Raw genomic sequence first — 226,928 nt, 5'->3', positions numbered from 1 at the left:
TCCTCCTTGATCGAAGGGGTCACGGCCGCGCGTCCGATGCTGACGGTGATTGCGGTGGGCGATGGTAATGCCCGCGATGCACTCCTGGCCGCCATGCGGGCCGGGGCGCGCGACTTCCTTGCGGTGGGAACGCGTTCCAGCGAGGTGCGCGCCCTGGTGCGCCGGGCGCTCGACCGCGTGCCGGTGCAGCATGCTGCCCGCGACGACCGCGGCGTGGTGTGGGCGGTGATGAACGCGCGTCCGGAGCTCTCCAACGCCTTTATTGCATCCCATCTGGCGATTGGCCTGAAACACGAGAAGCCGTCCTCGCGGGTGCTGCTCCTGGATCTGGGTATACCCTCCGGCGATTGCCTGGCGCTGTTGGGGCTGGAGTCGTCGTTCACCTTCTTTGACGCCATGCGCAATCTCCGGCGCCTCGACCAGACGTTGCTGGACAGCGCGTTGCCCGCCGACCGTTCCGGGGTTCAGGTGCTGTCGATCCCGGATGACGGGGACGGTGAAGACGAGGTCTCCACCGCCGAGCTCTATCTCCTCCTGGGTACCCTCAAACGCCATTACACGCATGTGATCGTGAATCTGGGCGGGCTCCCGCAGGGCGCCTTCCTGCATGTGATGCTGAACAATGCCGATGAGGTGCTGCAGCTGGTCGATCAGAGCGTGCCCTCTTTCCGCCAGAACGTGAAGCGGCTGGAGCAGATGCGTACGGCCGGGACGCAGATCCGCTCGCTGCGCGTGGTGGTCGACCGCGCTCAGCCGCGGCTTGCCCCTGATCCCGACACGGTTGCCGAACGTATTGGTGCGCCCCTGGTGGCGGCGCTTCCCGGGAATGGTCTGCAGCGCATGCGTGCGGTCAATCTGGGCAAGAGCCTGTTTGAAATGGCCCCCCGGGACAGTCTGGTGGCCGCCATCCGAACATTGATCCGGCGGCTGGATGAGAACCCGGACAGCCGTCCGGGTGGCATCCGCGGATGGCTGCGTGGCGCGGCCCGGAGGACCTGATGAAGATCGGAGGGACCCGTGGCGGTGTGGCGGTCCGTGACCAGGCGGACGAGCAGGACCTGAAGCTGAACCTGCATCGGTACCTGGTCGAATCCATCGAGGAGGACGAGGTCGAGCTCAGTTCCTGGGTACGGGTGTCCGTACTGGAATACGTCCGCGAAAAAGTTGCACAGTACGTCGCGGGCCATCAGTTGCCGCTGACCCAGATGGACCTCGATCGACTGGCCGAGGATCTGGTGGATGAGCTGACCGGACTCGGCCCGTTGCAGGCGCTGCTCGCGGACGCTTCGGTGTCGGAGATCCTGGTGAATGGCGCCCAGCACATCGTGGTGGAACGCGAAGGCAAGCTGGAGGAGACGGACCGCCGATTCATTGATGATGCCCATGTACGCCGGGTGATCGAGCGGATTCTGGCCCCGCTGGGCCGGCGCCTGGATGAATCCAGCCCGATGGTGGATGGGCGTCTGCCGGATGGTAGCCGGGTAAATGCGGTGATTCCCCCGGTCGCAATGGACGGGCCCTCCATCTCCATCCGCAAGTTTCAGACAGACGCCCTCAGGGGCAGGGATCTTGTCGTCTATGGCTCCCTGACCGAGGAGCTCCTCGCCTTCCTGCGCGATGCTGTCGAACGGCGAGCCAATATTGTCGTAAGCGGCGGGACCAGTACCGGCAAGACGACCCTCCTGAACGTACTCAGCGGATACATCGGCCCTGCCGAGCGTGTCGTGACCATCGAGGACACCGGCGAGCTTCAGCTGAGCCATCGACATGTGGTTCGCCTTGAAACCCGGCCCCCGAATGTCGAGGGGTACGGGGAGGTGACCGCGCGAGATCTCGTGAAGAATGCCCTGCGTATGCGCCCCGATCGCATCGTGCTTGGCGAGGTCCGCGGGGACGAGGTCATGGACATGATGCAGGCGATGAATACCGGGCATGATGGTTCCATGTCCACGATTCACGCGAACAGTGCCAGTGATGCCCTGCTGCGCATGGAGGCCCTGTTCGGCATGGCGGGCCGCCAGATCCAGGAGGCGACCGTGCGCCAGATGATCGGGGCGGCGGTCGATCTGATTGTGCAGCTCGTGCGCTTGCCGAACGGGCGTCGCTGCATCAGCCAGGTCGTTGAGGTGATCTCGGTGCGGGACGGCAATTACGTCACGAACATGCTCTTCGAGCTCGACCGCGCCCAGGACCGTATTGTTCGCCGGGACGGTGCCCCGGCCTCCAGCAAGCTGCGCGGGGGCTGACGCCGTGTTCCCGGCAACGCCGGTGGGATAAAAGGGAACGATCATGGAACCACAGGGGTATCTGTTTTTGGGTGTGGCCGTGGCCCTGTTCGCCGCAGGCGCACTGATGCTGCGCGCCGGCTGGAGCCGGGGGGACAGCGCGCTGATCGACGAGCGCCTGCGCTCGGCGGGGAGTCTGGCCAGCGGCGAGTCGAAGCGGCGCCACTCCGGCCTCGAGCGGCTGTGGATACGCGCCGGACTGGGCGAGAACCGTCTGACCGCGGCGGCGCTCGCGGGTGTGTGGCTGGTGCTGATCCTGGCAGGCACCGTGCTGGCGGGCGGGTGGGGATTGCTCGCGGGTGTGGTCCTGGGCCTGATCCTGAATTACACGGTTGTCGCGTGGTCGGCCCGGCGGCGCCGCGAGATGCTGCAGCAACAGCTGCCGGCCTTTGCCGAGCATGTGGTCCGCGGCCTGAGGGCCGGCCGAACCCTGCCCGCGGCGGTGACGGCTGCCGCGGAGGAGATGCGTGCGCCACTGGGCGATGTCCTTGCGCGCGTCGTCCGCGAGGTGGATCTCGGCGTGAGCCTGGGAGAGGCTCTGGAGAACGTCGCGGAGGATTTTGACCTGCATGCGTTGCGGCTGCTGGCCCTGGGGGTCCAGTTCAATATGCGCTACGGCGGGAGTGCCGTCGAACTCATGGAGCAGGTGGTGCGGATGCTGCGCCAGCAGGATCAGGCGCGCCGCGAGTTGCGTGCGCTGACGGGCGAGACGCGGGTGAGTGCCCTGGTACTGGCGGTGCTGCCGGTTGGTCTGGCGGGGTATACGGTGTCGATGAACCCCGCGTACTACGCCGCCATGCTGGAGACGACGGCCGGTATCGCGGTGCTGGTCGGGGCGATTGTCTGGCAGGCGCTGGGGATCCTGATCCTGTGGCGCATGCTGCGCAGCCTTTAAGGAGTATGTGATGGCGCTTGGCGTTTTCTTGCTACTGATGGCGGTCTTGCTGCTGCTGGCGGGCGGGCTCGCGATGGCCTGGCTCTGGTGGCGTACCAGCGGCGAACGCGATGCAGTTACGGCGCGCCTGGAAGCGGCGGAGGGCGCGGCGCCCTTGAGCTACGGGCCGGCTGTTGGTGACGAGGGTCAGGATCGTTCCCGTACGCAAACGCCGGGGGCGGGCTGGGCGGCCCGGCTGCGGGGGTCGGACCCGGAACTGGCGCAGCTTCTGCGGCGGGCGGGCGTGATCCGATCCTCGAAGCGGCAGACCGCCGCGTTTCTGATTCAGTTCGCCCCGATCGGGTTCGTTGCCCTGCTCTTTTTTGTCCTGACCGTAACCGGCGATGGCCTCGAGGGCGGTGACCTCCTGGTTCTGGCTGCTGGCGGCCTGGCCGCGCTGATGCTCCCGCGGCGAGTGGTGGCCGCAGTGGCGAATGAGCGCGGTCGGCGGATCGGCGACCAGGTCAACGTGATGGTGCAGCTCATGCGGATGCTGTTCGATTCCGGGCGTTCCACCGAAGGGGCCCTGCGCGTGGTGGCAACGGATAGCCGCGCCCTGATCCCGGACCTGGCCGTGGAGCTGGATGTGGTGCTGCAACGTGTGGGCAGTGGCGTGTCCCTGGCCCAGGCGTTGCGGGATATGGCGGAAGCGCTGGAGGTTGCCGAGCTGGATGATGCGGTCCTGATCCTGAAGCAGCTGGTGGAACAGGGCGGGGACGTGAAGGCCCCGCTGCAGCGGCTGTCGCAGCTGATCGAGGATCGCCAGCGCACGCGGGTTCAGGAAAAGGTGAACAAGATGTCCGCGCGCATGAGCGTGGTGATGATGGTGTTTCTGTTTCCGGCATTGCTGGCGGTGCTGGCCGCCCCGGGCTTCATTGGCTTGATTGGTGCACTGGGAGGCGTCCGTGGCGGGTAGCAGGTTACAGCGGACTGCAGGCGCATGGGCCGTTGTTGTGGCGTCGTTCCTGTTGCACGGCTGTGCCGGCCTGCCAATCGGTGGCAATGGCGAGACCCAGCGCGCGGCACCGGCGAATTGCGCCTCGGATCTGGGGACCGAAGAGCGGCTGGCGCTGCAGGTGGCCGAAGAACAGGCCCGCGAGGGTCGCTGGTTCGCGGCACTGGCCGAACTGGACGCCTTGGGTGTGGAGCACGACGAGGTGGTGCTGGCGCGTGGCCAGATCCTCAGCCGCATTGGCCACGCGGATGCGCGTGACGCCTTTCGCCAGGTGAAGGATGAACCTTGCCATCGGGGGCCGGCCCATCATGGCCTCGGCATCCTCGCGTTGCGCGAGGCGAATTATGCCCTTGCTGAAGAGCACCTGCACCAGGCCCGGGTGGCGATGCCGAATATGTCGGTCGTGCGGAATGATTACGGATTCGTATTGATGCTCCTGGAAAAGGACGAGGATGCGGAGTTCGAATTCCGCACGGCGCTGGAACTGGATGCCGGGCGCTCGCAGGCACTGGAGAACCTGATGCTGCTGTACCTGAGCCGGGGTGAAACGCGGTCCATGGACGAACTGGTCCGCGAATACGGGGCAAACGCGGAGATGGTGGCTCGCCTGAACGAACGCGTTGAGCGCCTGGAGGCCACTCGTCTCGAGGCGCAGGGCCGAGTCATCCTCGGGCAGCCGCTGGACGGCACGGCGCAGGCGTTTGAACTCGGAATCCCGAACGAAGGAGAAAGAAGATGAAGGCACTGAAAAAGTTCTCGATGGTGAGCGGGACGCTGTTCATCGTGTTGGGTCTGGTCGGGCCCGTGACATTCGCCGACGACTCCTGGACGGGACCGGTGGCGGACAAGGGCTGGACGGCTCCCGAAGCCGCCGAGAAGGCTGAGGAGATGCCCGGGGCCCACCCCGTCGCCGAGAGCGCTGAATCGGCGCCGGTGGCCAGAGCGGGAGTGGACCGCTCGGAGTCTGTCGGGACTCGCGACTGGCTAGCGATGCAGCGCGACGGTGCCCAGGCTTCCGAGCACGTGCAGGGACTGTCCGAAGCCGCCCGGACCCGCGCCCTGGGGCGCTATCTGGACAGCTTTACTCACCCGATTCCGGAGCATTATATCGATCGCGGTTCTTTCAGCGTCGATTAACGAACGGCCCGGGGGGTCGCTATGTTCGAGTTGCGGTTGGGTCCCGGCATGGGCCGGCGACAAATGCCACGGAGTCAGGGTGGTGCCATTGGGCTGATGGCGGCCCTGCTGCTCCTGCTCGTTCTGTTGACCATGGCGCTCGCGATCGATGCCGGGCGGCTGTATATGGAACAGCGCAGCCTGCAGCGGATCGCCGACGTAGCGGCCCTGGAGACCGCCCGCCACCATACGGGTTGCCATGCCGCCCAGTCGGGTGCTGCGGAGCGTGCGCAACAAAGCGCGGCGCGCAACGGTTTTTCCGGGGACCTGTTGGCGGGCGATGGCGTGGTCCAGCTCGGGACCCTCGACATTATCGACGACCTGCGCGTGTTCACGCTCGGTAGCGGCGACCCCGACGAGGTGCCGGAGGCCGTGCGCGTGGTGGTGACTGAGGATGTGCCTTCCAGCCTTGTGCTGGGCGGCCTGCTGGGTGGCACCACGACCTTGTCGGCCGAGGCCGTGGCGCGGCGCCAGAATATGGCCGGCTTCTCGGCCGGGTCCTGGGCTGCCGATATCTCCGCTCAAGACTCGGTGCTGCTGAATCTGCTTCTGAATGAGTTGCTGGGTACCGACCTGGATCTGCAGGCCGTCTCGTTCCGGGGCCTGGCGGATACTTCGATTACGCTCCTGGAACTGGCCGACGATCTGCGCGTGCTGGGGGTTGATCTCGCCGTGGGTACGGTGAATGAGCTGCTGGCCGCGAATGTGACGGTGCTGGAGGTGATCGAGGCCACCGTCGCCGCCGTGGACCGCCAGGACGTTGCGGATATCACCCTCGCGGCACTGGATCAGATGTTGCTGGGCCTGAAAGTCGACGAGTTGCAGTTGCAGCTTGGAGACCTGCTGAAGGTGCAGGCGCCTTCCGATCCGGAGGCGGCTCTGGATGCCGAGCTCAATGTGCTGGAACTGATCCTGATGTCGGCCCTGACGGCCACCGGCGACAATGCGATTGATCTGGATCTCGCGTTGCCGGTGGACCTTCCCGGACTGGCCACCGTCGGCGCCAATGTGTCCGTTCAGTTGACTGAGCCGCCGCAGATCGCAATCGGACCGCCGGGGGTCCTGCCGGGAAGTGTGCCCGGCGACCCGCCGGCGGACCGCTGGCGGACGCACTTGCAAACGGCTCAGGCGCGGATTCAGGTCGATCTGATCCTGGGCGTTCTGGAGGAAACATTTCAGGACGACGAAGGCCAGAGTCACGCGATTGAACTGGATCTCGGCCTGGCGGTACAGGCCGCGCAAGGCGATGCGTGGCTGGAAGACGTCTCCTGCCCCGGTGCGAACGGTGCGGGGACCCGTGTGGATATCGGGGTTCAGCCCGGCATTGCCAGCGTGCATGTCGGCCGCTTTGCCAGCCTCGATTCGGACACGCTCGAGCCATCTCACTTGAAGATCCTCGGCCTGGCCGAGGTGGACCTCCAGGCGACGGTCCCGGTGGCATCCAGTGGTTCCGAGACGCTGGAATTCATTGTGATGGATCGCTCCGAACTGCCCACAGAACCCTTGTCTGCGTCGACGGGCGTGGGGGATTCCCTGGGGCACGCGGTGGAAACCCTCGGGGAGGATCTGATTCTCGAGGTTCGTGTCCTCCCGGGATTTGAGGGGGGCTCATGTGGTGGGCTCCTCGGGGGATTGTTGTGCGGCGTGGCGGATCTGGTCAACAGCGTCCTTTCCGTGGTGGTCACCCCGATTCTGACTGCCCTGCTGGCGGACGTCGTGGCGCCCCTGCTCGAGACGGTAGGCGAAGCCCTGCTGGATCCCCTCCTGGATCTTCTCGGCGTGAAGGTGGGCGGTATGGATGTCCAGTTGATAGAGCTGCGTGAAGGTGGAGTGGATCTGGTTCGCTGACCAGTGCGGTGACCGAGGAGCAGGCATGGGTACGAACAAGAGGTTTGTGAGGATGAAGAACGGACCGCGGCGCGCACGTCAGGGCGGTGCGGTGGCGATCGAGTTCGCGTTGACCTTCGTGATCTTCTTCGCGGTGTTTTATGCGATCGTGTCCTATGCCTTCCCGTTGCTGCTGGTGCAGAACATGAACACGGCGGCTGCGGAAGGTGTCCGGATCGCCATTCAGGTGGATCCGGCGGCCGAGAATGCGGGGCAGCGGATGGAAGAGCTGGCGGCCGAGAATGCCGAACGTGTCCTGCAAGACAGCCGCATGATCGCGCTTTTCCCCGGAGCTTTCGACATTAACGCCAATATGGTCGGCAGCCTGCTCGAGCTGGAGATCAGCTACGACTACACCGCTACACCCTTGCTGGTGCCGCTCCAGCTCCCGTTGATCGGGCCTGTTCCCCGGCTGCCGGATGTGCTTCGTGCACAGGCGTCGATTGACTTGTGACCCAGGAAGCGGCGATGAGCGACCTCGGAAACGTGCTCCTGGTGGATGATGATGCGGATATCCACGAAGAGTTGCAGGAGGCGCTGGAGTCTGTCGGGTATCAGGTCTGGCATGAGGCGAATGGCGAAGGCGCGCTGGATGTTCTGGGGCGGCATCCGGAGATTCGCGTTGTCCTCCTCGATCTGGGGCTGCCGGGCGAGGACGGCATGGTGATCATGAACGCAATTCGGCGCGATTTCGGTGATGCCCGTGCGGTGATCATGGTGACCGGATATGGTACTCAGGAAACGGCGAGTGCCGCATTGAGTCAGGGGGTGACGGCCTTCCTGGAGAAACCGTTGGATCCCGCGCTGCTGTTTGCCGCGCTGCAACGCGCGCAACAACAGTTACAGGAAAGAGACGAGCGCGCGCATGCGATGGGCGTTGCGCCCGGGCCTTGCGAACCGGGGAGCGGGACGTGAACGGCCAGTAACCACCGGGCAAGGGGGCCGTATTCTAATGGACGCGAAGCCTGTTGAGGGTGTACGGGACCACACCGAAGAGGTGCGCAGTGCGCTGGAAGCGCTGGTTCGGTCCATGATGCTGACACCGCTGGTGCGGCATGCGGAAGGGCGCTATCTGGACCGGGTCCTGGGGGACCTGGGGCGTGCGATGGCCGCGGATCGGGTGCTGCTGGTGGTCCGTGAGGAAAAGGCCCTCGGAGGGGCGCGGATTGAACGTAGCTGGACCCTCCATGAAGGCCTGATTGCACCGGCAGGGTCTGATGACCCGCGTCGAATTCTGGAGTGCGCCGAGGTTCGTGGCGAGCTCGAACGTGGCCGTGTGGTGTGCCTGGAAGGTTCGCGTGGGGGCTGTGCTGGCAGGGTCCTTGTCCGTTGTGGCCTGCGTTCGCTGGTGGTGCTGCCCTTGCTGGCCGGGGGGCGGGAATGGGGGGGCGTGCTGGTCGAGTCGCTTGCTGAGCGGTCGGACTGGAATGTCTGGACGCCACATTTGACGCCCGTTGCCGGCATGCTCGGGGGGGTGCTTGCCGCCCGCCAGGAGTCGGCGCGCAGCCTGGCCGCAGAGACACAGGTGGACGCACTCGAAAGGGTCGAGGCGGTCGGTTCGTGGGGCTTCGACCCCGACACGGGGCGGTTGTCGCTGTCGGCGGCGGCGCGGCGGCTGGCGGCCGAGCCCCGGGCGCAAGCCCTGGCCGTAGCCTTCGGTATTGTCCACGAGGACCGGGGTCGGCTCGAAGCCTGGATCGAGTCGTTGATCGAGTCTACGGGCTCGGTACCACACGAACTGACGGTACGGGCAGGCAGTGGCGCACGCGAGCCCCCTCTTTATCTGCGTTTCCGTGGCGAATGTCTATCGGCGGATGGCACGGGCCGTTTTTGCCGCGGCACGGTCGCGGATATCAGCCTGCGTGACGCCGGGGACCGGCGCCACCGTGAGACCAGTGAGCTGTTTGCGGCGTTGCTGGAATCATCTCCGATCGTGGTGTTTCTTGGGTCTATGGAGCCCGAGGGCCTGCGGGTCACGCATGCGAGTGCGTCCTTGCAGGGCATCACCGGGAGTCAGGATCCGACCTGTCTGGAAACGGAGAGCCTGGCCTCAAGGACGCATCCGAACGATCTTCCGGTGGTGCGCGCGCGGTGGCACCGCCTGGAAGCGGATGATGTATTCGAGGGGACCTACCGACTGCGGAACGCAGACGGGGGCTATTCCTGGGTCTATGAGGAGATACGCCGCACGGAGGGCGGGGCGGACGGCCGTCTCGTCGGCATCCTCATGGATATCACCGAACGCAAGTCGTTCGAGGCCAGTGTCTATGCCAGCGAACGCCGCTACCGCGCGATCGTGGAGGATGCGCCGGTTTTCATCGTCCGGTTCGGGGCAGACCTTGAGTTGAGTTTCGCCAATGCCGCTTTCCTGGAGGCCTTCGGGCTGGAAGGTCCAATCGCCTCGGAACATCGTTCCTGGCCGGAGTTTCTCAGCGAGGAGGAGACGCAGCAGCTGGGTTCGCGTCTGGCGGGCCTGACCCCGTCAAACCCCATGGTCGATCATGAAATGGAGATGACCTTGCCCGAGCGCGGGGTTCGGTCCGTGGTGTGGTCGGAGCGGGGGTTTTTCGATGAACGGGGCGATCTCGTCGAGGTTCAGGCTGTCGGGCGCGACAACACCGAGATTCGGGATGCCCGGGAGAGACTGATTCATGCCGCCAAGATGGCGACGGTGGGAGAGATGGCCACGGGGGCCGCACATGAGATCAACCAGCCGCTCAACGTAATCCGCATGGCGGCACATAATGCCCGCCGCCTCCTGACCGATGGCGAAGGGGCGCAGGATCGGGTGCTGGCGAAGATCGACCGCATCGAGGGGCAGGTGTCCAGGGCTGCCAATATCATCGACCAGATGCGGATGTTCGGGCGCCGCAGTGACCGGACGCCGCAGTGGTTCTCGGTACGGGAGGCCATCGAAAGCGCACTGGTTCTGGTCGGGGAGCAGTTCGGGAAAAACGGTATTGCGCTCTGGGTGGAAACCGAAGCGGGCGGGTCGGACCAGGTCCTGGGCCACCGAGATCAACTCGAACAGGTGTTGATGAATCTAATGGTCAATGCGCGTGATGCGATTGCGGCTTCCGAGTCCGAATCCGGGCACTCCATTCGCGTTCGACTCACAGGAGCGGATGCGGGCGGAACCATCGTGCTGGAGGTCTCGGATACGGGTGGCGGTATTGACGAGGGTCTCCGGGAGCGGGTGTTTGAGCCGTTCTTTACCACCAAGGAGGTGGGCAAGGGCACCGGCCTGGGGCTGTCCATCAGTTTTGGGATTATCCAGGAAATGGGGGGTCGTATTGAGGTCACCAATCAGGGGACCGGGGCCTGTTTCCGGATCGAATTGCCCGCGGGGTAGCCGCGCGGTGGCGGGTCAGGACAGCGCGTGGCGGGTGGCGGCAAGTGCCAGTTGCGTCCGGTTGGAGAGCCCCAGGGTGTGCAGGATCTGTGAGACGTACAACTTCACGGTGTTTTCCGTAATGCCCAGCTCGTAGGCAATTTGATAATTGCTGTAGGCGTTGGCAACCAGCGCCACCACCTCCCGTTGGCGAGCGGTCAGTTTTTCGAATTCGGGTCGGTCGAGGTTTACGCTGGACGTGGTCCCGGACCCGATTTCCGGGGCTTGAGCGGGCAGCCCCAGCTGGTTTCTCAGTGTTGTAAGTTCGCCGGAGACGCTGGCAATGGCCTGGTTGAGGGAATCCAGCTGAGGGGCGATCTGGGTCGATCGCGCCTCCTCGCGGCGTTTCCGGACCCTCTCTTCAAGTTTCTGAACGGACGCGAACAAAGCCGAGAGATCCAGCGGTTTCTGGAAATAGTCACGCACTCCATCGCGCAAGGCGCGGATCGCGGTGTCCTGCGATCCGTGGCCGGTAATCACGGCTGTCTCGAATATCCGGTCACCTTCGTACTGACTCAACAGCCACTCGATGAATTGCAGCCCGTCCTCGGCCGGCATCTTGATATCCGTCAGGACAATCCCGATTGACGGATCTTTAATGAACTGGGCTCGGGCCTCTTGCGCGCTAAAGGCGGGTTCGCATGAGTAGCCATCGGCCTCCAAGCTTTCCTGGATTTCTTCGACGATGTCGGGTTCGTCGTCGACGACCAGAATGCGAACCGCGGAAACCTCGGACGTGGTGACCGACATCGGCAGGACTCCTCTTCTTAGTATGATCGCAAGTATGCCAAGGTGGTACGCACGAGGGAAACGCGCATCCGTGTGTACGTTCGTGTTATTCACACCGGAGTGGGGTGCAGTGGTGCGGTTCGGCTCTTCCGTCCGGGCGCGCCGGCCCGTTTTGCGGGGTTCGGCTCGCAACGAAGGTTCGGGTTGGGCTCTCAGACTCCCCAATACGCAGAAAGGGGCCGCGAGGGCCCCTTTCTGCGTATTGGCGCGCCCGAGAGGATTCGAACCTCTGACCTCTGCCTCCGGAGGGCAGCGCTCTATCCAGCTGAGCTACGGGCGCAAGCGCTGCAATGATACGGGCCCTTGTGCCGGCGCGTCCAGCCATATTTGACCGCAGCACTCGGTTTGTGGTCGTGCCTGGCATGATGCCCTATACTCGGCGCCCGCTTTGCGTTTGTTGCGCGAGTGCGTTTGGCTAGGCACACCTCAAGGCCATGCAAGGCCAGGATCTCGGAGGGAGAGAAATGGGAAATCAACCGATCAAGATGGACACCGGGAACAAGGTGTTGCTGTTTATCTCGTCCCTGGCCCTGCTGGCCACGGTTCTTTACCTGGTGGCGCAGCTGGTCAGTTGGGCCACCAATAATCTGCAAGTGTCCCAGCCCGATCCGGTCGGCGACGAGCGGATCGCAGAACGCATCGCGCCGATTGGTCAGGTCGCATCGGGTCCGGTCGACGCAGCCGAAGAGGTCGCAGACCTGAGCCCCGGCGATATCTACTCCAATGTTTGCGCGGCCTGTCATGACACGGGTGCTTCCGGTGCCCCGCTCAAGGACGACACCGGTGAGTGGAGCAATCGCCTGAACGACAAGGGCCTGGAGGGGCTGTTCGACAATTCCATCAATGGCATTGGTGCGATGCCCGCGCGCGGGGGCGACCCGAGCCTGACCGACGAGCAGGTGCAGGACGTTGTGGCCTACATGCTCGACCAGGCGGGCGTCGAGCACGATCATGAAGGCAGTGCAAACGGTAACGGCGAGGCGGCCGAAGAAGAGGGTACGGCTGCGATCGCGCTTGACGCGGGGGACGTCGCGCGTGGTCAGTCCGGCTACGGCACCTGCATTGCCTGCCACGGTGCGCAAGGCCAGGGTACTCCGGTATTCCCGGCACTGACCGGTCGTGATGCCGAATACATCGCTGACAAGCTGGTGCGTTACCGTGCCGGCGAGACGGTGGGTGACCAGACGGCCCTGATGGCACCGAATGCGGCCAACCTGTCGGATCAGGATATTGCCGATCTGGCCGTCTACGTGGCGACCTTCGACAACTAGGGGCCTGCTTCGACAGGCTCCCGGGGTGTCTGCACCGCGGAGGCTCCAGAACCCCGCCCGGGGCGCCCGGGCGGGGTTTTTTGTGTGCGCACATAAGCCGCGACAAGTTGCGTTACTGGGTGCGCCAATGGTCCAGGGCGCGGTAGCTCAGCGCCTCGGTCAGGTGCTGGGTGGCGATCGTCTCCGCCTCATTGAGGTCCGCGATGGAGCGCGCGACTCGCAGTACGCGGTGGTAGGACCGCGCCGAAAGCCGGAAGCGCTCGGCGGCACGGTCCAGCAGTTCGCGGTCGGGACGGCTCAGCGCCGCATGGTGCTCAAGTCCTTTGCCCTGCAGGCTGCGGTTCAGTGTCCCCTGGCGGTCGTGTTGCACCTTGCGAGCGCGTGCGACCCGTGTCGCAACGGTTGCCGAGTCCTCTGTGGGTGCGGCATCCGCGGCGAGATCGGCGGGCGGGATGCGGGGCACCTCGATCGCCAGGTCGATGCGATCGAGCAGGGGGGCCGAGAGGCGTTTGCGATGCCGGGCGCGCTGTTCCGGGGTGCATTCGCAGCGTTCCGCGAGATCACAGTCGAACCCCTGCGGGCAGGGGTTCATGGCGCCCACGAGCTGGAAGGACGCGGGGAATTCGGCCTGTCGGGCGGCGCGTGAAATGTGGATCACACCGGTCTCCAGTGGTTCGCGCAGCACGTCCAGCACCGAGCGGTCGAATTCCGTGAGTTCGTCGAGAAACAGCACGCCTTGATGCGCCAGGGAGATCTCGCCCGGTTGCGGGGTGCTGCCGCCGCCCACCAGGGCGACCCCGGAGGCGGTGTGGTGGGGCGATCGGAAGGGTCGTGCACGCCAGTCGCCTCGTAGATGCTGGCTGCCGCGCAGACTGTGAATGGCAGCGGTGGCCAGGGCCTCGTCTTCGTCCATCGGCGGGAGGATGCCGGGGATGCGGGCGGCCAGCATGGATTTCCCGCTGCCCGGCGGGCCGACCATCAGCAGGTGGTGGCCCCCGGCCGCCGCGATCTCCAGCGCTCTTCGCGCCTGGTGCTGGCCGCGCACGTCGGCCAGGTCCGGGGTGGTCGGTGGCGCGGGTCGGGGTGGTGTGGCCACGCCCAGGGGTTCGCGTCCGGCCAGGGCGGCGCATACCGTGCCGAGGTGGTCTGCGATGCGGACTTGCGCGCGGCTGGCGAGCGCCGCCTCGGTGCCGTCCTCCGGGCTGACGACCAGGATGCGTTTGGCGTCGGCCGCGGCAAGGCCGGCGGTGAGGGTTCCGCCCACGGGTCGTATCTGGCCATCCAGCCCCAGTTCGCCCAGGAATTCGTGCTGCGCCAGGCGGGCCGCCGGGATCTGCTGGCTGGCTGCGAGGATGCCCAGGGCGATGCCGAGATCGAAGCGGCCGCCGCCCTTGGGCAGGTCTGCCGGCGCCAGGTTGACCGTAATACGACGGCGGGGGAATTCGAAGCCGCTGGTCTGGATTGCGGCGCGTACACGGTCGCGGCTTTCGCGTACCGCGGCTTCGGGCAGGCCGACGATCTGGAATGCCGGCAAGCCGTTGGCGAGGTGGGTCTCGATGGTGACCAGCGGGGCCTGGATGCCATCAATGGCGCGTGCGTAGGCAATGGTAACAGGCATCCGTGCCCCTCCGTGCAGCCGCCCGGCATCCGTGTCGGGCGGGTGGTTGTGGTTAGCGGTCTTCGGCCGGGCTGGCCTGGCCTTCCAGCGCAGCGATGCGTGCCTCGAGTTCGGCGAGCCGTTCGCGGGTGCGTTCCAGGAGTGCGACCTGGATGTCGAAGTCCTCGCGGGTGACCAGGTCCATGCGTTCGAATCCGCTCTGGAGCGATGAGCGTACCTGACGCTGGACATCCTCCTGCAGGTGCCGGACCGACTCCGGGAGGCTGTCGCTGATCCGGCGAGCGATGTCGTCAAGGCGTTTGGAATCGATCATGCGGTGGTCTCCTGGCGCGTGGGTTTTGACTCCAGTGTAGCGTGTTCTACTGCGAGGCCGAACGCCCGCCATCCACCGGGATGACCTGGCCGGTGATGTAGGGTGCGTCCAGCAGCAGAAAGCGCACGGTGCGCGCGATGTCCTGCGGGTTGCCCTGGCGCTTGAGCGCGGTGCGTTCGACCATGGCGGCGTGTGTCCCCGCGTTGGCCGGGTCCTCCGGCGAGAGGACGGCCCCGGGTGCGACACCGTTAACCCGGACCCCGGGCCCGAGTTCACGCGCGTAGGCCTGGGTCAGCGCCCAGAGTCCGGCCTTGGCCGCGGAATAGACCGGATAGCCCTTCAGTGGACGCAGGGCATGTATGTCGACGATGTTCACGACCGCACCGTGGGCACGTTGCAGGGCCGGGGCGCAGGCCTGGGTGAGGAAGGCCGGGGCCTTGAGGTTGGAGCCGATCAGGTCATCCCAGGCGGCGGCGTCGATCTCGCCGACCGGGGTGGCGTAGAACGTAGAGGCATTGTTGACCAGGAAATCCAGCCGCCCCCAGGCGGCCTCCGCCTCCTGCGCCAGGCGACCGCTGGCTTCCGGGTTCAGCAGGTCGGCCTGGAGCGTGCGCGCACTGTCGGGACATTGCCGCTCGAGGGCTGCCGCCAGTGCGGCCGCCTCCGCCTCCGAGCCACGGTAGTGGATTACAACTCGCAGGCCCGCCGCGTGCAGGTCGCGGGCGATCGCGGCACCGATGCGCCGGGCGGCGCCGGTGATCAGCGCCACCGGCGCGGCCGTGCGGTCACGGTCTGCGTTGTCGTTTGCCTCATCGGGGGTTGCCTGCGCCACGCTTGCCTCCGGGTTGATACCATTGCAGCGTCATGATGCCGCCGAAACCTAGCACAAACGTCCCCCGCGATCCGGCCGCCGCTGGGGTTGCCGAACGCCTGCACGCCTCCCTGCAACAGAGTGTCGCAGGTGCGGGCGGGTTCCTCCCGTTTGTCGAGTACATGCAGGCGGTGTTGTATGCCCCGGGGCTGGGGTATTACGTAAACGGCACGCACAAGCTGGGTCAGGGGGGCGATTTCGTCACGGCGCCGGAGCTGACCCCGATGTTCGGCGAGACCCTCGCGACCTGGCTGGCGCCGGTGCTGCGCGATGACCTGGACGGGGGCGGGACGCTGCTGGAATTCGGGGCCGGCAGCGGGCGTCTGGCAGGCGACCTGATCGCCATGCTGCGTGAATTGCGCGTGCCCTGGGAGGCTTACTGGATTGTCGAGGTCAGCCCGGACCTGCGCGCGCGGCAGCAGGCTCACCTGGAGGCAGCCCTCACCGCGGACGAGTACGCGCGCATCGCGTGGCTGGAGCGTCTGCCATCCACGCCTCTGCGCGGTGTGGTGCTGGCCAACGAGGTGCTGGATGCGTTGCCGGTCGAGCTGTTTCGCTGGCGCGAGGGGCGCGTGTGGCAGGTCGGGGTCCGCGTTGCGCCGGATGGGGCGCTGACACTGGCCGAGCGCCCGGCCCCGGCGGCGCTGGCGGAGCCGGTGGCCCGGCTGCAGGAGGCCCATGGCCCCTGGCCCGAGGGGTACCTCTCCGAATGGCGTCCGGCCCAGGCAGCCTGGGTCAGGGGGGTCTCCGATTGCCTCCGCCAGGGCGTGGCGCTGATCGTTGACTACGGGTTCCCGCGTAGCGCCTATTATGACCCGGAACGCCGCGAGGGCACCCTGGTAGGCTACTATCGCCAGCAGATGATCCAGGATCCGCTGGCGCACCCCGGCTTGATGGATCTGACCGCGAGCGTGGATTTTACCGGTGTGGCCGAGGCCGCGAACGCCGTAGGGCTCGAGGTGCTGGCCTACGCCGGCCAGGGCGAGTTCCTGCTGGGGGCCGGGCTGCCGCAGCGTTTCGAGGCGCGGGTGGGCAGTGGCGAGGATGCGCGTCGGACCCTGCAGGCGGCGCAGGCCGTGCGCATGCTGACGCTGCCGGGCGAGATGGGGGAGCGTTTCCAGGCGATGGCCCTGGGGCGTGACTGCAGCCATCTGCCACTGGCCGGTATCCCCGACCGGCGGGGGCGCCTGTGAGGCCGGTGCATACCCCGTGCACGGTCGCGGGATCCTTTCTCGTGATCGAATCCGGGGGCATGCTGGCGTCATGAAGGTACTGGGTATCGAGACCTCCTGCGACGAGACCGGCGTGGCCCTGATCGATTCCGAGCAGGGCCTGCTGGCGCACCGCCTGTACAGCCAGACCGATCTGCATGCGGTCTATGGCGGGGTGGTGCCGGAGCTGGCTTCGCGCGACCACATCCGCCGCCTGTTGCCGCTGGTGCGCGCGGTACTCGATGCCGCCGGTGTGGACGGGCGCGAGCTGGATGCGGTGGCCTACACCGGCGGGCCGGGCCTGCTGGGGGCGCTGCTGACCGGCGCCTCGGTCGCGCGCGCGCTCGCCTGGGGCTGGGGGGTGCCGGCGCTGGCAGTCCACCATCTGGAGGGGCATCTGCTGGCGCCGTTTCTGGAGGACACCGGCCTGGAGTTCCCCTTCCTGGTGCTGCAGGTCTCCGGCGGGCATACGCAGTTGATCCACGCGCGGGCGCTGGGTGACTACGAACTGGTCGGTGAGAGCATCGACGACGCCGCGGGCGAGGCCTTCGACAAGACCGCGAAGCTGCTGGGGCTCGGGTATCCGGGCGGCCCCGCGCTGGCGCGTCTGGCCGAGCAGGGTGCGTCCGGCGTGCTGCGCCTGCCGCGGCCGATGCTGGATCGTCCCGGTCTGGACATGAGTTTTTCCGGCCTCAAGACGGCGGTGCTCACCGCGCTGAAGAAGCAGACCTATCGGCCGCAGGATGTCGCCCGTGCCTTCGAGGAGGCGGTGACCGATACCCTGGTGGAGAAGACCCGACGCGGGCTGGAGCAGACCGGTGCGCCCACACTGGTGGTGGCCGGTGGCGTCGCCGCCAATCGAACCCTGCGCGCCGGGCTGCAGGCCATGGGGCGGCGTCAGGGGGTGCCGGTCTACTTCCCGCGCCCGGAATTCTGTACGGACAATGGCGCGATGATCGCGCTGGCCGGTTTGCGGCGGCTGCAGGCCGGCGCCCCTGTGGCCGGCGGGGCTCCGGTGGTGGCGGCGCGTGCGCGCTGGCCGCTGGCGGAACTGGATGCGCCGGTCCGAGCGGCTTAGCCGGCAGGTGTACCCATTTTGTACACCTGCCAGCCGGGTCGTCTGTCGAATCCGGGGCGGATTTTCGGGGTGCGCGGTGGAGTTTGATTCGCAACGAGCGTCCGCCAGTGGCGGGGCGTGCCTGGCCCGCCCCGGATTGCGTTGATCCAGGCCGTAGTGCCCCCTCCTCGGCATTCTGGCCAGAGCGCGGCACAGATCCGGGATCTCCACATGTCGGTACGGCCCCGGCGTACGGCTGCCCCAACCCGTGCCGATCCCGGATCACTGCTGCGCGGTTTCCGGGATGATGCAGCAGGGGGGGACCCGGGCCCGCACGGCCTTGAGTCTGGCTGCCGCTTGTTGCGAAGCAGGACGAGGGATGCGGCCCCGGGCGTGACCTTACCTGCGCCCGGCAGGCCCCTCGTCAGCGGATGCGGCCCCGGATGGCTTGTCCTTTTGCCCGATGCGGGACTCCTCGCCACGCATCAGGCGGCGGATGTTGCTGTCATGACGGATGAACAGGATCACGCTCATCAGGGCGACGATGGCGCTGATCCAGTGATCCGCCCCCAGCAGCACCATATACACCGGGGCCATGCCGGCGGCGACCAGTGCCGCCAGCGATGAGTACCGCCAGATCGCGGCCACCAGCAGCCAGGTGAGCAGGACCAGTCCGCCGACCAGCGGGTTGAGGGCCAGAAGGACCCCGAGCGCGGTGGCCACGCCCTTGCCGCCGCGCAGGCGGTAGTAGAGCGGGAAGACATGTCCGAGGAAGGCGGCAAGCCCGATCAGGCCGATGACCCAGCCGGGAAACAGGTCCAGTTGCAGGGCGACGAATACGGGCAGCCAGCCCTTGCCGACATCCCCGATCAGCGTGATGATGGCGGCCTTCTTGCCTCCCGCGCGCAACACGTTGGTGGCGCCGGGGTTCCCGGAGCCGGTCGTGCGCGGGTCCGGCAGGCGCAGCAGCTTGCTGACCAGAATGGCGGTAGAGAGCGATCCCAGCAGATACGCGATGATGATGCCGATTGTAATGCCCATGGACGGTCAGCCTGCCTGCGTGGATTGGCGAAAGGATTCGGCCGCACATAATACGCAAGCCGCCACCGGCCGGTCAGGGTGCTGACATGACCCGCGCAGGTCCGCGCGCGCCGACATTGGTACTGCTGCATGGCTGGGGGTTTTCCGGTGCGGTCTGGGCGCCCTTGCGCGCCGCGTTGCCAGCAACGGTCCGGGTGCTTGCTCCGGATCTGCCCGGGCACGGTGCCGCGGGCGACGGCGGGCGCCTTGCGGACCCGGAGGCGGCCGCTGCGGCGGTGATCGCCGGGCTGCCACAGGATGTGGATTGTCCGGTCTGGGCCGGCTGGTCCCTCGGGGGGCTGGTGGCTCTGGCGGCCGCGCGCCAGTGGACGGGCCCTCAGGGGCTGCTGCTCGTCGGCGCCAGCCCGCGCTTTGTGCGGGCAGACGCCTGGCCGGCGGCGCTGCCCGTAGCCGAGCTGGATGACTTCCGCCAGGCGCTGGCCGGCGACCGCCGGCGTCTGGAGCGGCGGCTCGCGATGCTCTGTGCGCGTGGCAGCGTCGATGCCGCCTCGCTCGCCCGCGACCTGGCAAATCGGTTGCAGGCGGCGCCCGCTACGCCGCGGGGATTGCAGGCCGGTCTGGATCTGCTGGCGACGGCCGATCTGCGCGGTGCCTGGCAGGGGCTGCCGGCCCCTGTGGCTGCCTGGCTGGCAGCCGATGACGCGCTGGTGCCGGCGGCTGTCGCGAGGGAGCTGCGGGCATTACGGCCCGACAGCCACATCGGCGGCGGGCCGGGTGGTCACGCCGACTGGATTGCACGTCCGCAGGCGCTGGCCGACTTTGCCGGGCCATTTCTTAATCAGTGCAGCGCAGGGGAGCAGGCATGAGCCGACCGGACAGCTTCAAGCTCGACAAGGCCAGGGTACGCGCGGCCTTCGCCGGCGCGGCCGCCACCTACGAGGAGCACGCCGTCCTGCAGCGCGAGGTGCAGGAGCGCATGCTCGGCCGTCTCGACTGGATTCGTCTGCAACCACAGCACATCGTTGATCTGGGCTGCGGCACCGGTGAGGCCCTGGATCACCTGGGCCGACGCTATCGCGGCGCGCGTCTGGCCGGCGTGGACTTTGCTCCGGAGATGGTCGCGCGGGCGCGGCGCCGGGGCCGCTGGTTGCGTCGGCCACAGGCGGTCTGTGGCGACCTTGAGGCGTTGCCGCTGGCGGACGCGGCGTTCGATCTCGCTGTCTCCAGCTCGGCCCTGCAGTGGTGCAGCGATCTCGACCAGGCCTTCGCCGAGGTCCGGCGAATCCTGCGCCCGGGCGGCTTGTGGATGTTTACCACCTTCGGCCCGGACACGCTGCGCGAGCTCCGGGCGGCCTTTGCCGCGGTGGATGGTGGCGGTGTGCATGTGAATGCCTTCATCGATATGCACGACATTGGTGATGCCCTGGTGCGCGCCGGTTTTGCCGATCCGGTGATGGACCAGGAAACCGTGACCCTGACCTATCCGGACCTCACCGGTTTGATGCGTGACCTGCGCGGCATCGGTGTGCGCAACGCCCTCGCCGGGCGTCCGCCGGGTCTGTTCGGGCCGCGGCGCCTGATCGCGGTGGCCGAGGCCTATGCGCGTGAGTTTGGCTGCAACGGACGCCTGCCGGCGAGCTGGGAAGTGGTGTACGGTCATGCCTGGGTGCCGGACGCGCCGCCGCCGTCGCGGCCCCCGGGGCCCGTGATCCCGGTCCAGCCGGTTCGTTGATCCAGATCAACGTTTCCGTCTGGAGAGTGCTCGCCCGGCCGTAGGTAAAAATGTATTCTCGCAACGCAGGAAAGTTCCGCTGGTGGCGTCTAATATCCGAGTGATCCAGGCGGTCTTGGTTTTTTGTAGGTCCGGAATGGGGTAGAGTTCACGCCCCCGAACCATCGGGACATCCGTGTTCCCCGCAGCAAGGTGGAAAAGTCATGTCACAAGCAGCCACTACGGCGGGCGCCGCGCCCGCAGCGTCAGTCGCGACTTCCGAGCAGTACAACTACGCGATTATCAAACGGTTTGCCGTTGCCGCCGTCCTCTGGGGCGTGTTCGGGATGGCTGCGGGCGTCTGGATTGCCTCGCAGCTGGCGTTTCCGTTCCTGAATTTCGATATCGCGCAGATCACCTTCGGGCGCTTCCGTCCGGTCCATACCACGGCCGTGATCTTCGGTTTCGGGGGTAACGCACTCTTCGCGACCTCCTACTACGTGGTCCAGCGGACCTGTCAGGCACGGCTGTGGAGTGACTCCATGGCGAGCTTCACCTTCTACGGGTGGAACCTGGCGCTGATCCTTGGCGTAATCACCTACATGATGGGGATTACCCAGGGTCGCGAATACGCCGAGTTCAACTGGCAGATCGACCTCATCATCCTGGTGGTCTGGGTGGCCTATTTCATGGTCTACCTGATGACCCTGCTGCGCCGGAATCAGCCGCACATCTACGTGGCGAACTGGTTCTTCATGGCCTTTATTCTGGCGACCGCGCTCCTGCACATCTTCAACAACCTCGAGGTGCCGGTCGGCCTGTTCCACCCGCACTCCTACCCGCTGTTCTCCGGCGTGCAGGATGCGATGCGCCAGTGGTGGTATGGCCATAACGCGGTGGGCTTCTTCCTGACCGCGGCTTTCCTCGGGATGATGTACTACTTCGTGCCGAAGCAGGCCGGTCGTCCGATCTACTCGTACAAGCTTTCCATCATCCACTTCTGGGCGCTGGTCTTCCTGTACATGTGGGTGGGTGCGCACCACCTGCACTGGACGGCCCTGCCGGACTGGGTTTCCACCCTGGCGGCAACCTTCTCCATCCTGCTGCTGCTGCCGTCCTGGGGCGGCATGATCAACGGGATCATGACCCTGTCCGGTGCCTGGGACAAACTGCGTACCGACCCGATCATGCTGTTCCTGATCACCGCGCTGGCGTTCTACGGCATGTCGACCTTTGAAGGTCCGATGATGTCGCTGAAGAGCGTGAACGCGCTGTCGCACTACACCGACTGGACCGTCGGTCACGTGCACTCCGGCGCCCTGGGCTGGGTGGCGATGATCTCCTTCGGCTCGCTGTATCACCTGATCCCGCGGCTGTGGAACGTGAACCTGTACAGCGTGAAGCTGGTGTATGCGCACTTCTTCCTCGCCACTATCGGCATCGTGCTGTACATCACCGCCATGTGGGTGGCCGGTATCGGGCAGGGCCTGATGCTCCGCGCCTTCGACCAGTACGGCAACCTGGCCTACACCTTCAGCGAAACCGTGGCGTTCCTGCATATGCCGTACGTCGTGCGTGCCGTCGGCGGCGGGTTCTTCCTGATCGGCATGCTGATCATGGCGTTCAACATTGCGATGACCATTCGCTCGGGCATCAAGGCCGAGGCCCGCGAGGCCCAGGCCGAGTCCGCCGCACCGCGCACGGCTTGATTAGGGAGAGATTAGATCCATGAAGCATGAAAGCGTTGAAACCAATGCCGGCCTGCTGATCATCCTGACCCTTGCGGTGATCAGCGTCGGTGGCCTGGTCGAGATCGTGCCGCTGTTCTACATCGACGACACCATCGAAGAAGTCGACGGGGTGCGTCCGTATACCCCGCTCGAGCAGCGTGGTCGCGATATCTATGTGCAGGAGGGCTGTTACGCCTGTCATTCCCAGATGGTGCGGCCGTTCCGGGACGAGATGCTGCGCTACGGCCACTACTCCCTGGCGGCGGAGTCCAAGTACGACCATCCGTTCCAGTGGGGCTCCAAACGTACCGGACCGGATCTGGCCCGCGTGGGGGGCAAATACTCGAACGAGTGGCACGTGCAGCATCTGATCCACCCGCAGTCTCTGCTGCCGCAGTCGATCATGCCGGCCTATCCCTGGCTGGCGACTAACGCGCTCAATTACTCCGACATTGAGCGTCGAATGATCGCGCTGAGGCGTGTGGGCGTCCCGTATTCGCTCACCGAAGAGGAATACCAGGAAAACGTCGAGCGCTTTGGTGAGGAGCATGCCCGCATGTTCCATATCCCGGACGCGCAGGACATGCTGATGGAGCAGGCCCAGGCCGAGAACTTCGACGGCGATCCGTCATTTATCTCGGAAATGGATGCCATGGTGGCCTACCTGCAGGTGCTCGGCACCATGGTGGACTTTAGCGAATACGATTACGGACACTTCGCCGAATTCCGCTAGGGAATTTCGGCCCGGCCGGGGTACAGGATTGATGGCAGAACTCTGGGTATGGATCACGGACCTGGGCAACAGCAAGATGCTGGCGCTGATCTTGTTCATGAGCACCTTCATAGGGATCGTGATCTATCTCTTCGCCAAGCCCAGCCGGGCCAAGAAGTTCGAGACGTATCGCTATATTCCTCTGGACGAAGATGATTCGCACCGGGAGCCGACGGCTCGGCGCGACCAAACCGAGAGTGAAAAGCAATGAGCACACAGGACAAACGCAAACCGGGTCAGGGCCAAGTCGAGACCACCGGGCACCTCTGGGACAGTGATCTTGCCGAGTTAAACAACCCGCTCCCGCGCTGGTGGCTGTGGGGGTTCTACGCCACGATAGTGTTCGCGCTGGTCTACTGGCTGCTTTATCCGGCCTGGCCGATTGGCGACAGCTTCACCAAGGGTATCGCCAGCGTTACCTACGAAGTCGATGGGGAAGAGCGCACGACACACTGGAACACCCGTGCACTGCTGGCCCGGGACATGCAGTTCGGTGACCACGCCGTGCGCCAGCGCGAGATGCTGGAGCAGGTCAGTGCGCAGGATTATGAAACGATCCTTGCGGACGCCGACTCCATGAGCTTCGTGAATGCCTACGCCCAGGGTTCGTTTGGTACCTGGTGCGCTGCCTGTCACCAGGTCGGGGGCGCCGGTGTGGTCGGTCTTTACCCGAACCTGACCAATGACCACTGGAAGTGGGGCGGTAGTGTCGACCAGATCGAGCACACCATCCGCGAGGGCCGTCTCGGTTACATGCCGGATTACCGCAATACCCTCACAGGGGACCAGCTTGACGCGGTTGCCGCGTATGTTCTCTCGCTGAACGACTACGAGATGGACGCCGACATGGTCGATGCGGGTCAGCGGATTTACCAGGGTATGGATGGTGGCTGTTTCCAGTGCCACGGTGCCGATGGCGGTGGTCTTGCCTCTCAGGGCGCCCCGAACCTGACCAACAACCTGTGGGGTCTGATTGACATTCGCGGTGCGGAAAGCGACGAGGCGCGCCTGCGTATGGTCGCGGATCTTGTGCACGACGGTGTGCAGCGGGAGATGCCGGGTTTCTCCGACCGCCTGTCGGATGACGAGATCCGGATGCTGACCGCCTACGTCCACTCGCTCGGGGGCGGGCAGTAAGCGGCTGAACCAGGCGCCCGGGAGGGGTGCCCGGTGGCTCACACGGGGGTTCCGACCAGGTCTGTTGACTTGGGTCCGGGCCCCTGTATTGTTTGGAAAGGCCGTTGTCGTTGATGTGGTGAGGGGTTTCCTGGATGGGGCCTCCGACTTTGACCGGGTCGGGGCCCTGACCGCACCCGTCTTGTGCAACCCCAGAAGTAGCGCACGCTCAGGCGTGCCAAGCGCCGGGGCGCCCCCGGAAGGCAGGATTCATGTCAGAACCGCAACCACTCTATCAGGCCCGTATCCCGATCCATCCCCGGTCGGTGAAGGGGCGGTTCCGCAATCTGAAGACCGGCATCCTGCTGCTGGCGTATGCGGTGTACTTTGTGCTGCCCTGGATGCGGTGGGATCGCGAATACGGCCCGAACCAGGCCGTTCTGTTCGATATACCGGGGCGCCAGTTCCATATCTTTGACCTGGTGGTGTATCCGCAGGATATCTTCTGGCTTGCGGGGCTGCTGATGCTCGCGGCGCTGTTGCTGTTCTTTGTCACGGGTGTGCTGGGGCGCGTCTTCTGCGGATACTTCTGTTTCCAGACCCTGTGGACTGATGTCTTCCAGTTCGTGGAACGCAAGATCCAGGGTGAGCGGCCTGCGCGGGTGCGCCTGTCGAAGCAGCCCTGGAATGCCGAGAAGGTGCTGAAGCTCGGTACTACTCACGCGCTCTGGCTGCTCGTGGCGTTTGCGACGGCGTTTACATTTGTTCTTTACTGGGGCAACGCGCCGACTATTACGGCGCAATTCTTCACCGGCGAGGCCGTCGCGGCGGCGTACATCACCGCCGGTATCCTCACGGCCACCACCTACATCGCGGCCGGTCTGGCACGTGAACAGGTGTGTACCTTCATTTGCCCTTATGCCCGCTTCCAGAGCGTGATGTTTGATCAGGATACGCTGATCGTCTCTTACGATCAGGAGCGGGGCGAGGGCAATGCCGGCCGGGCGAAGCCGCTCAAGAACCTGCAGCAGCGGGAGGACCGTCAGGCCGCCGGGGTTGGTGACTGCATCGACTGTGGCTACTGCGTACAGGTCTGTCCGACCGGCATTGATATCCGCGACGGGCTGCAATACCAGTGTATTCACTGCGCCTTGTGTGTCGATGCCTGTGATACCATCATGGACAAGCAGGGGTGGCCGCGCGGGCTGATCCGCTACTCCTCCGAGCGCGAACTCGAAGGCGGGAAGACGCGTTTCCTCAAGGGGAAGAGCATCGGCTACGGTGTCGCCATCCTGGTCATTATCGGCGCGCTTGCGTTCAGCATTCTGCAACGGCCCCCTGCAGATGTTCACGTCAACCAGGTGCGCCAGCCGCTGTTCGTGCAGATGTCCGATGGCTGGATCCAGAATCGCTACGAGATCGGTCTGAACAACGTGACAGACCAGCCGCTCGAGTTTGAAATCGGTATTGCGGGCCTGGAGGGGGCTGAGCTCGACCTTGGTCAGGTGGAAGAGATTCGCCTGGACCCTGGCCAGCGCCTGACGGTCCTGGCTCGTGTACGCCATGATCCCGCCCCCGGCTCCGACTCGCCCAAGCAGTTCAGCTTCGTGATTTCGGATCGGCAGGGTCGGATCGAGCCATTCGAGACGGGCTCCCAGTTCAGTCATCGTTGAGGCAAACTGGAGCTGTGTGCGCCCTCGCGCCGGTATTCCCTGGTTTCCGGCGCCCGGGCGCTTTATCCACCGCGCGGTCGTACAACGCAACCGTCGATGGTTCTACCCAAGGATGTCGGGTACCGCGTCTGTCAACGTTGCCGTTGCGTGCACGAGGGCGCTGGTTACCCGTCGAGGATTGGGCGCTCGCCGGCGCAGGCCCGGGAGGCTGTGGCGGGAACCCCGTCCTTGGGGCCAGGATGCCCCGACACCGCGTCACTGACGCAACCCCGACATCCAAACCCCAGAATGTGAAGATCCGACCATGAGCAACCTCGTCATTTCCCTCGGTCTCGGCAGCATGGCGCTCGCGCTGCTGTTTGGCTTGATCTACAAGTTTACCGGGCTGAAGGCCTACAACACCTCCGCGCTGGTGGTCGCGATCATGCTGTTCGTGTTCATCCCTGCGTCGATCCTGACCTGGCAGGGTGCGGATGTCTTCGCGATCCATCTGGCGCTCTACATCATCGTGCCCTACGGGCTCGGGATCATCTTCACCCAGAAGGAGGCCGAGGCCACCGATGGCGGGAAGGCCAAGCTCGGGCGCTTGCACTGGGCCCCGATGGTGCTGGTCGGGTTCTTCACCATCATCGCGTCGGTCCAGGCCGTCCTGATCACGCTGGCGCACAATGGCATGCCCCAGCAGTTCATCGGGACCCTCCTGCCCACGCCGGACAATCCGGCCGAGAAGGTCACCTCCGGTTTCCCGGGAACGGTCAGTGGCATCCAGGAGCGCGACCAGGCGCTGGCTGTTCATCGCATCAGTGAGTTGCAGGAGCAGCGTGAGCTGGGCTGGCAGGTACGCCAGGGCTGGGACGAGGATCCCGTCCAGGGCGAGACCGCCCGGCTGCTGGTAGAGGTGAGGGACGCGGAGGGACGCGCGATCTCGGATGCCGCGATTTCGGGCGCCTTTCTCTGGGTGGCCGACGCGCGCCAGGACCAGACGTTCGACATGCAGCCCGTGGGCGACGGCCTGTATCAGGTCGAGGTCCAGCTGCCGTCACCGGGGCGCTGGGAGGTCCGCTACTTTGTCGAGCACGACGGTCACCGCCTGGAGCAGCAGGCGCGTACCCGTGTGCGCGGTGTGTCCAGCTAGGCGCGCAAGGATCTGTGCTGATGTGGGTGATAGCGCCGAGATGGCGCCTATCCGCCATGGGTCGCGATGCCCGCGGCAGTGTGATGGCTAGCACGCACACCGCGCTGGTGCCGTCGCTGCGCAAAAGCCACTCTTCCTGCTGAGCCATGTCATCCAGGAGCGACTCCGGGCAGGTGCAGGAGCCGCGGCAAGACCCCGAGCCCGCCACCGGCGCCTGTTTCCACTGCGGGCTTCCCGTACCCCCGTCGGCCCATTATCCCGTTGCCTTCGAGGGGCGTGAGCGGGCGACTTGCTGCGCGGGCTGCCAGGCGGTGGCGACCGCGATCATTGAGCACGGCCTGGGGAGCTATTACCACCATCGGCCAGTGGCACCCGGCGTCGCCGGCGCCCCCCTGATTCCGGAAGAGCTGCGGGAACTGGAGCTGTTCGATAATCCCGCAGTCCAGCAGCAGTTCGTGACCGATGCCCCCGCCAGTGACGCCCCGCGTCGCGAGGCGGCGCTGATGCTCGAGGGCATTACCTGTGCCGCTTGCGTCTGGTTGAACGAACGCCATGTCCAGAATCTGCCCGGCGTACTCGAGTTTTCGGTGAACTATTCCACCCACCGCGCTCGGCTGGTCTGGGATCCGGAGCATATCCGCCTGTCGGATGTCCTGCGCGCGATCCGTGATATCGGCTATCACGCCCATCCCTATGATCCCGGAACCCGAGAACAGGCGCTGGCGCGAGAACGCGGGCTGGCCCTGCGCCGCATCGCGGTGGCGGCCCTCGGCATGATGCAGGTCATGATGCTCGCGGTTGCCCTGTGGCTGGGCGCGGACGACGTCGAACATGAAGACCTGATGCAGTTCATGCGCTGGGTGGCCGCGATACTCACCACCCCCGTGGTGCTGTATTCGGCCATTCCGTTCTATCAGAGCGCGTGGCGCGATCTCCGGCAACGACGGCTGGGCATGGATGTCCCGGTCAGTCTGGCCATTGTCGCGACCTATGCCGCCAGTCTGTACGCAGTCATCATCGGCACCGGCGAACATGTCTATTTCGAGTCGGTGGTGATGTTCGTGTTTTTCCTGCTGGTCAGCCGCTACCTTGAGCTGATCGCCCGACGCCATGCCGGGCAGGCGATTGATCGGCTGGATCGCCTGGTACCGGCGATTGCCCATCGCCGCGGGACGGACGGAGGCTTCGAGTCGGTGCCGGTTGCCGAACTGGCGCCGGGCGATCATGTCCAGGTGCGGCCGGGCGAATCCATCCCGGCCGATGGCGTGGTGGTCGAGGGCCGCTCCGCCGTCAATCAGGCGCTGCTGACTGGGGAGCCGGAACCGCAGCTCACCACCCCGGGCAGTGATGTTGTGGGTGGCACGGTCAACGTAGACAGCCCGCTGACAGTGGAGATTCGCCGTGTGGGCGCGGAGACGACGCTGGCCGAGATCCAGCGTCTGCTCGACCGCGCTCAGAGCGAAAAGCCCCGCATCGCCCGTCTGGCCGAAAAGGGAACAGGGTGGTTTGTCGGGGCCGTGCTCCTGCTGACTGCACTGGCCGGCCTCGTCTGGTACGCCTGGATCGATCCGGAGCGCGCCCTCTGGGTCATGGTGGCGATGCTGGTGGCGACCTGCCCCTGCGCGCTGGCGCTCGCCACGCCGGTCGCGCTCACGGCGACCACCGGTACGCTGTCACGTCTTGGTCTGCTGGTGACCCGCGGGCGGGCCCTGGAGGCCCTGACGCGCGTGGATACGGTGTGCCTGGACAAGACCGGCACCCTCACCGAAGGGCAGCCCCGGCTGGTGGCGCGCACGGATCTGGTGCCGCCGCCGGACGGCGAGGACTGGGTGGACTGGGCCGGCGCGCTGGAGGCGTACTCGGAGCACCCGCTCGCCCGCGCCTTTGTGGGCGAACGCGAGGCCCAGCTGCAGGCCGATGGGGTTATCAACGTGCCCGGCCACGGCCTGAGTGGTCGGATTCGCGGTCTGGAAGTCGCGATCGGCGGGCCCGCCATGCTCGCGGACGAGCCGCCGCCCGCTACACCGCCGGCCGAGCACTCGCTTGCTTCGCCCGTCTGGTTGCAGGTGGATGGTCGTGTGGTCAGCTGTTTCTGGCTGGCCGACACCCCGAGGACGGATGTGGATGCACTGCTCGGCGGCTTGCGGGCGCGCGGTCTTGAGGTGGTCCTGCTGACCGGTGATCGCCCGGAGGCGGCCCGGGCCTTCGCCGACCGCCTGGCGATCGGTCGGGCCCTGGGCGGTCTGAGTCCCGAAGGCAAGCTCGCCGAAGTCCGCCGTCTGCAGCAGGCCGGGCACCGTGTGCTGATGGTCGGGGACGGGGTGAACGATGCCCCGGTCCTGGCCGGAGCGGATGTGTCGCTGGCACTGGGCGGTGGCACGCAGCTGGCGCAGACCCAGGCCGACCTGGTGCTGATGTCGGACCGTCTGGAGCATATGCTGGAGGCGCTGCAGCAGGCACGGCGTACGGAGCGCATCATCCGTCAGAATATTACCTGGGCCATAGGCTACAACGCCGTCGCGCTGCCGGTGGCGGCAGCCGGGCTGCTGACGCCATGGCTGGCGGCGTTGGGGATGTCACTCAGTTCGTTGCTGGTGGTTGGTAACGCGCTGCGGTTGCGCCCCGGGCGCGACCGCGAGGCCGCGCGGACCGGTGCGGCCCTGGCCGTACGGGAAGACAGGGCGGCTTAACCCGCACGTTGCATGCGTTGTGCCGGTCTCCTGTCCGCACAGGGAGGGGCCGTCGGCTGTATGGTGCCGATGGCATTCCCCTGTCCGCCTGTGCGGCCAATACCCTGCGTGATCGTCGCAACATACAGGTTGATGAGACGCTGCTCGTGAGCGGTTAGACTATTATCATGTCTATCCTGTATCTGCTGATTCCGCTCGCGATGCTGTTCGCCCTGGTTGTGGGCGTGGTGCTGTTCTGGGCCATTCGTTCGGGACAGTATGAGGATCTCGAAGGCCCGGCCTACCGTATCCTGATGGATGATGACGACGCCCGGATTCCGACGGGAACGTCAGACAACGAGACGGGGGAGGCCGCAGACGACGATCGGGATGCCGACGCGCAGCGCGCCGAGAGACGCGGCAAAGAGTGAACCGTGTGTCCCGGAAAACAGCGGTTTGCCCGCTTCCGGGCGCTGCGCGCGCACCCGCTCCGGCTCGGTGGCCGCGTGCCCCGGTACGACTGTCTCCGTTTATCGGCGTATTCCTTGCGCTGGGGCGCGCCCGGACGTACTCTTGAATAACACGAATTTGAATTGTTTCCGAGGATAGCAACATGCGTGACTGGTTTAGCTTCGATAACTTTCCGCTGACCTTTACTGCGGCCCTGATTATCTTCTCCTGGCTCAGCTTTTTCTCGGTCATCCTGTTCGGTTAAGGCGGCGTGCTGCCGGATCGCTCCGGTTCTGCACACACAATAAAAAGGCCTCGGGCATCGTCACGCTCGAGGCCTTTCTTTGTTCGTCCGTAGAGGCGCTGAATAAAGCCATCCCGGCCTTGTCAGCGCCCGCCGCCGATCAGTCGGTGAAGGCAGCGCGAATCCGCTTGATCGCGTTGTTTTCGATCTGCCGGATGCGTTCTGCGGACACACCGTACTCTGCGGCCAGCTCGTGCAATGTGGCCTTTTGCTCGCCCATGTAACGCCGCATCAGGATGGTCCGTGCGCGTTCGTCCAGCTCCGCGAGGGTCTGGCCCAGGCGTTCCTGGTAATGCCGGTCCCAGTCCTCGTCTTCGGTTACGTGGGCCGGGTCGTCGCTCAGGTCCTCGAGGCTCAGGCGCTCGGCCGGCGCCTGGTAGCCGTGATCGTCATCCGTTTCGGGGCCGGGGTCGAAGCTGGCATCCTGGCTCGACAGGCGGCGTTCCATTTCCCAGACATCCTTCTCGGAGACCCCGAGATCCTGCGCGACGGCGGCGACCTCGTCGTTGGACAGCCAGCCGAGACGCTGTTTTGCGCTGCGCAGGTTGAAGAAGAGCTTGCGCTGCGCCTTGGTTGTGGCCACCTTGACGATGCGCCAGTTGCGCAGGATGAATTCGTGGATCTCGGCGCGAATCCAGTGCACCGCGAAGGAGACCAGGCGTACGCCCTGATTCGGGTCGAAGCGACGCACCGCCTTCATCAGGCCGACGTTTCCCTCCTGGATCAGGTCGCCCAGGGGAAGGCCATAGCCCTGATATCCGCGGGCTACGTGGACCACGAAACGCAGATTGTGCAGGATCAGCTGACGCGCGGCGTCCAGGTCCTGGCGCTCGTGCAGCGCCACGGCCAGTTCACGTTCCTGTTCCGTATCCAGGACCTCAATGCGGCCGACTGCCTGCATGTAGTGGTCCAGGTTGCCCACCGGGGCGGGGATGTCGACGCGCGGGGTGCTCAGGGCTTGGGTCATGCGTTCGGGTTCCTCCTGCTTGATGGGAATAGGTTAGCACTCTAATGATGAGAGTGCTAAACCCTGAAAAAGTTTCGGAGTTTCCCGGGGTAAAAGATGACGTTACGGCGCATCCCGCAGTGCATGGCCACTGCCAAGCCGCGCGCCCAGCCAGCCGAGTACGAGCCCGGCCAGCAGCAGGTTCGCCAGCGGTCCGGCGCCGGGCAGGGACAGGCTGAAGTCCAGTTCGAAGGCGGCGGCGGCGTCCGCCAGCGGTGCCTGACTCAGGGCCGTCCCGGACAGCAGCAGTATGGTGGCGAAGACGCCGCCCCCAAGGCCGGTGATCAGGCCACCGTACAGCGAGGGCCGCCGCAGGAAGCGATGGGTGGCCCCGCTGATCCGTGAAATGGCGATCTCCTCCTGGCGCTCGCGCAGTTCCGAAGCGGTAGCCAGGGCCAGGATCAGCACGGCCCCCAGGCCCAGCAGGACGCCCACCACGGAGAGGATGCGCAGCCCCAGCTGGTGCAGGCTGTTGAGCTGCCGGACCCACTCATCGTCGCTGACCACACCGGCGCCTGGCGCGATCCCCGCGAGTGCGTCGCGCAACGCGTCGAGGGTGGCCGGGTCGGTGGTGGCGGGTACGACATCGATCACATCCGGCAGCGGGTTCTCTTCCATCCAGTCCAGCAGGCTCGGGTCGGCCAGCCCCTCGCGGTACCGGGCCAGGGCCGTGTCGGCGTCGATCCAGGTCCAGCGTTCTACGCGCGCATCGGTCTCCAGGTAGCGTTCCAGATCGGCGACGGTGGCGGCCTCCACGGCGTCGAGGTAGAGCGCGATCCGCGGGTCGTGGTCGATATGGGCGGACAGGGACCGGGCATTGTCCAGCAGGACCCAGAGGTAGGCCGGAAGCGCCAGGATGAAGCCGAGGACGGCGATGCTGATCAGGCTCAGGATGGGTGCCTGCAGCCGGCGTTGGAGGCTGCGGCGCGCTGCGTCGCGATGGGCCTCCATCCAGGCCGGGAAGGCATTCAGCAGGTGATGGCCGGGTCTCATGTGCGTGGCTCCGGCCGGGCCCGGGCCTCGACGCGGCCATTTTCAAGATGCAGGATGGGCTTGCCCATGCGCTCTACCAGGCCGATGTCGTGGCTGGCGATGAGCGCGGTCATGCCGACTCCGTTGAAGTCGTCGAACAGCCGCAGGATCTCGCGTGACAGGGCCGGATCGAGATTGCCGGTCGGTTCGTCCGCCAGCAGCAGGACCGGACGGTGCACGATTGCGCGTGCGATGCCCACGCGCTGCTGTTCCCCCGCGGACAGCGTGCGCGGGTTGGCGGCTTCCTTGTGCAGCAGGCCAACCTTGTCGAGGGCGGCGCGTACCCGTTTGCGCATCTCCGGGCGCCTGTAGGCGAGGATCTCCAGCGGCAGGGCGACGTTGTCGAATACCGGACGGTCGAACAGCAGGCGATGATCCTGGAAGACCAGGCCGATACTGCGACGAAAACTCGGGATTGCGCGCGGCGACAGCCGTTCGAGGTCGTACCCGTTGACCCGTATGCGCCCCCGCGTCGGGCGTTCCAGCCCGGCAATCAGGCGTAGCAGGGTGCTCTTGCCGGCCCCGGAGGGCCCGGTGATGAAGGCCATCGCTCCCGAGTCCACGCGCAGGCTGACATTGCTGAGCGCCTCTGCCGCGCTGCCGAACCGCTTGGTGACGCGTTGCAGATGGATCATGCCGTCGGCTCGTCAGTCGCTGTCGCGACCGAGGAGGGCGCGCACGAACGCGCGGGCGTCGAATACCTGCAGGTCCTCGGCGCTTTCTCCGACTCCGATGAACCGCACGGGCACGCCCAGCTGCTCGGCCAGCGCGAACAGCACCCCGCCCTTGGCCGTGCCATCGAGCTTGGTGACGACGATCCCGGTCAGCCCCAGCGCCTCGTGGAACTGACGGGCCTGATTCAATGCGTTCTGGCCCGTGCCGCCATCCACCACCAGCAGGACCTCGTCCGGCGCATGTTCGTCCAGTCGTCCCATGACCCGTTTGACCTTGCGTACTTCTTCCATCAGGTTGGTCTGGGTGTGCAGGCGCCCGGCGGTGTCGGCGATCATGACGTCGATCTCCCGGGCCTGGGCCGCCTGCAGGCCGTCGTACACCACTGATGCGGAGTCCGCCCCGGTGCCTTGCGCGATCACCGGGACCTGGTTGCGCTCGCCCCAGGTCTGCAGCTGTTCCACCGCCGCGGCACGGAAGGTGTCGCCGGCGGCCAGCAGGACGGAGCGGCCGTCGGTCTGGAGATGATGCGCCAGCTTGCCGATGGTGGTGGTCTTGCCGGCTCCGTTGATGCCCACCACCAGGATCGAGAACGGGCGCTCGCCCGCCGGGATCTCCAGCGGGCGCGAGACGGGCTCGAGGACGTCCACCATGGCTGCCTCGAGGGCATCCATCAGGGCCTCGGCGTCGTCCAGCTGGCCGCGTTTCACCTCGCGGGTGATACGATCCATGATCTGCTGGGTCGCATCCAGGCCTACGTCCGCGAGCAGCAGGCGATCTTCCAGCTCCTCGAACAGTTCGTCGTCGATCTTGCGCCGAAACAGGGAGCCGAGGTCGCCACCCAGGGCCTGCCCGGTCTTGGCGAGACCTTTGCGCAGGCGCTGGAACCAGCCCCCGCGGGCGGGCTGCTCCGACTCGGTGCCGGAGGTCTCGGTGGCGGGGAGGGCGGGGTCTTCGGAGGACTTCTTGCGGAAACCGAACATGCTCGATGGGGTCAAGTAGAAAGTTCGCCAATGCTAGCACGAGGATGGATGAATCATGCGCGGTAGAAAATGGGTTCCAGCGCTGCTCGCGGCGCTCGCGTTTGCCTGGCCTCTGGTGGTGCCGGCGACGACGGCGGAGATCGAATCGGACGTGGTCGAGGCCACGCTGGAAAACGGCCTGACGGTCCTGGTGCTGGAGGACCGGCGAGCGCCTGTCGTGGCCAACATGGTCTGGTACCGCGTCGGCTCCGCCGACGAGCACAGCGGAATCACCGGAATTTCGCACATGCTGGAGCACATGATGTTCCGCGGCTCCGAGCAATACGAACCGGGTGAGTTCTCGCGCGTCATCTCGCGCCTGGGCGGCCGCGAGAATGCCTTTACCGGACGTGACTACACCGGCTATTTCCAGGTGATCGGGCGCGATCACTGGGAAACGGTAATGGCGATGGAGGCGGAACGCATGCAGCACCTCAAGCTGCAGGAAGACGAATTCCGCCCGGAATTGAACGTGGTCAAGGAGGAGCGCCGCCTGCGGGTCGAGGATCAGCCGAACGCCCTGCTGCGCGAGCAGATGATGGCCACGGCCTTCTTCAACCATCCCTACGGCAACCCGGTGATCGGCTGGATGAGTGACATCGAGGCCTACACCCTGGAGGACAACCAGGCGTGGTACGACCGCTACTACCACCCCAACAACGCGGTCGTCGTGGTGGTGGGCGATGTCGATGCCGAACGGGTGATCGCCGCGGCTCGCGAGCACTTCGGAGATATCCCGGCCGGGGAGCTGCCCGTGGCGAAGCCGCGTACCGAAACCCCGCAGCAGGGTGAGCGCCGGATCACCGTGGAGGCACGGGCGGAATTGCCCTATCTGATGATGGGCTGGAAGGCACCGGTGCTGAACACCGTGGACGATCCGGTGGATGCCTATGCGCTGCTGGTGGCTGCCGGGATCCTCGATTCCGGTGAGGCCTCGCGTTTCGCCCGCGAGATCGTGCGCGGTGCAGAGCTGGCCGGTGCAACCTCGGCCCGCTACAGCGCCTTCAGCCGGCTCGATGATTTGTTTCTGATCGCGGCGGTGCCCACGGCGGATACCGATATGGACACGCTGGAGGCCGCGCTGCTGGAACAGGTGGAGCGCCTGCAGGACGAACCGGTCAGCGCAAGCGAACTGGAACGGGTGCAGGCTCGGGTCATCGCGTCCGAGATTTACCAGCGCGACTCGGTGCGCTCGCAGGCCTTTCAACTGGGGATGCTGGAGACCGTCGGGGTTGGCTGGCGTGAGAGCGATCGTTTCGTGGAACGCGTGCGGGCGGTCACCGCCGAGGACGTGCAGCGCGTGGCAGGCGAATACCTGGTGCCGCAGCGGCGTACGGTTGCCATCCTCGACCCGCAGCCCCTGGATGGCGACGCCCCGCCCGAACCGGCCTCGGTGCAACCCCATGGTGACACCGCGGGGGGCATGTGATGACGGGAGGCAAGATGATGCGTGCGGGATGGCTGATGGCCCTGGTCTGGCTGCTGGCGCTGCCGGCCCAGGCGGTCGAGATCGAGGAATGGACAACCGACGCGGGCCTGCGGGTCCTCTATGTGGCGGCACCGGATCTGCCGATGGTCGATCTGCGTCTTACGTTCGACGGCGGCGCCGCGCGCGATGGCGACCAGCATGGCCTCGCTGCGCTGACCAGCAGTGCCCTGCGCCATGGCACGGAGACGATGGATTCGGACGCACTGGCCGAGCGCTTCGAATCGGTGGGTGCCCGGTTTAGCACCAATTCACTGCGCGACATGGCGATTGTCAGCCTGCGCAGCCTGACCGAGCCGGACTGGATGGAGACCGCGCTGGAGACCCTGACCGCCGTGCTGGCCGAACCTGCCTTTCCGGAGGCCGACTTCGAGCGTGCGCGGCGTCAGGCCTTGCAGGGCCTGCAGCGCGAGCGTCAGGACCCGGGCAGCGTCGCCAGTCGCCGCTTCTACGAGCTGATGTATGGTGATCACCCCTACGCCAACTGGCCGGGCGGCGAGCGCGCGACTCTGGAAGCCCTGCAGCCCGATGATGCGCGCGCCTTCTATCGGCGCCATTACACCTCAGGCAATGGTGCCCTCGCGATCACCGGTGGCCTGACGCGCGAGGAGGCCGAGGCGGTGGCCGACCGGATCTCCGCGGCGCTGCCGCAGGGCGCGGCGGCGGAGCCGCTGCCGGCCGTAGAGTCACGTGACGAGCCGGTGGAGGAGCGCATCGAGTTTCCCTCCGAGCAGGCCCATATCCTGATGGGCGCCCCGGCGCTGCGGCGTGGCGACGAGGATCATTACGCTTTGACACTCGCCAATCACGCCTTCGGGGGCGGCGGATTTACCTCGCGGCTGTTCCAGGAGATCCGCAGCGAACGTGGCCTGGCCTACTCGGTCAACAGTCGCCTGCAGCCGATGGCGGTGGAGGGGCCCTTCCGGATCGGGATGCAGACCGCCGTGGATCAGGCGGACGCGGCGGTTGTGGCGCTGCGCGAGGAGTTGGTGCGCTGGCATTCCGCGGGGATTGCTGCCGAGGAACTGGAGGCCTCGCGCGCGAACGTGGTCAACAGCTTCCCGCTGTCGCTGGCCTCAAACAGCGATATCGTCAGCCTGCTCGGGATGATGGCCTTCTACGACCTGCCGCTGGACTATCTGGAACGCTACATCGAGCGCATGGAGGCGGTGGAGCTGGATGACCTGAACGAGCGCCTGCGCGAGCGCATCCACCCGGATGCGATGGTCACGGTGATCGTGGGTGGGCAGGAGTAGGCGCGCCCCCGCCGGGCGCCCGGCGCGCATCCGCATCATCGGCGGCGCCTGGCGGCGGCGCTGGTTGCCGGTGCTGGCGGTGGGCGGGCTGCGACCCACCGCCGATGCCCTGCGCGAGACCTTGTTCAACTGGCTGCAGCCGCGATTGCCGGGGGCGCGGGTGCTCGACCTGTTTGCCGGTACCGGGGCGCTGGGCCTGGAGGCTGCTTCGCGCGGGGCGGATACGGTGTTGCTGATCGAGCGCGATGCCCGGGCGGTGGCGCAGCTCCGGGCCAACTGCGACACCCTCGGCGCCGAGCAGGTCCGCGTGCGCCGGGGCGATGCCCTGGGTGTGCTGGCGGACCCGCCACCGGAGGGCCGCCCGTATGATCTGGTGCTGGTGGACCCGCCGTTTCACAAGGGTCTGGTGATGCCGGTGCTGGCGGCTCTGCGGGCATCGGGCTGGTTGCACCCCGACAGCCGCGTGTATGTCGAGATCGAGGCCGAGGCCGATCTCGGTTGCCTGGTTGCAGATGGCTGGCAAGTGGAACGCGAACGTCAGGGCGGTCAGGCACGCGCCCTGTTGCTGGTGCAGGCCGGGTCCGACACCGCCGACTGATGCCGTCGCGCCGCGGCGACCCCTCGGCACCCCGCATGCCGTTGCTTTTGCAGGGGGGCGCGTCTTTGGGTACCGTGTCGGGGACCTGCCTATTGCGATAACGCCCAACGGGCGCTTCCCCGTGCGGCTTCCGGCACTAGAGCCGGAATCATTCCGCCCGGTCTTGCGCTTGCCACAAGAATAAAAGGGGAAAGCGAATGGATGATCCGTCCACTCCCGGTCTGACGCAAACTCGCCTTGGCGGCTTTGGCGTGATCTGCAGTCCGGTGTTCTATACCTCCACCGCGGTGATTGCGCTCTTCGTGCTGTTCGGGGCGATCTTCCCGGAACGGGCCGAGGCCATCTTCAATCAGTTGCAGACCGGCATCTCCGAGTACCTTGGCTGGTACTACATGCTGGTCGTCACGATCTTCCTGGTGTTCGCCCTGTATCTGATGTTCAGCCGGTACGGCAGCGTGCGCCTGGGGGATCAGTTCGAGACCCCGCGCTTCAGTTACACCGCGTGGTTCGCGATGCTGTTTTCCGCCGGCATGGGGATCGGGCTGCTGTTCTGGAGCATCGCCGAGCCGATGTATCACTATCTGGATCCGCCGCATGCGGCCGGCGAGACCAGCGCCGGGGCCACGGAGGCCATGCGCTATACCTTTTTCCACTGGGGGCTGCACGCCTGGGCGATCTACATCGTTGTGGCGCTGTCACTGGCGTACTACGCTTATCGCCATAACCTTCCGCTGCTGATCCGGTCCTCGCTGTATCCCTTCATCGGCGACCGGATCTACGGCCCCTGGGGGCACCTGGTGGATGTGCTGGCCCTGTTCGGGACCATGTTCGGGGTCGCGACCTCGCTGGGGCTCGGGGTCATGCAGATCAACGCCGGCCTGAACTTCGTGTTCGGGATCGAGGAATCCACCAACATGCAGATCATCCTGGTCGCGATCATCACTCTGATCGCGGTCGGGTCCGTCGCGCTGGGAATCGACAAGGGGATCAAGCGCCTGTCCAACTTCAATATCGGACTGGCAGTCATCCTGATCGCGTTGCTGCTGATCATCGGGCCGACCCTGTTCATCCTGCGCATGCTGGTCGAATCGACCGGTGTCTATGTGCAGAACCTGCCCGCGATGAGCCTGTGGGCCGACACCATTGACGAGACCGGATGGGCGACCGCCTGGACCATCTTCTACTGGGGCTGGTGGATCTCCTGGGCCCCGTATGTCGGCATGTTTATCGCCCGAGTCTCGCGCGGCCGTACCATCCGCGAGTTCGTCGCCGGTGTGTTGCTGGCCCCGACCGCTGCCGCCTTTGTCTGGCTGGCCGTGTTCGGTGGCACCGCGATGAGCTACGAGCTGGAGGGCGTGGTCGACCTGACCGGCGCGGTCTCCGAGAACGTGTCCACCGCCCTGTTCGTGACCATCGAGGCCCTGCCGCTCTGGGACTGGCTGGCCGTGGTCGTGATGGCGGCGGCGACCGTGCTGATTGTCACCTTCTTCGTGACTTCGTCGGACTCCGGTTCGCTGGTCATTGACACCCTGGCCTCGGGGGATGTGCGCAACCCGACCGTGACCCAGCGCGTGTACTGGGCCATCCTCGAGGGCGTGGTCGCATCCATCCTGCTGCTGGCTGGTGGTCTGGCTGCACTGCAGGCCGCGGCGATCAGTGTCGGCCTGCCGTTCTCCATCGTGATGCTGATCATGATGATTGGCCTCTGGAAGAGCCTGCAGGAGACCGAGGCGGTGACTCCGACCAAATACCAGAAGGAGGCGCCGCCTCCGCATACGCTGTTCGGGTATTCGGAGGATCTTGATGACAAGATCAGGTAGGGCGTGACGATGGCGGCGTCGCAAGTGGCGCTGCTGGGCTGCGGGCTCATGGGGCAACCCATGGGCCTGCGTCTTTTGCAGGCCGGCTTCCCGCTGGTGGCCTACAACCGTACGCCTGCGCGCGCCGCCGATCTGGCGGCGGAAGGCGTAGTGGTGCACAGCCGGCCCGACGCGGCCGTGGCCGCAGCCGACATCATCCTGTTGATGCTGAGCGATGCCGCCGCCATCGACGCGGTGCTGGACGAACTTCCCCCCGGAGGGCTGGCCGGGCGCTGCGTGATTCAGATGGCGACCATCCTGCCGGCCGAGAGTCGCGCGCTGGCGCAGCGTATCCGTGCGGCCGGGGCCTGCTATCTGGAAGCCCCGGTGCTGGGATCGATCCCGGAGGCGCGCGACGGTCGCCTGCTGATCATGGCGGGTGCCGACAGCGCAGCCGATTTTGCCCGGGCCGAGCCCGTGCTGGCGGCCCTGGGGGAACAGCCGCGGCATGTCGGCGCGGTGGGGCAGGGGGCGGCCCTGAAGCTGGCGTTCAATCAGCTGATTGCCAGTCTTACGGCGGCCTTTTCCCTGAGCCTGGGGCTGGTGCGGCGTGAGGGTGTGCCGGTGGATACCTTCATGGAGATCCTGCGCGCCAGTGCCCTGTATGCGCCCACCTTCGACAAGAAACTGGGCAAGATGCTTGGCGGCGATTTTGGTGTGGCCAATTTCCCGGTCAAGCACCTGCTGAAGGATGTGCGTCTGACCGAACGCGCCGTCGAGGATGCCGACCTGTCCGCGCCCTGGCTGCCTCTGCTGGCGGGATTGCTGGAGCAGACGGCTACCCAGGGGCTGGCCGATGCGGACTATTCGGCTGTGTATACCGCGATTGCCCCGGAATGCCCCGGCACGCGAGAAGATGCCGACTGACTCACGCCTCTGCCCCGGCGTTGGCTGCCCCCCCCCTGGCCGGGGAACCCCTGACCTGATTCGCAACGAGCGTCCGCCAGTGGCGGGGTCTGTTCGGGGCGTGCATGGCCAGCCCCCTCTTCGTCATCCCGGCCGTAGCGCAGCGCCGGGATCTCCACACGCCGGTCCGGCCCGAACGTGCGGGTACCTCAGCCCATGGCGATTCCGGATCACCGCTGCGTGGTCTCCGGGATGGCGAAGCAGGGGGCGGAGGAACCGTCCGGGCGCTTCCCCGCGTGGGTTTTATGCACAGCTCAGGTTGGTGCAGGAGAGGATGCGGTCGGGGCCTTCGGGGTGTTCGGGGCGGGACTTCCGAGCAATAAAAGTTTCTTTAAAGTCAGTGTTGTGTGTATATTTTTGGCGCGTTGGGGCCAAGTGGGGAGCGCTTTCTTCCCTTGGCTCGGAGGCAAAGTCAACAATTCGTCCACAAAGTTATCCACAGGTTGCGCGGTGGGTAAAACCCCGCTCTTATTCAGGCAGTTGTCGCACAATCCTGAAAGGGGTTCTGCACAATGGTCTGCAACCGGGCCTTGCGTTTGGTCGTGTGGCCGGACTATGCTATCGGACTTTTCGCCAGAACCTGCGTGAGCCGATCATGAAAGCCGACATCCATCCGAACTATCACGAAGTCAAGGTCATCTGCAGCTGCGGCGCGCAGTTCCAGACGCGTTCCACGCTCTCTGATCAGGAGATGCACCTGGACGTGTGTTCGCAGTGCCACCCGTTCTACACCGGCAAGCAGAAGATCGTTGATACCGCCGGCCAGGTCGACAAGTTTAATCGCCGCTTCGCGTTCTGAAGCCGCGGCGCGCCGGATGGCGCGCGACGCGACGGGACGCGTGACCGCTGCGGCGGGCCGGGTCCGACTCGACGAGGGCGTCCTGCGGGGCGCCCTCGTCTGCGTTCTGGGGGGCGCTCTGGCGTTTCTGGCCGCAACCGCGCGGGGCGGATGCGACCTGGTCGAGCAGGATGCGCGCGGCCTGCAGGAGGTTCGGGTCGCGGCCGTGCAGGGCGTGGATGTCCTGCAGCTGCGCGACGGGCGCAGTGTTCGGTTGCCGGGCCTGGCGCTGGCTGCGCCGCTCCCGGGAACGGCAACCGTGGCCCGTCCGCTGCGACCGCACGCGGGGTTGCGCGCGGCGCTGGAACAACGGCTGGATGCCGCCGACGGGCGTCTGACGCTGCGACCGGGGTGGCCGGCCCGGGATGCAGCGGGGCGTCTGCGCATGCATGCGTGGTTGCCCGATGGCTCGCTTCTGGCGGCCGAACTGATTGCGGCCGGCGCCGCGATGGCGCGTCCGGGGCCGGAACCCGATCCGCTGGATGCCTGTTTTGACGCCGCCGAGGCCGCGGCGCGGGACGCCAGCCGGGGGCTGTGGCTGGAGCGTCCGGCAACCCTGCCGGTTGCGGCGCTGGAGCGGCGCAGCCCTGCGTGGCAGCCGGGACTTCTGCGCCTTCAGGGTGAGGTGGTCGCGGTGCGCGCGACGGAACGTCACTGGGTGCTGGAACTGGAGGGGCCGCTGGATGCTCTGATCAGGCAGGCCGATCGCGAACACTGGCGCGATTTCGAGCCGGCCCTGGAACCCGCGAATCTGGTTGGCGAATCGGTCATTCTGCGAGGCCAGGTGTATGCTTGGCGAGATCGACTCCGGGTGCGCATACGGCATCCCCTCGATCTTGAGGTGGTGGATTAGCGAGGTGCTGAAATAATGCGATCAATTCCCAATTCATGGCGGGTGATCCGGAGTCGTCTCGGGTCCTTGCTCCTGACGCTGGTTATTGCGGGCGGCCTCGCGGTGGCGATCCCCGGCTGCACGACCAACCCGGTGACCGGGCGCTCACAGTTGATGCTGGTCTCCGAGAGCCAGGCGATCAGTGCCTCGCGTACTGCCTACGTGGAGATGCTGGAACCGGCACGGGAGGAAGGCCGGATCAATGCCGATCCCGAGATGACCGCGCGCGTGCATGGCATTACCGAAAAGGTCGTCGCCCAGGCCGTGAAGTACCGTGCGGAGACGGCGGACTGGGACTGGGAGATCGTGGTCATCGAGGCCCCGGATACCGTCAACGCCTTCGCGATGGCGGGCGGCAAGATGGCGATCTATTCGGGCATCATCGAACAGCTGGAGCTGACCGATGACGAACTGGCCCAGATCATCGGGCACGAGATTGCCCACGCGCTGTCGGCCCATACGGCAGAGAAGATGTCGGTGGCGCTGGCCAGCAACATGGCGGTTGCCGGCTACGCCATGACGGGGGATCGTTCGCAGATTGCCCTGACCGGGGCAGCGCTGGGCGCGGCGCTGGCCTTGCAGCTGCCGCACAGTCGCGCGATGGAGGCGGAGGCCGACGAGATCGGCATGGAGCTGGCGGCCCGCGCGGGTTACAACCCCGACGCCGCGGCGAGCCTGTGGCGCAAGATGGCGGCCCAGTCCAACGGGCGCCACCCGGTCTTCCTCAGCACCCACCCGGCGCCGGAATCGCGCCAGCGTGACCTCACCCGCATGGCCGACCGCTTCCGGCCGCTGTACGAGGAGGCGCGCAACCGCCGCGTCCCCACGCACCCGGTCAACTGACGGATCTGTCCCGTCGCCCGGACTCGCGCCGGGCGGCACGCCGTTTATCTGTTCCCGATCGAAAAAAGGCCCCGCTACATCATGTCCAAGGATTTCACCCAGCGCGCGCTGGATTACCACGAGCAGCAGCCGGCCGGGAAGCTGGCCATCCATATCACCAAACCTACTGCCACGCAGGAAGACCTGTCGCTGGCCTATTCTCCGGGTGTCGCGGCTCCGGTACGGGCCATCGCCGAAGACCCGGAGGCCGCTTATCGCTATACCGGAAAGGGCAACCTGGTTGCGGTTATCACTGACGGCACCGCTGTCCTGGGTCTGGGCAATACGGGGGCGCTGGCTTCCAAGCCGGTGATGGAGGGCAAGGGGGTGCTGTTCAAGGCCTTCGCCAATATCGACGTATTCGACATCGAGGTGGATGCGCCGCAGCCGGAGGACTTCATCAACACCGTTGCGCGCATTGCGGGTGGTTTCGGTGGTATCAACCTTGAGGACATCGCGGCGCCACACTGTTTCGAGATCGAGCGCCGCCTGTCCGAGCGACTCGACATCCCGGTTTTCCATGATGACCAGCACGGGACTGCGATCATCACCGCGGCCGGCCTGGTCAATGCGCTGGAGATCCAGGGCAAGACGCTCAGTGAGGCGAAGATCGTCTGCGTCGGGGCGGGCGCTGCCGGGATCGCCTCCATGCAGTTGCTGGTCCGTCTGGGGGCGGCCAAGAAAAACCTGTACATGGTGGATCGCAAGGGCGTGATCCACAGCCAGCGCGACGACCTGAACGAGTACAAGCAGATCTTCGCGGTGGACACCGAGGCGCGCAGTCTGGCCGATGCCTGCCGTGACGCCGATGTCTTTATCGGGCTGTCCGGTCCGGACCTGCTGACCCCGGAGATGCTGCAGTCCATGGCCCCGAAGCCCGTGGTCTTCGCGCTGTCCAACCCGGACCCGGAGATTCGGCCGGAACTGGCGCACGCGACCCGCGATGACCTGATCATGGCCACCGGGCGCTCGGACTACCCGAACCAGGTGAACAACGTGCTCGGCTTCCCGTTCATCTTCCGCGGCGCGCTGGATGTGCGCGCGCGACGCATTAATGACGAGATGCTGGTGGCCGCGGTTCATGCCCTGGCCGGACTGGCCCGCGAGCCCGTGCCGCAGGCGGTGCTGGAGGCCTACGGTCTGGAGAGCCTGGAGTTCGGCCCGAACTATATCCTGCCGACTCCGTTTGATCCGCGCCTGATCGACACCGTGCCGGAGGCGATTCGACAGGCCGCCCGTGACAGCGGGGTCGCCCGCCTGTAAGCCACTGGTCGGCGACCCACCCGAGGAGGTACAGCGCATGCAGAAAATCGCCATTATCGGCGCCGGACGCGTCGGAGAATCCACCGCCCAGTTCCTCGCACGGCGCGACGTCGCTCGCGAGATCGCCCTGCTGGACGTGCGCGAGGGGGCGGCCGCGGGGGCCGCCCTGGATATCCAGGAGACCGCGCCGCTGCTGCGCTTCGATACCCGGCTGAGCGGCAGCCACGAGGCCTCGGTGATCGCGGGTGCCGAGCTGGTGATTGTTACCGCCGGCCTGCCGCGCAAGCCCGGCATGTCGCGTTCGGATGTGCTGGACGCGAACGTGGAGATCCTTGACCGGATCCTGCAGGACGTCCTGGTCCACGCCCCGCAGAGCCGCATCCTGGTGGTGTCCAACCCGGTGGATGTGCTGACCTATCGTGCCTGGCAAAAGACGGGCTGGAGCCGGGACCGCGTGTTCGGGCAGGCCGGGGTGCTGGACACCTCGCGGATGGCCGCCTTCATCGCGCTGGAGACCGGATTGTCGACCCACGACATCCAGGCCCTGGTGCTGGGCGGTCATGGCGATGCGATGGTCCCGATGCTGCGCTATTCCTCGGTCAATGGCGTGCCCCTGGACCAGTTCATGGATCAGGCCACGCTGGATTCCATCGTGGAGCGCACCCGCCACGGCGGGGCCGAGATCCTGGCCCTGAAGCAGACCTCCAGTGCCTACGGGGCCCCGGCCGCGGCCATCGCCGAGATGGTCGAGGCGATCGCGCTGGATCGCCGCCGCGTATTGCCCACCGTCGCCCTGCTGGACGGCGAGTACGGCGAGCGCGATGTCGCCATGGGGGTGCCCTGTATCCTGGGGCAGGGCGGCATGGAGCGCGCCATCGAACTGGAGCTGAATGCGGAGGAGCGCGCCGCCTTCGACCAGTCCATCGCCGGGGTGCGGAAGGACCTTGCGCGTCTCGCCTGAATCCCGGTTGCCGACGCTGACCCTGGTCGACAGCAGCATCTTCGTGTTTCGCGCCTGGTTTGCCCGCGGTCTGGATCCGGATCCGCAGGGCCGCCCCGGGGGTGCCCTGCACGGCCTGGTGCATTCGTTGTGTCAGTGGTTGCCGGCCTGCGCGCCCGGGCCCGTGGCGTTCTGCTTTGATACCGGGCTGCGCCAGGGCTTTCGTCACCGCATCGATCCGGCCTACAAGGCCCATCGTCCGCCGGCGCCGCCCGAGTTGCGCGAGCAGTTCGAACGGATCCGCGTGCTTCTGGGGCGGCTCGGCTTCACGACCCTGGCGGACCCGGAGTACGAGGCGGACGACCTGATCGCCAGCCTGGCGCGATCCGGGCGCGAGGCCGGTTATCGCATTGATGTGAAGAGTGCCGACAAGGATCTGGCCCAGGTCATCCTCGGGTCCGCGGACCGGCTGCATGACCCGGAACGCGGCCCCGACCTGGATCGGCGCGCGATCGAGAAACGCTTCCGCATCCGCCCGGAGCAGGTCGCCGACATGCTGGCGCTGGCCGGGGACGCCAGCGACAACATCCCGGGGATCGATGGCGTGGGCCCGAAGAGCGCCGCGCGCATCCTGCGCCGGCTGCATGACCTGGAGACCGTGCTGGCAGACCCGACGGCGGTGGCCCGCTGTAATATCCGTCGCGCCCCGGTGATCGCCACGGCCATCGCCGGAGCGGCCGATCGCCTGCGCCGCGCGCGCCGCCTGACCGGTCTTGCGGACCGTATCCCGGACCTTCCGCCGACGGGGCAGTTGCGCCCCCGGGGGCCCGAGCCGGAGGCGCCTGTCTGGCTGCGGGAGCTGGGGGTGGCCCCCGATTATCACGCGCCGCTGCTGGCCGCCGCCAATGCCTGGCCGCGGGCCGACACGAGACAGACTGCATGAACCGTAACCGCATATTGGCCGCAATCCTGATCCTGACGGCACTGTTGCTGCCGGCGGCCGTACAGGCCCACCCGCACGCCTGGATCGACCTGCGCATCGACTTCCAACGTGATGCAGACGGGCAGCTTACGCACATGCTGCACCACTGGCGCTTCGATCCGACCTACGGACAGTACCTGTACGACGACGCCCAGGAACACCAGCCCGGTGAGACCCCGGAGGCGCGTCTGCAGGCGCTGGCGGACGAGATCCTCGACAACCTCGACGAATATCGCTGGTACAGCCACCTGCAGGTGGAGGACGAGCGCGTCGACCTCGCCGCGGCCATGGAGCCGCGCATGACGATGGAGGACGACGGGTTGCTGCATTTCCGTTTCCGGCTGCAGTTGCAGACCCCGGTGGACCCGGCCGCCGAGCCGCTGGAGTACAAGGTCTACGATCCGACATATTTCATCGAGATCCTGCACCAGGAGCCCCACGGCACGCGCATTGTCGATGCGGCCGGGCTTGCCGACGCAACCTGCCGGGCCCGGCTCGATCGCCCGCGCCCGGACCCCGCGATGGTGGCGCGCGCACTGGCGCTGGACTACGGTGCCAGCGTCGATTACGACCTCGGCCGCTACTTTGCCGAGCGCGTCACCCTGCGTTGCGACTGACACGCCGTTCATGGCCCGGATCGTCCTGTTCCACAAGCCCTGGGGTGTGCTGCCGCAGTTCACCGACCCCGAGGGACGACCGACGCTGGCCGACTACATCCAGATCCCCGGCGTCTACCCGGCTGGCCGTCTCGACCGCGACAGCGAGGGGCTGATGGTCCTGACTGACGACGGGCGCCTGAACGCCCGTCTGACGCAGCCACGGCACAAGACCAGCAAGACCTACTGGGTTCAGGTCGAGGGCGCGCCCGAGGAGGGCGCGCTGGAGGCCCTGCGCAAGGGGGTGGAGTTGAAGGATGGCCTGACGCGGCCCGCCCGGGTGGAACGCATGGACCCGCCGGATATCCCGGAGCGCGATCCGCCGGTGCGTTTTCGCCGCCATATCCCGACCCGCTGGCTGGCGATCACCCTGCGCGAGGGTCGCAATCGTCAGGTGCGGCGCATGACCGCGGCGGTGGGGCATCCGACCCTGCGCCTGGTGCGTTACCGTGTCGGCTCCTGGACTCTGGACGGTCTCGTGCGCGGCGAGGCCCGCCTGCTAGAGGCCACCTGAGGCGGGCGGAGTCAGTGCCCCTCCGCGACAAAGCACCCTGTCATGGCACGGTGCGTGAATTGCCCGGGCAGTCAGGCGAAACTGTTGCCTTTGCGTTGCGTCATGCGGGTAGCTGGCGGATGATGGAGAGCCATTAATGCGAGGGTCGGGCATGCGCCTTTCCGGGATTCCATTCGTCGCGCTGGCGTGCCTGTTGCTGGCCGTGTGGCTGGCACCTCCGGTTCTTGCCGCTGAGGATGACCGCTACGGGTTCGAGCGCAGCCTGTTCCTGTTGGCCGAGCGTGCGCTCAACCGCGGTGACATGACAGCCTACCGAGCCGCCCGCAGCACCCTGTCCGGGTACCCGTTGACGCCCTACCTGGACTATCGCGAGCTGGCACGCAACCTCAGTCGTGCCGATCCCGATGCGGTCCGCGAGTTCGTGCGTGGGCACCCCGATACGCCGTTGTCCGGGCGCCTGTACAGCAGCTATCTGAATCACCTCGCGGACGAGAAGCAGTGGTCACGCTACCTCGAGTTCATGGATGCGGACCGCCCGCTATCGGTGACCCAGGACTGTCACCGGCGCCAGGCCCTGCTGGAGACCGGCGAGCGCGAGGCTGCTCTTGAGGGCATGGAATCGATCTGGTTGCACGGGCAGTCCCGGCCTTCCGCCTGCGACGTCGCCCTGGATGCCTGGCGCGATGCCGACCGCCTGACGGATGCCCTTGCATGGGATCGTTTTGCCCTGGCAATGGAGGCCGGGCAGAGCGGCCTGGCACGGTATCTGCGCCGCTATCTGGCGGCGGACGATCGCCCCTGGGCGGAGCGCTGGCTGCGGCTGGCCGGTCAGCCGGCACGAGTGGCGGAGGTCGACTTCGGTGCCGGGGATCATCAGGCCGCCGAGACCATGCTGGAACAGGCGTTTATCCGCTGGGTGCCCCAGGATCTGGATGCCGCATTGGCGGCCTGGGAGCAGCGTGGCGAGCGCCTGGAACTGGGGACGGAAGCGGCCGCGCGCATACAGCATGCGCTGGCCCTGCGGCTGGCGTTGCGCTACCGCCCCGAGACGCTGGATTTCATGGCGGAGCTGGATGCAGATGTCTTCGATACCCAGCTGCGCCAGTGGCAGGTGCGGGCTGCGCTCTACGAGGGTGCGTGGGACACGGTCCTGGATGCAATCCGCGCGATGGATGGCGAGGTGCGCAGAGAGGGCGCCTGGCAATACTGGTTTGCGCGCGCCCTTGAGCAGACCGATTCCCGGGAGGCGGCCCGGAGCTTCTACGAGCGTGCCGCGCGCGAACGCAATTTCTACGGCTTTCTCGCCGCCGATCGCCTGGGCCAGCCGTACCGGATTGGTCACGAGTCGCTGCTGATTGATGATGCGCGGCGCGCGGAGATTCGGGGGCATGCCGGCATGCAGCGCATGCGCGAGCTGGTGCGCCTGGATCGTAACGCCGAGGCGCGGCGTGAGTGGACCCATGCGGTGGCCACCATGGATGCGGACGAGCTGGCGGCGGCGGCGCGCACCTTTGCCGACTGGGGCTGGCACGATCGCGCGATCTTCACGGCCGCTCGGGCGCGCGTCTGGGATGACATCGAATTGCGTTTTCCCCTCGCCTTTGACGACCTGATCGTTGGCGGAGCCCGCGAGCAGGCCATCGACCCCGCCTGGGCCATGGCCATCGCGCGCCAGGAGAGTGCCTTTCTCCATGATGTGCGCTCCGGCGCTGGGGCCCTCGGGGTCATGCAGGTGATGCCGGCAACCGGCCGTTCCATCGCCACGGCCGCCGGGGTTCGGGTGAATTCGGACTGGGATATCCTCGACCCGGCGACCAACGCCCGTCTCGGGACCTATTATCTGCGGCGCAACCTGGACCGCTTCGGCGGACACAGCCTGCTGTCCACCGCGGCCTACAACGCCGGGGCCCACCGCGTACGTTCCTGGTTGCCGGATGACCGGACGCTGGACCCGGACATCTGGGCGGAACTGATCCCGTTCTCGGAGACCCGCGACTACGTGCGCCGGGTCTTTGCCTATCGCATCCTGTACGCGGTGCGTCTGGGGCAGGAGCCACCGTCACTGTCGACCCTGCTGTACCCGGTGACGCCAGAGGACCGTCTTGCCGCCAGCCGCGAGCAGCACCTGGCGAACCTGCAGGGACCGCAGGGCATCGCCCTGAGCCATGCCTTCTGTGATGCCCCGGGCTACACGGACAACGACTGCTGACTACCCCCCGGCGTCACCCCATCAGGCATCCTTCTTCCCTGTCCCGCCTGCTTGTGAATTGCTTTTGACCCGATCCTTCTGCGGGGGCTTCGTGGTGTGCGCACAGGCACCGGTCAGCCGCGGATGATGTCCTCGCGCATGCGGCTGGCGATGCCGTTGGCCAGTTGCTGCCATTCGGCGGCGAGCGGGGCTTCCAGGTGTTCTTCCGTGGTGGCCTTGAAGTGGCGCATCCAGACGGCGAGATCGGCCTCGGTCAGCTGGAGCGGTGCATGTTTGCCGACCATGTCGATGGTCGGGGGCTGTTCCAGGCGGCCGCCCAGATTCATGTACCAGAAGTCGGCGATCCGGTTCACGTGCTCCGGGAAGTCCTGGATCCGCTCGAAGTGCTGGCCGATGTCCGGATCGGCTGACAGGCGGCGGTAGAAGTCGTCGATCACCGCGCGGATGCGCTCGGTGCCGATCTTGTCGCAAAGGGGTTCGAGCTTGCGAAAGGCCATGCAGGTCTCCTGACGAATCCTGCGGCAGTCGGTACCCTGCACAGCTCGCAGAGCAACCCGGATGCCGAGGATGAACCGATTCGATTCAGCGGGCCCCGATGCCGTGACGGCGGCGGTGGCCCAGTGCATTGCCGACCATACCGGAACGCCGTTCGAGCCGACAGGAAGCCAGACCTGTTCCGGGGGCTCCATCAACCAGGCACAGCGCCTGACCGGGACTGACGGCCGCGAGTTCTTCGTGAAGCTCAGTGGCGCGGGCGGCGCCGCGATGTTTGCGGCCGAGGCGCGCGGGCTGGAGGAGCTGGCCCGCTGTGAACAACTCAAGATCCCCGCAGTGGTGGGGGCGGGCTCTGCCGGTGGCACCCACTTTCTGGTGATGGAGGCCCTCGCGCTGGGCGGACGCCGTGATGGCGCAGCCCTGGGCTACGGGGTCGCCGACATGCACCGGAAGACGCGAACGCGTTTTGGCCTGGAGCACGACAATTTCATCGGCAGCACGCCGCAGTCGAATGCCGAGCACGACGACTGGGTTTCGTTTTACCGTGACGAACGGCTCGGTTTTCAGCGTCGGCTTGCGCGCGAGCGTGGGGCCGCGGGCTCGCTGTTGGGGGTGCTGGAAGAACTGGAGGCCTCGCTGGCCGGGTTCTTTAGCGACTACCGCCCCGAACCGTCGCTGCTGCACGGCGACCTGTGGAGCGGGAACTGGGGATTTCTGACCGATGGACGGGCCACGATCTTCGACCCGGCGGTGTACTACGGCGACCGCGAGGCCGATCTGGCGATGATGGAACTGTTCGGTCACCCCGGTCAGGACTTCCTGACCGCCTACGCGGAGATCCTGCCGATCGACCCCGGTTATGGTGTGCGGCGCACGCTCTACAACCTCTACCACATCCTCAACCACGACCACCTGTTCGGCGGCGGCTATGCGGCGCAGGCGGAGCGCATGACTCGTCAGCTACTGGCCGAATTGCGCTGATGGCTCGCCCCGAGGCTTGCGAAGAAGGTCAAGGGCGATTCACAGGAAGGCTTGAAGGTCGGAAGGCGGCCGATGGGTTGCCGGGCGGGGCCGCCGGGGCGCCTGCGCCAGGGCGTGTCTGTCTGCAGCGGCCGCTTGCAATGAATGCGGTCTGTCGGCCCCGCCCGGCAAGCCGTCGCCGACAGTCCCGGCTGCAACGGCAAGGGAGATAGCGGGGGCTATGCCCCGCGCCACCCATGCCGGATGCCTTCTGACTCCCCGGCGTCCTGTGAAGCGCCCTTTTTTGTCCTTCGTGGTGGATTTTTCAGCGGCCGAGTTCGCGCGAGCGCTCGGCGGCGGCCGTCATCGCGCGGCGCATCAGTTCGCGCAGGTCGCCTTCCTCCAGCACCTGCAGGGCGCGTTCGGTGGTGCCGCCGGGGGATGTCACGCGGTGGCGCAATTCGGCGGCGCTCTCGTCGCTCTCCGCCGCCAGCCGGGTGGCGCCGGCCAGGGTGCCGAGGGTCAGCTCCAGGGCGGTATCTGCCGGCAGGCCCAGGGACTGCGCCGCCTCCTGCATGGCCTCGATCATCAGGAAGACGTAGGCGGGGCCACTGCCGGAGGTCGCGGTGACCGCGTGCATCTGCTCCTCGTCCTCCACCCAGATGGCGCGCCCGGCCGCTTCCAGCAGGCGGGTGGCCGTGGTGCGGTCCGCGGGGCTGGCCGTGGCGGCGGCATACAGGCCAGTGACGCCGGCGCCCACCAGTGCCGGGGTGTTCGGCATCGCACGGATCAGGCGTGTGGATGCGCCCAGCCAGTCCGATAGCTGGCGGGTGGTGATGCCGGCCGCCACGGAGATCACCAGGGGCTGCCCGCGTTCGATCGCGGCGCGCAGCACGGGGGCCAGGTCGGGCAGCGTCTGCGGCTTGACTGCGAGCACCAGGGTGGCGCAGGTGGCTGCAAGCGCCTCGGCCTCCGCGCTGGCGAGGCCCGCATAGCGCCCCTGCAGGTCGCGCACGCGTTCCGCGTTCTTGTCGGCGATGGCGATGCGGCTGGCGGCGTGGCCGGACTGGATGAGCCCCTGGATCAGGGCTTCACCCATGTTGCCGGCTCCGATGAAGCCGATCTCGTATCGATGCTCGGTCATATGGACTCCTGAGTATTACGGGCGGGGGCCGAAAAGGGCCGTGCCGATGCGGACCACGGTGGCACCCTCGAGGATCGCGGCCTCGAGATCGCCGGACATGCCCATGGACAGTGTGTCCAGCGTATGCCCCCGGGCGTTCAGGTGATCGCGCAGGGCGCGCAGACGCGCGAAGGGTTCCCGCTGGCGTTGCGGGCTTTCCGCGGCGGCGGGTATGGCCATCAGGCCGCGCAGAACGAGGCCCGGCAGGTCGTGTACGGCAGCGGCCAGGGCGGCGGCCTCGGCGGGCGCCACGCCGGCCTTTTGGGGTTCCGTGCTGATGTTGACCTGGAGGCAGACCTGCAGCGGCGGCATGCCGGCCGGGCGCTGCGCGGACAGTCGCCGGGCGATGCGTTCGCGGTCGATGGTGTGCACCCAGGTGGCGCGCTCGGCTACGGCGCGAGTCTTGTTGCCCTGCAGGGCACCGATGAAATGCCATTCCAGCCCGAGCGGCGCCGGGGGCGCCTCGAGGGTGTCGTGTTTGGCGACCAGTTCCGGTACGTAGTTCTCGCCAAAGGCCGTCTGGCCCCGTGTGTGCAGTGCCCGGATTTCGTCACTGTCGCGGGTCTTGCTGACGGCCAGCAGGCGGACCGAATCGGGGTCGCGCCCGGCCTCGCGGCAGGCGCTTTCGATACGGTCGCGGACGGCCTTCAGGGCATGGTCTGGTGCACTCATTGCCCTATGATATAGTCCCGAAGAGCTTAACGGCACCGCGGTTTTTCGGGGCTGGCGGGTTTGCGGTGCGGCCGGGCGCCAGGCCCGACCCGCAGGCCCGATCACAGGGGGATGCATGGATATCACGCAGCTGCTGGCGTTTTCGGTCAAGAACGGGGCCTCCGACCTGCATATCTCCGCGGGGATGCCGCCGATGGTGCGCATCGACGGCGACATGCGCCGGGTCAATGTGCCGGTCATGGACCACAAGGAGGTCCAGGGCCTGATCTACGACATCATGAACGACCGCCAGCGCAAGGATTACGAGGAGTTCCTGGAGACGGACTTCTCGTTCGAGGTATCGGGGCTGGCGCGCTTTCGGGTCAATGCCTTCAGCCAGGATCGGGGCGCGGCTGCGGTCTTTCGTACCATCCCCTCCAAGGTGCTGACGCTGGAGGAGCTGGGCGCGCCGCGCATCTTCGAGGAGATTTCGAACTACCCGCGCGGCATCGTGCTGGTGACCGGGCCGACCGGCTCGGGGAAGTCGACTACGCTGGCGGGCATGGTCAACCACCGCAACGAAAACGACTACGGGCATATCCTCACCATCGAGGACCCGATCGAATTCGTGCATGAGTCGAAGAAGTCGCTGGTTAACCAGCGCGAGGTGCACCGCGACACCCACGGGTTTTCCGAGGCCCTGCGTTCGGCGTTGCGCGAGGACCCGGATACCATCCTGGTCGGCGAGCTGCGTGACCTCGAGACCATTCGCCTGGCGCTGACCGCGGCCGAGACCGGACACCTCGTGTTCGGCACCCTGCACACCAGTTCCGCGGCCAAGACGATCGACCGCATCGTCGACGTGTTCCCGGCTGCGGAGAAGGACATGGTCCGCGCGATGCTGTCAGAGTCGCTGCGGGCGGTCATCGCGCAGACCCTGATGAAGAAGATCGGCGGCGGGCGAATCGCGGCGCACGAGATCATGCTGGGCACGCCGGCGATCCGGAACCTGATCCGCGAGAACAAGATTGCGCAGATGTATTCGACGATCCAGACCAGTGCCGGTACCGGCATGCAGACCCTGGACCAGTGCCTGAAAGACATGCTGGCGCAGGGGGTGATCAGTCGTGAGGATGCCCGCCGCAAGGCCGCCAATCCGGACGCCATTTGATCGCCACGATACGCCGGGCGTGAACGCCGCGCCGGGTGTCAGGAGCCGCCGGAATTGCCCACTGCAAGGGCGGTGGACTCCGAAGCAAGCTGCAAGTTTTTGCCAGTGCAAGGACATACCACTTCATGCAGCGCCGCGTACGCTGATAAGGCCGGGATGGCTTTGCTCGGCGCTTCCCGGAGGGGGACGTGATGGACCGTGACAAGGCGATCAAGTACATGCATGACCTGTTGCGGGCCCTGGTGGCCCGGGGCGGGTCGGATCTGTTCATTACGGTGGGGATGCCGCCGGCGGCCAAGATCGACGGGCACGTGGTGCCGATGACCGAGCAAAAGCTCTCCCCGTCGCATACCCAGGCACTGGTGCGGTCACTGATGAACGACAAGCAGTCGGCCGAGTTCGAGCGCCACCAGGAATGCAATTTCGCCATCGGACTTTCGGGGGTCTCGCGCTTTCGCGTCAGCGTCTTTACCCAGCGGGGCAGCCCCGGCATGGTCCTGCGTGTAATCAACTCGGTGATCCCGAATTTCGAGGACATCCAGATGCCGCCGCAGCTGGAACAGATCACCATGGAACGACGTGGTCTGGTGATCTTTGTCGGCGCCACCGGATCGGGCAAGTCCACCTCGCTGGCGGCAATGATCGGTCATCGTAACCGTACCGCGGCCGATCACATTGTCACGATCGAGGACCCGATCGAGTTTGTCCACGAGCACAAAAAGAGCATCGTCACCCAGCGCGAAGTCGGGGTGGATACCGAGAGCTACGAGATCGCGCTGAAGAATACCCTGCGTCAGGCGCCGGACGTGATCTTGATCGGGGAGATTCGGGATCGCGAGACCATGGATTACGGTATCGCCTTCGCCGAGACCGGGCACCTGTGCCTGTCCACCCTGCATGCCAACAGCACCAATCAGGCGCTGGACCGCATCATCAATTTCTTCCCCGAGGACCGGCGCGAGCAGCTCCTGATGGATCTGTCGCTGAACCTGAAGGCGGTGGTCTCGCAGCGTCTGGTGCGCAAGGAAGGCGGCGAAGGTCGCGTTCCCGCAGTGGAAATCATGATCAACACCCCGCTGATGTCGGATCTGATCCTCAAGGGACAGGTGCACGAGATGAAGGAGCTGATGTCGCGTTCGCGCGAGCAGGGGATGCAGACCTTCGACCAGGCCCTGTTCGATCTCTACGAAAATCGCCAGATCAGCTACGACGAGGCCCTGCGTAACGCCGATTCGATGAACGACCTGCGTCTGCGTATCAAGCTCGACAGCCAGCGTGCCCAGGATGATGGTACGCCGGCGATCAAGGACGGAGGCGAGGGCCTGGCCGTGGACGAGCGCCCCGAGGACTTCAACCTGCGTTAGGCGTGGAGTGCGGAAACCATGAGCCAGTTGCAGATCGAGCCTTATCTCAAGTTGATGGCGCAGAAGTCCGCGTCGGACCTTTTTTTCCTGACCGGAGCCCCGGCCAGCATCAAGGTGGACGGCCAGCTCCAGCCGATTTCGCGCAAGGCGCTTGTCCCGGGCCAGGCGGAGAACATCGCCCGCGAGATGATGACCGCACACCAGGCGGAGACCTTCGAGCGCGAGAAGGCGGTCAACTTCGGCCTTTCGCGCGCCGGCATGGGGCGCTTCCGTGTGAACGTCTATCGCCAGCGCGGCGAGGTGGCGATGGTCATCCGCTTTATCCGCGTGGTGATCCCCACCATCGAGCAACTGGGCCTGCCGCCCGTGCTCAAGCAATTCGTCTCGCACAACGATGGCCTGGTGCTGATTGTCGGGGCGACCGGGACCGGCAAGTCCACCACGCTGGCAGCGATGATCGATCATCGCAGCATGGACCGGAGTGGCCATATTCTGACGGTGGAGGACCCGATCGAGTTCCTGTTCTCGCACAAGCGTTCGATCGTCGGGCAGCGCGAGGTGGGGATCGATACCCCCAGCTATGATCACGCCCTGCAGGAAGGCATGCGCGAGGCACCCGATGTCATCATGATCGGCGAGGTGCGTTCGCGCGAGACCATGCGCGCCGCACTCACCTATGCCGATACGGGCCACCTGGTGCTGACCACGCTGCACGCGACCAACGCGACCCAGGCCCTGGACCGGGTGATCAACCTGTTCCCCGAGGACAACCGCTCGCAAATCCTGTCGGACCTGTCCCTGAACCTGCGGGCTATCGTCGCCCAGCGTCTGCTGCAGACCAAGGACGGGGGCCGCGTCGCCGCGCTGGAGATTCTGATCAACACCCCTTATATCTCCGAGCTGATCCGTGATGAAAAGATCAGCGAGATCAAGGAGGTGATGGCCAAGGGCCGGTCGGTGGGCATGCAGACCTTCGATCAGGCGATCGTCAAACTGTTCAAGACCGGCAACGTGATGCTGGACGAGGCGCTGAACAAGGCGGATTCGCGCGCCGATCTCGAATGGCGCCTGAATTTCGGCGGCGGGGTGGCTGCGGCGGACGAGGCCGAGGAAGAACTGAAACCGCCGGACCGGTAGCAGCCGGCTCGCCGGCGAAGTCCCTGCTGTTTTCTCAGGCGCGTTCCGGCTCCGGAAAGACATCGGCGGCCGCAAACACCGGCCCGTCCACGCAGACCCGTTTCATGGCCACCCCTTCGGGGGTTCGCACCGGGACCGTGCAGCCGGCACAGCCGCCCACCGCGCAGGCCATGAACTCCTCCAGCGAGACCTGGCAGGGCAGGTCGAACTCGGCCGCCAGCTCCGCGCAGGCCGCGAGCATCGGATGCGGCCCGCAGGCGTAGAGCTCGACCTGCTCGCGCTCTGCCGGTGCCAGTGTCTTCAGCCAGGCCCGGGCGAGATCCGTCACGAAGCCGTCGTGGGCGCCGGGGATGCCGGCCTTCGAGGTCAGGCGGCAGGCGACACCCCAGTCTTCCAGCAGCGGCAGGGTCGCAATTGCGCCGTCCGGCAGGCCGGGCCAGAGGATCTCGGACGGGCGCGGCTGGAACGGAAATGGCACTTCCGAGCCCAGTACTGCGTGGGTCTGGCCCGCCGCGCCCTGCAGGTGCAGTTGGTGAGCCAGAAAGATCATCGGCGGGATGCCGACGCCACCGCCCAGCAGCAGCCGTTGCGGACGCTCCGGGTGCAACCGGAACGGCTGCCCGATCGGGCCGAGTACGCTCAGGGTGGTGCCCTTTACCTGCTGTGACAGCGCGCGGGTGCCGTCGCCCACGACCTTGTAGAGAAACTCCACCCAGCCCGCCTCGCGGTCCACACGCTGGATGGACAGTGGACGCCGCATCAGCAGGCGTGGCGCACACTGGAGGTGGGCGAACTGCCCGGGCTGCGCCGCCCGGGCGCACTCCGGCGCGTGCACGCGCAGTATCCACTGATCCGCGCCGGCATCGTGATGGTCCAGAATGCGGCCTTCTTCCTGGAAGATCGTGCCGCGGTGCGGGCGGGAGGCGGTTTCGGGCGCGTTCATGCGGTGTCCTCGGGGTTTCCCTCGGTGGGCAGGGTCCAGACCGGGCGGCCGGCCACCCAGGTCTCGCGGACCTGGCCGGCGAAGGTCCAGTCGAAGAAGGGGGAGTTGTGGCCTGCGCTCAGCCAGTCCGCGCGGCGCACCTCGTGCATCGCGTTCGGGTCCCAGAGCACGAAGTCAGCGCGTGCCCCGGGGGTCAGCCGGCCCTGGGCGAAGCCGAGGATATCCGCCGGTCCGATGGTCACCCGGGCCAGGGCCTCGTGCAGGCTCATCAGGCCGTCTTCGACCAGGCGCAGGGTCAGCGGGAGCAGGGTCTCCAGGGCGGAGATGCCGGGCTCGGTGCTGGCGAAGGGGCCCAGTTTGCTGTCCGGCTCGTGGGGCTGGTGGTCGGAGCAGATGGCACTGATGTCGCCGCGCGCGACCGCGGCACGCAGCCCGTCGCGGTCGCGCTGGCCACGCAGCGGTGGAATGACGTGGCCATTCGGGTCGTACTCCGCGACATCGACCTCGGTCAGGAACAGCTGGTGGGCGGCGACGTCCGCGCTGACGGGCAGACCCTCGGCACGGGCCTTGGCAATCATCTCGGCGCCGCGCCGAGTCGACAATCGGGCCACGTGAACCCGCGCCCCGGTCTGTTCCACCAGCGCCAGGATCGCGCCCAGTGCGGCGGTCTCGGCAGCCTCGGGGATGCCGGCCAGACCCAGGCGGGTGGATACCGCGCCCTCGTGCATGCATCCGGACCCGGTAAGGGACGGGTCCTGGGCGGAAAGCACGGTGGTCAGCCCGAAGGTGTTGGCGTATTCCAGTGCGCGTCGCAGGACCAGCAGGCTGGCCAGCGGGTGGTCGGCGTTGCTGACACCACGTGCCCCCGCCTGTACCAGAGCGGCCATCTCCGCAAGTTGCTGTCCCTCGAGCCGGTGGGTCAGTGCCCCGAGCACATACACGCGTACACCACAGGCCTGGCGTGCGCGGCGGTTGATCAGTTCCACCTCGGCCGGCGAATCGATGGGGGGTACGGTATCCGGTGGCACGACCACGCTGGTGATGCCGCCGCGGGCGGCGGCCAGGGTCTCGCTGGCGATGGTGGCCTTGTGCTCCTGGCCGGGTTCGCGCAGGCGCGCTGCGAGATCGACGATGCCGGGTAGCAGCCAGAGCCCGCGTGCGTCGATTCGCCGGCGGGGCTCGAATCCCGCGGGGACCTGGCCGCGCGTGAGGATCTCGCTGCCCTGCACGCAGAGGGCGCCAATGGTGTCGTACCCGTCCACCGGGTCGAGGATGCGGGCGTTCTCGATCAGTACGCTCATGCCTGGTGCGCCCCCATGACCATGGACATCACGGCCATGCGTACTGAGATCCCGTAGGTGACCTGTTCCAGGATCACCGAGTGGGGGCCATCGGCCACGGCGGATTCGATCTCGACGCCGCGGTTGGCCGGGCCCGGGTGCATCACCAGGCAGGTGGGGTGCGCCAGCTGCAGGCGGCGCGAGGTCAGGCCGAACAGCTGGTAGTACTCGTGCTCGGAGGGCAGGTGAGCGTGTTCCATGCGTTCGCGCTGCAGGCGCAGCATGATGATCACGTCGACGCCCTCAAGCCCCGCGTCGAGGTCGTTGTAGACGTGCACGCCGAGCTGGTCGACATCCGCCGGCAGCAGCGAACAGGGCGCGACCACGCGCACCTCGCCGGTTTGCAGGATGTTGAGCGCATGGATCTGCGAGCGCGCGACGCGCGAGTGCAGGATGTCGCCGACGATGGCGACCTTCAGCTTGGTGAAGTCGCCCTTGTGGCGGCGGATGGTAAACATGTCCAGCAGGGCCTGAGTGGGGTGCGCGTGGCGGCCGTCGCCGGCGTTCAGCACGCTGATCCCGGGCGCCACGTGGCGGGCGACGAAATGCGCGGCCCCGCTCTCCTCATGGCGCACGACGAACATGTCCACGTTCATCGCCTCGATGTTGCGCAGGGTATCCAGCAGGCTCTCGCCCTTCACGGCCGAGGAGGTGCTGATGTTTACGTTGAGCACGTCGGCGGACAGGCGCTTGGCGGCCAGCTCGAAGGTGGTGCGGGTGCGGGTGCTGGCCTCGAAGAACAGGTTGACGATGGTCTTGCCGCGCAGCAGCGGAACCTTCTTCACCGCCTTCTCGTTCATGTTCGCGAACGACTCGGCGGTGTCCAGGATCTCGTTCAGGAGGTCGCGGTTCAGCCCCTCGATGGTCAGCATGTGGCGCAGCTGGCCGTCGTCGGTCAGCTGCAGGCGATTCGGCAGCGGACCCGGCAGCGGGAGCCGCGCGCCGGGACGGGCGATCAGGGAGTCATTCATGTGGCTGCGTCCGGCCGCTCAGGCCTCCGGCTCCTCGGGCTCGATGGCCACCCGCTCCAGGCGCAGCGGCTCGGGGCCGCGCAGCTTGATCTGCTCGCTGCCGCCCAGTTCCATGTGGGCCCCCACGATTGCGGCCTCGATGGGCAGTTCGCGGCCGTCGCGTTCCACCAGTGCGGCCAGGGCCACCGATGCCGGCCGGCCATAGTCGAACAGCTCGTTCAGCGCGGCGCGGATCGTGCGCCCGGTAAACAGCACATCGTCCACCAGCAGGACATGTTCGCCGTCGAGATCTTCCGGAAGCTCCGATGGGCGCACCTGAGGGTGCATGCCGATGCGTGAGAAGTCGTCGCGGTAGAAGCTGATGTCCAGCCGCCCCAGCGGGCGCTCCACACCCAGGCGGTTGCGCAGGTGTTCGGCGATCCAAACCCCGCCGGAATGGATGCCCACCACGACGGGGTCCGTGATCCCGCGGGTCTTGAGGTAGTGGCGGGCCTGTTCGGCCATGTCGTCGAGCAGGGTCGGGACGTCCGGCGTCATGATGCGTTCTCCAGAAACCAGCCTTCGAGGATGACCGCGGCGGCGTGGGCATCCAGCCCCGGGTCGTTGCGTCCCGACCGGCTGCGCTCGCGGGCCAGGTGGGATGTCAGGTGCTCGTCGCACCAGTATACCGGCAGGTGATAGCGCTCTTCGAGGGTGCGGGCAAAGGCCCGGATGCGTCGTGCCAGCGGCGTGGGCTTGCCATCCGCCTGGGTGGGCCAGCCAACCACGAAACCCTCGGGGTTCCACTCGGCGACCAGCCGGTCCAGGGTCGGCCACAGGTCGGGCGCGGCGGTCGCCAGAGTACGCAGGCCGCGTGCCGCGCCGGTCAGCTCCTCGCCGACCGCAATGCCGATGCGACGGCGGCCATAGTCGAACGCCAGCAGTCCCACGTTCAGGCGTGGCCGGGGGCCGGACTGATCAGATTGACGTCGATGCCGATCAGTTCGGCGGCGGCGCGCCAGCGCTCGGCGCTCGGGCGGTTGAACAGGATGTCGGAGTCGGCGCGGGCGGTCAGCCAGGCGTTCTCTGCCAGTTCGCTCTCCAGCTGGCCGGGGCCCCAGCCGGCATGACCCAGCGCGATCAGCACCTGGCGCGGGCCCTGTCCGGCGTTGATGGCCTCGAGGACGTCGCGCGAGGTGGTCAGCACGATGGAGTCGGTGATGGGCTGACTGCCGCGCCAGGTCTGTTCCGCAGAGTGCAGCACGAAGCCGTGTTCCGGCTGTACCGGCCCGCCGCGGTAGACGGGGATCTCCGGCAGGTCGGGGTCGGGTTCCAGTTCCACGTGCTGCAGGAGTTCGCGCAGGGAGAATTCCGTGGGCTGGTTGATGACCAGGCCCAGCGCGCCTTCCTCATCGTGGTCGCAGACGTAGGTGACCGCATGGCCGAAGTAGCCATCGTTGAGACTGGGCATGGCGATCAGGAAGTGATCGCGCAGGCGGTCGGGTTCATGGCGTGGGCCGCTGGACATCATGCCCTCAGTATCGACCCTGTCCCGCCGGGTCGCAAGAAACGTGCAGGAGCCTGCCCGCCGGCGAAGGCCCTGGCGCGCGCCCGCCTGTGCACAGGCTCCTGCGGAAACGGGGGGAACAAAGCCAGCCGGGTTGCTCACCCGAACATTTCACCCATTGCGTGCGCCCTGGCGCGTCTGTTGATTGCCCGGGGCATTTCCCTCGGTCGCGTGTATGCCCCCCTGCACCGTTTCTTCGGAAACCTGATTCGCAACGGGCGTCCGCCAGTGGCAGGGCCCATTCGGGGACGTGCACGGACGTCCCGGATTGTGTTGATCGAGGCCTTCCCGGGCAGGTCACCATCCCGGCCGTCGCGCAGCGCCGGGATCTCCACACGCTGCGCGATTAGCGCGCGAATTTATGAAATGTTCGGGCTCAGCGCACCCGCTCCATCTGGTCGCGGCGGAAGGCCCAGGTGCGGGTGATGACCAGTTCGTCGTACTGCTCCCGCATCGCTTCGGTGAACGGGGCGTACGGGGCGGCCAGCTCCACGATGCGAATCGCGGCCTGGTCGAGTATCGGCTCCCCGGAGCTGCGCGCGACCTGAACGTCGAGCAGTTCGCCCTCGGGGTCCAGGCGTACCGACAGCACCAGGGTGCCGGACAGTCCGCGCCGGCGCGCATCGTCCGGGTAATTCAGGTTGCCCAGCCGTTCCACCTTGTTGATCCAGGCCTGCAAATAGGCGGCCTCGGGGGCGCTGCGCGCGGCCAGACTGTCCAGGTAGCGGGTGCGGGTGGTGCGGGCGGAGAAGGTCTGGCGTTCCTCGGCCGGGGCCGCGCGGGCGCTTTCCAGGCCTCGGTTCATCAGGGCCGCGGCGGAGGGCGCGTCTTCGGCGTCGGAGGGTTCCAGCGGTTCGGGGTCGGCCAGTTCGGGTGCGGCTGCCGTTTCGTCCCGGGGGGCAGTGGTGACCGGCTCCGGGTCGGGTGCCGTCGGGGCCGGTTCCGGGAGTGGTTGGGCGGCCTCCGGCAGCGGGGCTTCCATGCCTTCGGGTTCGGGGTCGCCCACCCCGGCGGCGTCCGCATCCGGGGCCTGTGCCTCGCGGGCCTCCTCTCCCGCGCCGCTGGCGGCCTGATCCCGGGTGGCAATGTGCTCCACGGCGTCGTCGAGTTCCGGTGGCGGGGCGTCCGGATCGGCGACCCAGGTGATGTCCAGCGGCTCGCGCGCGGGCGGGTCGATTGCATCCACGGCGAAGCCGATCCCCAGAATGATCAGGGCATGGGCGACCACTGCGAGGAAGAGCATCGTCCCCAGGTGGTCGCGGGCGCGGGGTGGCCCCGGTGGGGGCGAGCCGGGCGCACTGGCAACGGGGTTCGTGTTCACGTCGGCACCCTTCGCCCCCGGCGGCACGCAAAAGCGACGCAGCCGCGGGCGTTCTCCTTAATCGGTGTTTCCCTTAGGGTCCGGCTTGCGGGTGCGGACATGGCGCTGGATTCGCGGATCGGCGAGGACATGGGCTGCCAGTATACCGGTCAGGCCACCGGTGATCAGTGCGGCCAGCAGCAGCGGGGGCAGCACCAGGGGGAGGTTGGGATGCGGGATGATGATCACCCAGGCCAGCAGGAACTGGCCGCTGGTGTGGGCCAGGGCGGCGGCGATGGCCAGTCCGACCGGCCCCAGGTGGCGCGGCGCCAGCGGGCGCAGGAGGGCGAGCATGGCGAGGCTGGCGAGTGCGCCGGCCAGCGACAGCCAGAAGGCGGGGCTGAGGAGCGTGCCCAGCAGCAGGCTGCTGCCGACTACCCGGATCAGGGTGACGGCGACCGCCGCGCGCCAGCCCAGTACGAGCAGCGCCACCAGCGTGACGATGTTGGCCAGGCCCGGCTTGATACCGGGCACGGGGCTGGGGATGGCGGCCTCCAGGACCTGGATCCCGATGGCGATGGCGGCGAGGGCGGCGATCGTCCGGTCGCGCCGGACGGGGTCGGGGAGCGGATTCCCGGTCATCGGGGGGCGGGTCAGTAGTGCAGGCTGTCAAAGCCGGGTTCGGACCCCAGGACCTGCAGCGTGAGTCGGTTGGGCAGGCTCACGGCCATGTCCCCGTGTGCCTGCAGCCAGCCGCTGGCCTCGCAGATGTTGCGCTGTCCGGGCGATTCGGCGCAGCGGGCGCGGCCGGGTTCGATCTCGATCCGGGTCGTCCCGGCGGGTCCGTTCACCTCCAGCACCCGGTGCCGGTCCAGGGGTTCGTGCTGAGGGCTGGCCCCGGCCTGGCTGATCACCAGCACCCGCGCCTCGCCAGCCGGAAAGTAGGCCAGCACGAAGGCCGCGATGACCAGTGCCGAGGCCAGGATGCCGATGACGGCGTCGCCCCAGCGCAGGTCGCCCGGATTCATGGCTGCTCGCGTACCACGAGGGGGTCGTGGTCGGGGTTGAGCTCGACCCGTTCGGCCAGGGCGGCAGTTGCCTCGATCCGGTCATCCAGGACCAGCAGGGCGTATTCGATCCCCATCTTCCGGGCATATTCGGGCCAGGCATCGGGGCCGGCGATCATCAGTGTTGTGGCGGCGGCGTCGGCCAGGGCCGGGTCCCGGTGCAGTATGGTGGCGCTGGCAACGCCCTGGCTGGGACGCCCGCTGCGCGGGTCGATGACATGGTGGATGTATTCCCCGTCCCATTCGTAGCCGCGCTCGTAGTCGCCGGAGGTGAACAGCGCCTCGCCGGCCTCCAGCTCGATGCCGCCGAGCGTGCCGCCCCGCGGGTGACGGATACGGACCCGCCATGCGCGCTCCTGCGGTCGCCCGAGGGTCATCAGGTCGCCGCCCGCGTTGAAGATGGCCGCCTCGACCCCGAGTTCGTCCAGCAGCTCCAGTATGCGTTCGACGGCCAGCCCCTTGGCGAGACCACCGAAGTCGAGCTGCAGGTCCGGGTGGGTGCCGCGCAGGCGCACGCCACTGCGTTCGATGTCCTGCATGCCTGGTGGGTCGTCGAGCAGTTCTGCCAGGGTTGCCGCGTCCGGCGGCGGACCCCGAGGCTCGTCCTGGTGGAAGCCCCAGGCCGCCACCAGTTTGCCCAGCGCGGGGTTGAACAGGCCGGCGCTGAGGTCTTGCATTGCGCGGCCGCGTTCGATCAGCGGCAATACCGATGGCGGGGCGCTGAACTCGCCCTGCAGGGCCAGCAATTCGTTGGTGCGTCCGAGGGAGCCCGGTTCCCAGGCGTGCCAGGATGCGTGCAGGACGTCCAGTTCCTCCTGCACCGCGGCTTCGATGGTCTCGATGTCGTAGACGCCGGGCGGGTGCAGGGTGAGGTCTACCAGGGTGCCGAAGGCGTAAAAGGCGAGCTGTTCGGTGTCGGATTCGTCGCGACCGCAGGCCGCGAGCAGGCTGACGGCGAGCAGCAGAATCAGGGGGCGTATCAGGGTGGGGGCCTTGTGGATCATCCGGGGTCCCGCAGGTCCGTTCCGGTGAGATGGTCGATGTACTGCCCTGCAAGGTCCAGGCCGCAGGCCGCGTCCAGTTCGCGTACGCCGGTCGGGCTGGTCACGTTGATCTCGGTGAGGAAGTCCCCGATCACGTCGATGCCAACGAAATCCAGTCCGCGGGCCCGCAGCTCCGGGGCGATCTGCTCGCAGATCCAGCGATCGCGGGTCGTCAGCGGCACGGCCTCGCCGCGCCCGCCGGCGGCCAGGTTGGCGCGGCTTTCACCGGCGGCCGGGATACGCGCGAGGGCGTGGTCGCAGGGTTTGCCACCGATCAGGATAATGCGCTTGTCACCGGCGGTGAACTCCGGCAGAAAGCGCTGCGCGACCACGCTGCGGCCGTCGAATTCGGTGATGGTCTCGAGGATTACTGAGGTGTTCGGGTCGCCCTGGCGGACGCGAAACACCGAGGCCCCTCCCATGCCGTCCAGGGGCTTCACGACGATATCGCCCTGTGTCTCCAGGAAGTCGCGAATGCGCTGGCGGTCGCGCGTGATCAGGGTAGGCGGGCAGCATTGCGGGAAATGTGCGGTGAAGGCCTTTTCGTTCACGTCGCGCAGCGCGCCCGGGCGGTTGGAGACGCGCACGCCGTCGCGCTCGGCCAGGTCGAGGGCGTAAGTGGCGTAGATGTATTCGAGGTCAAACGGCGGGTCCTTGCGCATCAACAGCAGGTCGAAGCGCTGCGCAGGCCCGGTTTCGGCTTCCCCCAGGTGGTAGAAGTCCGTGCTGTCGTCACGCACCGTCACCGGGCGGCTGCGGGCCATGGCGTGGCCGTCGGCGATCCACAGGTCGCCGGGCTCGAGATAATGCAGCCGGTGGCCGCGGGCCCGGGCCGCCAGCATCATCGCAAAGGTGGTGTCCTTCGCGGGTTTGATGCCCTGGATCGGGTCCATCAGGATGGCGATGTTACGGGTCACTTTGCCTCGTCCAAGCAGGGTGTCCCGCGAGTATGCCACGGCGCCCGGGGGCGGCGTGTTCGCGCACGGTCCGGTGGCGTGCACATATCGGCACGCCCGGTTTGTCACGCGCTCCGGCTTCCGCTAGATTCGATCGGAAATGACCTGAGGGGGGAGAGAACGTGTCTGACGCGCTTGCCGAAGCGGACGCGACCGTCGAGTTTCAGGGGCTCAAGGTCATGGTTATTGATGACAGCAAGACGATCCGGCGCACGGCCGAGTCCTTGCTGCAAAAGCACGGGGCCGAGGTCATCACGGCCGTGGATGGCTTCGAGGCGCTGTCCAAGGTTGCCGAATCCCACCCGGATATCATCTTCATTGACGTCATGATGCCGCGTCTGGATGGCTACCAGACCTGCGCGCTGATCAAGAACAACAAGCAGTTCCGCGAGACCCCGATCATCATGCTGTCGAGCAAGGACAGTGTGTTCGACAAGGCGAAGGGCCGTGTTGTGGGGTCGGAGGACTATCTCACCAAGCCATTCACCAGGGACGACCTCCTGGGCGCCATGCGTCAGCACGCCCATCCGTCGGTATGACGTACCATGTGATTACTGCACAAGGAAGGACGAAGCCCATGGCCCGCATCCTCATCGTCGACGATTCGCCGACCGAGATTCATGCCCTGCGCAAGATGCTTGAGAAGCATGGACATTCGGTGACGACCGCCGGGAGTGGTGAGGCCGGTATTGCGGCTGCGAAGGAGCAGGTTCCGGATCTGATTCTGATGGACGTTGTGATGCCGGGTCTGAACGGGTTCCAGGCGACCCGTCAGCTGGCCCGTGCCCAGGAGACGGCGCATGTTCCGGTGGTGGTGGTCAGCACCAAGGATCAGGCCACGGACCGGGTGTGGGCGATGCGCCAGGGGGCGCGGGACTACCTCACCAAGCCCGTGGCGGAGAAGAACCTGCTGGACACCATCGGCAAATACCTGGCGGCATGAATATCGACCTGTCCTCGCCGTATGCCCTGCTCGCGAGCCTTGATCGCGAAGGGCGCTGCGGCAATCGCGAGTTGCGGCGCGAGCTCGGCAGCGGCTGGCGCGGGGTGCTGCTGCGGGTCGGCGATTTCCGTTTTCTCGTCGACATGGATTCGATTGCCGAGGTGGCCGACCCCATGGCGCTGACCCGGGTCCCGTTGGCCGAATCCACGGTTCTGGGTGTTGGCAACCTGCGCGGGCAGGTCCTGCCGGTATTCGATATGGGCCAGTTGCTGCTGGGCCGTCCGCTGGCGAAGGCCGCCAGTGGCCAGCGGATCGTGGTTGCCGCCCAGGGGCAGGGCGTGGCGGGGCTGCTGGTCAGCCAGGTCGAGGGCATGCGCCGCTGCAATCCGTCGCAGCGGCGGCTCGATGTTTCGGTCCCGGAGACCGTGCAGCCACTGATCAAGGGCGGGTTTGATCTTGGCCACCGGTTGCACCCGGTACTGGATCTGGACCTGTTATTGAATGACGTCAATCGCCTTGCCGGCACAGGCCTGGCTGGGGCAACCAATCGTGAACAGGCCGCAGCCGCTGGTGGCTAGTGCGGACAGTAGGCCTGAAACAGGGGGTATGAACTGATGGGATCGAGTCGCGCACGCAATTTCGTCCTCGGGGTTTTGCTCGTGCTTGCCTTGATCGCGACGGGCGGGGCTTTTATCTACCATGAGTACGAGCAGGGCCAGTACCGGGATCGCATCGCCCTTGCCAATGATTTGCGGCTGGTGTCGCAGCAGATTGCAACCCGCTCGCTGGAGGCGGCCGCTGGTTCCGAGCAGGCGTCCCGTAACCTGCAAACCCTGCGCGATGACTTTGATAGCCGTCTCGACCGGATTCGCGATGGGGGCGACGGACTGCAGCCGCTTCCGGAGGTGCTGGACGGCGATCTTGCCGCGGTCGACCGGGAATGGTCGACGTACCGTGATCATGTGAATACGGTCATCCAGGGCCGCTCGGACATCCAGTTGTTCACTGAATCCTCGGGAGTGGTCCAGAACCTGACACCGGAATTGTCGCGGCTGTCCGATGCCGTGGTGCAGCGTATGACCGAGATCGGGGAGCCCGCGGCACAAATCTACGTGGCGGCGCGCCAGGCCATGCTGATCGAGCGGATCGCCAACAACCTTGGTCGGGAGGTGCAGGGGGAATCCGAGGCCGCTGCCGCCATTGAGCGATTCGAGAGCGATGCGACGCGGTACGGCCAGGTGCTGGATGGCCTGATCGAGGGTTTCGAGCCGCTGGATGTCCAGCCGGTCAACGACCCGCAGGCGCAGGCGCAGCTGGGGGAAATCGCAACCCTGTTCGTGGCCTTCAGCGAGGCTGTGGAAGGTGTCCTGGAGGCCTCCGTCCGGGTATTCGAGGTCAATGCTGCCGCATCCGGTGTCGAGACTGACAGCCGGGCGATGCTCGAGACGACTGGCGCGTTCGAGGCCGCCCTTGCCCGGGAGGCCGAGCGCGCCGGGATGACCGTCCTGGCGGGTTTCGGTCTGGGCGGTTTGTCGTTGTTGCTGCTGTTCATGATGGGGCTGTCCCTCTACCGCGATACCAAGCGTGAACTGGCCGAGACCGAGGCCCAGAACGAGCGTAATCAGCAGGCGATTCTGCGTCTGCTGGACGAGATGATGAATCTCGCCGACGGGGATCTCACCGTGAACGCGACCGTGACCGAGGACTTTACCGGTGCCATCGCAGACTCGATGAACTATGCGATCGAGAACCTGCGTACCCTGGTCGCGACTATCAATACGGTGGCGGCCGATATCGGCGAGTCCTCGGCCGCCACGCGTTCGCAGGTCCTGGGGCTGGCCGAGAAGTCGGAGGAACAGGCGCGCGAGATCCAGCGCGGTGACGACGCGATTGCCGAGATGTCGCGCTCGGTCGAGAGCGTTGCCACGGACGCCGAGCGGTCGGCCTCCGTGGCCCGTAACTCGGTCGCGATTGCATCCCGTGGGGCGGGTACCGTACGCCGCTCGATGGAGGGTATGGACAGCATCCGCGAACAGATCCAGGAGACTGCGAAGCGGGTCAAACGCCTGGGTGAGTCGTCGCAGGAGGTCGGTGACATCATCGGCCTGATCAACGACATCGCGGAACAGACCAACGTGCTGGCATTGAATGCGGCGATCCAGGCCTCTGCTGCGGGCGAGGCGGGGCGGGGTTTCGCGGTCGTGGCCGACGAAGTCCAGCGCCTCGCGGAACGTTCGTCCTCCGCGACCCGCCAGGTCGAGGGCCTGGTCAAGGCCATCCAGGCCGACACCAGCGAGGCCGTAAGCTCGATGGAGCAGAGTACTGCTCATGTGGTTCAGGGGGCCGAACTGGCCCAGGCCGCGGGCGAGGCGCTATCGGAGATCGAGCAGGTCTCTGCCGACCTGGCCGACCTGATTGACGGGATCTCCTCGTCGGCGCGTCAGCAGTCCGAGATGGCCCGGGGCGTGACGTCCATCATGGCGCAGATCCGCGCGATCACTTCCGAGACCACGCAGGGAACCCAGTCCACTGCGGCCGCGATCGGGGATCTGGCTCAGCTTTCGGTGCAGCTGCAGTCCTCGGTGTCCGGCTTCAAACTGCCGGAGTCCGGTGCCGCGATCGCCGCTGCGGGCGCGGCCCCCGAAGAAGGTGCTGCGGACCGCGAATCCGGGGCGCCGCCTGCCGACGACCCGCGGGCCTGACGGCGGACGCGGCCGATGGCATCCAGCGCACTGAACTGGGTCCGCGACGAGCTCGGAAAACTCTTTGCCGAGGTCCAGGACGCGTTGCGGCGGTATTCGGAGGATCTGGCCTGCCGCGACTGCCTCGCCGAGGCCCGTAGCCGGGTCAAGCAGATCCGCAATACGCTGGTCATACTGGAGATGGAAAACGTGGTCATGGTCCTGGACGAAATGCTCCAGGCCCTTGAGGACCTTGAACAGGCAGAGGCACCGGACCCGGCCTCCGCGGCACCCTTGTTGCGGGCTGCCCTGCAGCTGCCCGACTATCTCGAGAACGAGGTGGATGGCGAGTTGCCTCCGCCATTGTCCCTGGTGCCGCTACTGAACGAGCTGCGTAGCAGCCGTGGTGCCTCGCTGCTGCTGGACGTGGCGACCCTGATGCCCGACCCGCGCGAGGTGGATGATGCGCAGATTGGCTCCGGTGCCCGGGTGCTGGAGCCGACGGAGCGGCTGGCTGCGCTGCTCCGGGCGCGCAAGGGCTTTCAGCGCGACTTGCTGGGACTGGTCCGCGGTGATGACGCGCCAGCCCATGCTGCGTCCCTGCTGGCGACGGTGCACAGCATCGAAGAAATGCTCCCGGCGGGCGATGCGCGGCGGCTTGTCTGGGTGGCCGGTGCCGTGCTCGAGGCGATCGCCGAGGGCGGGGTTGCGGCCGATACCGATATCCGCCGCCTGATCGGCCGGATCGACCGCGAACTGGGACGGTACCTGAACCTGCTGTCCGGCCACGTGGAAACCGCCGGGGACGCCTCGGAGCCCGAGTATGTGGCACCGGGCGACCTGATCAAGACCCTGTTGTTCCACGTTGCCTGTGCAACCTCCAGGGGCGGGCAGGTTCGGGCCGTGCGCGAAGTGTTCGGGCTGGACCGTCTGGGTCTGGAGGTCGATGGCGGCAGCGTCAGTCACTCGGTCTACGCCAGCCTGCGCCAGGCGCTGGAGGACGACCTTGCAGAGGTCCGTGAACGCCTGGACGTGATTGTGCGTTCGCCCGTCCGCGACCCCGAGTCCCTCGAGACGCTGCGCGAGCAGGTCGAGCGTATTGGTTCCACGCTTAATCTGGTGGGCCTGGATGCCGGTCAGGAACATACCGCCGCACTCGTCGGCTTGCTGGTACCCGAGCACGCGGGCACTGCGGATAACCAGGTCGACATGGTGCTGGCCGAACACCTGCTGGCGCTGGAATCCTTGCTGGAGTCCGGGCTGCGTCGCCGCAGTGTCGATCGGGCACAGGAGCCCGAGCTTGATCGTACCCTGGTCGCTGCAGTGTCCCGGGAGGCCCTGGTCGATGTGCGCCGGGTTCGCGATACCCTCCTCGAGTACTTCGATCCTGCTGCCGAGGCGACCGCGGACGGGCTGGATGAGGCTCGGGCCGGTCTGCGCCGGATCGAAGGTGCGATGGCGATGTCCGGGGTCGAGGCCCTGCAGACGTTGCTGGGGCCGTTGCGCCGGCACCTGGATGCACGCGCCGGCATGCAGGCCAGCGCGCTCGATGAGGGCGAGGTCGAGGCACTGGCCGAGGTGCTCAGCAGCATTGAGGTCGCCCTGGAGTCCTTTGGCCAGCCGTGGCGCGAATTGTACAGTGTTCACGAGCGCGGGATTGCGGCGCTGCGTCGGATCGGTGCAATCCCGGACGCTGGGGATCAAGAGGTAGGCCCGACGGACGCTGCGCCCGAGCCCGAGCCCGCGTTCGACGCGACGATCTCCGCGCTGGATGTGCCTGAGGTGCCTGCTGTGGAACAGGTGTCCGAGGCGGATGAGGCATCTTCCGGCGGGGCCGTTTCGGTACCGGACCGTGGTCGCGACTCCCTGCCCTTTGACGAGCAGGTGCTGGCGGAGCAGGTGCGTGGTCCGGACGCGGATCCGGAGATCCAGGAGATATTCCTGGAGGAGGCCGACGAGGAGTTTGCAAGGCTGGACGGGCACTTCCCGCGCTGGCAGTCCAATCCGGCTGATCTCGACGCCCTGACGGTTGTCCGCCGCTCTTTCCACACCTTGAAGGGGTCCGGTCGGCTTGCCGGGGCCTTGCGCCTGGGTGAATTTGCCTGGGCGGTTGAGTCCTTCCTCAACGGGCTGCTGGACGCAGGGCAGGAAGCCGATCATGCCGCTCTGCAGGTGATCGAGGACGCCATTGCCGTGCTCCCGGGGCTGGTGGCCGAGGTGCGGGACGGCCGCGGTCCGGAGACGCCGGTGCTCGATATTGCCCTGCGTCTGCGGGCACTGGCCGGGGGCGCGGGTGAGGCCGAGCTCGAGCCCCCGCTCGAGTCGGATTCGGAGTCCGAAGAAATGGCACCCGAGGTACCAGAGGGTGCCGTGAAGGAATTCGAGGCCCTGGCGCGGACCCTGGATGCGCTCGAGGCGGTGGAGAACGAGCCTGAGCCCAAGCCCGCAGAGGTTGATGCGGATCTCGCGGTGCCGGTGGAATCCGAGTCGGAACCGCGGGAGGAGGCGGAGCCTGCCGATCCTGTGGCGGTCGCCCGCATGGAGGTCGATCCGCAGCTCTGGGAGTTGTTTGCCGCCGAGGCGCAAACGCATTTGCAGACGGTGCGCGACTGGCTGGAGGAATCCCGGCGGCGTTCGGACTGGACCCCGAGCCGGGACCTGGAGCGGGCCCTGCATACCTTGAACGGGAGTGCGCGTACCGCGGATATTCGGGGCATCTATTCGGTCTGCGGGCCGTTTGAACGCCTGATCCGGATTCACCGCGATATGGGATGGGCGTTGCCGTCCCCGGCGACGGAGTTGTTGCGACGGCTCGAGGTTTATGTAGCGAGTGCGGTAGAGGACGCCGAACCATCTCCGGCCAAGCTGCTGGACCCGCCGGCCTGGGCCTCCGAGCTTTATGCGTTGCTGGATCAGGCTACAGCCGAACAGCTGGCGTATGCTGCGGAAAACGCAGCGACATCCGATGCGGCGGAGCCGGACCGCGAAAAGCCGCCCGAACCGGTCGGGCTGGCCGCTGCTGCGGAGCCCGAAGCCGCAGCGGTGGGCACAATCGACCTGGAGTTTGCCGAGGTCTTCGTCGAGGAGGCCCGGGATATCCTGGAGGCGGCCTTCCCGGCGCTGCACGGCTGGCGTGAGGCCAGGGGACAGCCGGGGCCTGATCAGAGCGCCTTCCAGCGCGAGCTGCACACCCTGAAGGGCAGTGCACGTATGGCCGGATTCACGGTTGTAGGTGCCATCGCGCATGCGCTGGAGAGCGCACTCAACGTGGAAACCGAGACGGGGCTGGAGCCGCGAGAAGGGTTTTTCCAGCTTGCCGAGCGTGCATTGACCGATGTTCAGGGGCTGGTCGAGCGCGGTATTGGCGTCTGGCAGATGGACGAAGCCTCCAGCGAATCCCTGCCGGCCCTGCGCCAATGGGCCGCCGGCGAGACCCGGGGGCCGCCACTTGCGGCCGGGACGGAAGAGACCGGGAGCGACGCGGAGTCCGGTCCTGATACGGCGGCGCCCATGGAAGACTTGCGCAGCCAGGAGCCGCCTGAGGCCCATGGGCGCCGCATTCAGGATCAGGTCCGCATGGATGCCGATGTCCTGGATCGCATGGTCAACAATGCTGGCGAGCTGGCGAGCTTCTACCGCCGTTTCGAACAGACCGTCGGGCGCGTTGATGGTCAGGTGGACGAACTCGAGCGCACTATTGCCCGTTTGCGCGACCAGCTGCGCAAACTGGAGATCGAGACCGAGGCGCAGATTCTGTTCCGGGTCGAGGAAGAGAGCGGGGAGGGCGCCCTCGACTTCGACCCGCTGGAGATGGACCGCTACTCCGGTATCCAGCAGCTGTCACGCGCGCTGGCGGAGAGTGTCAGTGACCTTGAGGCGCTGAAGCAGGAAGTCTACGACGAGCTGCAAACTGCCGGCGGCATCCTGTTGCAGCAGCGCCGGGTCGGGACCGATCTGCAGGACCAGTTGATGCGGCAGCGCATGGTGCGTTTCGCGCGCACGGCCCCGCGTTTGCGGCGGGTCGCGCGCCAGGTAGGTGAGGATCTGGGCAAGCCGGTGGCGGTGGAGTTCAATGGCCTGAGCGCGGAGATCGATCGGGCCCTGCTCGAGCGCGTGGTGGCGCCCCTGGAGCACCTGTTACGCAACGCGATCGCCCACGGCATTGAAAGCCGGGAAGAACGCGAGCGCGCGGGCAAGCCGGTTCACGGCCGGATCGATGTCAGCCTGGAGCAGTCGGGGGGCGAGGTTCGGCTGCAGGTTCGCGACGATGGGAGGGGTATCGATGCCGAATCGATCCGGGCCCGCGCGCTGGAGCGCGCGCTGATTGCTGCAGATGCCGAGTTGAGCGATGTCCAGATCCTGCAGCTCATCCTGCAGCCGGGGTTTTCCACCGCCCTGGAGGTATCACAGATCGCCGGGCGCGGGGTCGGGCTGGACGTGGTCAACAGCGATGTGAAGCAGCTGGGTGGCTCCCTGGATATCCAGTCCACGCCCGGCCGCGGTTCGCGCTTCACCATGCGCCTGCCGTTTACCCTCGCGATCTCTCAGACCCTGCTGGTGCAGGTGGGCGAGGAGACCTTTGCCATCCCGATGGCCGCGGTCGAGGGTGTGGTTCGAGTGCGTGCCGAAGAGCTCGAGTCGCGCGCGGATACGGTCTACTACAACTACATTGGCGAGGACTACCAGATCCGGTGCCTGGGTGACCTGGTGGGTGTCGAGAGCCAGGCCGGCGTGGATCAGTTCCCGGAGCAGCCGTTCCCGCTCCTCCTGGTACGGGCCGACGATCAGCGAGTCGCACTGCGCATCGACGCTTTGCTGGGCAGCCAGGAGGTGGTGGTGAAGTCCGTGGGCCCGGTCCTGAGTCGTATCCCGGGCGTGGCCGGCGCCACCCTCCGGGGCGATGGCTCGGTGATGTTGATGCTCGACCTGGGCGTACTGGTGCGTTCCGCGGCGGCCACAAGGCCGGAGGCCGCGCAACCGACGCCGGAGCCGGCGAGCACGCGGCGCATCATGGTGGTCGACGACTCGATCACGATTCGCAAGGTCACCGCGCGTCTGCTCGCGCGCCATGGCTATGACGTGGTGACGGCCCGCGATGGCCTGGATGCGATGGGCCTGCTCGACGAGCGGCGCCCGCAGTTGATCTTGCTGGACGTCGAGATGCCGCGCATGGACGGCTTCGAGTTCGCCGGTCATGTGCGTGACCATCCGGATTTCGCCGAGGTGCCGATTATCATGATTACCTCGCGCAGTGGTGCCAAGCACCGCGAACGTGCGTACCGTCTGGGGGTGAATGCCTATCTCGGCAAGCCCTATCTGGAGAATGACCTGCTGGCTGCTATCCACGAGCAGTTGCAGGAGGTGCCGGCGTGAGTGAACCGACAACGGACGCGACCCTCGAGGCGGTGATCGCGCAGCTGGAGCAGGGTTCGATCCTGCTGCCGCGCAGCGCCTTCCTGGAAGTCGCCACGCGCCCCGGGGTGGTGGTGCGGCATTCGATGGACCCCGAAGTCCCGTGGCATGCGCCCAGTTTTGTCTGGCAGGACGTTGAGGTTCCGGTCGTCAACGTCGACCAGTTGCTGGACCCAGCCCGTGACCGTGACCAGGATCGGCGTCGTTTCAGCCGGCTGCTGGTGATGCAGGCGGTGACGGAGCCGGAGCGGCTGCCGTTCTATGCCCTGGAGGTGCGCGGAACGCCACATCCGGTGCAGATTACGCCGCAGAATATCTATGCCCTGGAGGATGCCGAGGCGACGCCGTGGTCGTGGCGGGTGAAGGCCTCGGGCGTGACGACCCACCTGCTGCGGCTGGACACGATCGAGCAGAGTTTGCTGGAGACCACCGCGCCCCGCTCCGCCTGAATTCAGTGACCGCACATGGCATCCGCTCCCCCCCCCGGCCCGGAGCGAGGGTCAACCGCGGAGGTCGCCGAGGCGGGCCTGCAGCAGGGTCATCAGGGCGATGGTTGCGGTCTCCGTACGCAGGGTGCGCGGTCCCATGCGGATGCCGGCAAACCCGCTGGCACGCGCCTGTTCGCGTTCCTCGGGTGTCAGCCCCCCCTCGGGGCCGACATAGAGCAGGGCGCCCGGCGGTGGGGCCGGCAGGATCTGCAGGTGCCGGTCCAGCCCGGAACCATCAGCATCGGCCAGCAGCCGAATGCCGTTCGGGAGATCGCTCAGGGCGCGTTCCGGGGGCAGGGCTGCGTGCAGTGTTGGCAATTCGTTGCGCCCGCATTGTTCCGCGGCCGCCTGCAGAATGCCCTGCCAGTGGCGCTGGCGTTTCTCCAGGGCCTTGTGCGCCGCGGCCGAGCGTGAGCGTTCGCAGAGGACCGGGCGGATCGAGCTGGCGCCCAGTTCCACGGCCTTCTGTACCGCCAGGTCCATATGGTCGCCTCGGGCGACCCCCTGAAGGAGGTGGATCGGGAATGCGGGCCAGGTCGGTGCGGCGGCACGCTCGCCCAGCTGGAAGGCACCGTGGCGGCGACCGGTGAGTTCGAGGGTCGCGTGGAACTCGTTGCCGCAGCCGTCGAACACGCGGCAGGGGGCGCCGCTCTTCAGTCGCAGGACCGCGGTGGCGTAATGCAGACGGTCCGGAGGGGCGGGGAGGGACTGCCCCGCGGCCAGTGGCTCGGAATCCAGCAATAGCCGGGGGCAGCGCATGCGCGGCTATTTCCGGTTGGCGAGGTCCAGGGCCTTCCAGATCTGTTCGGTCGGGCCGGCCTGGTTCATCGAATAGAAGTGGATCCCGGGGGCACCCTTGTTCAGCACGTCGTCGGTCAGGCGCGTGGCGACCTCGATGCCGAACTTGCGGATCGACTCCTTGTCGTCGCCATAGGCCTCCATCCGCTTGCGGATGTAGCGCGGGATCTCGGCGCCGCACATCTCGGAGAAGCGCACGATCTGGGTGTAGTTGGTGATCGGCATGATCCCGACAATGATCGGAATGGTGATACCCATCTTCTCCACCCGTTCCATGAAGGCCTCGTAGGCATCCACGTTGTAGAAGTACTGGGTGATCGCGGCGTCCGCGCCGGCGTCCACCTTGGTCTTGAAGTTCTCCAGGTCCTTCTCGGCGTTCGGGGCCTGCGGGTGGAATTCCGGATAGGCTGCCACCTCGATCTTGAACTGGTCGTCGAACTCGGCGCGCACGAACTCGACGAGTTCCGAGGCGTAGCGGAAGTCACCGCCGGAGTTCCGGGTGCCGGACGGCAGGTCACCGCGCAGGGCGACGATGCGGTTGACGCCAATATCGCGGTAGGTCGACAGCAGCTCGTGCAGTTCGCCTCGGGTCGAGGAGATGCAGGAGACGTGCGGGGCGGCGGGGATGCCGTCGTTGGTGATGATGTCCTTGACCGTCTCCAGGGTGCGGTCGCGGGTGGATCCCCCGGCGCCGAAGGTGACGGAGTAGAACTCGGGGTTCAGGGCGCCCAGACGCTTGCGGGCCTTGGCCAGTCGCTCGGCTCCGGCCTCGTCCTTGGGCGGGAAGAATTCAACGCTGTAGACGCGTTCTTGTGCAGACATGTTTGTCCTCCAGACAAAAAGAAGGCGGACCGCACGAACATGCGGCCCGCCCCGGCGTTCACATTAACAACGAATTGAAATGTGAGGCTGGCCGATCAGTAGCGGTAGTGTTCCGGCTTGAACGGGCCATCCACCGGCAGACCCAGGTACTTGGACTGTTCGTCGGTCAGACGGGTCAGGTTGGCACCCAGCTTCTTCAGGTGCAGCTGCGCGACCTTCTCGTCCAGGTGCTTCGGCAGCACGTAGACGTTCTTGTCGTACTGGTCACCCTTGGTCCACAGCTCGATCTGAGCCAGGGTCTGGTTGGTGAAGGAGTTGGACATCACGAAGCTCGGATGGCCGGTGCCGCAGCCCAGGTTCACCAGACGGCCTTCGGCCAGCATGATGATCCGGTTGCCGTTCGGCAGGATGATGTGGTCAACCTGCGGCTTGATGTTCTCCCAGTCGTACTTGCGCATCGCAGCCACGGCAATCTCGGAGTCGAAGTGACCGATGTTGCAGACGATGGCCTGGTCCTTCATGCGGGTCATGTGATCTTCGGTGATCACGTCCTTGTTACCGGTGGCGGTAACGAAGATCTCGGCCTTGTCGGCGGCCTCGTCCATCGTGACCACGCGGAAGCCTTCCATCGAGGCCTGCAGGGCGCAGATCGGGTCGATCTCGGTGATCCACACGGTGGCACCGAGGCCGGCCAGCGACTGGGCGGCACCCTTGCCGACGTCACCATAACCGGCGACCACGGCGATCTTGCCCGCGATCATCACGTCGGTGGCGCGCTTGATGGAGTCCACGGTGGACTCGCGGCAGCCGTACAGGTTGTCGAACTTGGACTTGGTGACCGAGTCGTTGACGTTGATCGCCGGGAAGGCCAGCTCGCCGTCCTTCGCCATCTGGTACAGGCGATGGACACCGGTGGTGGTCTCTTCGGTCACGCCCTGGATCTTGGCGAGCTGCTCGGAGTACCAGTTCGGCTGCTTGGCCAGACGATCCTTGATCGAGGCAAACAGGGCGATCTCTTCTTCATTCTCCGGGTTGGAGATGACGGACGGGTCCTTCTCGGCCTTGGCGCCGATGTGCAGGAGCAGCGTGGCGTCACCACCGTCGTCCAGGATCATGTTGGCGCCGCCGTCGAATTCGAAGATGCGGTGGCAGTAGTCCCAGTACTCTTCCAGGGTCTCGCCCTTCACGGCGAAGACCGGGGTGCCGTTGTCGGCGATCGCGGCCGCGGCGTGGTCCTGGGTGGAGTAGATGTTGCAGGAGGCCCAGCGCACGTCGGCACCCAGGGCTTCCAGGGTCTGGATCAGGACCGCGGTCTGGATGGTCATGTGCAGGGAGCCGGCAATCTTCGCGCCCTTCAGCGGCTTGGAGGCCGCGAACTCTTCGCGGGTCTGGATCAGACCGGGCATCTCGGTTTCGGCGATCGCAATTTCCTTGCGGCCGAACTCGGCAAGGTTGATGTCCTTGACGACGTAATCGGTCGTTTTCTTGTCGTTCATCACAGCATTCATGGATTAACTTCTCCGTCTATCTGGATGAGCGCCGTATTCATATTTCAGGGGACATCCGGCTGAGCCTGACGGTTAAACCGCTGCAGCGCTCCTCAGCCGGATGGGTATTTCGCTTACAAAATGTCGGGCGCTCTTAGAGGCCCGCCATCTTCTTAAGTTCCTCGGCCTTGTCGGTACGCTCCCAGGGGAGGTCGACGTCTTCGCGGCCGAAGTGACCATAGGCGGCGGTCGCCTTGTAGATCGGGCGCAGCAGATCCATCATCTGGATCAGGCCCCACGGGCGCAGATCAAACACTTCGCGCACGAAGCCTTCGATCTTGCGATCGTCGACCTTGCCGGTGCCAAAGGTATCGACAGTGATCGAGGTCGGCTCGGCGACGCCGATGGCGTAGGAGACCTGGATCTCGCACTTGTCGGCCAGGCCGGCGGCGACGATGTTCTTGGCCACGTAACGGCCGGCGTAGGCAGCGGAACGGTCCACCTTGGACGGGTCCTTGCCGGAGAACGCACCGCCACCGTGGCGGGCCATGCCACCGTAGGTGTCGACGATGATCTTGCGGCCGGTCAGGCCGGCGTCGCCCACGGGGCCACCGATCTCGAACTTGCCGGTCGGGTTGATGTGGATCTTGTCATCGGAGACCTGGCTCAGCCATTCGTTCGGCAGCACCTTCTTGAAGACCTCTTCGTAGATCGCTTCCTGCAGGTCTTTCTGCGAGATGTCCGGGCTGTGCTGGGTGGACAGGACCACCGCATCCAGGCCGGCCGGCTTGCCGTCTTCGTAGCGCAGCGAGACCTGGGACTTGGCGTCCGGGCGCAGCCACGGCAGCTTGCCGCTCTTCATCAGTTCGGACTGGATACGCACCATCTTGTGGGCGTAGAAGATCGGGGCGGGCATCAGCGTATCGGTTTCGCGTGCGGCGTAACCGAACATCAGGCCCTGGTCACCGGCACCCTGGGTGGCGCGGTCGGAGACGTCGCGGTCCACACCCATGGCGATGTCCTGGGACTGTTCACCCAGCACGTTCAGCACGGCGCAGGTCTTGCCGTCGAAGCCGACGTCGGAATCGTTATAGCCGATCTCGCAGACCGTCTCGCGCACCAGCTTCTCGTAGTCGATCTGGGCGCCGGTGGTGATTTCGCCCAGCAGCATGACCATGCCGGTCTTGGTGGCGGTTTCACAGGCGATACGGGCGTGCGGGTCCTGTGCAATGATGGCGTCGACGATGGTGTCGGAGACCAGGTCGGCCATCTTGTCGGGGTGGCCCGCGGAAACGGATTCCGAGGTGAAGATGTAATCGTTGGACATTAAGCGTTCCTTTGTGGGTCGTTTCGATTTAGTTTTGCGCAAAACGACCAGTACTGTAACGCAACTCGCCGCAATTTTCTAAGCCCCCGGCCGGCGACAGTCGGTCGATGCGCGTGCCCGCCGGCGCCCAGGGCGCGGCATGACGCGGTTTGCAGCCGACTTGCCCCGCCGCCCGAAAGTGGCCAAAATGCACCGCCTTTGATGGGGATGCACCGTCCGCCGCGCGCTCGCGTCGCCGGAAGAGGGACGCGCTCCCGCAGGCTGCTCGGGTGATGTCTTGCCCCGGAGCGCCGGCCGGTACCGGTTTAACCCTCGATCGGCCGATTCGTCCGGGTCGGCCGCCGCAGGCGCCTCGCGCCGCCACCCGCCATCAGCCGAACCCAATACTACTTAGAGCAGGAGATCAGCATGCCGACCCGTAGAGAGCTTGCCAACGCCATCCGCGCCCTGTCGATGGACGCGGTCCAGAAGGCCAATTCCGGTCATCCGGGGGCGCCCATGGGCATGGCAGACATCGCCGAGGTGCTGTGGAACGACTACATGCAGCACAACCCGGCGAACCCGCACTGGCCGGATCGCGACCGCTTCGTGATGTCCAACGGTCACGGTTCCATGCTGGTCTACTCGCTGCTGCATCTGACCGGCTATGACCTGCCGATGGACGAGCTCAAGCAGTTCCGTCAGCTGCACTCCAGGACCCCGGGCCACCCCGAATACGGCTACACCGCCGGCGTCGAGACCACCACGGGTCCGCTGGGTCAGGGCATCTCCAATGCGGTTGGCATGGCGCTGGCCGAGAAGATGATGGCCGCCCACTTCAACCAGCCCGGGCACGACATCGTCGACCACAACACCTACGCCTTCCTCGGCGACGGCTGCATGATGGAAGGGATCTCCCACGAGACCTGCGCCCTGGCCGGCACCCTGGGTCTGGGCAAGCTGGTCGCCTTCTGGGATGACAACGGCATCTCCATCGACGGTGAGGTCGAGGGCTGGTTCACCGACGACACCCCGGCGCGTTTCGAGGCCTATGGCTGGCACGTCGTGCGCGGCGTGGACGGTCACGACGCGGATGCGGTCAAGGCCGCCATCGAAGAGGCCCGCAAGAACAGTGACAAGCCGAGCCTGATCTGCTGCCGCACCGTGATCGGCTTCGGCTCGCCGAACAAGTCCGGCAAGGAAGAGTGCCATGGCGCCGCCCTGGGCGATGACGAGATCGCGCTGACCCGCAAGGAACTGGGCTGGGAGCATGCCCCGTTCGAGATTCCCGGCGACATCTACGACGGCTGGAGCGCCAAGGACAAGGGCGCCAGGGCCGAGGCCGAGTGGAAGGAACGTTTTGCCGCGTACAAGGCTGCGCATCCCGAACTGGCCGCCGAGTTCGAGCGCCGCATCGCCGGCGATCTGCCCGCCGACTGGAGCGAGAAGGCCAACGCCTACATCAAGCAGACCGTGGAGAAGGCCGAGAAGGTCGCTTCGCGCAAGGCCTCGCAGAACGCGATCGCGGGCATGGCCCCGGCCGTTCCGGAACTGCTGGGCGGCTCCGCCGACCTGGCCGGCTCCAACCTGACCATGTATGGCGGTTCCAAGGGTGTCAGCAAGGACGATGCCGCGGGCAACTACGTCTACTACGGCGTGCGCGAGTTCGGCATGGCAGCGATCATGAACGGCATCGCTCTGCACGGCGGCTTCATCCCGTACGGCGGCACCTTCCTGATCTTCTCCGACTACGCCCGCAACGGTATCCGCATGTCCGCGCTGATGAAGCAGCGCGTGATGTACGTGCTGACCCATGACTCCATCGGTCTCGGCGAAGACGGCCCGACCCACCAGCCGGTCGAGCAGACCCCGAGCCTGCGCCTGATCCCGAACCTCAATGTGTGGCGCCCCTGCGACGCGGTCGAGACCGCGGTGGCCTGGAAGGCCGGGATCGAGCGCACCGACGGCCCGTCCGCCTTCATCCTGTCGCGTCAGGGCCTGCCGCACATGGAACGTGATGGCGAGCAGCTCGCCAACATCGCTCGCGGCGGCTATGTGCTGAAAGACTGCGACGGCACCCCCGACCTGATCTTCATTGCCACCGGTTCCGAGGTCGAGCTGGCCGTTCAGGCCGCCGACGAACTGGCCGGCGAGGGCAAGAAGGTGCGTGTGGTCTCCATGCCCTGCGTCGAGCTGTTCGAACAGCAGGACCCGGCCTACCGCGAGGCCGTGCTGCCGAACGCCGTGCGCGCCCGGGTTGCCATCGAGGCCGGCGCGACGACCACCTGGCACAAGTTCACCGGCCTCGACGGCGCGGTGTTCGGCCTGGATCGCTTCGGCGAATCCGCGCCGGGTGGCGCCCTGTTCGATTACTTCGGCTTCAAGCCGGCGAACGTCGCTCAGGTCGCGCGTGACGTGCTGAACGGCTGAGTCCGCAACGATTTCGCATAAGCAATAGAGAGGAGACTCCCATGTCTATCAAGGTTGGTATCAACGGCTTCGGTCGCATCGGTCGCATGGCCTTCCGTGCCATCGCCAAGGATTTCCCGAACCTGCAGGTGGTCGGCATCAACGACCTGCTGGACCCGGAATACCTGGCCTACATGCTGCGCTACGACTCCGTGCACGGCCGCTTCGAAGGTGAGGTCAGCGTCGACGGCGATCACCTGGTCGTGAATGGCAATCGCATCCGCCTGACCGCCGAGAAGGACCCGGCCGCGCTCAAGTGGGGCGACATCGACGCTGATATCGTGATCGAGTCCACCGGCCTGTTCCTGACCGCCGAGACCGCCCAGAAGCATCTGGACGCAGGCGCCAAGAAGGTGGTCATGTCCGCGCCGTCCAAGGACGACACCCCGATGTTCGTCTACGGCGTGAATCACGACACCTACGCCGGGCAGAACATGGTCTCGGCCGCCTCCTGCACCACCAACGCCCTGGCCCCGGTGGCCAAGGTGCTGAATGACAGCTGGGGCATCAAGCGTGGTCTGATGACCACCGTGCACGCCGCCACCGCGACCCAGAAGACCGTTGATGGCCCGTCCATGAAGGACTGGCGCGGCGGCCGCGGCATCCTCGAGAACATCATCCCGTCCTCCACGGGTGCGGCCAAGGCCGTGGGCAAGGTGCTGCCGGAACTGAACGGCAAGCTGACCGGCATGGCTTTCCGCGTGCCGACATCCGACGTCTCCGTGGTCGATCTGACCGTGGAACTGAACGGCGACGCCAACTACGACGACGTCTGCGCGGCCATGAAGAAGGCCTCCGAAGGCGAGTTGAAGGGCGTGCTGGGTTACACCGACGAGCTGGTGGTCTCCACCGACTTCCGTGGTTACACCGCCCCGTCCGTGTTTGACGCCGGCGCCGGCATCCAGCTGGACCCGACCTTCGTGAAGATCGTTGCCTGGTACGACAACGAGTACGGCTACACCTGCAACATGCTGCGCATGGTGGAGCACGTCGCCAAGTAACGGCGAGCGGCCGGGTCCCTTGCGGGGCTCGGCCGTTGCTCTTCCCGGGCCCGGAGGCCTGGGGCCAGTCCCCGCGGGGACTGGCCCGAAGCCTTCTTCCTTTTCAACCGTCTTTCGAGAGGTACTCCCATGTCCGTCATCAAGATGACCGATCTCGACCTGCAGGGTCGCCGTGTGCTGGTGCGCCAGGATCTGAACGTCCCCGTCAAGGACGGCAAGGTCACGTCCGACGCCCGTATTCGTGCGAGCCTTGAGACCGTGCAGAAGGCACTCGATGCCGGCGCGGCGGTAATGCTGATGTCGCACCTGGGCCGCCCGACCGAGGGCGAGTTCTCCGAAGAAGATTCCCTGGCCCCGGTTGCCGAGCATATGGCCGGTCTGCTGGGCCGCGAGGTGCGTCTGGTGCGCGACTACCTCGACGGCGTGGACGCCCAGCCGGGCGAGGTCATCCTGCTCGAGAACGTGCGTTTCAATGCCGGCGAGAAGAAGGACGACGAGGCCCTGGCGAAGCAATACGCCGCCCTGTGCGACGTCTTCGTGATGGATGCCTTCGGCACCGCCCACCGCGCCCAGGCCTCGACCCACGGCGTGGCGAAGTTCGCCCCGCAGGCCTGCGCCGGCCCGCTGCTGGCCAAGGAGCTCGAGGCCCTCGGCAAGGCCCTGGAGACCCCGAAGCGCCCGCTGGTGGCGATTGTCGGCGGCTCCAAGGTCTCGACCAAACTGACCGTGCTGGAATCGCTGTCCGAGGTCGTCGACCAGCTGATCGTCGGTGGCGGGATCGCCAACACCTTCATCGCCGCCCAGGGCCACGGCGTCGGCAAGTCGCTGTACGAGTCCGACCTGGTGGACGAGTCCAGGCGCCTGATGGAGGCCGCTCGTGCCAAGGGTGGCGAGATCCCGGTGCCCACCGATGTGACCGTGGGCAAGGAATTCTCCGAGTCGACCTCGGCCGAGACCAAGGCCGTCGACGCGGTGGCCGCTGACGACATGATCTTCGACGTCGGTCCCGAGACCGCCGCCACCTACGCCGAGGCCCTGCGCAATGCGGGCACCATCGTCTGGAACGGCCCGGTTGGCGTGTTCGAGTTCGATCAGTTCGCCGGGGGTACCAGGGCCCTGGGCGAGGCGATCGCCGAGAGCAACGCGTTCTCCATTGCCGGCGGTGGTGACACCCTGGCCGCGATCGACAAGTACAACCTGGCCGACCGCATCAGCTACATCTCCACCGGTGGAGGTGCCTTCCTCGAGTTCCTGGAAGGCAAGACCCTGCCGGCCGTGGCCATGCTGGAAGAGCGGGCAAAGGGCTGAGGCCCGCTGCTCGCGCCCCTGACGGAGAGACGCGCGGATGAGACGCACCAAGATTGTTGCAACCCTCGGGCCGGCCACGGATACCGACGAGGCCATGGAGGCCATCATCCGGGCGGGTGTGGATGTGGTCCGGCTGAATTTCTCGCATGGTGACCCGGATGACCACCGCCAGCGGCTCGCGCGCCTGCGGGCTGCCGCCGGACGTGTGGGCCGCTGTGTCGGGGTCCTCGGTGATCTCCAGGGCCCGAAGATCCGCATCGACCGTTTCCAGGAGGGGAAGGTGTACCTGGAAGAGGGCGCACCGTTCGCACTGGATGCCGAACTGGCCCGCGATGCCGGGGATCAGACCCAGGTCGGTCTGACTTACAAGGAACTCCCGGCCGACGTGCAGCCGGAGGATGTCCTCCTGCTGGATGATGGCCGGATCGTGCTCAAGGTCACGGCCGTGAACGGCGGCCGGATCGAGACCACGGTGGAGGTTGGTGGCGAACTGTCCAATAACAAGGGTATCAACCGCCAGGGTGGCGGACTCTCCGCTCCGGCGATCACCGACAAGGACCGCGAGGACATCCGTCTGGCGGCCGAGCTGCAGGTGGATTACCTCGCCGTTTCCTTCCCGCGTTCCGCGCAGGATCTGCATCTCGCGCGCAGCCTGCTGAAGGAGGCCGGCTGGGAAGCCGGGATCTGCGCGAAGATCGAACGCTCCGAAGCGCTGGAGGTGATCGACGAGATCATCGCCGCCTCCGAGGTGATCATGATCGCGCGCGGCGATCTCGGTGTGGAGATCGGCGATGCCGAACTGCCGGGCGTGCAGAAGACCCTGATCACCCGGGCACGGACCCTCAATCGTCTGGTCATTACCGCGACCCAGATGATGGAGACCATGATCCAGAATCCGATCCCGACCCGCGCCGAGGTCTTTGATGTCGCCAACGCCGTGCTCGACGGCACTGACGCGGTGATGCTCTCCGGGGAGACCGCGACGGGGCGCTATCCCGGCCGCGTGGTCACCAGCATGCACCGGATCTGTGAAGCGGCAGAGCGCCAGCGCGCGGCGCGGCAGTCGGATCACCGCATGGATTCGGTCTTCGGGCGGGTCGACGAGGCGATTGCGATGGCCACGATGTACACCGCGAATCACCTGGACGTGGCCGCTATTGCCGCGTTGACCGAGTCCGGCTCCACCGCGCTCTGGATGTCGCGGATCAGTTCCGGCATCCCGATCTACGCGCTGACCCAGCACGAGTCCACCAGCCGTCGCATGACGCTTTATCGCGGGGTTTATCCCGTGATCCTGAGCCCTCTCCCGGAGAGTCACGAGGGCGTGAACCGTGAGGCCGTGAACTTGCTCAAGGCCGAGGGCGTCGTGCAGGATGGCGAGCTGGTTATCATCACCAAGGGAGACCTGCAGGGCGAACATGGCGGGACCAATGCCATGAAGGTCGTGCGCGTGGGCGAACTCGCCTGACCCGCGCACTGCCCGGCAGTCATCCGATTACCAAGCGAATTTTCTACTCTCTCAGTCCGAATCCCGTAAGGAGGAATCCATGGCACTGATCTCACTTCGCCAGCTTCTGGACCATGCCGCCGAGCACGGTTATGGCATGCCGGCCTACAACGCCAACAACATGGAGCAGGTCCACTCGATCATGGAAGCGGCCGCTGCGGTCGACTCCCCGGTGATCATTCAGGCCTCCGCCGGTGCCCGCAAGTACGCCGGCGAGCCCTTCCTGCGTCACAACATCATCGCCGCGATCGAGCAGTACCCGGACATCCCGGTCGTGCTGCACCAGGATCACGGCTCCGAGCCCGCGGTGTGCCTGCGCTCCATCCAGTCCGGCTTCAGCTCCGTGATGATGGATGGCTCCCTGATGCCCGACATGAAGACCCCGGCCACCTACGACTACAACCGTGACGTGACCGCCAAGGTCTCCGAGATCGCCCACGCCTGCGGCGTGTCCGTGGAAGGCGAGCTCGGCTGCCTGGGTTCCCTGGAAACCGGCATGGCCGGCGAGGAAGACGGCTCCGGTGCCGAAGGCAAGCTGTCCCACGACCAGCTGCTGACCGACCCGGACGAGGCGGCCGACTTCGTGAAGAACACCAAGTGCGACGCCCTGGCGATCGCCATCGGTACCTCCCACGGCGCCTACAAGTTCACCCGTCCGCCGACCGGTGACATCCTTGCCATCGAGCGCATCAAGGAGATCCACAAGCGCATCCCGGATACCCATCTGGTCATGCACGGCTCCTCCTCCGTTCCGCAGGAGTGGCTGGAGATCATCAACAACTACGGCGGCGACATGGGCGAGACCTATGGTGTCCCGGTCGAAGAGATCCAGGAAGGCATCAAGCACGGCGTGCGCAAGGTCAACATCGACACCGACCTGCGTATGGCCTCCACCGGTGCGGTGCGCAAGTTCCTGGCCGAGAACCCGAAGGAATTCGACCCGCGCAAATTCCTGAAGGCCTCGACCGCGGCCATGAAGGACATCTGCCAGGCCCGTTACGAGGCCTTTGGTTGCGCCGGCATGGCGTCCAAGATCAAGCCGATCTCCCTGGACGACATGGTCAAGCGTTACCAGTCCGGCGAGCTGGATCCCAAGGTCAACTGATCTTGCGGAAGGCAGCACGAAAAAGGGGGCTTCGGCCCCCTTTTTTTATGCCATGATGACGGGATCCGAATGCTGTTATGGAGGGTTTGTCGATGTATCGAAGGTTGCCCCTGGTCCTGTTGCTGCTCCTGGTGCTCGCCGGGACTGCCCAGGCCAACCCGTTCAGCCGCGAGATCGAGCCGCAGGACATCATCGATCGGGCGCAGGCGACGGTCGAGAGTATGGCCACCCACCCCGAATACGAGGCCCTGAAGGAGGATCTTCGCGATGCCCGTGGCGTGGTGATCTTCCCGCGGGTGACACGTGGCGCTTTTCTGGTCGGGGGCTCCGGTGGTATCGGCGTATTTCTCGCCTGGGACGACGAGCGCGGTGATTATTCCCCTGTGGGCTTCTATTCGCTCGGCTCGGTCAGCTTTGGCATGCAGTTCGGGGGCGATGCCGCCGAGGTCGTGATGGTCGCTCGCACCCAGGACGCGGTGGATTCGATGTTCGGGTCCGCGATCCGGCTGGGCGGGGAGGCCTCGGTTGCGGCTGGCCCCGTAGGTGCGGGGCGCAGTACCACGCCCACGGCGGACTTCCTGTCGTATTCCCGTTCGCGCGGGGCTTATCTGGGCATGAGCCTGTCGGGCTCGCGCATGCGCGTGCGCGACGATTTCAATGAGTCCTACTACGAAGAATCGGTGCGCCCGGTGCACATCATCGAGACCCGCCGCGTGGACCACGAGGGCACCCGCGCGTTGCGCGAAACCCTGGCCGGTTTTCGTGAGGATGCCGCGTCCAGCGATCAGGCGTTTGGTGCGGTCCCGGTGGCGCCGGTTGGTCCGGAGAGCTTCGAGGTGGAGAGTTTCTGAACCAGGGCCGCGCGGGAGATCCCTTCCGCCGCAGTGATGATCGGTGCCGCGGTGTGTTTGCGCAGGGCGCCGTGATTGTCCAGACGCGGGTCGATGTCTGACCGGCGCCGGTTCAGTACGATCCCGGCCAGCTGCAGACCACGGCGCTGCAACGCCTCGAGCGTCAGCAGACAGGTGTTCAGTGTGCCCAGGCGGTCCTCGGCCACCAGCAGCACCGGCAGCCCCAGGCGCGTGGCCAGGTCCGCGTTCAGTCCGTCTGCGCACAAGGGGGAGTAGAAGCCCCCGGCCCCTTCCACCAGGAGCGGCCGGGTGTCCGTGCCGGCGCCGGCCCCGGTGCAGGCCGCGACCAGTTGCGCCAGGTTCAGCTGTACGCCCTGGTTTGCGGCGGCCTGGTCCGGGGCAATGGCGTCGGGGAAGCGCCAGGGGGTGACCTGTGCCATGGCCATGTCCGGCAGGCCCGCTGCGCGGGTCAGGGCGGCGCCATCTTCGGGGAACAGTGCCCCCGCATGTTCCGGGCAGCCGGATTCCACCGGTTTGCGGGGCTGCGGCGCCAGCCCGCGCTCGCGCCAGTGCTGCAGCAGGGCGCAGCCGACAAAGGTCTTGCCGACGCCGGTGTCGGTTCCGGTGACGAACAGGCCCCGGGTTGCCTCGCTCATGCGCCGCGGGTGAGGCGCTCCAGGGCCTCGCGGTAGCGTGCGGCGGTTTGTTCTACCACGGCCGTGGGCAGTTCGGGGCCGGGCGCCTGCTTGTCCCAGTCCAGGGTCTCCAGGTAGTCGCGCACATATTGCTTGTCGAACGACTCGGGGCTGCGCCCCGGTGCGTACTGATCAGCGGGCCAGAAGCGGGAAGAATCCGGCGTCAGGACCTCGTCGATCAGGTGCAGGGTGCCGTTGGCGTCGATCCCGAACTCGAACTTGGTGTCGGCGATGATGATGCCGCGCTCGGCGGCATATGCGCGCGCCATGGCATAGATCTTCAGGGCCGCCGTGCGCACCTGTTCGGCCCGTTCCCGGCCGATGCACGCGCTCACCGCGTCGAAGTCGATATTGGCGTCGTGTTCGCCCACGGCTGCCTTGGTGCTCGGGGTGAAGATGGCCTCGGGCAATGGCGATGCCAGCTCGAGGCCGTCCGGTAGCGGGAGCCCGCATACCGCGCCGGTGGCCTGGTAATCCTGCCAGCCCGAGCCAATCAGGTAACCCCGCACTACGGCCTCCACGGGCAGGGCCTGCAGGCGCCGGATTACCAGGCTGCGTCCCTGCAGTGGTGCCCGCAACAATGGGTCCGGCACCACCTGCTCCAGCGGGATGTCGGTGAGCTGGTGGGGGATCCCCAGTTCGCGTTCCACCTTGTGCATCCAGAACTGGGTGATCTCGGTCAGTACCCGCCCCTTGTCGGGGATTGCGGTGGGCAGGATCACGTCGAACGCGGACAGGCGGTCAGTGGTGACCATCAGCCAGTGGTCGGCATCCACCGCGTAGAGATCGCGCACCTTGCCGCGATGCACGAGTTCCAGGTCGGGGATATGGCTTTCAAGCAGGGTATCGGTCATGCCGCGATTCTACCGGGCGCGGCTCCTGCGCACCACGCGGTGCTCGCCGCGCGCCGAAAGGCGTTCACAGGAAGGTTTGAAGGCGGGAAGGGTTCGATGATCTGACTGGGTGGGGTCGCGACGACCCGGCGGCGCCAGCCCGGTGAGCCAGTCCCGATTCTCCGGAACGCTTCCCGTCTGCCTGTGAATGGATTTTCCGGAGGCTCGCCGGGTGCGGTTGGCGGTGTGGCTTGTCGGGTGCGGCCGGGGTCGCTATGGTTCGGGCCATGACAGAGACAGCTGGCAGTATGGCGCCCCGTGTGGGCGTGGTAATGGGTAGTACTTCCGACTGGGCGACCATGGAGCGCGCGGTGGAAGTGCTGGATCAACTCGGTATCCCGTGCGAGGCGCGTGTGGTCTCCGCCCATCGCACGCCGGACTTGCTGTTCGAATACGCCGAACAGGCCCGCGGCTGCGGGTTGCAGGCCATTATCGCGGGTGCCGGCGGAGCGGCCCATCTGCCCGGTATGCTGGCTTCCAAGACCTCGGTGCCGGTGCTCGGTGTACCGGTTGCCTCGCGCCACCTGAAGGGGCAGGATTCGCTGCTGTCCATTGTGCAGATGCCACGCGGTGTCCCGGTGGCCACGTTCGCGATCGGGGAGGCGGGGGCCGCCAACGCGGCGCTGTTTGCGGCCGCGATGCTGGCCAATGACGACGCCGCGCTGCGCGCGCGCCTGGATGCGTTCCGCCACGCCCAGAGTCAGGCGGTGCTGGGCCAGACGCTCCCGCCGGAAGCGTCATGATCCAGCCGCCTGCGACCCTCGGGCTGCTCGGTGGCGGGCAGCTCGGCCGCTATTTTGTGCAGGCCGCGCAGGCCATGGGTTACTCGGTGTGGGTGCTCGACCCGGACCCGGACAGCCCGGCCGGCCGTCTGGCAACGCGACATCTGTGTCAGGCCTTTGATGACACGGCCGCGCTGGAGGCCCTGGCCGGTGAATGCGCTGTCATTACCACCGAATTCGAGAATATCCCGCGCGCGGCGCTGGACTGGCTGGATGCGCGCGTCCGACTGTATCCGGGGCCGCGCGCCCTGGCCGTTGCCCAGGACCGTCTCGAGGAAAAGGCCTTCCTGGGGGAGATGGGTGTGGCCGTGGCGCCCTGGCAGGCGGTCCTGGCGGGTGCGGTGCCCGAGTTGCGAACCGGTGCCGGCGGGCTCGCCTTCCCGGCCATTCTGAAGACCGCGCGCCTTGGCTATGACGGCAAGGGGCAGGTTCGTCTGGATACGCCCGACGCGCTGCCGGCTGCGCATGCAGAACTGGGCCAGGTCGATTGCGTGCTGGAATCCCGGGTAGAGCTGGAGCGCGAATTGTCGGTACTGATTGCGCGTACAGCGGAGGGTGCCACCGAGTCGTTTCCGGTTGCGGAGAACGCGCACCGCGACGGCATCCTGCATCTGACGCAGGTCCCGGCGCGAGTGGGGGATGCGGTGTGCACGCAGGCGACGGCGATTGCCCGGGAGGTTGTCGACCAGCTCGACTACCAGGGGGTGCTGGCGGTCGAGTTCTTTCTCACCAGCGATGGCGAGTTGCTGGTCAACGAGATCGCGCCGCGCCCGCACAACTCCGGCCACTACAGCCTGGATGCCTGCACCGTCAGTCAGTTCGAGCAGCAGGTGCGTGCGGTCTGCGGGCTCGGGCTGGCGCCGGCCCGGCTGACCACGCCGGTCGCGATGGTGAATCTGTTGGGCGATCTCTGGCCCGCAGGCGGTACGCCCGGCTGGCAGGACGTGCTGGCGGACGGCCGGGCGCGGTTGCATCTTTATGGCAAGGCCGTTGCGCGGCCGGGGCGCAAGATGGGGCACATCAGTGTGCTGGGCCGGCCGGGCCAGGCCGACGCCAGCGCCGTGGTCGCCAGCGCCGAGGACTTGTGGCATGGCCTGGCCCGTGCCGTTGAGGAGGGCGTGGCATGAGCGAGGCGTTCCCCAGTCTCCAGGCGCGGCGCGCGAGGCAGGCGGAGCTCAAGCGCGATCTCGAGTTCGAGGACACCCTGGCGGGCGAGCATTTGCGCTTTCGCAGTACCTGGGGGCTGTTCTCGCCGCGGCGGATCGACGACGGTACTCGGATGCTGCTCGAGCGGATCGAGATTCGCGCGGACGACGACTGTCTCGATCTGGGCTGTGGCTATGGCCCGATTGGCCTGACCCTGGCGCGCAAGGCCCCGCAGGGCCTGACCACACTGGTGGATACCAACTATCTGGCCGTGGAGTACAGTCAGCGTAATGCCGAGCTCAACGGCATCACCAATGTGGAATGCCTGACCAGCAATGGCTTCTCGCGCATTCGCGACCGGCGCTTTGATCTGGTGACCTCCAACCTGCCGGCCAAGGTGGGGCGGGAGATGCTGCAGACCTACCTGCTGGATGCCCACGAACAGATGAACCCCGGCGGGCGTATCTATGTCGTTACCATTACCGGGCTGCGACGTTTTATCGAGAAGGGATTCAAGGACGTGTTTGGCAACTACGACAAGATCAAACAGGGTCGCGAATACACCGTTGCGGCCGCCATACGCGAGCCCGACTGAGCATGATCGAGGGGGCGGGCGAACTGCCGGTCGCGCTGCGCGTACTGTCCGGTGTGCTGCTGGGTGTCACCATGCTGGTGGTGCTCCGGCGCATGCCCTGGGAGGCCTTGTTCGTGCCCGGCCGCGCCCAGCTTCTCGTGATTGCCACGCTGTGTCTGCTGCTCATCTGGAGCCTGCGGGCACAGACCCTCGACGGCCTTGCCCTGCATTTCCTCGGCATGACCGTGGTCACGCTGATGTTCGGCTGGCAGCTGGCCATCCTGATGGCCTTTCTGGTGGTGGCGACCCTGGGGCTGTTCGGCCTGCTGCCTCTGGCGGCCGTTCCGCTGACGGTGTTGCTGGCCGGCTTCCTGCCGGTCATGGTTACGTGGGCTTTGCTGCGGCTGTCCCAGGCCTACCTGCCCGCGCACATGTTCATTTACCTGTATGCGGTCGGTTTTCTGGGCGGGGCGTTGTCGGTGGTGGCAACCGTACTGGGTTCGGCGCTGATCTACGGCCTGTTCACCGATCTGGCCTGGCAGGATATCTACCGCGACTACCTGCGCTATCTGGCCTTGCTGGTGCTGCCGGAGGCGGTGGTCAACGGGATCGTGATCACGGGCCTGGTCATGGTGCGTCCGGAATGGCTGGCGACCTGGTCGGACGAACGCTACATCCACGGCCGATAACCCCCCCCTCCCGACCGCGCGTCGCGCCTTTCCCCGAGGGCGCGAGGTGCCACGGCAAGCGTGTCCATCGAGGCGTGTTTTCATGAGGCGCGCAGGGGTCGTGGTTGGCGTCATGCGGGCATTGGCCCATTAGTTTCTATGTTAATGCACCATTCAGGAAGGCCCTGCTAACGTTCGCTTCAAGACGGGGTAAACCCGATCTGCAAAGAGAATGAGGAGACGATAAAAATGAAAACCAAGTTGTTCGTTCTGGCCGGGCTCGCGGGGAGTGCCCTGATGTTGTCCACCACTGTCCAGGCCGCCGATGTCCAGGCGGGGCAGTCGATGTATCAGAATGTCTGCGCGAGCTGCCATGGCGCAGAGGGTCAGGGCCAGGCGATCTTCCCGGCGCTGACAGGCAAGGACATGGACTACCTGGTCGACATCATGGAGCGCTACCGTGCCGGTGAAGAGGTCGGTGACAACACGGCGCTGATGCGTCCGCAGGCCCAGGGCCTGAGTGACGAGGATATCGCCAATGTCTCCGCCTATATCGCGGAGGAGTTCAACTGAACCCGTCGCTCTGCCGGCGGCCGGCGGGCAAGAGAGTGAGCGGGCCGGGGTTTCCCCGGCCCGTTTGCGTCAGGGGAACCCTGATCCATTTCTGCGCTCGCGGTTTCGTCGCCTTGGCAAGCGGTTAATGCACGGCGACGGCCGTGCCATGTTCTGCTACCCGCCGTAACGGCGGCGCCGCGCAAAACGGGCCGGCTCCCTGCGATGAAGGCGGTGTCACCACTCCCGCAACGATCGCCCCCAACCCGACCGGTTCCCGGAGGGCATCATTTCCTCGTCTTTTGCCTGATATGGCGGCATCCGGTAAAGTTTCGCGATTCCGAGAGCGTGGCCGGTGGTCGGTCCCGCTATCCCAGCGATTCCTGCGAGGCTTCCCATGGCACAACCCGATTTCATCGCCCCGTCCATCCTCTCCGCCGACTTCGCCCGTCTGGGTGAAGAGGTCGACAATGTTCTGGCCTCCGGAGCAGACATCGTCCACTTTGACGTGATGGACAACCACTACGTGCCGAATCTGACCATCGGCCCGCTGGTCTGCGATGCCCTGCGCAAGCACGGCGTGACGGCGCCGATCGACGTGCACCTGATGGTCAAGCCGGTGGATCGCATCATCCCGGACTTCGCCCAGGCCGGTGCCAGCTACATCACCTTCCACCCGGAAGCCTCCGACCATATCGACCGCACCCTGCAGTTGATCCACGCAGAGGGCTGCAAGGCCGGGCTGGTGTTCAACCCGGCGACCCCGTTGTCCTACCTGGAATACGTGATGGACAAGGTCGACATGATCCTGCTGATGTCGGTGAACCCGGGCTTTGGCGGCCAGAAGTTCATCCCGAACACCCTCGACAAGCTGCGCGCCGCGCGCAAGATGATCGACGCATCCGGGCGCGATATCCGTCTCGAGATCGACGGCGGCGTGAAGGCCGACAACATCCGCGAGATCAAGGCCGCCGGAGCCGATACCTTTGTGGCCGGCTCCGCGATCTTCGGCGCGTCCAGTGACGCCGACGCCAATCGCTACAACAGCATCGTCCAGCAAATGCGCGACGAGCTGGCCAAGGCCTGAATTGACGGCCACTGGAGACCGGGATGTCCCTGAAACGCCCCCGCATGATCCTGATCGACCTGGACGGCACGCTGATTGACAGCGTGCCGGACCTGGCCTACAGCGTGGACGCGATGATGCGCGAGCTGGGGCTGCCCGAGCGTGGCGAGGCGGCCGTGCGCAACTGGGTGGGCAACGGCGTGGAACGACTGGTCAAGCGGGCGCTGCTCAATGCGCTCGACGGCGAGCCGGACCCGGAGGTCTTCGAGCGGGCACTGCCCGTCTTCATGCGCATCTACCAGGAAAACACCGCCGGGCGCTCGCCGCTGTATCCGGGGGTGCGCGAGGGGCTGGATCAGTTGAAGGCCGCCGGTTTCCGTCTCGGCTGCGTGACCAACAAGGCCGAGCGCTTCACCGTGCCGCTATTGCGCGAAAAGGGCATCCTCGACGACTTCGAGATCGTGGTCGCCGGGGATGCCCTGCCGCAGAAGAAACCGGACCCGGCGCCGCTTCTGCACGCGGCGAAGGAACTGGGTGTGGACGCATCCGAGGCGCTGATGGTCGGAGATTCGAAGAGCGACGTGAAGGCGGCGCGTGCGGCCGGCTTCCAGATCGTCTGCATGACCTACGGCTACAATCACGGTTGCGATATCCGCGCTGAAGATCCCGACGCGGTGCTCGACCGGCTGGACGAGCTGCCCGGACTGCTGCCCGCCCGGGCGGCATAAGCGGATGATCGCAACGGGTCGCCCAATCGGCCAGCGAATGGACCGGACAGCGGGGCGATGGCGAAACGGCGACTGATCCGCCGCGCTGTCTTCCCTTCTCTTGTCAGGAACCGTTGTGATGACCCCCGAACAGTTCGATCAGCTCGCCCGTGAGGGCTATAACCGCATCCCGCTGGTGCGCGAGGTTCTTGCGGATCTCGAGACCCCCCTGTCCATTTTCCTGAAGCTGGCCAACCGGCCATATTCCTACCTGTTCGAGTCGGTGCAGGGCGGGGAACGCTGGGGGCGCTATTCCTTTATCGGTCTGCCGGCACGTACCCGCGTGCGGGTGCACGGTCACGACATCACGGTGGAGACCGACGGCGCGGTGGTCGAACAGACCACCGAGGCCGACCCGCTGGCCTGGATCGAGGCCTACCAGGCGCGCTTCAAGGTGGCCGAGCTGCCGGGGCTGCCCCGTTTTACCGGGGGGCTGGTCGGCTACTTCGGCTTCGAGACCGTGCGTCTGATCGAGCCGCGTCTGGAGGGCCCGGAAAAGCCCGATGCCCTGGGGCTGCCCGATATCCTGCTGATGCTCTCGGAGGAGGTCGTGGTCTACGACAACCTCTCCGGGCGGCTGTACCTGGTGGTGCACGCTGATGCCACGCGGGCGGATGGCCAGGCAAAGGCCGCGGCGCGTCTGGACGTGCTGGAGACGCGTCTCGGCGAGCCCCTGGTGCCCCCGGATGATCCGCCGCATCCGCATGCCGTTCCGGAGTATGTGCCCGGCTGGTCGGCCGGGGGATTCAAGGCGGCCGTGGCGCGGGCGCAGGAATACATCATGGACGGCGACGTGATGCAGGTGGTGCTGGCGCAGCGCATGAGCGTGCCGTTCTCGGCGCCGCCGCTGAATCTCTACCGCGCGCTGCGCGCGCTGAACCCGTCGCCCTACATGTACTACCTGGACCTGGGCGACCACCACGTGGTCGGGGCCTCGCCGGAAATCCTGGTGCGCCTGGAGGACGACCGCGTGACCGTGCGGCCGATCGCCGGTACCCGTCCGCGCGGGCGCACCGAGGAGGAGGACCGCGCGCTGGAGGCCGAGCTGCTGGCGGACCCGAAGGAGCGCGCCGAGCACCTGATGCTGATCGACCTCGGACGCAACGATGTCGGTCGGGTCTGCGAGATCGGCTCGGTGGAGGTGACGGACACCATGACCATCGAGCGCTACTCGCATGTGATGCACATCGTGTCCAATGTGGAGGGCCGCCTCGCTCCCGGGCACTCGCCGATGGACGTGCTGCGCGCGACTTTCCCGGCCGGGACCGTCTCCGGCGCACCCAAGATCCGCGCGCTGGAGATCATCGACGAACTGGAACCGGTCAAGCGCGGCCCGTATTCCGGCGCGGTTGGCTATCTCTCCTGGTCCGGCAACATGGATACCGCAATCGCGATCCGTACGGCGGTGCTGCATGACGGCGAATTGCATATCCAGGCCGGGGCCGGAGTGGTGCATGACTCGGTGCCCGAGAACGAATGGCAGGAGACCCTGAACAAGGGGCGCGCCGTGGTGCGCGCGGCCGAGACCGCCCTGGGCGGCCTGAGCCCCCGACGCCACAACGACTGAGAGCGCCCGGAACCGTGGGCACACGGATCTTTCACGCCCCCGGGGCGGGCGTCGGCGGGCTTTAGTAGACCTTAGTCCGCGGCCTGTGGCCGCTGCCGGCATTGCGCGGGCGTGCACAGACCCTGCCCGGCCCCGGCGGGTGCCGTCTGGAGGTGCCCTGCTGGCGGCGCGGTTGTTGCCGTACTGAGCGTGCCACGCCCTGCCGGGCCCCTGGCCTCGGAAGAAGCATGGCACCAGCGCGTGCGCCTGGATCAGTGTTTCCCTTGGGGTTGCCCGGTGGCGGGGCCGGGCCCGGGGTATGCTGGTTGCATCGCTCTCTCAATTTGCACAGGTTTACCGGGGTGATAGCGGCCTGCGCCGCCGTGTCTTCCGATGCCTCCGATCAGCAGGACGTATGGTCATGATCTTGATGCTCGACAACTATGACTCCTTCACCTTCAATCTGGTCCAGTATCTGGGGGAGCTGGGGGCAGAGGTGGTGGTGCACCGCAACGACTGCATTACCCCGGACCAGATCGCGGAGCTGGAGCCGGAGGGGATTGTGATCTCGCCCGGCCCCTGCACGCCGAACGAAGCGGGCGTGTCGCTGGAGGTGATTCGCCGCTTCGCAGGGGCAGTCCCGATCCTCGGGGTCTGCCTCGGACACCAGGCGATTGGCCAGGTCTTCGGCGGCCGGGTCGTGCGGGCGCGCGAGATCATGCATGGCAAGACTTCGCCCGTTCACCACACCGGGGTGGGGGTGTTCGCCGGTCTGGAGAACCCGCTGGAGGCCACGCGCTACCACTCGCTGGTTGTGGAGGCCGCCAGCCTGCCGGATTGTCTGGAGGTCACCGCCTGGACCCGGCGTGAGGATGGCACCCGTGACGAGATCATGGGTTTGCGCCACCGGGAGCTGGACGTCGAGGGGGTGCAGTTTCATCCCGAGTCCATCCTGACCCGCCAGGGGCACGAGCTCCTCGACAACTTCCTGCGCCGCCTGCCCCAGCCGGCGTGACCCCCGGGTTCGGCGCAATACCCTTACACCGTCCGGACTGCACAGAGTTGATGGCGGCGCCGGGTACCCGCCCGGCGCCAGGGCGCGTGGTGTGACGGGCACCGTCGACGAGCGGCGAACGCGGTTGCGTTTTGCGCTTCTGGTGGCGCCGTTGTCCATGCTGGCGCCGTTCTCGCTGGATACCTATCTGCCTTCGTTTCCGGCGATGGCCCAGGCCCTGGCCGTCGACAGTGTGGCCATGCAGGCCACACTGTCGGCTTACCTGGTCGCATTCGCCGTTGCCACGCTGGTTGCCGGTCCGCTGTCGGATGCGCACGGGCGGCGTCCGGTCGTGTTGTGGGCCTTGCTGGCCTATGTACTGACCTCGGCCCTGCTGGTCGTTGCGGTGGAGTACTGGCAGGTGCTGGTGCTGCGCATGGGGCAGGGGCTTGCGGCGGCTGCCGGTGTGGTGGTCGGGCGGGCGTTGATCCGGGACCGTTTCGACCCGACCGAGGCGCGCCGCGTATTCGCCCTGGTGACCATGATGTTCGCGGTCGGTCCGGCCGCCGCCCCGATCATCGGTGGCTGGTTGCAGTCCGCATTCGGCTGGCGTTCGGTGTTCGCCTTTCTGACGCTGTACGGGGTGGCGCTGCTGGTGGCGATCCGGATCGGCTTGCCGGAGACCCTGCCACCGGTGGGGCGGGTCTCCAGCCGGCCACGTGCGGTGATCCGCGGCTACCTGGGCACGCTGCGTAACCCGGCCTTCCTGTTTCCGGTGGTGGTGCACGCAGGGATGTTCGGGGCCATGTTCCTGTTTATCGCCGCCTCTCCGAGCATCATCTACGAGCACCTCGGGGGCGGCGAGCGGGATTTCTGGTGGCTGTTCGGACCCCTGGTGGCGGGGCTGGTTGCGGGTGGCTTTGTTGCCGGGCGTGTGGCGGGTGTGGTGAGCCCGCCGCGGGCGGTGGCGATCGGTCTTGCACTGACCGGTCTGGCTCTGGCGCTGGTTGGGCTTGCGGTGCTGGCCCGGGGGCCGGTGGTCGCCATCACCATGCCGTTCGCCCTGTACAGTTTTGCCCTGGCCACGGCGATGCCGTCGCTGACCCTGTTGGCGCTCGATTGCTACCCCGGTGCCCGTGGCATGGCAGCGGCGATGCAGGCCTTCGTGCAGCTCGGCTTCAGTGCTTTGCTCGCGCTCTTCCTGGTGGACTGGCTGGATGATGCCATGGGCCATCTGGTGCTGGCGGCGCTGCTGATATGGGGGCTTGCCCTGCTGGCCTGGCAGTTTGTCCCCGTGCGGCACTGAGTGTCTGCCCGCGCGGCGTCTCCGGTCGTGCCGGGACTACGTGGGCGTTACACTAGCCGCCTGATCGACTTCCCGGCAGGAGCAGCCCTGTGACCGTGCAACAAGCGATAGCGGCCCTCATTGAGCGTCAGGATCTGGATGCGGCCACCATGACCGCCGTCATGCAGGCCGTGATGACCGGCGCGACCACCGATGCCCAGATTGGCGGGCTGCTGGTGGCCCTGCGCATGAAGGGCGAAACCATCGAGGAAATCCGCGCCGCCGCGGGCGTGATGCGCGAACTGGCGACGCGGGTGGATGTGCCGCGGACCGGCCTGGTCGATACCTGCGGTACCGGCGGCGATGCCTCCGGCACCTTCAATATCTCCACGGCCTCGGCGCTGGTCGCAGCGGCGGGGGGGGTGCGGGTGGCCAAGCACGGAAACCGTTCGGTGTCGTCGAAGTCCGGTTCCGCGGACGTGCTGGAACACCTGGGTGTGCATCTCGGGCTGTCGCCGGAGGCGGTGGGGTCCTGCATCGAGGAGGTCGGCGTCGGCTTCCTGTTTGCCCCCGCGCATCATGGTGCGATGAAACATGCCATCGGCCCGCGCAAGGAGCTGGGTGTGCGCACCCTGTTCAACGTGCTGGGGCCGCTGACCAACCCCGCCGGGGCGCCGAATCAAGTGCTGGGCGTGTTCTCCGCAGCCTGGGTGCGGCCGCTGGCCGAGGCCCTGAAGGGGCTGGGCAGCGAACATGTGCTGGTCGTCCACGCCGAGGACGGACTGGACGAGATCAGCATCGCTGCCCCGACCCGTGTGGCCGAGCTGAAGGACAGCGCAATCGAGGAGTACACCGTAACGCCGGAGGATTTCGGGCTGGCACGGAGCGGCCTGGATGCGATCCGCGTCGATAGTGTGGAGGCCTCCGCCGCGATGCTGCGCGGTGTGCTGGAGGGGCAGGTCGGCGCCGCCCGCGAGATCGTCCTGCTGAACGCCGGGGCAGCGATCTACGCCGGGGGTGGCGCCGAGTCGCTGGCTGCGGGGGTGGGCCGTGCGGCCGAGGCGATCGACTCCGGCGCTGCCCGCGAGCGCCTGGAGCGGCTGCAGGCGACCAGCGCGCGACTGACTACCCAACAGGATTAAGGAGCAGGAACTTTGATGAACGACGTCCCGGACATCCTCAAGCGTATCCTCGAGCGCAAGCGCGAGGAGTTGAAGGAACGCGAGGCCTACTGGCCCCTGCGCGAGCTGCGTGGCTGGATGGGCTCGGCCCCGGAGCCGCGGGGATTCCGGGCTGCGCTGCAACGCGATGTCGATGCCGGCCGCGCGGCGGTGATCGCGGAGATCAAGAAGGCCAGTCCCAGCAAGGGGCAGATCAGTCCCAACTTCAACCCGGACGCCTTCGCCCGCAGCTACGAGCAGCACGGGGCCACCTGCCTGTCGGTGCTGACGGACGTGGACTTCTTCAAGGGGCGCGACGGGGATCTGCGTGATGCGCGCGTCGCCTGTCAGCTTCCCATCCTGCGCAAGGACTTTGTGATCGATCTCTATCAGGTCTACGAGGCGCGGGTGCTGGGCGCGGACTGTGTGCTGCTGATTGCCGCTGCGCTGGATGACACCGCGTTGCACGAGCTGTACTTCCTGACCCGCGAGCTGGGCATGGATGCCCTGGTCGAGGTGCATGATGCCGCGGAGCTCGAACGTGCGAACAAGATTGGTGCCGACCTGATCGGCATCAACAACCGCGATCTGCGCAGCTTCGAGACGCGCCTGGAGACCACGCTGGAGCTGCAGGGCCAGGTGCCGGACTCGGCGCTACTGGTCACCGAGAGTGGTATCCATACCCGTGAGGATGTCGCACGCATGCAGGCAGCGGGGGTGAACGCCTTTCTGGTGGGCGAGGCCTTCATGCGCACCGAAGATCCGGGGCTGGCGCTGGGCCGGCTGTTCCGCGGCGAAGACTAGTACCACGGCAATAAGTCGCCCGGGGATTGCATACTTGCGGGCGCAGCGCCCGCCCGCATTGTCTGCGGACAGGTTTTCGCCAGGGTGCCGGTCAGCGGGTGCCGAACACCACGATGGTCTTGCCGCGGGCGGTGATCAGTCCGCGCTCCTCCAGATCCTTCAACACCCGTCCGGCCATCTCACGCGAGCAGCCGACGATGCGGGCGATCTCCTGACGGGTGATGCGCAGCTGCATGCCGTCCGGGTGGGTCATGGCGTCGGGCTGGCGGGCCAGATCCAGGAGGGTGTGGGCAATGCGGCCGGTGACATCGACAAAGGCCAAGTCCATCACCTTGCGCGAGGTCTGGCGCAGGCGGGCGGCGATCTGGCTGGTCAGCAGTATCAGGATTTCCGGGTCCCGCTGCGCGATTTCGCAGAACTGGGTGTAGGGGATCTCGGCGGTCTCGGTATCCTCGCGGGTGACGACCGTGGCCGAACGCGGATCGTCCTCGAACATGCCGAGTTCACCAAAGAACTCGCCCTTGTTCAGGTAGGCGAGGACGAGTTCCTGACCGTTGTTCTCCCCCAGCACCGATACCGACCCGTTCACCACGTAGTACAGCGTGTCCGGCACCGTGCCGGAATGGATGATGGTGGTGCGCTTGCGATACTGGCGGTGGTGGCAGTGGCCAAGAAAACGCTCCAGCGCCGGCGAGGGCTGGGACGGGCGGTAGACGAACGGGTTGTGCATGGCTTCCATGTTCACGTCCGGTGGCAGGTCTGTGAGGATGGGCGTCAGTGTAATGCAGCATTCGCTGCCCACCAGCCGGACCGGTCAGGTGCAAGGCACAAAATCCGGTACCAGGATGCCGATTTTGTGCCGCAGGTCCGGCCTGAGTACAGTCCCCGAGTATAGGCGTGGATGCTTCGATCCAGCGGCAGGAGAGGATGAGCCCGATGCAGGTGAAAGTGAAATGGCTGGACCAGGTGGCGTTCGTTGGTGAGACCGACAGCGGCCATGCGGTCGTGATGGATGGCGCACCGGATGCCGGTGGCCGCAATCTGGGGGCTCGGCCCATGGAGATGCTGCTGCTGGGCATGGGCGGCTGCACCAGCTTTGACGTGATCGCGATGCTCAGGAAGGCGCGCCAGGAGGTGCTGGACTGCGTGGTGACGGTGGATGGTACGCGGGCAGAAACGGTCCCCAAGGTGTTTACCGATATCCATGTGCACTTTCGGGTCTACGGCCACGAGCTTTCGGAGAAGCGCGTAGGACGGGCGGTGGCGCTTTCGGCGGAAAAGTACTGCTCGGCCTCGCTGATGCTGGGCGCATCCGCAAAGGTGACCCACGACTTCGAGATTATCGAGGGCCCGGCCCCGCGCTGACGGCGCCAACGCGAGCGTGTACATTGCTCCGTGTTTCCCTGGTGGGGCCGGGGCGTCTACAATTCGCCGCTCGCTGCGGCCCGGGCAAGAGGACACGCCATGCCTCGTCACAAGAAGCAGATCAAGCTCCACGGTTTCAACAACCTGACCAAGAGCCTGAGCTTCAATATCTACGACATCTGCTATGCCTCGGGTGAGCGGCATCGCGATGAGTACATTGCGTATATCGACGAGGCGTACAATGCCCAGCGTCTGACGCAGATCCTTTCCGATGTGGCGCACCTGATCGGGGCCAACATCCTGGATATCTCGCGCCAGGACTACGACCCGCAGGGGGCGTCGGTGACGATGCTGATCTCGGAGGAGCCGGTGGCGACCGAGCAGATCGGCTACACCGAGGGCCCGGGTCCGCTGCCGGAGACGGTGGTCGGCCACCTCGACAAGAGCCACATCACCGTCCATACCTACCCGGAGGCCCATCCGGAGGGCGGGATCGCGACCTTCCGTGCCGATATCGATGTGTCCACCTGTGGCCGCATCTCGCCGCTGCGCGCGCTGAACTACCTGATCCACAGCTTCGAATCGGACATCGTGATCATGGATTACCGCGTGCGTGGCTTCACCCGCGACGTGCGTGGCAAGAAGCACTTCATCGATCACAAGATCAATTCCATCCAGGACTTCCTCTCCCGCGATACCAAGGAGAAGTACCAGATGGTGGACGTGAACGTGTACCAGGAGTACCTGTTCCACACCAAGATGGTGCTGAAGGACTTTGACCTGGACAGTTACCTGTTCGGGCTGGGCAAGGACGACTACTCGGCCAGGGAGGCCAAGCGCATCTCCAAGCTGCTCAAGCACGAGATGATGGAGATCTTCTACGGCAAGAACATGAGCCGCCCCGGCTGACACGCCGCCATGGGCGGGGCGGGGCGCCCCGAGTCGTAACGGGCGCCGGGTCAGATCCAGTAGGCGGTACGGGTCATCACGCTGGAGGTCAGCGGCATTAGCAGGTTGCGTACCGGCCAGGGCGGTGCCTTGCCGCCAAGCGCCATGGCATGTGCACCATGTTCGACCTCGTCCTGCTTCATTTGCTCGAGGATGCGCGCGGAGACCTCGTCCTGCGCCGGCAGGCGCTCCAGGTGCCGATCCAGGTGGCGCTCGACCTGGCGTTCGGTCTCGTCGATAAAGCCCAGGCTGTAGGCGTCGCCGGTCAGGCCGGCCAGGGCACCCAGTCCGAACGATCCCACGTACCAGAACGGACTCAGAAGGCTGGTGCGGCCGCCGAGGTCGTGCACCCGCCGCGCGCACCAGTGCAGGTGGTCGCCCTCCTCGCGTGAGGCCTGGTCCAGGTGGTCGCGGATCTCCGGCTTGCGGGCGGTCAGCATCTGTCCCTGGTACAGCCCCTGAGCGGCCACTTCGCCGGCGTGATTGACACGCATCAGGCGGGTGGAGAGGTCGCGTTCGTGATCGTCCAGGTGCGGGCCGATGTCGTCCCCGCCGGGGGATGGGCGGCCGGTGGCGCGGGCATGGCCGGAGACGACCTTCACGAACGCATCGGCCTGGCTGATGAGGTGGTCCAGTGGGGAGAGTCGGCGCATGGGGTCCTGCCGTCGGGCGGTGGTTTGAATGCCAAGGGTACCGCAAGCGTGCGCCGGGATCAGCGGCCGGATGGGTGTCGGGCCAGGCGCGCGGCGAGGAAGCGGGCCGGTGACAGGATCGGTGGCGCCTCCGTTTGTGCTGCTGCGAGGGCGCGCAGATGCACGCTGCAGCCGACGTTCGGACTGACAATCAGGTCCGGGGTATCCGCGGTCAGGGCGTTCAGGGTCGCGTGGCCCAGGACGTCGGCCATCTCGGGCTGGGTCAGCATGGCCGTTCCGCCGGCGCCGCAGCAGTTAGGCGCGGAGCCGACCCTGACCAGGGTGACCCCGGGCAGTTGTTCCAGCAGGCCGGGCAGATCGCGGGCCTCACGGGTCACGTTACGCTGGGTGCAGGGCAGGTGCAGTGCGATGCGCACCGGTGTATCGGTCCAGATGCCCGCGTCGCCGCCGGCCTGCAGGCGTTCGCCGAGGAAACGCGTCAGGCTGAGGCTGCGGGCCGCCAGGGTGGCATCCGGGTATTCACTCAGGGTGGCCTCACAGCCGCTGTCGAGGACGATCACGGGCCGTTTGTCGGCGGTGCCGAAGGCCTCGATGTTGCGGTGGCGAAGTGTCTGCGCGGCCTGGCGCCGTCCGGTGTGCTGATCCAGTGCCCCGCAGCAGGTCTGCCCCCGGGGGATGGCGACGCGTGTGCCGAGGGCGGTCAGGACCTCCAGTGCAGCGTCCAGGTCCGGCCCGGTGAAAAAACGGTCCATGCAGCCGGTAAACAGCAGTACGTCCGCCTCGTCGTCGCGCGCGGCGAGTTGGAGCCCGGGCGGCGCTGCGAGGGAGTCCCGAGTGTGCGCCAGGCTGCGCTTCCAGAGGCCGTCCGGCAATAGCCGCTCCGCGTTGAGGCGTGCCCCGGCCCGGGCGGTCAGCCCCCCAAGGGCACGCAGGGAAGGCTGCCGCAGCGCTCGCTGCTGCAGGCGGTGCTGCCAGCGGTCAAGGTGTGAGCTCGGTACGGTGTGCTCGTCGAGAATTTCGCGGGCACGATCCATCAGGGCGCCGAAGGGGACGCGCGCCGGGCATACGGACTCGCAGGAGCGGCAGCCCAGGCAGCCCTGCAGGTGGCTGCGCAGTCGGGGCGCCCCCGGGTCCAGATGCCCCTGGGCCAGACCCTGCATCAAGGTCAGCCGACCGCGTGGAGAATCGCCCTCGATACCGTGCCAGCCATAGGTAGGGCAGTGTGGCAGGCAGAGACCACAGTGCACGCACTGATCGGCGCTGGAAAGGCCCTGAAATCTCAGGGGGCGGTCCGATGCCCCCAGCGGCTTTGCTAGGGTCTGGCCTCCATTTTCTTCCTGGAGGTTTTCCATGCGTGTGCGTTCGTGCCGTCCTGTTCGGTTGTCGCTGGTCTCGCTCATCCTCGCGAGCATACCAGTCTCGCAGGGGATGGCCTGGGAGGCCGAGGGCTGGCAATCCACCATCGAACTGGGGGCCTCCAAGACCACCGGGAATACCGAGTCCACCAATGCCAGCGCCCGGTTTCGCGCCGACCACACCACGGTCGACTGGCGGAACCAAATTCGTCTGGACGCCTTCTTCCAGGAAGAGGACGACGAGACCACCGGCGAACGGTATGTTGCCGGCTACCAGGCCGACCGCAAGCTGGGCGAACATGACTACGTGTTCGGGGCGCTGCGCTACGAGCGGGATCGCTTCAGCAACTTCGACTACCAGGGTTCGGCTACGGTCGGTTACGGTCGCCGTCTGATCGATAGCGAACGCGTGCAGCTGGACGGTGAGATCGGTGCCGGTATGCGGCAGGTGCGTATCCGTGCCACCGGGGAGACCGACAGCGAGCCGGTCGGTCGCCTGGCCGGCAATATCCGCTGGGATATCAGCGACACAGCCCATCTGACCGACGAGCTGCTGATCCTGACCGGGAGTGACAACACCGAGGTCGAGAACATCCTCGCCCTGACCGCTGACCTCTCCAGCCGACTGGCCCTGCGTACCAGCTTCACGGTGAAGCACAATACCGACGTGGAGCCGGGCGTGGACAAGACCGACACCATCACCGACGTCTCTCTGGTCTACCGCTTCCGCTGAATGCACGGACGCCACATGCCGCCACCCGCCGTTTTGTGTGCGTCAGCGTTATCATGACCCGCAGGAATCACCGGAGACATCCATGGGCTATTACCAGCGCCACATCTTTTTCTGCACCAACTGTCGCGAGGACGGTAACTGCTGCGAGGACCACGGGGCCACGGAGATGCGCGCCTACGCCAAGCACCAGGCGAAGGCCATGGGCATCCACGGCAAGGGCCAGGTGCGCGTGAATACCGCGGGCTGCCTGGACCGTTGTAACGAAGGGCCGGTGGCTGTCGTGTACCCGGAAGGCGTCTGGTACACCTATCACGACGAACGCGACATCGACGAGATTCTGGAGGAACACCTGAAAAACGGCCGCGTCGTCGAGCGGCTGCAGATCTGACAGGCGGGCGCCGCACTTGACTTTGTGCGGCTGCCTCCGTAGATTTCGCAACCCGCGTGGCTACGTAGCTCAGCTGGTTAGAGCACATCACTCATAATGATGGGGTCCCCTGTTCGAATCAGGGCGTAGCCACCACCGTCTTCCCGAAAGGGGCTGCCTCGGCAGCCCCTTTTTCGTTTGGGCGCCGAGCCCGGCTCGTGCTCATTCGGTGCCCAGGGTCTGGTCCGTGCTTCGTACCGGGAACGCGGTCATTGTGTTTCGCCATCCCCTTCCGGGATGTATTCGAACAGCTCGCAAAGTTTATCCATGGCGTCGAGCTCGATACGAACGGCCGCCTCCTTGTAGAGGAGGGAAACCGTATTGTGATGTAGCCCGGTCGGTCGCGTGGGCGACATCCATGATCTTCATTTTCCGCTTTCCGTCATTGCACCTGGAGGCGCTGGTCGTGCATGGACGCGTTTCGATGGCCAGTGATGTCTGGGCCTGCTGGCGCCCCGGCGGGTGGCCGTGCTTCTGCCGGGGACGGGGTCCCGTCGCCCGGATGGTAGCGGGGCTGGATTTTGATCCCGTACATCGGCAGCGTGTAGTGACGCTGGCCGAGCAGGTTCCTCTCGGTCCGCGATTCGCTTGCCCACGGTTTCCGGGCATGCCGCGTTGTTCGGTTCCCGTGCGCGCCCATCCAATGGAGTTGGGCGCGTTGTCCTGTCGGGTATTGCGGTGGGGCGGAATGTGAGAGGGTGAGCGCAAGAATTGCAGGGTCGATCACGCCCGGATCACTGGACGGGCCTTGAACGGCGCGCCTCAAGGAGACTGATGCTATGGAAGCAACCCCCTGGGTTCTGTCACTGGACCCCTGGCAATACTGGCTGATCCTGGCCGTCACCATTCTCGTGCTGGATCTGCTCTTGTTCGGCGGCCTGATGTCCGGCGGGGGCGGGGTTACGCTGATCCTGGCCGGTGGTGCCTTCGGGGCGATCGTCCCTGCCGCCTTCGGGGCCGATATGGCGGGCCAGATCCTCGGCGGGATCGCCGGCATGATCGTAATGGGGATTTTCGTCTTCTGGATCGGCCGGCGCTGGGTGCGCGGGGATGACCGCAACCTGGCCGGGCAGGATATTCGTGCCGGCCGCGAGATCCTGCAGGTCGAGGATCGCGACGGGCGACTGGGCGTGACCCTGCTCGGGGATTTCTATCCTGCGCGCCCCGAGTCGGAGGACTACGCCTTGAGCGAAGGTGAGCGCGTGCACCTCGTTCGTTTCGAAGGGGTCACCGCGATCGTGAGCCCTGAAGTACAAGACCACGCATAACCGCAAAGGAAGGCAACAATGGAAGGTCTGATTCTCTTCATCGTACTGGCCGTTCTGGTCGGCGTGTTCATCTCCATGGGGATCACCATGATCCCGCAGCGCCGGGGCATGGTGATCGAGCGCCTGGGCAAGTTCCACCGGGTGCTGAATCCTGGACTAAATCTGATCATCCCGTTCGTGGATCAGCCGCGGCCGATCACGATCCTGCAGTTCGAGGGTCAGGAGAAGGTGGTGCGCACCGAGACCAAGATCGACCTGCGCGAGATCCTGCTGGACTTCCCCAGCCAGGCCGTCGTCACCCGGGACAACGTCGGCGTGACCATCGACGGGGTGATCTATTACCAGATCATGGACCCGCAGGCGGCGGTGTACGGTGCCGAGAACCTGGTGCTCGCGATCCAGACCCTCGCCCAGACCACGCTGCGCTCGGAGATCGGCAAGATGGAGCTGGACGACATCTTCGAGAACCGCGAGACCATCAACAAGCAGATGGAGGCGGTGATGGACGAGGCCGGGCAGAAATGGGGCCTCAAGGTGAACCGGGTCGAAATCCGCGACATCTCCATGCCGGAGGATATCGTGCAGGCGATGAACCAGCAGATGGTTGCGGAACGTACCCGCCGTGCCACCGTGCGCGAGGCCGAGGGCTACAAGGAGGCGGAAATTCGCCGCGCCGAAGGGGATCGCGACGCGGCCATCGCACGCGCCGAGGGCGACAAGCAGGAGGCCGTGCTGCGTGCCCAGGGTGAGCGCGAGGCCATCGAACTCATCGTGGGCAGCCTGCGCGACCACCCCGAAGGCGCCAAGGCCGGCGTGAACTACCTGATCGCCCAGCGCTACATCGGCATGCTGCCGGAGCTGGCAAAGGATGGCGATCGCGTGTTCGTGCCGATGGAGGGCACCGCCCTGCTGTCGAGCCTGGGCGGCATGCGCGATCTGTTCGGTGCAGGGGCGATGGGGAGTGTCGATGCTTCCGTGAGTGCCGGAGGCGGAACGTCGCCCCCGCGGTAGACCGGTCGCGTACCCGCTCGCCCGCTATGCCTCGGCCCTGCACGGGCTCATGGCTCATTGATCGATGGCTCCTCGCAACAACAGGTCAGGCATGCACGGGAGATGCCCGCGACTGGCTCCCGTCGCGCTGATCCCCGGGATCATGCCCGGGGCGAGCCCGACGGGAGGCACTTGCCAATCGTTGCCTGGAGCTTGTCCGTCCCTACTGGTATCGCCGCCTGCCCCCGGCGCGCGCAGCCGATCTGTGTCGGAGCAGACGGGGTCATGGCTGCTGGCCCCGGCGTGTTGCAAGTCTTTGTCGGGTCCACCATGATCCTGCAGGCGCATGGGTCATCCCTGTGCGGCCGTGCTCGTCGGAGCGTCTGGCGGAGAATGATGCGCTGATGCCCGAAGGGGGTGTCGGCCCCGATGAGTGAACGCTGCCCCTGCGGTGCGGTCCTGTTTAGATGAAACCTGCAAGGGTGGGTGCGAAAATCGTGGAAGAGAAGAACGCCAGATAATGGACTTCGATCGCCTGCATGAGCGTTTGGCCCGTTGTCGCCTGGGGGATCGTCAGGCGTTCGAGGACCTCTACGAAATGGCCGGACCGCAACTTTTTGCCCTGGTGCTGCGTATTGTTAAGAGACGCGACTGGGCAGAGGAAGTCTTGCAGGAATCATTCATTCAAATCTGGCATCGGGCGGGCGATTACCACGCGGGGCGTGGCAGCGCCTGGGCATGGATGTCCGGCATTGCGCGCTTTCGGGCTATCGATTGCCTGCGCCGCCAGCGCGAGTCGGTCGCGCTCGACGATATCGAAGAACCGGTAGATCTGCTGCGTGGGCCGCTGCAGGAAGCGGTGCGGGGGGACGGTGCCGCCCATCTGGCAGAGTGTCTGGATGAGCTCAGTAAGGATCAGCGGCGCACTATCGTGCTGGCGTTTATCGAAGGGCTGACGCATGGCGAGGTCGCCAGGCATCTGCAAACACCGATCGGTACGGTCAAGAGCTGGGTGCGGCGCGGCCTGGCTGCATTGCGGAGGTGTATGCAGCCATGAATTATCGTAACCCCGAATTGCTCGACCGGTTGGCCGCCGAATATGTGGTGGGTACGCTTCGCGGGCGTGCACGTCAGCGCTTTGAGCGTCTGCTGACCGAGGTCCCGGAATGCCAGGAACGCGTGGATACCTGGCAGGCGCACCTGGCAGCGTTGCCAGCCGGGCTGGAACCCGTCCAGCCGCCACCGCGGGTGTGGCGCAATATCCAGGACCGGCTCTGGGGAGGGCTTCCGCAACCCGGCCGGACCGCCTTGCGAATCTGGCGTTCCTGGGCCGTTGCGGCTTCCGTGGCGGTCGCGGTGATGGTGGTCGTGCAGTGGCCGATTGACGTAACCGACCCGGTGCCCGAGCGCGTGGAGGTGGCGGCTGACCGTATCGCGCTGATTCATGATGAAGATGGCGAGCCCATGTGGGTGGTCCAGGCAAACCTTGAGCGCCAGCTGGTGGCGATTCGTGCGGCCCGCACGGTGACACCGGATGACGATCATGCGCATGAATTGTGGGTCATAGCCGATGATCACGACCCAGTATCCCTTGGTGTGCTGCCCGAAGAGGGAAGACTGGAGCGGCCGCTGACCGCGGAGCTGCAGGCACTGATGGCGAGGGCGCAGGCACTGGCGGTGAGTGTCGAGCCCGCAGGCGGCTCGCCGACCGGACTCCCCACGGGGCCGGTCATCCTCGAGGCCAGGCTGATTACCGGCTGAACCTGCGCCAGCGGGGCTGGCGCTCCCTTCCGCATGTCGATGCCCGTGCTGATGGGGCCGGGTTGTCGTGAGGCACGCCCCGGTGGCGGGACGTGCCCGGAGCCGTGAGTCCCCGACTGGGTGAGAAACCCCGTTCAGCCTGTCTCGGGGATTGTTTGCGCCCGGGCCGGCACCCGGCCAGCCACCGCAGGTGGGGTTGAGCGTAGCGAAACGCACCGCGCCCCATTGGCACACCTTCGTTGATGGGATTCGCCGGGCTCATCCCATCCTGCGCCCCGGCGAGCGGCGGACGCTCACCGCTTATCCAGTTTTCCGATGCGACCAGCGCCCTGGCGCATCCAGTTTCCCCGCTCCTGCGTATTCAGTATCAGGGCTTACGTGAAAGGACCGTGTCCCGGTACCCGTGCGGGGCTTTTCCCCGCGCTGTGCCGGGCCCTGGCGGTTACGTTCGGCTGCGTGTGAGAGGGGCGGCCCGCTCTTCCCGCACTCCCGCGTCGCGTGGCCCCTGCAAGTGCCTCGAGAGAGCGCAAAAATGACCTTACCCGCCCACAGCGCCACCGACGATCGTCCCCATCCGACGGGCTCCCGGGCGGCTTGACCAGGGGATCAAACGACCATGAAGCTTCTGTTTTTACTGCCTGTAGCGTTCGCATTCCTCTCCGCATGTGCCACGCATCGCAATGCACCTGCCGAAACCGTGACCTTTGAAACCACCGGGTGGCACAAGCTTGCCAACCAGACCTACTCCCCGTCCGGCTGGCCGGAAACGCTGAACGCGGACGTTTACCTGCCCGATCGTGAGGGCGCGAGGCCGGCGGTCCTGCTGGTCCATGGTGGCGGCTGGCAGGGACGATCCCGGGACGACATGGAAGCCATTGCCGAGCGTCTCGCCGCCAGTGGTGTCGTTGCCGTCAATATCGATTATCGCTTTGCGCCGCAATACCGGTTTCCTGCTCAACTCCACGACTTGCAGGTCGCGATGCACTGGCTGCACGAAAACGCCGAACTGTTTTCCGTAGACACGGGACGGATTGGTGCCATGGGTTACTCGGCGGGCGGGCATCTGGTCAGTCTGCTGGGGCTGGTGGCGGGGCAGGGCGGTGAGCTGGACAGCCCGCACGGGGGCGAACGGACCCGCCCCGTGGCGGTTGTGGCCGGCGGTACGCCCAGCGACTTGCGCAAGTTCCCGGGCGGACGTCTGGTCCCCGAGTTTCTGGGCGGTACGCTGCAGGAACACCCGGAACGCTTCGCGGCGGCCTCCCCGGTGACCCATGTGCACGCGGGCGCGCCGGCCTTTTTTCTCTACCACGGTCAACTCGACTGGCTGGTACCGGTCGACCACGCGACAGACTTTTACGAGGCATTGCAGGCGGCCAATGTGGACAGCGAGCTCTACCTGCTGCCCCTGCGCGGGCATGCCACTACCTTCCTGGTCGGGCGTGGCGCCGTGACGAAGGGGATGGGCTTCCTCCATCGGCAGCTGGAAGCTGCACCTATGGCCACGGCGCGTGAGGGTTCTCGCTGAGGATCGACCGGGGCCGCGGGAGGCAGGGCATCTGCCCGCACGCAAACCCGTCTCGGGTGTGAGTGCGTAGCGCGATCAGCGTTTCCGGCGCAGCCCCTGCAACCGCTCCGGTGTCCTGCCGGAAGAAAAAAATCGGTCGCACTCTCCGCCGTGCTGCATCCAATCCCGGGGTGCCTGCGTATTACCGAGCAAGAGGCTACGGAAGAGGCGATGGTGCGATATGAGTGCGCAGATGATGACCAACCCGTGCAACCCTGGCGGTGGCGGGGTGGACGCAAGTCCCCTTGCCGGCCCCCGGGGTGAGGTGCGCGCGGCCGGCGCCGGCCCTTTGCGGATCGCGGTTGTCGGCACCGGTGTTTCCGGGCTGGGTGCGGCCTGGTTGCTGGATCTTCAGCACGACGTGACGGTTTACGAACAGGACGGCCGCCTGGGTGGCCACGTCAATACCGTATCGGTGGCGGATTCTGCGGGCGAGCTGGGTGTGGATACCGGGTTCATTGTCTTCAATGAACGCAACTATCCGCATCTTGCGGCGCTTTTCCGCCACCTGGGCGTGGCAACTCGCGCGACGGACATGTCCTTTGCGGCCACCATTGACCAGGGGCGAGTCGAGTACGCCGGTGACAACCTCAACGCGCTCTTCGGCCAGCGGCGCAACCTGGTCAACTGGCGGCACTGGCGCATGGTGGCGCAGATTCTGCGCTTCAACCGCCATGCCCGGCGTGTGCTGGATGACCCCTTGCTGGAGGATCAGTCCCTGGGCGAGTTTCTTGCCGAGGGTGGTTACAGCGCCGAGTTGCGCGATCGCTATCTGATGCCCATGGGGGCGGCGATCTGGTCATGCCCGGTTGAGGAAATGCAGTCGTTTCCGGCCTCCGCGTTTCTGCGCTTTTTCGATAACCACGGACTGCTCACGCTCAAGGACCGGCCGCAATGGCGCACCGTGATCGGCGGCAGCCGTGAATACGTACGCAAGCTGATCGACAGCCTGCGCGGCGTTGTGCGGACGGACTGTGCTGTCACCGGAGTCCGGCGTGACCGCGATGGCGTAACCGTGCATGACAGCCGCGGCGGCGCGTGTCGTTATGACCATGTCGTGATTGCCACCCACGCCGATCAGGCACTGCGCCTGCTGGACCCGCCGGGATTCTGGGAGCAAACCGTTCTGGGCGCATTCCGGTATCAGCGCAATCGCGCCGTGCTGCACACCGACCCTTCGCTGATGCCACGCAATCCGCGGGTGTGGTCATCCTGGAATTACATCGGCGAGCCGGGCACCGGCAATGCCGGGAATTCCGTATCGGTCACCTACTGGATGAACCGCCTGCAAAGGCTGCCGGGGCGTACGCCCTACCTGGTGACCCTTAATCCGTCCCGGGAGCCCCGCCCGGATCGTGTGATCGCCGAGTTCGAGTACGAACACCCGGTGTTCGATCAGGCGGCCGGCCGGGCGCAACGGCTACTGGAGCGCGTGCAGGGCCCGGATCGAACATGGTTTTGCGGCGCGTATTTTGGTTACGGGTTTCACGAGGACGGGCTGCGTTCGGGCATCGAGGTCGCCCGCCGCTTCGGCATCGATCCGCCGTGGGAAACGACGCAGCATCCCGGACAGCAACCTCTGCGTAATCGCGTCGATCTGGGCCGTCCGGCTGCGACCGATGCGGTGGCGGCGTCCGTCAGGGGGTAGTCGCATGAGTATCCGCAGTCATTTATACGATTCGGTGATCATGCACGCCCGTTATACCCGGGGTGGGTACCGATTCCGTTATCGGGTTTTCCATTTCCTGCTGGATATCGACCGGCTGGACGCCCTGGCGAGTGAGCTGCGGCTGTTCTCCCATAACCGCTTCAATCTTTTCAGCTTCAGGGACCGCGACCACGGGCCGCGTGATGGCAGCCCGCTGCGTCCGTGGATCGAGGCCAGGCTGGCGCGGGCGGGTATCGATATCGGCGGTGGCCACGTCGGGTTGCTGTGTTTTCCACGCCTGCTGGGCTACGCCTTCAATCCGCTGAGCCTCTGGTTCTGCCATTACCCGGATGGCCGGCCGGCAGCCGTGTTGTGTGAAGTGCGCAATACCTTCGGTGAATACCATCACTACGTGCTGGCACCCCCTGCGGACCAGGTATTCCACTGGGCGTCGGAATACCGCAAGACGAAGAAGTTTCATGTCTCTCCGTTCCTGGGAATGGATGCGGAATATCGCTTCCGCATCGCCCGGCCCCGGGAGCGGCTGAGTGTTCGCATAGCCGAATACACCCGAGAAGAGCGAGTGCTTTTCGCAAGCATGAGCGGGAAGCGGCATGCACTGGATGACCGTGCGCTGATCGTTCGCTTCCTACGCATGCCCCTGATGACTTTCCGGGTGGTGTTTTCCATTCACTGGCAGGCACTGAAGCTCTGGTGGCGGGGTGTGCCATTCCATAAAAAGCCGGCGCCGCCCAGGCAGGAGACCGATTGATGACCATGAAAAAAACAACCGAAACGGCCGTGCGCACCGGCACTGAATCCGTCACGCACATGCCGCTGGCGATACGGATCCTGCTGCGCCTGGCGCAACAGGCGCAGTACGGCTCGCTCACGGTAACCCTGCCGGATGGCAGTCTGCAGCGGGTCGATGGTCCGCATGCGGGCCCGGCGGCACAGATCGAGATCCACCGTACGCGTCTGGTCCGTCGCTTTCTCGCAGGGGGGACGGCTGCGTTGCTGGAGTCCTACGCGGACGCTGACTGGGATACGCGCAATCTGGCGGTGCTGCTGGAGTGGGGGGCCGTGAATGAACCGTATTTCGGGGGCACGGTGCACGGCCGCAGCCTGTTCCGGCTGATCGGGCGCCTCCGACATCGGCTGCGGCCCAACAGCCGGCGCGGCAGTCGGCGCAATATCGCCTACCACTACGACCTGGGCAACGATTTTTATCGGCTGTGGCTGGATGAATCGCTCGGCTATTCGGGCGCCGTTTACGAAACCGCGGATGACACGCTGGCCCGGGCGCAGTACAACAAGTATCGGCGCATTATCGACCTGTTGGGCCTGAAAGAAGACCATCACCTGCTGGAGATCGGCTCAGGGTGGGGCGGCTTTGCCATTCAGGCCGCGCTCCGGACCGGTTGCCGGGTGACCAGCGTGACCGTTTCCCGGGCGCAGCTTGAGGAAGCGCAGTGGCGAGCCGAAGCGGCCGGGGTCGCGGACCGCGTGGAGTTTCGTTTTCAGGATTATCGCGACGTTTCGGGCCGCTACGATCGCATTGCGTCCATTGAGATGTTCGAGGCCGTCGGCGAACAGTACTGGCAGGGGTTCTTCCGTTCCGTTCATGACCGCCTCCGTCCCGGGGGCGCGGCCGCCCTGCAGGTCATTACCATCGACGAGGCGCATTTCGAGCATTATCGACGTACCCCCGATTTTATTCAGCGCTACATCTTTCCGGGTGGCATGCTGCCTTCCCCGGAGCGGTTCATGGCGGAGGCCCGAAGTGCCGGACTGCACCCGGGCGGGCAGCAGTTCTTCGGGCAGCACTATGCCCGTACCCTGGCGGACTGGGAGCGGCGTTTCTTCGACGCGGAAGCCGCGGTACGCGCCCAGGGCTTCGATAGCCGTTTTATTCGCATGTGGCATGCCTATCTGGCCTACTGCAGGGCGGGCTTCCAGACCGGCCGGATCGATTTGATGCACGCATTGCTGCAGCGACCGGAACGCGACGAGCGGGGGACGTGACCGCAGAGTGGATTGTACCCCGGGCATCCGGGCCGATACGGGGGAATGCAGCGCGCGGCGTGCCCGCCGGGCCGGTAGAGGCCGTGTTGCCGGGGCTTCCGGGGGTCGGCTAGACTGCGCCCCGGACCGCGCCCTGCGCGGCGCTTACCGCATCAACCTCGGATGAACTCCATGAAACGCTACGGTATCCGCATCCGCCTGCCCGAGGGCAGCACCATGGCCATGCCGCATCTGCTGGGCCCGGACTGGGAGTCCTATCGCTGGTATGACAGTGCGGCTGATCGCGAGAAGGCCCTGGCCGACATGCAGCGCGACCTCCCGAATTACCGCAAGGGCGATCACGTCGCCCAGGTGCTCGAACGCGTCGAACGCGAGGCCTGAGCGCGCCTGCGCCGGTAACGGCCGCTGGGCCACCGCTGCACGACGTCGATTCAGAGGTTCAGCGGCTCCATCAGGTAGCACAGACAGTCCTGTGCGATCACGCGGCTGTCCAGCGTGAGCATGGACGGCATGGCCGGGCGCCGGAGCCGGATTTCCTGGCCGAACCGCTCCAGATATTCCCGGGTGACCTCCGAGCCGTCTTCCGCGATCGCGATCAGCGGGTCCTCGGCGTCCGCGCGCACGCGGACCAGTTGTGACCCGGCCGCCAGCAGCTGGAAGTTCAGGCGATCGAGGTCGGGCTCCAGGCGGACGTCATTATGGGCGTCCAGCCCGGCCTGCAGACCCGGACGGACCCGCACCTGGGCGACGGTATGGAAGATCTCGATGGCCCCGCTGCGCGGGGGCTTGTCCGAAAAGTGATCCAGGTGCAGGACTGCGTCGATCATCTCGCGGGCGTGATCCACGCCTGCCGTGTCCCCGGGATGCCCGCATTCCAGGGTTACGGCGGGGGCGATCCGCGCCAGCGCCATGGAGGCGACCCCGCAGGGACGGGTGAAATAGACCACCGTGCGCCCGAACAGCGCGGCGAGGTTCAGAAACGGGGTATCCAGACGGTTGATGCAGGCGTAGTGCGGGTTGCGCCCGGTGTTGTTGTGCAGGTCGATCGCGGCAAACAGCCCGCGTGCCTCCAGGCGCCGGCACAGCTCGGCGAAGGTTTCCGCCTCCTGCGAGCCACCCTGTTCCGTCCCCGGCCAGATGCGGTTGAAATCCGGCTGGTCGTCCAGGTGGCGCTGGTTCAGCGCGGCCGCCTGCGGGTTGCCGATCACCAGGGTGAGTGCCCGTGGCAGGGGGCGGCCGGTGTAATGGCGCAGCAGGGTCTGCACCGCCTGCAGACCCACTGGTTCGTTGCCGTGCAGCAGGAGGACGACGGCTACGGCGGGCTCGCGTTGCCCCGCCAGGTGGATCAGTGCGGGCCCGGGCACGCACTGGTGCAGGGTCTCGGGTGTAGCCTCGAGAAAGCCGTCGGGTAGTTCGAAGTATTCGCGGATTTCGCTCACGGTAGTCCTAAAGTCCCCAGGTGTGTACGGGTGCGCCAGTGCTCTGCCAGCTGCGGTAGGCGCGTACCAGGCCGGGCCAGTCGCGGCCGTGCCGGGCGACCCAGGCGCGCTGCCACTGCGCGCCGGTCTGGCGCTTCTCCACGCGTGCGGCGATTATCTCCAGCAGGGCGTCACGTTCGCCCGCGTCGATGCCGAGGCGGTCCAGCCCGGCGGCCGCCTGTGGCAGCAGTTCGCGCAGGATACGGCGCGGTGCCGGGGCCGGGTCGCCATCGCCCCAGTGCAGGCGCGCCTCCAGGCCGTAGCGCGCAGCATTGTAGAAGTTGTCCCGCGCCGCCGAAAACGGCAACGCGGTGGTCGCTCTTGTCGGGTCTGCGACCAGGTGTTCGATCAGGCCCAGGGCAAATGCCGTATTGGCCAGCATGTCGGTCAGGGACGGGCCGGCGGGCAGGCAGCGAAATTCCAGGCGCAGACTGCGGTGGCGGGCGGCATCGCAGCCGATAATCGGGCGGTTCCAGCGCCAGATGGTGCCGTTGTGGAAGGCGAGGTGGGGCAGCTGGTCGGGCGGGTCCTCCAGCGCAACTGGTAACAGCACGGGGAAGTGTTCAAGGTTCTCGGTAAACAGTTCTCCGATGGAGTCGTGCAGGTAGCCGGTGCCGAAGGTGACACGCCGAATCGGACCCCGGGCGGATGCGGCAAAGCCGCCGACCTCCACCGCCTGCTCGAACAGCGGGATCCGGCTCTCGGCCCACAGGTCATGGCCGAAGATGTAGGGCGTGTTGCCGGCGGCGGCCAGTACCGGCCCCGCCGCCATCAGAGTGGCGTTGTACGCATGGTGGGCGATTTCCGGCCGGGTCTCGATATGGACCTGAAAGGAGGTTGCGGCGGCCTCCAGCATCACGTCCGCATGCCGGTGTTGCAGGTGTTCGTGGCCGACGATATCCACCTTGAGCGGGCGTTGCTCGCGCTGTTCCAGGATTGCCGCGTTCAGGGCCCGGTAGCGGGCCTGATGCGACATGTGATGGAGTCCGAGGTCTCCCGGCTTCAGGGTCGGGAGGCTGCCGGTCATCAGCAGGTCTGCGCGGGCCTGGCGCGCGGCGCGTCGCGCCTGCTGCAGGGTGGTCTCCAGTTCATCCCGGATGGCACGAAAACAGCCCGGACCGGCGCGGAATACGCTGCTGTTCAGTTCGACATTGAACTGCGCAAGCTCGGGGGTGGCCAGCGGGCTGGCCATGGCCTCCAGAAAGGCGTCGTTGAACGGCAAAGCCCGCCCGTGGCGGTCACATAGCCACGCCTCGATCTCGAAGCCCAGGCGCGGCAGCGGGGCAGGGTCGGGGGTGGGTGGGGCTTGTGCGAGCCAGTCCAGCAGCCGCGTGGTCTCGTCGGCGAGGGCCGTGCGGAAGCGTTCGTGATCCGCCTCGCCGAAGTGCTCCTCGCGGATCTCGCGGCCCAAGGATCTAGTCCTCGTCCGGATGCGGGTGGGGGGCGTCGTCGTAGAGGCTTTCCAGCAGGTCGCCCCAGATCTTCTCGTGGTGCTCCACGAACGCCAGCAGGGTCTTGCGGAAGGCGAGGTACTCGGCCTCGAAGGCCTCGAAATCGGTTCCGCCGTTGAGCAGTTTGGCTGCCCGGTCGGTTTGCTGCAGGCTGTCGCGCAGGTTGAGGCTGGCGGCCATCGCGCCCTTTACCCGTTCGCGTTCATGCGGGATCCAGGCGCGGTCGGACAGCAGCGAGCGCAGATTCTCGCCCAGCTCCAGCAGGCGCTTGCGCAGACGCGGGACGGCCCCGATGGTCTCGGTCTTGAGTTCGCCCCAGACCGCCCGGGTGATCAGCTGCGACCAGCGCTCGCGCAGGTCGTGCACCGTGTCCGGATCAAACGCGAATGCGCGCTCCAGTTTTTGAGGATCGAATGGCATGACGTATCCTGATGGCACAGGTGCCGGATGGGCGTGGGGTGCCGGGCCGGAATAGCCCGTCACCCAGTAGCGTCCTACAGGGTACAAGAACAAGCAAGGCCGCATGTACGGCCTGCGGGTGGAGGAGACGATATGGCGACCTGGTTTGCGCAGCGCAGGCTGCGCCAGAAGGTTTGTGACCTGCGGCCACAGATGTACCGCATGGCTTTTGCGTGGTGTCACGACGCAGCGCTGGCGGATGATCTGGTGCAGGAGGCAATGATGAAGGCGCTGACGCGTCTGAAGTCGTTGCAGGACGAGAACGCCCTGAAGGCCTGGGTGTTCCGGATTATGACCAACTGCTACCGCGACTGGGGACGGCGGCAGAAGGACACCGTGGACGTGGACAGCATGGAGCTGTCCTGTGAGGACTGCCCACAACAGCAGACCGAGCGCGACCGCATGATTGCGGAAGTCCACCGGGCCATGGCCCAGCTCAGTACCGATCACCGTCAGGTGGTCGCGCTGGTTGACCTCGAGGGCTTTGCCTATGCCGAGGTCTCGGAGGTGCTGGATGTACCAATCGGCACCGTGATGAGTCGTCTGAGCCGGGCTCGGGCGCAGTTGAAGAAAGTGCTGCTGGCGCAGCAGGCCGCCGATAAAGGGAAAGCGGCCGATGCACCCTATCTGAAGGTTGTGAGGAATCGGCATGTCGAATGATCGACTCAGTGCGAAGGACCGTCCCAGCGAGGAAATCCTGAATGCCTTCGTGGACGGCGAATTCGCGCCCGAAGATCGGCTGAGCACCCTGAAGACGATTGCCTCCAACGAGGATCTGAGTCGCGAGGTGTGTGACATGCACCAGCTCAAGGAGCTGGTCAGCATGGCCTACGAGGATGTACCGGCACGACAGACGGGCCGAGGCCGCCAGCCGGCGGCAGGTGGGCGGCTGCTTCGATTTCCTGCAGTGGCGGCGGGAGTTCTGGCACTGGTGATCGGGTCGCTGGGCGGCTATGAACTCACCCGCGATGGCGGCCTGGTCGGCGACGCGATCGCGCAGATCTCCGGCGAGGAATCCGACGCACTGGCGCTGGTGGCGGCGGTCGACGATGGCGCAGAAGGCGCCGTTGTGCCGCAGAAGGCCTTCGCCGCGACGCGGACCGACCAGGTTCTTCTGCATCTCAATGATGCGGATACCCTGGCGATGGCGGAGCTTCTGGACGATATCGAAAGCATGTACCGCGAGGCGGCCGACCAGGGGCACGAATTGAACGTCCAGGTGGTGGTGCATAACAACGCGGTCGACCTGCTGCGTGCCGACAGGGCGCCGTACCCGGAACGCGTCGCGAACATGGCGCAGGACTACCCGGCGCTGCGTTTCACCGCTTGTGCCCAGACCCTCAGCCGTCTGGCGCGCGAGAAGGGGCGGCCGGTCGATATCCTGCCCGAGGCCGAACTGGTGGATTCGGGGGTTGCCGAGGCGGCGCGCCGTCAGGCCGAGGGCTGGATCTACATCAAGGTTTGATGGGGCCGTTCCGGCTTCCATGGGTATTCAGGATCGCATGCAACGCCCCGGCTGGCTTCTGGCCGGGGCGTTGTTGTTGATGCTGGTGGCCGGTGGTGTGAGCGCCCTGCTGTTCACCGCATTGGGCAAGCCCCCCGTGGTGGGTGAACCGTTACGGGTGGTCTATCACATCAATACCGATGCCCCGGACCTGCACCTCAATGCGCTGCGCAGTCTGCAAAACCATATCGACGGGGCTGAGATCGAGCAGGCGCTGCAGATCAAGGTGCTGATGCATGGCAGCGGTATCCACCTGTTGCAGCGTGCCCGTTCGGACCCGGATCTGCGCAGCACCGTGAATGCCCTCAAACGGCAGGATGTGCGCTTCCTGGTCTGCGGCAACACGCTGGCGTCGCGGGGGCTTGCGCGCGGGGACCTCCACGAGGTGGAAGATCGGGATGTGGTGCGAAGTGGTATCGCTGAACTGACTCGCCTGCAGCGCGCCGGATACACCTACATCAAGCCCTGAGAGGGGCCCGCGCCGGCGGGCGTTAGCGTGGTTGCAGATCCGCGTTCAGCGCCGCCAGGCGTTCCGGGGTGCCGATGTCGCGCCAGTCGCCGGTGTAGTGTTCGCCGGTGACCCGCCCGTCCGCAATGGCCTGGCGCAACAGCGGGGCCAATGGCTGGCGTCCGGGGGGCAGGTCCCGGAACAGCCGTGGGTGGTACCACCCGATGCCGCTGAAGGTCAGGCGCGTGCCGCCGTCCTGCAGCACCTGTTCCCCCTGTAGGCCGAAATCGCCCGCAGCGTGGTGTCCGGGGTTGTCCACCAGTACCAGATGCGCCAGCGGGGCGGCGGCGCCAGTCGCCAGCATGCGGGGGGGCGGCAGCAGCGGGTGATCGCACCAGACATCGCCATTGATGACCAGAAACGGCGCGTTACCCAGCAATGGCAGGGCCTGGCGGATACCGCCGGCGGTTTCCAGTGCGCCCTCGGGTTCCGGTGAATACCGGATCATTACCCCGTGCTGCTGTGCGCCGAGGGCAGTACGGATTTGTTCGCCGCGATAGGCCAGGTTGATCACGGCCTCGCGATAGCCGGCGGCAGCGAGGCGCGCCAGGGCGTGTCCGATCAGCGACTGACCGCCGGCCTCCAGCAGAGGTTTGGGGCAGTGGTCGGTCAGCGGGCGCATGCGTTCCCCGCGCCCGGCCGCCAGGATCATCGCGCGCATCGGTTAGCGTTCCCCGAGCCGTTCCGGCATGTGGCGTTGAAACCAGGCCCGGACCGGGGCGAGGTCGCGGTGGGCCAGCCCCCGCGCCAGCAGTCGCTCCAGACGCGGCAGGTGTTCCAGATAGCGGGGCTTGGCATCGCGTCGGGCCAGGCGCACGAAGATCCCGAGGATCTTGGTGGTGCGCTGCACCCCCAGTACGCGATAGTGCTGGAGAAAGGCCGCGCGTTCGCAGCCGCTGGCGGCGAGGTAGCGTTCCAGTCCGCGTTCGACCGTCGCCGGCGAGACCTCGCGCCGCGCATCCTCCAGCAGGGAGACGACGTCGTAGGCCGGGCTGCCGATCACGGCATCCTGAAAATCCAGTACCGCACACCCGGCTTCGGTGTCGGGGGGGAGCATGAGGTTGTCGACGTGGAAGTCACGCAGCACCAGCGTCGACGCCAGGGGGGGCAGGCGATCCAGCGTCTGTGTCCAGGCGGCAAGGAATGCATCGCGGCTGGCGGCCGTAAGGGGGGGGGCGGCCTCCGCGCCATACCAGTCCACCAGCAGCACGGCCTCATCCAGAAGGCGTTCGCGGTCGTAGGCGGGCAGGGCCGGGACCGCTGCGGCGGTCGCGGGCCAGGCCCGGTGCAACTGGATCAGGGTGTCGATGGCGCGATCGTACAGGGCGCCCTCGGGTTCTCCCTCGGCCAGTGCCCGAGTGAAGGTCCTGTCGCCCAAGTCTTCCAGTACCACGAAGCCCGCGGCCGCGTCGTGTTTCAGCACCCGTGGCGGGCGCAGCCCGAGCGCCTGCAGGAGTTGCGCAATCCGCACGAATGGTTCGGTCGCCTCGCGCTCCGGCGGGGCGTCCATCAGCACCACCGGATTCCCTTCATGGCGCGCCCGAAAGTAGCGCCGGAAGCTGGCGTCCGCGCGCAGCAGGGCAAGTTCGCTCCAGTTGCCCGGTTGTGTCTCCAGCCAGTCCCGGAGCTGGCGGCTGCGGGCGTCGTCCGGGATCATGCTTCGTTCTCCGCGGGCAGCTCGCCGGGCACGCGTTGCACCCGGGTGGTGATGGTCCCGTCGGGGTGCAGTTCGATCACGCGGTAACCAGCGTGGATACGCTCCACGGCGAAATCCTGCGACCCGGGCGTGAACTGGACGCAGGTAGAGGGGCAGCCGAGCAGTTCGATTGCCCCCCGCCGGGCCTGAAAATCCTGGTGAATGTGGCCGAACAGGCAGGCCCGCACGCGGGGGTGGCGATCCAGTAGCCCCAGCAGGTCGGCACCGTTTTGCAGGCCGATGCGGTCCATCCAGGCGCTGCCGATCGGCACCACCGGATGGTGGATGGCGATCACGGCCCAGTGTGCAGGATGCGTGCTCAGGAGCTGGTCGAGACGTTCCAGCTCGGCCGGGTCGATGTGGCCGGCGGCCTGGCCCGGCTGCGCCGAGTTGACCCCGATCAGCAGCCACTCGCCGAGGACGCGGTGGCCATCCACCGGGTGGCCCGCGCCGGCGAGGGCGGCGCGCAGCAGCGCCCGGTCGTCATGGTTGCCGGCCAGGCCGCCGACCGGCCAGTCCCCGACGTATGTCTGCAGCAGGTGCAGGAGCCGGTCGTAGGCCTTCGGGTCCGGGGTTTCGGCGAGGTCCCCGGTCAGCCACAGCAGATCCGGTCGGGCCTGTTCCCGGCGCAGGGCCGCAAGCACCCGCGCGAGCTGGTCGTCGCTGTCCGGGTAGCCGGGCCGGATCGGGCCCGGCTCCGTTCCGAGGTGGGTATCGCTGATCTGAATAATCCGTTGCATGCGACCCGACTGGTTGGTGGCTGGCGGCCTGTATTGTGCATTCGGACGGGCCCGTGCGGTTGCCGTCCGGCGGGGGGATTGCCCTATACTCGAACGGGTGTACCGCGTATCGCGCCGGGGCCTGACCGCATGGGGCGGGAGGGGGCCTGGCGAGGGGCCCGAGATGAGCCAAGAAGCCAAGACCCACCCGGATTCCGGGTACCGTCCGTCCGAGGACGAACCCTACATGAATCCGCGCCAGCTGGACTACTTTCGCGCCAAGCTCGAGGCCTGGCGTGCCGAGCTGATCGAGGAATCGGAGCAGACCCTGGAGCACCTGCGTACGGAAAGCTGGCAGGAGCCGGATCCCAACGATCGCGCCAGCCATGAAAGCGATGCCGGGCTGGAGCTGCGTACCCGCGACCGTTACCGCAAGCTGCTGAACAAGATCGACGCGGCGCTGCTGCGTATCGAGCGCGGGGAATACGGCTACTGCGAGGAAAGCGGCGATCCGATCGGCCTGGCCCGGCTGGAGGCGCGCCCGATCGCCACGCTGAGCGTGGCGGCCCAGGAGGCTCACGAACGCGACGAGGCCCGCTACGGGCAGTAGCCCCGGGGCCGGGCCTGTGGGGGGCGCGGCGCTGATCGAATGGTGCCCGCGCGGATCTGCGGCCCTTTCTTCAGCGTGATGGCGGAGCGGTCATCACGCCTGTTGCGCAGGCAAAAGCGACTCCAGCGCGGGCGGGCGCACTGATCCGGGAGCCTGTCGGATCCGGGGCGAATCTGCTGCGCCACCGGGGCGAGTGGTCTCTTTTCCGCTTCCTCTCGTTACACGGTCCCTGCGCTGCGCCTTGCGTGACCGAAGAAAGGGCCTCGATCTCCTGCCCCTGCTCGCGACGATCATCCAGACCCGACAGGCTCCTGGTGGTTCCCCAGCGTTCGGGTGAACACCCGCGAGTTGCGGGCCTGGTTGTAGCGGGCCTGGCGACTGGCCGGCAGGTCCTCCACCTGCCCCGGGGTGTAGCCGCGCTCCTGAAACCACTGGGCGGTGCGCGTGGTCAGTACGAAGACCCGCCGGATACCCTGCTCCTGTGCCAGTTGTTCCATCGCCTGCAGCAGACGATCTCCGCGGCCGCTCCCGCGATAGTCGGGATGCAGGGCAAGGCAGGCGATCTCGCCGGCGTCCGCCTCGAACGGATACAACGCGGCGGTGCCAATGACCAGGCCATCGGCCTCGAGCACCCGAAAGCGGTCGATCTCCAGCTCCAGGTGCTCGCGTGCGCGGTGAACGAGGATGCCTTCGGCTTCCATGGGTTCCAGCAGGGCGTGTATGCCGCCGACATCGTCGAGCGTGGCCACACGCAGCTGTTCCAGGGGCTCGCGCGAGACCAGTGTCCCGATGCCCTGACGCGTGAACAGCTCGGTCAGCAGCCCGCCATCGCCGTGGCGATCCACCAGATGCACGCGCATCTCGCGCGCCCCGCAGGCGTCGATGGCGCTGCGCAGGTGATTGGCGAGCTCTTCTGGCAGGTCGGGCGTGGTTTCCAGCAGGTCGCGTGCGGCCGGCACGGTGAGCTGGTCGAGCACGCCGTGTCGGGGGTCGCGCAGCACCCCGGCCTCGGTGAGAAAGATCAGCTTGTCGGCATTCAGGGCGATTGCGACCTGGGTGGCGACGTCCTCGCCGGACAGGTTGAACACCTCGCCGGTCGGCGAATAGCCCAGCGGTGACACCAGCACGACCTGCTCCCGCTCCAGCAGCGCGGTGAGTGCCGTGGTATCAACACCCCGGACCTCCCCGGTGTAGTGGAAGTCCACGCCGTCGCGCACGCCCAACGGCCGTGCGGTGACGAAGTTGCCACTGGCCACGCGCAGGCGGGCGTTCCCGGTACCTGGCTGCCCCAGGCTGCGCGAAAGAAGGCCTTCGATCTGCAGCCGCAGGCGTCCGACTGCGTCCAGCACGGCCTCCAGGGCCGGGGCGTCGGTCACGCGCAGGCCCCGGGCATAGGCCGGGGTCAGGCCGCGCTCGCGCATGCGGGCCTCGATCTGTGGGCGCGCGCCGTAGACCAGCACGACCCGGATACCGAGGGCATTGAGTTTGGCGATGTCGCGCATCAGGGTCGGGAATTCCGCGGCCTGGGCGGCCTCGCCAGCCAGGGCGATGATCATCGTGCGTCCACGGTGGGCCGCGATATAGGGCACGGCATCGCGGAACCATGCGAGCTCCCCGGGCCCGGGGGAGCGGCGTGAGGTTGCGGGTATGTGATCGACTGGCGGACTGGTGCGGGTCACGGTAGCTCGAAATCCCTGAACGGCGGTGCGGACAGTCTATCAATTCGCGTGCCGCTGTCTCCGTGGTCTGCAGGTCCGGGAGCCGTTCGGGTCGGGGCGATCGTGGCGGGCGTGAGGCAGGAGATCAGCGCCCAATCCGACGGGCCCCGGACCAGCAGCCCCGGGTCAGTCGAGGTTGCGTACCAGGGATTCCAGATCGGGGATGCGGTCGCCGGGCCGGATGTCATGGCGCTCGAACCAGCCGGCGTTGACCTCCAGGGCGTATGGCACCGGACGCCGGGCGCTGTGGATGCGCGTGGAATGCGGCTTCATGCTGGCGATATTGACGATGGTGTAGTCCGCGTCGATGAACGCCACGTCCAGCGGGATCCGGGTGTTCTGCATCCACATCCCGTATTCCGCGGCGCGCGGCCAGATGAACAGCATGCCGTGATCGTCCGGCAGGTGGTCGCGGTGCATCAGTCCGATGCGACGGCTGCGGTCGGTCGCAGCAATCTCGAGCGCGAGGGTCTCTTCGCCGACGACAAGGTTCTCGACGGGCAGGGGCCGAGCATCGGCCTGCAGGTTGCCGATGCCCAGAAGCAGCAGGACCAGCAACAGCCCAATCCGGCTGTTGCTGGTCCGACCAAAGGGGCGATAGCCGATGCTCACGGGCTGCCAGAAACCTGTCCCATTCGGGACGGATCGGCTGCGCGTACGGGAGAGCGGGCTCTTTTTCCGTGCGCTCTCATTACATCGTTTACATCGTCCCCCTGCGCCTCGGGAGACCGAACTCAAGGGCCTCCCTCTCACACGATGCTCGCGACGCTCGCCCAAACCCGACAGGCCCCTAGTCGCCGCTCATGCGCCCCACGGCGCAGCTGGCGAAGGATTTGGCCCTGGCGCTGGCGGAGCGCAGACCGGACACTGAGCCCGTTTCGGGATAACCCATGCTGGCAAGCTTCGCCGTGATGGCCTCGCGAGCGCTGTCCGGGGCCTCGACCTCGACCGCACCGCCCTCCACATCCACTTCGGCGCCGGTGACGCCTTCGACCTGCAGCAGGCCCTTGCGGATGGAGCTGGCGCAGCCGCCGCACTTGATGTTCTCGACCTCGATTTTCATGGTCGTTTCCTCCGGAAACTGGGGTTTGCTCCCTTCATTATGTACGATTCGAACTCAGCGTAAACGTTCACGAGATTCCGCCATGCCTGCCTATCGCTCCCGAACTACCACCCACGGTCGCAACATGGCCGGCGCCCGCGCCCTGTGGCGCGCCACTGGCATGAAGGATGGCGACTTCGGCAAGCCGATCATCGCCATTGCCAACTCCTTCACCCAGTTCGTACCCGGACACGTGCACCTGAAGGATCTGGGCCAGCTGGTGGCCGGCGAGGTGGAAAAGGCCGGTGGCGTGGCCAAGGAGTTCAACACCATCGCGGTGGATGACGGCATCGCGATGGGCCACGGCGGCATGCTCTATTCGCTGCCCTCGCGCGAGATCATCGCCGATTCGGTCGAGTACATGGTCAATGCCCACTGCGCCGACGCGCTGGTGTGCATCTCCAACTGCGACAAGATCACCCCCGGGATGCTGATGGCCGCGATGCGCCTGAACATCCCGGTGGTGTTTGTCTCCGGTGGCCCGATGGAGGCCGGCAAGGTGCAGGCCCCGGGCAGCGACAAGGTCATCCATCTGGACCTGGTGGACGCGATGGTCAAGGCCGCCGACTCCAGCGCCAGCGACGATGAGGTCGAGTCCATCGAACGCTCCGCCTGCCCGACCTGCGGTTCCTGCTCCGGCATGTTCACCGCCAACTCGATGAACTGCCTGACCGAGGCCCTGGGCCTGTCGCTGCCGGGCAACGGCTCGCTGCTGGCCACCCACGCCGGGCGCAAGTCGCTGTTCGAGCAGGCCGGTCGGCGCGTGGTCGAGCTCGCGAAGCGCTACTACGAGCAGGACGATGCATCCGTGCTGCCGCGCTCGATCGCCACCTTCGAGGCCTTCGAGAACGCGATGAGCCTGGATATCGCCATGGGCGGCTCCACCAATACCGTGCTGCACCTGCTGGCGGCCGCGCGCGAGGGCGAGGTCGACTTCACCATGGCGGACATCGACCGCCTGTCGCGCAAGGTCCCGAACCTGTGCAAGGTGGCCCCGGCCACCCAGCTTTATCACATGGAGGACGTGCATCGCGCCGGTGGCGTGGTCGGCATCCTCGCCGAGCTGGACCGTGGCGGGCTGATCCACCGCGACATCCCGACGGTACACGCCGATACCATGGGCCAGGCGCTGGAACAATGGGACGTGATGCGCCACGCCGCCGCCTCCGAGACGCTGTACAAGGCCGCACCGGGCGGCGTGCCCACCCAGGTCGCGTTCAGCCAGGACAAGACCTGGGACAGCCTCGACATCGACCGCGAGAACGGCTGCATCCGCGACATCGAGCACGCCTACTCGCAGGATGGTGGCCTGGCCGTGCTCTACGGCAATATGGCCCCGGACGGCTGCATCGTGAAGACCGCGGGCGTCGACGAGAGCATCCTGAAGTTCTCCGGCCCGGCGCGGGTGTTCGAGAGCCAGGATGCGACGGTGGAGGCGATCCTGGGTGACCAGATCCGGCCTGGCGACGTGGTGATCATCCGCTACGAGGGCCCGAAGGGCGGCCCCGGCATGCAGGAGATGCTCTACCCGACCTCGTATCTGAAATCCAAGGGGTTGGGCAAGGAATGCGCGCTGATCACCGACGGGCGTTTCTCCGGCGGCACCTCCGGACTGTCCATCGGGCACGTCTCGCCGGAGGCGGCCCAGGGCGGCGCGATCGGCCTGATCGAGGAGGGCGACACCATCGTGATCGACATCCCCGGGCGCGAGATCCGCATCGACGTGGACGACACCACCCTGGCAGCCCGGCGCGAAGCGATGGAGGCGCGCGGCGCGAAGGCGTGGAAGCCCGAGTCGCGCCACCGCGAGGTCACCCAGGCCCTGCGTGCCTACGCGCTGATGACAACCTCCGCTGCCTTCGGCGCGGTGCGTGACATCTCGCGCTTCGAGGACTGACCGAAGGCAGAAGACGGGACTGCAGGACAGGCGGCCGCCTGGGGAAAATAGAACCTAACGACTGAACCACAGGGAGGTGGGGATGGCGATTACCGACTGGCCCGCGGCCGAGCGCCCGCGGGAGAAGCTGATCGAACGGGGCGCGGCGGCGCTGTCGGATGCGGAGCTGCTGGCGATCTTTCTGCGCACCGGTGTCACCGGCAAGAGCGCGGTTGATGTCGCACGTGACCTGCTCAACCGTTTTGGCGGGTTGCGCCCCTTGTTGCAGGCGGACCGGGCAGGGTTCTGCGCCGCGCCCGGGCTGGGGGATGCCAAATACGCCCAGCTCCAGGCAGTGCTCGAGATGGGACGGCGGCACCTGGCCGCCGACCTGAAACGCGGCGATGTGCTGACCTCGCCGACCACCACCCGCCAGTTCCTCGCCGCGCGCCTGCGCGACTACCCGTTCGAGGTCTTCGCGGTCCTGTTCCTGGATAACCGCCACCGGGTCATCGCCTTCGAGGAGCTCTTTCGCGGCACCATCGACGGTGCCTCCGTGCACCCGCGTGAGGTGGTACGGCGCGCGCTGCAGCACAACGCGGCGGCGGTGATCCTGGCGCACAACCACCCCTCGGGCGTGGCCGAGCCGTCGCGTTCGGATGTCTCCATTACCCGTCGGCTGGTCGAGGCCCTGGGGCTGATTGATGTCCGCGTGCTGGATCATCTGGTTGTCGCGGACGAAATTGTGTCTCTGGCCGAGCGCGGCGAACTGTAGCCGGTCAGAGCGGCGCAGATTGCTTTTGCTCAGGGGTGAGCCAGGGCCGCTCCGAGCGCGTGGAGCAGGGCGTCGACCTGGGTCTCGGTGTGGGCGGCGGACAGGGTAATGCGCAGTCGCGCCTGGCCCTCGGGGACCGTGGGCGGGCGGATTGCCGGGACCAGGAAGCCGGCGGCCAGCAGCCTCTCGGCCACGGCGCTGGCACGGCGGGTGGCGCCGATGTGGACTGGCTGGATGGGGGTCAGGGGCGGCGGGTGCTGCAGGCCGAGTCGGTCCAGGCCCGCTCCCAGGCGCTGCAGCAGGCTGTGCAGGTGCGCACGCCGATCCTCGGCGGCCGCGGCGATGCGCACGGAGGCCAGCGTGGCGGCGGCCAGGGTGGCCGGCATCGCGGTGGTGTAGATGTAGGGGCGTGCGGTCTGGATCAGGGTCTCGATCAGGGCCTCGGAGCCGGCGACGAAGGCCCCGGCGGTGCCGAAGCCCTTGCCCAGCGTGCCCATCAGGATCGGCACCGCGTCCGCGCCCAGGCCGTAATGCTGGCAACTGCCGCCGCCGGTCGCGCCCAGCACCGACAGGCCGTGGGCGTCATCGACCATCAGCCAGGCATCGAACTCGCGCGCCAGCGCGGCCAGCTCCGGCAGTGGGGCGATGTCGCCGTCCATGGAGAACACCCCGTCGGTGACAATCAGACGGTGACCGCTGTCAGGTGCCCGCTGCAGACGTTCGCGCAGGTGCCCGGGATCCGCATGGCGATAGCGCTGGCTGCGCGCGCCAGCCAGACGCACGGCGTCGATCAGCGAGGCATGGTTCCAGCGGTCCTCGAACACCGTATCGTGGCGGCCGGCCAGCGTCTGTACCAGCGCCAGGTTGGCCATGTAGCCGGTGGAGAACAGCAGTGCACGCTCGTGCCCGGTGAAGCGCGCCAGCGCCTGTTCCAGTTCCACATGGGCGCGGGTGTGGCCGTTGATCAGATGGGCGGCCCCGGCCCCGACCCCGTAGTGCTCGACGGCCTCGCGGGCGGCGGTGGCGACGGCCGGATCGGCCGCCAGACCCAGGTAGTCGTTGGAGCAGAAGGCGATCACTGGCCGGCCGTCGAGGACCTGCTCCGGTTGCTGTGGCCCGTCCAGCGTGCGCAGATGGCGCCAGCGTCCGTCCGTGCGCACGTACTCGAGGCGGGTCTGCAGAAAGGCCTGCAGCGACTCGCTCATGATGAATGGCTCACGGCGAATGGCCCATGGTCCGGGGCCGCAGCCCGGCCCGCAGAAAGATCGGCCAGTGCACGCGGGCGGTGGTGTCCGCGTTTGGCCACAGCGTGCACAGGGCCGGCTCCAGCGTGGTCAGCGGATTCTGCCCGGCGTCCTGCGCGCGGCGGATGGCCGACCAGGTGCCGAGATAGCCGAGCAGGGTGTCGCGGTCCCACTCGCGGTCGATCCGAAACTCGGGCGCCTGGATCTCCGGCCAGGGGAAGGGCAGGTCGCGGTAGTGGTTGCGGATGTGATTGCGCTCTTCCGGCCACCAGGGCGCCAGGGTAGTGTCGTGGAAGTCGGTCAGCAGGCGGTCCAGCGCCGGGTCCTCGGCGCGCAGGATGCCGTAGCCCCAGATCGCCAGCAGACCGCCCGGGCGCAGGACGCGGGCGACCTCGTGATGGAACTCGGCGTGGCGAAACCAGTGCGCGGCCTGGGCGACACAGGCCAGATCCACCGAGGCGTCGGACAGCGCGCAGGCCTCGGCGGCGCAGGCGATGCGGTCGATCCCGGTGGTCGCCGGCAGGGCGGCCAGCAGGGCCAGGGCGGCATCCGTCGCCACGACTTGGGGAAAGTGCGGCTGCAGGCCCTGCGCGGCCTGGCCATTGCCGCTGGCGCAGTCCCAGGCCCGTTCGTGACGCGGGGTGTGCGCGGCCAGCCAGTCAAACAGCTCGGCGGGGTAGTCCGGGCGGTGGCGGGCATACGCCGTCGCCACTGCCGAGAAATGATCGGGAAAGTCGCCCGCCACCGGTCGGTTGGCTCAGGCCGATGCGGAGGCGGGCCGGTCCGATTCCGTGGAGGCCTCCGGGCCCGTCTCCGGGCGCAGGCCGAGGCGTTCGAACAGCGCGAGGTCATGGTTCTCGCCGGGGTTCGGCGTGGTCAGCAGGGTGTCGCCGTAGAACAGCGAGTTGGCACCGGCCAGGAAGCAAAGGGCCTGCATCTCGTCGGACATCTCGGTGCGCCCGGCGGACAGGCGCACGTAGGAGGCCGGCATCAGGATGCGGGTTGCGGCAATGGTGCGTACGAACTCCAGCGGGTCGAGGTCCTCAATCCCGTGCAGTGGCGTGCCCTCGACCTGGATCAGCTGGTTGATCGGGACCGACTCCGGGTGCTTCGGCAGGTTGGCCATCTGCTGTAGCAGGCGCGCACGGTCGCGGCGTGATTCGCCCATACCGAGGATGCCGCCACAGCAGACGTTCATGCCGGCCTCGCGCACGTGCTCCAGGGTCTCCAGGCGGTCCTCATAGGTGCGCGTGGAGATGATGTGGCCGTAGAACTCCGGCGAGGTGTCGAGGTTGTGGTTGTAGTAGTCCAGCCCCGCCTCGGACAGGCGTTTCGCCTGCTCGGCCTTCAGCATGCCGAGGGTCATGCAGGTCTCCAGGCCCTCGTCCTTGACCGCGCGCACCATCTCGATCACGCGCTCCAGGTTCTTGTCGGTCGGGTTGCGCCAGGCGGCGCCCATGCAGAAGCGGGTCGCGCCCTGGGCGCGGGCATTGCGCGCGGCCTCGAGCACTTCCTCCAGCGGCAGCAGGCGCTCGCGTTCCAGCTCCACGTCGTGGTGGGCACTTTGCGGGCAGTAGGCGCAGTCTTCCGGGCAGGCCCCGGTCTTGATCGACAGCAGCGTACTCACCTGCACCGCGTTCGGATCGAAGTGCTCGCGGTGCGCGGTCTGCGCGCGAAAAATCAGGTCATTCAGCGGCAGGTCGAGCAGGGCCTCGACCTCGTCGATGTTCCAGTCGTGGCGGGGTGTGCTCATGAGTGATGTTCCCTCTCGAAGTCGTCCGGAATCTCGACGTCCATCCACGGCTCGCGGTAGATGGTGAACAGCGCGTAGATCGTCCAGGGCAGCAGAATCGCCGCCGCAATGGCCCAGTAGGCGCGGTAATAGTTCAGATCCGGCGGGAAGAAGGTGGCGACCACGATCAGCGCGCCCATCAGCGCGTAATAGCGGTAGGCAGCCCACTGGGTGTGGTGCCCGACCCGTGGATCGGGGTGGTGCTTGTTCAGGGCATAGACGAGCATGGAGCCGCCAAACCACAGCACCAGGGGCACGATGCCCATGATGGCGGCGATGATGAAACCGACCCCGACGCCTTCGCTGCTGACCACGAACAGCGGGATGCCGGCGATCGACACGCTGATCAGGTTGCCGATGTCGAATATCGATGCGGCGCGCCGCGAACTGCGCCCGGAGACGGTCTTGGTGCCCATGGTCTACCCTGAATGTAAAACAACAAGCATATCATCATGCCTGTGGAACCTTCATTGCAGCAGGGCTTTCACCACGGCCGGTCAAGGCTCTGGACTCGCAGGCTGGTCGCCTGGGGCGAGGGCCTTGGCGAATGCCTGTATCCGTCGCATTGTGGTCTGTGCCTGCAGCCCGGCCCACCCGTATGCGCCGGCTGTCGCGAGGAGCTGCCGCAACTGCCGGCCCCCTGTCCGACCTGCGCGTTGCCCCTGCCGGTGTCCGGCGTGTGTCCGGAGTGTCTGCGCCACCCTCCGGCCCTGGATGCGCTGCACGCGGGCTGGGCTTATGCCTGGCCGCTGGACCAGTTGATCCTGGCCTACAAGCACGGTGCCGATGTGCGCGCCGAGCGCATCCTGGCGGCTCTGGTTGAGCGGGTCGCCACCACCGCCCGGGAGACCGATGGGACGGAGCAACCACTCCGGCCCGATGTGGTCCTCCCGGTTCCCCTGCATCCGGAACGGCTGCGCGAACGTGGATTCAACCAGTCGGAGTACCTGGCCCGGCGGGTGGCGCGGGTATTGGGTGTGGTGCTGGATTGTGACGGCCTGCGCCGTATTCGTGTGACGGGTTCGCAGCAGGCACTGGGGCGCCAGGCGCGCCGCCGCAACGTGAAGGGGGCCTTTGCCTGGACGGGGCCGAGCCTGACCGGGCGCCGCGTGCTGGTCGTGGATGATGTCGCGACGACCGGGGCGACGCTGTCCGCACTGGTCGGCGTGCTGCGCCAGGCCGGCGCCGAGCGGGTAGAGGGACTGGTGCTGGCGCGCGCCTGACTTGTCGCCGGGGGGTCAGCCGCCCAGGTGGTGGTCTGCGACCATCGCCAGCAGCACGACAGCGCCCAGGTAGTGGTTGTTCTTGAAGGCGCGCAGGCAGTCATCGGGCTCGCGCTCGAAGATCAGGAACTGTTGGTAAAACATCAGTATTGCGACGATGACCAGGCCGGCCGTGTAGTAGCCTCCGAACCCGGCGTGCTGGCCGACCAGATAGAGCCCGTACCAGACCAGTATCTGCAGCCCGGCGGTGATCAGGCGGTCCAGCTCGCCGAAGGCGATTGCGGCGGACTTTACGCCGATCTTCAGGTCGTCCTCGCGGTCCACCATGCCGTAGAAGGTGTCGTAGACCACGGTCCAGGCCAGAACGGTCACGAACAGCAGCCAGGCGACGGGCGGCGGGTGCTCGCCGGTGACTGCGGTGAAGGCCATCGGCACGGCCCAGGCAAAGGCGGCGCCCAGGTGGACCTGCGGGAAGTGGTGGAAGCGCTTGGAGAACGGATAGGTCCCCGCCAGCGCCACGGCCACCAGGGAATACAGGATGGTCAGCAGGTTGGTAAACAGCACCAGCACGAAGGCCACCACGCTGAGCGCCACGAAGGTGCCCAGGGCCTCGCGCGGGGTGATGGTGCCGATGGCGAGCGGTCGGTCGCGGGTGCGGGCGACGTGGCCGTCAAAGTCGCGATCGGCGTAGTCGTTGATCGCACAGCCGGCCGAGCGCATCAGCACGACCCCGGCGGCGAAGATGAAGACCAGATAGGCGGGCGGCCAGCCATCGGCCGCGACCCACAGGGCCCAGAGGGTGGGCCACAGCAGCAGGTAGATGCCCACCGGGCGGTCCAGCCGGATCAGGCGGGCGAGTTCCCACAGACGTTCGCGCTCGGTCATGGCCGCCAAGCTTACCAGCCTTGCGGAGCAAGGGAGACGCTACAGGTACGTCTCCAGCCAGCCTTCGAGGTCTTCTGGTTCCACCTCGCCGCGATGGGTGTCGAGGATGGTGCCGTCGCGGTCGATCAGGACGGTGTAGGGCAGAGCGCCGATACGGTTGCCGTATTTGCGACCGACGGCGACGGCCTCATCCTGCCCGATCAGGATCGGGAATTCGAGGCCGAAGTCGTCCACGAAGTGCTGGGTGGCGGTGTGTTCGTCCACGGCCACGGCAACGATATTGAAGCCGTCGTCGCGGTGGGCCTCGAAGGTGTCCTGGAACAGAGGCATTTCCTTCTTGCAGGGTGGGCACCATGTGGCCCAGAAGTTCAGCACGATCAGGTCGCCGTCCCATTCGCTGAGCTGGCGTTCGTCCCCTGCGAGGTCCGGCAGGGTGAAGTCGATGCGCTGGTTGCCCGCCGAGGACTCTTCGGCTGCGACACCCGGGATTGCATTACCGGGGGCGCTATCCGCGCCCGCGTCCGGTCCCGAGTCGCCGCAGGCGGCCAGCAGGAAGGCCGCGCCGCTGGCCATTGCCACTGTCGTGAGGGTGCGCGTGCGGTGCTTCATGGTGTCACCCCGATGGCGCCTTCTGCATGCGCCAGGAATCGGTCGGCATTCAGGTAGCCGACGTTGCGGTAGTTGCGCAGTTCATTGCCATCCGTGTCCCAGAAGATCATGGCCGGGGGGCCGAACAGATTGAACTCGCGCATCAGGTTGCGGTGCTCCGAGGTGTTGTCGGTGACATCGGCCTTGAGCAGGTGCACGTCCGCCGTCGCGTTGATGACGCGCGGGTCCTGGAAGGTGGTGCGGTCCAGGCGCACGCAGTCCACGCACCAGTCGGCGTAGAAGTCCAGGAACACGGGCTGGTTGTTGCCCTGCGCCTGCTCCAGCTCGCGTTCGAGGTCTTCGAGACTGTCGATGTAGGTGAACTGCATCTCCGTCGGCCCGGCCTGTTCGCCGGTGGCGGTCACCGCGGGCTGATTGAGCGTAGCCAGCGGGCGGAAGATGTCCTTGCCGCCGGTGGCCGCGCCCAGCATCAGCAGCACGCCGTAGATCAGCAGCACTACGCCCAGACCCTTCCACAGGGTGTACCAGCCGGAGATGCCCTCCGGCAGGGTGCGCAGTGCCCCCATGTACACTGCCGTCACGATCAGCAGAATGGCCCACAGGAACATCGCCACCTCGCCCGGGATGACGCGCTCCAGCAGCCAGATGCCGATGGCCAGCAGGCCGACCCCGAAGGCCGCCTTGATGGTGTCCATCCACGGGCCGGCCTTCGGCAGCAGGCGGCCGGCCGAGGTGCCGATCGCCAGCAGCGGGGCGCCCATGCCCATGCTCAGGGAGAACAGGGCGATACCGCCCAGCACCGCGTCGCCGGTGTGGCTGATGTAGAGCAATGCGCCGATCAGCGGCGCGGTCACGCAGGGGCCGACGATCAGGGCGGAGAGGAAGCCCATGACCCCGGCGCCTACGTAGGTCCCACCTTCCTGCTTGTTGCTGATCTGCGACAGCTTGCTCTGGATGCCGGCCGGCATCTGCAGTTCGTAGAAGCCGAACATCGACATGGCCAGGGCGATGAAGATGGCGACGAAGGTGCCGATGATCCAGGGGTTCTGGAATGCCGCCTGCAGGTTGGCCCCGGCCAGCCCCGCGAATACCCCGGCGATGGTGTAGGTCACCGCCATCGCCAGCACGAATACCAGCGAGATCAGGAACGCCTTGCGCGTGGTCAGGTTCTTCTGCCCGATGATGATGTTCGACAGGATCGGGATCATCGGGAACACGCAGGGGGTGAACGTCAGCAGCAGCCCGAAGCCGAAGAACGCCAGCGCCACCAGCCAGATCTGGCCGTCGGCCAGCTGGGCCGCGATGCGGTCCTGCTGGGTGACGGGCGCGGCGGCCTCGTCGTCCTCGCGCGGCGCGTCGCCGGTCTCCGGCAGGGCATCGCGGTCGGCCTCGGCGGCCAGGTCGGAGGCGAAGGTGACCGACACCTCCTGGGTCAACGGTGGGTAGCACACGCCGCCATCCCAGCAGCCCTGGTAGTCGATCGCCAGGATGATGTCCGCGACGTCGTCGGCGTCGCGCAGGACTGGAATCAGGATTTCGACCTGACCCCGGTAGACCTGGGTCTCGCCGAAGAACTCGTCTTCCTGTAGCTCGCCGGTCGGCGGGTTGACCGGCCCCAGTTCGATGCCGTCGCCCTCGGCCACGCGGACGTCGAGCTGGTCGCGGTAGAGGTAGTAATCCTCGGCAATGTCGAACCGCAGAATGACCGCGTTCTGGCTGATGGCCTCCAGCGAGGCGGCAAAGGCCTGTTCCGGTTCCAGCAGGTCATCGGCGGCGCCCAGATCACCGGACAGTTCGCCGAGGTCGCCCAGCGCGCTGCGTTCCTCCGCGGGCTCGTCGCGGGGTTCTTCGTCTGCGGCGGCCTCGCCGTTCCCGCCCGGCAGGCCGGGCAGCTCGATGGTGACGGTCTGGAAATGCGGCGGGTAGCACACGCCGAGGTCCGCGCAGCCCTGCGAGCGTGCAGTCAGCTCGATCGAGGTGCTCTCGGCCGCCACGATCGGCAGTTCGACCTGCACCTGGCCACGATAGGTCTCAACCCGGCCGAAGAACTCGTCTTCCTTGATCTCGCCGTCCGGGATCCGGGCCTCGCCCAGTTCGAGTCCGTCGCCCTCCGGCGTGAACTCGAACTGCTCGCGGTACATGTAGTACTCGTCCGCGATGTCCCAGGTCAGGCGGATGGTGTCGGCGTCGATCGCCTCCGCGCTGAGGGCGAAGGCGTCGTCCGGGTCCAGCAGGTCGTCTTCGAACAGGGCCTGGGCCAGGGCGGGCAGCAGCGTCAGGGCGAGGAGCAGACTCGCCAGCCAGGTGCGCGGGTTCAGGAGGTGCATTGAGTAATCCAGTCCAGGTAATCGGGCAACCCGCGCTCGATCGGTAAAGCGATAAGCTCGGGCGTCTCGTAGGGGTGTTGGTCCGCCAGCCAGGTCTGGAGTTCGTCCAGCCGTGCCGGGGAGGTCTTGATCAAGAGTGTGACTTCGGTGTCGAACTCGATATTCCCTTTCCACATGTAAACCGAGCGTCCGGCTGGCAGGAGGTGCACGCAGGCGGCCAGCCCCCGTTCGACCAGGGCTCCGGCCAGGGTGTCTGCTGCCTCGGAGTCATCCAGGGTGGTGATGACCAGCCAGGCGCGGGCGTTGCTTTCCGGGATGTTGGCACTCATGTGTCAGGGGTTCCGTTCGATACGTGCATGCTGGCCAGGTCGCAAGGGTGTGGTATCGCCGGGGGAGAATTCCACCGTCACCGGGTAGCCGCGTTCGGGCTCGTCGCCGGTTGGTTCCCAGCCCACACGGGCAATGCGTCCGGGCAGGCGTTGTTCCGCGACTACGACCGTGACGGCATCGCCCGGTTCCAGGCTGGCGGCGGTCGCGGCCGCGACCCGAGCGCGAGCCTGCATCGGGTCGCGGGTGCCGAGGATGGCCAGGACCGGCGGCATCAGCGCCGGGTTGACGAACTGCCCGGCGTTGGCGTCGATGCGTACCACGCGGCCGGCGGCGGGAGCGCGGATGACGGCGTCTTCGAGATCCGCGCGCACGCGGTCGCGCCGGGCGCGGGCCTCGGCCAGACGCGCGGCGACCGTGGCGTACTCGATGCGTGCGAGTTCGAGTTCGCGCGCGGCGATCAGGGTCTGGTCATAGAGGTCTTCGGCCTTGTCGCGCTCGCGTTCGGCCTCGGCAAGTTCCATCTGCAGGCGTTCGATGGCAGCCCCTGCCGCGCGCAGATCGGCCTCGGTGCGGCGGGTGTCCAGCCGAAACAGCACGGCCTCCGCTGCGACTCGCTCGCCGGGTTGCACCTTGACCGCCTCGATCCGGCCCGCGACCGGGGCGGTAATGCGGTAGCGCTCGCCCCAGTCGAGGTGCGCGTCGAAGCCATCTGCAGCGAGCACGGGCGGCGCCGCCAGCGCGAGCAGGGCCGTGAGGCCGGCGGTGGTCAGCAGGGAAGTGGTTTTGAAGACGCGGGGCATGGTCAGGTCTCCCGTCCGGTCGCCGGCAGGCCGGCGGCTCAAGCGTTCTCGTCAGTGGCGCGAAACGGGCTCAGCTCGTCGCGGCCGGTCAGCAGGGCCAGGCGCTCGTAGGCCAGGGCCAGTTGAAATTCGGTGCTGGCGTTGAAATGTGCCGCCGCGCTTTGCTGCACCATCGCATCGCCCAGGTCCGCCTGGTCCTCGATGTCGTACAGGTAGCGCGCTCGGTCGATATACAGCTCGCGGTAGTCCATGAGCCAGGCGGCTTCATCGCGCTGTACCTTGAGGGCGCGGATCTCGTCATGGAGTTCACGCAGGCGGTTGCGGGCCTCGATACGTGCCTCGCCACGCCGGGCCTCGGCGTGGTGCCGGGCAGCGACGGCCTCTCCCACGCGGCTGTCGTGGCGGCGGCCTTCGTATAACGGGATTTCCAGGACCAGGCCTGCAGCAAAGGGGTTGCGGTCACCGCCGCCCAGGTCGCGTTGCCACCAGCCGGACTCGGCTTCGGCATACAGGCGGGGATGGCGCTGGGCGCGCGAGGCGGCCAGCTCGCGGGTCGCCGCCTCTACATGGTGACGCTTGGCGAGCAGTCGTGGACTGGTGTCGTCGAGCTCGGCCAGCAGCGGGTCCAGATCCGGGAGTGCGGGCAGGTCCAGCGGAAGCACGGGAGCCAGGACCGTACGCACCCGGCGATCCGGGCGGTTCAGGGCCTCGGCCAGGGCGGCGCGTGCGCGTTGCTGATCCTGCAGCGCGCGGGTGCGCTGTACACGCAGGGCCTGGTACTCGGATTCCAGTCGAAAGACCTCGATATCGGACACCTGGCCGCGCTGGTTGCGTTCTTCCGCGCGTTCTTTCGAGACGAAGGCGGCCGCCATCGCCTCGGTGTCGCGGGCGAAGGCCAGATCCGCCAGCAATACGTCGAAGAAGCGTTCCAGCACATGGATGCGGTGGCGGGCGTATGCCAGTTCCTCCTCCATGCGCGCAGCTTCCAGACGCTGCGCGCTGGCGGACTCGCGCGCATGTGACTGGCCGAAATCGCTCAGCAGCTTGCGCGCGACGATGGAGGCGCGGGAGTCGTTCCGGCTGCGGTTCTCGATCCGGTCGTTGGGCTCGATCCAGCGGGCCTCGAGGCGGGCGCTGAGATCAACATCGCGTTCGGCACGCGTGGCCTTCAGTTCGGCGCGGGCGTGCTCGCGTTGCGCGCGGGCCTGGCGTACGCGCGGGTGCAGGACGTCGACGCGTTCCAGGGCATCGCCAACCCGCATCGGGTTGGGCAGGGGGCCAAGCTCGCCGGCGCCAGCCTGTGCGGCCATGGGTGCGGCCGGGATACCGAAAAGCAGGCTCGCGAGCAGCAGGCAGCGGGCCGGGTTCCGGCGCAGCCGGGCCCGGTGTGGGGGTCTCGGCAACATCGTGCGTCGATCCTTGTCGTTCTGGAACACGGGGTACTGTACACGCTTGCCGCCGCGTTGCTACTGCCTGGGCACCGCAACGCCGTTCCCATGCTCGGTTTTGCTGTCAGCAGGCTGCCAGGAGCCTGTCGGGTTTGGGCGATCGTCGCGAGTGTCGGGCAGGATCGCGAGGTCCTTTTTTCGGTCTGTTGATGCGTATGGTAGGGATTGTGTAGAGCGCGCGCGGAAAAGTGACCGTTCTCCCGCACGCGCAGCAGAGCTCTCCCGAATTCGACAGACTCCTGGCCCCTGCATGCCCTGGGTGTCGGCCTTGAAGGCCAGGTTCGCCGCGATTGCGTTTTGCACGCAAGTCATCCACACCATGGTGTTTGAACGGGGCTCAGGGAGACGCTGATTGAATCGCGCGTCCGCGCTCGAGTCGCTTTTGCGTGCGTTTAATGCGCGGTGATTGCCGTGCAGTCACTCTGCTACAGGTGAACCGCAACGCTGTGCGCGCGCCCGTTTTTGATCAACAACGGGCGGCCTGGCTCCTCCTTTCAATGACTTGTGGGGTTGGTGCCCCCCGATTCTGAATACATATGGCCCGATCCTGCGTTGCGCCCCGAATCCATCAGAAACGGGCGGGTAGAACCACTATCCGCTGCACGACGCGCCTTGTCTCCAGAAACTGGGGGGCGCCAACGCGGACGTGCGATTCAATCAGCGTCTCCTTAGGGCGATCAGCGGTTATCCTGTTCTCGCTTGAAACGGGTGAAGTTCTGGTCCTGGTAATGCCCTTCGGCCACGAACTCGCCGAGTTGCAGGAACTCGCGGGTATCGCGGGTGGCCCCGGTAAATCGGGCTATGGGTTCGCCGTCCAGATCGAAGAACTGGAACACGGGGGTTGCGCGCACCCGGAAGTCGCGGGTGGCCCATTCCCTCTGGGTTCTGGTCTCGCCGTCGAAGGTGACGATCTCGATTGCGCCCTCTACATCCACGGCGAACACCAGGAAACGTTCGCTGAAGTATTCCTGGACCTCGGGCTGATTGAGCACCTGGTTTTTCATGCGGTGACAGAACGGGCAATCGGCCATCTCGAAGAAGATCAGGATGCCCTTTTTGCCTGCGGTCCGGGCCTCTTCCAGCTCTTCCGGGAACTCGCCGAAGGTCGGATCAAAGAAGTGATGATCCGGATCGCGCGGGTCCTCGACGCCGGCGCTGGCCAGTGCCGGCAGCAGCAGGGCAAGTACCATGAGAGCCAGAAACGGGGTCGGATTTCGCAGCATGCCAGGGTTCTCCGCGATCGGCTGATGTCTGTACCCCTTCCTGACGTGCAGCAGGCGGGGTTCATTCCCTTGTTCGTGTGGGGGCGCCGGGCGTGTCCTTGCGGCCGCATACGGCATCACGCCATGTCCTGAACGCGCGCAGCAGAAGATCCGTCTTGCGGGGGCTGCGGACTGAACGCGGGTGCCGCCGCACCGTTGCCGGGGAAACGTTGAGTCAGTGTTTCCCCGGGGTGATCGACAGCCACCGGGGCGCGTGTTCCAATACCAGGGCAACAGACCCGGAACACCTCATGCGCAGCCCATTCTTTCCACTCTTTGTATTCCTTGGCCTGATCCTGCTCGAGATCTTCGGGTTCGCCTGGGTAGGCGACGCCGTGGGTGCGCTGATGACGGTGGCGCTGGTGATCGTGTCCGCCGCGGTGGGTCTGTTGCTGTTCCGCCTGCAGGGCTTCTATCACTGGCGGCGCCTGCAGCAAAGCCTGGCGCGCGGCGAGGTGCCGGCGCTCGGGCTGGTCGAGGGCTGGCTGCTGATGGCCGCCGCGCTGCTGTTGGTGTTGCCGGGGTTCTTTACCGATGCCGCCGGGTTCGTGCTGCTGATACCCCCCCTGCGCCGATGGGCGGCGGCCGGCGTGCTGCGCCGCGGGATGATCCGCACGCACGGGCAGGGGGCGGCGGGTCCCGGTGGTGCCGGGCCAATCGAGGGCGAGTTCCGACGCCACGACGAGGGCGACGGTGCTGGTGGCGACCGTCTGGATCACGACGACCGGCGCTGATCCCGCCGCCTCCCCGCGCCGTTTGACCCCATGGCCCGTACGCAACACGGGCCGTATTCTCGCTAGATGCTCTTGACTCGCCTTTGTGTGCCCCTATTATTAGCACTCGTCAGGGGCGGGTGCTAACAGGGCGCCCGTCCGACACACCAACTTTCCTGTTGCAGACACTTTATAAGGAGTTCGCACCATGAACCTGCGGCCTTTGCACGATCGAGTCATCGTGAAGCGTATGGAAGAAGAACGCACCACCCCCGGCGGCATCGTGATCCCGGATTCCGCGGCGGAAAAGCCGGTCCGTGGCGAGGTGATTGCGGTAGGCAACGGCAAGATCCTGGAGAACGGTGAAGTCCGCGCGCTGGACGTGAAGGCCGGTGACAAGGTCCTGTTCGGCAAGTATTCCGGCACCGAGGTCAAGGTCGAGGGTGAAGACGTCCTGGTGATGCGCGAAGACGACATCATGGCCGTCATCGAGGGCTGAGGCCCCGTCCCGCGTCCGTCTAACACGAATTTTCAGGAGTAGAACGAATCATGAGCGCTAAAGAAGTACGCTTTGGTACCGACGCCCGTACCCGCATGGCCAAGGGCGTGAACACCCTGGCCAATGCCGTGAAGGTCACCCTCGGTCCCAAGGGCCGCAACGTGGTCCTGGACAAGGCCTTCGGGGCCCCGACCGTGACCAAGGACGGTGTGTCCGTGGCCAAGGAAGTCGAGCTGGAAGACAAGTTCGAGAACATGGGCGCCCAGCTGGTCAAGGAGGTCTCCTCGCAGACCTCCGACGCCGCCGGTGACGGCACCACCACCGCGACCGTGCTGGCCCAGTCCATCGTTCGTGAAGGCATGAAGGCGGTCACCGCCGGCATGAACCCGATGGACCTGAAGCGCGGTATCGACAAGGCCGTGAAGTCCGCGACCGAAGAGCTGAAGACGCTGTCCAAGCCGTGCACCGAGCACAAGGCCATTGCCCAGGTCGGCTCCATCTCCGCCAACTCCGATACCGCGATCGGCGAGATCATTGCCGATGCGATGGACAAGGTCGGCAAGGAAGGCGTGATCACCGTCGAGGAAGGTTCCTCGCTGGAGAACGAGCTGGATGTCGTGGAAGGCATGCAGTTCGACCGCGGCTACCTGTCGCCGTACTTCATCAACAACCAGCAGAGCATGAGCGCCGAGCTGGATGACGCCTATATCCTGCTGTTCGACAAGAAGATCTCGAACATCCGTGATCTGCTGCCGATCCTGGAAGGGGTGGCCAAGGCCAACAAGCCGCTGTTGATCATCGCCGAGGACATCGAAGGCGAGGCCCTGGCCACGCTGGTGGTGAACTCCATGCGCGGCATCGTCAAGGTCGCGGCCGTGAAGGCCCCGGGCTTTGGTGACCGTCGCAAGGCCATGCTGCAGGACATCGCCGTGCTGACCGGCGGCCAGGTGATCTCCGAAGAGGTCGGCCTGTCGCTGGAGAAGACCACGGTCGAAGACCTGGGTCGTGCGAAGAAGGTGCAGGTGACCAAGGAAAACACCACCATCATCGACGGCATGGGGTCGAATGACGACATCAAGGGCCGGGTCGACCAGATCCGTGCGCAGATCGAGGAAGCGACCTCCGACTACGACAAGGAAAAGCTGCAGGAACGCGTGGCCAAACTGGCCGGCGGTGTGGCCGTGATCAAGGTTGGTGCTGCTACCGAAGTCGAGATGAAAGAGAAGAAGGCCCGCGTCGAAGACGCCCTGCACGCTACGCGTGCGGCGGTGGAAGAAGGCGTCGTGCCGGGCGGTGGCGTCGCGCTGCTGCGTGCCTGCGCCGCGATCACACAGCTCAAGGGTGACAACGACGAGCAGACCGCCGGTATCAACATCTGCCGCCGTGCGATGGAAGAGCCGCTGCGTCAGATCGTCTACAACTCCGGTGACGAGCCGTCCGTGGTCCTGAACCAGGTCCTGGAAGGCGAGGGCAATTATGGCTACAACGCCGCCAGCGGCGAGTTCGGCGACATGATCGACATGGGCATCCTGGACCCGACCAAGGTGACCCGTTCCGCGCTGCAGAATGCGGCATCGGTCGCGGCCCTGCTGATCACCACCGAGGCCATGATCGCTGACATCCCGAAGAAGGATGACGGTGGTGCCGGCGCCGGTGGCGACGACATGGGCGGTATGGGCGGCATGGGTGGTATGGGAGGCATGGGCGGCATGATGTAAAGCCGTTCCAGGTACCTGTCGGGTCCGGGCGCTCGTTGCGAGCGCTCCGGGGGCGAGCAGGACAAGCGGCCGTTCTCCTGCCGCTGCGTCCCCGGCCCGGCAGACTTCCTGCATCCGTACATCGCCGATGTACCCGAAGACCCCGCCTTGTGGCGGGGTCTTTTTGCTGTAGGGCGCGGTCTTGCTCACAGGTGGTGCCACGCCGCACTGGGTGAATCCGGGCGGCCAACCCCGCAGCCATCGAAACAAGCCTTCCTGCTCCCGCGGGTGCTCGGGGGCGGATGTTTTTGCGGCGCAGTGCTCGAACTTGTGCGCCGTGCCGATGCCCGTTCACGCTTCGACGGTTAATGGGCGGTTCGGCGGGTGCCGGTGCAGTCACTGACTGTTGTAAAGCCGTGACAGTCGAGGTGAAGTCTCTGGTTCTGCTGCAATTTGAAGAATGTGACGGCGTTGTGATGCCGACACAACTTTTCTCGGAAGTGCGTGCAAAATCCGCACTTGTGTGCCAATATCAGGTCACCGTATAGGGCGTAAGCGAGCAGTTCGCTGCTTGGGATTGCGGATCCCGTGTGCGCACGGCGAACCTCATGGTCCGACGTCAATTGTTTTTACAAGGAGGCTATTCAATGAAACACAAGCTGGTGAAGAATCTTCTGGCCGCATCCGTCGCCTCGCTGGCGCTGGGTGCTGCCAGTCAGGCCGTTGCGCAGGAGCCGCCGGCCGCGAACGTCACCGATCGTAGTGGCAAGGTCGTGATCGACCGGTCCGGTGAGTGCGTGCGCACCCGTTCCTGGGGGGCGGAAAACGTGAAGTTCCCGCACTGCGCGGGTTACATCGAAGAGCCGGCCCCGGCCCCGGAACCCGAGCCCGCGGCGGCACCGGAACCGACGCCGGAACCCGAGCCCGAGTTCACCACCACCACGTTGAGCGCCCACGCCCTGTTTGACTTCGACAGCGCCGAGCTGCGCTCCGAAGGCCGGGCAGCGCTGCGCGATCTGGCCCGCAGTCTGACTGCCGATAACGCCGAGTACAGCTCGGTACTGGTCGAGGGTCACACCTGCACCATCGGTCCGGCCGACTACAACCAGGGGCTGTCCGAGCGTCGTGCGGCGGCTGTGGCCGAGTTCCTGGTCAGCGAAGGGGTTCGTGAGAGCGACATTCGCACTGTGGGCTACGGGGAAGACCGCCCGACCGCCGACAACTCCACCCAGGAAGGTCGCGAGGCCAACCGTCGTGTGGAAGTGACCTCTGACGTGCGCAAGCGCGTCGACTAAGGTCGCCTGCAATACCCCGGTTGCCGGTTTCCCGGTGCCCGGTGCAGAGCCCCGCCTCGGCGGGGCTTTTTTGTGGGCGCTCGGCCGGGGGAGCAGGGGGCGAACCTTTCCCGGCTCACGGGGTCACTGAAAGCAGTCAGGTGCAGCGCTTTCGCTTTTGCCGAACCAATAAGATGGGTCCGGTTCACGCGGGCGTTGGCAAGGCCGGGGTTTCGCGGGACCTGGTGTCGCGCCCGGCAAACGCGTTCCCTGTCCCGCAGACTCGCGGACCTTTGTATAACCATTCGGAAAACCGCTTGCCATGATGCTACAACGCCTGTCGGGATTGCTCCTGTCCGTGCCCTTGCCGGGTGCCGTCACCCTGCTGATCGGTCTGCTGCTGACCACGCCTGCGGTTGCCGGCGGGGTGGAACGTGCGATCGACCTGCACGCCCTGGCCGGCAATGGTGATGGCCAGCCGACCCTGATCATGTTTGCCTCCAGCCGCTGCCCCTATTGTGACCGAGCAGAGCAGCATCATCTCGCCCCCATGGCGGAGGATGCGGCGTTCGCGGACGTGCATATCCGCAAGGTGATGCTGGACCGCGAGATCGTGCGTGACTTCGATGGCAATAGCCTGCCCGGGAACGCCCTGGGGCAGCACTACGGCGTGCGGGTGGTGCCGACCATCATGGCCTTCGATGCCGAGGGTCGGCCCGCTGGCAGGCCTCTGGTGGGGATACCCAATGAGACGCTGTATCGCAGTCAGATACGCGTGCGCATCGAAGCGGCGCGCAACGGGGCCGGTGACGGCTCCAGGTAAGCGCCCCGGGAGACCGAAACAGGGGCCTCACTTCTCCCAACACGCTCGCTACGATCGTCCGAACCTGGCAGCTCTGCAGGGAGGCGCGATTCAATCAGCGCCTCCCTAACGTTCGATGCGATAGATCAGGTCCACGGATTGTTCCGCGGTGCCGGAGGTGGTTTCGACGCTCAGGTTGCGGGTCAGTTCGTAGCGCAGCAGGACCTTCGAGGTGTTGTCGAACAAGCCGATGGAGTAGCGCAACAGCAGGCGAGGTGACAGGTACAGTCCCAGTGTCAGCGCGCTCTCGTCGAGACCGCCCTCGGTATCCAGCGTGACCTCATCCAGCCCCAGCTCGCGCCCGATCCGTTCCGTGATCACCGCACCCTGTTCCAGCCCGTAGGCGGCAGCGGCGTTGGCGATCATGTTGCCGTCGGACTGTGATGCGCCTGAGAGCGGGCGTCCCGTCAGCAGGAAGGCCATCGCCTCGGTCTCGTCCATGGGAGGGTCGGAGATCACGCGCGAGCGCAGGTTGTCCGGTGTGCCCCGGATCTCGAGACCCACGGTCACGTTGTGTTCACGCACGGTGCGTACGGCACGCAGGTCCAGCTCGGGGGTTTCCGCCGGGCCCTGGAATGCCAGGCTACCCCGTTCCACGCTCAGGTCCTGGCCGTAATCGCTGTACTGCCCTTCGGGGATGCCGATCTCGCCGAACAGCTGAGTCGGCCGCCCGGTGACCTCCTCGACATCCACCTCCCCGGCAAAACGTGCGGTGAGCCCGAAGCCATCGAAGCGGACGTCGTCCCCGAGCCGGATGCGAATGCGGATGTCCGTCGCCAGGCCCTGCGTCGCTGTGATCTGCTCGCCGATGACGATCTCGTCGCCGGAGACCCGGATGGAGCCGGGGGGCAGGTCCGGCGGTCGGATGCGCGCCCAGGGCAGCAGGACTTCGCCGCGTACCCGGATGCCTGCCTCTGGCGAGAAACCGAGTTGCAGGTCGGGCGTGATCCGAGCCTCGGCATCCGTCCGGTCCACGACCAGGAAGTCCGTGCCGGTCAGGGCGAGCTGTACTCGCGGTCCATCCGTACCCAGGTCCACTCCGCCATTCAGATCCAGGCGGCCCGGGCCGGATTCGAGGCGACCGGAGAGCTCCATGCGTTCGGCCGAGATCACGTTGGCGGTGAGCTCCGGGATGCCCACGTCGATACCGGCCTCGGGGATCAGCACGCCGCCGTCGCGGAAGCGCACGGCACCTTCCACCAGGGGGGCGTCCAGACGTCCGCCAAATTCCAGGCGGGCATCGAGCGCACCGCGCAGGCGCTGGATCTCGGGGCTCAGCCCCGCCAGCCAGCCGAGGTTGTCCAGACGCGCGACGAAGTCCCCGTCCAGGTGCAGATTGTCATCCACCGCGCGCAGGCGGAGATCGCTGCGGGCGGTCCCGCCTTCGAGAAAGTCGATGTGCAGGGCGGCATCCACGTTGCGATCCCGGACCCGGGCAGTCAGGCGGGCATCGCGATAGGGGACGGGTTCCAGATCGCCGTCGTCGTCACGTACGATCAGGTGTCCATCTTCCGGCGTAACGGCCAGGTCGGCAGTCAGGAGGCCCTGCGCATCCAGCTGGCCGCTTGCCTCGGCGCTCAGTCGGCCCTGGATGCCAATCTCGGGGGGCAGGAAGGGTTCCAGCCAGGCGAGGTCCACGGCATCGAGGGCGGCGGCAAACTCCGCGCCTTCCTGCGCATGCCACCGACCCTCGGCACACAGTCGCCCATCGGCACGGGCCAGGCACAGTGGTTCCAGCCGTGCCGCCTCTGCCCCGGCTTCCAGTGCGGCCGGGGCGACCAGCCCCCAGGTGCCCGCGGCGGGTTGGGCCAGGTCCAGGCGGGTGAGCTCGCCGCTCCAGTGCAGCGGTTCCGGGTCGAGCCAGCCCTGCAGCGAGAGGTCCAGGCTCCCCAGTTCGGCGCTGGTCATCGTGAGGTTCAGGTGGTGGGCGTCGATGCGTCCGTCGGCGCCCAGACGCAGGGCCTCCACCTGCAGGCCGTCGGCCAGTTCGATACCCGACAGGTTCAGATCCATCTCGGCCGGTGCCCCGGTCTCGAACCCGGCGTTGGCTGCGAGCTCCAGACGCTGGAGGTGATGGTCGCCCAGACGCAGATTGGTACCCGTGCCGCGGGCTTCCAGGTGCGGTCGCTCAACCTCTCCGGTTACGCGGGCGTCGAGTTGCAGCCGCCCCGCCAGGTCCGGCCAGACGCGTTCCAGCTCCGGGGCGTCCAGCTCCAGGGCAAGGTCCAGTACCTCGTCCCAGGCCCCGTCGGCGGTCAGGCGGTTGGCGCCCAGCGTCAGTTCCAGCGCATCCAGCGTCAGGTGTTCGCCTGCCAGTTGCAGCCGGCCCTGTCCCGCGACCGGTTGTGCGCGCAGGTGGCCCTCCAGGCGCTGCAGGCGGGCTTCCAGCTCGGGGGGGGTGTCCGCGTCGAGCCGGCCCCGGCTTTCCAGCGCGAGCGTGAGGCGGCCGGGCGCCTCGGCCACGATCAGCGCGGGGTCCACGTCTGTGCCTTCCAGGGCGAGGTCCCAGGCGAGTCCTGCGGACCAGTCGAGGTCACCGCGCAGACCAACCCGGGTGCCATCGCCCGTGGTCAGTTCCAGATGTTTGATCTGGCCGCCGCCCTCGTTCAGGGCGATCCGCGCGCCGCCCCCGATGTCGATATCGCGCAGCTGCGCGCGCAGCGGGTCGAGCCGGAGATCGGCTTCGAGGGCGCCGCTTGCCGGTGTGTAGTGCCCGCCGAGGGCAATCTGCAGTTGCTCGATATGGCCATCCAGCTCCGGGTGCAGCGTGGACAGCCGCGGGGCACGCAGCCCCAGTCCGAAATCGAAGTCGAGTGCCTGCTCCGGGTTTGCGAGGTCGCCACCCAGGCCTGTGGCCAGGCCGGAGACCTCGAGCTGGGCGCTGTTGTCGATGCTCAGGCCGGTGTCTTCCAGCAGCAGTTGGCCCTCGGCGAGACGGGCATGCAGCTGGCCCTGCCAGGGTTCACCCGCATATTGGCCGGTCAGATGGTCGATTACGAGTGCGGCCTGTAACCCCGCCAGAAGCGGTGTGTCTGCAGCGGGCTGCAGGCGCCCGTCCAGCCGCGCGTCCAGGCGCTCGAGCCGGGCATCCAGCTCCAGGCCCAGGGGTGCGGGGTCCAGTTCCCGAATCTCCAGCCGCAGGTCCCATTCCAGTGGATCTGAGACTTGCACGGGGCCGCTGAGCGTGGCCCGTCCAGCCGCGGAATCCACGGTCAGGCTTTCGATCTCCAGCGCATCCAGGCTACCCCGGGCGCGCGTTGCGAGTGTGGTCCGGGGCCAGCCTTCACCCTTTGCGGCAGCGTCCAGGGTCAGCGTCCAGTCCTCTGGCGTGCCGTTGAGGCTCAGCTGTCCCGGCTCGACGGCGACATCTTGCCCGCCTTCGGCGCTGTGGTAGGTGAAGGGCTCCCAGTGTGCGGCCACGTCGATATCCGGCGTGGCCAGCAGCTCGCGCGCCGCGGCGCGCAGGCGCAGCTCGATACCGGCGCGTAACACGTGCTCCAGCTGTACATGCTCGTGCAGCGCGCCGGAGACGGACCATTCTCCGCGTGCCTCGGCGACGCCCAGCCCGGTGGCGATGCCTTCCGGCAGTGGGGCCTGCCAGTAGCCCTCGAGTTGCAGCGGGTAGCGGCCGGTCGCATCCAGCCGGCCGGTCAGGTGGGTGCGCACCTCCGGCATGTCCAGTTCCAGGGTGTCCAGTTCGAACGCCGATCCGTGTGCCCGGGCGCGGGCCGTGATGCGGGTAATGCTGGCAAGGGGATCGCCTGCCTGGCGGAGTTCGAGAGCGTCCACCTGCAGGGCATCCAGGTGTATACCCAGGGGCAGGTGTACCGTGTCAGGCAGGGTGAAGGGCTCGCTTGCCGGTTCCGGGTCGGCGGGCGGCAGGTCGATGCGGAGCCCTGCGGCTGCCACGATCGGTATCTGCAGCTCGCCGCGCAGCAGACTGCCCGCGCGTACCGCGAGGCGGCCCTGGTCCAGTGCGACGCTCGGGCCCTCTGGCAGCTCGAGATGCAGGGCGTCCAGCTGCAGTTCCGTGAACAGGGTTCCTGCGACGCGTTCGACCCGGAACTCGAAGGGTGCAACGCGCTCGCCCTGTGCGACCAGCCAGCGGGTTCCGGATTCGCTGGCGAGCAGTGCCGCCAGGCTGCCGATCAGGGCCAGCGTGAGTGCAATGGCCGCAGCCAGACCCCGGAGCGTGGCACGCAGCAGACGCCTCACAGGTCCGGCCCCATGGAGAAGTGGACACGGAAGTTGTCGTCGGAGTCCGGCCCGTGGGCGAGGTCCACCCGGATGGGGCCGACCGGGGAGCGCCAGCGCACGCCGAGGCCGACGCCGTAGACGGGGTCGAATTCGTCCCATTCGTCCACTACGTTGCCGGCATCGGCAAACACGGCGGCGCTCCAGTTGCCGACGACGGGGTGGTCGTATTCGACGCTGCCGACCATCTTGTGGCGTCCGCCGATGATGTCGCCGTCCTCGTTGCGCGGCCCCACGCGCTGGAAGCCATAGCCGCGGATGCTGGCGTCACCCCCGGCGAAGAAACGCAGCGAGCTGGGCAGGTCCTGCACCCTGTTGACCTCGGTGAAGCCGGCGTCGGCGCGTGCCAGCACGCGGCCATTGCCGAGACCACGCACGACCTTGCCGCTGGCGAGGAGCTGCACGAACGAGATGCTGGACAGGATTTCTTCGCGCGCACCCTGTGCGGTGGCCTCGAGGCGAAAGCCACGCTGTGGCGACATCGGGTCGTCGGCATCCAGGCGGCTGATACGGTAGGACGGGACCAGCAGCTGGCTGCGCCCGCGGTCGTCCTGGCCGGCAATGAAGTCCTCGGACTCGTATCGAATCCCCTCGGTGGTCTGCCAGCCGCTGCGACGCTGGAGGATGCGGCTGGCGCCGATCTGGAAACGATCGGATTGCTGGCTGCTGGTGTCCTCGGTGCGGAAGGTGGTGAACAGGTTCAGGCGTTCGCGCAGCGGGTCACGCAGCGGGATCTCGTAGTTGTAGCCGATACCGGAGCGCACGGGCGAGGCCTCGATCTCGGCCTGGTAGCGGTGACCGCGGCTGGTGGCATAGCGGTGTTCGTGGCGCAGGCGTAAACGTGGCCCGATATCGGTGGAGTAACCGACGCCGGCCTCGTAGCTGTGGCGCTTGCGCGGTTCCAGTTCGGCGATGATCGGCACCTTTCGGTCCACGGCGGCGTCGCGTTGGGGTCGGACCCGCACGGCACCAAAATAGCCACTGTCGTTGAGGTTGCGTTGCAGGGCGATGATCTGGGCGGAGCTGTAGGGGTCGCCTTCTTCGAACGGCACCATGCGTTGCAGGAATTCATCCGCGAGGATGTCCTGTTCGATGTGCACGCGACCCATGCGGTAGCGGTTGCCGGTTTCCATGTGTAGCCGGATCGTCGCGGTGCGCTCTTCGCGGTCGATCTCCAGGCGGCGTGTGTGCAAATCGGCGTCGAAATAGCCGCGATCGGCGGCGATTCGCGTCATTCGGTTGCGCAGGGCGTCGTAGCGATCATGGCGCAGGGTGTCACCCCGGCGGATGTCGGTCTGGCTGCGCACAGCCTCGAAGTCCAGACTTTCAGCCCCTTCGCCGGTGATGCGGATGTCGATATGTTCCACCGTGGTCGGCGGGCCCGGTTCCAGGTGGATGCGGATCGTCCAGCAGTCGTCGCTGCGTTCGAAATCCAGTGCCAGTTCGGGGTGATAAAAGCCAATGGCGCGCAGGGCATTGGTGGCGCGTTCCTCGGTGTCGCGCAGTACCCGGTGTTCGCGAAAGCCTGGGAGGTCGCAGGGGTGACGGGCCAGGTTGATGCTGTTGCGGATGTTGTCGCGCTGGGTGTTGCTGCCGCCTTCGATCGCCAGGCCGGGTGTCGGACCGTTGCTCGCGCTGGCCGTAGCCGTCAGCCCCAGCAATGCAAGCAGCAACAGGGCGAAGACAGGGTGCGGGGAGCTCGGATGCTTGCGGACAGGATTCATGCAGCGATGATAGCGGTTGTGACGGTAGCGCATGGAGAGTGAACGCTCTCGCGCCTCGCGTCGGTGGCAGGCAAGCTCGGTGTCGTGGTTCCCGGAGCGGTTCCGGCAGGCCCGTTGCGCATCGGCGCAGGCTTGCCGGTCTCGCCGTGCAGGCGACTGTGAGACTGGGAACGCGCAGCGCCCCGGGAGTTCCGGGCCGGTTCATCCGGCGGGGCAGTCGACCCCGCTGCCGCGCGAGAACACCACCAGGTGCGTGAAGTCGAGGCGCAGGCGCACGTGTTCGCCGATCACGAAGTTGTCGTGACTGGGGGCCATGCACAGGACGCTGATCCCGTCCGGCATGCGCAGGGTGTACAGGAAGTCCGCCCCGCGAAAGGCCTTGTCGATGACCTCGGTCTGGAGCGTGCCGGCCTCGTTGTCGATCGCGATGTCATCGGGGCGGACCAGTACATCCACCGCGGTGCCGGGGGGCAGTGACTCCGACAGGGTGCCCTCGATCTGCCCGAAGGTGGTATCGACCACGTGCTCGGCACAGACCATGCCCGGAATCAGCGTGCCCTCGCCGACAAAGTCGGCGACAAAGCGGTCGGCCGGGCGGTGATAGAGGTTGTAGGCGGTATCCCACTGAGCCACGCGGCCCTGGTGGATTACGGCGATGCGATCGGCGAAGGCGAAGGCCTCGTGCTGGTCGTGAGTTACCAGGATGGCGGTGGTTTTCTCGGCGCGCAGGATGCGGCGTACCTCGCGTGCCAGTTCGCCGCGCAGTTCCACGTCCATGCTGGAGAACGGTTCGTCCAGCAACAGCAGTTTGGGCCGCGGGGCCAGTGCCCGGGCGAGGGCAATGCGTTGCTGCTGACCGCCCGACAGGGCGTGTGGATAGGCGGCACCGTAGCCGGAGAGGTCCACCAGCTTGAGCAGGTCGTGGATGCGCGCATCGCGGTCCTTGCGGCTCCAGTCGCGAATGCCGAAGGCGATATTGTCGGCCACGCTCAGATGCGGGAACAGCGCGAAGTCCTGGAACACCATGCCCACGCCGCGCCGCTCCGGGGGTGTGGTGTGGCGGGCATCGGAGACGGTTCGGCCATCGAGCTGAATGCGGCCCTGCATCAGCGGCTCGAAGCCGGCGATGGCGCGCAGCAGCGTGGTCTTGCCGCAGCCGGATGGCCCCAGCAGGCAGCCGATCTGGCCCTTTGCGAGGCCCAGAGACACCTGATGGATCACGGCCTGGCCGTCATAGCCGATATCGACCTGGTCGAGGACGATGAGCGGCGTGTGGGGCACCTGCAGGGTGGCTTCGCTGGGCTGGGTCATGGCGTATTGGTTGTGCCTGCGGGCATGGCGAGGGGTTTGGCTGGCGGTTCCGGATCCGTGCTGCGGTGCTGGTCCTGATGGCCGGGACGCGAGCGACCGATGGTCAGCGACAGCAGGATAACGGGTACGAGTCCAACCAGCACGATGGCGAGGGCCGCGCTGGACGACTCGGCCAGGCGTTCGTCGCCGGCCAGTTCGAAGGCACGCACCGCGAGGGTGTTGAAGTCGAACGGGCGCAGGATCAGGGTGGCGGGCAGTTCCTTGAGAACATCGACAAACACCAGCAACAGAGCCGTCAGCAGGGTGCCGCGCATGATCGGAAGATGCACCCGGGTCAGCGTCTGCAGCGGGCGCATCCCCAGCGAACGTGCGGCGTCATCCATGCTCGGCTGGATCTTGCCGAGGCCGGCCTCCACCGTTTGCAGCGAGACCGCGAGAAAGCGCACGGCGTAGGCAAACAACAGGGCGAAGACGGTGCCGGACAGCAGCAGGCCGGTCGACAGCCCGAAGGTGCTGCGCATGAAGCTGTCGAGGGCGTTGTCGAAGGCGGCAAACGGGATCATCACGCCAATCGCGATGACGATACCGGGGACTGCGTAGCCCATGCCAGCCACGCGGACCGCGACATGGGTGAAGCGGCCGCCTTCCAGGCGCTTGGCGTAGGCCAGGATCAGGGCAAGGCCGACGGCGATGACCGCCGCGGCGGCGGCCAGCCAGAAGGTATTGAACACCAGACGTGCGAAACGTGCGTTCATCCACTGTTCGGGGGTTTGCAGGGTCCACAGAGCGAGCTGCAGGGCGGGGAGCAGAAAGCCCAGCAGCACCGGCAGCAGGCAGCCGACAAAGGCGGCGGTCGCCTTCCAGCCGCGCAGCTGGTAGCGCGGCAGCGTGGAGTAGCGGCGGCTGGTGTGGTGAAAGCGGGCCTTTGCCCGCGACCAGCGTTCGAGCACGATCAGCACGAACACGAAGGTCAGCAGCACGGTGGCGAGCTGGGCGGCGGCGGCCGGGTCACCCAGGCCGTACCAGGTACGGAAGATGCCGGTGGTGAACGTGCTGACGCCGAAATAGGCGACGGTGCCGTAATCGGCGAGGGTCTCCATCAACGCCAGGGTGAGACCGGCGATGATGGCCGGTCGTGCCAGTGGCAGGGCCACCCGGCGAAAGCCGCCGAAGGGGCCGGCCCCCAGGGTGCGGGAGACCTCCAGCACGCAGACCGATTGCTCCAGAAAGGCAGTACGGCTGAGCAGGTAGACGTAGGGGTACAGCACGAGGATCAGCATGACCATCGCGCCGCCGATGGAACGAATCTCGGGGAACCAGTATTCGCCGTAACCCAGTCCGGTGAGTTCCCGGATCAGCCCCTGCACCGGGCCGCTGAAGTCGAGCATGCCAGTGTAGGTGTAGGCAATGATGTAGGCCGGCATCGCCAGCGGCAGCATGAGCGCCCACTGGAAGATCCTGCGTCCGGGGAATTCGCAGACGCTGACCAGCCAGGCCACCGGAACGCCGATCAGCAGGACGCCGATTCCGACCCCGATCAGCAGCAGCAGAGAGTTGGTTACGTACTCGGCCAGGACGGTCTCGCGCAGGTGCTCCCATACTTCGCCGGCGGGCACGAAGACATGCCCGAAGATGACCAGGATCGGGAGCGCCAGGGTGAGCGCGACCAGAAAGACCACGGCCGACCAGACACGGAAAGGCGGGCGCCAGCGATCCGCGCGGGCGGTTGGTGCAGTCAGGGTGGAGGTCGGCTCGGTCATTAATTGCGAATAATAAAGGTTCTTGTTTCCAGTGCTATCCAGGCTGCGGGTCGAGTGTCGGATGCGTCGGGGAAACAGCACGCCCCCGGAGGTGCCGGGGGCGTGCTGCCGAGGGGGTGCGTTCGGATCGGGTCAGCGCCAGCGCGCGCGGTCCATGATGCGCAAAGCCTCGGCGTTGTGATCGCCCAGACGGTAGAGCTCGATGTCATCCGTCTGAAATTCCCCGAACCCCCGCAGGGTGGTGCTGGCGGGGACGTCGTCGCGGATCGGGTATTCCTGGTTTACCTCGGCGTACCACTCCTGCGCATCGGGGGAGGTCAGGAATTCCAGCAGGCGAATCGCATTGTCGCGATTGCGGGCGTGTGCGGCGACTCCGGCGCCGCTGATGTTCACATGTGTGCCGCGATCGTCCTGGTTGGGCCAGAAGACGCCAATCTGTTCGGCCACCTCGCGATCACGGCCTTCGCTGTTCAGCATCAGGCCCAGGTAGTAGGTGTTGGCGATTGCGACATCGCAGACACCGTCCGCCACTGCGCGGATCTGGTCGCGGTCGCCGCCCTGCGGGGGGCGGGCCATGTTCGCGACGATGCCGTTGGCCCACTCCTCGGCGGCCTCGGCGCCTTCAGTAGCGATCATCGCGGCTATCAGTGACTGGTTGTAGACGTTGCTTGAAGAACGGATGCAGACGCGCCCTTGCCAGGGGGTTTCGGTCAGCGCTTCGTAGGTCGACAGCGCATCCGGGTCGACCCGGTCCGTGTGGTAGAGGATGGGACGGGCACGGGTGGTCAGTCCGAACCACAGGCCTTCGGGGTCGCGGTAACGCTCCGGGATGTTGGCGCGCAGGACATCCGAGTCCACGGATTGCAGGACATCGGCCTCGCGGGCCTGATGCAGGCGGGCGGCGTCGGCGGTGATGAACAGGTCCGCGGGCGAATTGCGACCCTCGTGGCGCAGGCGCTGAAGCAGGTTGTCCGCCGCGCCGGTGACGAGGTTGACGCGAATCCCGGTCTGGTCGGTGAAGTCTTCCAGCAGCGGGCGGATCAGATTCTCCTGGCGTGCGGAGTAGAGGTTGACTTCGTCCTGATCGGCGGGGCTGCAGCCCACCAGGGGCATGCTGACGGCAATGGCGGCGGCGGTGCCGACCAGCCAGGCAAAGGGGCGAAAGCGCATGGGTGAATCCTCGTCGCGGCTGCTGCGGATGGATGCTGTGCGGACGATAACGATTGTCATTTGTGTTCGCATCCGAGTCAAGAGTGCGGGCCGGGGTGGTCTTCGCACGCAACGCTGATACGCTGGGCCTATGGACAAGCCGCTTCCCGATTCACCCGCCACCCTGTCTTCGCCTCTGCAGCAGGAGGTGCGCACGTTGCTCGCCGAGCTGGAACAGAAGCTCGCCTGGCCGGACACCCTCCTGGCGGCAACTCCCGCCCCGCTGGCCTTCAGTCATTACTTGGTGCAGACCGTGCGCCAGCACCCGGAGTATCTGCTGGAGGCGCTGGGCCCGGACAGCCAGGTGGCGGCCTGTGACGATGCCGCGTTTGCCCGTGCACTGGAGGCCCGCTTGCAGCCGGTGGAGGACGATGCCGGTCTGCGGCGGGTCCTGCGAGAAGTGCGTCACCGCGAGCTGATCCGCATTGCCTGGCGCGACCTTGCCGGGCTGGCGGCCCTGGACGAGGTCATGCATGACCTCAGCCGCCTGGCCGAGTCGCTGATCGCCGGTGCCGTGCGCTGGCTGGACAGGCATTTGCAGGCGCGCTATGGCCAGCCGCGTGGGCCGGCCGGCGAGGCGCAATCCCTGGTGGTGCTGGGGCTCGGCAAACTGGGTGGGGGCGAGCTCAACTTCTCCTCGGATATCGACCTGATTTTTGCCTTCGAGGAAGCCGGCGAGACGGACGGCACGCGCGTGATCGAAAATCAGGAATTCTTCCAGCGTCTGGGGCGGCAGCTGATCGCGGTGCTTTCGGACGTGACTGCGGACGGATTCTGCTACCGCGTGGACATGCGTCTGCGTCCGTTCGGGGATTCCGGTCCGCTGGTGATGCACTTTGATGCGATGGAGGACTATTACCAGGCGCACGGGCGCGAATGGGAGCGTTATGCCCTGATCAAGGCGCGGCCGCTGGCCGGGGCCCCGGAAGCCGGGGCTCGGCTGATGCGTCGGCTGCGGCCGTTCATCTACCGTCGCTATCTGGATTACGGCACGCTCGCGAATCTGCGTGATCTGAAGCAGATGATCAACGACGAGTCGGCGCGGCGCGGGCGATTCGAAGACGTGAAACATGGCGAGGGCGGGATTCGTGAAATCGAGTTCATTGCGCAGTCCTTCCAGCTGATTCGGGGCGGGCGGGACCAGGCCCTGCAGCGGCGAGACCTGCTCGGCGTGCTGGCCGTATTGAAGGAACGCGAGCTGATGCCGGATTACGTGGTCGAACAGCTTGAGCGTTCCTATCGCTTTTTGCGCCGGGTGGAAAATCGCCTGCAGATGTTGAACGACCAGCAGACCCATCGTCTGCCCTCCAACGGGGATGATCGCTACCGCCTGGCACTGGCGCTGGGTTTTGCAGACGATGCCGCCTTCGAGATGGCCCTGTTGCGCGAGCAGCGGCGTGTGCATGCGCATTTCGAACAAGTCTTCAGCGCGCCGCAGCGGGCGGACGGCAAGGCCATGGAGGCCTCGCCGGAGACCGAGCGCGAACAGCAACTGAACCGCCTGTGGCAGGGTTCGCTGCAGGACCCGGATGCGCGCAAGGTCCTGCTTTCGATGGGCTTTCAAGATGCTGCCGAGGCGCTGCGTGGCATCGCCGATCTGCGCGAGAGCCCGGGGGTGCGGGCCATGAGCGTTACCGGGCGTCAGCGCCTGGACCGTCTGATGCCGCTGCTGCTTGCTGCGATCGCCGAGATGGAGGCGCCGGATTCCGTGTTGCCGCGCGCCCTGCAGATGGTTCGCACCATCGCGCGCCGCTCGGTGTACCTGTCGCTGCTGGTGGAGAATCCGCTGGCGCTCTCCCAGCTGGTCAAGCTGGTGGCAGCGAGTCCGTGGATCACCGAGCAGTTGACCCGGCACCCGGTGCTGCTGGACGAACTGCTGGACCCGCGGGCGCTGTATGCCCCTCCGGACCGGGCAGGCCTGGGCGAAGAGCTGGAGGCCGAGCTGGCCCAGTTCCCGGAACAGGATCACGAACAGATGCTGGACCGCCTGCGCCAGTTCAAGCAGGTGCAGACGCTGCGGGTGGCGGCAGCCGATATCATGGGGTTCCTGCCGCTGATGAAGGTCTCCGACCACTTGACCTGGCTGGCCGAGGTTCTGCTGGAGCGCGTGCTGCGGCTGGCCTGGGCCAAGATGGTCGAACGCCATGGCGAACCGCGTTGCGGGAGTGTCGAGGGAGGGCGTGGCGCCCGCTTCGCGGTGATCGGCTACGGCAAGCTCGGGGGCTTCGAGCTGGGGTACGGGTCGGACCTGGACGTGGTCTTCCTGCACGACAGCGAGGGTGACGAGGCCCAGACCGCCGGCCCCCGCGTGATCGATAACACCGAGTTTTTCGCCCGGGTCGCGCAGCGCGTGGTGCATCTCCTCGGCGCCTTTACTCCGGCCGGGCGCCTGTACGAGGTGGATACCCGATTGCGTCCGAGTGGTACCGCCGGGCTCCTGGTCAGCGGGCTGCAGGCCTTCCGGCGCTATCAGGACGAATCGGCCTGGACCTGGGAGCACCAGGCGCTGGTGCGGGCCCGCTTCGTGGCCGGCGACGCAGTGCTGGGAGAACGGTTCGATGCCCTGCGCCGCGAGGTGCTGACCCGGGAGCGTGACGCGCAGGCCCTGCGTGCCGAGGTGGTCGAGATGCGCGGCCGGATGCTGGCGGAACATGCCTCCAAAAAGGGGCGGGGCTTCCATCTCAAGCGTGACCGTGGCGGTATCACTGATATTGAATTCATGGTTCAATACTGGGTTTTGGTATCCGCGCACGGCCATCCTGCTGTCTGTGACTGGCCAGACAAGATCCGCACGCTGGAAACCCTGGGACGCGAGGGCGTGATCAGCGAGGACCTGAGCGTGGCCCTCGCGGATGCCTATCGGGACCTGCGCAACCGCATTCATCGTCTGATGCTGGCGGGCCGGGATGCCCGGGTCGAGGAGCCGGACGCCGCGCTGCTGGCGGTGCGCGACCGCATAATCGAAATCTGGAATGACCTGTTCGGTGCGCCGGACGCGGTCGTCAACAAGAACGCCTAGAGGGATACAAGACATGTCGATGGCCGACCGCGACGGGGTGATCTGGCTGGACGGGCAGATGGTGCCCTGGCGCGAGGCGCAGACCCACGTGCTGACCCACACCCTGCATTACGGCATGGGTGTGTTCGAGGGCGTGCGTGCCTACAGGACCGAGCGCGGCCCGGCGATCTTTCGCCTCGAGGACCACACCCGGCGCCTGTTCAACTCGGCCAAGATCCTTGGCATGACGATTCCGTACTCCGCTGACGAGCTGAATGCGGCGCAGGTGGCCTCGGTGCGCGATAACGGTCTGGAGAGCGCCTATCTGCGCCCGATGTGTTTCCTCGGCTCCGAGGGCATGGGCCTGCGTGCGGATAACCTGAATGTGCATGCGATGGTCGCGGCCTGGCACTGGGGCAGCTACCTCGGCGACGAAGGCATGGAAAAGGGCATCCGCATCCGTACCTCGTCCTACAGCCGGCACCACGTGAACGTGACCATGTGCAAGGCGAAGGCCAACGGCAACTACATGAACTCAATGATGGCCCTGCAGGAGGCGACCCGCTGCGGCTATGACGAGGCCATGCTGCTGGACACCGAAGGTTACGTGGCCGAGGGCAGTGGCGAGAACATCTTCCTGGTGTGTGATGGCGTGCTGTTCACCCCGGACCTGACCTCCGCACTGGACGGCATCACCCGGCGCACGGTGATTACCCTGGCCGAGGAGGAAGGCCTGCGCGTAGTGGAGAAGCGGATCACCCGCGACGAGGTCTATATCGCCGACGAGGCCTTCTTTACCGGCACCGCTGCCGAGGTGACCCCGATCCGCGAGGTCGACGATCGTCCCATCGGCTCGGGTACCCGCGGCCCGATCACCGAACGCCTGCAAGCGCGCTACTTCGACGTTGTACAGGGCCGCGACCGTCAGCATGACGGTTGGCTGACCTACCTCTGACACACGAGACACATACCATGGTCAATCCCGATACCGCTCATCATCAGGACCAGTACGAGACCCCGAACGCGCAGTCGGAGATCACGGTCACCCAAAAAGACCTGCCGCTGCACTGCCCGACGCCGAAGATGGCGCTGTGGGCCTCGCACCCGCGCGTCTTCCTGCCGATCGAAGAGACCCCGGATGGCCGCTACCAGTGCCCGTACTGCGGCACGATGTATGTCCTGAAGGACGACTAGAAAGCTGATTGAGCGGCGTCCCCCCCCCCCTGCGGCACAGGGACATGCTGCCGGAACCGACGACAGCAAGGGCCGTTGCTCCCGAAGCAGGCTGTGGATCCTTTGCCCACGCAAGGCAATACCCGACCATGCATCGTCAGTACTTCGTGAACAAGGAACGCGTGCACGGCGGTCATGGCGCCCGGGCCGGGGGCAGAGGCGAAGAGCCGCGGGTGTGTACGGCCAGCGGGCTCCCCCCGGCGGGGTGCCTCTTCCAGTGCATGGGGTACCGCCGCGGTGGTTTCGGTCCGGCGTGCGCATGTTCCAGGGGCATTGTCCTGGTGTGCGTTTCGCCCTGTTTTCGAGGATGGTCATACCGGCATGAGGCGGCGCGGCGATGCAGGACATCCGCACACTGCAGATCATTGGCAGTAAGAAGCTGGGCGGGGCGGAAGGATTTTTCATCCGCCTGCATGAGGCCTTCAATCGTGCCGAGGGCCTTTCTTCCGTCGCAGTCACTCCTCCTTCCAGTGCGCTGAATGCGAGCTTGTCCCCTCCGGTCGAGACCCGTGCCATGCGCAGTGTGTACGACCCCTTTTCCCGCCTGGCCCTAGCGCGGCTTGTTCGGCGTTCGCGGCCGGATATCGTGCAGACCTGGATGGGGCGTGCGACCCGGTCCGTGCGCCTGAGTCCTGCCCGGCTCCCCGTGCATGTGGCGCGGCTTGGCGGGTTTTACGAGCCGGGCCGATACCGCCATGCCCACGCGCTGGTCGGGAACACCCGGGCGATCTGTGATTTTCTGGTCCGGTCGGGTATCCCGGCGTCGCGTATCTCGTGTATCGGGAACTTTGTGACCATGCCGGCTCCGGCCAGCGAGTTTCAGTTGCAGGCGTTGCGGCGCGAGCGGGGTATTCCGGCCGATGCGCTGATCGTGTTTTCTCTCGGTCGGCTGCACGAAAACAAGGGCTTCGACACGTTGATCCGTGCCGTCGAACGTCTCCCGTCCGTCGCGGGGGGGCGGCCGGTGCACCTGTTGCTGGCGGGCGATGGGCCATTGAAGACCGAATTGCAGACCCAGGCCAGAGACTCCGGGGCGGCCAGCCGGATCCATTGGCTGGGCTGGCAACCGAATCCGAGCCCTTACTTTTATCTGGCCGACCTGATGGTGTGTCCGTCGCGGCATGAACCGCTGGGCAATGTCCTGCTGGAGGCCTGGGCGCATCGTTGCCCGGTCGTCTCAACCCGGACCCATGGTGCGCTGGAGCTCATCGAGGACGGGGTGTCGGGCCTGCTGTGCGATATCGACGATCCCGAGCAGATGACCGCGCAAATACAGACCCTCCTGTCGGCGGCGCCTTCCCAGCGGGAGGGGCTGATCGAGCAGGGCCTGCGCACGCTGGATGCGCGCTTTAGCGAACGGGCCATTGTGCAGGCCTACCGGGGCCTGTATCGGCAGCTGTTGGAGAAGTTTCGCTGAATGTGTGGGATAGCCGGGGTGTACACGCCAGGCCGCCCGGTCTCGTTGCCCGGTGTCATGCCGATGTTGCAGGCACTGGCTCACCGAGGCCCCGACGGACAGGGCCACTTCGTCGACCAGGATGTGGCGCTGCTGCATGCGCGGTTGTCCATCATCGATCTGGAACAGGGGCAGCAGCCACTTCTCAGCCAGGACCGCGAGCGCATCCTGGTCGCCAATGGCGAGATCTATAACCACCCGGAGCTGCGAGCGTCCCTGTGCGCCGAGGGGGTGCGGTTTTCCACCCGATCCGATTGTGAGGTGATCCTCCCGCTGGCCGAGCGAGACCCGGGGGGCTTTGCCGCTCACCTGAAGGGGATGTTTGCGCTGGCGTTGTTTGATCAAACGACCCGCTGTCTGACGCTGGTGCGGGATCGGTTTGGTATCAAGCCGCTGTATTACATGGAGGTGCCCGGCGGCATCGCATTTGCCTCGGAGACGAAGGCCCTCCTGCCGCTGTCGGGGGGCGCCCCGGAGGTCGAAGATGCGGCGGTCGGGCGCTTTCTTCAGATCAACTTTGCCAGTGGTGGTCAGACTGCATTCAGAAGGATCAAGCGCGTACCGCCAGGTGGGCGTTTGACCGTCGATGCCCGCGGAAAGATTGCGCTCTCGTCCTGGTGGTGCCTGGCGGATGCGGTTGCTCGTGAGCCCGTTTTTGCCGGGCACCTGACCGACGCGGTCGAGCGCTTCGATCAGTTGATGCAGCGTGCCGTGACCGAGCACTTGCGTGCCGATGTGCCGGTCGGCCTGTTTCTGTCGGGGGGTGTGGATTCCAGCATCCTCGCAATGCAGCTGGCGCGCCAGCCTGCCCCGAACGGCCGGCCGCGAGCCTGGAGTATGGGCTTCGAGAGTCAGTCGGTGCAGGACGAGTCGGTGGCTGCGATGGAGATCGCACAGACCTGCGGCATCGAGCTGGACCTGGTCAGGGCGAACCCGATCGAGCTGTTTGACCATCTGGTGTATGCCACCTGGGCGGCGGACGAGTTGATGGGGGATTTCGCCTCCTTGCCCACGTTGCTCCTGGCGTCCGCAGCGGCGTCGGCGTCACACAAGGTTGTGCTGACAGGCGAGGGCGGGGATGAAGTCTTCGCGGGATACGGGCGTTATCGGATGCCGCGCTTGCAGCGCTGGCTGCATTCGCTGCGTGCCCCCGGAAGTGGTGGGTTTCGCACGCGCGGGCGATTCGACAAGGCATTGCCGGCAGCCTTGCTGAGACCGGACTGGCGGCGCCAGATGCACCAGGGCTGGCGCGCGCCTTTTCAGCAAGAGTGGCGGGAGACACAGGGCCTGGATGACCTGCAAAAGCTACAGCTCACCGATATGCAGACCTGGCTGGCCGACGATCTGCTGACCAAGGCCGACCGGATGTTGATGGCGCAGGGTGTCGAAGGCCGCGTACCGTTCCTGGATCACGAGCTGGTCCTGTTCGGTTTGTCCCTGCCGGCCCCGATCAAGATTCAGGGGCGTATCGGCAAGCAGGTGCCCCGTGCCTGGCTGCAGGCGCAAGCGGGCGTGAATTCGAAGGGTCGCAAGCGGGGGTTCTCGGTGCCCGTCGTGGATTGGGTGCAGTCCCTGGATCGTCAGCAGTTGCTGTTGGCCCTGACCCGTTCAGCGGCCTTGCAGCCGCTACTGGATATGCAGGCCCTGGCGTCCAGTCTGAAAGCCTCAGGGCCGCTCGACAGGCGACTGGTTGAGCCCCTGGCTGCACTGGTGCAGTTCGCGATCTGGTCAAAGCTGTTCATCGAACGCTCGGGCGAAGCGCCGCCCCGGCAGGCGGAACCCCTCGCCTGGCTGCTGGAATGAGAGCCGGCTGGAATGAAACCGGGCCGCGCCCTGCTGGCGGGTCAGGCTTCTGCTTTTTCCCCGGTCTCCTTGGCCAGGAGTTCTTCGGATCGGGTCCAGTAGGTCTCGATCCAGCTGGCGGGCTGGATCTTTTTGTAGAGCCTCTTCCGCCAGCGTTTTTCTGGCCACTTCCCCTGAAGCGCGTCGGGAGGATTCGGTGAACCGGGGAATGCCACCACCCTTGCGCCTTCGGGAATCGCGGGTGTGCGCCACAGGCGCAAGGGCCAGGCCGGTACGCAATGCACCTTGAATAGCACGCACCAGGCATCCGGCCAGAACTGCAGGGAGTTGATCTCGCGGCTGATGTACGTCTGCTCGTTGCGGTCACGCTCGAGATAGCCTGGAAAGTCCTCAAGGAGCCTCTCGAGCAGGTAGCCGTGCGTGTTCATCCGGAACCGAAAAACCGAGGTGTTCCCGATGCCCTTGCCGCGCTGGGTCCAGTTCTGCATGACCACGAACGGGTGATCCGGCGCGTACTCGAAAAGCGGGTCAAGCCGCCCGGTGATCACGACATCCAGATCGAGGAACAGCCAGTCACCTTCGAGGTTGGCGAGCGCGGACGGCTCCAGGTAAAGGGCCATTTTTCGCCACGTCGTATTGCGCCATGGTTCGGGGATCGCGATCTCCGGACACGGGTGTGTCTCGACCTCTTCGCGTATGCCGTTTGCATCGTCTGTAAGACAAACGAAGCGCAGGGGGCCGCTCACCTGCCGGCGCACACTCGCATACAGCCGGTTCACGTACTCCGGACCGTACAGAGTCCCCCATTTCATGCAGAGCACTTGTCTCGGATGCGATACGGAGGCTTCGAGGCCCCGGTGGTTCTGTTCCATAGGTCGTGGATCCTTCCGGGGCTGTCCCGGGCGACGATGCCGGCAATGAGCGAGGCAGCGCATGCGAAGTCTGGTCACGGATTGTCGCCGAAAGCGTGCCGGGTGTCAGGCGCTGGAGACGACTGGATGAGGGGAGGTCAGGTATGGTGAGCGGCGGCCTGCGGAGAGAATCAGGAAAATCGGGTATGGATGGAAGGGCTGCACAACGCGACTGGCACTTGCTGTTTGTGGTGGGGTTGACGGTGCTGGCCCTGTTCCTGTTGCCGTTTGGTCACGGGGTGTTTGTTCCGCTGGCCATCCTGGCCCTTGTGGGCATGGGCCTTGTTGCGACGTACCCTGCAACGCTCTGGCGGGAGCGATGGATGCGCTGGGCCCTGGTGCTGCTCCTGGCCCTCTGGTTGCCTCAGGTGTTCGCGCTGACGGTTGCGGTTGATTTTGATCGTGCTTTGCGAACCGCGCTGACTTACCCCCTGTTTGCGATGGCCATCATCCCGATTCTCTGGGTAGCGCGCCGCCGCGAGCTGACGAACGCGCTTTTGTACGTGGTGCTGGCGCTTGCGGTGTTCTGGTCTCTGGACGGGATTCTGCAGTTCCTTGCGGGCAGTAACATCGTGGGCTACCCCTACGATGGACGTCGCATCGATGGTCTGTTTCACCCGACTTTGCGCATGGGGGTTGTACTGGCTCATCTTCTGCCGTTTGTTCTGGAGGCGTCGCGGCGGCTGGCTGCGTCCAACCGGCTTGCGGCGCTTCTGCCTCTGGTGGTCGTGATCGCGATCCTCCTTTCCGGGTCGCGCGCAGGCATGCTGGCTGCAGCCGTCACGCTGCTGGTCTATGGAGTCTTTCTGGTCGGGTTTTATCGCCTGCGAGCGCGCATGGTGTTCGCGTTGGTCGTGGCCCTGATCTTGGGCGTGGCGGGTGCTCTCTGGGCATCTCCCGAGACGCGTGATCGCCTGGCCGTGATCTCCGGGATGGCGGCGTTCAGTGTCGAGGGTCTGGATCAGGCGACCGCAAACCGGGGAACCATCTGGCTTGCATCCTGGCGGGTGATCGAGGATGAACCGCTACGCGGGGTCGGGGTACGAGGCGTGGAGCCTGTTGCCAAGGAGCGGGGGTATGCCGATGGGGCGTTTTCGCACACCCATCTGTATCTTCTTGACGTCTGGGTTTCCACCGGACTGGTCGGGCTTGCGGCCTATCTCATGGCACTACTCGGGGTCCTCCTCGCGTTGTGGCGCCACGCCGTGGGCTCCGGAGCGCACATCCCCCTGTTCGTCATGGCGGGGATCGCCATTTTTTCCGCGCTCAATCCCCTGAATGCGCACTGGACTGTCTACAGTTCGTATACCGCCGCGGTCCTCTGGCTTGTGCTCGCGGTGGCTCTGGCACCGCTCTTCCACACGCCGGGCCGATCCGCTCCAGATCCGCCGGGGCCTTAGCCCGAAGGATCCATGAATTGCACGTGCCCTCGCGGGTACCTTGTCCGCAGAGGGGGTATCTTCAGGAGGCCATACAGCTCGATACGGCGCTGCCTCGGGCACGCCCCGCTGTGTCACTATCCTGCGCGATCATCGCGCGAATTCATGAACGATTCGGGCTGGAACAGCCGGTCGTACACGCCGAGCGTTTCCCGTTGCATTTGCTGCAGGGTGAAGCGGGTCAGCGGAGCCGGAGTGGGCGGTGAGTAATGCTTCAGCCAATCGGACAGGATGCGCGTCGCTTCCCGAGGATTGCGGGGCGGGACGCCGCCTTGCGGGAACAGGGCCGCCATTTGTTCACCAACGCCCCCGTGTGCGTAGGCAACGACAGGGCGACCAAGCGACAGGGCCTCGAGGGATACCCGTCCGAAGGCCTCGGGATCGCGGGAGAGGGAGAGAACGGCGAATGAGACGGTCATGATTTCACGCAAATCCGACCGCTGCCCCAGCCAGGTGATGTGGCTGTCCAGCCCCCTTTCCGAAATTGCCTTTCGGATCTCGAGTTCGTAGCGCCGTCGGCGCCGCTCGGTTCCGCCCACGAGGAGCCCGTGTACGGGGTGGTCCTCCCGTATGAGGGCGTCGATGACCTCTATGAAATCCAGCTGCCCCTTCCAGCGGGTAATGCGCCCGGGGAGGGTCAGCAGTGCACGGCCCCTGGCGTGCTCTGGCAGTGACCGCAGGAATGTCTCCTTCCACGCCTCCGCAGGTGCGTAACCATGGGGGAATTCCGCTGGATCGACCCCGCGGTGGATGATGTGAATGCGTTCCGGCGGGCAGGCCGGATAATGTTGCTGAATGTATTCTGCGATGCTGTTGGAGACGGCGATCACACGGTCTCCTCGCGTCATGACCGAGCTGTACCGTCCCGGGCTGTAGAAACCATGGAAGGTTGTAACAAAAGCAGGGCGTTCGTCAGTCCGCATCCCCTGTAATGCTCGCCAGACAATCCAGGCGGGTACGCGGGAACGCGCGTGAATCAGCTCAATGCCTTGCTCGCGTATGAAGTCGCGCAGCGGCCGCACGAGGCGGAGGGATCGTAGCGATTTTCTGCCAACGGGCCATGTAATGTGTTCGCTTCCCTGTGATTCCAGAGGCGCGACCAGGCCCCCACCCGCGGACATCACAATGGAGCGATGGCCGGCTGCGTGGATCGCCCGGGCGATCTCCAGTGTGCCTCGCTCAACCCCCCCGGATTCCAGGGCGGGAACTACTTGCAGGATCGCATGCATGATCGGGGGTGCCGGCGGGTTCCAGGGAAACACCCGGGTAATGTACACGCTCGTGCTGACGCACGGATATCGGCGCACGTGCGAACGGACATGCGTGGTGAAGGTTGTGTGCATTGCCGTGCGCTGGAAGGGAGAAAGCGGTGGTTCTCCCGTGCGCGCTGTGGATCCGTTCTCAAACGCGCGGGCTCCCGGCAATTCGGGTCTCGGGGCATTTTGGTCATTGTGCCCGTTGCTTTACAATCGAACGATCAAAAATTTTTGATTTTTCGAGGAAAGGCATGAACCCGTTTGCAGAGGTGGCAGAGCAGGTCGAGGCATCGCTGCGGCGGGCAGCGTCGGAGGCATACCCGTATCGGCGCTGGTATCCGCAGGCGGTGTTGCCGGAGGCGGCCGCGCGCGCGGTCGAGGCGCTGCCGTTCGCGCCGCCGGCGATCGGCGATACCGAGGGCAAGCGCGAGACGCACAACAGCTCCCGCCGCTTCTTCGACGCCGAGAATCGGAAGGCCTTCGAGGTCTGCGAGAGCGTTGCGGCGGCCTTCGAGAGTCCGCAGGTGCTGGATGCGATCTTTGAGGTGTGTGGCGTGGACGTGAGCGGCAATTACCTGCGCATCGAGCACTGTCTGGATACCGAGGGTTTCTGGTTGGCACCACACACGGACCTGGGTGTGAAGAAATTCACCATGCTGCTGTACCTGTCCACCGATCCGGGCTACGAGAACTGGGGCACGGATGTGTACGTGGACGCCGACACGCACTACGAGACCGCCCCCGGGACTTACAACAGCGCCCTGGTATTTGTGCCGGCCGATAACACCTGGCACGGCTATCATCGGCGTCCGCTCGAAGGCGTGCGCCGGTCCCTGATTATCAACTACGTCACCGAAGAGTGGCGCAATCGGCACGAGCTGGCCTCTCCCGACACCCCGGTGCAACGCGGCGTGCCGGCATGACGGCACGCCGGGCGGTGATTTCCTCGCTGTGAGTTCGGTCCCCTGCTGGACCCTGACCACCGGTGAAGCCGGGATGACCAGCCAGGTCCGCGGCCTGGCCGAGGCTGTTGGACTGCCCTACGAGCACAAGACCGTGACCCTGCGCCGCCCCTGGCGCTGGATGCCCGGCTCCTTTGCCCCGGGTGTGCTGCGGGGCCTGACCGCTGACAGCGATGCTCTGGAGCCGCCGTGGCCGCGGCTGCTGATCTCTTGCGGCCGTCGCAGTGCGATGGTGGCGGTGGCGCTGAAGCGTGCCAGTGGTGGTGCCATCACCACCGTCCATGTGCAGGACCCGCAGATCGCTCCCCGCCATTTCGACTGGGTGGTGCCGCCGCGTCATGACGGGCTGGCGGGCCCCAATGTGATTGCGACGCGCGGTGCCCTGCATCGGGTCACCGCCGAGGGGCTCGATGCCGCACGGGCCGCTCCGGGCGAGGCCTGGGCCGCCTTTCCCAGGCCCTGGATTGCGGTACTGGTCGGTGGCGAGACCCAGCGTGGCGACCTGGGGCAGGAGCGGCTGGACCGTCTGGTCCGGGATCTGCGCGAGGCCTCGGCCAGGGCCGGTGGCAGTGTGCTGGTGACGCCTTCGCGGCGCACGGGGGAGGCCAGTACCCGGCGTCTGGTGGAGGGGCTGGCGGAGGTCCCGGGGTTTGTCTGGGACGGGGCGGGGGAAAACCCCTACATGGCCATGCTGGCGAATGCCGACCACATTGTGGTCAGTGCCGATTCCGTGTCCATGGTATCCGAGGCAGCCGCTACGGGTGTGCCTGTCTATACCGTGGCGCTGGGGCCGCTTGGCCAGCGCCTGCGGGCCTTCCATGCGGCGCTGGAGGCGGAAGGCGTGACTCGGCCATTCACCGGTGAGCTCGATCAGTGGTCCTATACGCCGGTGGATGATACGCCGAAGGTCGCGGCGCACATCCGGGGTGTGCTGGGGCTGTCGGACTGATCCAGCGGGGGACTCAGCGCGTGTAGGGGTCGGGAAGGCCCGGGCGTTTCTTGAAGCGCTTGTGGGTCCAGAAATACTGGCCCGGGGCATCCATCACCGCCTGTTCGATGAGCTGATTGATGCAGAGGGTGTCGGCGTAGGCGTCCTCGGTGGGGAAGTCTTCCACCGGAGGGTGGATGGTCACGACGTAGTGGCCGTCGTCCCGGCGGTATCCGAAGAAGGGCAGGACCGGGGCGCCGCTGATGCGGGCGATGCGGTGCGTGGCCGTCTGGGTGTTGGCCGGCTCACCAAAAAACGGGACCAGCTCGGTCTGACGGCCGGTGGTCGCCTGGTCGGGTGCGTACCATACCGGCGTGTTTCTGCGCAGGGTGCGCAGCAGCTCCTTGACGTCGTCGCGTGCGATGACGCCGGCGGTATGCCGATTGCGATTAACCTTGAACAGATGATTGATCAGCGGACGTTCGCTGGGGCGGTACATCGCGGCGAACGGTCGATGCAGGGCGAGCAGGCGCCCGCAAAGCTCGAGTGTGGTGAAATGGGCGCTCACCAGCAGGGCGCCCTGGCCCTGCTCCAGTGCCCGGTCCAGATGTTCCAGCCCATGGATGGTGTAATGCCCATTGAACTGCGCGTCGCGCCCCCACCAGGCCAGGGCCATCTCCAGTATGCCGATCCCGGCCGCCTCGAAGTGTTCGTGCAGCCATTGTTCGCGGCGCTCGGCCGGCTGGTCGGGAAAGCACAGCGTCAGGTTCGTGCGGGCAATGGCCCGACGCTGATGACCCAGGCGGTAGAACAGCCGTCCCATGCCGCGACCCAGGGTCTGTTGCCAGCGAATGGGCAGCCGGATGAGGAGTCGCGCCAGGCCGATCACCATCCACATGGGCCAGGTGGATGGGCCGCGGGGCGGGTGTTCGGTCGTGGTCGGTGGTTCGGGCCGTACCGTCACGGATCGGAGTCTCCCTGCGAATGACCCGCGTAGTCTACACGGCGCTGCTGGCGTTGCTGAGCCCCCTGCTGCTGATTCGGCACCTTTTGCGCAGTCGCCGCGCGCCGGTGCGCGTGCGTCTGGGCGAGATCATGGGCTGGGCGGCGATGCCCGCGCCCGCGCCGGTGTGGATCCACGCGGTCTCGGTTGGCGAGGTCCTGGCGGCGGAGCCGCTGATTCGTGGCCTGCTGGCGAGCGGGGTGCGGCCACTGGTAACGACCACCACCCCCACCGGAGCGGCCATGCTGGCGGAGCGTCTGGGCGGGCAGGTCACCCACCGATTTCTGCCGCTGGATCTGCCCTGGCTGCAGCGTCGCTTTCTGCGGGCGGTGCGCCCTCGCTGTGTGGTGGTGATGGAGACCGAGATCTGGCCCAACCTGCTGGCCGCGGCCTGGCGGGCCCGGGTCCCGGTGGTGCTGGCCAACGCGCGGCTCTCCGGACGTTCTGCGCGGCGCTATGCGCGTATTCCCCGTCTTATCGGGCCGGCGTTGCGCCGGTTCGACTGGATCGCCTGCCGCAACGCGCTTGACCGCAACCGATTCGTCGAGCTGGGGGCTATGGCCGATCGGGTCACGGTGAATGGCGACATCAAGTTTGATGTCCTCATTGGCCGGGAGGATCGCGCTGAGGTCGATACCTTGCGCGCATGGGTGGCGGCGCGACCGGTGGTCATTCTCGCCAGCACCCATGTGGACGAAGAGGCGAGGCTGTTGCCGGGGCTGCGCGCACTGCGGAGTAAATATCCGGACCTCCTGACCATTATCGCGCCGCGCCACCCGCAGCGTTTTGGCGAGGTCGCGGACTTGCTCGAACGTGCCGGTGAGTCCTTCGTGCGCCGCAGTGAGGGCGGTCCCGGCCCTGCCACGCAGGTGTGGCTGTTGGATACCCTGGGCGAGCTCAAACGCTTTTTTGGCCTGGCCGACGTGGCCTTCGTCGGCGGGTCACTGGTGCCGGTGGGAGGACACAACCCGCTGGAGGCCGTCTTATGGCACTGCCCTGTCGTGATCGGGCCGCATGTGGATAACTTTGAACAACTGGTCGCGTCCATGCAGGCGGCAGATGTGCTGCAGCGTGCTGGTGATGCGGCCGAGGTTATCGCAAAGATCCGCGCCCTGCTGGCGCTGGGTGCCGATGAACGTGACGCCTTGCGGGCTCGCTCGGAGGCGTTCCTGCAGTCGCATCAGGGTGCGACCGGACGCCTGCTTCAGTACCTGGAAAGACACGGCTGAAGACTGCGTGGCTTTTGCATGTAAACAAGGCGCGGCGACTGCCGTGCCGTGGTCGTCGCCAGGCGCCTGAGCCTGTCGGGTTTGGGCGATCGTCGCGAGCGTAGTGGGAGCGTGAGGCGCTTTTTTCAGCGCAAGGCCATGCAACAAGCACCAGCGCCGCGTGCGACTCGGCATACCGGGATGGCTTCAATCAGCGTCTCCCTGAGCGAAGCCATCATGGTGTTCGCACGTGGGTGAGCCATTCCCCGCATTGCCGGCACTGGTACCGATATCCCCGCTCGCGAATCAGATAATGCCGTCGCGCGCTCAGGGTGTGGCGGCTGCAACTGCATTCGTACAGGTATTCGCGCATCTTGCGCGCTGTCAGGGGTGTTGTGTGTGTGACCCGGGGGCGGGCAACCCCCATCGCCTGCATCAGTTGTTGCCATTCCTTCCCGTGTGGTCGTACCCGGCGCGCGCCGTAACGGCGATAAATCAGTGCGTGTGCGACTTCGTGCGCGACGGTCTCGGGGAAGTGCCTTTCCCAGTCCAGTACGAAGGCTTCGGGATTGAAGCGAAGCATCTCCTGGCCACCCTGCAGGCGCCATTGTCCGGCGGCACGACCTTTAAGATTGAAGTGGATTGCAGGAACAGCTGTTTCCTGCAAGGGCATGAACTTTCGAAAAAGGCGTACGACTTCTGCGCGTATGAGGGTCTCGCCTTTTTCGCAAAGCGCAGCTTTCGGGGTTTTTGTGTTGCTGTTTTTGTAATAATCTTTGTGGCGTTGTTCCATGAGACCGGCCTGGCATGGGCAAGTTTAATTTTGAACCGGGATGCGTCGATCGGTGTGTCCCCGGAAAAGTTCGCGTACCGGAGTGCGCGGTGCATGGTTTCATTATCGAATATTTTTCAGAGCCCGGGAGTTTTGTATGAGTATTGAAAGTAAAAAGGCGGCCGACCTGTCGGCGGAAGAACTTTACGCCCTTGCCCGTCAGCGAGAAAAGGAAGAGGCCGAGCGCAAGGAGGCCGAGCGCCGCCAGCAGCGTGAAAAGCTGATGGAGCAGCGCAAGGAAATGCTGGCGCGCCATCGCAAGGAACTCAGCGAGCTGGAGCGCCAGATTCGCGAGCTGGGTGGCCGTGTGGGCCGGGTCGGCACGGGCGGCGGGCAGCGCGGGCGGCGTGCGGGCGGGGAATCCATCAGCCAGAAGCTGTGCGAGATCGTCGCCTCCAAACCCGAGATGGGCACCCAGGAGATCAAGGCGCAGGCTGAAAAGGCCGGCCTGGATACCAAGAACATCAGTCAGACGCTGGCCTACCTGAAGCGTCAGGGCCGCCTGACGTCGCCGCGTCGGGGGGTCTACCAGAGCGCGTAAGGCCCTTTGTACTCGGGCGACGGTTCATGACTGGATCACAAGGCCGTCGCCCGAGCAGCTCAGCGCGTCCTCGCCGGCAAACCAGCGGCGTATGCGGCGCCCGGCGATCTCGAGGCGCCAGCCACTGCTCAGGCGGCTGGTTGTTCCGTCTCCCCGAAGCAGTTCAATGACATCCTTGCGCTGCGCGATGGCGCTGGCGGTGATCTGGTTGCTCCGTGCGCACTCGCGCAGCAGGGCCATGCCGATATCTACGAGGACCTCTTCGGCCTCGGTGAGTCGGGCCTTTTCCGGTAGTTGCGGCCATGCCTCGCGGGGCAGCGCCTGACCCTCCCGGATCGCTTGCAGAAGTGCCTCCTGGCGCGGGGCCTTCATGCCATCGGGGAAGCCGCGTAGCTGGCGCAGGCCGTCGAGGTCCTGCGGCGTGCGCCGGGCAATGTCGATCAGGATGTCGTCGGCCAGGATCCAGCGCCTTGGCCGGTCGCTTTCCTGTGCGGCGCGCTCGCGCCAGGCCGCGACGACCTTGAGCACCCCGCGCTCGCGCGGCTTCAGGCGCTTGGCACCGGACACCCGTTGCCACGCATTCTCCGGGGCCGGTTCGTACAGGGTCGGGTTGCTCAGGGCCTCCATCTCCGGGCTCAGCCAGTGCATGCGGTCGAGGCTTTCGAGCTCGTGCACCAGGCGCATGTAGACCGTCGCCAGGAAGCGTACGTCGTCCGCGGCGTAACGGACCTGTTGCTCGCTCAGGGGGCGCCGCGCCCAGTCGGTACGGGTCTGGCTCTTGTCCAGTTCGCGGTCGAGCAGGGCCTTGACCAGGTTGGCGTAGCCGATTTGTTCGCCATGCCCGAGCAGCCCTGCGGCGATCTGGGTATCGAACACCGGTGCCGGCACGCGTGCGAATTCGCGATAGAGGACCTCGAGGTCCTGCGAGGCCGAGTGAAAGACCTTGGTGACGTCGGCATCGAACAGCAGTGGTTCCAGTTGCCGGATATCCACCTTCAGTGGGTCCACACAGGCGATCTGGTCGAGGGTGGCCAGCTGGATCAGGCACAGCCGGGGGTAGTAGGTCTTCTCGCGCATGAACTCGGTGTCCAGCGCGACCCAGTCGGCCCCCGCAATCGCGTCGAGGAAGGCCTGAAGGTCGTCCTTGTGTTCAATCAGGCCGTGGTCACGCATCAGGCGTCTTCTGGCTGGCTTCGAAGGCGGCCTTCTGTGCGGGTGTTGCTTCCTGCTGGTAGCGATCCTTCCATTCGCTGTAGGGCATGCCGTAGACGATCTCGCGGGCATCCTCGTAGCCGATGGCCTCGCCGCGTTCCTCGGCGGCGGCGACATACCACTTGGACAGACAGTTGCGGCAGAACCCGGCCAGATTCATCAGGTCGATGTTCTGCACGTCCTTGCGTTCGTCCAGGTGCTGCAGCAGGCGGCGGAAAACGGCGGCTTCGATCTCGGTTTGCTTGTTTGGATTCACTGCGGGCTCCTTGATCCGGATGGCGAACAGTATGCGGAGGGATGCGGTCTACTTCGAGAGACCCGGAGGAGGGCGCTGATTGCATCGCATGCCGCCTTTTCTCAGGTCAGGTGCAGCAGCCAGTGGCGGCGGAGGTCGCGCAGCAGCAGGAAGACCAGCGGCCAGACCAGGGCGCTGGTGATGATCGGTAACCAGTACAGGACGCTGCCCGGCGGATACCCGGTGATGCCCTGCGGCCACAGGGCCAGCAGCTTGTACAGGCCGATCAGGATGGAGACCACGATCATCTGCTGCCAGATTGGGTAGACCCGCAGGCGCGGGTGAATCTGCAGCACGATGTAGGTCATCACCGCCAGTGCGATCGCATTTTGCCCCAGCAACTGGCCGAGCAGGGCGTCGAGCAGCAGGCCGGCGGCAAAGGCCGTCAGGATGCCGATGCGTGACGGAAACGCCATGGCCCAGTAGATCATGGCCAGCGCCAGCCATTCGGGGCGGGCCGGGCGCAGCGCTTCCGGGATCGGGATGATCGCCAGGGCCAGGGCCACCAGCAGGGTCCCCAGTACCGGCCAGGGAATGCCGATGCTCCGCGTCACGGCTGGTCCGGGCTGGTGGCGGGTTCCGGATCCTGAGACCCGGTGTTGCCGTCCGATGCCGCGTCCGCGTTGATGGGGTCCACGAGCGGAGTGATCCCGTCGGTCCACAGCAGCAGGACCTCGCGCGAACGGTCCAGGGCTGCCAGCGGCTCGGCCTTGATACTCAGGAAGGGCTGGCCCTGGAGGCGTTCCACCGACACGACACGGGCGACCGGGAGGTCGGCCGGGAAGCGTCCGCCAAGGCCCGAGGTCAGCAGCAGCTCCCCGGGCTCGACATCCTCCTGGAGCGGAACGTGGCGCATCTCCAGGCGTTGCGGGTTGCCGGTGCCGACCACCAGACCGCGCAGCCCGGTGCGCGCGCTCAGCACCGGCAGGGCATGGGCGGGGTCGGAGACCAGCAAGGCGATGGAGCTGTTGAGGCGGGTCGACAATACCTGGCCGATCACGCCGTCTGCGTTGATCACGGGCTGGCCGACGTATACGTCGTCACGCTTCCCCTTGTTCAGAACGATCTGCTGGCGGAAGGGATCGAGGTCCACGGCCAGGAGCTTGGCGATCTGCACTCGTTCCTCAGCCTGTTCGGCGGTGCTCAGCAAGGCGCGCAGGCGGTCGTTTTCCTGTTGCAGGGCCTCGAAGCGCAGCTGCCGTGCCCGCAGCTGTGCGTTCTCGCTGCGCAGGATCCGGTTCTCGGTAATCAGGTCCTCGCGGCTGGTGAACGAGTCGAGGACACGGCTGGCGGCGCGGACGGGGGCGTCCACCGCGATCTGCAGGGGGTGAGTGAGCGTACCCAGGATGCTGCGTACCGCCTGGAGTTCGTTTACGCGGTGGTCCAGCGCCATCAGCACCAGCCCCAGCAGGATGACCGCGAGCAGGCGCAGAGTGGGCGACACACCCAGTCTGAACAGCGGCTTGCTGATGGCGAGACCTCCGGTTACGGAATGCGGCAACGCGCCAGGATGCGGAAAACGGAGACGCTCCTGCGTCGCTTGCGACCTGTTGGGCGTGGAGTTTACCCCGGGTCCCCGATGGCTGGAGACCCGTAGTGCGGATTACTCCATGGCCAGGAAGTCGACCCGTTTCTCGTCGAGCATTTCCAGCACACGGCCGCCGCCGCGTGCAACACAGGTCAGTGGGTCGTCGGCGATGACGACCGGGATGCCGGTTTCTTCCATGATCAGGCGATCGAGGTGCTGCAACAAGGCCGAGCCGCCGGTCAGCACGATGCCGCGTTCGGCGACGTCCGCACCCAGTTCCGGTGGCGTCTGCTCCAGTGCGGTGCGCACGGCGGAGACGATGCCGTGCAGCGGGTCCTGCAGGGCCTCGAGGATCTCGTTGGAATTCAACGTGAAGGAGCGCGGTACGCCCTCGGCCAGGTTGCGCCCCTTGACCTCGATTTCCAGCAGCTCCTTGCCCGGATAGGCCGAGCCGATCGTGTGTTTGATACGCTCCGCCGTGGCCTCGCCGATCAGCACGCCGTAGTTGCGGCGAACATAGGCCATGATGGCCTCGTCGAAGGTGTCGCCGCCAATGCGCACGGACTCGGAGTAGACGATGCCGTTCATCGACAGCACGGCGACTTCGGAGGTCCCGCCGCCGATGTCCAGCACCATCGACCCGATTGCCTCGTCCAGCGGGATGCCGGCGCCGATCGCTGCGGCCACTGGTTCCTGCAGGAGATAAACCTTGCGGGCCCCGGCACCAAAGGCGGATTCTCGGATCGCGCGGCGCTCCACCTGGGTCGCACCGCAGGGCACGCATACCAGTACCCGTGGGCTGGGTCGGAAGATCCGCTGCTCGTGCACCTTCTTGATGAAGTACTGCAGCATCTTCTCGGTGGTGGTGAAGTCGGCGATCACGCCGTCCTTCAATGGGCGAATCGTGACCACGTTCTCGGGGGTGCGGCCGAGCATCTTCTTGGCATCGATCCCCACGGCCTCGATGGAGCGGGGGCCGCCCGGTCCGCGATCCTGGCGAATCGCGACCACGGAGGGTTCATTCAGGACGATTCCCTGGCCGCGCATGTAGATCAGGGTGTTGGCGGTACCAAGATCGATAGAGATGTCGTTGGAGAACAACCCCTGGAGGCGTTTGAGCATGAAGAACGAGCCTGGCTGAGTGGACGGGCGGGGAGGTCGGGACTCTAGCAAGCAGCCGGGGTTTGGGCAACAACTGCTTTGTGGTAAGTTTGCGCTCCGTTTTGCCCGCCGTGCCCTCTTGGATGGGAACGCTGCCAAAAGCCATCCCGGCTTTTTCAGCGCACGCGGCGCTGCAAGCGCGGTTTGCAGCTCGTTTCGGAATCAACCACGACAAGTGGCTGGTTCCGACAGTACGCCCTTGGTGCTGCACGGAAACGCTGATCAATCAGCGTTTTCTTAAGGATTCCGAACGCTACAGGACCCATTACGCCATGTCCGTCGATACCTCTGAAGTCCGGCGCATCGCCCACCTCTCCCGCCTGGCCATGAACGACGACCAGGCCCGGGATTTCGCGGGCGGGCTGAGCGATATCTTCGCCTTTGTCGAACAACTGGATGGTGCGGCCATCGAAGGTGTCGAGCCGATGGCCCACCCTCTGGACGCCGAGCAGCGCCTGCGGCCGGACGCGGTTACCGAGCCGGATCGGCGCGACGCCTATCAGGCGATTGCCCCCGCGGTCGAGGGTGGCCTGTACCTGGTTCCGCGCGTCATCGAGTGACCAGGCGCGCGAGCCACGCTGTTCCCGTTCGGTTGAACCCGTCACGCTTCTAGCCAGCAAGAGTCCCCGAAACCATGGCCCAGGAAACCCTGTCCGGCTGGGTGCGCAAGCTCCAGGCCCGCGAGATCAGTTCGCGCGAACTGACCCAGCTGTATCTGGACCGGATCGAGCGCCTCGATCCGCAACTGAACAGCTTCATCACCGTGACCGCCGAGCAGGCGCTGGCCCAGGCCGATGCCGCCGATGCGCGTCTGGCTCAGGGTGAGCAGACGCCGTTGCTGGGCGTGCCGATCGCGCAGAAGGACATCTTCTGCACCGAGGGCGTGCGCACCTCCTGTGGATCGCGCATGCTGGATCCGTTCGTCTCGCCCTACAACGCCACCGTGGTCGAGCGCATGAACGCCGCGGGCGCGGTGATGCTGGGCAAGACCAACATGGACGAGTTCGCGATGGGCTCCTCCAACGAGACCAGCTTCTACGGGCCGGTGCGCAACCCCTGGGATACCGAGCGTGTCCCGGGCGGCTCCTCCGGTGGCTCCGCCGCGGCGGTGGGCGCGCGCCTCGTGCCGGGGGCCACTGGCACCGACACCGGCGGCTCGATCCGCCAGCCGGCCGCGTTCTGCGGCATTACCGGGCTCAAGCCGACCTACGGCCGCGTGTCGCGCTACGGGATGATCGCTTTTGCCTCCAGCCTCGATCAGGGCGGTCCGATGGCCGCGACCGCCGAGGACTGCGGCCGGATGCTGAACGCGATGGCGGGCTTCGACGAGCGCGACTCCACCAGCGTCGAACGCCCGGCCGAGGACTTCACCGCCGGTCTGAACCAGGACCTCAAGGGCCTGCGCATCGGGCTGCCGACCGAGTTCTTCGGCGAGGCGGGCCTCGACGAACGCGTGCGCGGCGTGATCGACGCGGCCATCGAGGTGCTCAAGGGCCGTGGCGCCGAGGTGCGCGAGGTCGGCCTGCCCAACAGCCATCTGTCGGTGCCGGCCTACTACGTGGTTGCACCGGCCGAATGCTCCTCCAACCTCGCGCGTTTCGACGGCGTGCGCTACGGCTACCGCTGCGAGAACCCCGAGGACTTGATGGACCTCTACACCCGCTCGCGCGGGGAGGGCTTCGGCGACGAGGTGAAGCGCCGCATCATGGTCGGCACCTACGTGCTGTCCGCCGGCTACTACGACGCCTACTACCTGAAGGCACAGAAGGTCCGCCGTATCATCGCCGACGACTTCCGCCGTGCGTTTGCGGACGTGGACGTGCTGCTGGCCCCGACCACCCCGGAGCTGCCGTTCGCCCTCGGCGCCAAGGCCGACCCGGTCAGCATGTACCTGTCCGACATCTACACCATCGCCGCAAACCTCGCCGGGCTGCCGGCGATGTCGCTGCCGGCCGGCGAGATCGACGGCCTGCCGGTGGGGCTGCAGCTGATCGGCAATTATTTCGACGAGGCGCGCCTGCTCGGCGTCGCTCACCAGTATCAGCAAGAGACCGACTGGCACACGCGTGTGCCGGCGGCCTTCGCCTGAGGATCGCCGCATGGAATGGGAAACCGTCATCGGGCTGGAGATTCACGCCCAGCTCAATACCGTCTCCAAGATCTTTTCCGGGGCGCCCACCGCCTACGGCGCCGAGCCCAACCGCCAGGCCTGCCCGGTAGATCTGGGCATGCCGGGTGTGCTGCCCGTCCTGAACCAGGGCGCGGTGGAGCGGGCCGTGATGCTGGGTCTGGCGATCAATGCCGAGATCACCCCGCGTTCGGTGTTCGCCCGGAAGAACTACTTCTACCCGGACCTCCCCAAGGGCTACCAGATCTCGCAGTTCGAGCTGCCGATCGTGGGCCTGGGGCACCTGGATATCGAGCTGGAAGACGGCACGACCAAGCGCATCGGGGTGACCCGCGCGCACCTGGAGGAAGACGCCGGCAAGAGCCTGCACGAGGGCTTCGAGGCGATGACCGGTATCGACCTCAACCGCGCCGGTACCCCGCTGATCGAGATCGTCTCCGAGCCGGAGCTGCGCTCCGCGAAGGAAGCCGTCGCCTACATGAAGAAGCTGCACTCGCTGGTGCGCTATCTCGATATCTGCGACGGCAACATGCAGGAAGGCAGCTTCCGCTGTGATGCGAACGTCTCGATCCGGCCGAAGGGTCAGACCGAGTTCGGCACCCGCGCGGAACTGAAGAACCTGAACTCCTTCCGCTTCGTCGAGCGCGCGATCAACTTCGAGGTCGAACGCCAGATCGACGTGATCGAGGGTGGCGGCACGGTGGTCCAGGAGACCCGCCTGTACGACCCGGATCGCGACGAGACGCGCTCCATGCGCAGCAAGGAAGAGGCCAACGACTACCGCTACTTCCCCGATCCGGATCTGCTGCCGCTGGTCGTGGATAGTGCCTTCATCGAGACCGTGCGCGAAAAGCTCCCGGAGCTGCCGGATGCCAAGCGCGCGCGCTTCGTCGAGCAGTACGGCCTGTCCGACTACGACGCCGGCGTGCTGACTGCGACCCGCGAGATGGGCGACTTCTACGAGGCCGTGGCCGCCGGGTGCGATGCACCCAAGCTGGCCGCCAACTGGGTGATGGGCGAATTCTCCGCCGCGCTCAACCGCTCCGAGGTGGAACTGGGCGAGGCCCCGGTCAACGCCGAGGGTCTGGCCGGCCTGCTCGCGCGCATCCAGGACGAGACCATCTCCGGCAAGATCGCCAAGGAGGTCTTCGAGGCGATGTGGAATGGCGAGGGCGATGCCGACGCGGTGATCGAGGCCAAGGGCCTCAAGCAGATCACCGACACCGGCGCGATCGACGCCATCATCGACGAGGTCATGGCCAGCAATCCGAAGCAGCTCGAGCAGTATCGCGGCGGCAAGGACAAGCTGTTCGGCTTCTTCGTCGGCCAGGTGATGAAGGCCACCCAGGGTAAGGCGAACCCGGCGCAGGTGAACGAGCGCCTGAAGGCCAAGCTGGACGGATGAGCCCCGCGATGCGACCGGGAAGCCGCCTCGATGCGTGAGACCGATACCCTGCACCGCTTCATGCTGGAGGAGGCCGGGGTGCGTGGCGAGTGGGTGCACCTGGATGCCGCCTGGCAGGCCCTGCTGGAACGCCACGAATACCCGCCGGTGGTGCGCGACCTGCTGGGCCAGGCTTATGCGGCCGTCGCACTGACCGCCGCCACGCTCAAGTTCGATGGCTCGCTGATCCTGCAGGTGACCGGCAGTGGCCCCGTGCACATGATCGTGGCCCAGGCGGATGGCCAGGGTCGGCTGCGCGGGCTTGCCCGTTTCCGCGAGACGCCGCCGGAGGCGGCAACGCTGGCCGAATGCGCCGGCGCAGATGCACGCCTGATGCTGACGCTGGACCCGGGCAATGGCGGCGAGCGCTACCAGGGCGTGGTCGAGCTGGAAGGCGCGACCCTGGCCGATGCGATGAATGTCTACTTCGAACGCTCCGAGCAGCTCCCCACCCGGTTGTGGCTGGCGGCCAACGGCGACGCCGCGGCCGGCATGCTCCTGCAGGCGATGCCGGGCGAGGATGGCCATGCCGTCACCCGGGGCTCGGAGACGTGGAACCGGGTGACGATTCTCGCCGAAACCACCGGCGCCAGCGAGCTGCTCGAGCTGGACGCCGGCACCCTGCTGGGGCGGCTGTTTGCGGAGGAACGTGTGCGCCTGTTTGATGGTGCGCCGGTCCGTTTCCATTGTTCCTGCTCGCGCGAACGCGTGGGCGAGACCCTGCGCAGCCTGGGCCGCGACGAGATTCGCAGCATCCTGGCCGAGCAGGGCAGCGTGGACGTGACCTGCGAGTTCTGCAACGCGCACTATCACTTCGATCCTGTGGATGCCGAGGCGGTTTGTGCGCCCGAAGGCACGCAGCCGCCCACACCGGATACCCGCCAGTAGCCCGCGCCCTCCGGGCGCGGGCCTCGTTAGGCGAGCGTGACTTCCGGATGCCCGTCACGGGCGTCGCTGTGCCCCGCGTCTTTGCCCGACTTGCTATAGATGCAGTCCCGCGTTTCGGCGTGTGACAGAGTGAGGGCGCGATGTATTCCCGGCACACCGCAATCCCGACCCTGGAGACTCGGCCCGGATGGCGGGTTGAGGCCCGCTATTTCAACCTGGTGCAACGGGCGCTGGTTCGGTTGGGGCCGGAAGTCCGGCTGTCGCCGCCAGGCCTCAGGCATCTGGATCTGATCCTGCAGCGGGGCGCCTGGATCCTGGTCGACCCGGTGTTGAACGACATGCCCGTAGTGGCGTGGACTGCGTTCCATGTCCGCAGGCGGAGCTGCCTCCATCGCCCGATCGCCTGCGAGTTGTGGTTGTTCCACGCCATGGGCGGCAGCGTGATGAAGCATGCCCTGAGGGAGATGGAATGCGAGTTGGGTGCGGCCCTTGCAACGGCGTGCCCGACCTCACCGCCGGGTAAGGTGCTGCCGTTCCAGCCGCGTTCCTGCGCCTGAGGGACAAACGGATGGATCGGCGTTTCCCTGGCGGGAGTCTTTTTGCGCCGTTGAGGCCCGTGCGCCGGCTTTCAGGCGGGGGCGTGGTGCGGGCTGCACACCGGACAGGCCGGATCGCGTCGCAGTCGGATCTCGCGGAACTGCATGGCCAGGCCGTCGAGGATCAGCAGCCGGCCGCTCAGCGTCGGTAGTCCCATCAGCAGTTTCAGCGCCTCGGTTGCCTGCAGGCTCCCGACCACACCCGGCAGGCTCGCCAGTACGCCGTTGGTGGCGCAGGTGTCCTCGTCACCGCCGCCTTCCCCGTACAGGCAGTGATAGCAGGCGGCATCTGCCTCGCGGTAATCAAAGGTCGTGATCTGGCCCTCGAAGCGGATGACTGCCCCGGAGACCAGAGGCGTCCCCGTTGCCAGCGCGGCGCGACTGATTGCGCCGCGCGCAGCGAAGTTGTCGGTGCCATCCAGAACGACGTCCGCCGTGGCGAACAGGTGCCGCATGGCCTCCGCGTCCAGGTGTTCCGCGTGCGTCTCGACCCGGCAGGCGGGGTTCATGGCCGCGACGCGTGCAGCGGCGGAGACGACCTTGTCGCGGCCGATGTCGGCGTCGGTATGCAGGATCTGGCGCTGCAGGTTGGTTACCTCGACGTGGTCCGGATCCACCAGGGTCAGGTGGCCCACCCCGGCTGCTGCCAGGTAGGCGGCGACCGGCGAGCCCAGGCCGCCGAGTCCCATGATCACGGCGTGCGCCTGCAGCAGTCGTTGCTGTCCTTCCACTCCTGCGCCGGGGAGCATGATCTGGCGGCTGTAGCGCAGGAGTTGTTCGTCTTTCATCGGGGGCCTCCGGAGTCGGTGCGGAATTGTAACCGCCGTTACGCTCGGGGTGGCCGCGCCGGGGGTGCGCATGCCCGGGTGGTTTCTGCGGGCCCGTCGGGGGCACGTCCATCGGGGGGGGGCTTACGCCCGGGTTCCGAGCGTGATGCGTTCATGCCCGGCGGGGTCTCGCAGGCTTTGTACCTTGCGATAACCCGCTTGTTCCATGCGCGCCCGCACGGCGCGGGCCTGATTGAAGCCGTGTTCCAGCAGCAGCGGTGCACCCGGCGTCAGGTGGGCGGGGGCGGTGTCGATGATGGTGTACAGATCGCCCAGCCCGGCTTGCGGCGCGGCCAGTGCCTCTCGTGGCTCGAAGCGCAGGTCACCACGGGTCAGATGGGGGTCGTCCGGCGCGATGTAGGGTGGGTTGCTGACGATCACGTCGAAGGCGTCGCCGGGCTTGAACGGGGCGAGCCATGCCCCCTGCAGGAAGGTGACGGTCAGCCCCGGCGTATCGGCATTGGCCCGGGCCTGGCGCAGGGCGTCCGGACTGCGATCGGTGGCGACGGCCACGATGGACGGGCGTTCGGTCTTCAGTGCGAGGATGATCGCACCGCTGCCGGTGCCCAGATCCAGTACCCGGGGATGCGCGCGGCCGCAGGCGTCGATGGCCGCGAGGGCCTGTTCGACCAGCAGTTCGGTCTCCGGGCGCGGGATCAGGCAGGCGCGGGAGACCTCGAGGTCGAGGCTCCAGAAGGCGCGCCGGCCGAGGATATGGGCGATCGGTTCGCCCGCTTCGCGGCGCCGGCACAGGGTGTCGGCGCGCTTGCGCTGCAGCGTCGTGGGGGCATCCAGCCCGCGGGCGATCAGGGCGCTGGTGTCGAGTCCGGTTGCCGCGCCCAGCAGCAGCCGCGCCTCAAGGCCCGGCTCCTCCGATCCGGCCGCTTGCAGGCGGCCGCGCAGTTCGCGCAGCAGGGCATCCAGCGTGGTCGGGGCCCCCACTAGGAGCCTGTCGGATTTGGGACGGAATCGGCTGCGCGCACGGGGGCACGCCCCCTGTTCCCGTTCTCTCTTGATGCATCGTCCTCACGATGCGCCTTGAGAGGCCGAAAAAAGGGCCTCGCTTCCCCACAACGCTCGCGATGATCGCCCAAACCCGACAAGCCCCTAGGACTCTGCCAGAGTGGCGAGCTGCTCGGCCTGGTATTCATGGATCAGCGGGTCGACGACCGGGTCGAGGTCGCCGGCCATGACCTGTTCGAGCTTGTACAGGGTCAGGTTGATGCGGTGGTCGGTTACGCGGCCCTGCGGGAAGTTGTAGGTGCGGATGCGCTCGGAGCGGTCGCCGCTGCCGACCAGGCTCTTGCGTTCCGCGCTTTGCGCAGCGGCCTGGGCCTCGCGCTCGGCCTCGAACAGGCGTGCGGCGAGGTAGGTCATCGCCTTGGCGCGGTTCTTGTGCTGAGAGCGCTCTTCCTGGCACTCGACCACGATGCCGGTGGGCAGGTGGGTCAGGCGGATCGCGGAGTCGGTCTTGTTGACATGCTGACCGCCGGCCCCGGAAGCGCGGAAGGTGTCCACACGCAGGTCGGCCGGGTTGATCTCCGGCATCTCGACCTCGTCCAGTTCCGGCAGGATGGCCACGGTGGCCGCGGAGGTATGGATGCGGCCCTGGGATTCGGTCTCCGGCACGCGCTGTACGCGGTGGGCGCCGGATTCGAACTTGAGCCGCGAGAAGGCCCCCTGGCCGGCCAGACGCCCGATCACCTCGCGGTAGCCGCCGTGCTCGCCCTCGCTGGCGCTGAGGATCTCCAGCTTCCAGCCCTGCTGTTCGGCATAGCGGGTGTACATGCGTAGCAGGTCGCCGGCGAAGATCGCGGCCTCGTCGCCGCCGGTGCCGGCGCGGATCTCGAGGAACACGTTGGCGTTGTCGTGCGGGTCCTTCGGGATCAGGTGGCGGTACAGCTCCGCCTCCAGCGCCTCGGTCTGCTCGGTCAGGGTCTCGATTTCGGCCTCGGCCATTGCGCGCAGTTCGGGGTCGTCCTCCGCGAGCATCGCGCGTGCCTCCTCCAGCGCGCCCTGGTTGTCGTGCCAGGCCTTCCAGGCGGCAGCGACCGGTTCCAGCTGGCTGTATTCCTGCGACAGGCGGCGCAGCTGGTCCGGGTCAGCGGCCGCGTCCGGCGTGGCCAGCAGCTGCGCGATCTCGGCGTGGCGCTCGGACAGGCCCTCGAGCTTGGCGCGGAACGAGTCCTTCATCATTGCGATCCGGAGCTGGAATCGTTTCCGGGGTCGTCTTCCGGAGCGGGCAGCTGGAACAGCCGGTGAGCGGCGTTCAGCAGGCGTGTATCGCCCTCGTGAGCAGCCGTGTTCAGGGATTTGCAGGGGGCGTGCATCAGCTTGTTGGTGAGGTTGTGCGCGAGCAGTTGCAGCGCCTCTTCCGGTGGCTTGCCGGCGCGCAACATGGCCTCGGCCTTGGCGAGTGCCTCGGCCTTGACGCGGTCGGCGCGCTGGCGCAGCTGGCGGATGCTGTCCACCGAATCGCGGGCCCGCAACCAGCGCATGAATTCGCCGGCGCGCTGGGTGATGATCTCCTCGGCCTGCTCGGCCGCGGCCTGGCGCGAGGCCATGTTTTCGTCGATGACCTCCTGTAGATCGTCGACGGTGTAGAGGTAAACATCTTCGAGCTGGCCCACTTCCGGTTCGATGTCGCGCGGGACCGCGATGTCCACCATGAACATGGGCTTGTGGCGCCGTTTGCGCAGCGCGCGCTCCACCGCGCCCTTGCCCAGGATCGGCAGGGGGGCGGCGGTTGAGGAGATCACGATGTCGGCCTCTGCCAGGCGCTCGGGGAGCTGGTCGAGGCTGATGGCCTCGGCCTCGAAGCGTCCGGCTACGGCGCGGGCGCGCTCCACGGTGCGGTTGGCAACAATGACATTGCCGATACCAGCGCTGGAGAGGTGCTGCAGGGCCAGTTCGATGGTCTCGCCGGCACCGACGACCAGCGCCGTCAGTGGCTTCATGTCGCCAAAGATCTGGCGGGCCAGCGACACGGCGGCAAAGGCGACGGAGACCGCGCTCTGGCCGATGGCGGTCTGGGTGCGGACATCCTTGGCCGTCGCAAAGGCGTGCTGGAACAGGCGCTCCAGCGAGCGCCCCAGGGTGCCGGCCTCGTGCGCGTACTGGTAGGCCGTTTTCATCTGCCCGAGGATCTGCGGTTCGCCCAGAACCATGGAATCCAGGCCGCTGGCTACCCGCAGGGTGTGGCGCACCGCCGAGCCGTCATGGTGCAGGTAGAGGTAGGGCTTCAGTTCGTCGCGGCCGATTCCGTGGTAGCCCCCGAGCCAGTCGAGCACGCGCTGTTCGCTGTGCTGCTTGCCTTCGCGGAAATACACCTCGGTTCGGTTGCAGGTCGACAGGATGGCCGTTTCCGGCAACAGCACACCGGAGCGCAGCGAGTGCAGGGCCTCGCCGAGCTCGTGCTCGTTGACGGATAACCGCTCGCGAATCGCGACCGGGGCCGTTTTGTGATTGATTCCGAGAGTGCACAACATGCTGGCGCGTATTGTGCCGGAAAACGCAGGCGCGTGGCCGAATTTCCCGGTAGTGTACTGTGCTGTACGCTGGGTGACGGTAATGATGGCCGGCCACGGAACCCCGACGAAGGCCTGACCGTCCCACACGATAAGACCGAACTGATTCCGACTGGAACCCTGATGATTCGAAGCCTGCTCGCGCTGGCGGCCATGCTCTCACTGGCGGGTTGCGCGCAAACCCAGCTGGATGCCTCCACGACGCCACAGACGGATCGCCCCGTCCTGGTGCCGGTGGCAGCCGGTGAGGACCCGGAGGCGGCGCTGATGTTCAACGTGCTGGTGGCGAAGATCGCCGTACGCTCCGGGGAGCATGGCGAGGCCGCCCGCTACTATGGTGCCGCGGCCCTGATGAGTGACGATCCGGCGATTGCCGAACGGGCTACCCGCATTGCCCTGTTCGCGCGGGATTTCGAGCAGGCCCAGCGCTCGGCGGACCGCTGGCTGCGCCTTGCGCCTGACAGCCTGGAGGCCAGCCAGGTCTCCACGGTGCTGCGGATCAATACCGGTGACGCCGAGCAGGCCGCAGAGCAGCTTGACTCGCTGCTGGACAGGCTGCTGGTGCAGGGCCTGGATCCGTACCCCACCCTGGGGAGCGTGATCGGTCAGACCCGGGATTCCGAGGCGGCCCTTGAGGCGCTGCGCCTGCTGAGCGATCGGCGCCCCGACGATGTCGGCGTGCATCGCGTGTATGCGGAGGCGGCGCTGCGCTTCGCCGAGCAAGGTGATGCAACGCTGGCCGTGACCGGGCAGGCGGTGGAGCGTTTCCCCGAGTCGGTCCCGCTGCAGTTACTGCACGCGCGGGCCCTGCGCGAGGCCGGTGAGGTCGAGGCCGCCGCTGCGGCCCTGCGCGCTACCGTGGATGCGCATCCGGACAGTCGTGAGGCCCGTCTGGGCTATGCCCGTGTCCTCGCCGAGCATGACGATGCAGCCTATGCGCGCCGCGAGATGGACCGTCTGGTGCAGGCGGCACCGGAGGATGCGCAGCTGCTGCTTGCACTGGCCCTGATGAATCTCGAGGCGGAGCAGCTGGAACCCGCGCGTGAGTATCTGGAGCGACTGGATGCCCTGGGCGGGCGCGAGAACGAGGTGGCCTACTATCTTGGGCGCCTGCACGAGATGGCCGACGAGCCGGAAGCCGCGCTGGCAGCGTATGCGCGAGTGGAGTCCGGTGACCATGCCGACGATGCGCGTCTGCGCACGGCCCGCCTCACGTTCGAGCATGATGGCATGGAGGCCGCGCGCGAGCGGTTTCGCTCCCTGCAGCAGGGGGTGGATGACGATCTTGCGCGCCGGGCCTACCTCGCCGAGGGCAATGCCCTGCGCGAGCTTGGCGAATACGCGGAGGCGCGCAGCCGCCTGAACCGGGGGCTGGTCCAGTTCCCCGGGGATACGCGGCTGCTCTATCTGCGCGGGCTGGTTCACGAACGCGCGGACGACATCGCAGCCGCGGAGGCGGATTTTCGCACCATTCTTGAATCCGACCCCGAGAACGTCGCGGCACTGAATGCCCTGGGGTATACCCTGGCCGACCGAACCGACCGCTACGAGGAGGCCTACGAGCTGATCCTGCGGGCCTACGAGCAGGCGCCGGACGATGCCGCCATTATCGACAGCTATGGCTGGGTGCTGTATCGGCTTGGAAGGCTGGAAGAGGCCGAGACTCAGCTGCGACGTGCCTATGCCCTGATGGAGGACGGTGAGATCGCCAGCAATCTGGCGGTCGTGCTGTGGGAGCGTGGCGCGCGTGACGAGGCGCGCGAGATTCTCGAAGCGGCGCTTGCACGTGAACCCGACCATGAGCGTCTGCAACGCGTCCGCAAAGAACTTGACGAATGAGCCGGGCCGTCAATACGAGGTCGGCCCTGCCGTGGTCGGGGGTGATCCTGGGGGTTGTGGTGCTGGCGCTTGCCGGGTGCGCGGCGCCATTGCCGGAGGCCGACCGCTCCGCAGTCGCGGAAGCCGCATTCGAGGCGCGCACCGAGCAGCTGCAGGCGCTGGACGCCTGGCGTCTGGTCGCGCGCCTGGGGCTGTCGTCCGGCGAGGAATACTGGTCGGCTCAGCTCAACTGGCGGATGCTGGAGGATGAACAGGTGCTCGATTTGTCTGGGCCCATGGGGCGAGGTGGCGGGCGCCTGACGCTGTCCGGTGGTCAGGCCCTGCTGGTGACTCGCACCGGCGAGCGCTTCCAGGCGCAGGACCCGGATACCCTCGTGGCCCGTGTTCTGGGCGAGTCGATCCCGGTGGGGGGTATGACCTACTGGGTGCGCGGCCTGCTGGACCCGGAGGCCTCGCACCAGCTGGATGTGGATGCCGAGGGTCGCCCGTTGCGGATTCAGCAGTCCGGTTGGCGTATCGAGTACAGCGAGTTCGAGGAGGTGGATGGCGTGCCCATGCCGGTGGCCATGGTCCTCGAGCGTGACGATCTCGAGCGTGACGATATCGAGCTGCGTGCGCGTATCGGTCGCTGGCAGTTGGGTCAACCGTGAGCATACGCGCAGACGGCGGGTTCGACAGCGTCTTCCCGGCCCCCGCCAAGATTAACCGCTTCCTGCACGTTACCGGGCGCCGGGCCGATGGCTATCATGAGCTGCAGACGGTCTTCCAGTTTCTCGGGCTGGCGGACCAGTTGCGTTTTGAGCCCCTGCCTGCAGGCCGTTACGAGATGGCCGGCGCGGCCATCGATGGGGCCGACAACCTCTGTCTGCGCGCTGCGCGTCGCCTGGCGGCCGAGGCGGCCAGGGACTTTGGCGTGCGCATCCACCTGGACAAGCACATTCCGGTCGGTGGTGGCCTGGGCGGAGGCAGCTCCGATGCCGCAACCACCCTGGTCGCGCTGAATCACCTGTTCGGACTGGGCCAGCCGGTGGACCGCCTCGCGGCGCTGGGGCTGGAGCTCGGCGCGGACGTACCCGTATTTGTTGCCGGATGCGCCGCCTGGGCCGAAGGAGTCGGGGAGCGTCTGACGCCGGTGGCCCCGGGTCAGGGCTGGGTCCTCCTGATCGATCCCGGTGTCAGCGTGACCACAGGTGCGATGTTCGGCGCGGCGGAATTGACACGGGACTGTCCCACCGAGACAATTTCGTCCGAATTCGATGCCGGACGCTTCGGCAACGTGTTCGAGCCGGTTGTGCGAGCGCGGTACCCCGAGGTCGACCGGGCCCTGGCCTGGCTGGCATCCGAGACGCCGAGCGCCCGCCTGAGCGGCAGTGGCGGATGCGTGTTCGGGATATTTCCCGATCAGGCGGCGGCGCAGCAGGCGCAATCCAGTCAGCCCGAGGCCTGGGCGAGCTGGGTGACGCCGTTGCTCAACGTCTCGCCGCTGCAGGCCTGGCTTCCGCCTGCCGTCTCTCCGGGGGCGTAAGATTTGCGCTGGCCAGTGTGCCGATCGCAATGACGGTGGTGGGGTTTCGGGCGTCGTGTCGGTCAGGCAGTACAATAGACCTCAGCGTGTTCCCGGGCCGTCGCCAGGCGGTAAGGCAGCGGGTTTTGATCCCGCCAAGCGCGAGGTTCGACGCGAGCGGCGCAGCCGCGACCGATTGTCGCCGAAGGTGACGGCCCGTAAGGGTGGCGCGCAGCGCCATCATCCTGCCGGCCCGGATCGGCCCCGCCGGTCTGCGGTAAGCTCGGGTACGAGTCCGGCGCTGACAGTACAATTTGAAAGTTAAGCGAGACATTGGGCCGTCGCCAGGCGGTAAGGCAGCGGGTTTTGATCCCGCCAAGCGCGAGGTTCGACGCGAGCGGCGCAGCCGCGACCGATCGTCGCCGAAGGTGACGGCCCGTAAGGGTGGCGCGCAGCGCCATCATCCTGCCGGCCCGGATCGGCCCCGCCGGTCCGCGGTAAGCTCGGGTACGAGTCCGGCGCTGACAGTACAATTTGAAAGTTAAGCGAGACATTGGGCCGTAGCCAAGCGGTAAGGCAGCGGGTTTTGATCCCGCCATGCGCAGGTTCGAATCCTGCCGGCCCAGCCATACAACGAAACCCGCGCCGTGTGCGCGGGTCACCGGCTACCAGGACCCCGGCCCCGCGCCGGGGTCTATACTTTGGGGCCTGCGCGACAAAGCCGTCCGCTCCATATCCATCCAGACCGGGACGAACCGTGGTCGACAAGAGTCGTATGATGATCTTCGCGGGTAATGCCAACCCGCGTCTGGCGCAGAGCGTTGCCGAACACCTGGGCCTGCCGATGGGCAAGGCAACCGTGGGCCGTTTCAGTGACGGCGAGGTGCAGGTCGAGATCCTGGAGAACGTCCGCGGTCGAGACGTCTTCCTGATTCAGCCGACCGGGCAGCCGACCAACGAGAACATCATGGAGCTGGTGATTATGGTGGATGCGCTGCGGCGCGCCTCCGCCGGGCGGATCACCACGGTGATCCCGTACTTCGGCTACGCCCGCCAGGATCGCCGGGTACGCTCTGCGCGCGTGCCGATCTCGGCCAAGGTGGTCGCGAACATGATCGAGGCGGTGGGCGCAGATCGCGTGTTGACCATCGATGTGCACGCCGACCAGGTGCAGGGCTTTTTCAATGTCCCGGTGGATAACATCTACGCCTCGCCGGTGCTGCTGGGCGATGTCTGGCGGCATGTCTCCGGGGATCTGACTGTGGTGTCGCCGGATGTCGGCGGGGTGGTGCGTGCGCGGGCGATCGCCAAGCGTCTGGACGATGCCGATCTGGCCATTATCGACAAGCGCCGCCCGCGGGCGAACGAGTCCGAGGTGATGCACATCATCGGTGATGTGCGGGGCAAGTCCTGCATCATCATCGATGACCTGGTGGATACCGCCGGTACCCTGTGCCAGGCGGCGAAGGCCCTGAAGAACCACGGGGCGCACTCGGTAATGGCCTATGCCACGCATCCCGTGCTTTCCGGGGCGGCAATTGATAACATAAACGGTTCTGCGCTTGACGAGCTGGTGGTCACGGACACGCTGGCGCTGCAGCCCAATGCGCTGGGTTGCGAGAAGATTCGGCAACTGTCGGTCGCAGAGATGCTGGCGGAGACGATCCGCCGTATCAATCGCGAGGAATCCGTCAGCTCGCTGTTCATGGACTGACAGGCAGCGGCCGCGGCCGCTGCCAGAAATTCGGAGGGGAATCCCCTTCCAGTGTGCGCCCCGTCTGGTCGCGGGCGGGGTGCGTTCAGGGCGCTTCGGGTGAAGCGCCTTTCATTTTGGAGGCTGTAGCAATGAGCATGAGTTTTACCGTTGAAGCCGAGAAGCGTGACGAACAGGGTTCGAGTGCGAGCCGCCGCCTGCGTCGCGCCGGCAAACTGCCCGCCATCCTGTATGGTGCGGACAAGGACGCCGTCGCTATCACGCTGGACCATAATGCGATGGTCCATAACCTCAAGGAAGATGCGTTCTATTCGCATATCCTGGATGTGAAGCTGGATGGCAATACCGAGAAGGCGATTCTGCGCGACGTGCAGCGCCACCCGTTCAAGCCGACCATCTATCACGTGGACCTGATGCGCGTGAGCGCCGACCAGGCCATCCGCGTCAGCGTGCCGCTGCACTTCCTGAATGAGGAAGATTGCAAGGGCGTGAAGCTGGGCGGTGGCATGATCAGCCGCATGCTCAACGAAATCGAGGTCGAGTGCCTGCCGGGGAATCTGCCCGAATCCATCGAGATCGATGTGATCGACCTCGATGTTGGCGAAACCCTGCACATCTCCGAGCTGAAACTGCCGGAAGGCGTGGAGAGCGTGGCCCTGATGCACGGCGAGGAATACGACTACGCTGTGGTCAGCATCCTGCTTCCGCGTTCCGCGAAGGCCGAGGAAGAGGGCGAAGAGGCCGCGGGTGGCGAAGAAGCTGCCGACGGTGCGGAAGGCGAGTCCGAGGGCAAGGAATAAGCCTCACGGCCGTTCCTGGTTCCTGCTGACCCATGGCGATACGTCTGATCGTCGGGCTGGGTAATCCGGGCCCGCGTTATGCCGAGACCCGGCATAACGCGGGCTTCTGGTTTGTGGATGCCCTGGCCCGCCGTCACGCCACCGAGTTCCGCAACGAGAGCCGCTTCGATGGCGAAGCGGCGCGTCTGACCCTGCCCGAGGGAGACTGCTGGCTGCTCAAGCCAATGAGCTTCATGAACAAGAGCGGCCTGCCGGTGCGCAAATGTGCGGCCTTTTACCGCATCCCCCCGGAGGCGATCCTGGTGGTGCATGACGAGCTGGATCTGGACCCTGGTGTTGCGCGCCTGAAGCTGGGGGGCGGGCACGGCGGTCACAATGGCCTGCGAGATCTGCATCGCCACATGGGCGGGCCGAACTACGCCCGGCTGCGTCTGGGAATTGGTCATCCCGGGCACCGTGACGAGGTCGTGCCGTTCGTGCTGGATCGGCCCGGCCGGGATGCGGCGCGTGCCATCGAGGATGCCATCGATGCCGCGCTGGATCAGGTGCCGGCCCTGATCGCCGGGCGCTGGGACGAGGCGGTACGTAATCTGCATGGCGGCGGGTCGAAGGCGGCCCGCGCCAAATCCGAGGAAACCCGATGAGTCTGAAGTGCGGGATCGTTGGCCTGCCGAATGTCGGCAAGTCGACCCTGTTCAATGCCCTGACCCGCGCGGAGATCGCGGCGGAGAACTATCCGTTTTGCACCATCGACCCGAACGTGGGCGTGGTGGAGGTGCCGGATCCACGCCTGGCGCGATTGACCGAGATCGTGAAGCCCGAGCGCACACTGGCCACCACGGTGGAGTTCGTCGACATCGCCGGTCTGGTGGCCGGTGCCGCGCAGGGCGAGGGACTGGGCAACCAGTTTCTGGCTCATATCCGCGAGACGGATGCGATTGCCCAGGTCGTGCGCTGCTTCGAGGATGACGACATCGTCCACGTGGCCGGCAAGGTCGATCCGCTGGCCGATATCGAGACCATCAGCACGGAGTTGATGCTGGCGGATCTCGAGACTGCCAACAAGGCGCTGACCCGTCTGGCACGTGCCGCGAAGTCGCAGGACAAGACGGCCATTGCGCAGTTGAAGGCGGCGGAGAAGGTCGCGGCAGGTCTGGATCAGGGCGTTCCGGCGCGCGCTCAGGACCTGGACGAGGATGAGCGGCGCCTGCTTTATGATCTGCACCTGCTGACCATCAAGCCGTTGATGTATATAGCCAATGTTGACGAGGCGTCTCTGGCCAGTGGCAACGCGATGGTCGAGGCGGTGCAGGCGAAGGCCGCCGAGGAAGGGGCCGAGGTGGTCAGCGTTTGTGCAGCCATCGAGGCCGAGATCGCCGTGCTGGACCCGGAGGAGCGGAGCGAGTTCCTGGCCGATCTCGGGCTCGAGGAACCGGGGCTGGACCGTGTGATCCGCACTGCCTACCGGCTGCTGGACCTGCAGACCTTCTTTACCGCGGGTGAAAAGGAAGTCCGGGCCTGGACAGTGCGGCGGGGTTCTACCGCGCCGCAGGCCGCCGGGGTCATCCATACCGATTTCGAGCGCGGCTTTATCCGTGCCGAGGTGGTGGGCTATGACGACTTTGTCGCGAACAACGGCGAGCAGGGTGCGAAGGACGCGGGGAAATGGCGTCTGGAGGGTAAGGAATACGTAATGCACGAAGGCGACGTGGTACATTTTCGCTTCAATGTCTGAGTGCTATAGTAGGAAATAAACCCGGGTCGCGGCGGTAGTCGCCGTCCGGTTCTGGCATCCAATCTTGGGAGTACTTCGATGGACGTAATGGATCGCATCCGCCAGCAGGTGGAAGACAATCCGGTGGTGATCTTCATGAAGGGCACCCCGCAGTTCCCCATGTGCGGTTTTTCCAGCCGTGCGGTGGAGGCGCTGAAGCGCTGCGAGCAGGAGTTCGGGTACGTGAACGTGATCGCCGACCAGGAGGTCATGCAGAACCTGCCGCGTTTCGCTGACTGGCCGACCTTCCCGCAGGTCTATATCGACGGTGAACTGATCGGCGGCTGCGACATTACGCTCGAGATGTTCGAGAGCGGCGAGCTGAAGAAGATGGTCGACGAGGCTCACGCCAAGCGCGCCGCGAGCTGAAACGCGGTGTGCCAGGCGCCTGCCGGGTTCAGGCACGCACAGGGCGGGTGAGCGGCGAAAGGGGCCGCGCACCCGATCCGTCCTGAATCCGACAGGCTCCTGTGCCCTGTGGGGTCTCGCAGCCCGGAGACCTCATCATGCGCCCCGCCCGGGGCGCGTAAGGCCGGGATGAGTTGGCCCCGTCGGGATGGATTCAGCTCCCCGGCGGGAGTTCTTCCGGGTCGGGCAGCCGCAAGGCATTTTGTGGGACCCCGACCCCGTCTTGCCAGCGGTTCGTGATCTGGCAAAAGATATCCGCCGTCTTTTCTGCATCGAAGGCCGCGCTGTGGGCCGCCGCCGTATCCCAGCCCAGCCCGGCGGCGTCGGCCGCTCGTGCCAGCACGGTCTGGCCGAACGCCAGCGCTGAAAGCGACACCGTATCCAGGCTGGAAAACGGATGGAACGGATTGCGCTTGATGCCGCAGCGCTCGGCGGTCGCATGTACGAACCCGAGGTCGAAGTGTGCATTGTGTCCCACCAGCACGGCGCGCTTGCAGTGGTTGACCTTTACCTCCCGCCGCACTTCGCTGAAGAGCTTGCCCATGGCCTGATCCTCCGGCCAGGCCGCTCGCAACGGGTGGTAGGGGTCGATCCCGTTGACTTCCAGTGATTTCGGGTCCAGCTCCGAGCCTTCGAACGGGCGCACATGCAGGCTGACGGTGCGCTCGCGCACCAGGTGGTCGTTTTCGTCGCGGCGCAGAAACACCGCGGCAATCTGCAACAGGGCGTGGCGGCGGCAGTCAAATCCCCCGGTCTCGACATCGACGACCACCGGCAGGAAGCCGCGGAAACGGTTGGCCATTGGGCGGTGCTTGGGGTCCAGCTGCAGGGATTCGGGCATCGGGGTACTCGGTTGCGGGTAAGCCGTTACGGTTCGCGGGCGCGGTGGCCGGGAAGGGTGTCTCCCGGGCGTGCGCCCGCGTGTACAATTTACGGATGTTTGGAGATTTTGTCGCGTTTTTTGCCGACGATCGGCGCCATACATGGCGTTCGCTTGACCTGTTGCCGGCACAGTCGGGATACTTGCGTCCTTTATGCCCGCCTGACATCGGCGCATGGTAGCAAAAGCCTGCCTGCCCGGTGGCCTGGAACCCAAGATGGCATCCTGATTCCCAACCCGTTTTCAGGGGTAGACGCATGGACCCGAACGCGACCGAACACGACATCGACCCGCAGGAGACCCAGGAGTGGATTGACGCCCTGGCCTCGGTGCTGGAGACCGACGGCCCCGAGCGGGCACATGCCCTGCTGGAACGGCTGGTGGACAAGGCGCGGCGCAGCGGGGCCTATCTGCCGTACTCCGCCAATACCGCTTATGTGAACACCATCCCCACGCACCTGGAGCCGGAGTATCCGGGCGATGGTGCGGTGGAGCATCGCATCCGGTCCTATATCCGCTGGAATGCGATGGCGATGGTGGTCAAGGCCAACCGCGCCTCGGCCGAGCTGGGGGGGCATATTGCGACTTTTGCCTCCGCTGCCACTCTTTATGACGTCGGGTTCAACCATTTCTGGCATGCCCCGTCGCATGATCATGGTGGCGATCTGCTGTTCGCCCAGGGTCACTCCTCGCCGGGTATCTACGCCCGTGCGTTCATGGAAGGCCGCCTGAGCGAGGAACAACTGGACCACTTCCGCCGCGAGGTCGACGGCAAGGGCCTGTCGTCCTATCCGCATCCCTGGCTGATGCCGGACTTCTGGCAGTTCCCGACCGTGTCCATGGGGCTGGGCCCGATCATGAGCATCTACCAGGCGCGTTTTATGCGTTATCTGCAGGATCGTGGCCTGGCACAGACCGAGAACCGTCGCGTCTGGAGCTTTGTCGGCGACGGTGAGGTGGACGAGCCGGAGACCCTGGGGGCGATCACCCTGGCCTCGCGGGAGAAGCTGGACAACCTGACCTGGGTGGTCAACTGCAACCTGCAGCGCCTGGATGGCCCGGTGCGCGGCAATGGCAAGATTGTGCAGGAGCTGGAGGCGATCTTCCGCGGCGCGGGCTGGAACGTGGTCAAGGTGCTGTGGGGTCGCTACTGGGATCCGCTGCTGGCGAAGGACACCGACGGCCTGCTGCAGAAGCGCATGATGGAGGCGGTCGACGGCGATTTCCAGAATTACAAGGCGAATGACGGTGCCTATGTGCGCGAGCACTTCTTCGGCAAGTACCCCGAGCTGAAGGCGATGGTGGCCAACATGTCCGACGAGGACATCTGGCGCCTCAACCGCGGCGGCCATGACCCGGTCAAGGTCTATGCGGCCTACAAGGCAGCGGCCGAGCACAAGGGGCAGCCGACCGTGATCCTCGCGCACACGGTGAAGGGGTATGGCATGGGGTCCGCAGGCGAGGCCCAGAACCGTACCCACAGCCAGAAGAAGATGGACGCGGACGACATGAAGCAGTTCCGGGACCGCTTCAATATCCCGCTTTCCGACGAGCAGGTGGAGCGTGCCGAGTACATTAAGCCGGACCCCGAATCCGAAGAGATGAAGTACATGCACGAGCGGCGCAAGGACCTCGGCGGCTACCTGCCGGTGCGTCGCCCGCTGGCCACACCGCTGGAGATCCCGGGGCTGGAGGCCTTCAACAGCCTGCTGGAGTCCTCCGGTGAGCGCGAGATGTCCACCACCATGGCCTTCGTGCGCCTGCTGACCCTGCTCGCGCGGGACAAGAAGATCGGCAAGAACATCGTCCCGATTGTGCCCGACGAGGCGCGGACCTTCGGCATGGAAGGGCTGTTCCGTCAGCTGGGGATTTACTCCTCGGTCGGCCAGCTCTACGAGCCGCAGGACAGGGACCAGGTGATGTATTACAAGGAGGACAAGAAGGGCCAGATCCTGGAAGAGGGGATCAACGAGGCCGGTTCCATGTCCTCCTGGATTGCGGCGGCCACGTCGTACTCCACGCACGGTGTGGCGATGGTGCCGTTCTACATCTTCTATTCGATGTTCGGCTTCCAGCGCATCGGCGACTTGATCTGGGCCGCCGGCGACATGCGCGCCCGCGGCTTCCTGATGGGGGCCACCGCCGGGCGTACCACGCTGGCGGGTGAGGGCCTGCAGCACGATGATGGCCACAGCCTGATGATGGCCGCCAACGTGCCCAACTGCATCGCCTACGATCCGACCTTCGCCTATGAACTGGCGGTGATTGTGCAGGACGGCATGCGCCGCATGTATGCGGAGCAGCAAAGCGTCTTCTACTACATCACCGTGATGAACGAGAACTACCCGCAGCCAGCCATGCCGAAGGGCGCGGAGGAAGGTATCCGTCGCGGCCTGTACCGGCTGCAGGCCGGCGGACGCAAGAAAAAGAAGGTACGCCTGCTGGGCTCCGGCACCATCCTGCGCGAGGCCATTGCCGCCGCCGAACTGCTGGATCAGGACTTCGGCGTCGCTGCCGAGGTCTGGAGTGCGACCAGCTTCAACGAGCTGGCCCGTGATGGCCGCGATGCCGAGCGCCATGCGCGCCTGCATCCGGAGGCCAAACCGCGCACGTCCTGGGTGGAGGAATGCCTGGGTGGTTCGGACGATCCGGTGATTGCCGCGACCGACTATGTGAAGGGTTATGCCGATCAGATCCGTGCCTTCGTGCCGGCGGACTACCGTGTGCTGGGGACGGACGGCTTCAGCCGTTCCGATACCCGCGCTGCGCTGCGTCGGCACTTCGAGGTCGATCGCTTCCACATCGCGGTCGCGGCGCTGAAGGCCCTGGCCGATGCCGGGACCGTGGAGGTCAAGACTGTGGCTGACGCGATCGAGAAGTATGCGATCGACGTCGAACGGCCCAACCCGTTGCAGGCCTGAGGCCGTCGGACCCGAGGCAGGAGCAGACATGAGCAACACGACTACTGTGCACGTCCCGGATATCGGCGACTTCAAGGACGTCGAGATCATTGAGGTCATCGTCAGCCCCGGGGATACCGTGGCCCCCGAGGATCCGCTGATTACGCTGGAGTCCGACAAGGCCTCCATCGAGATCCCGGCGCCGCAGGGCGGTACCGTGAAGGCGCTGAAGGTGAAGGCCGGCGACCGCGTCAACGAGGGTGACCCGATCCTGGAGCTGGAGCCCTCCGACGAGGGTGCGGCCGAGGATGCCCCCGCCAGGGACGAGGCGCCGAAGCAGGAAGCGCGGTCTTCCGCGGCTGCCCCGGCCGAGCCGGCCCCCGGGACCGAGCAACCGCAGCCGTCCCCGGCACCGAAGGCCGCCGGCCGGGCCGATCCGCGTCCGTCGCCGACTGAACACATCCGTGACGAATCGGCCTTCCGCAAGGCCCATGCCTCGCCGGTGGTGCGCAAGTTCGCGCGCGAGCTGGGCGTGGACCTGAGCAAGGTCGAAGGCTCCGGGCGCAAGGGTCGCATCCTGCGCGAGGATGTGCAGGGCTTCGTCAAGCGTGCGCTGAGTCAGGGCTCCGGCGGTGGCCTGGGCGTCGAGCCGATGCCGGAGATCGACTTCTCCGAGTTCGGTCCGATCGAGACCCAGGCGCTGTCGAAGATCAACAAGCTCACCGGCAAGAATCTGCACCGCAACTGGGTCACCGTCCCGCACGTCACCCAGTTCGACGAGGCTGATATCACTGAACTCGAGGACTTCCGCAAGTCGCTGAAGGCCGAGTACGAGAAGAAGGGCGTGAAGGTCACCTTCCTGCCGTTCCTGATGAAGGCGGTGGTCTCCGCGCTCAAGCAGTACCCGCGCTTCAATGCCTCGCTGGACGCGACCGGCGAGAACCTGATCCTGAAGCAGTACTACAACCTCGGTATCGCGGTGGATACGCCGGACGGCCTGGTCGTCCCGGTGGTGCGCGATGTGGATCGCAAGAGCCTGGTCGACATCGCCGCCGAGCTGATGGACCTGTCCCAGCGCGCCCGCGACAAGAAGCTCAAGCCTGCGGACATGCAGGGCGGCTGCCTGACGATCTCCAGCCTCGGCGGGATCGGCGGGACCCAGTTCACCCCGATCGTGAACGCCCCCGAGGTCGCGATCCTCGGTGTTTCGCGCTCCAGCATGAAGCCGGTCTGGAACGGCAAGGAGTTCGAGCCGCGCCTGATCCTGCCGCTGGCGCTGTCGTACGATCATCGGGTGATCGACGGTGCGCTGGGCGCCCGTTTTGCTACCACGCTGAGCGCGTTGCTGTCCGACATGCGCCGCATGCTTCTGTAATCGTAACCGGAGTGACTGGATGAGCCAGACCAAGACCATCGAAGTCCCGGATATCGGGGATTTCAAGGACGTCGAGATCATCGAGGTCCTGGTACAGCCGGGCAGCGAGATCGCGCCGGAGGATCCGCTGATCACGCTGGAGTCCGACAAGGCGACCATCGACGTGCCTGCCCCCGAGGCCGGCACGGTCAAGAAGATGCACGTGAAGGTCGGCGACAAGGTCTCCCAGGGCAGCAAGCTCCTGGACCTCGAAGCCAGTGGCGATGCCGCGGGCGGAAGCGAGGACGCCCCCGCATCCGACGGCGAGACGACCGAATCCACCAAGGCGGAATCGGCCGCCGCGAGCGAGTCGCAGCAGGCCGCGCCCAAGGCCGCCGCCGATCCGAACACCGACAGCCAGTGCCAGGTGCTGGTGCTGGGCTCCGGCCCCGGTGGCTACACCGCCGCCTTCCGCGCCGCAGACCTGGGCCTGGACGTGGTGATGGTCGAGCGCTACCCGCAGATCGGCGGGGTCTGCCTGAACGTGGGCTGCATCCCGTCCAAGGCGCTGCTGCACGCCGGCGAGGTGCTGCACGAGGCCGAGCGCTTTGCCGCGCTGGGTATCAAGTTCGGCGAGCCGGAGATCGATCTCGATGGGCTGCGCGGCTACAAGGACAAGACGGTCAAGAAGCTGACCGGCGGGCTCAAGCAACTGTGCAAGCAGCGCAAGGTGCGTGTGGTGCAGGGCGTTGGCGAATTCACCGGCGCCAACAGCATCGCGGTCGAGGGGGACGCCGGCCGCGAGGTGATCGGCTTCGAGCACGCGATCATCGCGGTCGGTTCGCAGGCGATCCGGCTGCCCGGTTTCCCCTGGGACGACGACCGGGTGATGGACTCCACCGGCGCCCTCGATCTGGCGGATATCCCCGAGCGCATGCTGGTCGTTGGCGGCGGTATCATCGGCCTGGAGATGGCCTGCGTATACGAGTCGCTGGGCGCGAAGGTCACGGTGGTGGAACTGTCCGGGACCCTGATGCCGGGCGCGGATCGCGACATCGTGCGCCCGTTCGAGAAGCGCGCGAAGAAGCGCTTCGAGAATATCTTCCTCAACAGCAAGGTGACCGGGGCCGAGGCCACCGACCAGGGCATTGTCTGCCGCTTCGAGGGCGAGGCCAAGGGCCTGCCGGAAGAGGATACCTTCGACCGTGTGCTGGTCGCGGTGGGGCGCAGCCCGAATGGCGCGAAGATCAACGCCGAGGCGGCGGGCGTGCAGGTGACCGAGCGTGGCTTCATCGAGGTCGACAGCCAGCAGCGTACCAATGTCGAGCACATCTTCGCTATCGGCGACGTAGTCGGGCAGCCGATGCTGGCGCACAAGGCCACCCACGAGGGCAAGGTCGCGGCCGAGGTGATTGCCGGGCACAAGGTGCACTTCGACGCCCGCGCGATCCCGTCGGTGGCCTACACCCACCCCGAGGTCGCCTGGATGGGCGTGACCGAGGAACAGGCCAAGGCCGATGGCATCGAGTACACCAAGGGCGTGTTCCCCTGGGCCGCCTCCGGGCGCGCGATCGCGCTGGGCGCCGAGGACGGCATGACCAAGCTGCTGTTCGACGCCGAGGGCCGGGTTATTGGTGCGGGCCTGGTCGGGCCCTCCGCCGGGGATCTGATCGGCGAGGCCATGCTGGCACTGGAGATGGGCGCGGAGATGGAGGACATCGGCCTGACCGTGCATCCGCACCCGACCCTCAGCGAGACGGTAGCCTTCGCCGCCGAGGTCGCGCACGGATCGATCACCGACATCCTGCCGCCAAGGAAGAGCTAGGCACCTGTGGGATTCGGTACGGATGTGCTGAGCGTGCACCATCCGCCAGTGGTGCTGCCGGCCCGTTTCTGATGGATTCGGGCGGCAATGCAGGATCGGGTAACCTGGTCTGCCAACCCTGCAACTTGATCAACGCAGGGGCCCGGCCGCCCGTTGTGAGCGGAGCTGTGAACAGAAACGGGTGCGCGCAGGGCGTTGCGACGCCTTTGTGCAGAACGACTACTGCACGGGAGTCGCCGCGCGTTGCACGCATAAAAATGCGACGACGCAGCGAGCGTGCATATTGATCCGTGTTCCCCTGACCCGAATCCGCCACCAGTGGCCCTGTGGCTTCGTTCCGGGGGTGGCGCTGCTGGCCGTTCTGGTCGCGACTGCGGCGCCAGCCGCGCCCGCGCCCTTTGTGGAGCCCCTGGAGCATAGCGACTGGTCGCTGGTCGAGGAGGAGGCGGTCTGCCGTATCGAGCAGGCCGTACGACACGGGGGCAGCCTGTATGTCGAGCAGCGTCCGGGACTGCGGCCAGCGGCCTTCTGGCGCGCGCCGCATGCGTTGTCCGTGGATGCTGCTCCTCGTTTGCGCACCGCTGCCCCGGAATGGCTGCGGCCGGCCGCGAAGGCGCCCCTGGATCTGCGGCTGCAGGCCGGGGGCGAGCATCTGTTCCGGGTCCCCCCGGGGCAGGTGCAGCCCCTGCAGACGCGTTTACTGGCGGGCCATGATGTGCGTGTCGACTTTCCCGATAGCGATGCGTCGGTGCAGTTTCGCGGCATGCGTTTCGCCCTGCGTGCGCAGGCGTTCCGGGCCTGCGGGGATGATCATTCTCCGCCCCCGGCGGCGCCGGAGACCGGGGCCCTGGAGCGCTGGAGCGTCTACTTCGAGACTGCCAGTGCAGGTCTCGACACCGCGGCGCGAGCGACCCTGCAGCAGGCAGTACAGGCCCTGAAGGCGACCGCGGCGCCGCAGATTCGGGTGGTCGGCTGGACGGATGCCGAAGGCTCGCTGGCGGTAAACCGGACCCTCAGCCGTGAACGTGCAAACGTAGTTCGCGACGCCCTGGTCGAGTCCGGGATTGCACGGGGGCAGATCGAGATCGTCGCCCCTGGCGTGGACCCCGCTGCCGTGGGCGAACGGGCGGCGTCGCGACGGGCCGACATCTGGTGGCTGGACACGGATGCCGCAGCCGTGGATCCGGGCGCGCCGCGGCCCCTGCAGACCCCGGGTGCCGCCGGGGCGGAGGGGCCGGAGGTTGCGCCCGGGAGCGCGCCACCAGCGACGAGCCCGGGGTGGTAGCGGCCATCACCAAATACGACTATATCTTTACACCAAGACAAGGACAGGCCTTCTTATGAGCTCCACGATCAACCGCGTCGTACTCGCCTACTCGGGCGGGCTGGATACCTCGGTCATCCTGAAATGGCTGGAGGAACAATACGGCTGCGAGGTGATTACCTTCACGGCCGATCTTGGCCAGGGCGAGGAGGTCGAACCGGCCCGCGCCAAGGCCGAGGCCCTGGGGGTCAAGCAGATCTACATCGAGGACCTGCGCGAGATTTTTGTACGCGACTATGTATTCCCGATGTTCCGTGCGAACACGATCTACGAGGGCGAGTACCTGCTCGGTACCTCGATTGCACGGCCGCTGATCGCGCGGCGTCTGGTGGAGATCGCCGAGGAGACCGGGGCCGACGCCATCGCCCACGGCGCGACCGGCAAGGGCAATGACCAGGTGCGTTTCGAACTGGGTGCGTATGCGCTGAAGCCGGGCATCCAGGTGATCGCTCCCTGGCGCGAATGGGACCTGAATTCGCGCGAGCGGCTGATGGCCTATGCCGAGCAGCACGATATCCCGGTGGACTACAAGAAGCAGGGCACCAAGTCGCCGTACTCGATGGATGCCAACCTGCTGCACATCTCCTACGAGGGCGGCCCGCTGGAAGACCCGTGGACCGAGGCCGAGGAGGACATGTGGCGCTGGTCGGTCTCCCCGGAGGCCGCGCCGGATGAATCCGAGACCCTGGTCATCGGCTTCGAGAAGGGCGACCCGGTGTCGATCAATGGCGAGCGCATGAGCGCAGCCGACCTGCTCGCGAAGCTGAACGAGCGTGGCGGGGCCCACGGCGTGGGGCGTCTGGATATTGTCGAGAACCGCTATGTGGGCATGAAGTCGCGCGGCTGCTACGAGACCCCGGGCGGCACCATCCTGCTCAAGGCGCGCCGCGCACTGGAATCGATCACCCTGGATCGCGAGGCCGCGCATCTGAAGGACGAGCTGATGCCGCGCTACGCCAGCATTATCTATAACGGCTACTGGTGGAGCCCGGAACGGCGCATGTTGCAGGCCGCGATCGACGATACCCAGGGCGTGGTCAACGGCGAGGTGCGTCTGCGTCTGTACAAGGGCAACGTGATCGTTGCCGGCCGCCGCTCCGAGGACACCCTGTTCGACGACGCCATCGCGACCTTCGAAGACGATGCCGGAGCCTACGACCAGAAGGACGCCGAGGGCTTCATTCGTCTGAACGCGCTGCGCCTGCGCATCGCCGCCAGCCGCAACCGGACGTCCACATGAGATGACGGCCCGCGACCACAAGCCTCCGCCGTCCCGATGTACCCTGGCAGGGCACACCGGCGTGGCGTGGGGGCTGGGAGGAGCGGGCCTGTTGCTGCTGGTACTGCTCGGCTGGTGGATGCTCGGTGTTCCGCCGCCCGCGGGAGCTGGCGACGCCGAGGCACCCGCCGAACAGCGCCTGGTGCTGGGGGTCCTCGCGCACCGCGGGGACGAGGTCGCGCGCAGCCGTTGGACCCCGTTCACCGAATACCTGTCGGAGCAGGTGGACGGCGCGTCCTTCGCACTTGAACCCGTGGACAACGATGGGCTGCAGGCGGCGGTAGCGGAAGGCCGCTTTGACCTGATTCTGACCAACAGCGGCTCCTACGTGATGCTGGAGCAGCAGCACGGCATCTCCCGCATCGCCACCATGCAGCCGCGCAAGGTCGGCCGAGCCGAGGATCGTTTTGGCGCGGTGGTGATCACGCGGGCCGACCGCGAGGACCTGGTAGAGCTGGACGACCTGCGAGGGCAGCGACTGTCGGCCGTGCACTCCGATGCCTTCGGTGGCTGGTGGATGACATGGCGCGAATTGCAGGCGGCCGGAGTGGATGTCGAAAGCGACCTGGCGGCGCTGGTGTTCACCGGCTTCCCGGTCAGTCGCGGGCTCGACTGGGTGCTGCAGGGCGAGGTCGATGCCGCGACCTTCCGCACCGGCATCCTGGAGGATCTCGAAGCGCGCGGGGACCCGCGGGTGGATCGGATCCGGGTGGTCGGCGAACGCGCCTTTCCCGCGTTTACCTACCGCGCCAGTACGCGGCTGTATCCGGAGTGGCCGCTGGCCATGAGTGGTGACCTGGACGCCGGGTTGGCCCACGCGATCCTGCTGGCGACCCTCTCGCTGGACGCGGGGCACCCGGCCAGCCAGGCGGCCGGCATCTCGGGATGGGCCGCGCCGCGTTCCTACGAGGACGTGCACGGCCTGATGCACGAACTGGGGGTGGGCCTGTACGCCCCGCAGCCCTTCGATGTCCTGGTCTGGCTGCGCGGTCATCTCCTGTGGCTGGTGTCGGCGCTGGCGGCGATTGCGTTGCTGGCGCTGCTGTATGTGTCCCGGGTCCATGCCCGGGTGCGGCGCTCCGGGCACAACCTGGAACGCAGCATGGAGGCGATCCCCGATGCGGTGATCACCCTGGATTCGCATGGCGGAATCTCCTACGTGAACCCGGCGGCGCGGGACCTGGCCGGACTGACCCGCGACCAGGTCCTGGGCTGCTCGCTGGACCAGCTCCTCGATCTGCGCGAGCTCGGGACCGGCCGCCCGCTGTTGCCGGACAATGCCCGGGGAGAGCGGCTTGCCCAGGTCCTGGGCGAGCGTTCGGATGCGCGCCTGGTACGGCGCGACGGTCACGAGGTAATCGTGCGCATCGCTCGCACGACCCTGGATCCGGTGGCCGGCAGTTCGGTCCGCACCCTGCTGGTGCTGACAGACGTGTCCGAGGAGCGCCGGTTGGTCGACCGCCTGGTGCACGAGGCCAGCCACGACGGCCTGACCGGCCTGCTGAACCGGCGCGCCTTCGAGCGCGAGCTGGAGATCGCGATGCATGCGGCCCGCGAGAATCGTGCGGTGGCCAGCCTGTTGATGGTGGACCTCGACTACTTCAAGGAGGTCAACGATCGTCATGGACACCGCGTGGGCGACGACCTCCTGCGTCAGGTGGCCCATGTCCTGCGCCAGTTGACCCGCGGCCATGACGCCGTGGCCCGGATCGGGGGCGACGAATTTGCGATCATTGCCCGTGACACCAACGCCGAGTATGGGCGTATTCTGGGCCAGCGCATCTGTTCGGCCCTCGGCGGCCGGCCGTTGCAGGTCGAAGCAGGTGACGTCACCATTGGTGCATCGGTGGGCGTGCTCGAGCTGGGGCCGGATATCCCCGGCGTGGACGAGGCGTTCGTCGCCGCCGATCGGGCCTGCTACGAGGCCAAGGACCAGGGCCGCGGCCAGGTCGGGCTCGCCCGCAAGGCGGATATCCACCCGATTGCCGGAGCCTGAGAGCGATCCGGTCCCCGGCCGGCGCGGAACGCGCTGCGTGCCGGTGTGGTCCATGTGAAACCGGTGCGGTGCCGGTTCGAAAGAAAGGAATTACATGTCTATTGTCTCCCGCTTGCGAACGGGCCTGCTGGCCACGGCCCTTCTTTTCCTGACCGGTTGCGCAACGGTGCCCAGCGAGGACCGTCACCCGGATGATCCCTGGGAGTCCTACAACCGTGCCGTATTCGAGATCAACCAGGATTTCGACGAGTCGTTGCTGCGTCCGGCAGCAGTGCAGTATCAGCGTGTTCCGGATACGGTGCAGACGGGGGTCGGTAATTTCTTCTCGAACCTGAACGACTTCACCGTGTTGTTCAACAATCTGTTGCAGGGCAACCTCGAGAATGCCGCATCGGATACCGGCCGTATACTGTTCAACAGCACCTTCGGGCTGTTCGGTCTGATTGATGTCGCCTCGCCGATGGGGCTGGAGAAGAACAACGAGGACTTCGGTCAGACCCTCGGTGTCTGGGGTGTACCTCGTGGGCCCTACCTGCAGTTGCCGCTGCTCGGGCCGAGTACCGCGCGCGATGCCCCTGCGCGGATCGTCGACGGTTACACCGATCCGCTCTATCAGAGCAACCTGCGCCAGGATCACAGCAGCTGGTGGGTCGGACTGATTGCGCTGGACATCATCGACATGCGTGCCGGTCTGATCTCCACCGAACGCATGCTGGAACAGCTGTCGGACGACCCCTACATCGCGATGCGCGAGGCCTGGTTACAGCGCCGCGACTTCCTCGTGCGGGGCTCCAGCGACGAGCGTGCCAGCGAGATGCTGGACGAACTCGACGAGCTGGAGGCGCTGGAGGCGATGGAAGCCGGGGAGGATGTGCAGTGAGCGGCCTGGCGCCGATGCTGAACATCCTGCGCCTGGGGGCCGGACCCCAGGATCTGCCGGCGGACAATGCCACCCTGATGTTCTGGGTGGGGATTGCGCTGATCGCTGGCATGGTGATCGGGATACCGCTGTACGGTTTCGGTGGCGCCCTGGCCCTGAACGTGATGGATCTGGTGGTGCTGTACGCCTTTGTGATGATTGTGCTCAATACGCGCGGCGTCCCGGACCGATGGCGTCAGACCTTCACCGCGATGGCCGGCACCGGCGCCATTCTGGGCCTGCTCATGGCCTTGCTGATGTTGCTGGCAGGTGGTCCGGACCCGGGCCGCGAGCCGGAAGACATCGCCACGGGCGTGGTGTTCGGGATGCTTGTGCTGCTCGCCTGGTTGCTGCTCGTGTTCGGCCACATCCTGCAGCAGGCGCTGGACATGGGATCGCGTCTGGTCGGCATGCTGGTGGCGCTGGGCTATATCGTGGTCTCCAGCGTGGCGACCCAGACCGCGGTCGGTCTGCTGCAGTGACTGCGGGGCCTCTCCACGTGCTGGGGATCGGTGGCACTTTCATGGGCGGTCTGGCCCAGCTTGCCCGTGCGCGCGGCTATCAGGTGACCGGTTCCGATCAGAAGCTTTATCCGCCGATGAGCGAGCAGCTGGAACAGGCCGGTATTGCCTGGCACGAGGGATACGATCCGGCGACCCTGCCGGAGCAGGGGCCGGTCGTGGTTGGAAACGTGATGACCCGGGGCATGCCGATCATCGAGGCCTTGCTGGATCGCGGCCTGTCCTACGTCTCCGGTCCGCAGTGGCTGGCCGAGCATGTCCTGCATGACCGCTGGGTGCTGGCGGTGGCCGGTACCCATGGCAAGACCACGACGGCCAGCCTGCTGGCCTGGATCCTGGAATATGCCGGGCTGAATCCCGGTTTCCTGATCGGCGGTGTGCCCGGCAATTTCGGGGTCAGTGCGCGTCCGGGCGCGGCCCCGTTCTTCGTGATCGAGGCGGATGAATATGATTCGGCCTTCTTCGACAAGCGCGCCAAGTTCGTTCACTACCGCCCGCGTACCCTGGTGCTGAACAACCTCGAGTTCGACCATGCGGATATCTACCCGGACCTGGCCGCAATCGAGCGCCAGTTTCACCACCTGGTACGTACGGTTCCGGGGCAGGGCCGTATCCTGCTGCCGGCCGCTGATGCCGCGCTGGAGCGGGTGCTGGAGATGGGCTGCTGGACCCCGGTGGAACGCCTGAGTACCGATCCCGATGCGGGGACGACGACGGCACTCGCCGCCCGCGCGTTGAATGCCGACGCCTCCGAGTTCGAGGTGCTGGCGGACGGTGTCGTGGTTGGCCGGGTCGCGTGGTCGATGAGCGGCCGCCATAACCTGGCGAATGCCCTGGCGGCCCTGGGGGCGGCCCGTCATGCCGGGGTGCCGCTGGCGGCGGGTCTGGCCGCGCTGCCCGAATTCCGCGGTGTGCGACGGCGCCAGGAACTGCGCGCCGAGATTGACGGTGTCCGCGTGATCGACGACTTCGCCCATCACCCCACGGCGATCCGCCTGACCCTGGAGGGACTGCGCGGGCAGGTGACCCCGGGCGGGCGGCTGGTGGCCATCCTCGAGCCGCGCTCCAACACCATGCGGATGGGCGTGCATGCCGAGGCCCTGGGCGCGGCGCTGGCGCAGGCCGATGCGGTGCACCTGTACCACGCACCGGAGATCGACTGGTCCACCGCCCACCTGCAGCGCGCGCTGGGCGAGCGGCTTGCGGTGGCCCCCGGGATCGAGCCGCTGCTGGAGGGGATTCTTGCGCAGGTGCGTCCGGGGGATACGCTGGTGATCATGAGTAATGGCGGCTTCGATGGCCTGCATCGGCGTCTGATCGCGGCCCTGCAGGGGACGACCGCATGAACGATCGCCCGCGCAGTATCGCCCTGGCCCTGACCGGCGCCTCCGGCGCGCCCTACGGCCTGCGTCTGCTGGAGTGCCTGGTGACGGCCGGGGTGCAGGTGCACCTGATGCTGTCGAAGCCGGCCCAGGTCGTACTGGGGCTGGAGACCGATCTCGATGTGCCCGGGCGCCCGGCCGAGATCGCCCGTTTCTTCAGCGAGCGTCACGGAGCTGGTGAGGGTCAGATCCGTTGCTATGGCCCGGAACAGTGGACCGCGCCGGTGGCCAGCGGGTCCGCGGTGCCGGGGGCGATGGTGGTGTGCCCCTGCACCACCGCGACGCTCTCGGCGATTGCGACCGGTGCCTCGCGCGGATTGATCGAACGGGCCGCCGACGTGGTCCTGAAGGAGCGCCGTCGTCTGGTGCTGGTGGTGCGCGAGACGCCGTTCTCCGAGATCCACCTGGAGAACATGCTGCGCCTGGCGCGCATGGGCGCGGTAGTGATGCCGGCCAATCCGGCCTTTTATCATCGACCGCAGTCTATCGACGATCTGGTCGATTTCATGGTTGCGCGGGTGCTGGACCACCTCGGGGTGGAGCATACCCTGGGGCCGCGCTGGGGGATGCCGCCCGCGTCGGGAGAGGACGCATGAGCACGTTGCCGCTGTTTCCGCTGAATACGGTGCTGTTCCCCGAGGGCTTGCTGCCCCTGAGGATCTTCGAGACACGCTATCTGGACATGGTGAGGCGCTGCCTGCGCGATGACGGTCGCTTCGTGGTCGTGGCGATCGACGCCCAGCAGGACGCCGCTGACCAGCCTGCGGAGACGGACCCGGCGGTCGGCTTTCATGAGGTCGGTACCGAAGCGGCCATCGTGGACTGGGATCAGCGCCCGGACGGATTGCTGGGCATTCTGGTGAAAGGCGAGGGGCGGCGCATGATTCGTAATGCCCGGCGTGCCGATGATGGCCTGTGGCTGGGCGATGTGGAGCCGCTGCAGGAATACCCGGAGGTCAGCTTGCCGGTGGACTACGCCTCGCTGGCGGACCTGCTGGAGCGCCTGCTGGACCAACTGGGTACGCCGTGGTCACATCTGGAACGACGCTTTGATGACTCCACCTGGGTGGCCGCCCGCCTGACCGAGTTGTTGCCCATTGACCTGCCGATCAAGCAGCAGCTGCTGGAGGCGGACGATCCGATCGAGCGCCTGGAGCGCCTGCGAGCGGCCATGCTCGCGGCGTCGAAATCCTGAAACCGGGCGGCGAGGCTGTTAAGGTTCTCGCACACACTTAACCGGAGTCCGCCATCATGGCCGTTCAGGAACTTACGCAGGACAATTTCGAAGCCGCCATCACCGGAAACGACATCGTCATTCTGGACTTCTGGGCCCCGTGGTGCGGCCCGTGCCAGCAATTTGCTCCGACCTTCGAGGAGGCCTCGGGCAAGCACGACGATGTCGTCTTTGCCAAGGTGAATACCGACGAAGAACAGGGTATCGCCGGTGCCTTCCAGATCCGCTCCATCCCCACCCTGATGATCTTCCGCGAGCAGATCATCGTGTTCTCGCAGCCGGGCGTGCTCTCCGCCGGACAGCTGGACGAAGTGCTGGGCAAGGTGCGCGAGCTGGATATGGAACAGGTGCGTGCCGATATCGAACGCCAGCAGCAGGAACAGCAGCAGGCTGGCGGTGCCTGAGCGTATCCAGCGCACCACATGACCGCGGGGCCGTTTCGGCGCCTGCCGCAAAAACCCGGCCGGGCCTGCCCCTGCCGGGTTTTTGCATGTGGGGCACGGCCAACACCCGTAGAATGGGCCCGGTGGGGTGGGTCGCGCCCCGTTTCGGGAGGGATGTCGTCGCCATGCCCCGACGGCGCAGGGATTCCGCTGGCAGCCTTGTGATCATCAAAAATAGCTCTCGTTTTTCCATGCGGTCCGCTATGGGCACTCAGGACCGACAGGCGGCCAACTGATGCTCGCCGTGATGACCCAGATGGGGGCGTTGATCGTGGCGGGCGTGATCTGGCGCGCGCTGCAACCGGGCGGGCTGGATGCCGACACCGCCCGCCGCGTCCTGACCACCCTGGTTTATTACCTGTTGTTGCCGGCCCTGGTGCTCCAGGTCCTGTGGACGGCGCCGCTGGGACTGGATTCGCTGCGCATCGCCCTGGTTGCCGGGCTTACGGTCCTGGCGATGGTAGCGGCCACCCTGCTGGCCTGTCGGGTCTGCATGGCGGAACGTGCGGCCGTTGGCGCAATGCTGCTGGCGGCGGCCTGGCCCAATGCGACCTATCTGGGGCTTCCGATCCTCGACAGCCTGTTCGGGGATGCCGGGCGCGCGGTCGCCATCCAGTACGATCTGTTTGCCTGTCTGCCCCTGGTGCTGACGCTCGGCGTGCTGCTGGCGCGGCGTTACGGCGACCCCGAGGCCGTGCGTCTGTACGGGGGTGGCAGCCCGCTGCGCGGTCTGGCTGCCGTGCCTTCCATCTGGGCGGCCGTGCTGGGTGTGGGCCTTAATCTTGCCGGCATCCCGCTGATCGACTGGCTGGATGTCTTCCTTGGCTTCCTGGCCGACAGTGTCGCGCCCTTGATGCTGTTTTCGCTGGGTCTCGCGCTGGTGTTCAATCGTTTTCGCGGCCGTGATGCGCGGCCACTGGCGGTGGTCGCCGGGGTGCAGTTGGTGCTGGCGCCGCTGTTTGCGCTGGGGATGGTGCTGTGGATCGGGCTGGAGGGTGTGCCGGGGGTCGGGTCGGTGCTGGAGGCGGCGATGCCGGCGATGGTGCTTGGTCTCGTGTTCTGTGATCGGTTCCGGCTGGATACCGGGCTTTATGCGGCGGCGGTGACGCTGACGACGGCGCTGTCGCTGATCACCCTGCCGCTGTGGTTTGCCCTCGCCACCCACCTCATCGCCTGACTTTGGGGCTTCCCCCGCCGTCTGGCTGTGGCTGGGCCTGGTTCATCCTCTGGTGTTTACGGTGCCTTCGGTCAGCGACCTGCCATGCGCTGACTCGCCAGCGCGCCCCGCCCGTTTTTGATCAACAACTGGCTTTCTTGCTTGCCCAAGAAAGGACCCAAAGAAGGGCAACCGGATTCCGCCCGGGAACCCTTTCCATACGGGAGAGGAAGGTCAAGACAGAAGGTATCCCAGCCCCACGAAACCACAACGGCCCTGCCGCCTGAAAGCCCCCGGCGCCCGCTCGCGGGCGCGGCACGCAACGGCCAAAGGCCGAGCGTGCCCGAGATGTCGGAAAGCCCAGCCTCCCACCAATAGCTCGAATGTGGGGATGGCCGTTGTCTTGACCTTGACCCCCCGTTGTCGTCGCGCCGAGCGGAGAGGGTTTTCGCGGGATTCAAGGCGCTGGATGTCTGAGCGGAGCCGAAGGCGCAGCGAGTTCAGCGCCGCCCGCGAAAAGCCTCGGAGCGAGGGAAACCCCGGCCCGCGCAGCGGGCCGGGGTCGCGGCAGTCGGGCGTGTTTCTTGGGTACTTCTTTGCACGAGCAAAGAAGTACCTCGCGGCGCGCTGGCGAGTCAGCGCTTGGCAGTATGCGGACCGAAGCCACCATAAACACCGGATGCCACTCCAGGACCAGCCACCATCAGGCAGGCGGTGGACCGAAGGCGTCGTAAACACCGAATGGCGAAACAGTCGCTGCCACCGCCATGGCGCAACCGCCCGTTCACGCACAGGGGAGCGCTGACCCATGAGGGCTAGCGCAGGAGCATCAGGATGCCGGCGAGGATCAGCACGCCGGCGAAGCCGCGGCGGAGGGTGGCTACGGGCAGGTGATGGGTGAGCCAGACACCTGCGCGTACGCTGATGGCCGTGCCGATCACCACGCCGAGGATGGCCGGCAGATAGAGATAGCCCAGCGCCCACTCCGGCGCCTGGTAGGCCGGGTCGGTCCACTGCGGCAATGCGAACACCAGGCTCGCGCCGATGGAGATCGGCACGCCGAGGGCCGCGGCCGAGCCGATCGCCCGGCGCAGTTCCAGCCCCTGGCTGACCAGGAACGGCGTGGTCAGGGTGCCGCCGCCGATGCCGATCAGCGCGGAGACGGCCCCGATCACGGTGCCGCCGCCCAGCCAGACGCTGCGCCTCGGCACCGGCGCCTTCGGCGGCTGAATGTTGAGGAGCATCCAGATCCCGATCGCGACTTCGAAGGCGCCGAAGATGCGACCCAGGTGGTCGGAGTCGATGCGCGTGGCCAGCCAGGCGCCGAGCAGGGCCCCGACGATGATCCCCGGCAGCAGGCGGCGCACGGCCGTGCCGTCCACCCCGCCGCGGCGGTGATGGGCGCGGGCGGAGAGGACCGCGGTGGGGATGATCGCGCCCAGCGAGGAGCCGACCGCGAGCTGCACCAGGCTGGCCGAGTCGAAGGCCAGCAGGCTGAAGATCGCGACGAATACCGGCACCAGGATCAGCCCGCCGCCAATGCCGAACATCCCGGCCGGGATGCCGGCGACCAGGCCCAGAAGCACAAATAGCAGGCCCAGGCCTAGGGGAGCACTGATCAATGTACACACTCGCGTTGGTACCCCAGGTTTTCCGAGACAAGGCGCGTCGCGCAGTGGGTAGTGGTTCTACCCGCAAGCGGCGCAACGCAGGATCGGGGAACCTGGGGTACCAACCCCAAGGGGCTCGGCCGCTTTTGCGCGGGAACGGCGTTCCGGCTCCCTTGTGCAGAATGACTGCACGGCAGTCGCCGTGCCTTGTTCGCACGCAAAAGCGACTCGAGCGCGAGTGTGTACATTGATCAGTGTTCCCCTGGCGGCGACTGGGTCAGGGCCTCAAGCACGAGAGGGTGGGGGCGTCAGGCAGGGACCGGGCCGGCTGGGATGGAGCCGGCCGGCCCGGCGAGAGGGGGCAGGCGCTCAGAGCGCCTTGAAGCACTTGCGAGCGGCCTCGATGGTGGCGTCGAGGTCCGCGTCCGAGTGGGCGTTGGACATGAAGCCGGCCTCGAAGGCGCTGGGGGCGAGGTAGATGCCCTCGCCCAGCATCGCGTGGAAGAAGCGGCCGAAGGCGGCGGTGTCGCAGGCGGTGGCGCCGGCGAAGTCGGTGACCTTCTGGTCCGAGAAGAACAGGCCGAACATGCCCGGCACCTGGTTGGTGGTCAGGGCGACCCCGGCCTCGCGCGCGGCTTCCTCGAAGCCCGCGACGACCTTCTTCGTGCGCTGCTCCAGTTCGTCGTGGAAGCCCGGACGCGACAGGATCTCCAGGGTCTTGAGCCCGGCGGTCATCGCGATCGGGTTTCCGGACAGGGTGCCGGCCTGGTAGACCGGGCCCAGCGGCGAGAGGTGTTCCATGATCGCGCGCTTGCCGCCGAAGGCCCCCACCGGCATGCCGCCACCGATGATCTTGCCCAGCGTGGTCAGGTCCGGGGTGACGCCGAGATAGCCCTGGGCGCAGTTCTTCGACACGCGGAAGCCGGTCATCACCTCGTCGAAGATCAGTACCGCGCCGTGCTGGTCGCAGACCTCGCGCAGGGTCTCGAGAAAGCCCGGTTCCGGCGGGATGCAGTTCATGTTGCCGGCGATCGGCTCGACGATGATGCAGGCGACCTCGTCGCCCTTCTCGGCGAAGAAGGCGCGCACGCCGTCCGGGTCGTTGTAGGTGAGGGTGCTGGTCAGGGCGGCCAGCTCCTTCGGCACGCCGGGGGAGCTCGGCTGGCCGAGGGTCAGGGCGCCGGAGCCGGCCTTCACCAGCAGCGAGTCGCCATGGCCGTGGTAGTTGCCCTCGAACTTCACGATGCGGTCGCGCCCGGTGTAGCCGCGCGCCAGCCGGATCGCGCTCATCGTGGCCTCGGAGCCCGAGTTGGTCATGCGCACCAGGTCCATCGACGGCACCAGTTCGCAGACCTTCGCGGCCATGTCGTTTTCCAGCCGCGTCGGGCAGCCGAAGGACAGGCCGTTGTTGCAGGCCTCGCGCACCGCCTCGATCACCTCGGGGTGGGCGTGGCCGGCGACCATCGGGCCCCAGGAGCCGATGTAGTCGATGTAGCGCTGGCCGTCGGCGTCCCACATGTAGGCGCCACTGGCGCGGTCCATGAAGATCGGGGTGCCGCCCACGCCCTTGAACGCGCGGACCGGGGAGTTCACGCCCCCGGGGATGTGTTCTTTGGCGGCCTCGAACAGACGCTCGGTTTCCTGCATGACGGTGTCCTGTGTTTCGTTGAGTTCGGGTGTCGGTAGGCCTGGCAACCATAGCGGCGGCCGCCGGGCGGTGCAAAGGGGTTAGTCGAACAGTGTGCTGATGCGTCGGGCGGCGGCTTCCGGGTCGGGCGCGGCGCTGATGCCCTGGATCACGGCGACCAGGTCTGCCCCGGCCGCGACCACCTCGGCCGCGTTGTCCGGGGTGATGCCGCCGATGCCACAGATCGGCAGGTCCAGTGCCGCGCGCGCCTGGCGGAGCAGCTCCGGCCCGGCATAGGCGGCCTCCGGCTTGGTCGGGGAGGCGAACAGGGTGCCGAAGGCGACATAGCTGGCGCCGGCCCGGGCGGCGGCCTCGGCGTGCGCCAGCTCGTTGTAGCAGGAGACCCCGATGACCGCGTCCGGCCCCAGGAGCGCGCGGGCCGCGGTCGGGTCCGGATCGTCGCGGCCCAGATGCACGCCATCGGCCTGGATGCGCGCGGCCAGCTCGGTGTCGTCGTTGATGATGCAGCGCGCGCCGTGCGTGTGGGCGAGGGCGACCAGCTCGCGGGCGATCCCCTCGCGAGCGTCGTCCGCGAGCTGCTTGTCGCGGAACTGGATCAGGCTGGCGCCGCCGCGCAGTGCGGCCTCGGCATGGGCGAGGTGGGTGGCGCGCGGGTCCGCGCCCTCCGGCACCGCGGGGGTGATGAAGTAAAGCCCGCGCAGGGGCGCTCGGCTATCAGTCGTCATGCGGGCACAGGCGGTTGGGGATGTGCTGGCCGTGGCCGGGGGCATAGCCGCGGGCGATGGCATCGTTCATGAACGCCTGGGTCTCGATCACGGCCGGTTCGATGTCACGGCCCCGGGCGAGGAAGGCGGCGATCGCCGCGGCCAGGGTGCAGCCGGAGCCGTGGTAGCCGGCCGGGTGGCGCGGCAGCTCGAACGGGCGCATGTGGTCGTCCTCGCGGTAGAGGCGATTGATGATCGGGTCCTGCTCGGCGCCCTCGTGCCCGCCAGTGATCAGCACGTTGCGCGCGCCCAGCTGGCGCAGCCGGGGCCCCCATTCTTCGGGCGTCTCGGTGCGGGCCAGACGGGCGGCCTCGGGGCCGTTCGGGGTGATCAGCGTGGCCCGCGGCAGCAGGGCCTCGCGCGTGGCGTCGACCACCGCCTCGGTGGCCAGCGCCCCGCCGCCGCCGGCGACCATCACCGGGTCCAGTACCACCGGGATGTGCGGGTGCGCGCCGAGCAGCGCGGAGACGACGGTCACGTTCTCCACCGAGCCGAGCATGCCGATCTTGATCGCGGCGACCTCGAGATCGGCGAGGGTGACCTCGATCTGGGCGCGCAGCTGCTCCGGCGGGAGCACGGTGAAATCCACCACGTTGCGAGTGTCCTGCACGGTGATCGCGGTCACCGCCGTGGCCCCGTGTACGCCGAGCCGGGTAAAGGTAGTCAGGTCGGCCTGCAGACCCGCGCCGCCACCGGGGTCGGAGCCGGCAATGGTCAGCGCGATCGGGGGATGATTCATGAATGAGGACTCCCGTGCTAAGGTTGCGCGCGCCCCGGCACCCCCGGGGCGTTCCTGTTCCGAATCCCGGGAGTGTACGCAGCATGAGCCACGAGTTCGAAGTCGAGTCCATCCGTCCCCTGGTCGCCGCCGCGAAGGCCGGCGGTACGCTGAATGCGGAGGTCGACCAGGCCCTGGCCGCGCTGGAGCAGGCGATCAACCGGATCGCCGCCGAGCTGCAGGTGGAGCACGTGGGCCCCGGGGTGGGCATGGCGGATATGAATGCCGAGCATGTCTATCGCCTGGTGATCCGTCAGCACGAGATCGACGTGACGCGGCACGAGTGGAGCCTGTGGGTCTGCGATGCGCTGGATAATTGTGACTTCCGCGCGACCTGGCCGGTTACCGGCGCCGGGCGTCTGCGCCGCAAGCAGGTGACGGCCGTGGTGCCGGAGCTGGTGGCGGGCTACCGCGATGCGGTCGTGGCCGCCGGCAAGGGGGATACCCCGGCCGGCCAGCGCCTGGATCAGATGGCCGGTCTGTTCAGCTGACTGCGCCTGCCGGCTCGCGCAGCGAGATGACCGGCCAGCCCTTTTGGCGGGCATGTTCCGCGAGGGCCGGGTCGGGGTCCACGGCCACGGGGCGGCCGACCTGTTCCAGTAGCGGGATGTCGTTGCGCGAGTCGCTGTAGAAGCTGGCCTGTGTGATCGCGCCCTCGGGGTTCGGATGATCCGCGAGGTGCTGGCGCAGGCGTTCGATCTTGCCTTCCTGGAAGCAGGGCACGCCCGTCAGTTCGCCGGTGAACGCCCCGTCTTCACGCTCTTCGGCCAGGGTGGCGATCAGGTGGTCCACGCCGAGGATGTCGGCGATCGGCTGGGTCACGAACTGGTTGGTCGCGGTGATGATCACCAGCTCGTCGCCCGCGGCCCGGTGCCTTGCCAGAAGCGGCCGGGCCCCGGGGGCGATCATCGGCTGGATCAGGGTGTCGATGAACTGCTCCCGCCACGCCTCCAGCTGCGCGCGTGGGTGTTCGGCCAGCGGGCTGAACGCAAAGCGACAGAACTCGTGGATGTCGAGGGTCCCTGCCACATATTCCTTATAGAAGCGGTCATTGGTCTCGGCGTGGCAGGTCGGATGCACGGCGCCTACCTCGGCGAGGAACTGGTTCCAGGCGTGATCACTGTCGCCGGCGAGCAGGGTGTTATCGAGGTCGAACAGAGCCAGATTCATCGGTGGTTCTCGGGTTGGCATGAGTCGGACGAAAGTGTACCGGCGGGCGTGGCGGCCTGCAGCCTGATGCTCTCGTCGGACCGGCACCGGAAACCGGGTAGGGGTTTTGCCGCCGGGACGCCGGCTGTGGAACAATGCCAGTAAGAGAAACGTATCTGGCTGATGCAAGTGATTGATTGTGACGGGTATCGCGCAAACGTAGGCATCATCCTGTGCAACGCGGAAAGGCAGCTGTTCTGGGGCAAGCGGGTTGGTCAGGAGGCCTGGCAGTTTCCTCAGGGTGGCGTGCACGCGGAAGAAACGCCGCAAGAGGCGATGTTTCGCGAGTTGCGCGAGGAGACGGGCCTGCTGCCCCGGCACGTTGAGGTGCTGGGCTATACGCGTCATTGGCTGCGCTATCGTCTGCCGGAGCGCATGGTCCGGCGCCACAAGCGCCCGGTCTGCATCGGGCAGAAGCAGCGCTGGTTCCTGCTGCGCATGGTGGGAGACGAGAACGACGTGGTGCTGGATGCAATGGAAACCCCGGAGTTCGACGACTGGCGCTGGATTGACTACTGGCGGCCGGCGCGCGAGGTCGTGCATTTCAAGCGTCAGGTCTACCGCCGCGCGCTGTGCGAGCTGGTGCCGCTGATGTTCCCGGAGCTGGAAGACGGGCGCGCGGGCCCGCGCCGCGCGTGCAGCGGAGACTCCGGTGATCCGCCCCCGTCGCGCGCCCTGCCGGTGTCTTCGCGTTGACGAACCCGAGCCCGCCGTCGATGCTGGAGGTCCTGCGCCGTGTGGTGCAGGAGGTGAATGGCGCGGCCGATTTTTTCGAAGCGCTGCATATCATCGTGACCCGCGTGAAGGCCGCGCTCGCGATCGATGTCTGCTCGATCTATCTGAAATCGCCGCAGTCGGGACGCCTGGTCCTGATGGCTTCGGAGGGGTTGCGCGAGGAGTCCGTCGGGCATGTGGAGATGGACCCGTCCGAGGGTCTGGTGGGTCTGGTCGCTTCGCGTGCCGAGCCGGTCAACCTGGACAGTGCCCAGGATCACCCGCGCTTTCGCTACTTCCCGGAGACCGGCGAGGAGCACTTCCTGGCCTTTCTCGGGGTGCCGATCATTCACCAGCGCAACCTGCTCGGGGTGCTGGTCGTGCAGCAGCACCAGGCGCGCAAGTTCGATGACGAACATGTTTCCTTCCTGATTACGCTGGCCGCGCAGCTGGCCGGTGCGATCGCCTACGCCGAGTTTAATGACGAGATCTCCTCGGAGACCCCGCTGATCGGGCATGTGAATGTCGAGGCGACCGGCATCGCCGGTTCCCCGGGGGTCGCGATCGGGCGTGCCGTGGTGGCCTATCGGCTGGCGGATCTCGAGTCCATCCCGGACCGCGAGGGGGCCGGGGTGGACGAGGAGCTCGAGCGCCTGGCGACGGCGGTGGCCGATACCCGGACCGAGATCGAGGACCTGAAGCAGCGCATGGGCGAGGCCCTCGGTCCGGACGAGCAGGTGCTGTTCGACGCCTACCTGTTGTTGCTGGGTTCGGATTCGCTGGTGCACAAGACCGAGGCGCGCATCCGCAACGGCCAGTGGGCGCCGGCCGCGCTACGCGACACGGTGCGCGAGAGCGTGCGGGTGTTCGAGGACATGGAAGACCCCTATCTGCGCGAGCGCGCGGCCGACGTGCGCGATCTCGGGCGACGGGTGTTGTCGCACCTGCTGCCCGCCGAGCGTAGTCAGGAGGAGTTTCCCGATGGCGGCATCCTGGTGGGCGATGACCTGACTGCCTCGCATCTGGCGGAGGTGCCGATCGAGCGCCTGGGCGCGATGGTCTCGGCCAAGGGTACCGGGTCGTCCCATATCGCCATCCTGGCGCGGGCCTTGAACATTCCGGCGGTGATGGGGGTTTCCGAGCTGCCGGTCGGGCGCCTGGAAGGGCGCGAGATCCTGGTGGATGGCTACCGGGGGCGGCTGTTCGTGAATCCGAACGCGGAGCTGCGCGCCGAGTTCGAACGCCTGGTGCGTGAGGAGCGCGAGCTGGCCGAGGATCTGCGTGCCCTGGCGAAGGATCCGGCCGAGACTCGTGACGGGGTGGCGGTCCCGGTGCTCGCCAACTCCGGTCTGCTGGCGGACATCAAGCCGTCGCTGGAGTCCGGGGCCGAGGGCGTGGGGCTTTATCGCACCGAGGTCCCGTTCATGATCCGGGACCGCTTCCCGGGCGAGGAGGAACAGGTCCAGCTCTACGAGCAGGTGCTGGCGTCGTTCGACCCGATGCCGGTGACGCTGCGCACGCTGGATATCGGCGGCGACAAGGCGCTGCCGTATTTCCCGGTCAAGGAGGACAACCCGTTTCTGGGCTGGCGCGGCATCCGTATCTCGCTGGACCACCCGGAGATCTTCCTGACCCAGCTGCGGGCCATGCTCAAGGCCAGCCGCGCCCACGACAATCTGCAGATCCTGTTCCCGATGATCTCGGCCCTGGACGAGCTGAAGGGCTCCATGAGCCTGCTCAATCGGGCGCGCGAGGAGTTGCTGGACGAGGGCTTCCGTATCCCGGTGCCGCGCATTGGCGTGATGGTCGAGGTGCCGGCGGCGGTGTATATGTCGGAGATGCTGGCGCGGCGGGTGGATTTTCTGTCCGTGGGCACCAATGACCTGGTGCAGTACCTGCTCGCGGTGGACCGCAACAACGCGCGCGTCGCCAGCCTCTATGACACCCTGCATCCGGCCTGTATCCATGCGCTGGAGACCATCACCGAGGGTTCGCATCGGGCCGGCAAGCCGGTCAGTGTCTGCGGGGAGATGGCGGCCGATCCGGCCGCGGTAATCCTGCTGCTGGGCATGGGGATCGACAGCCTCAGTGTCAGCGTGTCCGCCATCCCGCGGGTGAAATGGGTAATCCGCAGCTTCTCCACCGATCGCGCCGAGGCCCTGCTGGCGCAGTGCCGGCTGCTGGAGAATGCGGACCAGATCCGCTCGCTGCTCAACAACGCCCTGGTCCAGGCCGGGCTGGGCGGGCTGGTGCGCGCCGGCAAGACCTGAGGCAACGACTGTGTCTGCGGTCCGTGGCCGCCGCTGGCTTCGGGTCAGGTACGCCGGGCGCGCATCCGCGCAACCAGGGCTGTTACGACAAAGATGCTCAGCACGACGCCTATGGCGATCAGGGCATCCGGGATGGAGCGGTTGATCACCAGCACCACCACGCCGACCAGGATCGGTACCGGGGCCTCGTTGAACCAGCGATACCAGGTGTGATCGCGGCGGTTCCGCTCGTCACGGAAGTCACGCACGATCTTGCCGCACCAGACGTGATAGGCGATCAGCACGGCGATCAGGGTCAGCTTGAAGTGCATCCAGGGCTCGGCCAGGTAGAACGAGCGATCCATCAGCATGACCACCCCGAAGGCGATGGTGAGCAGGGCGCCGGGGGTCATGATCCCGTAGAACAGCTTGCGCTCCATGATCTTGAAGCGTTCCCGGCCCGGGACGTCCGCGGTCATCGCGTGATAGACGAACAGGCGCGGCAGATAGAACAGCCCGGCGAACCAGGTGACCATGAAGATCACATGGAGGCTGAGGTACCAGTTATAGGCTTGCATGGTCGTTTTTCTCGTCGGGCGGCGCCGTGCTTACGACAACCAGCGTTCCAGGTGGCGTTCGATCTGTTCGAAGTCCGGGTCGCCCAGCTTCTGATAGACGATGCGACCGCCGGGCGAGATCAGGAAGGTCGTGGGGGTCAGGCGCACTCCGCCGTAGGCCTGGGAGAAGGTGTCGTCGCTGTCGTGGATCACCTTGTAGGGGATTTCACGGTCCTCGCGCATCGCTTCCACGCGGTTGATCGGGTCGTAGGAGAGGGCGACCGCCAGCAATTCGAAACCGTGGTCGGAGTAGGTCTCGTGCAGATGAGTCAGTTTCGGTATCTCGCGCACGCAGGACGGGCAGTTCGTCGCCCAGAACGAGATCATCACGGGGCGACCCTCGTAGTCCTCGAGCGCGACCGCTTCGCCATCCAGTGTGGTGGCGGCGAAGGCAGGTGCGGGTCGCATCCCGTCATCGGTCAGCCAGATGGTCGCGGCGATGGCAATCAGCGCGATGATGAAGATGCCTCCGAAGATGGCCTTGCGGTCGATCCTGCCCTTGCTCATGAGATGTGGTCTCGTTGGTGGATGGTCTGCAAATGTGGACTGGCTGCAGCGGCTTGCGTTCCGTGGCCGCGATCAAGCCGGTATCATGCCGCAGCATGACGACTGCAACCAGTAGCAAGCCTATCCGCATCGGGGTTGTCGGTGCGACCGGATACACCGGTGTCGAGTTGTTGCGCCTGCTGGCGCGTCACCCGGCCGCCAACCTGCATGTGGTGACTTCGCGTGGCGAGGCCGGGACGCCGGTGGCCACGATGTTTCCCAGCTTGCGGGGGGCAGTGGATGCGGTGTTTCAGGCCCCGGACGAGGCGGTTCTTGGCGACTGCGATGTGGTCTTTTTTGCCACGCCCCACGGCGTCGCGCACGGGCTTGCCGCTCCCCTGCTGGAGCGGGGCGTGCGCATTATTGACCTGTCGGCGGATTTCCGCATTCGCGATCCCGAGTTGTGGGCGCGCTGGTACGGTCAGGCGCACGGGGCGCCGCAGTATCTGGACGAGGCCGTTTACGGTCTGCCCGAGCTCAACCGTGAGCAGATTCGCGCTGCCCGCTTGATCGCCGTGCCCGGCTGTTATCCTACGGCGGTCAGTCTGGCGGTGCTGCCGCTGCTGGAGGCCGGTCTGGTGGACCCTGACGACGTGATCGCGGATGCCAAGAGCGGGGTCAGCGGCGCGGGTCGCAAGGCGCAGATCGGCGGTTTGTTCGCCGAGGTGCAGGAGGACTTCCGGGCCTATGCCAGTGGTGGTCACCGGCACTGGCCGGAGATCCAGCAGACCCTGAGCGGTGTGGCGGGGCAATCGGTGGGCCTGATCTTCCAGCCGCACCTGGTGCCGATGACCCGGGGCATTCATGCGACGCTTTATCTGCGCCCGCACGGGCAGGCGGACTGGCAGGCCTGCTTCGAGAAGCGCTACCACAACGAGCCATTCGTGGATGTGATGCCCGCAGGGTCACATCCGCAAACGTCCAGCGTGCGGGGTACCAATCTGTGTCGTATTGCACTGGCGCAGCCGCCGCATTCGGACCGACTGATGGTCCTGTCGGTTATCGACAATCTGGTCAAGGGCGCGGCCGGGCAGGCGGTGCAGAACATGAATCTGATGTTCGGCCTGGAGGAGACCGCAGGTCTGAGCGGGCTGCCCGTGTTCCCTTGATGCCGGGAAGATCCGTATGACGCCCCAATTCCCGCGTCCGCCCCGTTTGCCGCGAATCCCCCCGGCGCGGCGCTCGCGTCGCGGGCGCCGCCGCGGATGGGCGTGGTGGGTTGTGCCGCCGCTGACGATCGCGCTGGTGGTGCCGGTTGTTGTCATTGCCCTGTGGTGGACGGGATCGCTGCCCGATTCCCTGGAGGTTGTTGCGGATGCCCATGAGGGTATCGAGACGCTGCAGGCGGAGCTGGAACGGGAGACTGCCGCGCATCAGGCGGCCGTGGCAGCCCTGCGCCGGACCCAGCAGGAGCTGGAGATGCAGCGCGCCGAGGTCCAGGCGTTCGCCGCCGATATCGAACGGCAGGAGTCCGAGCTATTGATGCTGCGCGACGAGCTCGCGTTTTATCGCCGCCTGGCTGAGGGGGCGGAGGGGGACGGCCTTGGCATTCGCGCGTTGCGGTTGCAGCGCACCGGGCAGGCCAGGGGCTTTGATGTGACTTTTCAACTTTACCGTCCGGGGCTGAATCGGTCGCTGGATCTGGAATGGTCCCTGGAGGTTGAGGGCTACGCGGCGGAAGGCGAGGACCGGATCGTCCTCGACGCCGATGCCCTGGGTGTAGATGCCGACCGCAGCGTTGCAGGGCTCCGCCTGCTGCGTGGCCAGCGGGTGCGGATACGACTGCCGGAGGGTTTCGAGCCGCAGCGTCTGACCCTGCGTGCGGTCGCCAAGGATGAGGAAAATATCGAGCCCGTCGCCGAGCAGGTCGCATGGGATCGTCTGTTGGAGGAAATACCATGATTGGACGCAAGCGAGGCCGCCGCGCGAAAAAGGTGGATACGCTGGTGGGGAGTCTTACGGTGATTCACGGCGATGTCGAGTTCGGGGGCGGGTTGCATATCGAGGGCCGGGTGGTTGGGGATATCCGGGCCGCATCCGATCCGGGCGCGGTGCTGGTGGTGGCCGAGGGCGGCGTGGTCGAAGGCCATATCGCCGTGCCCCGCCTGCTGATGAACGGCGAGGTGCAGGGGGACGTCCATGTCGGTGAACACGTGGAACTGGGCGAGACCGCGCGGCTTGCGGGCAACCTCTATTACACGGCGTTGCAGATGTCGGAGGGGGCCCAGGTCGACGGCTTGCTGAAACGGGTCGACCACCCGCTGCAGGGTGAGCTGGAAGGGCCGGGTGAGACCCGCAGCCTGGCTAATCCTACGGAAGATGCGCATTCTTGACTCTGAGGGTCGGCTTTCCGTAGCGTGTCAGAAAATATTGAACACAGGAGGCCCTGCATGTCCGAGCCCATGACGTCCGAAGCGGAAATGGACATTGAGATCCCCAGCCCGCTGATCTTTACCGACGCTGCGGCGACCAAGGTGAAGGGGCTGATCGAAGAAGAGAACAACGAAAACCTGAAGCTTCGGGTTTTTGTCAGCGGTGGTGGTTGCTCCGGCTTCCAGTACGGGTTCACCTTCGACGAGACCGTCGGCGAAGGCGACACTGTGGTGGAGAACGGGGGCGTGACCCTGCTGATTGATCCGATGAGCTTCCAGTATCTGGCCGGCGCCGAGATCGATTACTCCGAGGGTCTGGAGGGTGCGCAGTTTGTGATTCGCAACCCGAACGCGACCACGACCTGCGGTTGCGGTTCCAGCTTCTCGGTCTGATCCGGACCGTTACCTTTGCAAGGCCCGCCCCGGTTCTCCGCGGCGGGCCTTCTGCGTTTCAGGGGCACCGCTTGGTTGGCGTTTCGCGGCGGCACAGGTATGTGCCGCCGGAATCGGCCCCGGCAAGTGCTCACTTTCGAAGCAGGCTGCAAGAGGGCTCTCAGGGAAGCACGGATGAATGCACACACTCATGTTGGCATCCCCGGGTTTTCCAAGATCAGGCGCGTGGTACAGCCGGTCGTGGTGCTACCGGCCGGTTCCGCCGGGGATGATGCAGCCGAGCACCCGAGGGCCGCGCGCGCCGGTGACCTCGGGCAGATTGCCGGTGTGGCCGGCCAGCGTGCGTGCTGCCAGCCAGGCAAACGCCGCTCCCTCAACCTGTTGCGGTGGGATGCCATGGCCTGTGGTGGTTTCGACCCGGGTTCCGGTCTGGGTCTGCTGCAGGCGCTCCATCAGGTAGGTGTTGAGCGCCCCGCCGCCGCAGACCAGCAGCCGCGCCGGGGGGCGGATGTCGACTGCCTGCAGCGCGCGGCGCACGCTGGTGATGGTCAGTTCGACCAGGGTGGCCTGGATGTCCTCGGGGCGCGCCTGTTCCAGGGCCTCGCCGGTACGGGCGCGCAGCCACGCGGGTGAGAAGTATTCGGGGCCGGTGCTCTTGGGGGGTGGCCGTTCGAAGAAGGGGTCGTCCAGCAGTCTGGCCAGCAGGTGCGGATCCGGCTGGCCGCTGCGCGCCCAGTTTCCATTTCGGTCGAACGCTGTGCCCTGATGGCACCGATTCCAGGCGTCCAGCAGCGTGTTCGCCGGCCCGCAGTCGAAGCCGGTGACGGCCCGGCCGGGTGCCAGCCAGGTGATGTTCCCGATGCCACCCAGGTTCAGGACTGCCCGGGCCTCGTCCGGGCTGGCGAACTGTGCGGCGTGAAAGCCGCAGGCGAGGGGCGCGCCCTGGCCTCCGGCCGCGATGTCGCGGGGGCGGAACTGGGCAACCGTGTCGATTCCGGTGATCTCGGCAATCCGGAACGGGTCGCCGATCTGCCAGGTGAAGGCCGGGTTGCGGTCAGGGGCGTGGTGCACGGTCTGGCCATGGCTGCCGATCGCGCGGATCGTCGCGGGGGGCAGGCCAGTCTGCTCCAGTAGCGCCAGCACGGCCTGCCCGAACAGGTCCCCGAGCTTCGCATCCAGCGTGCCCAGCTGCGCGTAGCGCAGTGTCGTCGTGGTCGCGGCAGTCGCCAGTTCTGCGGCCAGGTCGTCCGGGAACTCGAGCTGCAAGTGATCCAGGACCTGCATGCGGCCGCCGCCAAGGGACTCGGTCAGAACGGCATCAATCCCATCCCGGCTGGTGCCGGACATCAATCCTATATAACGGTCGGTCATGGCGCAGATCCTGTCGCGTCGGGCAGCGCCCATTCTGGACTACCGGGCCATTTCGCGTCCGGTCGGGCCTCGCGGTATCCTTGCGCGTTGTCGGCCATCCCGGCCGGATTCCGATCCAGGGAAACGCTGCTTAAAGTATTCGCGCGCGTTGCTGCCTCAGGTTTTCCGAGACCATTCCTGTCGGGCAGCGGGGGTGATTCTGCTTGCCCGTTGTTGCGCAAAACGGGCGCGCGACCGTGGGTATCAACCAGTGTTTCCCTCAACCAGGGGGCGTCATGGAACTCGAAGACCAGCTGGCCGTCATTCGTCGCGGCACCGATGAAATCTTGCTCGAGGATGACCTCGTTGAGCGTCTCAAGACCGGCCGACCTCTGCGGGTCAAGGCCGGCTTTGATCCCACAGCGCCGGACCTGCATCTCGGACACACCGTGCTGATCAACAAGCTGCGCCAGTTGCAGGACCTCGGTCACCACATCCTGTTCCTCATCGGCGACTTCACCGGGCGTATCGGTGATCCTTCGGGCAAGAATGCGACCCGCCCGCCCCTGTCCGCGGCGGATATCGAGCGCAATGCCGCGACCTACCGGGAGCAGGTGTTTCGCATCCTCGATCCCGAACGCACTGAAGTGGTCTTTAACTCAACGTGGATGGAGCCGATGGGGGCGGCTGGCATGGTGCAGCTCGCCGCCCGCCACACCGTCGCACGCATGCTCGAGCGCGACGATTTCCACAAGCGTTATACCGCACAGCAGCCGATCGCTATT

At 66.4% G+C, this 226,928-nt stretch carries 214 protein-coding genes, 3 tRNA genes and 1 riboswitch (2 of these 218 cut by a window edge); of the genes, 136 read left to right on the top strand and 81 right to left on the bottom strand.

Annotated features, from left to right (window positions below):
- From G332_RS0101200 to G332_RS0101155, 10 genes are all read left to right on the top strand, one after another.
- On the top strand, positions 1-999 hold the 3' portion of the coding sequence (locus G332_RS0101200) for a hypothetical protein (RefSeq protein ID WP_019625170.1). Its footprint begins 213 nt before the window's first position; 999 of the gene's 1,212 nt are visible here — the last part of the coding sequence; the start codon falls outside the window, past its left edge; its stop codon occupies positions 997-999.
- A complete protein-coding gene (locus tag G332_RS0101195) occupies positions 999-2,246 on the top strand; it encodes a CpaF family protein (protein ID WP_026340500.1) in 1,248 nt (415 codons plus the stop codon). Before G332_RS0101200 ends, G332_RS0101195 begins: the two co-directional genes overlap by 1 nt.
- 43 nt (positions 2,247-2,289) lie before the next feature.
- The gene (locus G332_RS0101190) at positions 2,290-3,180 is read left to right on the top strand and encodes a type II secretion system F family protein (protein ID WP_019625168.1); all 891 of its coding nucleotides are present in this window, start codon (positions 2,290-2,292) and stop codon (positions 3,178-3,180) included.
- Positions 3,181-3,190: 10 nt separating this feature from the next.
- Positions 3,191-4,135 carry a type II secretion system F family protein gene (locus G332_RS0101185; RefSeq protein ID WP_019625167.1) on the top strand — a complete coding sequence of 315 codons (945 nt, stop codon included), beginning with the start codon at positions 3,191-3,193 and terminating at the stop codon, positions 4,133-4,135.
- Between the two features lie 37 nt (positions 4,136-4,172).
- Positions 4,173-4,913 (top strand): hypothetical protein, encoded by a 741-nt coding sequence (locus G332_RS0101180; RefSeq protein WP_019625166.1) that lies wholly within the window; start codon positions 4,173-4,175, stop codon positions 4,911-4,913.
- Positions 4,910-5,311, top strand: a complete 402-nt coding sequence (locus tag G332_RS13730) for a DUF3613 domain-containing protein (protein ID WP_019625165.1) — start codon at positions 4,910-4,912, stop codon at positions 5,309-5,311. The genes G332_RS0101180 and G332_RS13730 overlap by 4 nt, the downstream gene beginning before the upstream one ends.
- Before the next feature lie 63 nt (positions 5,312-5,374).
- On the top strand, positions 5,375-7,198 hold the full coding sequence (locus tag G332_RS0101170) for a TadG family pilus assembly protein (RefSeq protein ID WP_231362864.1): 1,824 nt from the start codon (positions 5,375-5,377) through the stop codon (positions 7,196-7,198).
- Between the two features lie 52 nt (positions 7,199-7,250).
- A complete protein-coding gene (locus tag G332_RS0101165; RefSeq protein WP_019625163.1) occupies positions 7,251-7,691 on the top strand; it encodes a TadE/TadG family type IV pilus assembly protein in 441 nt (146 codons plus the stop codon).
- Between the two features lie 14 nt (positions 7,692-7,705).
- Positions 7,706-8,152: a response regulator gene (locus G332_RS0101160; RefSeq protein ID WP_019625162.1), complete on the top strand. Its 447-nt coding sequence runs from the start codon at positions 7,706-7,708 to the stop codon at positions 8,150-8,152.
- A gap of 37 nt (positions 8,153-8,189) precedes the next feature.
- Entirely contained in the window at positions 8,190-10,589 is a 2,400-nt protein-coding gene (locus tag G332_RS0101155; RefSeq protein WP_019625161.1) for an ATP-binding protein, read from the top strand.
- Positions 10,590-10,604: 15 nt separating this feature from the next.
- Here the strand turns inward: G332_RS0101155 and G332_RS0101150 are convergent, their stop codons facing one another.
- Together G332_RS0101150 and G332_RS0101145 are read right to left on the bottom strand one after the other, a co-directional pair.
- The gene (locus G332_RS0101150) at positions 10,605-11,378 is read right to left on the bottom strand and encodes a response regulator transcription factor (protein ID WP_019625160.1); all 774 of its coding nucleotides are present in this window, start codon (positions 11,376-11,378) and stop codon (positions 10,605-10,607) included.
- A 242-nt stretch (positions 11,379-11,620) separates the two neighbouring features.
- Positions 11,621-11,697, bottom strand: a tRNA-Arg gene (locus G332_RS0101145).
- Between the two features lie 184 nt (positions 11,698-11,881).
- On the opposite strand from G332_RS0101145, the gene G332_RS0101140 reads away from it, so the two are divergent.
- Positions 11,882-12,688, top strand: a complete 807-nt coding sequence (locus G332_RS0101140) for a c-type cytochrome (RefSeq protein WP_019625159.1) — start codon at positions 11,882-11,884, stop codon at positions 12,686-12,688.
- Positions 12,689-12,800: 112 nt separating this feature from the next.
- Here G332_RS0101140 and G332_RS0101135 read toward each other — a convergent pair whose 3' ends face one another.
- The 3 genes from G332_RS0101135 to G332_RS0101125 are packed head-to-tail and all read right to left on the bottom strand — an operon-like array spanning position 12,801 to position 15,388.
- Entirely contained in the window at positions 12,801-14,306 is a 1,506-nt protein-coding gene (locus tag G332_RS0101135; protein ID WP_019625158.1) for a YifB family Mg chelatase-like AAA ATPase, read from the bottom strand.
- 52 nt (positions 14,307-14,358) lie between these two features.
- A complete protein-coding gene (locus G332_RS0101130) occupies positions 14,359-14,619 on the bottom strand; it encodes an accessory factor UbiK family protein (protein WP_019625157.1) in 261 nt (86 codons plus the stop codon).
- A gap of 46 nt (positions 14,620-14,665) precedes the next feature.
- Positions 14,666-15,388 (bottom strand): pteridine reductase, encoded by a 723-nt coding sequence (locus G332_RS0101125; RefSeq protein ID WP_026340496.1) that lies wholly within the window; start codon positions 15,386-15,388, stop codon positions 14,666-14,668.
- A gap of 95 nt (positions 15,389-15,483) precedes the next feature.
- On the opposite strand from G332_RS0101125, the gene G332_RS0101120 reads away from it, so the two are divergent.
- Positions 15,484-16,683, top strand: coding sequence for a class I SAM-dependent methyltransferase (locus G332_RS0101120; RefSeq protein WP_019625155.1), 1,200 nt, complete (start codon positions 15,484-15,486; stop codon positions 16,681-16,683).
- Positions 16,684-16,753: 70 nt separating this feature from the next.
- Entirely contained in the window at positions 16,754-17,779 is a 1,026-nt protein-coding gene (gene tsaD / locus G332_RS0101115) for a tRNA (adenosine(37)-N6)-threonylcarbamoyltransferase complex transferase subunit TsaD (protein WP_019625154.1), read from the top strand.
- A gap of 378 nt (positions 17,780-18,157) precedes the next feature.
- Here tsaD and plsY read toward each other — a convergent pair whose 3' ends face one another.
- A complete protein-coding gene (gene plsY, locus G332_RS0101110) occupies positions 18,158-18,799 on the bottom strand; it encodes a glycerol-3-phosphate 1-O-acyltransferase PlsY (protein ID WP_019625153.1) in 642 nt (213 codons plus the stop codon).
- Positions 18,800-18,846: 47 nt separating this feature from the next.
- Between plsY and G332_RS0101105 the strand changes: the two genes are divergently transcribed.
- The 10 genes from G332_RS0101105 to ccoS all read left to right on the top strand — a co-directional run bounded on the left by G332_RS0101105 (position 18,847) and on the right by ccoS (position 30,036).
- Positions 18,847-19,665, top strand: a complete 819-nt coding sequence (locus G332_RS0101105) for an alpha/beta fold hydrolase (RefSeq protein WP_026340494.1) — start codon at positions 18,847-18,849, stop codon at positions 19,663-19,665.
- Positions 19,662-20,531 carry a malonyl-ACP O-methyltransferase BioC gene (gene bioC, locus G332_RS0101100; protein WP_019625151.1) on the top strand — a complete coding sequence of 290 codons (870 nt, stop codon included), beginning with the start codon at positions 19,662-19,664 and terminating at the stop codon, positions 20,529-20,531. Before G332_RS0101105 ends, bioC begins: the two co-directional genes overlap by 4 nt.
- A gap of 203 nt (positions 20,532-20,734) precedes the next feature.
- On the top strand, positions 20,735-22,219 hold the full coding sequence (gene ccoN / locus G332_RS0101095) for a cytochrome-c oxidase, cbb3-type subunit I (RefSeq protein WP_038059463.1): 1,485 nt from the start codon (positions 20,735-20,737) through the stop codon (positions 22,217-22,219).
- A 19-nt stretch (positions 22,220-22,238) separates the two neighbouring features.
- Complete coding sequence (gene ccoO, locus G332_RS0101090; protein WP_019625149.1) at positions 22,239-22,973, top strand: cytochrome-c oxidase, cbb3-type subunit II; 735 nt, start codon at positions 22,239-22,241, stop codon at positions 22,971-22,973.
- Between the two features lie 31 nt (positions 22,974-23,004).
- Entirely contained in the window at positions 23,005-23,223 is a 219-nt protein-coding gene (locus G332_RS0101085) for a cbb3-type cytochrome c oxidase subunit 3 (protein ID WP_019625148.1), read from the top strand.
- Positions 23,220-24,149 carry a cytochrome-c oxidase, cbb3-type subunit III gene (gene ccoP, locus G332_RS0101080; protein WP_019625147.1) on the top strand — a complete coding sequence of 310 codons (930 nt, stop codon included), beginning with the start codon at positions 23,220-23,222 and terminating at the stop codon, positions 24,147-24,149. Before G332_RS0101085 ends, ccoP begins: the two co-directional genes overlap by 4 nt.
- A gap of 251 nt (positions 24,150-24,400) precedes the next feature.
- A complete protein-coding gene (ccoG, locus tag G332_RS0101075) occupies positions 24,401-25,801 on the top strand; it encodes a cytochrome c oxidase accessory protein CcoG (protein ID WP_019625146.1) in 1,401 nt (466 codons plus the stop codon).
- Positions 25,802-26,105: 304 nt separating this feature from the next.
- A complete protein-coding gene (locus tag G332_RS0101070) occupies positions 26,106-26,936 on the top strand; it encodes a FixH family protein (RefSeq protein WP_019625145.1) in 831 nt (276 codons plus the stop codon).
- Between the two features lie 146 nt (positions 26,937-27,082).
- A complete protein-coding gene (locus G332_RS0101065) occupies positions 27,083-29,626 on the top strand; it encodes a heavy metal translocating P-type ATPase (RefSeq protein WP_051080514.1) in 2,544 nt (847 codons plus the stop codon).
- Between the two features lie 167 nt (positions 29,627-29,793).
- Positions 29,794-30,036: a cbb3-type cytochrome oxidase assembly protein CcoS gene (gene ccoS, locus G332_RS0101060; protein WP_019625143.1), complete on the top strand. Its 243-nt coding sequence runs from the start codon at positions 29,794-29,796 to the stop codon at positions 30,034-30,036.
- 423 nt (positions 30,037-30,459) lie between these two features.
- Here ccoS and rpoH read toward each other — a convergent pair whose 3' ends face one another.
- The 4 genes from rpoH to ftsY all read right to left on the bottom strand — a co-directional run bounded on the left by rpoH (position 30,460) and on the right by ftsY (position 34,052).
- Entirely contained in the window at positions 30,460-31,326 is an 867-nt protein-coding gene (rpoH, locus tag G332_RS0101050) for an RNA polymerase sigma factor RpoH (protein ID WP_019625141.1), read from the bottom strand.
- A 102-nt stretch (positions 31,327-31,428) separates the two neighbouring features.
- The gene (locus G332_RS0101045; protein ID WP_019625140.1) at positions 31,429-32,358 is read right to left on the bottom strand and encodes an ABC transporter permease; all 930 of its coding nucleotides are present in this window, start codon (positions 32,356-32,358) and stop codon (positions 31,429-31,431) included.
- Positions 32,355-33,032, bottom strand: coding sequence for a cell division ATP-binding protein FtsE (ftsE, locus tag G332_RS0101040; RefSeq protein WP_019625139.1), 678 nt, complete (start codon positions 33,030-33,032; stop codon positions 32,355-32,357). Before ftsE ends, G332_RS0101045 begins: the two co-directional genes overlap by 4 nt.
- Positions 33,033-33,044: 12 nt before the next feature.
- Positions 33,045-34,052, bottom strand: coding sequence for a signal recognition particle-docking protein FtsY (gene ftsY / locus G332_RS0101035; protein WP_019625138.1), 1,008 nt, complete (start codon positions 34,050-34,052; stop codon positions 33,045-33,047).
- Positions 34,053-34,107: 55 nt separating this feature from the next.
- Here ftsY and G332_RS0101030 point away from each other — a divergent pair, with 55 nt between their 5' ends.
- From G332_RS0101030 to G332_RS0100965, 14 genes are all read left to right on the top strand, one after another.
- Positions 34,108-35,520 carry a pitrilysin family protein gene (locus tag G332_RS0101030; RefSeq protein WP_019625137.1) on the top strand — a complete coding sequence of 471 codons (1,413 nt, stop codon included), beginning with the start codon at positions 34,108-34,110 and terminating at the stop codon, positions 35,518-35,520.
- A 14-nt stretch (positions 35,521-35,534) separates the two neighbouring features.
- Positions 35,535-36,833 (top strand): pitrilysin family protein, encoded by a 1,299-nt coding sequence (locus tag G332_RS0101025; RefSeq protein ID WP_019625136.1) that lies wholly within the window; start codon positions 35,535-35,537, stop codon positions 36,831-36,833.
- Positions 36,820-37,431: a 16S rRNA (guanine(966)-N(2))-methyltransferase RsmD gene (rsmD, locus tag G332_RS0101020; protein ID WP_019625135.1), complete on the top strand. Its 612-nt coding sequence runs from the start codon at positions 36,820-36,822 to the stop codon at positions 37,429-37,431. The genes G332_RS0101025 and rsmD overlap by 14 nt, the downstream gene beginning before the upstream one ends.
- Before the next feature lie 197 nt (positions 37,432-37,628).
- Complete coding sequence (locus tag G332_RS0101015; RefSeq protein WP_019625134.1) at positions 37,629-39,251, top strand: BCCT family transporter; 1,623 nt, start codon at positions 37,629-37,631, stop codon at positions 39,249-39,251.
- A 9-nt stretch (positions 39,252-39,260) separates the two neighbouring features.
- A complete protein-coding gene (locus tag G332_RS0101010) occupies positions 39,261-40,157 on the top strand; it encodes an NAD(P)-dependent oxidoreductase (protein ID WP_019625133.1) in 897 nt (298 codons plus the stop codon).
- Between the two features lie 634 nt (positions 40,158-40,791).
- Entirely contained in the window at positions 40,792-40,995 is a 204-nt protein-coding gene (gene rpmE / locus G332_RS0101005; protein WP_019625132.1) for a 50S ribosomal protein L31, read from the top strand.
- 16 nt (positions 40,996-41,011) lie between these two features.
- Entirely contained in the window at positions 41,012-41,887 is an 876-nt protein-coding gene (locus tag G332_RS0101000) for a hypothetical protein (RefSeq protein WP_019625131.1), read from the top strand.
- A gap of 15 nt (positions 41,888-41,902) precedes the next feature.
- Positions 41,903-42,769 carry a M48 family metallopeptidase gene (locus G332_RS0100995; RefSeq protein WP_026340492.1) on the top strand — a complete coding sequence of 289 codons (867 nt, stop codon included), beginning with the start codon at positions 41,903-41,905 and terminating at the stop codon, positions 42,767-42,769.
- An 81-nt stretch (positions 42,770-42,850) separates the two neighbouring features.
- The gene (locus G332_RS0100990; protein WP_019625129.1) at positions 42,851-44,071 is read left to right on the top strand and encodes a malic enzyme-like NAD(P)-binding protein; all 1,221 of its coding nucleotides are present in this window, start codon (positions 42,851-42,853) and stop codon (positions 44,069-44,071) included.
- Positions 44,072-44,108: 37 nt separating this feature from the next.
- Positions 44,109-45,032 carry a malate dehydrogenase gene (gene mdh, locus G332_RS0100985; RefSeq protein ID WP_019625128.1) on the top strand — a complete coding sequence of 308 codons (924 nt, stop codon included), beginning with the start codon at positions 44,109-44,111 and terminating at the stop codon, positions 45,030-45,032.
- The gene (locus tag G332_RS0100980) at positions 45,016-45,954 is read left to right on the top strand and encodes a 5'-3' exonuclease H3TH domain-containing protein (protein ID WP_369699367.1); all 939 of its coding nucleotides are present in this window, start codon (positions 45,016-45,018) and stop codon (positions 45,952-45,954) included. Before mdh ends, G332_RS0100980 begins: the two co-directional genes overlap by 17 nt.
- A complete protein-coding gene (locus G332_RS0100975) occupies positions 45,951-46,610 on the top strand; it encodes a DUF1007 family protein (protein ID WP_019625126.1) in 660 nt (219 codons plus the stop codon). The genes G332_RS0100980 and G332_RS0100975 overlap by 4 nt, the downstream gene beginning before the upstream one ends.
- A gap of 10 nt (positions 46,611-46,620) precedes the next feature.
- Entirely contained in the window at positions 46,621-47,163 is a 543-nt protein-coding gene (locus G332_RS0100970) for a pseudouridine synthase (protein WP_019625125.1), read from the top strand.
- 151 nt (positions 47,164-47,314) lie between these two features.
- Positions 47,315-49,372, top strand: coding sequence for a transglycosylase SLT domain-containing protein (locus tag G332_RS0100965; protein WP_019625124.1), 2,058 nt, complete (start codon positions 47,315-47,317; stop codon positions 49,370-49,372).
- A gap of 113 nt (positions 49,373-49,485) precedes the next feature.
- On the opposite strand, the gene G332_RS0100960 is transcribed toward G332_RS0100965, so the two are convergent.
- On the bottom strand, positions 49,486-49,869 hold the full coding sequence (locus tag G332_RS0100960; RefSeq protein ID WP_019625123.1) for a group III truncated hemoglobin: 384 nt from the start codon (positions 49,867-49,869) through the stop codon (positions 49,486-49,488).
- 70 nt (positions 49,870-49,939) lie between these two features.
- Here G332_RS0100960 and G332_RS0100955 point away from each other — a divergent pair, with 70 nt between their 5' ends.
- Entirely contained in the window at positions 49,940-50,848 is a 909-nt protein-coding gene (locus G332_RS0100955) for a fructosamine kinase family protein (protein WP_019625122.1), read from the top strand.
- A 304-nt stretch (positions 50,849-51,152) separates the two neighbouring features.
- On the opposite strand, the gene proC is transcribed toward G332_RS0100955, so the two are convergent.
- Together proC and G332_RS0100945 are read right to left on the bottom strand one after the other, a co-directional pair.
- Positions 51,153-51,971: a pyrroline-5-carboxylate reductase gene (gene proC / locus G332_RS0100950; RefSeq protein WP_019625121.1), complete on the bottom strand. Its 819-nt coding sequence runs from the start codon at positions 51,969-51,971 to the stop codon at positions 51,153-51,155.
- 15 nt (positions 51,972-51,986) lie between these two features.
- On the bottom strand, positions 51,987-52,682 hold the full coding sequence (locus G332_RS0100945; RefSeq protein WP_019625120.1) for a YggS family pyridoxal phosphate-dependent enzyme: 696 nt from the start codon (positions 52,680-52,682) through the stop codon (positions 51,987-51,989).
- A 115-nt stretch (positions 52,683-52,797) separates the two neighbouring features.
- Here G332_RS0100945 and G332_RS0100940 point away from each other — a divergent pair, with 115 nt between their 5' ends.
- The 3 genes from G332_RS0100940 to G332_RS0100930 all read left to right on the top strand — a co-directional run bounded on the left by G332_RS0100940 (position 52,798) and on the right by G332_RS0100930 (position 56,333).
- Entirely contained in the window at positions 52,798-53,832 is a 1,035-nt protein-coding gene (locus G332_RS0100940) for a type IV pilus twitching motility protein PilT (protein ID WP_019625119.1), read from the top strand.
- A gap of 191 nt (positions 53,833-54,023) precedes the next feature.
- Positions 54,024-55,196: a PilT/PilU family type 4a pilus ATPase gene (locus tag G332_RS0100935; RefSeq protein WP_019625118.1), complete on the top strand. Its 1,173-nt coding sequence runs from the start codon at positions 54,024-54,026 to the stop codon at positions 55,194-55,196.
- An 18-nt stretch (positions 55,197-55,214) separates the two neighbouring features.
- Entirely contained in the window at positions 55,215-56,333 is a 1,119-nt protein-coding gene (locus tag G332_RS0100930) for a PilT/PilU family type 4a pilus ATPase (protein ID WP_019625117.1), read from the top strand.
- A 34-nt stretch (positions 56,334-56,367) separates the two neighbouring features.
- Here the strand turns inward: G332_RS0100930 and G332_RS0100925 are convergent, their stop codons facing one another.
- The 11 genes from G332_RS0100925 to gshB all read right to left on the bottom strand — a co-directional run bounded on the left by G332_RS0100925 (position 56,368) and on the right by gshB (position 65,460).
- Entirely contained in the window at positions 56,368-57,276 is a 909-nt protein-coding gene (locus G332_RS0100925) for a dihydroorotate dehydrogenase electron transfer subunit (RefSeq protein WP_019625116.1), read from the bottom strand.
- Positions 57,273-58,577: a dihydroorotase gene (locus G332_RS0100920; RefSeq protein WP_019625115.1), complete on the bottom strand. Its 1,305-nt coding sequence runs from the start codon at positions 58,575-58,577 to the stop codon at positions 57,273-57,275. The genes G332_RS0100925 and G332_RS0100920 overlap by 4 nt, the downstream gene beginning before the upstream one ends.
- Entirely contained in the window at positions 58,574-59,587 is a 1,014-nt protein-coding gene (locus G332_RS0100915) for an aspartate carbamoyltransferase catalytic subunit (protein WP_019625114.1), read from the bottom strand. Before G332_RS0100915 ends, G332_RS0100920 begins: the two co-directional genes overlap by 4 nt.
- Positions 59,588-59,605: 18 nt before the next feature.
- On the bottom strand, positions 59,606-60,124 hold the full coding sequence (gene pyrR, locus G332_RS0100910) for a bifunctional pyr operon transcriptional regulator/uracil phosphoribosyltransferase PyrR (RefSeq protein ID WP_019625113.1): 519 nt from the start codon (positions 60,122-60,124) through the stop codon (positions 59,606-59,608).
- A complete protein-coding gene (ruvX, locus tag G332_RS0100905; protein WP_019625112.1) occupies positions 60,121-60,516 on the bottom strand; it encodes a Holliday junction resolvase RuvX in 396 nt (131 codons plus the stop codon). The genes pyrR and ruvX overlap by 4 nt, the downstream gene beginning before the upstream one ends.
- A 2-nt stretch (positions 60,517-60,518) precedes the next feature.
- Complete coding sequence (locus G332_RS0100900; protein WP_051080513.1) at positions 60,519-61,097, bottom strand: YqgE/AlgH family protein; 579 nt, start codon at positions 61,095-61,097, stop codon at positions 60,519-60,521.
- 412 nt (positions 61,098-61,509) lie between these two features.
- On the bottom strand, positions 61,510-62,376 hold the full coding sequence (locus G332_RS0100895) for an energy transducer TonB (RefSeq protein WP_019625110.1): 867 nt from the start codon (positions 62,374-62,376) through the stop codon (positions 61,510-61,512).
- Positions 62,377-62,511: 135 nt separating this feature from the next.
- Positions 62,512-63,075 carry a Gx transporter family protein gene (locus G332_RS0100890; protein ID WP_019625109.1) on the bottom strand — a complete coding sequence of 188 codons (564 nt, stop codon included), beginning with the start codon at positions 63,073-63,075 and terminating at the stop codon, positions 62,512-62,514.
- Between the two features lie 11 nt (positions 63,076-63,086).
- A complete protein-coding gene (locus tag G332_RS0100885; protein WP_019625108.1) occupies positions 63,087-63,461 on the bottom strand; it encodes a NusG domain II-containing protein in 375 nt (124 codons plus the stop codon).
- Positions 63,458-64,504 (bottom strand): FAD:protein FMN transferase, encoded by a 1,047-nt coding sequence (locus tag G332_RS0100880; RefSeq protein WP_019625107.1) that lies wholly within the window; start codon positions 64,502-64,504, stop codon positions 63,458-63,460. The genes G332_RS0100885 and G332_RS0100880 overlap by 4 nt, the downstream gene beginning before the upstream one ends.
- A complete protein-coding gene (gshB, locus tag G332_RS0100875; protein WP_019625106.1) occupies positions 64,501-65,460 on the bottom strand; it encodes a glutathione synthase in 960 nt (319 codons plus the stop codon). The genes G332_RS0100880 and gshB overlap by 4 nt, the downstream gene beginning before the upstream one ends.
- A gap of 161 nt (positions 65,461-65,621) precedes the next feature.
- Between gshB and G332_RS0100870 the strand changes: the two genes are divergently transcribed.
- Genes G332_RS0100870 through G332_RS0100845 form a run of 6 tightly spaced genes read left to right on the top strand, consistent with a single transcriptional unit; the run spans position 65,622 to position 74,984 of the window.
- Complete coding sequence (locus G332_RS0100870; protein ID WP_019625105.1) at positions 65,622-66,038, top strand: PleD family two-component system response regulator; 417 nt, start codon at positions 65,622-65,624, stop codon at positions 66,036-66,038.
- Positions 66,039-66,076: 38 nt separating this feature from the next.
- Positions 66,077-66,442, top strand: coding sequence for a PleD family two-component system response regulator (locus G332_RS0100865; RefSeq protein ID WP_019625104.1), 366 nt, complete (start codon positions 66,077-66,079; stop codon positions 66,440-66,442).
- Positions 66,439-67,020 carry a chemotaxis protein CheW gene (locus G332_RS0100860; protein WP_019625103.1) on the top strand — a complete coding sequence of 194 codons (582 nt, stop codon included), beginning with the start codon at positions 66,439-66,441 and terminating at the stop codon, positions 67,018-67,020. The genes G332_RS0100865 and G332_RS0100860 overlap by 4 nt, the downstream gene beginning before the upstream one ends.
- 36 nt (positions 67,021-67,056) lie before the next feature.
- Complete coding sequence (locus G332_RS0100855; protein WP_019625102.1) at positions 67,057-69,144, top strand: methyl-accepting chemotaxis protein; 2,088 nt, start codon at positions 67,057-67,059, stop codon at positions 69,142-69,144.
- Positions 69,145-69,159: 15 nt separating this feature from the next.
- Positions 69,160-74,496, top strand: coding sequence for an Hpt domain-containing protein (locus G332_RS0100850; RefSeq protein ID WP_019625101.1), 5,337 nt, complete (start codon positions 69,160-69,162; stop codon positions 74,494-74,496).
- Entirely contained in the window at positions 74,493-74,984 is a 492-nt protein-coding gene (locus G332_RS0100845; RefSeq protein WP_019625100.1) for a hypothetical protein, read from the top strand. Before G332_RS0100850 ends, G332_RS0100845 begins: the two co-directional genes overlap by 4 nt.
- A 51-nt stretch (positions 74,985-75,035) precedes the next feature.
- Here the strand turns inward: G332_RS0100845 and G332_RS0100840 are convergent, their stop codons facing one another.
- The 4 genes from G332_RS0100840 to metK form a co-directional block, all read right to left on the bottom strand.
- Positions 75,036-75,782: a 16S rRNA (uracil(1498)-N(3))-methyltransferase gene (locus G332_RS0100840; protein ID WP_026340488.1), complete on the bottom strand. Its 747-nt coding sequence runs from the start codon at positions 75,780-75,782 to the stop codon at positions 75,036-75,038.
- Between the two features lie 6 nt (positions 75,783-75,788).
- Positions 75,789-76,643 carry a methylenetetrahydrofolate reductase [NAD(P)H] gene (gene metF / locus G332_RS0100835; RefSeq protein WP_019625098.1) on the bottom strand — a complete coding sequence of 285 codons (855 nt, stop codon included), beginning with the start codon at positions 76,641-76,643 and terminating at the stop codon, positions 75,789-75,791.
- A 95-nt stretch (positions 76,644-76,738) separates the two neighbouring features.
- A complete protein-coding gene (gene ahcY / locus G332_RS0100830) occupies positions 76,739-78,151 on the bottom strand; it encodes an adenosylhomocysteinase (RefSeq protein ID WP_026340487.1) in 1,413 nt (470 codons plus the stop codon).
- 19 nt (positions 78,152-78,170) lie between these two features.
- Positions 78,171-78,251: riboswitch (S-adenosyl-L-homocysteine riboswitch) on the bottom strand.
- A gap of 33 nt (positions 78,252-78,284) precedes the next feature.
- On the bottom strand, positions 78,285-79,457 hold the full coding sequence (metK, locus tag G332_RS0100825; RefSeq protein WP_019625096.1) for a methionine adenosyltransferase: 1,173 nt from the start codon (positions 79,455-79,457) through the stop codon (positions 78,285-78,287).
- Between the two features lie 408 nt (positions 79,458-79,865).
- On the opposite strand from metK, the gene tkt reads away from it, so the two are divergent.
- The 6 genes from tkt to G332_RS0100790 all read left to right on the top strand — a co-directional run bounded on the left by tkt (position 79,866) and on the right by G332_RS0100790 (position 87,677).
- Positions 79,866-81,866 (top strand): transketolase, encoded by a 2,001-nt coding sequence (gene tkt, locus G332_RS0100820; RefSeq protein ID WP_019625095.1) that lies wholly within the window; start codon positions 79,866-79,868, stop codon positions 81,864-81,866.
- 41 nt (positions 81,867-81,907) lie between these two features.
- Complete coding sequence (gene gap / locus G332_RS0100815) at positions 81,908-82,906, top strand: type I glyceraldehyde-3-phosphate dehydrogenase (RefSeq protein WP_019625094.1); 999 nt, start codon at positions 81,908-81,910, stop codon at positions 82,904-82,906.
- A 129-nt stretch (positions 82,907-83,035) separates the two neighbouring features.
- Complete coding sequence (locus tag G332_RS0100805; protein ID WP_019625093.1) at positions 83,036-84,214, top strand: phosphoglycerate kinase; 1,179 nt, start codon at positions 83,036-83,038, stop codon at positions 84,212-84,214.
- 37 nt (positions 84,215-84,251) lie between these two features.
- The gene (pyk, locus tag G332_RS0100800) at positions 84,252-85,682 is read left to right on the top strand and encodes a pyruvate kinase (protein WP_019625092.1); all 1,431 of its coding nucleotides are present in this window, start codon (positions 84,252-84,254) and stop codon (positions 85,680-85,682) included.
- A gap of 79 nt (positions 85,683-85,761) precedes the next feature.
- Positions 85,762-86,826, top strand: a complete 1,065-nt coding sequence (fba, locus tag G332_RS0100795) for a class II fructose-bisphosphate aldolase (protein ID WP_019625091.1) — start codon at positions 85,762-85,764, stop codon at positions 86,824-86,826.
- A gap of 92 nt (positions 86,827-86,918) precedes the next feature.
- Positions 86,919-87,677, top strand: a complete 759-nt coding sequence (locus G332_RS0100790) for a lipid-binding SYLF domain-containing protein (protein WP_038059484.1) — start codon at positions 86,919-86,921, stop codon at positions 87,675-87,677.
- Here G332_RS0100790 and bioD read toward each other — a convergent pair.
- Positions 87,611-88,333, bottom strand: a complete 723-nt coding sequence (gene bioD, locus G332_RS0100785) for a dethiobiotin synthase (RefSeq protein WP_019625089.1) — start codon at positions 88,331-88,333, stop codon at positions 87,611-87,613. The two genes, G332_RS0100790 and bioD, sit on opposite strands and share 67 nt — an antisense overlap.
- Positions 88,330-89,226 carry a phosphoribosylaminoimidazolesuccinocarboxamide synthase gene (locus G332_RS0100780; RefSeq protein WP_019625088.1) on the bottom strand — a complete coding sequence of 299 codons (897 nt, stop codon included), beginning with the start codon at positions 89,224-89,226 and terminating at the stop codon, positions 88,330-88,332. Before G332_RS0100780 ends, bioD begins: the two co-directional genes overlap by 4 nt.
- Positions 89,227-89,492: 266 nt before the next feature.
- Between G332_RS0100780 and purE the strand changes: the two genes are divergently transcribed.
- The 12 genes from purE to trpC all read left to right on the top strand — a co-directional run bounded on the left by purE (position 89,493) and on the right by trpC (position 100,609).
- Complete coding sequence (purE, locus tag G332_RS0100775) at positions 89,493-90,008, top strand: 5-(carboxyamino)imidazole ribonucleotide mutase (protein ID WP_026340486.1); 516 nt, start codon at positions 89,493-89,495, stop codon at positions 90,006-90,008.
- A complete protein-coding gene (locus tag G332_RS0100770) occupies positions 90,005-91,174 on the top strand; it encodes a 5-(carboxyamino)imidazole ribonucleotide synthase (protein ID WP_019625086.1) in 1,170 nt (389 codons plus the stop codon). The genes purE and G332_RS0100770 overlap by 4 nt, the downstream gene beginning before the upstream one ends.
- Positions 91,171-91,788: a class I SAM-dependent methyltransferase gene (locus G332_RS0100765; protein ID WP_019625085.1), complete on the top strand. Its 618-nt coding sequence runs from the start codon at positions 91,171-91,173 to the stop codon at positions 91,786-91,788. The genes G332_RS0100770 and G332_RS0100765 overlap by 4 nt, the downstream gene beginning before the upstream one ends.
- Before the next feature lie 2 nt (positions 91,789-91,790).
- Positions 91,791-92,456: an energy-coupling factor ABC transporter permease gene (locus G332_RS0100760; protein ID WP_019625084.1), complete on the top strand. Its 666-nt coding sequence runs from the start codon at positions 91,791-91,793 to the stop codon at positions 92,454-92,456.
- A 228-nt stretch (positions 92,457-92,684) separates the two neighbouring features.
- On the top strand, positions 92,685-93,008 hold the full coding sequence (locus G332_RS0100755) for a c-type cytochrome (RefSeq protein ID WP_019625083.1): 324 nt from the start codon (positions 92,685-92,687) through the stop codon (positions 93,006-93,008).
- A 376-nt stretch (positions 93,009-93,384) separates the two neighbouring features.
- Entirely contained in the window at positions 93,385-94,074 is a 690-nt protein-coding gene (rpe, locus tag G332_RS0100750) for a ribulose-phosphate 3-epimerase (protein ID WP_019625082.1), read from the top strand.
- A 23-nt stretch (positions 94,075-94,097) separates the two neighbouring features.
- Positions 94,098-94,781, top strand: a complete 684-nt coding sequence (locus G332_RS0100745) for a phosphoglycolate phosphatase (RefSeq protein ID WP_019625081.1) — start codon at positions 94,098-94,100, stop codon at positions 94,779-94,781.
- Positions 94,782-94,899: 118 nt separating this feature from the next.
- On the top strand, positions 94,900-96,387 hold the full coding sequence (gene trpE, locus G332_RS0100740) for an anthranilate synthase component I (protein WP_019625080.1): 1,488 nt from the start codon (positions 94,900-94,902) through the stop codon (positions 96,385-96,387).
- 400 nt (positions 96,388-96,787) lie between these two features.
- Positions 96,788-97,381, top strand: coding sequence for an aminodeoxychorismate/anthranilate synthase component II (locus tag G332_RS0100735; protein WP_019625079.1), 594 nt, complete (start codon positions 96,788-96,790; stop codon positions 97,379-97,381).
- 91 nt (positions 97,382-97,472) lie between these two features.
- Positions 97,473-98,666, top strand: a complete 1,194-nt coding sequence (locus G332_RS0100730; RefSeq protein WP_019625078.1) for a multidrug effflux MFS transporter — start codon at positions 97,473-97,475, stop codon at positions 98,664-98,666.
- 89 nt (positions 98,667-98,755) lie between these two features.
- Positions 98,756-99,787, top strand: a complete 1,032-nt coding sequence (gene trpD, locus G332_RS0100725; protein WP_019625077.1) for an anthranilate phosphoribosyltransferase — start codon at positions 98,756-98,758, stop codon at positions 99,785-99,787.
- Positions 99,788-99,802: 15 nt separating this feature from the next.
- Entirely contained in the window at positions 99,803-100,609 is an 807-nt protein-coding gene (gene trpC, locus G332_RS0100720) for an indole-3-glycerol phosphate synthase TrpC (RefSeq protein ID WP_019625076.1), read from the top strand.
- Between the two features lie 91 nt (positions 100,610-100,700).
- On the opposite strand, the gene crp is transcribed toward trpC, so the two are convergent.
- The gene (crp, locus tag G332_RS0100715) at positions 100,701-101,348 is read right to left on the bottom strand and encodes a cAMP-activated global transcriptional regulator CRP (protein WP_019625075.1); all 648 of its coding nucleotides are present in this window, start codon (positions 101,346-101,348) and stop codon (positions 100,701-100,703) included.
- Positions 101,349-101,545: 197 nt separating this feature from the next.
- Here crp and G332_RS0100710 point away from each other — a divergent pair, with 197 nt between their 5' ends.
- Both G332_RS0100710 and speD read left to right on the top strand, forming a co-directional pair.
- Positions 101,546-101,974, top strand: a complete 429-nt coding sequence (locus G332_RS0100710) for an OsmC family protein (protein ID WP_019625074.1) — start codon at positions 101,546-101,548, stop codon at positions 101,972-101,974.
- Positions 101,975-102,073: 99 nt separating this feature from the next.
- A complete protein-coding gene (speD, locus tag G332_RS0100705; protein WP_019625073.1) occupies positions 102,074-102,883 on the top strand; it encodes an adenosylmethionine decarboxylase in 810 nt (269 codons plus the stop codon).
- Between the two features lie 50 nt (positions 102,884-102,933).
- On the opposite strand, the gene coq7 is transcribed toward speD, so the two are convergent.
- Both coq7 and G332_RS0100695 read right to left on the bottom strand, forming a co-directional pair.
- A complete protein-coding gene (gene coq7, locus G332_RS0100700; protein WP_019625072.1) occupies positions 102,934-103,575 on the bottom strand; it encodes a 2-polyprenyl-3-methyl-6-methoxy-1,4-benzoquinone monooxygenase in 642 nt (213 codons plus the stop codon).
- Positions 103,576-103,634: 59 nt separating this feature from the next.
- Positions 103,635-104,927: a heterodisulfide reductase-related iron-sulfur binding cluster gene (locus G332_RS0100695; RefSeq protein WP_019625071.1), complete on the bottom strand. Its 1,293-nt coding sequence runs from the start codon at positions 104,925-104,927 to the stop codon at positions 103,635-103,637.
- Here G332_RS0100695 and G332_RS0100690 point away from each other — a divergent pair.
- The 3 genes from G332_RS0100690 (at position 104,926) to G332_RS0100680 (ending at position 106,186) form a co-directional block, all read left to right on the top strand.
- Entirely contained in the window at positions 104,926-105,663 is a 738-nt protein-coding gene (locus G332_RS0100690; protein ID WP_026340485.1) for a YdiY family protein, read from the top strand. The two genes, G332_RS0100695 and G332_RS0100690, sit on opposite strands and share 2 nt — an antisense overlap.
- An 82-nt stretch (positions 105,664-105,745) precedes the next feature.
- Entirely contained in the window at positions 105,746-106,051 is a 306-nt protein-coding gene (locus tag G332_RS0100685; RefSeq protein ID WP_019625069.1) for a ferredoxin, read from the top strand.
- A 58-nt stretch (positions 106,052-106,109) separates the two neighbouring features.
- Positions 106,110-106,186 (top strand) — tRNA-Met (locus G332_RS0100680).
- Positions 106,187-106,299: 113 nt separating this feature from the next.
- Here G332_RS0100680 and G332_RS12585 read toward each other — a convergent pair.
- Entirely contained in the window at positions 106,300-106,446 is a 147-nt protein-coding gene (locus G332_RS12585) for a helix-turn-helix domain-containing protein (RefSeq protein ID WP_019625068.1), read from the bottom strand.
- Positions 106,447-106,869: 423 nt separating this feature from the next.
- On the opposite strand from G332_RS12585, the gene G332_RS0100670 reads away from it, so the two are divergent.
- From G332_RS0100670 to G332_RS0100630, 9 genes are all read left to right on the top strand, one after another.
- Positions 106,870-107,358 (top strand): NfeD family protein, encoded by a 489-nt coding sequence (locus G332_RS0100670; RefSeq protein WP_019625067.1) that lies wholly within the window; start codon positions 106,870-106,872, stop codon positions 107,356-107,358.
- Between the two features lie 18 nt (positions 107,359-107,376).
- Positions 107,377-108,369, top strand: coding sequence for an SPFH domain-containing protein (locus G332_RS0100665; protein WP_019625066.1), 993 nt, complete (start codon positions 107,377-107,379; stop codon positions 108,367-108,369).
- Positions 108,370-108,868: 499 nt separating this feature from the next.
- Positions 108,869-109,405 (top strand): sigma-70 family RNA polymerase sigma factor, encoded by a 537-nt coding sequence (locus G332_RS12580; RefSeq protein ID WP_019625065.1) that lies wholly within the window; start codon positions 108,869-108,871, stop codon positions 109,403-109,405.
- Positions 109,402-110,109: an anti-sigma factor domain-containing protein gene (locus tag G332_RS0100655; protein ID WP_019625064.1), complete on the top strand. Its 708-nt coding sequence runs from the start codon at positions 109,402-109,404 to the stop codon at positions 110,107-110,109. Before G332_RS12580 ends, G332_RS0100655 begins: the two co-directional genes overlap by 4 nt.
- Before the next feature lie 616 nt (positions 110,110-110,725).
- Positions 110,726-111,634 (top strand): alpha/beta hydrolase, encoded by a 909-nt coding sequence (locus G332_RS0100650; protein ID WP_019625063.1) that lies wholly within the window; start codon positions 110,726-110,728, stop codon positions 111,632-111,634.
- Between the two features lie 220 nt (positions 111,635-111,854).
- A complete protein-coding gene (locus tag G332_RS0100645) occupies positions 111,855-113,321 on the top strand; it encodes an NAD(P)/FAD-dependent oxidoreductase (protein WP_019625062.1) in 1,467 nt (488 codons plus the stop codon).
- A gap of 4 nt (positions 113,322-113,325) precedes the next feature.
- A complete protein-coding gene (locus G332_RS0100640; protein ID WP_019625061.1) occupies positions 113,326-114,093 on the top strand; it encodes a DUF1365 domain-containing protein in 768 nt (255 codons plus the stop codon).
- Entirely contained in the window at positions 114,093-115,346 is a 1,254-nt protein-coding gene (locus tag G332_RS0100635; protein ID WP_019625060.1) for a cyclopropane-fatty-acyl-phospholipid synthase family protein, read from the top strand. The genes G332_RS0100640 and G332_RS0100635 overlap by 1 nt, the downstream gene beginning before the upstream one ends.
- A 171-nt stretch (positions 115,347-115,517) precedes the next feature.
- Positions 115,518-115,727: a hypothetical protein gene (locus tag G332_RS0100630; protein WP_019625059.1), complete on the top strand. Its 210-nt coding sequence runs from the start codon at positions 115,518-115,520 to the stop codon at positions 115,725-115,727.
- A gap of 50 nt (positions 115,728-115,777) precedes the next feature.
- On the opposite strand, the gene G332_RS0100625 is transcribed toward G332_RS0100630, so the two are convergent.
- Genes G332_RS0100625 through G332_RS0100615 form a run of 3 tightly spaced genes read right to left on the bottom strand, consistent with a single transcriptional unit; the run spans position 115,778 to position 118,695 of the window.
- Positions 115,778-116,785, bottom strand: coding sequence for a M14 family metallopeptidase (locus tag G332_RS0100625; protein ID WP_019625058.1), 1,008 nt, complete (start codon positions 116,783-116,785; stop codon positions 115,778-115,780).
- A 7-nt stretch (positions 116,786-116,792) separates the two neighbouring features.
- Positions 116,793-118,235, bottom strand: coding sequence for a hypothetical protein (locus G332_RS0100620; protein WP_019625057.1), 1,443 nt, complete (start codon positions 118,233-118,235; stop codon positions 116,793-116,795).
- A gap of 4 nt (positions 118,236-118,239) precedes the next feature.
- Complete coding sequence (locus G332_RS0100615) at positions 118,240-118,695, bottom strand: hypothetical protein (RefSeq protein ID WP_019625056.1); 456 nt, start codon at positions 118,693-118,695, stop codon at positions 118,240-118,242.
- Between the two features lie 132 nt (positions 118,696-118,827).
- On the opposite strand from G332_RS0100615, the gene G332_RS0100610 reads away from it, so the two are divergent.
- Genes G332_RS0100610 through G332_RS0100600 form a run of 3 tightly spaced genes read left to right on the top strand, consistent with a single transcriptional unit; the run spans position 118,828 to position 120,707 of the window.
- Complete coding sequence (locus G332_RS0100610) at positions 118,828-119,394, top strand: RNA polymerase sigma factor (protein ID WP_019625055.1); 567 nt, start codon at positions 118,828-118,830, stop codon at positions 119,392-119,394.
- A complete protein-coding gene (locus G332_RS0100605; protein ID WP_019625054.1) occupies positions 119,384-120,199 on the top strand; it encodes a hypothetical protein in 816 nt (271 codons plus the stop codon). The genes G332_RS0100610 and G332_RS0100605 overlap by 11 nt, the downstream gene beginning before the upstream one ends.
- Positions 120,200-120,236: 37 nt before the next feature.
- Positions 120,237-120,707, top strand: a complete 471-nt coding sequence (locus tag G332_RS0100600) for a DsrE family protein (RefSeq protein ID WP_019625053.1) — start codon at positions 120,237-120,239, stop codon at positions 120,705-120,707.
- Between the two features lie 22 nt (positions 120,708-120,729).
- Here G332_RS0100600 and murU read toward each other — a convergent pair whose 3' ends face one another.
- Genes murU through G332_RS0100585 form a run of 3 tightly spaced genes read right to left on the bottom strand, consistent with a single transcriptional unit; the run spans position 120,730 to position 123,182 of the window.
- Entirely contained in the window at positions 120,730-121,407 is a 678-nt protein-coding gene (murU, locus tag G332_RS0100595) for an N-acetylmuramate alpha-1-phosphate uridylyltransferase MurU (RefSeq protein ID WP_019625052.1), read from the bottom strand.
- Positions 121,408-121,410: 3 nt separating this feature from the next.
- Entirely contained in the window at positions 121,411-122,403 is a 993-nt protein-coding gene (locus G332_RS0100590) for an aminoglycoside phosphotransferase family protein (protein ID WP_019625051.1), read from the bottom strand.
- Positions 122,400-123,182, bottom strand: a complete 783-nt coding sequence (locus tag G332_RS0100585; RefSeq protein ID WP_019625050.1) for a metallophosphoesterase — start codon at positions 123,180-123,182, stop codon at positions 122,400-122,402. The genes G332_RS0100590 and G332_RS0100585 overlap by 4 nt, the downstream gene beginning before the upstream one ends.
- 163 nt (positions 123,183-123,345) lie before the next feature.
- On the opposite strand from G332_RS0100585, the gene dksA reads away from it, so the two are divergent.
- Positions 123,346-123,771: an RNA polymerase-binding protein DksA gene (gene dksA, locus G332_RS0100580; RefSeq protein WP_019625049.1), complete on the top strand. Its 426-nt coding sequence runs from the start codon at positions 123,346-123,348 to the stop codon at positions 123,769-123,771.
- Between the two features lie 290 nt (positions 123,772-124,061).
- Here dksA and argA read toward each other — a convergent pair whose 3' ends face one another.
- From argA to G332_RS0100565, 3 genes are all read right to left on the bottom strand, one after another.
- Entirely contained in the window at positions 124,062-125,450 is a 1,389-nt protein-coding gene (argA, locus tag G332_RS0100575; RefSeq protein WP_081619735.1) for an amino-acid N-acetyltransferase, read from the bottom strand.
- A 165-nt stretch (positions 125,451-125,615) separates the two neighbouring features.
- Positions 125,616-126,101, bottom strand: a complete 486-nt coding sequence (locus G332_RS0100570) for a DUF192 domain-containing protein (RefSeq protein WP_019625047.1) — start codon at positions 126,099-126,101, stop codon at positions 125,616-125,618.
- A 178-nt stretch (positions 126,102-126,279) separates the two neighbouring features.
- The gene (locus G332_RS0100565) at positions 126,280-126,552 is read right to left on the bottom strand and encodes a heavy-metal-associated domain-containing protein (RefSeq protein ID WP_019625046.1); all 273 of its coding nucleotides are present in this window, start codon (positions 126,550-126,552) and stop codon (positions 126,280-126,282) included.
- 82 nt (positions 126,553-126,634) lie between these two features.
- On the opposite strand from G332_RS0100565, the gene ilvD reads away from it, so the two are divergent.
- Entirely contained in the window at positions 126,635-128,488 is a 1,854-nt protein-coding gene (gene ilvD, locus G332_RS0100560; RefSeq protein ID WP_019625045.1) for a dihydroxy-acid dehydratase, read from the top strand.
- An 82-nt stretch (positions 128,489-128,570) separates the two neighbouring features.
- Positions 128,571-129,242: a DNA repair protein RadC gene (gene radC, locus G332_RS0100555; RefSeq protein ID WP_019625044.1), complete on the top strand. Its 672-nt coding sequence runs from the start codon at positions 128,571-128,573 to the stop codon at positions 129,240-129,242.
- A gap of 29 nt (positions 129,243-129,271) precedes the next feature.
- On the opposite strand, the gene bioF is transcribed toward radC, so the two are convergent.
- The 4 genes from bioF to G332_RS0100535 are packed head-to-tail and all read right to left on the bottom strand — an operon-like array spanning position 129,272 to position 132,694.
- Positions 129,272-130,447, bottom strand: a complete 1,176-nt coding sequence (gene bioF, locus G332_RS0100550; RefSeq protein WP_019625043.1) for an 8-amino-7-oxononanoate synthase — start codon at positions 130,445-130,447, stop codon at positions 129,272-129,274.
- A gap of 10 nt (positions 130,448-130,457) precedes the next feature.
- Positions 130,458-131,231: a class I SAM-dependent methyltransferase gene (locus tag G332_RS0100545; RefSeq protein ID WP_019625042.1), complete on the bottom strand. Its 774-nt coding sequence runs from the start codon at positions 131,229-131,231 to the stop codon at positions 130,458-130,460.
- Positions 131,232-131,243: 12 nt separating this feature from the next.
- Positions 131,244-132,239, bottom strand: coding sequence for a biotin synthase BioB (gene bioB / locus G332_RS0100540; RefSeq protein WP_019625041.1), 996 nt, complete (start codon positions 132,237-132,239; stop codon positions 131,244-131,246).
- Positions 132,236-132,694 carry a hypothetical protein gene (locus G332_RS0100535; RefSeq protein WP_019625040.1) on the bottom strand — a complete coding sequence of 153 codons (459 nt, stop codon included), beginning with the start codon at positions 132,692-132,694 and terminating at the stop codon, positions 132,236-132,238. Before G332_RS0100535 ends, bioB begins: the two co-directional genes overlap by 4 nt.
- 240 nt (positions 132,695-132,934) lie before the next feature.
- Between G332_RS0100535 and G332_RS0100530 the strand changes: the two genes are divergently transcribed.
- Positions 132,935-133,501 carry a ComF family protein gene (locus tag G332_RS0100530; protein ID WP_019625039.1) on the top strand — a complete coding sequence of 189 codons (567 nt, stop codon included), beginning with the start codon at positions 132,935-132,937 and terminating at the stop codon, positions 133,499-133,501.
- Between the two features lie 15 nt (positions 133,502-133,516).
- Here G332_RS0100530 and ubiA read toward each other — a convergent pair whose 3' ends face one another.
- The 7 genes from ubiA to G332_RS0100495 all read right to left on the bottom strand — a co-directional run bounded on the left by ubiA (position 133,517) and on the right by G332_RS0100495 (position 141,123).
- On the bottom strand, positions 133,517-134,386 hold the full coding sequence (gene ubiA, locus G332_RS0100525; RefSeq protein WP_019625038.1) for a 4-hydroxybenzoate octaprenyltransferase: 870 nt from the start codon (positions 134,384-134,386) through the stop codon (positions 133,517-133,519).
- A gap of 39 nt (positions 134,387-134,425) precedes the next feature.
- On the bottom strand, positions 134,426-134,995 hold the full coding sequence (locus G332_RS0100520) for a redoxin domain-containing protein (RefSeq protein ID WP_038059456.1): 570 nt from the start codon (positions 134,993-134,995) through the stop codon (positions 134,426-134,428).
- A complete protein-coding gene (dsbD, locus tag G332_RS0100515) occupies positions 134,992-137,322 on the bottom strand; it encodes a protein-disulfide reductase DsbD (RefSeq protein ID WP_019625036.1) in 2,331 nt (776 codons plus the stop codon). The genes G332_RS0100520 and dsbD overlap by 4 nt, the downstream gene beginning before the upstream one ends.
- On the bottom strand, positions 137,310-137,651 hold the full coding sequence (cutA, locus tag G332_RS0100510; protein ID WP_019625035.1) for a divalent-cation tolerance protein CutA: 342 nt from the start codon (positions 137,649-137,651) through the stop codon (positions 137,310-137,312). The genes dsbD and cutA overlap by 13 nt, the downstream gene beginning before the upstream one ends.
- Positions 137,652-137,654: 3 nt before the next feature.
- Positions 137,655-138,452 (bottom strand): efflux RND transporter periplasmic adaptor subunit, encoded by a 798-nt coding sequence (locus G332_RS0100505; protein WP_019625034.1) that lies wholly within the window; start codon positions 138,450-138,452, stop codon positions 137,655-137,657.
- 38 nt (positions 138,453-138,490) lie between these two features.
- Positions 138,491-139,858 carry a TolC family protein gene (locus tag G332_RS0100500; protein WP_019625033.1) on the bottom strand — a complete coding sequence of 456 codons (1,368 nt, stop codon included), beginning with the start codon at positions 139,856-139,858 and terminating at the stop codon, positions 138,491-138,493.
- A 719-nt stretch (positions 139,859-140,577) separates the two neighbouring features.
- On the bottom strand, positions 140,578-141,123 hold the full coding sequence (locus G332_RS0100495) for a thioredoxin family protein (RefSeq protein WP_019625032.1): 546 nt from the start codon (positions 141,121-141,123) through the stop codon (positions 140,578-140,580).
- 290 nt (positions 141,124-141,413) lie between these two features.
- On the opposite strand from G332_RS0100495, the gene G332_RS0100490 reads away from it, so the two are divergent.
- The 5 genes from G332_RS0100490 to G332_RS0100470 all read left to right on the top strand — a co-directional run bounded on the left by G332_RS0100490 (position 141,414) and on the right by G332_RS0100470 (position 146,168).
- The gene (locus tag G332_RS0100490) at positions 141,414-141,896 is read left to right on the top strand and encodes an FxsA family protein (RefSeq protein ID WP_019625031.1); all 483 of its coding nucleotides are present in this window, start codon (positions 141,414-141,416) and stop codon (positions 141,894-141,896) included.
- A 187-nt stretch (positions 141,897-142,083) separates the two neighbouring features.
- Positions 142,084-142,374 carry a co-chaperone GroES gene (gene groES / locus G332_RS0100485; protein WP_019625030.1) on the top strand — a complete coding sequence of 97 codons (291 nt, stop codon included), beginning with the start codon at positions 142,084-142,086 and terminating at the stop codon, positions 142,372-142,374.
- Between the two features lie 50 nt (positions 142,375-142,424).
- Entirely contained in the window at positions 142,425-144,092 is a 1,668-nt protein-coding gene (groL, locus tag G332_RS0100480) for a chaperonin GroEL (protein ID WP_019625029.1), read from the top strand.
- Positions 144,093-144,718: 626 nt separating this feature from the next.
- Positions 144,719-145,366 carry an OmpA family protein gene (locus G332_RS0100475; protein ID WP_019625028.1) on the top strand — a complete coding sequence of 216 codons (648 nt, stop codon included), beginning with the start codon at positions 144,719-144,721 and terminating at the stop codon, positions 145,364-145,366.
- A 304-nt stretch (positions 145,367-145,670) separates the two neighbouring features.
- Complete coding sequence (locus tag G332_RS0100470) at positions 145,671-146,168, top strand: thioredoxin fold domain-containing protein (protein ID WP_051080518.1); 498 nt, start codon at positions 145,671-145,673, stop codon at positions 146,166-146,168.
- 105 nt (positions 146,169-146,273) lie between these two features.
- Here the strand turns inward: G332_RS0100470 and G332_RS0100465 are convergent, their stop codons facing one another.
- The 5 genes from G332_RS0100465 to G332_RS0100445 form a co-directional block, all read right to left on the bottom strand.
- The gene (locus tag G332_RS0100465) at positions 146,274-150,410 is read right to left on the bottom strand and encodes a translocation/assembly module TamB domain-containing protein (protein WP_026340479.1); all 4,137 of its coding nucleotides are present in this window, start codon (positions 150,408-150,410) and stop codon (positions 146,274-146,276) included.
- 8 nt (positions 150,411-150,418) lie between these two features.
- Positions 150,419-152,218: a BamA/TamA family outer membrane protein gene (locus G332_RS0100460; protein ID WP_019625025.1), complete on the bottom strand. Its 1,800-nt coding sequence runs from the start codon at positions 152,216-152,218 to the stop codon at positions 150,419-150,421.
- Positions 152,219-152,386: 168 nt separating this feature from the next.
- Positions 152,387-153,496, bottom strand: a complete 1,110-nt coding sequence (locus G332_RS0100455) for an ABC transporter ATP-binding protein (protein WP_019625024.1) — start codon at positions 153,494-153,496, stop codon at positions 152,387-152,389.
- Entirely contained in the window at positions 153,493-155,256 is a 1,764-nt protein-coding gene (locus G332_RS0100450) for an iron ABC transporter permease (protein WP_019625023.1), read from the bottom strand. The genes G332_RS0100455 and G332_RS0100450 overlap by 4 nt, the downstream gene beginning before the upstream one ends.
- A gap of 132 nt (positions 155,257-155,388) precedes the next feature.
- On the bottom strand, positions 155,389-156,426 hold the full coding sequence (locus tag G332_RS0100445) for a Fe(3+) ABC transporter substrate-binding protein (protein WP_019625022.1): 1,038 nt from the start codon (positions 156,424-156,426) through the stop codon (positions 155,389-155,391).
- Between the two features lie 130 nt (positions 156,427-156,556).
- Between G332_RS0100445 and glnE the strand changes: the two genes are divergently transcribed.
- The 5 genes from glnE to asnB all read left to right on the top strand — a co-directional run bounded on the left by glnE (position 156,557) and on the right by asnB (position 163,955).
- A complete protein-coding gene (gene glnE, locus G332_RS0100440; protein WP_026340477.1) occupies positions 156,557-159,484 on the top strand; it encodes a bifunctional [glutamate--ammonia ligase]-adenylyl-L-tyrosine phosphorylase/[glutamate--ammonia-ligase] adenylyltransferase in 2,928 nt (975 codons plus the stop codon).
- 13 nt (positions 159,485-159,497) lie between these two features.
- Complete coding sequence (locus G332_RS0100435) at positions 159,498-160,418, top strand: branched-chain amino acid transaminase (RefSeq protein WP_019625020.1); 921 nt, start codon at positions 159,498-159,500, stop codon at positions 160,416-160,418.
- 17 nt (positions 160,419-160,435) lie between these two features.
- Positions 160,436-160,657, top strand: coding sequence for a zinc-finger domain-containing protein (locus G332_RS0100430; protein ID WP_019625019.1), 222 nt, complete (start codon positions 160,436-160,438; stop codon positions 160,655-160,657).
- Between the two features lie 376 nt (positions 160,658-161,033).
- Complete coding sequence (locus G332_RS0100425; RefSeq protein WP_019625018.1) at positions 161,034-162,113, top strand: glycosyltransferase; 1,080 nt, start codon at positions 161,034-161,036, stop codon at positions 162,111-162,113.
- Complete coding sequence (gene asnB, locus G332_RS0100420; protein ID WP_026340476.1) at positions 162,114-163,955, top strand: asparagine synthase (glutamine-hydrolyzing); 1,842 nt, start codon at positions 162,114-162,116, stop codon at positions 163,953-163,955.
- A 41-nt stretch (positions 163,956-163,996) separates the two neighbouring features.
- Here asnB and G332_RS0100415 read toward each other — a convergent pair whose 3' ends face one another.
- On the bottom strand, positions 163,997-164,827 hold the full coding sequence (locus G332_RS0100415) for a hypothetical protein (protein WP_231362862.1): 831 nt from the start codon (positions 164,825-164,827) through the stop codon (positions 163,997-163,999).
- A gap of 185 nt (positions 164,828-165,012) precedes the next feature.
- On the opposite strand from G332_RS0100415, the gene G332_RS0100410 reads away from it, so the two are divergent.
- A complete protein-coding gene (locus tag G332_RS0100410; protein WP_019625015.1) occupies positions 165,013-166,266 on the top strand; it encodes an O-antigen ligase in 1,254 nt (417 codons plus the stop codon).
- A 116-nt stretch (positions 166,267-166,382) separates the two neighbouring features.
- On the opposite strand, the gene G332_RS12575 is transcribed toward G332_RS0100410, so the two are convergent.
- Complete coding sequence (locus G332_RS12575; protein WP_051080512.1) at positions 166,383-167,534, bottom strand: glycosyltransferase family 4 protein; 1,152 nt, start codon at positions 167,532-167,534, stop codon at positions 166,383-166,385.
- Between the two features lie 278 nt (positions 167,535-167,812).
- On the opposite strand from G332_RS12575, the gene G332_RS0100400 reads away from it, so the two are divergent.
- Positions 167,813-168,484, top strand: a complete 672-nt coding sequence (locus tag G332_RS0100400) for a 2OG-Fe(II) oxygenase (RefSeq protein ID WP_019625013.1) — start codon at positions 167,813-167,815, stop codon at positions 168,482-168,484.
- 73 nt (positions 168,485-168,557) lie between these two features.
- Entirely contained in the window at positions 168,558-169,472 is a 915-nt protein-coding gene (locus G332_RS0100395) for a mitochondrial fission ELM1 family protein (RefSeq protein WP_369699368.1), read from the top strand.
- 13 nt (positions 169,473-169,485) lie between these two features.
- On the opposite strand, the gene lpxL is transcribed toward G332_RS0100395, so the two are convergent.
- Positions 169,486-170,415: an LpxL/LpxP family Kdo(2)-lipid IV(A) lauroyl/palmitoleoyl acyltransferase gene (gene lpxL, locus G332_RS0100390; protein WP_081619734.1), complete on the bottom strand. Its 930-nt coding sequence runs from the start codon at positions 170,413-170,415 to the stop codon at positions 169,486-169,488.
- Between the two features lie 20 nt (positions 170,416-170,435).
- Here lpxL and G332_RS0100385 point away from each other — a divergent pair, with 20 nt between their 5' ends.
- Complete coding sequence (locus G332_RS0100385; protein ID WP_019625010.1) at positions 170,436-171,683, top strand: 3-deoxy-D-manno-octulosonic acid transferase; 1,248 nt, start codon at positions 170,436-170,438, stop codon at positions 171,681-171,683.
- 214 nt (positions 171,684-171,897) lie between these two features.
- On the opposite strand, the gene G332_RS13130 is transcribed toward G332_RS0100385, so the two are convergent.
- The gene (locus G332_RS13130; protein ID WP_081619733.1) at positions 171,898-172,455 is read right to left on the bottom strand and encodes a SprT-like domain-containing protein; all 558 of its coding nucleotides are present in this window, start codon (positions 172,453-172,455) and stop codon (positions 171,898-171,900) included.
- Between the two features lie 136 nt (positions 172,456-172,591).
- On the opposite strand from G332_RS13130, the gene G332_RS0100375 reads away from it, so the two are divergent.
- The gene (locus tag G332_RS0100375) at positions 172,592-173,035 is read left to right on the top strand and encodes a hypothetical protein (RefSeq protein ID WP_019625008.1); all 444 of its coding nucleotides are present in this window, start codon (positions 172,592-172,594) and stop codon (positions 173,033-173,035) included.
- A gap of 24 nt (positions 173,036-173,059) precedes the next feature.
- Here the strand turns inward: G332_RS0100375 and rnd are convergent, their stop codons facing one another.
- The 5 genes from rnd to G332_RS0100350 all read right to left on the bottom strand — a co-directional run bounded on the left by rnd (position 173,060) and on the right by G332_RS0100350 (position 177,192).
- Positions 173,060-174,208 carry a ribonuclease D gene (gene rnd / locus G332_RS0100370; protein ID WP_019625007.1) on the bottom strand — a complete coding sequence of 383 codons (1,149 nt, stop codon included), beginning with the start codon at positions 174,206-174,208 and terminating at the stop codon, positions 173,060-173,062.
- Entirely contained in the window at positions 174,201-174,503 is a 303-nt protein-coding gene (locus G332_RS0100365; protein ID WP_019625006.1) for a DUF1244 domain-containing protein, read from the bottom strand. The genes rnd and G332_RS0100365 overlap by 8 nt, the downstream gene beginning before the upstream one ends.
- A gap of 101 nt (positions 174,504-174,604) precedes the next feature.
- Positions 174,605-175,096 (bottom strand): rod shape-determining protein MreD, encoded by a 492-nt coding sequence (mreD, locus tag G332_RS0100360; protein ID WP_019625005.1) that lies wholly within the window; start codon positions 175,094-175,096, stop codon positions 174,605-174,607.
- Positions 175,093-176,043, bottom strand: a complete 951-nt coding sequence (gene mreC / locus G332_RS0100355; RefSeq protein ID WP_019625004.1) for a rod shape-determining protein MreC — start codon at positions 176,041-176,043, stop codon at positions 175,093-175,095. Before mreC ends, mreD begins: the two co-directional genes overlap by 4 nt.
- Positions 176,044-176,145: 102 nt before the next feature.
- On the bottom strand, positions 176,146-177,192 hold the full coding sequence (locus G332_RS0100350; RefSeq protein WP_019625003.1) for a rod shape-determining protein: 1,047 nt from the start codon (positions 177,190-177,192) through the stop codon (positions 176,146-176,148).
- A gap of 311 nt (positions 177,193-177,503) precedes the next feature.
- Here G332_RS0100350 and gatC point away from each other — a divergent pair, with 311 nt between their 5' ends.
- The 5 genes from gatC (at position 177,504) to G332_RS0100325 (ending at position 182,248) form a co-directional block, all read left to right on the top strand.
- Positions 177,504-177,791, top strand: a complete 288-nt coding sequence (gatC, locus tag G332_RS0100345; RefSeq protein WP_019625002.1) for an Asp-tRNA(Asn)/Glu-tRNA(Gln) amidotransferase subunit GatC — start codon at positions 177,504-177,506, stop codon at positions 177,789-177,791.
- A 74-nt stretch (positions 177,792-177,865) separates the two neighbouring features.
- Complete coding sequence (gatA, locus tag G332_RS0100340; protein WP_019625001.1) at positions 177,866-179,320, top strand: Asp-tRNA(Asn)/Glu-tRNA(Gln) amidotransferase subunit GatA; 1,455 nt, start codon at positions 177,866-177,868, stop codon at positions 179,318-179,320.
- A 10-nt stretch (positions 179,321-179,330) separates the two neighbouring features.
- Positions 179,331-180,764, top strand: coding sequence for an Asp-tRNA(Asn)/Glu-tRNA(Gln) amidotransferase subunit GatB (gatB, locus tag G332_RS0100335; protein ID WP_019625000.1), 1,434 nt, complete (start codon positions 179,331-179,333; stop codon positions 180,762-180,764).
- 30 nt (positions 180,765-180,794) lie between these two features.
- On the top strand, positions 180,795-181,691 hold the full coding sequence (gene hslO, locus G332_RS0100330) for an Hsp33 family molecular chaperone HslO (protein ID WP_019624999.1): 897 nt from the start codon (positions 180,795-180,797) through the stop codon (positions 181,689-181,691).
- Positions 181,692-181,831: 140 nt separating this feature from the next.
- Positions 181,832-182,248 carry a hypothetical protein gene (locus tag G332_RS0100325; protein WP_019624998.1) on the top strand — a complete coding sequence of 139 codons (417 nt, stop codon included), beginning with the start codon at positions 181,832-181,834 and terminating at the stop codon, positions 182,246-182,248.
- A gap of 71 nt (positions 182,249-182,319) precedes the next feature.
- On the opposite strand, the gene G332_RS0100320 is transcribed toward G332_RS0100325, so the two are convergent.
- From G332_RS0100320 to hemA, 4 genes are all read right to left on the bottom strand, one after another.
- Positions 182,320-183,075: a molybdopterin-synthase adenylyltransferase MoeB gene (locus G332_RS0100320; protein ID WP_019624997.1), complete on the bottom strand. Its 756-nt coding sequence runs from the start codon at positions 183,073-183,075 to the stop codon at positions 182,320-182,322.
- 123 nt (positions 183,076-183,198) lie between these two features.
- The gene (prmC, locus tag G332_RS0100315) at positions 183,199-184,056 is read right to left on the bottom strand and encodes a peptide chain release factor N(5)-glutamine methyltransferase (RefSeq protein ID WP_019624996.1); all 858 of its coding nucleotides are present in this window, start codon (positions 184,054-184,056) and stop codon (positions 183,199-183,201) included.
- Between the two features lie 165 nt (positions 184,057-184,221).
- The gene (prfA, locus tag G332_RS0100310) at positions 184,222-185,307 is read right to left on the bottom strand and encodes a peptide chain release factor 1 (protein ID WP_019624995.1); all 1,086 of its coding nucleotides are present in this window, start codon (positions 185,305-185,307) and stop codon (positions 184,222-184,224) included.
- On the bottom strand, positions 185,307-186,602 hold the full coding sequence (hemA, locus tag G332_RS0100305) for a glutamyl-tRNA reductase (RefSeq protein WP_019624994.1): 1,296 nt from the start codon (positions 186,600-186,602) through the stop codon (positions 185,307-185,309). Before hemA ends, prfA begins: the two co-directional genes overlap by 1 nt.
- A 162-nt stretch (positions 186,603-186,764) precedes the next feature.
- On the opposite strand from hemA, the gene G332_RS0100300 reads away from it, so the two are divergent.
- From G332_RS0100300 to grxD, 9 genes are all read left to right on the top strand, one after another.
- Positions 186,765-188,480 carry a tetratricopeptide repeat protein gene (locus tag G332_RS0100300; RefSeq protein ID WP_026340474.1) on the top strand — a complete coding sequence of 572 codons (1,716 nt, stop codon included), beginning with the start codon at positions 186,765-186,767 and terminating at the stop codon, positions 188,478-188,480.
- Positions 188,477-189,130 (top strand): lipoprotein insertase outer membrane protein LolB, encoded by a 654-nt coding sequence (gene lolB / locus G332_RS0100295; RefSeq protein ID WP_019624992.1) that lies wholly within the window; start codon positions 188,477-188,479, stop codon positions 189,128-189,130. Before G332_RS0100300 ends, lolB begins: the two co-directional genes overlap by 4 nt.
- Complete coding sequence (ispE, locus tag G332_RS0100290; protein ID WP_019624991.1) at positions 189,127-190,005, top strand: 4-(cytidine 5'-diphospho)-2-C-methyl-D-erythritol kinase; 879 nt, start codon at positions 189,127-189,129, stop codon at positions 190,003-190,005. Before lolB ends, ispE begins: the two co-directional genes overlap by 4 nt.
- A gap of 533 nt (positions 190,006-190,538) precedes the next feature.
- Positions 190,539-190,613, top strand: a tRNA-Gln gene (locus G332_RS0100285).
- Positions 190,614-190,741: 128 nt separating this feature from the next.
- Positions 190,742-191,698, top strand: a complete 957-nt coding sequence (locus G332_RS0100280) for a ribose-phosphate diphosphokinase (protein ID WP_026340471.1) — start codon at positions 190,742-190,744, stop codon at positions 191,696-191,698.
- A gap of 131 nt (positions 191,699-191,829) precedes the next feature.
- Complete coding sequence (locus G332_RS0100275; protein WP_026340470.1) at positions 191,830-192,498, top strand: 50S ribosomal protein L25/general stress protein Ctc; 669 nt, start codon at positions 191,830-191,832, stop codon at positions 192,496-192,498.
- 32 nt (positions 192,499-192,530) lie between these two features.
- Positions 192,531-193,142, top strand: a complete 612-nt coding sequence (gene pth / locus G332_RS0100270) for an aminoacyl-tRNA hydrolase (RefSeq protein WP_019624988.1) — start codon at positions 192,531-192,533, stop codon at positions 193,140-193,142.
- Entirely contained in the window at positions 193,139-194,233 is a 1,095-nt protein-coding gene (gene ychF, locus G332_RS0100265; RefSeq protein WP_019624987.1) for a redox-regulated ATPase YchF, read from the top strand. The genes pth and ychF overlap by 4 nt, the downstream gene beginning before the upstream one ends.
- Positions 194,234-194,311: 78 nt before the next feature.
- The gene (gene grxD / locus G332_RS0100260; protein ID WP_019624986.1) at positions 194,312-194,641 is read left to right on the top strand and encodes a Grx4 family monothiol glutaredoxin; all 330 of its coding nucleotides are present in this window, start codon (positions 194,312-194,314) and stop codon (positions 194,639-194,641) included.
- 193 nt (positions 194,642-194,834) lie between these two features.
- Here grxD and rnt read toward each other — a convergent pair whose 3' ends face one another.
- Positions 194,835-195,521, bottom strand: coding sequence for a ribonuclease T (rnt, locus tag G332_RS0100255; RefSeq protein ID WP_019624985.1), 687 nt, complete (start codon positions 195,519-195,521; stop codon positions 194,835-194,837).
- Positions 195,522-195,817: 296 nt separating this feature from the next.
- Between rnt and aceE the strand changes: the two genes are divergently transcribed.
- From aceE to G332_RS0100190, 13 genes are all read left to right on the top strand, one after another.
- Entirely contained in the window at positions 195,818-198,481 is a 2,664-nt protein-coding gene (aceE, locus tag G332_RS0100250) for a pyruvate dehydrogenase (acetyl-transferring), homodimeric type (RefSeq protein WP_019624984.1), read from the top strand.
- On the top strand, positions 198,393-199,835 hold the full coding sequence (gene aceF, locus G332_RS0100245; RefSeq protein WP_369699366.1) for a dihydrolipoyllysine-residue acetyltransferase: 1,443 nt from the start codon (positions 198,393-198,395) through the stop codon (positions 199,833-199,835). The genes aceE and aceF overlap by 89 nt, the downstream gene beginning before the upstream one ends.
- Before the next feature lie 19 nt (positions 199,836-199,854).
- A complete protein-coding gene (lpdA, locus tag G332_RS0100240) occupies positions 199,855-201,639 on the top strand; it encodes a dihydrolipoyl dehydrogenase (RefSeq protein WP_019624982.1) in 1,785 nt (594 codons plus the stop codon).
- Between the two features lie 298 nt (positions 201,640-201,937).
- Positions 201,938-202,924: an OmpA family protein gene (locus tag G332_RS0100235; protein WP_026340469.1), complete on the top strand. Its 987-nt coding sequence runs from the start codon at positions 201,938-201,940 to the stop codon at positions 202,922-202,924.
- Between the two features lie 55 nt (positions 202,925-202,979).
- Positions 202,980-204,203, top strand: coding sequence for an argininosuccinate synthase (locus G332_RS0100230; RefSeq protein ID WP_019624980.1), 1,224 nt, complete (start codon positions 202,980-202,982; stop codon positions 204,201-204,203).
- Positions 204,204-204,321: 118 nt separating this feature from the next.
- Positions 204,322-206,238 carry a diguanylate cyclase gene (locus G332_RS0100225; RefSeq protein WP_051080516.1) on the top strand — a complete coding sequence of 639 codons (1,917 nt, stop codon included), beginning with the start codon at positions 204,322-204,324 and terminating at the stop codon, positions 206,236-206,238.
- Positions 206,239-206,332: 94 nt separating this feature from the next.
- Positions 206,333-207,118: a VacJ family lipoprotein gene (locus G332_RS0100220; protein ID WP_019624978.1), complete on the top strand. Its 786-nt coding sequence runs from the start codon at positions 206,333-206,335 to the stop codon at positions 207,116-207,118.
- Positions 207,115-207,639, top strand: a complete 525-nt coding sequence (locus G332_RS0100215) for a hypothetical protein (protein WP_019624977.1) — start codon at positions 207,115-207,117, stop codon at positions 207,637-207,639. The genes G332_RS0100220 and G332_RS0100215 overlap by 4 nt, the downstream gene beginning before the upstream one ends.
- The gene (gene mpl / locus G332_RS0100210) at positions 207,636-209,024 is read left to right on the top strand and encodes a UDP-N-acetylmuramate:L-alanyl-gamma-D-glutamyl-meso-diaminopimelate ligase (protein ID WP_026340467.1); all 1,389 of its coding nucleotides are present in this window, start codon (positions 207,636-207,638) and stop codon (positions 209,022-209,024) included. Before G332_RS0100215 ends, mpl begins: the two co-directional genes overlap by 4 nt.
- Positions 209,021-209,656, top strand: coding sequence for a flavin prenyltransferase UbiX (locus tag G332_RS0100205; RefSeq protein ID WP_019624975.1), 636 nt, complete (start codon positions 209,021-209,023; stop codon positions 209,654-209,656). Before mpl ends, G332_RS0100205 begins: the two co-directional genes overlap by 4 nt.
- Positions 209,653-210,255: an LON peptidase substrate-binding domain-containing protein gene (locus G332_RS0100200; protein WP_019624974.1), complete on the top strand. Its 603-nt coding sequence runs from the start codon at positions 209,653-209,655 to the stop codon at positions 210,253-210,255. The genes G332_RS0100205 and G332_RS0100200 overlap by 4 nt, the downstream gene beginning before the upstream one ends.
- A 56-nt stretch (positions 210,256-210,311) precedes the next feature.
- Positions 210,312-210,698, top strand: coding sequence for a thioredoxin (gene trxA, locus G332_RS0100195; protein WP_019624973.1), 387 nt, complete (start codon positions 210,312-210,314; stop codon positions 210,696-210,698).
- 274 nt (positions 210,699-210,972) lie between these two features.
- Positions 210,973-211,914, top strand: coding sequence for an AEC family transporter (locus G332_RS0100190; protein ID WP_019624972.1), 942 nt, complete (start codon positions 210,973-210,975; stop codon positions 211,912-211,914).
- A gap of 794 nt (positions 211,915-212,708) precedes the next feature.
- Here G332_RS0100190 and G332_RS0100185 read toward each other — a convergent pair.
- From G332_RS0100185 to thiD, 4 genes are all read right to left on the bottom strand, one after another.
- Positions 212,709-213,515 (bottom strand): sulfite exporter TauE/SafE family protein, encoded by an 807-nt coding sequence (locus G332_RS0100185; RefSeq protein WP_026340466.1) that lies wholly within the window; start codon positions 213,513-213,515, stop codon positions 212,709-212,711.
- A gap of 357 nt (positions 213,516-213,872) precedes the next feature.
- Positions 213,873-215,150, bottom strand: coding sequence for a glutamate-1-semialdehyde 2,1-aminomutase (gene hemL / locus G332_RS0100180; RefSeq protein WP_019624970.1), 1,278 nt, complete (start codon positions 215,148-215,150; stop codon positions 213,873-213,875).
- 81 nt (positions 215,151-215,231) lie between these two features.
- Entirely contained in the window at positions 215,232-215,876 is a 645-nt protein-coding gene (thiE, locus tag G332_RS0100175) for a thiamine phosphate synthase (protein WP_026340465.1), read from the bottom strand.
- Entirely contained in the window at positions 215,866-216,654 is a 789-nt protein-coding gene (gene thiD, locus G332_RS0100170) for a bifunctional hydroxymethylpyrimidine kinase/phosphomethylpyrimidine kinase (RefSeq protein ID WP_019624968.1), read from the bottom strand. The genes thiE and thiD overlap by 11 nt, the downstream gene beginning before the upstream one ends.
- 83 nt (positions 216,655-216,737) lie before the next feature.
- On the opposite strand from thiD, the gene G332_RS0100165 reads away from it, so the two are divergent.
- Positions 216,738-217,184 (top strand): hypothetical protein, encoded by a 447-nt coding sequence (locus G332_RS0100165; RefSeq protein ID WP_019624967.1) that lies wholly within the window; start codon positions 216,738-216,740, stop codon positions 217,182-217,184.
- On the opposite strand, the gene G332_RS0100160 is transcribed toward G332_RS0100165, so the two are convergent.
- The gene (locus tag G332_RS0100160) at positions 217,177-217,863 is read right to left on the bottom strand and encodes an HAD family phosphatase (protein WP_019624966.1); all 687 of its coding nucleotides are present in this window, start codon (positions 217,861-217,863) and stop codon (positions 217,177-217,179) included. The two genes, G332_RS0100165 and G332_RS0100160, sit on opposite strands and share 8 nt — an antisense overlap.
- 162 nt (positions 217,864-218,025) lie before the next feature.
- Between G332_RS0100160 and G332_RS0100155 the strand changes: the two genes are divergently transcribed.
- Together G332_RS0100155 and ptsP are read left to right on the top strand one after the other, a co-directional pair.
- On the top strand, positions 218,026-218,598 hold the full coding sequence (locus tag G332_RS0100155) for an RNA pyrophosphohydrolase (RefSeq protein ID WP_019624965.1): 573 nt from the start codon (positions 218,026-218,028) through the stop codon (positions 218,596-218,598).
- A 20-nt stretch (positions 218,599-218,618) separates the two neighbouring features.
- A complete protein-coding gene (gene ptsP, locus G332_RS0100150; RefSeq protein WP_019624964.1) occupies positions 218,619-220,886 on the top strand; it encodes a phosphoenolpyruvate--protein phosphotransferase in 2,268 nt (755 codons plus the stop codon).
- Between the two features lie 44 nt (positions 220,887-220,930).
- Here the strand turns inward: ptsP and G332_RS0100145 are convergent, their stop codons facing one another.
- Positions 220,931-221,443: a CopD family protein gene (locus G332_RS0100145; protein ID WP_019624963.1), complete on the bottom strand. Its 513-nt coding sequence runs from the start codon at positions 221,441-221,443 to the stop codon at positions 220,931-220,933.
- Between the two features lie 30 nt (positions 221,444-221,473).
- A complete protein-coding gene (locus G332_RS0100140) occupies positions 221,474-221,989 on the bottom strand; it encodes a peroxiredoxin (RefSeq protein WP_019624962.1) in 516 nt (171 codons plus the stop codon).
- A 95-nt stretch (positions 221,990-222,084) separates the two neighbouring features.
- Between G332_RS0100140 and argC the strand changes: the two genes are divergently transcribed.
- From argC to erpA, 4 genes are all read left to right on the top strand, one after another.
- Positions 222,085-223,137 carry an N-acetyl-gamma-glutamyl-phosphate reductase gene (gene argC, locus G332_RS0100135; protein WP_026340464.1) on the top strand — a complete coding sequence of 351 codons (1,053 nt, stop codon included), beginning with the start codon at positions 222,085-222,087 and terminating at the stop codon, positions 223,135-223,137.
- Between the two features lie 112 nt (positions 223,138-223,249).
- A complete protein-coding gene (locus G332_RS0100130; protein WP_019624960.1) occupies positions 223,250-223,930 on the top strand; it encodes a DUF6776 family protein in 681 nt (226 codons plus the stop codon).
- On the top strand, positions 223,927-224,361 hold the full coding sequence (locus tag G332_RS0100125) for a polymer-forming cytoskeletal protein (RefSeq protein WP_019624959.1): 435 nt from the start codon (positions 223,927-223,929) through the stop codon (positions 224,359-224,361). The genes G332_RS0100130 and G332_RS0100125 overlap by 4 nt, the downstream gene beginning before the upstream one ends.
- Positions 224,362-224,418: 57 nt before the next feature.
- On the top strand, positions 224,419-224,793 hold the full coding sequence (gene erpA, locus G332_RS0100120) for an iron-sulfur cluster insertion protein ErpA (protein WP_019624958.1): 375 nt from the start codon (positions 224,419-224,421) through the stop codon (positions 224,791-224,793).
- A gap of 246 nt (positions 224,794-225,039) precedes the next feature.
- Here the strand turns inward: erpA and G332_RS0100115 are convergent, their stop codons facing one another.
- Complete coding sequence (locus G332_RS0100115; RefSeq protein ID WP_019624957.1) at positions 225,040-226,164, bottom strand: anhydro-N-acetylmuramic acid kinase; 1,125 nt, start codon at positions 226,162-226,164, stop codon at positions 225,040-225,042.
- 275 nt (positions 226,165-226,439) lie between these two features.
- Here G332_RS0100115 and tyrS point away from each other — a divergent pair, with 275 nt between their 5' ends.
- Positions 226,440-226,928: the 5' portion of a tyrosine--tRNA ligase gene (tyrS, locus tag G332_RS0100110; RefSeq protein WP_019624956.1), read on the top strand. 717 nt of this gene lie beyond the right edge of the window; the window shows 489 of its 1,206 coding nt (coding positions 1-489); the start codon lies at positions 226,440-226,442; its stop codon lies beyond the right edge, outside the window.

This window comes from Thioalkalivibrio sp. ALJT, from assembly GCF_000381825.1.
Lineage (GTDB): Bacteria > Pseudomonadota > Gammaproteobacteria > Ectothiorhodospirales > Ectothiorhodospiraceae > Thioalkalivibrio.
The sequence above is the reverse complement of the archived record's forward strand: the minus strand, read 5'-3'. Positions and strand labels throughout refer to the sequence as shown.

Coding starts and splice junctions, on each gene's coding strand:
- G332_RS0101195 (WP_026340500.1), top strand. CDS start 999: ATGAAGATCGGAGGGACCCGTGGCGGTGTGGCGGTCCGTGACCAGGCG.
- G332_RS0101190 (WP_019625168.1), top strand. CDS start 2,290: ATGGAACCACAGGGGTATCTGTTTTTGGGTGTGGCCGTGGCCCTGTTC.
- G332_RS0101185 (WP_019625167.1), top strand. CDS start 3,191: ATGGCGCTTGGCGTTTTCTTGCTACTGATGGCGGTCTTGCTGCTGCTG.
- G332_RS13730 (WP_019625165.1), top strand. CDS start 4,910: ATGAAGGCACTGAAAAAGTTCTCGATGGTGAGCGGGACGCTGTTCATC.
- G332_RS0101170 (WP_231362864.1), top strand. CDS start 5,375: ATGCCACGGAGTCAGGGTGGTGCCATTGGGCTGATGGCGGCCCTGCTG.
- G332_RS0101165 (WP_019625163.1), top strand. CDS start 7,251: ATGAAGAACGGACCGCGGCGCGCACGTCAGGGCGGTGCGGTGGCGATC.
- G332_RS0101160 (WP_019625162.1), top strand. CDS start 7,706: ATGAGCGACCTCGGAAACGTGCTCCTGGTGGATGATGATGCGGATATC.
- G332_RS0101155 (WP_019625161.1), top strand. CDS start 8,190: ATGGACGCGAAGCCTGTTGAGGGTGTACGGGACCACACCGAAGAGGTG.
- G332_RS0101150 (WP_019625160.1), bottom strand. CDS start 11,378: ATGTCGGTCACCACGTCCGAGGTTTCCGCGGTTCGCATTCTGGTCGTC.
- G332_RS0101140 (WP_019625159.1), top strand. CDS start 11,882: ATGGGAAATCAACCGATCAAGATGGACACCGGGAACAAGGTGTTGCTG.
- G332_RS0101135 (WP_019625158.1), bottom strand. CDS start 14,306: ATGCCTGTTACCATTGCCTACGCACGCGCCATTGATGGCATCCAGGCC.
- G332_RS0101130 (WP_019625157.1), bottom strand. CDS start 14,619: ATGATCGATTCCAAACGCCTTGACGACATCGCTCGCCGGATCAGCGAC.
- G332_RS0101120 (WP_019625155.1), top strand. CDS start 15,484: ATGATGCCGCCGAAACCTAGCACAAACGTCCCCCGCGATCCGGCCGCC.
- tsaD (WP_019625154.1), top strand. CDS start 16,754: ATGAAGGTACTGGGTATCGAGACCTCCTGCGACGAGACCGGCGTGGCC.
- plsY (WP_019625153.1), bottom strand. CDS start 18,799: ATGGGCATTACAATCGGCATCATCATCGCGTATCTGCTGGGATCGCTC.
- bioC (WP_019625151.1), top strand. CDS start 19,662: ATGAGCCGACCGGACAGCTTCAAGCTCGACAAGGCCAGGGTACGCGCG.
- ccoN (WP_038059463.1), top strand. CDS start 20,735: ATGTCACAAGCAGCCACTACGGCGGGCGCCGCGCCCGCAGCGTCAGTC.
- ccoO (WP_019625149.1), top strand. CDS start 22,239: ATGAAGCATGAAAGCGTTGAAACCAATGCCGGCCTGCTGATCATCCTG.
- G332_RS0101085 (WP_019625148.1), top strand. CDS start 23,005: ATGGCAGAACTCTGGGTATGGATCACGGACCTGGGCAACAGCAAGATG.
- ccoP (WP_019625147.1), top strand. CDS start 23,220: ATGAGCACACAGGACAAACGCAAACCGGGTCAGGGCCAAGTCGAGACC.
- ccoG (WP_019625146.1), top strand. CDS start 24,401: ATGTCAGAACCGCAACCACTCTATCAGGCCCGTATCCCGATCCATCCC.
- G332_RS0101070 (WP_019625145.1), top strand. CDS start 26,106: ATGAGCAACCTCGTCATTTCCCTCGGTCTCGGCAGCATGGCGCTCGCG.
- G332_RS0101065 (WP_051080514.1), top strand. CDS start 27,083: ATGTCATCCAGGAGCGACTCCGGGCAGGTGCAGGAGCCGCGGCAAGAC.
- ccoS (WP_019625143.1), top strand. CDS start 29,794: ATGTCTATCCTGTATCTGCTGATTCCGCTCGCGATGCTGTTCGCCCTG.
- rpoH (WP_019625141.1), bottom strand. CDS start 31,326: ATGACCCAAGCCCTGAGCACCCCGCGCGTCGACATCCCCGCCCCGGTG.
- G332_RS0101045 (WP_019625140.1), bottom strand. CDS start 32,358: ATGAGACCCGGCCATCACCTGCTGAATGCCTTCCCGGCCTGGATGGAG.
- ftsE (WP_019625139.1), bottom strand. CDS start 33,032: ATGATCCATCTGCAACGCGTCACCAAGCGGTTCGGCAGCGCGGCAGAG.
- ftsY (WP_019625138.1), bottom strand. CDS start 34,052: ATGTTCGGTTTCCGCAAGAAGTCCTCCGAAGACCCCGCCCTCCCCGCC.
- G332_RS0101030 (WP_019625137.1), top strand. CDS start 34,108: ATGCGCGGTAGAAAATGGGTTCCAGCGCTGCTCGCGGCGCTCGCGTTT.
- G332_RS0101025 (WP_019625136.1), top strand. CDS start 35,535: ATGATGCGTGCGGGATGGCTGATGGCCCTGGTCTGGCTGCTGGCGCTG.
- G332_RS0101015 (WP_019625134.1), top strand. CDS start 37,629: ATGGATGATCCGTCCACTCCCGGTCTGACGCAAACTCGCCTTGGCGGC.
- G332_RS0101010 (WP_019625133.1), top strand. CDS start 39,261: ATGGCGGCGTCGCAAGTGGCGCTGCTGGGCTGCGGGCTCATGGGGCAA.
- rpmE (WP_019625132.1), top strand. CDS start 40,792: ATGAAAGCCGACATCCATCCGAACTATCACGAAGTCAAGGTCATCTGC.
- G332_RS0101000 (WP_019625131.1), top strand. CDS start 41,012: ATGGCGCGCGACGCGACGGGACGCGTGACCGCTGCGGCGGGCCGGGTC.
- G332_RS0100995 (WP_026340492.1), top strand. CDS start 41,903: ATGCGATCAATTCCCAATTCATGGCGGGTGATCCGGAGTCGTCTCGGG.
- G332_RS0100990 (WP_019625129.1), top strand. CDS start 42,851: ATGTCCAAGGATTTCACCCAGCGCGCGCTGGATTACCACGAGCAGCAG.
- mdh (WP_019625128.1), top strand. CDS start 44,109: ATGCAGAAAATCGCCATTATCGGCGCCGGACGCGTCGGAGAATCCACC.
- G332_RS0100975 (WP_019625126.1), top strand. CDS start 45,951: ATGAACCGTAACCGCATATTGGCCGCAATCCTGATCCTGACGGCACTG.
- G332_RS0100970 (WP_019625125.1), top strand. CDS start 46,621: ATGGCCCGGATCGTCCTGTTCCACAAGCCCTGGGGTGTGCTGCCGCAG.
- G332_RS0100965 (WP_019625124.1), top strand. CDS start 47,315: ATGCGCCTTTCCGGGATTCCATTCGTCGCGCTGGCGTGCCTGTTGCTG.
- G332_RS0100960 (WP_019625123.1), bottom strand. CDS start 49,869: ATGGCCTTTCGCAAGCTCGAACCCCTTTGCGACAAGATCGGCACCGAG.
- G332_RS0100955 (WP_019625122.1), top strand. CDS start 49,940: ATGAACCGATTCGATTCAGCGGGCCCCGATGCCGTGACGGCGGCGGTG.
- proC (WP_019625121.1), bottom strand. CDS start 51,971: ATGACCGAGCATCGATACGAGATCGGCTTCATCGGAGCCGGCAACATG.
- G332_RS0100945 (WP_019625120.1), bottom strand. CDS start 52,682: ATGAGTGCACCAGACCATGCCCTGAAGGCCGTCCGCGACCGTATCGAA.
- G332_RS0100940 (WP_019625119.1), top strand. CDS start 52,798: ATGGATATCACGCAGCTGCTGGCGTTTTCGGTCAAGAACGGGGCCTCC.
- G332_RS0100935 (WP_019625118.1), top strand. CDS start 54,024: ATGGACCGTGACAAGGCGATCAAGTACATGCATGACCTGTTGCGGGCC.
- G332_RS0100930 (WP_019625117.1), top strand. CDS start 55,215: ATGAGCCAGTTGCAGATCGAGCCTTATCTCAAGTTGATGGCGCAGAAG.
- G332_RS0100925 (WP_019625116.1), bottom strand. CDS start 57,276: ATGAACGCGCCCGAAACCGCCTCCCGCCCGCACCGCGGCACGATCTTC.
- G332_RS0100920 (WP_019625115.1), bottom strand. CDS start 58,577: ATGAGCGTACTGATCGAGAACGCCCGCATCCTCGACCCGGTGGACGGG.
- G332_RS0100915 (WP_019625114.1), bottom strand. CDS start 59,587: ATGAATGACTCCCTGATCGCCCGTCCCGGCGCGCGGCTCCCGCTGCCG.
- pyrR (WP_019625113.1), bottom strand. CDS start 60,124: ATGACGCCGGACGTCCCGACCCTGCTCGACGACATGGCCGAACAGGCC.
- G332_RS0100900 (WP_051080513.1), bottom strand. CDS start 61,097: ATGATGTCCAGCGGCCCACGCCATGAACCCGACCGCCTGCGCGATCAC.
- G332_RS0100895 (WP_019625110.1), bottom strand. CDS start 62,376: ATGCTCTTCCTCGCAGTGGTCGCCCATGCCCTGATCATTCTGGGGATC.
- G332_RS0100890 (WP_019625109.1), bottom strand. CDS start 63,075: ATGACCGGGAATCCGCTCCCCGACCCCGTCCGGCGCGACCGGACGATC.
- G332_RS0100885 (WP_019625108.1), bottom strand. CDS start 63,461: ATGAATCCGGGCGACCTGCGCTGGGGCGACGCCGTCATCGGCATCCTG.
- G332_RS0100880 (WP_019625107.1), bottom strand. CDS start 64,504: ATGATCCACAAGGCCCCCACCCTGATACGCCCCCTGATTCTGCTGCTC.
- G332_RS0100865 (WP_019625104.1), top strand. CDS start 66,077: ATGGCCCGCATCCTCATCGTCGACGATTCGCCGACCGAGATTCATGCC.
- G332_RS0100860 (WP_019625103.1), top strand. CDS start 66,439: ATGAATATCGACCTGTCCTCGCCGTATGCCCTGCTCGCGAGCCTTGAT.
- G332_RS0100855 (WP_019625102.1), top strand. CDS start 67,057: ATGGGATCGAGTCGCGCACGCAATTTCGTCCTCGGGGTTTTGCTCGTG.
- G332_RS0100850 (WP_019625101.1), top strand. CDS start 69,160: ATGGCATCCAGCGCACTGAACTGGGTCCGCGACGAGCTCGGAAAACTC.
- G332_RS0100840 (WP_026340488.1), bottom strand. CDS start 75,782: ATGCGCTGCCCCCGGCTATTGCTGGATTCCGAGCCACTGGCCGCGGGG.
- metF (WP_019625098.1), bottom strand. CDS start 76,643: ATGTCTGCACAAGAACGCGTCTACAGCGTTGAATTCTTCCCGCCCAAG.
- ahcY (WP_026340487.1), bottom strand. CDS start 78,151: ATGAATGCTGTGATGAACGACAAGAAAACGACCGATTACGTCGTCAAG.
- metK (WP_019625096.1), bottom strand. CDS start 79,457: ATGTCCAACGATTACATCTTCACCTCGGAATCCGTTTCCGCGGGCCAC.
- tkt (WP_019625095.1), top strand. CDS start 79,866: ATGCCGACCCGTAGAGAGCTTGCCAACGCCATCCGCGCCCTGTCGATG.
- gap (WP_019625094.1), top strand. CDS start 81,908: ATGTCTATCAAGGTTGGTATCAACGGCTTCGGTCGCATCGGTCGCATG.
- G332_RS0100805 (WP_019625093.1), top strand. CDS start 83,036: ATGTCCGTCATCAAGATGACCGATCTCGACCTGCAGGGTCGCCGTGTG.
- pyk (WP_019625092.1), top strand. CDS start 84,252: ATGAGACGCACCAAGATTGTTGCAACCCTCGGGCCGGCCACGGATACC.
- fba (WP_019625091.1), top strand. CDS start 85,762: ATGGCACTGATCTCACTTCGCCAGCTTCTGGACCATGCCGCCGAGCAC.
- G332_RS0100790 (WP_038059484.1), top strand. CDS start 86,919: ATGTATCGAAGGTTGCCCCTGGTCCTGTTGCTGCTCCTGGTGCTCGCC.
- bioD (WP_019625089.1), bottom strand. CDS start 88,333: ATGAGCGAGGCAACCCGGGGCCTGTTCGTCACCGGAACCGACACCGGC.
- G332_RS0100780 (WP_019625088.1), bottom strand. CDS start 89,226: ATGACCGATACCCTGCTTGAAAGCCATATCCCCGACCTGGAACTCGTG.
- purE (WP_026340486.1), top strand. CDS start 89,493: ATGACAGAGACAGCTGGCAGTATGGCGCCCCGTGTGGGCGTGGTAATG.
- G332_RS0100770 (WP_019625086.1), top strand. CDS start 90,005: ATGATCCAGCCGCCTGCGACCCTCGGGCTGCTCGGTGGCGGGCAGCTC.
- G332_RS0100765 (WP_019625085.1), top strand. CDS start 91,171: ATGAGCGAGGCGTTCCCCAGTCTCCAGGCGCGGCGCGCGAGGCAGGCG.
- G332_RS0100760 (WP_019625084.1), top strand. CDS start 91,791: ATGATCGAGGGGGCGGGCGAACTGCCGGTCGCGCTGCGCGTACTGTCC.
- G332_RS0100755 (WP_019625083.1), top strand. CDS start 92,685: ATGAAAACCAAGTTGTTCGTTCTGGCCGGGCTCGCGGGGAGTGCCCTG.
- rpe (WP_019625082.1), top strand. CDS start 93,385: ATGGCACAACCCGATTTCATCGCCCCGTCCATCCTCTCCGCCGACTTC.
- G332_RS0100745 (WP_019625081.1), top strand. CDS start 94,098: ATGTCCCTGAAACGCCCCCGCATGATCCTGATCGACCTGGACGGCACG.
- trpE (WP_019625080.1), top strand. CDS start 94,900: ATGACCCCCGAACAGTTCGATCAGCTCGCCCGTGAGGGCTATAACCGC.
- G332_RS0100735 (WP_019625079.1), top strand. CDS start 96,788: ATGATCTTGATGCTCGACAACTATGACTCCTTCACCTTCAATCTGGTC.
- trpC (WP_019625076.1), top strand. CDS start 99,803: ATGAACGACGTCCCGGACATCCTCAAGCGTATCCTCGAGCGCAAGCGC.
- crp (WP_019625075.1), bottom strand. CDS start 101,348: ATGGAAGCCATGCACAACCCGTTCGTCTACCGCCCGTCCCAGCCCTCG.
- G332_RS0100710 (WP_019625074.1), top strand. CDS start 101,546: ATGCAGGTGAAAGTGAAATGGCTGGACCAGGTGGCGTTCGTTGGTGAG.
- speD (WP_019625073.1), top strand. CDS start 102,074: ATGCCTCGTCACAAGAAGCAGATCAAGCTCCACGGTTTCAACAACCTG.
- coq7 (WP_019625072.1), bottom strand. CDS start 103,575: ATGCGCCGACTCTCCCCACTGGACCACCTCATCAGCCAGGCCGATGCG.
- G332_RS0100690 (WP_026340485.1), top strand. CDS start 104,926: ATGCGTGTGCGTTCGTGCCGTCCTGTTCGGTTGTCGCTGGTCTCGCTC.
- G332_RS0100695 (WP_019625071.1), bottom strand. CDS start 104,927: ATGGAAAACCTCCAGGAAGAAAATGGAGGCCAGACCCTAGCAAAGCCG.
- G332_RS0100685 (WP_019625069.1), top strand. CDS start 105,746: ATGGGCTATTACCAGCGCCACATCTTTTTCTGCACCAACTGTCGCGAG.
- G332_RS12585 (WP_019625068.1), bottom strand. CDS start 106,446: ATGTCGCCCACGCGACCGACCGGGCTACATCACAATACGGTTTCCCTC.
- G332_RS0100670 (WP_019625067.1), top strand. CDS start 106,870: ATGGAAGCAACCCCCTGGGTTCTGTCACTGGACCCCTGGCAATACTGG.
- G332_RS0100665 (WP_019625066.1), top strand. CDS start 107,377: ATGGAAGGTCTGATTCTCTTCATCGTACTGGCCGTTCTGGTCGGCGTG.
- G332_RS12580 (WP_019625065.1), top strand. CDS start 108,869: ATGGACTTCGATCGCCTGCATGAGCGTTTGGCCCGTTGTCGCCTGGGG.
- G332_RS0100655 (WP_019625064.1), top strand. CDS start 109,402: ATGAATTATCGTAACCCCGAATTGCTCGACCGGTTGGCCGCCGAATAT.
- G332_RS0100650 (WP_019625063.1), top strand. CDS start 110,726: ATGAAGCTTCTGTTTTTACTGCCTGTAGCGTTCGCATTCCTCTCCGCA.
- G332_RS0100645 (WP_019625062.1), top strand. CDS start 111,855: ATGAGTGCGCAGATGATGACCAACCCGTGCAACCCTGGCGGTGGCGGG.
- G332_RS0100640 (WP_019625061.1), top strand. CDS start 113,326: ATGAGTATCCGCAGTCATTTATACGATTCGGTGATCATGCACGCCCGT.
- G332_RS0100635 (WP_019625060.1), top strand. CDS start 114,093: ATGACCATGAAAAAAACAACCGAAACGGCCGTGCGCACCGGCACTGAA.
- G332_RS0100630 (WP_019625059.1), top strand. CDS start 115,518: ATGAAACGCTACGGTATCCGCATCCGCCTGCCCGAGGGCAGCACCATG.
- G332_RS0100615 (WP_019625056.1), bottom strand. CDS start 118,695: ATGCCATTCGATCCTCAAAAACTGGAGCGCGCATTCGCGTTTGATCCG.
- G332_RS0100610 (WP_019625055.1), top strand. CDS start 118,828: ATGGCGACCTGGTTTGCGCAGCGCAGGCTGCGCCAGAAGGTTTGTGAC.
- G332_RS0100605 (WP_019625054.1), top strand. CDS start 119,384: ATGTCGAATGATCGACTCAGTGCGAAGGACCGTCCCAGCGAGGAAATC.
- G332_RS0100600 (WP_019625053.1), top strand. CDS start 120,237: ATGCAACGCCCCGGCTGGCTTCTGGCCGGGGCGTTGTTGTTGATGCTG.
- murU (WP_019625052.1), bottom strand. CDS start 121,407: ATGCGCGCGATGATCCTGGCGGCCGGGCGCGGGGAACGCATGCGCCCG.
- G332_RS0100590 (WP_019625051.1), bottom strand. CDS start 122,403: ATGATCCCGGACGACGCCCGCAGCCGCCAGCTCCGGGACTGGCTGGAG.
- G332_RS0100585 (WP_019625050.1), bottom strand. CDS start 123,182: ATGCAACGGATTATTCAGATCAGCGATACCCACCTCGGAACGGAGCCG.
- dksA (WP_019625049.1), top strand. CDS start 123,346: ATGAGCCAAGAAGCCAAGACCCACCCGGATTCCGGGTACCGTCCGTCC.
- G332_RS0100565 (WP_019625046.1), bottom strand. CDS start 126,552: ATGAAAATCGAGGTCGAGAACATCAAGTGCGGCGGCTGCGCCAGCTCC.
- ilvD (WP_019625045.1), top strand. CDS start 126,635: ATGCCTGCCTATCGCTCCCGAACTACCACCCACGGTCGCAACATGGCC.
- radC (WP_019625044.1), top strand. CDS start 128,571: ATGGCGATTACCGACTGGCCCGCGGCCGAGCGCCCGCGGGAGAAGCTG.
- bioF (WP_019625043.1), bottom strand. CDS start 130,447: ATGAGCGAGTCGCTGCAGGCCTTTCTGCAGACCCGCCTCGAGTACGTG.
- bioB (WP_019625041.1), bottom strand. CDS start 132,239: ATGAGCACACCCCGCCACGACTGGAACATCGACGAGGTCGAGGCCCTG.
- G332_RS0100535 (WP_019625040.1), bottom strand. CDS start 132,694: ATGGGCACCAAGACCGTCTCCGGGCGCAGTTCGCGGCGCGCCGCATCG.
- ubiA (WP_019625038.1), bottom strand. CDS start 134,386: ATGACCGAGCGCGAACGTCTGTGGGAACTCGCCCGCCTGATCCGGCTG.
- G332_RS0100520 (WP_038059456.1), bottom strand. CDS start 134,995: ATGAAGCACCGCACGCGCACCCTCACGACAGTGGCAATGGCCAGCGGC.
- dsbD (WP_019625036.1), bottom strand. CDS start 137,322: ATGCACCTCCTGAACCCGCGCACCTGGCTGGCGAGTCTGCTCCTCGCC.
- cutA (WP_019625035.1), bottom strand. CDS start 137,651: ATGAGTGCCAACATCCCGGAAAGCAACGCCCGCGCCTGGCTGGTCATC.
- G332_RS0100505 (WP_019625034.1), bottom strand. CDS start 138,452: ATGCCCCGCGTCTTCAAAACCACTTCCCTGCTGACCACCGCCGGCCTC.
- G332_RS0100500 (WP_019625033.1), bottom strand. CDS start 139,858: ATGTTGCCGAGACCCCCACACCGGGCCCGGCTGCGCCGGAACCCGGCC.
- G332_RS0100495 (WP_019625032.1), bottom strand. CDS start 141,123: ATGCTGCGAAATCCGACCCCGTTTCTGGCTCTCATGGTACTTGCCCTG.
- G332_RS0100490 (WP_019625031.1), top strand. CDS start 141,414: ATGCGCAGCCCATTCTTTCCACTCTTTGTATTCCTTGGCCTGATCCTG.
- groES (WP_019625030.1), top strand. CDS start 142,084: ATGAACCTGCGGCCTTTGCACGATCGAGTCATCGTGAAGCGTATGGAA.
- groL (WP_019625029.1), top strand. CDS start 142,425: ATGAGCGCTAAAGAAGTACGCTTTGGTACCGACGCCCGTACCCGCATG.
- G332_RS0100475 (WP_019625028.1), top strand. CDS start 144,719: ATGAAACACAAGCTGGTGAAGAATCTTCTGGCCGCATCCGTCGCCTCG.
- G332_RS0100470 (WP_051080518.1), top strand. CDS start 145,671: ATGCTACAACGCCTGTCGGGATTGCTCCTGTCCGTGCCCTTGCCGGGT.
- G332_RS0100460 (WP_019625025.1), bottom strand. CDS start 152,218: ATGCGCTACCGTCACAACCGCTATCATCGCTGCATGAATCCTGTCCGC.
- G332_RS0100455 (WP_019625024.1), bottom strand. CDS start 153,496: ATGACCCAGCCCAGCGAAGCCACCCTGCAGGTGCCCCACACGCCGCTC.
- G332_RS0100450 (WP_019625023.1), bottom strand. CDS start 155,256: ATGACCGAGCCGACCTCCACCCTGACTGCACCAACCGCCCGCGCGGAT.
- G332_RS0100445 (WP_019625022.1), bottom strand. CDS start 156,426: ATGCGCTTTCGCCCCTTTGCCTGGCTGGTCGGCACCGCCGCCGCCATT.
- glnE (WP_026340477.1), top strand. CDS start 156,557: ATGGACAAGCCGCTTCCCGATTCACCCGCCACCCTGTCTTCGCCTCTG.
- G332_RS0100435 (WP_019625020.1), top strand. CDS start 159,498: ATGTCGATGGCCGACCGCGACGGGGTGATCTGGCTGGACGGGCAGATG.
- G332_RS0100430 (WP_019625019.1), top strand. CDS start 160,436: ATGGTCAATCCCGATACCGCTCATCATCAGGACCAGTACGAGACCCCG.
- G332_RS0100425 (WP_019625018.1), top strand. CDS start 161,034: ATGCAGGACATCCGCACACTGCAGATCATTGGCAGTAAGAAGCTGGGC.
- asnB (WP_026340476.1), top strand. CDS start 162,114: ATGTGTGGGATAGCCGGGGTGTACACGCCAGGCCGCCCGGTCTCGTTG.
- G332_RS0100415 (WP_231362862.1), bottom strand. CDS start 164,827: ATGGAACAGAACCACCGGGGCCTCGAAGCCTCCGTATCGCATCCGAGA.
- G332_RS0100410 (WP_019625015.1), top strand. CDS start 165,013: ATGGATGGAAGGGCTGCACAACGCGACTGGCACTTGCTGTTTGTGGTG.
- G332_RS12575 (WP_051080512.1), bottom strand. CDS start 167,534: ATGCATGCGATCCTGCAAGTAGTTCCCGCCCTGGAATCCGGGGGGGTT.
- G332_RS0100400 (WP_019625013.1), top strand. CDS start 167,813: ATGAACCCGTTTGCAGAGGTGGCAGAGCAGGTCGAGGCATCGCTGCGG.
- G332_RS0100395 (WP_369699368.1), top strand. CDS start 168,558: ATGACCAGCCAGGTCCGCGGCCTGGCCGAGGCTGTTGGACTGCCCTAC.
- G332_RS0100385 (WP_019625010.1), top strand. CDS start 170,436: ATGACCCGCGTAGTCTACACGGCGCTGCTGGCGTTGCTGAGCCCCCTG.
- G332_RS13130 (WP_081619733.1), bottom strand. CDS start 172,455: ATGGAACAACGCCACAAAGATTATTACAAAAACAGCAACACAAAAACC.
- G332_RS0100375 (WP_019625008.1), top strand. CDS start 172,592: ATGAGTATTGAAAGTAAAAAGGCGGCCGACCTGTCGGCGGAAGAACTT.
- rnd (WP_019625007.1), bottom strand. CDS start 174,208: ATGCGTGACCACGGCCTGATTGAACACAAGGACGACCTTCAGGCCTTC.
- G332_RS0100350 (WP_019625003.1), bottom strand. CDS start 177,192: ATGCTCAAACGCCTCCAGGGGTTGTTCTCCAACGACATCTCTATCGAT.
- gatC (WP_019625002.1), top strand. CDS start 177,504: ATGTCCGTCGATACCTCTGAAGTCCGGCGCATCGCCCACCTCTCCCGC.
- gatA (WP_019625001.1), top strand. CDS start 177,866: ATGGCCCAGGAAACCCTGTCCGGCTGGGTGCGCAAGCTCCAGGCCCGC.
- gatB (WP_019625000.1), top strand. CDS start 179,331: ATGGAATGGGAAACCGTCATCGGGCTGGAGATTCACGCCCAGCTCAAT.
- hslO (WP_019624999.1), top strand. CDS start 180,795: ATGCGTGAGACCGATACCCTGCACCGCTTCATGCTGGAGGAGGCCGGG.
- G332_RS0100325 (WP_019624998.1), top strand. CDS start 181,832: ATGTATTCCCGGCACACCGCAATCCCGACCCTGGAGACTCGGCCCGGA.
- G332_RS0100320 (WP_019624997.1), bottom strand. CDS start 183,075: ATGAAAGACGAACAACTCCTGCGCTACAGCCGCCAGATCATGCTCCCC.
- prfA (WP_019624995.1), bottom strand. CDS start 185,307: ATGAAGGACTCGTTCCGCGCCAAGCTCGAGGGCCTGTCCGAGCGCCAC.
- hemA (WP_019624994.1), bottom strand. CDS start 186,602: ATGTTGTGCACTCTCGGAATCAATCACAAAACGGCCCCGGTCGCGATT.
- G332_RS0100300 (WP_026340474.1), top strand. CDS start 186,765: ATGATTCGAAGCCTGCTCGCGCTGGCGGCCATGCTCTCACTGGCGGGT.
- lolB (WP_019624992.1), top strand. CDS start 188,477: ATGAGCCGGGCCGTCAATACGAGGTCGGCCCTGCCGTGGTCGGGGGTG.
- G332_RS0100275 (WP_026340470.1), top strand. CDS start 191,830: ATGAGCATGAGTTTTACCGTTGAAGCCGAGAAGCGTGACGAACAGGGT.
- pth (WP_019624988.1), top strand. CDS start 192,531: ATGGCGATACGTCTGATCGTCGGGCTGGGTAATCCGGGCCCGCGTTAT.
- ychF (WP_019624987.1), top strand. CDS start 193,139: ATGAGTCTGAAGTGCGGGATCGTTGGCCTGCCGAATGTCGGCAAGTCG.
- grxD (WP_019624986.1), top strand. CDS start 194,312: ATGGACGTAATGGATCGCATCCGCCAGCAGGTGGAAGACAATCCGGTG.
- rnt (WP_019624985.1), bottom strand. CDS start 195,521: ATGCCCGAATCCCTGCAGCTGGACCCCAAGCACCGCCCAATGGCCAAC.
- aceE (WP_019624984.1), top strand. CDS start 195,818: ATGGACCCGAACGCGACCGAACACGACATCGACCCGCAGGAGACCCAG.
- aceF (WP_369699366.1), top strand. CDS start 198,393: ATGCCGGGACCGTGGAGGTCAAGACTGTGGCTGACGCGATCGAGAAGT.
- lpdA (WP_019624982.1), top strand. CDS start 199,855: ATGAGCCAGACCAAGACCATCGAAGTCCCGGATATCGGGGATTTCAAG.
- G332_RS0100230 (WP_019624980.1), top strand. CDS start 202,980: ATGAGCTCCACGATCAACCGCGTCGTACTCGCCTACTCGGGCGGGCTG.
- G332_RS0100225 (WP_051080516.1), top strand. CDS start 204,322: ATGCTCGGTGTTCCGCCGCCCGCGGGAGCTGGCGACGCCGAGGCACCC.
- G332_RS0100220 (WP_019624978.1), top strand. CDS start 206,333: ATGTCTATTGTCTCCCGCTTGCGAACGGGCCTGCTGGCCACGGCCCTT.
- G332_RS0100205 (WP_019624975.1), top strand. CDS start 209,021: ATGAACGATCGCCCGCGCAGTATCGCCCTGGCCCTGACCGGCGCCTCC.
- G332_RS0100200 (WP_019624974.1), top strand. CDS start 209,653: ATGAGCACGTTGCCGCTGTTTCCGCTGAATACGGTGCTGTTCCCCGAG.
- trxA (WP_019624973.1), top strand. CDS start 210,312: ATGGCCGTTCAGGAACTTACGCAGGACAATTTCGAAGCCGCCATCACC.
- G332_RS0100190 (WP_019624972.1), top strand. CDS start 210,973: ATGCTCGCCGTGATGACCCAGATGGGGGCGTTGATCGTGGCGGGCGTG.
- hemL (WP_019624970.1), bottom strand. CDS start 215,150: ATGCAGGAAACCGAGCGTCTGTTCGAGGCCGCCAAAGAACACATCCCC.
- thiE (WP_026340465.1), bottom strand. CDS start 215,876: ATGACGACTGATAGCCGAGCGCCCCTGCGCGGGCTTTACTTCATCACC.
- thiD (WP_019624968.1), bottom strand. CDS start 216,654: ATGAATCATCCCCCGATCGCGCTGACCATTGCCGGCTCCGACCCCGGT.
- G332_RS0100165 (WP_019624967.1), top strand. CDS start 216,738: ATGAGCCACGAGTTCGAAGTCGAGTCCATCCGTCCCCTGGTCGCCGCC.
- G332_RS0100160 (WP_019624966.1), bottom strand. CDS start 217,863: ATGAATCTGGCTCTGTTCGACCTCGATAACACCCTGCTCGCCGGCGAC.
- G332_RS0100155 (WP_019624965.1), top strand. CDS start 218,026: ATGCAAGTGATTGATTGTGACGGGTATCGCGCAAACGTAGGCATCATC.
- ptsP (WP_019624964.1), top strand. CDS start 218,619: ATGCTGGAGGTCCTGCGCCGTGTGGTGCAGGAGGTGAATGGCGCGGCC.
- G332_RS0100145 (WP_019624963.1), bottom strand. CDS start 221,443: ATGCAAGCCTATAACTGGTACCTCAGCCTCCATGTGATCTTCATGGTC.
- G332_RS0100140 (WP_019624962.1), bottom strand. CDS start 221,989: ATGAGCAAGGGCAGGATCGACCGCAAGGCCATCTTCGGAGGCATCTTC.
- argC (WP_026340464.1), top strand. CDS start 222,085: ATGACGACTGCAACCAGTAGCAAGCCTATCCGCATCGGGGTTGTCGGT.
- G332_RS0100125 (WP_019624959.1), top strand. CDS start 223,927: ATGATTGGACGCAAGCGAGGCCGCCGCGCGAAAAAGGTGGATACGCTG.
- erpA (WP_019624958.1), top strand. CDS start 224,419: ATGTCCGAGCCCATGACGTCCGAAGCGGAAATGGACATTGAGATCCCC.
- G332_RS0100115 (WP_019624957.1), bottom strand. CDS start 226,164: ATGACCGACCGTTATATAGGATTGATGTCCGGCACCAGCCGGGATGGG.